Source organism: Vreelandella sedimenti, from assembly GCF_013416325.1.
In the GTDB taxonomy this organism is placed as follows: Bacteria; Pseudomonadota; Gammaproteobacteria; order Pseudomonadales; family Halomonadaceae; genus Vreelandella; species Vreelandella sedimenti.
The window spans coordinates 1-230,686 of record NZ_JACCGK010000008.1 but is presented as its reverse complement, the minus strand read 5'-3'; the positions used below and the strand labels follow the sequence as shown (position 1 = coordinate 230,686).

General features: G+C 51.1%; 189 protein-coding genes, 2 tRNA genes and 3 pseudogenes (1 of these 194 cut by a window edge). 106 read left to right on the top strand and 88 right to left on the bottom strand.

The genetic code is table 11. The annotated features are described in order from the left end of the window. Together csy3 and cas6f are read left to right on the top strand one after the other, a co-directional pair. A protein-coding gene (gene csy3, locus HZU72_RS11085) for a type I-F CRISPR-associated protein Csy3 (RefSeq protein WP_180091847.1) crosses the window boundary here: on the top strand, positions 1-895 show its 3' portion. The gene continues 164 nt to the left of window position 1, outside the view; 895 of the gene's 1,059 nt are visible here — the last part of the coding sequence; its start codon lies beyond the left edge, outside the window; the stop codon is at positions 893-895. Further along, positions 892-1,488, top strand: a complete 597-nt coding sequence (gene cas6f / locus HZU72_RS11080; RefSeq protein WP_180091846.1) for a type I-F CRISPR-associated endoribonuclease Cas6/Csy4 — start codon at positions 892-894, stop codon at positions 1,486-1,488. The genes csy3 and cas6f overlap by 4 nt, the downstream gene beginning before the upstream one ends. Before the next feature lie 538 nt (positions 1,489-2,026). Here the strand turns inward: cas6f and HZU72_RS11075 are convergent. Beyond that, positions 2,027-2,938 (bottom strand): LysR substrate-binding domain-containing protein, encoded by a 912-nt coding sequence (locus tag HZU72_RS11075; protein WP_208458041.1) that lies wholly within the window; start codon positions 2,936-2,938, stop codon positions 2,027-2,029. Positions 2,939-3,069: 131 nt separating this feature from the next. Here HZU72_RS11075 and HZU72_RS11070 point away from each other — a divergent pair, with 131 nt between their 5' ends. The 6 genes from HZU72_RS11070 (at position 3,070) to pyk (ending at position 11,569) form a co-directional block, all read left to right on the top strand. Further along, entirely contained in the window at positions 3,070-4,131 is a 1,062-nt protein-coding gene (locus HZU72_RS11070; protein ID WP_180091845.1) for a tartrate dehydrogenase, read from the top strand. 108 nt (positions 4,132-4,239) lie between these two features. Next, positions 4,240-5,427, top strand: a complete 1,188-nt coding sequence (locus HZU72_RS11065) for a glycerate kinase (protein WP_180091844.1) — start codon at positions 4,240-4,242, stop codon at positions 5,425-5,427. 53 nt (positions 5,428-5,480) lie between these two features. Then, positions 5,481-6,455, top strand: a complete 975-nt coding sequence (locus tag HZU72_RS11060; protein WP_180091843.1) for a TAXI family TRAP transporter solute-binding subunit — start codon at positions 5,481-5,483, stop codon at positions 6,453-6,455. 86 nt (positions 6,456-6,541) lie between these two features. Then, positions 6,542-8,704, top strand: coding sequence for a TRAP transporter permease (locus HZU72_RS11055; protein WP_179916415.1), 2,163 nt, complete (start codon positions 6,542-6,544; stop codon positions 8,702-8,704). 89 nt (positions 8,705-8,793) lie between these two features. Further along, positions 8,794-10,053 carry a phosphopyruvate hydratase gene (gene eno / locus HZU72_RS11050; protein WP_179916416.1) on the top strand — a complete coding sequence of 420 codons (1,260 nt, stop codon included), beginning with the start codon at positions 8,794-8,796 and terminating at the stop codon, positions 10,051-10,053. Between the two features lie 58 nt (positions 10,054-10,111). After that, entirely contained in the window at positions 10,112-11,569 is a 1,458-nt protein-coding gene (gene pyk, locus HZU72_RS11045) for a pyruvate kinase (protein WP_180091842.1), read from the top strand. 433 nt (positions 11,570-12,002) lie between these two features. Here the strand turns inward: pyk and HZU72_RS11040 are convergent. From HZU72_RS11040 to HZU72_RS11025, 4 genes are all read right to left on the bottom strand, one after another. Then, positions 12,003-13,123, bottom strand: a protein-coding gene (locus HZU72_RS11040; protein ID WP_180091841.1) for an IS3 family transposase whose coding sequence is annotated in 2 segments (ribosomal slippage) — positions 12,003-12,865 and positions 12,865-13,123 — 1,122 coding nt in all. Because the reading frame shifts where the segments join, the coding sequence is not laid out codon by codon here. A 275-nt stretch (positions 13,124-13,398) separates the two neighbouring features. Beyond that, positions 13,399-14,022, bottom strand: a complete 624-nt coding sequence (locus tag HZU72_RS11035; RefSeq protein ID WP_208458040.1) for a flavodoxin family protein — start codon at positions 14,020-14,022, stop codon at positions 13,399-13,401. Positions 14,023-14,065: 43 nt separating this feature from the next. Then, positions 14,066-15,202 (bottom strand): MBL fold metallo-hydrolase, encoded by a 1,137-nt coding sequence (locus tag HZU72_RS11030; RefSeq protein WP_208458039.1) that lies wholly within the window; start codon positions 15,200-15,202, stop codon positions 14,066-14,068. A gap of 161 nt (positions 15,203-15,363) precedes the next feature. Next, positions 15,364-16,257 carry a LysR family transcriptional regulator gene (locus tag HZU72_RS11025; protein ID WP_180091840.1) on the bottom strand — a complete coding sequence of 298 codons (894 nt, stop codon included), beginning with the start codon at positions 16,255-16,257 and terminating at the stop codon, positions 15,364-15,366. Between the two features lie 251 nt (positions 16,258-16,508). Here HZU72_RS11025 and HZU72_RS11020 point away from each other — a divergent pair, with 251 nt between their 5' ends. Together HZU72_RS11020 and HZU72_RS11015 are read left to right on the top strand one after the other, a co-directional pair. Then, on the top strand, positions 16,509-17,936 hold the full coding sequence (locus HZU72_RS11020) for an MFS transporter (protein ID WP_180091839.1): 1,428 nt from the start codon (positions 16,509-16,511) through the stop codon (positions 17,934-17,936). Between the two features lie 92 nt (positions 17,937-18,028). Beyond that, positions 18,029-19,006: an XdhC family protein gene (locus tag HZU72_RS11015; RefSeq protein WP_180091838.1), complete on the top strand. Its 978-nt coding sequence runs from the start codon at positions 18,029-18,031 to the stop codon at positions 19,004-19,006. Between the two features lie 8 nt (positions 19,007-19,014). On the opposite strand, the gene HZU72_RS11010 is transcribed toward HZU72_RS11015, so the two are convergent. From HZU72_RS11010 to paoA, 8 genes are all read right to left on the bottom strand, one after another. Continuing rightward, positions 19,015-19,713, bottom strand: a complete 699-nt coding sequence (locus tag HZU72_RS11010; RefSeq protein ID WP_180091837.1) for a DUF4405 domain-containing protein — start codon at positions 19,711-19,713, stop codon at positions 19,015-19,017. Between the two features lie 15 nt (positions 19,714-19,728). Then, on the bottom strand, positions 19,729-20,202 hold the full coding sequence (locus HZU72_RS11005) for a cytochrome P460 family protein (RefSeq protein ID WP_180091836.1): 474 nt from the start codon (positions 20,200-20,202) through the stop codon (positions 19,729-19,731). A gap of 163 nt (positions 20,203-20,365) precedes the next feature. Further along, positions 20,366-21,427, bottom strand: coding sequence for an alpha/beta hydrolase (locus tag HZU72_RS11000; RefSeq protein ID WP_180091835.1), 1,062 nt, complete (start codon positions 21,425-21,427; stop codon positions 20,366-20,368). Between the two features lie 240 nt (positions 21,428-21,667). Then, the gene (locus tag HZU72_RS10995) at positions 21,668-22,753 is read right to left on the bottom strand and encodes an alpha/beta hydrolase (protein ID WP_180091834.1); all 1,086 of its coding nucleotides are present in this window, start codon (positions 22,751-22,753) and stop codon (positions 21,668-21,670) included. A 107-nt stretch (positions 22,754-22,860) separates the two neighbouring features. Continuing rightward, positions 22,861-24,066, bottom strand: a complete 1,206-nt coding sequence (locus HZU72_RS10990) for a (R)-mandelonitrile lyase (protein WP_180091833.1) — start codon at positions 24,064-24,066, stop codon at positions 22,861-22,863. Between the two features lie 101 nt (positions 24,067-24,167). Beyond that, positions 24,168-26,369 (bottom strand): aldehyde oxidoreductase molybdenum-binding subunit PaoC, encoded by a 2,202-nt coding sequence (gene paoC, locus HZU72_RS10985; RefSeq protein ID WP_180091832.1) that lies wholly within the window; start codon positions 26,367-26,369, stop codon positions 24,168-24,170. 3 nt (positions 26,370-26,372) lie between these two features. Beyond that, positions 26,373-27,323, bottom strand: coding sequence for an FAD binding domain-containing protein (locus HZU72_RS10980; protein WP_180091831.1), 951 nt, complete (start codon positions 27,321-27,323; stop codon positions 26,373-26,375). Continuing rightward, entirely contained in the window at positions 27,320-27,982 is a 663-nt protein-coding gene (gene paoA, locus HZU72_RS10975; protein WP_180091830.1) for an aldehyde dehydrogenase iron-sulfur subunit PaoA, read from the bottom strand. The genes HZU72_RS10980 and paoA overlap by 4 nt, the downstream gene beginning before the upstream one ends. A gap of 559 nt (positions 27,983-28,541) precedes the next feature. Between paoA and HZU72_RS10970 the strand changes: the two genes are divergently transcribed. From HZU72_RS10970 to HZU72_RS10940, 7 genes are all read left to right on the top strand, one after another. After that, positions 28,542-28,946, top strand: a complete 405-nt coding sequence (locus HZU72_RS10970; protein ID WP_179915385.1) for a (R)-mandelonitrile lyase — start codon at positions 28,542-28,544, stop codon at positions 28,944-28,946. A gap of 48 nt (positions 28,947-28,994) precedes the next feature. Beyond that, on the top strand, positions 28,995-29,732 hold the full coding sequence (locus HZU72_RS10965; RefSeq protein WP_180091829.1) for an SDR family oxidoreductase: 738 nt from the start codon (positions 28,995-28,997) through the stop codon (positions 29,730-29,732). A gap of 17 nt (positions 29,733-29,749) precedes the next feature. Further along, on the top strand, positions 29,750-30,640 hold the full coding sequence (locus HZU72_RS10960; RefSeq protein ID WP_180091828.1) for an aldo/keto reductase: 891 nt from the start codon (positions 29,750-29,752) through the stop codon (positions 30,638-30,640). Positions 30,641-31,461: 821 nt separating this feature from the next. Then, positions 31,462-32,022: a sugar transferase gene (locus tag HZU72_RS10955; RefSeq protein WP_180091827.1), complete on the top strand. Its 561-nt coding sequence runs from the start codon at positions 31,462-31,464 to the stop codon at positions 32,020-32,022. A 38-nt stretch (positions 32,023-32,060) separates the two neighbouring features. Next, positions 32,061-33,368 carry an O-antigen ligase family protein gene (locus HZU72_RS10950; RefSeq protein WP_051430440.1) on the top strand — a complete coding sequence of 436 codons (1,308 nt, stop codon included), beginning with the start codon at positions 32,061-32,063 and terminating at the stop codon, positions 33,366-33,368. 31 nt (positions 33,369-33,399) lie between these two features. Next, positions 33,400-34,038 (top strand): ElyC/SanA/YdcF family protein, encoded by a 639-nt coding sequence (locus tag HZU72_RS10945; protein ID WP_235976070.1) that lies wholly within the window; start codon positions 33,400-33,402, stop codon positions 34,036-34,038. Between the two features lie 53 nt (positions 34,039-34,091). Beyond that, complete coding sequence (locus tag HZU72_RS10940) at positions 34,092-34,529, top strand: low molecular weight protein-tyrosine-phosphatase (protein WP_180091825.1); 438 nt, start codon at positions 34,092-34,094, stop codon at positions 34,527-34,529. Here HZU72_RS10940 and HZU72_RS10935 read toward each other — a convergent pair. Beyond that, entirely contained in the window at positions 34,507-34,746 is a 240-nt protein-coding gene (locus HZU72_RS10935; protein WP_180091824.1) for a hypothetical protein, read from the bottom strand. The genes HZU72_RS10940 and HZU72_RS10935 overlap by 23 nt on opposite strands. Before the next feature lie 536 nt (positions 34,747-35,282). Between HZU72_RS10935 and HZU72_RS10930 the strand changes: the two genes are divergently transcribed. From HZU72_RS10930 to HZU72_RS10845, 18 genes are all read left to right on the top strand, one after another. Beyond that, positions 35,283-36,275 (top strand): phosphoribosyltransferase, encoded by a 993-nt coding sequence (locus HZU72_RS10930; RefSeq protein WP_180091823.1) that lies wholly within the window; start codon positions 35,283-35,285, stop codon positions 36,273-36,275. A gap of 485 nt (positions 36,276-36,760) precedes the next feature. Then, complete coding sequence (locus tag HZU72_RS10925) at positions 36,761-37,915, top strand: polysaccharide export protein (RefSeq protein ID WP_180091822.1); 1,155 nt, start codon at positions 36,761-36,763, stop codon at positions 37,913-37,915. A gap of 42 nt (positions 37,916-37,957) precedes the next feature. Continuing rightward, positions 37,958-40,213: a polysaccharide biosynthesis tyrosine autokinase gene (locus HZU72_RS10920; protein WP_180091821.1), complete on the top strand. Its 2,256-nt coding sequence runs from the start codon at positions 37,958-37,960 to the stop codon at positions 40,211-40,213. A gap of 6 nt (positions 40,214-40,219) precedes the next feature. Then, positions 40,220-42,034: an ABC transporter ATP-binding protein gene (locus HZU72_RS10915; protein ID WP_180091820.1), complete on the top strand. Its 1,815-nt coding sequence runs from the start codon at positions 40,220-40,222 to the stop codon at positions 42,032-42,034. 24 nt (positions 42,035-42,058) lie between these two features. Then, positions 42,059-43,204 carry a hypothetical protein gene (locus tag HZU72_RS10910; RefSeq protein ID WP_180091819.1) on the top strand — a complete coding sequence of 382 codons (1,146 nt, stop codon included), beginning with the start codon at positions 42,059-42,061 and terminating at the stop codon, positions 43,202-43,204. 53 nt (positions 43,205-43,257) lie between these two features. Continuing rightward, positions 43,258-45,258 carry a polysaccharide biosynthesis protein gene (locus tag HZU72_RS10905; RefSeq protein ID WP_180091818.1) on the top strand — a complete coding sequence of 667 codons (2,001 nt, stop codon included), beginning with the start codon at positions 43,258-43,260 and terminating at the stop codon, positions 45,256-45,258. A gap of 295 nt (positions 45,259-45,553) precedes the next feature. After that, a complete protein-coding gene (locus HZU72_RS10900; RefSeq protein WP_180091817.1) occupies positions 45,554-46,747 on the top strand; it encodes a hypothetical protein in 1,194 nt (397 codons plus the stop codon). A gap of 64 nt (positions 46,748-46,811) precedes the next feature. Beyond that, entirely contained in the window at positions 46,812-47,879 is a 1,068-nt protein-coding gene (locus tag HZU72_RS10895; RefSeq protein WP_180091816.1) for an NAD-dependent epimerase, read from the top strand. A gap of 50 nt (positions 47,880-47,929) precedes the next feature. Then, positions 47,930-49,288, top strand: a complete 1,359-nt coding sequence (locus tag HZU72_RS10890) for a UDP-glucose dehydrogenase family protein (RefSeq protein ID WP_180091815.1) — start codon at positions 47,930-47,932, stop codon at positions 49,286-49,288. 164 nt (positions 49,289-49,452) lie between these two features. Further along, positions 49,453-50,661 (top strand): glycosyltransferase family 4 protein, encoded by a 1,209-nt coding sequence (locus HZU72_RS10885; protein WP_180091814.1) that lies wholly within the window; start codon positions 49,453-49,455, stop codon positions 50,659-50,661. 215 nt (positions 50,662-50,876) lie between these two features. Beyond that, entirely contained in the window at positions 50,877-51,782 is a 906-nt protein-coding gene (locus HZU72_RS10880) for a phosphoribosyltransferase (RefSeq protein ID WP_180091813.1), read from the top strand. 151 nt (positions 51,783-51,933) lie between these two features. Further along, complete coding sequence (locus tag HZU72_RS10875) at positions 51,934-52,743, top strand: glycosyltransferase family 2 protein (protein ID WP_180091812.1); 810 nt, start codon at positions 51,934-51,936, stop codon at positions 52,741-52,743. 262 nt (positions 52,744-53,005) lie between these two features. Beyond that, the gene (locus HZU72_RS10870) at positions 53,006-53,965 is read left to right on the top strand and encodes a glycosyltransferase family 2 protein (protein WP_235976069.1); all 960 of its coding nucleotides are present in this window, start codon (positions 53,006-53,008) and stop codon (positions 53,963-53,965) included. A gap of 41 nt (positions 53,966-54,006) precedes the next feature. Continuing rightward, entirely contained in the window at positions 54,007-54,933 is a 927-nt protein-coding gene (locus HZU72_RS10865) for a glycosyltransferase family A protein (protein WP_180091810.1), read from the top strand. A 220-nt stretch (positions 54,934-55,153) separates the two neighbouring features. Next, a complete protein-coding gene (locus HZU72_RS10860) occupies positions 55,154-55,912 on the top strand; it encodes an ATP-binding protein (RefSeq protein ID WP_328736979.1) in 759 nt (252 codons plus the stop codon). A gap of 170 nt (positions 55,913-56,082) precedes the next feature. Next, positions 56,083-58,131, top strand: a complete 2,049-nt coding sequence (locus HZU72_RS10855; protein WP_180091808.1) for an acyltransferase family protein — start codon at positions 56,083-56,085, stop codon at positions 58,129-58,131. Beyond that, positions 58,132-59,079: a glycosyltransferase family 2 protein gene (locus HZU72_RS10850; protein ID WP_180091807.1), complete on the top strand. Its 948-nt coding sequence runs from the start codon at positions 58,132-58,134 to the stop codon at positions 59,077-59,079. 227 nt (positions 59,080-59,306) lie between these two features. Continuing rightward, positions 59,307-60,065, top strand: a complete 759-nt coding sequence (locus HZU72_RS10845) for a DUF3750 domain-containing protein (RefSeq protein WP_180091806.1) — start codon at positions 59,307-59,309, stop codon at positions 60,063-60,065. A gap of 180 nt (positions 60,066-60,245) precedes the next feature. On the opposite strand, the gene mntR is transcribed toward HZU72_RS10845, so the two are convergent. Further along, positions 60,246-60,725, bottom strand: coding sequence for a manganese-binding transcriptional regulator MntR (gene mntR / locus HZU72_RS10840; protein ID WP_180091805.1), 480 nt, complete (start codon positions 60,723-60,725; stop codon positions 60,246-60,248). 160 nt (positions 60,726-60,885) lie between these two features. On the opposite strand from mntR, the gene HZU72_RS10835 reads away from it, so the two are divergent. The 3 genes and pseudogenes from HZU72_RS10835 to HZU72_RS10825 all read left to right on the top strand — a co-directional run bounded on the left by HZU72_RS10835 (position 60,886) and on the right by HZU72_RS10825 (position 63,583). Further along, positions 60,886-61,821 carry a metal ABC transporter solute-binding protein, Zn/Mn family gene (locus HZU72_RS10835; protein ID WP_180091804.1) on the top strand — a complete coding sequence of 312 codons (936 nt, stop codon included), beginning with the start codon at positions 60,886-60,888 and terminating at the stop codon, positions 61,819-61,821. Between the two features lie 6 nt (positions 61,822-61,827). After that, a pseudogene (locus HZU72_RS10830) lies at positions 61,828-62,641 on the top strand (metal ABC transporter ATP-binding protein). An 18-nt stretch (positions 62,642-62,659) separates the two neighbouring features. Then, the gene (locus HZU72_RS10825; RefSeq protein ID WP_180091803.1) at positions 62,660-63,583 is read left to right on the top strand and encodes a metal ABC transporter permease; all 924 of its coding nucleotides are present in this window, start codon (positions 62,660-62,662) and stop codon (positions 63,581-63,583) included. An 8-nt stretch (positions 63,584-63,591) separates the two neighbouring features. Here the strand turns inward: HZU72_RS10825 and HZU72_RS10820 are convergent, their stop codons facing one another. The 6 genes from HZU72_RS10820 to HZU72_RS10800 all read right to left on the bottom strand — a co-directional run bounded on the left by HZU72_RS10820 (position 63,592) and on the right by HZU72_RS10800 (position 68,417). Further along, on the bottom strand, positions 63,592-63,939 hold the full coding sequence (locus HZU72_RS10820; RefSeq protein WP_180091802.1) for a P-II family nitrogen regulator: 348 nt from the start codon (positions 63,937-63,939) through the stop codon (positions 63,592-63,594). Continuing rightward, positions 63,929-64,744: a Na,Li,K/H(+) antiporter subunit UmpB gene (gene umpB, locus HZU72_RS10815; protein WP_180091801.1), complete on the bottom strand. Its 816-nt coding sequence runs from the start codon at positions 64,742-64,744 to the stop codon at positions 63,929-63,931. The genes HZU72_RS10820 and umpB overlap by 11 nt, the downstream gene beginning before the upstream one ends. Then, entirely contained in the window at positions 64,741-65,508 is a 768-nt protein-coding gene (locus tag HZU72_RS10810; RefSeq protein ID WP_180091800.1) for a DUF1538 domain-containing protein, read from the bottom strand. Before HZU72_RS10810 ends, umpB begins: the two co-directional genes overlap by 4 nt. 122 nt (positions 65,509-65,630) lie before the next feature. After that, positions 65,631-65,756 carry a hypothetical protein gene (locus HZU72_RS24015; RefSeq protein WP_268896357.1) on the bottom strand — a complete coding sequence of 42 codons (126 nt, stop codon included), beginning with the start codon at positions 65,754-65,756 and terminating at the stop codon, positions 65,631-65,633. Next, positions 65,753-66,961 (bottom strand): MFS transporter, encoded by a 1,209-nt coding sequence (locus HZU72_RS10805; protein ID WP_180091799.1) that lies wholly within the window; start codon positions 66,959-66,961, stop codon positions 65,753-65,755. The genes HZU72_RS24015 and HZU72_RS10805 overlap by 4 nt, the downstream gene beginning before the upstream one ends. Positions 66,962-67,019: 58 nt before the next feature. Further along, positions 67,020-68,417, bottom strand: a complete 1,398-nt coding sequence (locus HZU72_RS10800; protein ID WP_180091798.1) for a GntP family permease — start codon at positions 68,415-68,417, stop codon at positions 67,020-67,022. Positions 68,418-68,623: 206 nt separating this feature from the next. Here HZU72_RS10800 and HZU72_RS10795 point away from each other — a divergent pair, with 206 nt between their 5' ends. Continuing rightward, complete coding sequence (locus tag HZU72_RS10795; protein ID WP_180091797.1) at positions 68,624-69,973, top strand: Na+/H+ antiporter family protein; 1,350 nt, start codon at positions 68,624-68,626, stop codon at positions 69,971-69,973. Between the two features lie 66 nt (positions 69,974-70,039). On the opposite strand, the gene HZU72_RS10790 is transcribed toward HZU72_RS10795, so the two are convergent. The 4 genes from HZU72_RS10790 to HZU72_RS10775 all read right to left on the bottom strand — a co-directional run bounded on the left by HZU72_RS10790 (position 70,040) and on the right by HZU72_RS10775 (position 73,717). Continuing rightward, entirely contained in the window at positions 70,040-70,771 is a 732-nt protein-coding gene (locus HZU72_RS10790) for an RNA methyltransferase (protein WP_180091796.1), read from the bottom strand. Between the two features lie 206 nt (positions 70,772-70,977). Further along, entirely contained in the window at positions 70,978-72,621 is a 1,644-nt protein-coding gene (gene groL, locus HZU72_RS10785; RefSeq protein WP_035578979.1) for a chaperonin GroEL, read from the bottom strand. Between the two features lie 82 nt (positions 72,622-72,703). Further along, positions 72,704-72,997: a co-chaperone GroES gene (locus HZU72_RS10780; RefSeq protein WP_022523671.1), complete on the bottom strand. Its 294-nt coding sequence runs from the start codon at positions 72,995-72,997 to the stop codon at positions 72,704-72,706. Between the two features lie 234 nt (positions 72,998-73,231). Beyond that, positions 73,232-73,717: an FxsA family protein gene (locus tag HZU72_RS10775; protein WP_180091795.1), complete on the bottom strand. Its 486-nt coding sequence runs from the start codon at positions 73,715-73,717 to the stop codon at positions 73,232-73,234. Positions 73,718-73,897: 180 nt separating this feature from the next. Between HZU72_RS10775 and HZU72_RS10770 the strand changes: the two genes are divergently transcribed. Then, a complete protein-coding gene (locus tag HZU72_RS10770) occupies positions 73,898-74,659 on the top strand; it encodes an SDR family oxidoreductase (protein ID WP_180091794.1) in 762 nt (253 codons plus the stop codon). Between the two features lie 110 nt (positions 74,660-74,769). Here the strand turns inward: HZU72_RS10770 and HZU72_RS10765 are convergent, their stop codons facing one another. The 3 genes from HZU72_RS10765 to HZU72_RS10755 form a co-directional block, all read right to left on the bottom strand. Further along, complete coding sequence (locus tag HZU72_RS10765) at positions 74,770-75,756, bottom strand: hypothetical protein (RefSeq protein WP_180091793.1); 987 nt, start codon at positions 75,754-75,756, stop codon at positions 74,770-74,772. Between the two features lie 49 nt (positions 75,757-75,805). Beyond that, on the bottom strand, positions 75,806-76,465 hold the full coding sequence (locus HZU72_RS10760) for a hypothetical protein (protein WP_180091792.1): 660 nt from the start codon (positions 76,463-76,465) through the stop codon (positions 75,806-75,808). Between the two features lie 336 nt (positions 76,466-76,801). Further along, positions 76,802-76,886, bottom strand: a tRNA-Leu gene (locus tag HZU72_RS10755). 83 nt (positions 76,887-76,969) lie between these two features. Between HZU72_RS10755 and HZU72_RS10750 the strand changes: the two genes are divergently transcribed. Next, entirely contained in the window at positions 76,970-77,674 is a 705-nt protein-coding gene (locus tag HZU72_RS10750) for a ComFC family protein (RefSeq protein WP_235976068.1), read from the top strand. A 54-nt stretch (positions 77,675-77,728) separates the two neighbouring features. After that, positions 77,729-78,703 carry a serine/threonine protein kinase gene (locus HZU72_RS10745; RefSeq protein ID WP_180091791.1) on the top strand — a complete coding sequence of 325 codons (975 nt, stop codon included), beginning with the start codon at positions 77,729-77,731 and terminating at the stop codon, positions 78,701-78,703. 48 nt (positions 78,704-78,751) lie between these two features. On the opposite strand, the gene HZU72_RS10740 is transcribed toward HZU72_RS10745, so the two are convergent. After that, positions 78,752-79,312 carry a TraB/TrbI/VirB10 family type IV secretion system protein gene (locus tag HZU72_RS10740; RefSeq protein ID WP_180091790.1) on the bottom strand — a complete coding sequence of 187 codons (561 nt, stop codon included), beginning with the start codon at positions 79,310-79,312 and terminating at the stop codon, positions 78,752-78,754. Positions 79,313-79,710: 398 nt separating this feature from the next. On the opposite strand from HZU72_RS10740, the gene folE reads away from it, so the two are divergent. Both folE and HZU72_RS10730 read left to right on the top strand, forming a co-directional pair. Beyond that, positions 79,711-80,262 carry a GTP cyclohydrolase I FolE gene (gene folE / locus HZU72_RS10735; protein ID WP_180091789.1) on the top strand — a complete coding sequence of 184 codons (552 nt, stop codon included), beginning with the start codon at positions 79,711-79,713 and terminating at the stop codon, positions 80,260-80,262. A 120-nt stretch (positions 80,263-80,382) separates the two neighbouring features. Continuing rightward, positions 80,383-81,840 carry an NAD-dependent succinate-semialdehyde dehydrogenase gene (locus HZU72_RS10730; RefSeq protein WP_180091788.1) on the top strand — a complete coding sequence of 486 codons (1,458 nt, stop codon included), beginning with the start codon at positions 80,383-80,385 and terminating at the stop codon, positions 81,838-81,840. Positions 81,841-81,992: 152 nt separating this feature from the next. Here the strand turns inward: HZU72_RS10730 and purH are convergent, their stop codons facing one another. The 8 genes from purH to HZU72_RS10690 all read right to left on the bottom strand — a co-directional run bounded on the left by purH (position 81,993) and on the right by HZU72_RS10690 (position 91,223). Beyond that, positions 81,993-83,609 (bottom strand): bifunctional phosphoribosylaminoimidazolecarboxamide formyltransferase/IMP cyclohydrolase, encoded by a 1,617-nt coding sequence (purH, locus tag HZU72_RS10725; protein WP_180091787.1) that lies wholly within the window; start codon positions 83,607-83,609, stop codon positions 81,993-81,995. A 49-nt stretch (positions 83,610-83,658) separates the two neighbouring features. Then, the gene (fis, locus tag HZU72_RS10720; protein ID WP_180091786.1) at positions 83,659-84,027 is read right to left on the bottom strand and encodes a DNA-binding transcriptional regulator Fis; all 369 of its coding nucleotides are present in this window, start codon (positions 84,025-84,027) and stop codon (positions 83,659-83,661) included. Next, positions 84,024-85,061: a tRNA dihydrouridine synthase DusB gene (gene dusB / locus HZU72_RS10715; protein ID WP_180091785.1), complete on the bottom strand. Its 1,038-nt coding sequence runs from the start codon at positions 85,059-85,061 to the stop codon at positions 84,024-84,026. Before dusB ends, fis begins: the two co-directional genes overlap by 4 nt. A gap of 113 nt (positions 85,062-85,174) precedes the next feature. After that, complete coding sequence (gene prmA / locus HZU72_RS10710) at positions 85,175-86,089, bottom strand: 50S ribosomal protein L11 methyltransferase (protein ID WP_180091784.1); 915 nt, start codon at positions 86,087-86,089, stop codon at positions 85,175-85,177. Between the two features lie 125 nt (positions 86,090-86,214). Beyond that, positions 86,215-87,555: an acetyl-CoA carboxylase biotin carboxylase subunit gene (accC, locus tag HZU72_RS10705; protein ID WP_180091783.1), complete on the bottom strand. Its 1,341-nt coding sequence runs from the start codon at positions 87,553-87,555 to the stop codon at positions 86,215-86,217. A gap of 31 nt (positions 87,556-87,586) precedes the next feature. Further along, positions 87,587-88,063, bottom strand: coding sequence for an acetyl-CoA carboxylase biotin carboxyl carrier protein (gene accB, locus HZU72_RS10700; protein WP_180091782.1), 477 nt, complete (start codon positions 88,061-88,063; stop codon positions 87,587-87,589). A 333-nt stretch (positions 88,064-88,396) separates the two neighbouring features. Then, a complete protein-coding gene (dsbD, locus tag HZU72_RS10695; protein WP_180091781.1) occupies positions 88,397-90,271 on the bottom strand; it encodes a protein-disulfide reductase DsbD in 1,875 nt (624 codons plus the stop codon). A 187-nt stretch (positions 90,272-90,458) separates the two neighbouring features. After that, positions 90,459-91,223, bottom strand: a complete 765-nt coding sequence (locus HZU72_RS10690; protein WP_180091780.1) for an SDR family NAD(P)-dependent oxidoreductase — start codon at positions 91,221-91,223, stop codon at positions 90,459-90,461. A gap of 225 nt (positions 91,224-91,448) precedes the next feature. Here HZU72_RS10690 and HZU72_RS10685 point away from each other — a divergent pair, with 225 nt between their 5' ends. After that, a complete protein-coding gene (locus HZU72_RS10685) occupies positions 91,449-92,378 on the top strand; it encodes an AraC family transcriptional regulator (protein WP_208458038.1) in 930 nt (309 codons plus the stop codon). 43 nt (positions 92,379-92,421) lie between these two features. Here HZU72_RS10685 and HZU72_RS24125 read toward each other — a convergent pair whose 3' ends face one another. Continuing rightward, positions 92,422-92,712, bottom strand: a complete 291-nt coding sequence (locus HZU72_RS24125) for a helix-turn-helix domain-containing protein (protein WP_180091779.1) — start codon at positions 92,710-92,712, stop codon at positions 92,422-92,424. A 145-nt stretch (positions 92,713-92,857) separates the two neighbouring features. On the opposite strand from HZU72_RS24125, the gene HZU72_RS10675 reads away from it, so the two are divergent. Both HZU72_RS10675 and HZU72_RS10670 read left to right on the top strand, forming a co-directional pair. Continuing rightward, on the top strand, positions 92,858-93,421 hold the full coding sequence (locus HZU72_RS10675; RefSeq protein ID WP_180091778.1) for an alcohol dehydrogenase catalytic domain-containing protein: 564 nt from the start codon (positions 92,858-92,860) through the stop codon (positions 93,419-93,421). Between the two features lie 289 nt (positions 93,422-93,710). Then, positions 93,711-95,030: an aldehyde dehydrogenase family protein gene (locus HZU72_RS10670; RefSeq protein WP_180091777.1), complete on the top strand. Its 1,320-nt coding sequence runs from the start codon at positions 93,711-93,713 to the stop codon at positions 95,028-95,030. Positions 95,031-95,341: 311 nt separating this feature from the next. Here the strand turns inward: HZU72_RS10670 and ppa are convergent, their stop codons facing one another. Further along, positions 95,342-95,872 (bottom strand): inorganic diphosphatase, encoded by a 531-nt coding sequence (ppa, locus tag HZU72_RS10665; protein ID WP_180091776.1) that lies wholly within the window; start codon positions 95,870-95,872, stop codon positions 95,342-95,344. 269 nt (positions 95,873-96,141) lie between these two features. Here ppa and HZU72_RS10660 point away from each other — a divergent pair, with 269 nt between their 5' ends. Next, a complete protein-coding gene (locus HZU72_RS10660) occupies positions 96,142-97,857 on the top strand; it encodes a bifunctional protein-serine/threonine kinase/phosphatase (RefSeq protein ID WP_180091775.1) in 1,716 nt (571 codons plus the stop codon). A gap of 96 nt (positions 97,858-97,953) precedes the next feature. Here HZU72_RS10660 and HZU72_RS10655 read toward each other — a convergent pair whose 3' ends face one another. Together HZU72_RS10655 and rnt are read right to left on the bottom strand one after the other, a co-directional pair. Next, positions 97,954-99,213 (bottom strand): 6-phosphofructokinase, encoded by a 1,260-nt coding sequence (locus tag HZU72_RS10655; protein WP_180091774.1) that lies wholly within the window; start codon positions 99,211-99,213, stop codon positions 97,954-97,956. A 167-nt stretch (positions 99,214-99,380) separates the two neighbouring features. Beyond that, on the bottom strand, positions 99,381-100,049 hold the full coding sequence (gene rnt, locus HZU72_RS10650) for a ribonuclease T (RefSeq protein ID WP_180091773.1): 669 nt from the start codon (positions 100,047-100,049) through the stop codon (positions 99,381-99,383). Between the two features lie 274 nt (positions 100,050-100,323). On the opposite strand from rnt, the gene HZU72_RS10645 reads away from it, so the two are divergent. The 3 genes from HZU72_RS10645 to HZU72_RS10635 all read left to right on the top strand — a co-directional run bounded on the left by HZU72_RS10645 (position 100,324) and on the right by HZU72_RS10635 (position 103,147). Further along, positions 100,324-101,544, top strand: a complete 1,221-nt coding sequence (locus HZU72_RS10645) for an argininosuccinate synthase (protein WP_180091772.1) — start codon at positions 100,324-100,326, stop codon at positions 101,542-101,544. A gap of 95 nt (positions 101,545-101,639) precedes the next feature. After that, positions 101,640-101,969 (top strand): HlyU family transcriptional regulator, encoded by a 330-nt coding sequence (locus HZU72_RS10640; RefSeq protein WP_180091771.1) that lies wholly within the window; start codon positions 101,640-101,642, stop codon positions 101,967-101,969. Positions 101,970-102,007: 38 nt separating this feature from the next. Further along, complete coding sequence (locus HZU72_RS10635; protein WP_180091770.1) at positions 102,008-103,147, top strand: DUF294 nucleotidyltransferase-like domain-containing protein; 1,140 nt, start codon at positions 102,008-102,010, stop codon at positions 103,145-103,147. On the opposite strand, the gene HZU72_RS10630 is transcribed toward HZU72_RS10635, so the two are convergent. From HZU72_RS10630 to HZU72_RS10615, 4 genes are read right to left on the bottom strand one after another with little or no spacing between them, the layout of a single operon-like run. Next, the gene (locus HZU72_RS10630; protein WP_180091769.1) at positions 103,144-105,909 is read right to left on the bottom strand and encodes a sensor histidine kinase; all 2,766 of its coding nucleotides are present in this window, start codon (positions 105,907-105,909) and stop codon (positions 103,144-103,146) included. The two genes, HZU72_RS10635 and HZU72_RS10630, sit on opposite strands and share 4 nt — an antisense overlap. Positions 105,910-105,911: 2 nt before the next feature. Then, positions 105,912-106,121 carry a hypothetical protein gene (locus tag HZU72_RS10625; RefSeq protein ID WP_022523648.1) on the bottom strand — a complete coding sequence of 70 codons (210 nt, stop codon included), beginning with the start codon at positions 106,119-106,121 and terminating at the stop codon, positions 105,912-105,914. Continuing rightward, positions 106,121-108,181, bottom strand: coding sequence for a 3'-5' exonuclease (locus HZU72_RS10620; protein WP_180091768.1), 2,061 nt, complete (start codon positions 108,179-108,181; stop codon positions 106,121-106,123). The genes HZU72_RS10625 and HZU72_RS10620 overlap by 1 nt, the downstream gene beginning before the upstream one ends. Further along, positions 108,178-108,552, bottom strand: a complete 375-nt coding sequence (locus HZU72_RS10615) for a response regulator transcription factor (RefSeq protein ID WP_180091767.1) — start codon at positions 108,550-108,552, stop codon at positions 108,178-108,180. Before HZU72_RS10615 ends, HZU72_RS10620 begins: the two co-directional genes overlap by 4 nt. A gap of 225 nt (positions 108,553-108,777) precedes the next feature. Between HZU72_RS10615 and HZU72_RS10610 the strand changes: the two genes are divergently transcribed. Beyond that, positions 108,778-109,911, top strand: coding sequence for a tRNA-queuosine alpha-mannosyltransferase domain-containing protein (locus HZU72_RS10610; RefSeq protein ID WP_180091766.1), 1,134 nt, complete (start codon positions 108,778-108,780; stop codon positions 109,909-109,911). An 11-nt stretch (positions 109,912-109,922) separates the two neighbouring features. On the opposite strand, the gene nth is transcribed toward HZU72_RS10610, so the two are convergent. From nth to HZU72_RS10550, 12 genes are all read right to left on the bottom strand, one after another. Continuing rightward, positions 109,923-110,561, bottom strand: a complete 639-nt coding sequence (gene nth / locus HZU72_RS10605; protein ID WP_180091765.1) for an endonuclease III — start codon at positions 110,559-110,561, stop codon at positions 109,923-109,925. Between the two features lie 73 nt (positions 110,562-110,634). After that, positions 110,635-111,336 (bottom strand): electron transport complex subunit E, encoded by a 702-nt coding sequence (locus HZU72_RS10600; protein ID WP_180091764.1) that lies wholly within the window; start codon positions 111,334-111,336, stop codon positions 110,635-110,637. Further along, positions 111,333-111,992 (bottom strand): electron transport complex subunit RsxG, encoded by a 660-nt coding sequence (gene rsxG / locus HZU72_RS10595; RefSeq protein WP_180091763.1) that lies wholly within the window; start codon positions 111,990-111,992, stop codon positions 111,333-111,335. The genes HZU72_RS10600 and rsxG overlap by 4 nt, the downstream gene beginning before the upstream one ends. Beyond that, the gene (locus HZU72_RS10590; RefSeq protein WP_180091762.1) at positions 111,989-113,038 is read right to left on the bottom strand and encodes an RnfABCDGE type electron transport complex subunit D; all 1,050 of its coding nucleotides are present in this window, start codon (positions 113,036-113,038) and stop codon (positions 111,989-111,991) included. Before HZU72_RS10590 ends, rsxG begins: the two co-directional genes overlap by 4 nt. Continuing rightward, on the bottom strand, positions 113,035-114,690 hold the full coding sequence (gene rsxC, locus HZU72_RS10585; RefSeq protein WP_180091761.1) for an electron transport complex subunit RsxC: 1,656 nt from the start codon (positions 114,688-114,690) through the stop codon (positions 113,035-113,037). Before rsxC ends, HZU72_RS10590 begins: the two co-directional genes overlap by 4 nt. After that, the gene (gene rsxB / locus HZU72_RS10580; protein ID WP_180091760.1) at positions 114,690-115,286 is read right to left on the bottom strand and encodes an electron transport complex subunit RsxB; all 597 of its coding nucleotides are present in this window, start codon (positions 115,284-115,286) and stop codon (positions 114,690-114,692) included. Before rsxB ends, rsxC begins: the two co-directional genes overlap by 1 nt. A gap of 12 nt (positions 115,287-115,298) precedes the next feature. Then, positions 115,299-115,880, bottom strand: coding sequence for an electron transport complex subunit RsxA (rsxA, locus tag HZU72_RS10575; protein WP_180091759.1), 582 nt, complete (start codon positions 115,878-115,880; stop codon positions 115,299-115,301). Continuing rightward, complete coding sequence (locus HZU72_RS10570) at positions 115,877-117,334, bottom strand: sensor domain-containing diguanylate cyclase (RefSeq protein ID WP_286902471.1); 1,458 nt, start codon at positions 117,332-117,334, stop codon at positions 115,877-115,879. Before HZU72_RS10570 ends, rsxA begins: the two co-directional genes overlap by 4 nt. A gap of 240 nt (positions 117,335-117,574) precedes the next feature. Beyond that, positions 117,575-119,611, bottom strand: a complete 2,037-nt coding sequence (gene metG / locus HZU72_RS10565; RefSeq protein ID WP_180091757.1) for a methionine--tRNA ligase — start codon at positions 119,609-119,611, stop codon at positions 117,575-117,577. A 104-nt stretch (positions 119,612-119,715) separates the two neighbouring features. Next, entirely contained in the window at positions 119,716-119,997 is a 282-nt protein-coding gene (locus HZU72_RS10560; RefSeq protein ID WP_133732398.1) for a hypothetical protein, read from the bottom strand. A 127-nt stretch (positions 119,998-120,124) separates the two neighbouring features. After that, a complete protein-coding gene (locus HZU72_RS10555) occupies positions 120,125-121,306 on the bottom strand; it encodes a 1-acyl-sn-glycerol-3-phosphate acyltransferase (protein WP_180091756.1) in 1,182 nt (393 codons plus the stop codon). 93 nt (positions 121,307-121,399) lie between these two features. Continuing rightward, positions 121,400-122,329, bottom strand: coding sequence for a recombination-associated protein RdgC (locus tag HZU72_RS10550; protein ID WP_133732400.1), 930 nt, complete (start codon positions 122,327-122,329; stop codon positions 121,400-121,402). A 175-nt stretch (positions 122,330-122,504) separates the two neighbouring features. On the opposite strand from HZU72_RS10550, the gene HZU72_RS10545 reads away from it, so the two are divergent. The 8 genes from HZU72_RS10545 (at position 122,505) to HZU72_RS10510 (ending at position 133,543) form a co-directional block, all read left to right on the top strand. After that, complete coding sequence (locus HZU72_RS10545) at positions 122,505-122,939, top strand: acyl-CoA thioesterase (protein ID WP_180091755.1); 435 nt, start codon at positions 122,505-122,507, stop codon at positions 122,937-122,939. Between the two features lie 152 nt (positions 122,940-123,091). Further along, positions 123,092-125,818, top strand: a complete 2,727-nt coding sequence (gene gyrA, locus HZU72_RS10540; RefSeq protein WP_180091754.1) for a DNA gyrase subunit A — start codon at positions 123,092-123,094, stop codon at positions 125,816-125,818. Then, positions 125,802-126,905, top strand: a complete 1,104-nt coding sequence (gene serC / locus HZU72_RS10535; RefSeq protein WP_180091753.1) for a 3-phosphoserine/phosphohydroxythreonine transaminase — start codon at positions 125,802-125,804, stop codon at positions 126,903-126,905. The genes gyrA and serC overlap by 17 nt, the downstream gene beginning before the upstream one ends. Positions 126,906-126,910: 5 nt before the next feature. Then, the gene (gene pheA / locus HZU72_RS10530) at positions 126,911-128,002 is read left to right on the top strand and encodes a prephenate dehydratase (RefSeq protein WP_180091752.1); all 1,092 of its coding nucleotides are present in this window, start codon (positions 126,911-126,913) and stop codon (positions 128,000-128,002) included. Between the two features lie 5 nt (positions 128,003-128,007). Then, entirely contained in the window at positions 128,008-130,287 is a 2,280-nt protein-coding gene (locus tag HZU72_RS10525; protein WP_180091870.1) for a bifunctional prephenate dehydrogenase/3-phosphoshikimate 1-carboxyvinyltransferase, read from the top strand. After that, the gene (cmk, locus tag HZU72_RS10520) at positions 130,280-130,978 is read left to right on the top strand and encodes a (d)CMP kinase (RefSeq protein ID WP_180091751.1); all 699 of its coding nucleotides are present in this window, start codon (positions 130,280-130,282) and stop codon (positions 130,976-130,978) included. Before HZU72_RS10525 ends, cmk begins: the two co-directional genes overlap by 8 nt. A 183-nt stretch (positions 130,979-131,161) precedes the next feature. Beyond that, complete coding sequence (rpsA, locus tag HZU72_RS10515; protein ID WP_008957327.1) at positions 131,162-132,841, top strand: 30S ribosomal protein S1; 1,680 nt, start codon at positions 131,162-131,164, stop codon at positions 132,839-132,841. A 327-nt stretch (positions 132,842-133,168) separates the two neighbouring features. Then, positions 133,169-133,543 carry a histone-like nucleoid-structuring protein, MvaT/MvaU family gene (locus HZU72_RS10510; RefSeq protein ID WP_022523599.1) on the top strand — a complete coding sequence of 125 codons (375 nt, stop codon included), beginning with the start codon at positions 133,169-133,171 and terminating at the stop codon, positions 133,541-133,543. An 88-nt stretch (positions 133,544-133,631) separates the two neighbouring features. Here HZU72_RS10510 and HZU72_RS10505 read toward each other — a convergent pair whose 3' ends face one another. Next, positions 133,632-134,462: a helix-turn-helix transcriptional regulator gene (locus HZU72_RS10505; protein WP_180091750.1), complete on the bottom strand. Its 831-nt coding sequence runs from the start codon at positions 134,460-134,462 to the stop codon at positions 133,632-133,634. Positions 134,463-134,835: 373 nt separating this feature from the next. On the opposite strand from HZU72_RS10505, the gene HZU72_RS10500 reads away from it, so the two are divergent. Further along, complete coding sequence (locus HZU72_RS10500) at positions 134,836-135,195, top strand: hypothetical protein (RefSeq protein WP_180091749.1); 360 nt, start codon at positions 134,836-134,838, stop codon at positions 135,193-135,195. Positions 135,196-135,218: 23 nt separating this feature from the next. Here the strand turns inward: HZU72_RS10500 and HZU72_RS10495 are convergent, their stop codons facing one another. The 6 genes from HZU72_RS10495 to pilB form a co-directional block, all read right to left on the bottom strand. Beyond that, positions 135,219-136,106, bottom strand: a complete 888-nt coding sequence (locus HZU72_RS10495; protein WP_180091748.1) for a DNA replication terminus site-binding protein — start codon at positions 136,104-136,106, stop codon at positions 135,219-135,221. A gap of 39 nt (positions 136,107-136,145) precedes the next feature. Further along, on the bottom strand, positions 136,146-136,379 hold the full coding sequence (gene yacG, locus HZU72_RS10490; protein ID WP_022523595.1) for a DNA gyrase inhibitor YacG: 234 nt from the start codon (positions 136,377-136,379) through the stop codon (positions 136,146-136,148). Between the two features lie 35 nt (positions 136,380-136,414). Continuing rightward, complete coding sequence (gene coaE / locus HZU72_RS10485; RefSeq protein ID WP_180091747.1) at positions 136,415-137,017, bottom strand: dephospho-CoA kinase; 603 nt, start codon at positions 137,015-137,017, stop codon at positions 136,415-136,417. A 68-nt stretch (positions 137,018-137,085) separates the two neighbouring features. After that, positions 137,086-137,931: a prepilin peptidase gene (locus HZU72_RS10480; protein ID WP_180091746.1), complete on the bottom strand. Its 846-nt coding sequence runs from the start codon at positions 137,929-137,931 to the stop codon at positions 137,086-137,088. A gap of 48 nt (positions 137,932-137,979) precedes the next feature. Next, the gene (locus HZU72_RS10475) at positions 137,980-139,212 is read right to left on the bottom strand and encodes a type II secretion system F family protein (RefSeq protein ID WP_208458037.1); all 1,233 of its coding nucleotides are present in this window, start codon (positions 139,210-139,212) and stop codon (positions 137,980-137,982) included. Positions 139,213-139,215: 3 nt separating this feature from the next. After that, positions 139,216-140,973: a type IV-A pilus assembly ATPase PilB gene (gene pilB, locus HZU72_RS10470; protein ID WP_180091745.1), complete on the bottom strand. Its 1,758-nt coding sequence runs from the start codon at positions 140,971-140,973 to the stop codon at positions 139,216-139,218. Between the two features lie 247 nt (positions 140,974-141,220). Here pilB and HZU72_RS10465 point away from each other — a divergent pair, with 247 nt between their 5' ends. From HZU72_RS10465 to HZU72_RS10395, 15 genes are all read left to right on the top strand, one after another. Then, positions 141,221-141,721 carry a pilin gene (locus tag HZU72_RS10465; RefSeq protein ID WP_180091744.1) on the top strand — a complete coding sequence of 167 codons (501 nt, stop codon included), beginning with the start codon at positions 141,221-141,223 and terminating at the stop codon, positions 141,719-141,721. A gap of 114 nt (positions 141,722-141,835) precedes the next feature. Next, positions 141,836-142,270 carry an anti-virulence regulator CigR family protein gene (locus HZU72_RS10460; protein ID WP_180091743.1) on the top strand — a complete coding sequence of 145 codons (435 nt, stop codon included), beginning with the start codon at positions 141,836-141,838 and terminating at the stop codon, positions 142,268-142,270. Positions 142,271-142,364: 94 nt separating this feature from the next. After that, positions 142,365-143,186, top strand: a complete 822-nt coding sequence (locus HZU72_RS10455; RefSeq protein WP_180091742.1) for an inositol monophosphatase family protein — start codon at positions 142,365-142,367, stop codon at positions 143,184-143,186. Positions 143,187-143,318: 132 nt separating this feature from the next. Continuing rightward, positions 143,319-143,395, top strand: a tRNA-Pro gene (locus HZU72_RS10450). Positions 143,396-143,775: 380 nt separating this feature from the next. Continuing rightward, on the top strand, positions 143,776-144,102 hold the full coding sequence (locus tag HZU72_RS10445; protein ID WP_180091741.1) for a hypothetical protein: 327 nt from the start codon (positions 143,776-143,778) through the stop codon (positions 144,100-144,102). 957 nt (positions 144,103-145,059) lie between these two features. Next, on the top strand, positions 145,060-146,238 hold the full coding sequence (locus tag HZU72_RS10440) for a transporter substrate-binding domain-containing protein (protein ID WP_180091740.1): 1,179 nt from the start codon (positions 145,060-145,062) through the stop codon (positions 146,236-146,238). Then, positions 146,235-146,885 carry an ANTAR domain-containing response regulator gene (locus HZU72_RS10435; protein ID WP_180091739.1) on the top strand — a complete coding sequence of 217 codons (651 nt, stop codon included), beginning with the start codon at positions 146,235-146,237 and terminating at the stop codon, positions 146,883-146,885. Before HZU72_RS10440 ends, HZU72_RS10435 begins: the two co-directional genes overlap by 4 nt. A gap of 150 nt (positions 146,886-147,035) precedes the next feature. Next, complete coding sequence (locus tag HZU72_RS10430) at positions 147,036-148,271, top strand: urea ABC transporter substrate-binding protein (RefSeq protein ID WP_180091738.1); 1,236 nt, start codon at positions 147,036-147,038, stop codon at positions 148,269-148,271. Between the two features lie 104 nt (positions 148,272-148,375). After that, positions 148,376-149,248: an ABC transporter permease subunit gene (locus tag HZU72_RS10425; protein ID WP_180091737.1), complete on the top strand. Its 873-nt coding sequence runs from the start codon at positions 148,376-148,378 to the stop codon at positions 149,246-149,248. Beyond that, entirely contained in the window at positions 149,249-150,352 is a 1,104-nt protein-coding gene (locus HZU72_RS10420) for an ABC transporter permease subunit (RefSeq protein ID WP_208458036.1), read from the top strand. Continuing rightward, positions 150,349-151,071: an ABC transporter ATP-binding protein gene (locus HZU72_RS10415; RefSeq protein ID WP_180091736.1), complete on the top strand. Its 723-nt coding sequence runs from the start codon at positions 150,349-150,351 to the stop codon at positions 151,069-151,071. The genes HZU72_RS10420 and HZU72_RS10415 overlap by 4 nt, the downstream gene beginning before the upstream one ends. Continuing rightward, the gene (gene urtE / locus HZU72_RS10410) at positions 151,058-151,777 is read left to right on the top strand and encodes an urea ABC transporter ATP-binding subunit UrtE (protein WP_180091735.1); all 720 of its coding nucleotides are present in this window, start codon (positions 151,058-151,060) and stop codon (positions 151,775-151,777) included. Before HZU72_RS10415 ends, urtE begins: the two co-directional genes overlap by 14 nt. A 97-nt stretch (positions 151,778-151,874) precedes the next feature. Further along, positions 151,875-152,873 carry an acetamidase/formamidase family protein gene (locus HZU72_RS10405; RefSeq protein WP_180091734.1) on the top strand — a complete coding sequence of 333 codons (999 nt, stop codon included), beginning with the start codon at positions 151,875-151,877 and terminating at the stop codon, positions 152,871-152,873. Positions 152,874-152,890: 17 nt separating this feature from the next. Next, the gene (locus HZU72_RS10400) at positions 152,891-154,588 is read left to right on the top strand and encodes a nitrilase-related carbon-nitrogen hydrolase (RefSeq protein WP_180091733.1); all 1,698 of its coding nucleotides are present in this window, start codon (positions 152,891-152,893) and stop codon (positions 154,586-154,588) included. 61 nt (positions 154,589-154,649) lie between these two features. Further along, the gene (locus HZU72_RS10395) at positions 154,650-156,161 is read left to right on the top strand and encodes an amidase (protein WP_180091732.1); all 1,512 of its coding nucleotides are present in this window, start codon (positions 154,650-154,652) and stop codon (positions 156,159-156,161) included. A gap of 704 nt (positions 156,162-156,865) precedes the next feature. Here HZU72_RS10395 and HZU72_RS10390 read toward each other — a convergent pair. From HZU72_RS10390 to HZU72_RS10375, 4 genes are read right to left on the bottom strand one after another with little or no spacing between them, the layout of a single operon-like run. Then, positions 156,866-157,369 carry an opioid growth factor receptor-related protein gene (locus tag HZU72_RS10390; RefSeq protein ID WP_180091731.1) on the bottom strand — a complete coding sequence of 168 codons (504 nt, stop codon included), beginning with the start codon at positions 157,367-157,369 and terminating at the stop codon, positions 156,866-156,868. Then, positions 157,369-157,884: a gamma-glutamylcyclotransferase family protein gene (locus HZU72_RS10385; protein ID WP_180091730.1), complete on the bottom strand. Its 516-nt coding sequence runs from the start codon at positions 157,882-157,884 to the stop codon at positions 157,369-157,371. Before HZU72_RS10385 ends, HZU72_RS10390 begins: the two co-directional genes overlap by 1 nt. Positions 157,885-157,916: 32 nt before the next feature. Next, positions 157,917-158,942, bottom strand: coding sequence for a helix-turn-helix transcriptional regulator (locus tag HZU72_RS10380; protein WP_180091729.1), 1,026 nt, complete (start codon positions 158,940-158,942; stop codon positions 157,917-157,919). A gap of 41 nt (positions 158,943-158,983) precedes the next feature. After that, on the bottom strand, positions 158,984-159,604 hold the full coding sequence (locus HZU72_RS10375) for a DUF2201 family putative metallopeptidase (RefSeq protein WP_235976067.1): 621 nt from the start codon (positions 159,602-159,604) through the stop codon (positions 158,984-158,986). Positions 159,605-160,266: 662 nt separating this feature from the next. Between HZU72_RS10375 and HZU72_RS10370 the strand changes: the two genes are divergently transcribed. The 18 genes from HZU72_RS10370 to HZU72_RS10280 all read left to right on the top strand — a co-directional run bounded on the left by HZU72_RS10370 (position 160,267) and on the right by HZU72_RS10280 (position 191,626). Further along, positions 160,267-160,935 (top strand): hypothetical protein, encoded by a 669-nt coding sequence (locus tag HZU72_RS10370; RefSeq protein WP_180091728.1) that lies wholly within the window; start codon positions 160,267-160,269, stop codon positions 160,933-160,935. A 263-nt stretch (positions 160,936-161,198) separates the two neighbouring features. Beyond that, a complete protein-coding gene (locus HZU72_RS10365; protein WP_208458035.1) occupies positions 161,199-161,606 on the top strand; it encodes a lysozyme inhibitor LprI family protein in 408 nt (135 codons plus the stop codon). An 87-nt stretch (positions 161,607-161,693) separates the two neighbouring features. Further along, the gene (locus HZU72_RS10360; protein ID WP_180091727.1) at positions 161,694-162,296 is read left to right on the top strand and encodes a DUF1819 family protein; all 603 of its coding nucleotides are present in this window, start codon (positions 161,694-161,696) and stop codon (positions 162,294-162,296) included. 117 nt (positions 162,297-162,413) lie between these two features. After that, a complete protein-coding gene (locus tag HZU72_RS10355) occupies positions 162,414-163,037 on the top strand; it encodes a DUF1788 domain-containing protein (protein ID WP_208458034.1) in 624 nt (207 codons plus the stop codon). A gap of 144 nt (positions 163,038-163,181) precedes the next feature. Continuing rightward, on the top strand, positions 163,182-166,865 hold the full coding sequence (gene brxC / locus HZU72_RS10350; RefSeq protein WP_180091726.1) for a BREX system P-loop protein BrxC: 3,684 nt from the start codon (positions 163,182-163,184) through the stop codon (positions 166,863-166,865). Between the two features lie 111 nt (positions 166,866-166,976). After that, positions 166,977-168,440, top strand: a complete 1,464-nt coding sequence (locus tag HZU72_RS10345; protein WP_180091725.1) for an AlbA family DNA-binding domain-containing protein — start codon at positions 166,977-166,979, stop codon at positions 168,438-168,440. Continuing rightward, the gene (gene pglX / locus HZU72_RS10340; RefSeq protein WP_180091724.1) at positions 168,437-172,048 is read left to right on the top strand and encodes a BREX-1 system adenine-specific DNA-methyltransferase PglX; all 3,612 of its coding nucleotides are present in this window, start codon (positions 168,437-168,439) and stop codon (positions 172,046-172,048) included. Before HZU72_RS10345 ends, pglX begins: the two co-directional genes overlap by 4 nt. A gap of 74 nt (positions 172,049-172,122) precedes the next feature. Beyond that, positions 172,123-174,219 carry a GTPase gene (locus HZU72_RS10335; RefSeq protein ID WP_208458033.1) on the top strand — a complete coding sequence of 699 codons (2,097 nt, stop codon included), beginning with the start codon at positions 172,123-172,125 and terminating at the stop codon, positions 174,217-174,219. Between the two features lie 14 nt (positions 174,220-174,233). Further along, complete coding sequence (locus HZU72_RS10330; protein WP_180091723.1) at positions 174,234-175,949, top strand: LeoA/HP0731 family dynamin-like GTPase; 1,716 nt, start codon at positions 174,234-174,236, stop codon at positions 175,947-175,949. Positions 175,950-176,035: 86 nt separating this feature from the next. Continuing rightward, positions 176,036-176,623: a BREX-1 system adenine-specific DNA-methyltransferase PglX gene (locus HZU72_RS10320; protein ID WP_235976066.1), complete on the top strand. Its 588-nt coding sequence runs from the start codon at positions 176,036-176,038 to the stop codon at positions 176,621-176,623. A gap of 34 nt (positions 176,624-176,657) precedes the next feature. After that, positions 176,658-179,420, top strand: a complete 2,763-nt coding sequence (locus HZU72_RS10315; RefSeq protein WP_235976065.1) for an NERD domain-containing protein — start codon at positions 176,658-176,660, stop codon at positions 179,418-179,420. Next, the gene (locus HZU72_RS10310) at positions 179,417-180,820 is read left to right on the top strand and encodes a tetratricopeptide repeat protein (protein ID WP_180091722.1); all 1,404 of its coding nucleotides are present in this window, start codon (positions 179,417-179,419) and stop codon (positions 180,818-180,820) included. The genes HZU72_RS10315 and HZU72_RS10310 overlap by 4 nt, the downstream gene beginning before the upstream one ends. A 118-nt stretch (positions 180,821-180,938) precedes the next feature. Continuing rightward, complete coding sequence (locus HZU72_RS10305; protein WP_180091721.1) at positions 180,939-182,729, top strand: GmrSD restriction endonuclease domain-containing protein; 1,791 nt, start codon at positions 180,939-180,941, stop codon at positions 182,727-182,729. Between the two features lie 122 nt (positions 182,730-182,851). Beyond that, a complete protein-coding gene (locus HZU72_RS10300) occupies positions 182,852-183,838 on the top strand; it encodes a PD-(D/E)XK nuclease family protein (RefSeq protein ID WP_180091720.1) in 987 nt (328 codons plus the stop codon). Between the two features lie 293 nt (positions 183,839-184,131). Beyond that, positions 184,132-186,762 (top strand): BREX-1 system phosphatase PglZ type A, encoded by a 2,631-nt coding sequence (pglZ, locus tag HZU72_RS10295; protein WP_180091719.1) that lies wholly within the window; start codon positions 184,132-184,134, stop codon positions 186,760-186,762. 122 nt (positions 186,763-186,884) lie between these two features. Next, a complete protein-coding gene (gene brxL, locus HZU72_RS10290) occupies positions 186,885-188,957 on the top strand; it encodes a protease Lon-related BREX system protein BrxL (protein ID WP_208458032.1) in 2,073 nt (690 codons plus the stop codon). A gap of 1,407 nt (positions 188,958-190,364) precedes the next feature. Beyond that, positions 190,365-191,267 carry an integrase domain-containing protein gene (locus HZU72_RS10285; RefSeq protein WP_180091718.1) on the top strand — a complete coding sequence of 301 codons (903 nt, stop codon included), beginning with the start codon at positions 190,365-190,367 and terminating at the stop codon, positions 191,265-191,267. Further along, on the top strand, positions 191,264-191,626 hold the full coding sequence (locus HZU72_RS10280; RefSeq protein WP_180091717.1) for a hypothetical protein: 363 nt from the start codon (positions 191,264-191,266) through the stop codon (positions 191,624-191,626). The genes HZU72_RS10285 and HZU72_RS10280 overlap by 4 nt, the downstream gene beginning before the upstream one ends. Positions 191,627-191,702: 76 nt before the next feature. Here HZU72_RS10280 and HZU72_RS24010 read toward each other — a convergent pair whose 3' ends face one another. The 8 genes from HZU72_RS24010 to HZU72_RS10245 form a co-directional block, all read right to left on the bottom strand. Then, the gene (locus HZU72_RS24010; protein ID WP_328736913.1) at positions 191,703-192,197 is read right to left on the bottom strand and encodes an alpha-hydroxy acid oxidase; all 495 of its coding nucleotides are present in this window, start codon (positions 192,195-192,197) and stop codon (positions 191,703-191,705) included. 56 nt (positions 192,198-192,253) lie between these two features. Further along, positions 192,254-192,856 (bottom strand): alpha-hydroxy acid oxidase, encoded by a 603-nt coding sequence (locus HZU72_RS24005; RefSeq protein WP_268896347.1) that lies wholly within the window; start codon positions 192,854-192,856, stop codon positions 192,254-192,256. After that, positions 192,856-193,872, bottom strand: a complete 1,017-nt coding sequence (locus HZU72_RS10270) for a 2-hydroxyacid dehydrogenase (RefSeq protein ID WP_180091716.1) — start codon at positions 193,870-193,872, stop codon at positions 192,856-192,858. The genes HZU72_RS24005 and HZU72_RS10270 overlap by 1 nt, the downstream gene beginning before the upstream one ends. Next, positions 193,865-194,794: a dihydrodipicolinate synthase family protein gene (locus HZU72_RS10265; RefSeq protein ID WP_180091715.1), complete on the bottom strand. Its 930-nt coding sequence runs from the start codon at positions 194,792-194,794 to the stop codon at positions 193,865-193,867. Before HZU72_RS10265 ends, HZU72_RS10270 begins: the two co-directional genes overlap by 8 nt. A 27-nt stretch (positions 194,795-194,821) precedes the next feature. Further along, positions 194,822-195,943, bottom strand: a complete 1,122-nt coding sequence (locus HZU72_RS10260; protein WP_180091714.1) for a mandelate racemase/muconate lactonizing enzyme family protein — start codon at positions 195,941-195,943, stop codon at positions 194,822-194,824. 26 nt (positions 195,944-195,969) lie between these two features. Continuing rightward, positions 195,970-197,475: a tripartite tricarboxylate transporter permease gene (locus HZU72_RS10255; protein WP_180091713.1), complete on the bottom strand. Its 1,506-nt coding sequence runs from the start codon at positions 197,473-197,475 to the stop codon at positions 195,970-195,972. A 101-nt stretch (positions 197,476-197,576) separates the two neighbouring features. After that, complete coding sequence (locus tag HZU72_RS10250) at positions 197,577-198,077, bottom strand: tripartite tricarboxylate transporter TctB family protein (RefSeq protein ID WP_180091712.1); 501 nt, start codon at positions 198,075-198,077, stop codon at positions 197,577-197,579. 48 nt (positions 198,078-198,125) lie between these two features. Next, on the bottom strand, positions 198,126-199,097 hold the full coding sequence (locus HZU72_RS10245; RefSeq protein ID WP_180091711.1) for a tripartite tricarboxylate transporter substrate binding protein: 972 nt from the start codon (positions 199,095-199,097) through the stop codon (positions 198,126-198,128). Positions 199,098-199,310: 213 nt separating this feature from the next. Between HZU72_RS10245 and HZU72_RS10240 the strand changes: the two genes are divergently transcribed. From HZU72_RS10240 to HZU72_RS10230, 3 genes are all read left to right on the top strand, one after another. Continuing rightward, complete coding sequence (locus tag HZU72_RS10240; RefSeq protein WP_180091710.1) at positions 199,311-201,104, top strand: IlvD/Edd family dehydratase; 1,794 nt, start codon at positions 199,311-199,313, stop codon at positions 201,102-201,104. A 62-nt stretch (positions 201,105-201,166) separates the two neighbouring features. Continuing rightward, a complete protein-coding gene (locus HZU72_RS10235) occupies positions 201,167-201,868 on the top strand; it encodes a GntR family transcriptional regulator (RefSeq protein WP_180091709.1) in 702 nt (233 codons plus the stop codon). 2,337 nt (positions 201,869-204,205) lie between these two features. Beyond that, positions 204,206-204,724, top strand: a complete 519-nt coding sequence (locus tag HZU72_RS10230) for a 3'-5' exonuclease family protein (RefSeq protein ID WP_180091708.1) — start codon at positions 204,206-204,208, stop codon at positions 204,722-204,724. A 333-nt stretch (positions 204,725-205,057) separates the two neighbouring features. On the opposite strand, the pseudogene HZU72_RS10225 reads toward HZU72_RS10230, so the two are convergent. Next, positions 205,058-206,145: pseudogene (locus tag HZU72_RS10225) on the bottom strand (IS3 family transposase). A 288-nt stretch (positions 206,146-206,433) separates the two neighbouring features. Between HZU72_RS10225 and HZU72_RS10220 the strand changes: the two are divergent. From HZU72_RS10220 to HZU72_RS10210, 3 genes are all read left to right on the top strand, one after another. Beyond that, positions 206,434-208,275 (top strand): ATP-dependent nuclease, encoded by a 1,842-nt coding sequence (locus HZU72_RS10220; protein WP_180091707.1) that lies wholly within the window; start codon positions 206,434-206,436, stop codon positions 208,273-208,275. Next, a complete protein-coding gene (locus HZU72_RS10215) occupies positions 208,262-210,082 on the top strand; it encodes a UvrD-helicase domain-containing protein (protein ID WP_180091706.1) in 1,821 nt (606 codons plus the stop codon). Before HZU72_RS10220 ends, HZU72_RS10215 begins: the two co-directional genes overlap by 14 nt. Before the next feature lie 192 nt (positions 210,083-210,274). Beyond that, positions 210,275-210,442, top strand: coding sequence for a hypothetical protein (locus HZU72_RS10210; RefSeq protein ID WP_180091705.1), 168 nt, complete (start codon positions 210,275-210,277; stop codon positions 210,440-210,442). Positions 210,443-210,823: 381 nt separating this feature from the next. Here the strand turns inward: HZU72_RS10210 and HZU72_RS10205 are convergent, their stop codons facing one another. The 4 genes from HZU72_RS10205 to HZU72_RS10190 form a co-directional block, all read right to left on the bottom strand. Beyond that, positions 210,824-211,255 (bottom strand): antitoxin Xre/MbcA/ParS toxin-binding domain-containing protein, encoded by a 432-nt coding sequence (locus HZU72_RS10205; RefSeq protein ID WP_180091704.1) that lies wholly within the window; start codon positions 211,253-211,255, stop codon positions 210,824-210,826. A 340-nt stretch (positions 211,256-211,595) separates the two neighbouring features. Beyond that, positions 211,596-212,870, bottom strand: a complete 1,275-nt coding sequence (locus HZU72_RS10200; RefSeq protein ID WP_180091703.1) for a Y-family DNA polymerase — start codon at positions 212,868-212,870, stop codon at positions 211,596-211,598. Continuing rightward, positions 212,867-213,316: a LexA family protein gene (locus HZU72_RS10195; RefSeq protein ID WP_180091702.1), complete on the bottom strand. Its 450-nt coding sequence runs from the start codon at positions 213,314-213,316 to the stop codon at positions 212,867-212,869. Before HZU72_RS10195 ends, HZU72_RS10200 begins: the two co-directional genes overlap by 4 nt. After that, entirely contained in the window at positions 213,313-213,546 is a 234-nt protein-coding gene (locus HZU72_RS10190) for a DUF1654 domain-containing protein (protein ID WP_180091701.1), read from the bottom strand. The genes HZU72_RS10195 and HZU72_RS10190 overlap by 4 nt, the downstream gene beginning before the upstream one ends. A 129-nt stretch (positions 213,547-213,675) precedes the next feature. On the opposite strand from HZU72_RS10190, the gene HZU72_RS10185 reads away from it, so the two are divergent. After that, complete coding sequence (locus tag HZU72_RS10185) at positions 213,676-214,332, top strand: SOS response-associated peptidase (RefSeq protein WP_180091700.1); 657 nt, start codon at positions 213,676-213,678, stop codon at positions 214,330-214,332. Positions 214,333-214,341: 9 nt separating this feature from the next. On the opposite strand, the gene HZU72_RS24195 is transcribed toward HZU72_RS10185, so the two are convergent. Further along, on the bottom strand, positions 214,342-214,476 hold the full coding sequence (locus HZU72_RS24195) for an excalibur calcium-binding domain-containing protein (RefSeq protein WP_371829541.1): 135 nt from the start codon (positions 214,474-214,476) through the stop codon (positions 214,342-214,344). A 625-nt stretch (positions 214,477-215,101) separates the two neighbouring features. Between HZU72_RS24195 and HZU72_RS10175 the strand changes: the two genes are divergently transcribed. Beyond that, entirely contained in the window at positions 215,102-217,144 is a 2,043-nt protein-coding gene (locus tag HZU72_RS10175) for an NAD-binding protein (RefSeq protein ID WP_180091699.1), read from the top strand. 12 nt (positions 217,145-217,156) lie between these two features. On the opposite strand, the gene HZU72_RS10170 is transcribed toward HZU72_RS10175, so the two are convergent. The 4 genes from HZU72_RS10170 to HZU72_RS10155 all read right to left on the bottom strand — a co-directional run bounded on the left by HZU72_RS10170 (position 217,157) and on the right by HZU72_RS10155 (position 223,318). Then, on the bottom strand, positions 217,157-220,168 hold the full coding sequence (locus HZU72_RS10170) for a toll/interleukin-1 receptor domain-containing protein (protein WP_180091698.1): 3,012 nt from the start codon (positions 220,166-220,168) through the stop codon (positions 217,157-217,159). A 110-nt stretch (positions 220,169-220,278) separates the two neighbouring features. Next, positions 220,279-220,608, bottom strand: coding sequence for a patatin-like phospholipase domain-containing protein (locus HZU72_RS10165; protein ID WP_180091697.1), 330 nt, complete (start codon positions 220,606-220,608; stop codon positions 220,279-220,281). Positions 220,609-220,632: 24 nt separating this feature from the next. After that, complete coding sequence (locus tag HZU72_RS10160; RefSeq protein WP_180091696.1) at positions 220,633-221,391, bottom strand: patatin-like phospholipase family protein; 759 nt, start codon at positions 221,389-221,391, stop codon at positions 220,633-220,635. Positions 221,392-221,413: 22 nt separating this feature from the next. After that, positions 221,414-223,318: a DUF4231 domain-containing protein gene (locus HZU72_RS10155; RefSeq protein ID WP_180091695.1), complete on the bottom strand. Its 1,905-nt coding sequence runs from the start codon at positions 223,316-223,318 to the stop codon at positions 221,414-221,416. 457 nt (positions 223,319-223,775) lie between these two features. Here HZU72_RS10155 and HZU72_RS10150 point away from each other — a divergent pair, with 457 nt between their 5' ends. From HZU72_RS10150 to HZU72_RS10135, 3 genes and pseudogenes are all read left to right on the top strand, one after another. Then, positions 223,776-225,224: a toll/interleukin-1 receptor domain-containing protein gene (locus HZU72_RS10150; RefSeq protein WP_180091694.1), complete on the top strand. Its 1,449-nt coding sequence runs from the start codon at positions 223,776-223,778 to the stop codon at positions 225,222-225,224. Between the two features lie 573 nt (positions 225,225-225,797). Next, positions 225,798-226,658 carry a TIR domain-containing protein gene (locus tag HZU72_RS10145; protein WP_180091693.1) on the top strand — a complete coding sequence of 287 codons (861 nt, stop codon included), beginning with the start codon at positions 225,798-225,800 and terminating at the stop codon, positions 226,656-226,658. A gap of 528 nt (positions 226,659-227,186) precedes the next feature. Beyond that, positions 227,187-227,918, top strand: a pseudogene (locus HZU72_RS10135) (toll/interleukin-1 receptor domain-containing protein). 163 nt (positions 227,919-228,081) lie between these two features. Here the strand turns inward: HZU72_RS10135 and HZU72_RS10130 are convergent. Together HZU72_RS10130 and HZU72_RS10125 are read right to left on the bottom strand one after the other, a co-directional pair. Then, complete coding sequence (locus HZU72_RS10130; RefSeq protein ID WP_180091690.1) at positions 228,082-228,291, bottom strand: type II toxin-antitoxin system VapB family antitoxin; 210 nt, start codon at positions 228,289-228,291, stop codon at positions 228,082-228,084. Between the two features lie 72 nt (positions 228,292-228,363). Then, complete coding sequence (locus tag HZU72_RS10125) at positions 228,364-229,719, bottom strand: site-specific integrase (protein WP_180091689.1); 1,356 nt, start codon at positions 229,717-229,719, stop codon at positions 228,364-228,366. A 481-nt stretch (positions 229,720-230,200) separates the two neighbouring features. On the opposite strand from HZU72_RS10125, the gene HZU72_RS10120 reads away from it, so the two are divergent. Then, the gene (locus HZU72_RS10120) at positions 230,201-230,503 is read left to right on the top strand and encodes an ArsR/SmtB family transcription factor (protein ID WP_180091688.1); all 303 of its coding nucleotides are present in this window, start codon (positions 230,201-230,203) and stop codon (positions 230,501-230,503) included. The last annotated feature ends 183 nt before the right edge of the window (positions 230,504-230,686 follow it).

Genomic DNA, 230,686 nt, shown 5'->3' with positions numbered 1-230,686 from the left:
TGCAAGACCGAGGGAAACAAGCGGCTTAGGTCATGCTAACCTTATAACTATTGAAACATGTTATGTACCACCTTTGGTTGATGTTATATATTGTCGCTTTTCTCTCCGTGTGATTGCTAACAGTTTGGAACCACGCGTTTGCGACGATTCAGAAATTAACAATTTATTAAAATTATTTGCTGACGAATATTTGAAAGCGGGCGGGTATAAAGAGCTAGCTATGCGTTATGCAAAAAATATTTTGTCGGCTGAATGGCTGTGGCGAAACAAGAAGGCGCAGGGTGTATCTGTTGAAGTGATTACTTCAAATGAAAATAAATACAATATTAGAGGAGCTCAGCATAAAGAGTGGGGGTCTTTATGGAAACAGGAAGACGACAAAACTTTAGATGAATTTTCAGAAGAGCTGACAAGGGCACTTTCGATACCCGAGGAATATCTGTTTATAGATGTTAACGCCACTATAAACGCTGGTTTTTGTCAAGAAATATATCCGAGCCAAGTTTTTACTGAAAAAAGCAAAAATGGTTATGAGGGTAGTGCAAGGATTGCGACAAAGCAATATTTGAAGGTGACTTTACCTGATGGACGACAAGCTGTCAGTTTTGGATCATATAAAGTGGGTGCTGCAATTCAAAAAATTGATGATTGGTGGATGGATAATGATGCTGAGTATCCCTTGAGAGTCAGTGAGTACGGAGCAGACCGTCAAAGAGTTTTGGCTATGCGCGAACCAACAACGGGGCTGGACTATTATTCTTTGCTATCAAAGGTTGATGTGTTAACTAATGAAATAATTAAAACTGGTTGCGTTAGCTCGCATTCACACTTTTTTATGTCAGTTTTAGTTAAAGGTGGAATGTTTCAAAAAGGAATTAAAAAAGGTGATATATGAGATATTATTTTTTTATCCAATATATTATACCTGGTGCCGATTATTCATTCTTAGCAGGTAAGTGTATAGCTGTTTTACATAGTCTTATGAGTAAGTGTCAAGACTCAATGATTGGCATAACTTTTCCTGGATGGACAGATGAAACATTAGGTGGTTCTGTTGCCTTCATCAGCAAAGAAGAAAATAAATTAGCATGCTTGTCAGCAATGCAATATTTTAAAATTATGCAGGAACAAGGTTTTATAACTGTCAGCGAAATTAGACAAGTCCCTCCTGATGTTTATGAAGTTAAATTTGTTCGCAACCAAAGTATCGTCAAGTTTTTTCCTGGTGAGGCAAGGCGTAGATTAATACGTGGCCAAAAGCGCGCATTCGAGCGTGGGGAGCCATTCGTTCCCATTAGCCCGCAAATGAGCCGTGTAGCTAATCAATGCCATATCATACCGATGGATAGTCTGTCGTCGGGACAGCGCTTCCCACTATTTATACAGCGTTGTTCAGCAGAGCGGACTGATGCCAGATACAACAGCTATGGATTCGCGACTACTCAGACCCACATGGGTACTGTGCCTTACCTTAGACAAATTACCTAAATATTAGTATTCATTATTTATTTGTATCAATAGCTTATTCTCAGGCCTTATGAAGGAAAATTTAAATTTAAATTTAAATTTAAATTTTATCTGATTGGTGTCTATTGTATATATGTTAGGTACATCTAGTGAAACGCCGAATAGGCGGCTGAAAAAAACGAAGGCATATGCGCCATCTTTATTGGAGAGTGAACCGCCGAATAGGCAGCTGATATTAGGACTGGAAGAAAGCATCGGTAATGATACCAACCGCCGCAAGGCAGAAATGGCCTTACCCCCAAGGTTTCTTGGGGGTGTTTTTTATTGGGTTATTTTTGTCCTAAATTCAAATCAGCTCATTTACAATAATATCCTTGATATGTGCCAATGGTGCTGGAGCTTTATGTGGAAAAATACGAGGTTTAATTACTTTACTGTACGCACGTTTGAATTTTTATCAAGATAAAGCGAAAACGATAATTTCTCTTTTTATTAAAGATCAGCGTCTCTCTCATAACCTTGGCTGATTTCTCAAGTAAACGTGGCTTAGGCCGTTCTATTAAGTTTTGTCATGCCTTTCAAATGGAATTATTTTCATTTTCTCAGCTAAATAATCAATGAACATTCTTAGCCGAATAGGAATGTTCTGCTTATAAGGGTAAACAGCATATATATCTGCATTAGGAAGTTGATAGTCACTAAGAACCTTCTTTAAAGTCCCTTGCTTTAAATGATGGTAAACGTCCCATTCTGCCCTTATCGCGATACCATGCCCCTTTAGAGCCCAGCTTAGAACGCTTTCGCCGTCATTGGAACTTAAGTTTCCTCCGACCCGGACATGGTAAATTTGATCTTCTTTTGTGAAATGCCAGTTACCGTAAGTTTCGTCATTTTGTCTAAGTACTATACAATTGTGATGAGAGAGTTCATGAGGTGTTGTGGGTTCATTTTTAGTAGCAAAATAACTAGGTGAGGCACACAAAAAACGTCTATGTGAGGCAATTTTCCTAGCGTGTAAACCAGAGTCTGGTAGTGAACCGAACCGGATCCCGATATCAAAGGAGTTGGTGATTAAATTCAAAGGATGATCTGATAGATGCAGCTGGCATTCAATTTTAGGGTGCTCTTCTATAAAGTCTGAAACAAACTTTGAAATATACTTTCTCCCAAATCCGAATGGTGCATTAATTCTGATTGGGCCTTCGGCTTCGTCAGTCTTTTGACGTAATGCTAAGCTCATTTCTTCTAAAGTTGATGTAACTTTTCGGGCGTATTCTAAGTATAACTTCCCATTAGCTGTAAGACTCATGGAACGGGTGGACCTGGATATAAGCTGGCAACCAATATTTTTTTCAATATTAGAAAGTCGTTTGCTGGCTGCGGCTGGAGTTATATCAAAATCCTTAGCTGCTTTAGATATGCTTCCAGATTGACAAATTAATATAAAAAACTCGAAATCACTACTAACCATGATTATTAACTCTTGGTTGTTTCTGTATTAACTGGAAGTATATTGAAGTCATTTCACCTTGTCATCTAATGTCTGTAGTGCCAAGCAAACGTATTTTCATATAAAAAATTAGATAGGTAGGAGCATTATATATGCGTAGTCATCGCGTTGCAGTTATTCCTGGTGATGGAATCGGCCTCGAAGTGATTGAGGCAGGCAAAAAAGTGCTTGAAACGTTGGCGAAAAAAAGTGGGAATTTCCATTTTGAATTCGAAGACTTTGATTGGAGCTCCCAGCGCTACCTTAGCCAGGGCGAGTACATTCCTGAAGGAGGGCTAGAAAAACTTTCAAAATTTGACGCTATCTACTTCGGTGCCGTGGGTAGCCAAGATGTTCCCGATCACGTTTCCCTTTGGGAGCTTCGGCTCGCTATCTGCCAAGGCTTTGATCAATACGCGAATGTACGTCCCGCTCGGGTCCTGCCAGGTGTTAACAGCCGCTTAAAAGGCGCTGAAGAGATTGATTGGGTAATTGTTAGAGAAAATAGCGAAGGTGAATATTCAGGTAACGGTGGCCGAGTTCACCAAGGACACCCTGAGGAAGTCGGTACTGAGGTGTCTGTTTTCACGCGGAAAGGGATCGAGCGAATCCATCGTTTTGCGTTCAAACTAGCACAAAGCCGTCCTCGCAAAAAACTGACGCTAGTCACTAAGTCTAACGCTCAGCGGCACGGCATGGTGCTGTGGGATGAGGTGTTCTTTGAAGTCGCAAAAGACTTCCCTGATGTAAAAATTGATCGGGAGCTTGTGGATGCTGCGACTACTCGCATGGTTCTCAAGCCGGAGACGATGGACGTTATTGTTGCAACCAACCTCCATGCAGACATTTTATCTGATTTGGCAGCTGCCCTTTCAGGCAGTCTAGGTATTGCGCCCACCGCAAACCTGAATCCAGAAAGGACTTACCCTTCCATGTTTGAACCTATCCATGGTTCAGCATTTGATATCGCCGGGCAAGGTATTGCCAACCCAGTGGGGTCCTTTTGGACAGCTGCCATGATGCTGGAGCACTTGGGGGAAGCTACTGCGGCTGAACGACTAATGGCAGCCGTTGAGCGGCTGACTGCCTCTGGCCTACAAACAAAAGACCTCGGTGGCTCAGCGAATACGCGCGATGTTACTCAGGCCATCTGTTCTGATATTGAACAACAATAAAGGCATGGTCGTGGCTTCAAAACGTATGTTCTTGAAGCGGCTGAGAGCATCAGTGGTGTTATTTTGATGCTTAATGCCTACGGCTTTCCTCTGTAGAGGGGCTAGTAAATGAAAATTGTTATTGCTCCTGATAGTTATAAAGGCGCGTTATCGGCTCAGGCTGCAGCGGTTGCGATGGAAAAAGGTATCGTCCGTGCTTTCCCACACGCAATCACTATTAAGTGCCCTATGGGCGATGGGGGAGAAGGAACCCTTGATGCCTTAGTTTCCTCTACGGGGGCTGCCGTGTTCCATACAGAAGTAGTTGATGCTTTTGGTGGATCGCGTCGTGCCGCGTGGGGTTGGCATAGCGCTAGCTCAACAGCTTATGTGGAGCTGGCAGAAGCCTGCGGGCTTCAGTATGTCGATGTTGAAAAGAACTCCATTTACAGAAGTACTACGTATGGGGTTGGACAGCTCATTAATCAAGCTTTAAATAAGGGCGCTAAGTCTCTTGTTATAACATTAGGCGGAAGTGCGACTAATGACGCTGGGGCTGGAATGCTAGTTGCTTTAGGGGGGAAGCTTCTCGATAAAGAGGGTAGTGAACTCCCTCCCGTGACTGAGAGCTTATTTAAGCTGGATAAAGTTGATCTTTCGGGATTGGATCAACGTTTAAAAGATTTACAAGTAGTAGCAGCGGTTGATGTTGATAACCCCCTTTTAGGCGCTAATGGGGCCAGTGCGATTTATGGCCCCCAAAAAGGCGCCTCGCCAGCGGATGTTTCTGTCCTTGACGCATTGCTAGCCAATTTCTCCCAAAAAGTCAGCGAAGTGACTGGCGTCGATGTCAGCGATTTTCCAGGTGCTGGTGCTGCTGGGGGAATGGGTTATGCGGCAATGGCTTTTTTAAAGGCAACGCTTAAGCCTGGTATCGACGTTGTAATGCAACAAGTCAACTTTAATAATCATCTTAATGATGCTGACTTAGTCATTACAGGAGAAGGGCGTTTAGATGGTCAAAGTTTGGCAGGTAAAACGCCGATTGGCATTGCCAGACTTGCCAGTGAAAGGGATATACCCGTGGTAATAATCGCTGGGCAGTTAGGGGAGGGGTGGCGTGCCTCTTACTCACAAGGTGTTTCTGCTGCATTTTCGCTAGTAGATGGGCCAATGAGTTTAGCGGAGGCTATTGAGAAAGCAGATCAGTTGCTCAGTGATAGATGTGAATCAATCATTAGGCTATTTCATGCTAGTTCCCTAAGCCATTGTAAATTAACCAAATCAATAAAGGAGGGGTTTATCATCTATTCATAAATTTTTTGGGTTCTAGCTTTAATAAATAATTACAAATTAACGGAGTACTTACTATGAAAATTACAAAAGTTGTAGCAGCCGTATTGCTCGGAGGCACTGTTGGAAGTGCTATCGCTGAAGAAGGAAAAGAGAACTGGCCCGAGAGTCTTTCTATTGCGACCGGGAGTCAAGGTGCCACTTATTATATTTATGGCTCTGGTTGGGGAAATCTAGTCGGGGAAGCAACCGGGTCGACCTTTGGTGCTGAAGTAACAGGGGGCCCGGTGCAGAACGTTACCCTTGTCCAAATGGGCGAAAGTGAATTCGGCATGGTGACGACTGGCCCTGCCTTTCAAGCTTGGAATGGTGAAAGTGACCTTGCACCTGGTGTAGAGCATAAGGACATTCGCGCTGTTTTCCCAATGTACCAAACAGCTCTCCAAGTTATCTCGCTTGAGGGGTCTGACATTGACTCAATTTCCGACCTGGATGGTAAGACGGTTGGTATTGGGCCTGCTGGTGGCACGGGCGATATGTATTTTCCCCAACTCTTCGAAAAGTTGGATATAGAGGTCGACACTCGTAATGGTGGGGCTGCCGATCAGGCGAGCCAGGTTCAAGATGGATTAATTGACGCCTTTGCTTTCGCTTCAGGCATTCCTGTTTCGGCTTTCAGCCAGCTTGAGGCTCAGGCTGACGTTAATATTTTCTCATTTTCCGAAGAGGAAATGAGTAAATTCCTTGATGACTACCCAGAGTTGAGCCAGGGAACGATTCCTGCATCCGCATACACCAGCCTTGAGGAAGATGTGCCAGCTATCTCACTGTGGAATTTTGCCATTACGCATAAGGATATGTCTGAGTCCTTCGTTTATGAGGTTACTAAGACGGTAATGGAAAGCCAGGAGAGGATGTTACAAGTACATGGCTCGGCACGCGAAACGATACCTGAAAACGCAGAGCATAATTCCTTCATTCCGTGGCACCCAGGTGCGGTTCGTTGGTTCGAAGAGAATGGCTACGAGATTCCTGAAGACCTACGTGGCTGATTATTAATTATTCAATGCGTCGGCTAACGGTTGGCGCATTGTCTCTTCAAACTAGCGGGTAACTGTAACCTCCAAGGTGACCAGGAATGACTCAAGATACTCTACTTCAAGGAGCAGAGGAGAAGATCGGTACTGATAGCGTCTCCGATGTTCCCCTCGCTCATAATGAGCGCGAGTTATCCGGATTGCTCGGTAAGACAGTGTTCATTGCATGTGTACTGTTTACTGCGATGCATCTTTATGCGCTCAATGTTTCACCCATCGAAACCTGGACGTTTCGCATTCTCCACGTAGCCGGAGGCTTAGCCGTTGGGTTTGCCATAACCGCAGCGATGAGCCTGGATCGCAGCGGCGGAGAAGTGCGCGTTGCCCAGCGAGAATGGTTGGCCCTAATACCTGCGATAGCCGCTGTTGGCTACGCTAGCTTCTGTTTGGTCCTTGCTTGGTTTCAGCGCGATATTCAGGGAACGACCCCTTCTAATTGGGTTCTGGCTCATTTGAGCTGGGCATTGGTTGTGGCAAGTGCCATTGCGATGATCGGCAGTTGGGTTGGGCGAAGTTCAAGTCACTCGATACATTGGGCTGATATCGTACTCATTATTGCCTCGGTTCTGGTCGCCGGGTACCTTGTACTAGTGCTCAACCGTTGGCGTATGACGGCGGGCATGCCTATGGCCAACCAAAATGACTTTCTCGTGGCCGCGGTGGGGGTTGCGCTAATTATGGAGCTGACCAGACGTGTGGCTGGACTGGCTCTTATTGTTATAACCGCGGTGTTTCTAATCTATGCATTTGCGGGGCCTTACTTGCCGGGTCTGCTTGAGCATCGTGGTTATACGGCATCGCGTTTTTTCACCTACCTCTACACTGACAATGGCGTTCTCGGACCCACTACCGCAGTATCCTCCACATACATTATTTTGTTCATTACCTTTGCGGCGTTCCTGCAAGCATCCCGTGTGGGCGATTACTTCGTGAACTTCGCCTTTGCGGCAGCCGGGCGCACCCGAGGTGGGCCCGCTAAGGTTGCGGTGTTTGCCTCTGGCTTGATGGGTATGATCAATGGAACTTCTGCTGGTAACGTGGTGGCTACTGGGTCGTTGACGATCCCTTTGATGAAGAAAGTAGGCTATCACCCGCGCAGTGCTGGTGGCATTGAGGCTGCTGCTTCAACCGGTGGGCAGATAGTCCCTCCGATTATGGGGGCAGGTGCCTTTATTATGGCGGAGGTCACCGGTATACCCTATACCGAGATCGCCGTGGCTGCGTTGCTGCCGGCTGCACTCTACTTCCTTTCGATTTACTTCATGGTAGACCTAGAAGCTCGCCGCGACGGCATGCAGGGCCTGTCTCGGGATCAACTTCCCGTTTTTAAACAGTTGGTTAAACAAGTCTATCTTTTCCTACCCATCGTTATTCTGGTGAGCACCCTATACATGGGCTATTCGGTAATTCGTGCCGGTACCCTTGCGATGATCAGTGCCGCGGTAGTTTCTTGGTTTACTCCACACTGGATGGGCCCTAAGGCGCTGCTAAATGCGCTATCTCTAGGTGCACGCATGGCGATTCCGTTGATAGCGGTATGCGCCTGTGCGGGCATCATTGTTGGCGTCATTTCGCTTACTGGCGTTGGCGCTCGCTTTGCTTCCATGCTGCTAGGGATTGCGGATGCCAGCCATCTGTTGGCGCTATTTTTCGCCATGTGTATTTCGATACTTCTGGGTATGGGTATGCCTACCACAGCTGCCTATGCGGTTGCAGCGTCAGTGGTCGCGCCGGGACTACAGCAAATTGGTATTCCGCCGTTGGTCGCGCACTTTTTCGTGTTCTATTACGCAGTACTCTCAGCAATTACGCCACCGGTGGCCCTAGCTGGGTACGCTGCCGCGGCAATTGCAGGTACTGATCCGCTGAAAACAGCCGTTACGTCCTTCAAGTTCGGCTTGGCAGCCTTCATCGTACCCTTCATGTTCTTCTATAACCCAGCATTGCTCATGGAGGGTAGCTGGTTCGAGATATTGCGCGTAGCCATTACTGCCGGTGTGGGTATCTATTTGCTAGCAGCTGCCGTTCAAGCCTGGTTCCTCAATGGCCGAGTCAATTGGATACAGCGCGTATTATTACTCGTTGCTGCGCTGGCCATGATCGCCGGTGGATTGATGACGGATCTCATCGGGCTAGGGCTCGGGGCGTTGGTCTTCTTATGGCAAGCGGCCCTGCAAAGAAACAAGCATAAGGCCCCAATCTGATTGCTTATTGCCTCGTTAAAGCGGAGACGTTGAGGACTGGTGGAATACCCGCAGTCTACTCTCCGCTCATGCAACTGAAGAAGAGAACCATGACAAAAATTGCCGATATCCGTGCCCTTGAAGTACTCGACTCACGCGGTAACCCCACCGTATATGCTGAAGTGCGCCTTGAAAGCGGAGCCACAGGAAGTGCTTTTTCCCCTAGCGGCGCTTCCACTGGATCCCGTGAAGCTTTAGAACTGCGTGATGGCGATAAGGCCCGTTACCTGGGTAAAGGCGTTCTAAAAGCTGTCAAAGCCATTAATGGAGTTATCCGTGACAAGCTGATCGGAATGGACGCCTGTGATCAGCGCAGTCTCGACGAGGCTATGCTTGAGCTCGACGGCACTGACAATAAAGCCACCCTTGGCGCCAACGCCATCCTAGCCGTCTCGTTGGCAGCTGCCAAAGCGGCAGCCATTGCCAAAGGAATGCCACTGTATGCACATATTGCCGTGCTCTATGGGCAGCCGGGCCATTATCTGATGCCGGTACCGATGATGAATATTCTCAATGGTGGTGAGCATGCTGATAACAATATCGATATTCAAGAATTTATGGTGCAGCCAGTCGGTGCGCCGAATTTCCGTGAAGGTCTTCGGATGGGTGCCGAAATATTCCACGCCTTGAAGAAGGTGCTCCTAGAACGTGGTATGTCCACCTCGGTGGGCGATGAGGGTGGTTTTGCCCCCACTTTGAGCTCGAACGCTGAGGCGCTTGATGTAATCCAGCAGGCAGTAAAAGGAGCCGGGTATGTGCTCGGCAAGGATGTCAAGTTGGCGCTGGACTGCGCCTCATCCGAATTCTATAGCGATGGTCAATACCACCTTATGGGTGAGGATAAGCACTTTGATGCTGCTGGCTTCATCGATTACTTAGCTGAGCTTTGTGACCAGTACCCCATCACCTCCATTGAAGATGGTTTGGACGAGTCTGACTGGGCAGGATGGAAGCGCTTAACCGATAAGCTCGGTGAAACCATACAATTGGTCGGAGACGATCTTTTTGTTACGAATACAAAGATCCTTAAGCGTGGCATTGATGGGAATATCGGCAACTCCATTCTCATCAAGTTCAACCAAATCGGTTCACTCACCGAGACCCTCGATGCAATCCGGATGGCCCAAGATGCAGGGTTTACGACGGTGATTTCCCACCGCTCGGGAGAGACCGAAGATACTACCATAGCCGATTTAGCCGTAGGCACCTGTGCTGGACAGATTAAGACTGGCTCGCTTTCCCGAAGCGACCGCGTGGCTAAGTACAATCGGCTGTTAGTTATCGAAAGTGAACTAGAGCGGTATCATTAATCAGCTTCAAGTGAATAATGATACCGAACCAGATCCTCGATTATTCTCAAGGCATATTATGAAACCACAACCGCGACACCCTCTTCGACGTACTAAAATCGTTGCCACTCTGGGCCCGGCCAGTGACCGAGAGGGTGTACTTGAAGCGATGTTAGAAGCTGGCGTCGATGTTGTGCGCCTTAACTTCTCCCATGGCTCGGCAGAAGATCATCGTCAACGATTATTGCGGGTAAGAGAAATTGCCAATCGTCTTGGCCGTAGCGTCGCCGCCCTGGGCGATCTACAAGGCCCTAAAATTCGCATTGCCCGTTTTGAAACAGGGGCAGTGGAACTGACGGAAGGCCAAACTTTCGTCCTGGATATGGCAATGGAGGGCAACGCTGGCAATAACGAGCGCGTCGGTTGCGATTATAAGATGTTGGTCAAGGATGTAGTCTCAGGCGATCGTCTGCTGCTTGATGACGGGCGTTTAGTACTTGATGTTAGCCAGGTGGCTGGCAATCAAATTCACACCACTGTCGTCGTGGGAGGAAAACTTTCCGACAATAAGGGTATCAATAAGCAGGGCGGTGGCCTTTCGGCACCAGCACTGACTGAAAAGGACAAAGCTGACCTTAAGACAGCAGTAGAGATCGGCGTCGACTATCTGGCGGTGTCCTTTCCTCGGAGTGCCGCCGATATGCAAGAGGCCCGTCTGTTGCTTGGGGAAGCGGGAACAGATATTGGTTTGGTCGCCAAACTTGAACGCGCTGAAGCCGTTGCCAATAACGCCACCCTTGATGGCATTATTGAGGCCAGTGAAGCGGTTATGGTGGCGCGTGGAGACCTGGGTGTTGAGATCGGTGATGCTCAACTAGTAGGCGTCCAGAAGCGTATTATTAAACAGGCTCGTACGTTAAACCGCGCGGTGATTACTGCTACGCAAATGATGGAATCGATGATCGTGTCGCCTCTACCCACTCGGGCTGAGGTGTTCGATGTGGCCAACGCCGTACTCGACGGCACTGATGCTGTCATGCTCTCTGCTGAAACCGCAGCTGGTGATTTTCCAGTGGAAACCATCGAAGCTATGAACCGTATCTGTCTTGGCGCCGAGCGTGAGCGCATCATCCAAGAATCGGGTCATCGCATCCATGAGGGCTTTAGTCAAATCGATGAGACGATCGCGCTGTCCGCCATGTACGCTGCAAATCACCTGGCGGGGGTTAGCGCCATCGCCTGCATGACGGCCTCGGGCTATACGCCGCTGATCGCATCGCGCATCAGCTCAGGCCTACCCATTATCGGACTCGCTCACAATCCGGTTGCCCAGCGTCGTATGGCACTTTATCGCGGCGTAGTTTCTCTTCCTTTCGACACTAGTGAAATTAGCGCCGAGGAACTCAATGGTCGAGCCCTAGCATTGGTGGTAGATAAAGGGATCGCTGAGAAAGGTGATCATGTGATCTTGACTCGTGGTGACGAGATGAATGCACACGGGGGCACGAATAACCTTAAAGTTTTAACTATTGCGTAGCAGGTTAGTGGACACCTTTTAAAAGTATTTATCCATGAAGAACTTGTATCGTCATAATGTTTAGAAATCATTTTCTCATTGGCGATGGGGGTTTATGAGGCGCTATGTCAAAGGTTATTAAGAGGTGTTCCTCAGCGTGTGAAGGGTGCGATTAGCAATGCTTGCCGGCGAGATGCTTGACTTGCATCCAGAACGGCATTCGATGAAATAGCAGAGGTGGTATGCATCGTCTATTGGATGTCGTTATGAGCCAGATCGATCCGAACCTTTTGGAGAGGCTTAAGGAGTTTGTTCCGTCTCTGAACTGCCTAAGGATGGCCGGTTAAAACTTCCGTCCGAAAGAACGCTATGTCAACATTTTGATATGCACCGCTCGTTAGTGAGAAACGTTCTTTCCTTACTGCCAAGCCTTGGGTTCGACGTCACCCCATCTTCAGTAGCACCCGAGTTTAGAGTCAGAAGTAACTTTATCGTGTTTTAACACCAGTTGCTCGGCATAGGCTGAAGGTGTCAGTCCGCCAAGACTCTTCTTCGGTCTTTCCTCGTTGTATTCCCGTCGCCACGCCTCGATGACGGCTCTGGCGTGATGAAGACTGGTGAACCAATGCTCATTCAGACATTCATCTCGAAAGCGCCCATTGAACGATTCTACGTAGGCGTTTTGATTGGGTTTTCCAGGTTCAATTAAAAACAGTGCAACGCCATGTAGATGAGCCCACAACAGCATGGCGCGCCCACAGAATTCCCTGCCATTATCCGTACGAATGGCGCTAGGTAGGCAACGTTTTAACGCCAGATGATCCAGAATCCGTGTTAAAGATAGCCCGCCAATGGCCCGTTCGGGCACGATAGCCACGGCTTCATGGGTAGCGTCGTCGACAATGGTGAGGTTCTTGATCACTCGTCCCTCTGCGGTACGGTCAAACACAAAATCCATTGACCAGACCTGGTTGGCGGCACTAGGGCGGCCAAGTGGCTTTCGTTCCGACATGGGAACTTTCTTGCGCTTGCGCCGTTTTACCTGCAACCGAGCCGCAGCGTAGAGGCGTTCGACGCGCTTATGATTGACCTGTTCACCGGCTTGACGCAGCTTCAGGTAGATCATGCCAGCACCGTAGCGACGATGCCGGTGTGCTAAGGCAACAATGCGTTCACGCAATGCCTCATTGCGGTCAGGGACCGATTGATAGCGCAAGGCACTGGCACTCATACGGATGACATGGAGCGCTCGGCGCTCACTCAGACCACGTGACACCATAAAGCGCACCACGTCTCGGCGTGCAGGGGCACTCACCACTTTTTTCTCAGTGCCTCGCGAGTGACCTCCATCTCCAGTAACGACTCCGCGAGCAGCTTTTTCAAGCGTCCATTTTCGGCTTCGAGTTCTTTGAGTCGCTTGGCATCGGGAACGCTCATGCCGCCAAACTTGCTGCGCCAAAGGTAATAACTGGCTTCCGAGAAACCGTGCCGACGGCATAGGTCCTTGATGGGCAGTCCCGCCTCTGCTTCGCCCAGGAAACCAATGATCTGTTCTTCGCTAAAACGCTTCTTCATGTCCAATCTCCTGACGCATAGGATCGGACTCTAAAGTGTAGCGCTACTCAATCAGGGGGTGACGTCGATATGCCTCTGTTTTCACGTTACGCTTATGCCAAGTTTTGTTGAGAACGACATTTCTGTCGTTCTCACCTAAACTTGGTATGATTCTCAAAAAATGTGCATACACTATTTCTCAGAGACTTTAATGAGATAATGGGGATGCCATACTGGCAATTGGAAAAAAATCGCTAGTGCCTAGAATCGCACAACAGTTCTAACTGCTCAGCCTCTCATCTCAATGCTGAGTAGCCTATACTTTCCAACCAAGCTAAAACGTCAGCCTCAACCTCTTCTTGTCGTTCATTTTCTATAGCTAGTAGAATGCCATCCCTTTCTAAACCACCCTTCGTCTCAAATGCTTCTAATAACTGGCATCCAGCACACAATTCTTCAATAACCTCCAATGTGCTGCCTAAACCGTAACCACCATTAGTATTAAAAGGGATAACGGTTTTCCCGCTTAAATCATATTCACTCAAGAAGCTTTTCATTGGCGGAGGTAGTGTCATGTCCCAGGTAGGAAAGCCAATAAAAATGGTATCGTATTGCTCTATGTTATCGATGGTTGTCTCAAGAGGAGGAAGGTACCCCGTTTCATTCTCTTCGTCTACTTGAGATACGATAGCGTCATAATCTTCAGGGTAGGGCGATTCTAATGCTAGCTCAATAAGTTCTCCGCCCACTGCTTCATGAATCATAGAGGCGACGGCTTTCGTATTGTTGGTTCGTGTTAAATAGACAATTAAATTCGCATCGTCGCTTTGAAGGTCACTCTCACTCTCCTGTTCTTGCGCGTATAGAGTGGAAGAGGCTGATAAGGTAGCCATCAATAAGGTAAAACGAAAATAAATCATAGGGTATTATCCATTAAATAGACGGTTTAATAGCCAATTATTCTTAGTCATCTGAAGTGCCGTCGATATCCCACCATTGGGTGAAATCAAGCTCTGTTAAATCATCCAGCTCAATAACTTCACCAATACGTGGAGTTAACAGCCCGAACGGATCATCTTGCTCAATACTAGCCAACTGATTGAATGGGTCATCCCAGTCGTGAAAGGCGAGCGAAAACCTTCCCACGTGAGCAGGTATAACCCCAGTGGCGCCTAAGTCGCGGCCAGCTTGAACGGCATCTTCAGGCATCATGTGCGTAAAACGCCATTGTTCATCGTATTGGCCTGAATCAAGCATGGCTACATCTACTGCGCCTAACGTATTGGCTATAACTTGAAAGTGGCTTCCATAGCCGCTATCACCACTGAAATACAGTTGCCTTTGTGGTGATTGAATGCCAAAAGATACCCAAAGCGTCTGATTACGTTGAAACAGGCGGCCTGAATAATGACGTGCGGGAAGTACATGGATAACTAGTTCGTCATCCAGTCTTATTTGAGTGTTCCAATCGGTTTCAATAATCTGATCATTATTAAATCCCCAGCTTCGAAAGTGTGAACCCACACCCAGCCCTACGATAACGTTATCGATTTGATCTTGTAACGCCATCACCGTGGGATAATCCAAATGATCCCAGTGATCATGGGAAATTAAGACATAATCGATATCAGGGATATCTTCTACTGTATAGATGCTCGTCCCTTCAAATGCTTGGATGGTGAAGGGGATAGGTGAGGCATTTTGACTAAGGACTGGGTCGATTAAAATACGTTGCCCCGCCACTTGTACATAAAATGAGGAGTGCCCTAACCAAACAATGATGTCTTCGCTTTGTTCTAATTCATGTAAGTTTGTCTTTACCGTAGGTAACGCCTGTGAGGGCGCTCTTCCGCTATCTCCAGTAAAGAAAAAGTCTAACCAGCCGCGATCGGAGTCTGATTCCGTTGTGATCTCAGGGATTGGCTCTAGGTTATGAAAAATCCCGTCTGAATAATTTGGAGATTGTTGAAAAAGCGCTAAGCTCTCTTGATCGGGCGGCGCACCAAATTTTGGAGATTGAAGGTAAGCATACCCAGCTACGCCAATTGTTAAAACCAGAAGTAATAGAACACCTAGAATTTTTTCCCAACGAGATTTCAACTACATACCCCTTCAAGTGAGTAGCGATTTTAGACCGATACGCGATTGATTTTTAAAAATATGTATCAGATAGCATCACCATAATGCCATGCCGTAATAAGCATTAGAGGTATAAATTGGGATGTGGCTATGAATTTAACTCATCAATAGTATTGCCGCGCCTATGAAGATGAGCGTAATGCCTCCAATAGCAGTGAAAAAGCGGGCGATGGTTGACGTCGATTTGGATAATAGAGATGAAATCCAGGGAAGGAAGGGCACCAATCATCTAACACTTGAATTAGCTGCCCAGATTTAATGTATTCCTCCACCATATCTTCTGGGACGAAACCTAACCCTACGCCCGCTAACGTGGCATTTATTTGTTGTTGTGTATTGTTGACGATAAGTTGTCCCTCTGTCGATACGTTCATTGCATGGCCTTTCTTCTCAAATTCCCACATATATAAACCACCGTGGGTTGGAAACCGGAAATTAATACAATTATGTTCAGTCAACTCATGGGGGTCTTTTGGCTGTGAATAATGCTCAAAATAATCTGGTGCTGCTACAACAACCATCCGCATATTAGGGCCTATACGAGTAGCTATCATATCTTTCGCGACGCGTTCGCCAAGCCGGACACCTGCATCAAACCGTTCAGAGACAATATCCGTTAATCCATTATCTACATTGATCTCAACTTGAATATCTGGGTACTCCTTTAAAAACGGCTGTAGCTTAGGTATTAAAATATAATCGGCAGCGTGGCTGCTACTTGAAAGCCTGATAGTACCTGCTGGCTTGTCACGTAGTTCGTTGAGGGCGGTTAGCTCTGACTGAATGTCTTCAAAGCAAGGACCTATGGTGCGAATTAACCGTTCACCTGCGTTGGTAGGTGAGACGCTTCTTGTGGTACGCATTAACAAGCGGATGCCCAGCCTTTCTTCTAAACCGCGCATGGCATGACTAAGAGCCGATTGTGATACACCTAGCTCTGCAGCGGCCCGCGTGAAGCTGCCCTTTTGGGCGACCATGAGAAATGCGTGTAAATCATTGAAATTATCGCGCGACATTGATGAATTTCCTTCATTAGCTCATCCATATTTTGCTATCTAATCATAAAAATTGCCTTTTGCTAAAGTCTTATCACTACTTTTTGCACCGCTACTAGCTGTTACGGAGCTGATGGGTAGGCCATAGCACAACGCTCCAGCATGCGCTGTATCGCCATCGCTGCCTCACCCTATTCAGGACACCTGAATATTATGAGCCATGCCCGCTAATTGCAGGTTAAGAATAGATGCCTTGGTTTAAGGAGTGAATAATGTCGTCAAGTGAGTCGGCTGACGGCCGCTTAATTAATGGTCACCCCAGCGCAGTGTTGGGTGTGGTGTTGATCAGTTATTTAATGATTGTTCTCGACATCTCCATTGTCGTAACGGGATTGCCTGAGATACGTGATGATCTCGGCTTTACTCCAGTGGGTCTGTCGTGGGTTCAAAATATCTACACACTTTTTTTTGGTGGTTTTTTATTATTAGCCGCTCGCGCGGGCGACCTTTTGGGCCGTAAGCGAATGCTGTTAGTAGGACTATGGATATTTACCTTGTCATCGCTTTCGATAGGTTTGGCACAAACGCCTTACTGGCTAGTGATCGCGCGGGGGATACAAGGAATAGGCGCAGCTATTTTAGCCCCTTCAGTATTAGCGCTTATCTCAACGACCTTTCCCGAAGGGCCTGAGCGGACGAGGGCATTGGCATATTATTCGATGGTAGCGGGAGGCGGTGCTAGCTTGGGGCTGGTGCTAGGGGGAGTATTTGCTGATCAGCTCTCTTGGCGAGTGGGGTTTTTTATGAATGTGCCCATTGGCTTGGCTCTGATTGTCATGGCAATGCGCGTATTGAGCGAGACCTCACGGCAGAAAGGGGCTTTTGACGTGGTAGGTGCGGTCAGCTCTACCCTCGGAATGGGGGCATTGGTTTATGCCATTGTTCACTCCACTGAGGTGGGCTGGTTGGCAATGAGCACCTTGGGAGTGTTAGCCATCTCGATTGGGTTGCTTGCACTTTTTATTGTTACTGAACAGCGTGTTGCTCAGCCAATGCTACCCTTAAGGCTCTTCGCCAGTCGCGAAAGGGTCGGTGCCTATTTAGGGCGCCTACTGTTTCTTGGTGCGATGGTCAGTTTTTTCTTTTTCGCCACTCAGTTTATGCAGCTCGTGCTGGGTTTCTCGCCTTTACAAGCGGGTATAGGTTTCTTACCCATGACTATACCGACTTTTGTCGCTGCACTCTCGGTGCCCATATTGACACGCCGTTTTGGCAATGGTGCTGTGTTGTGCCTTTCTTTAGCGCTGCTCGCAGTAGGCATGTTTTGGCTTTCGCTAGCCGATGAGGATGCAAGCTATTGGGCTGGGGTAGCGTTACCCATGTTGTTGATTGGACTCGGAAACGGCTCAGCACTTGGTCCGCTAACCATCGCCGGTGTCAGTCAAGTCCACTCTGAGGATCAAGGCGCAGCTTCAGGCATGGTCAATGTGGCCCATCAAATGGGAGGGACACTGGGGCTCGGTATTTTGATCGCTTTTTTTGCCCATGCCAGCAATGCACCTTTATCGGGAACCACTCTGCTCAGCCATCAAATATCAGTGGCTGTTTTGGGAGGCAGCATAATGGTGTGCCTAGCACTTTTGGTGGCGCTGTTCATGATTGTGCCCGCTTCAAGTGCAGCAGCGAGAGCATTGAATTAACCCACTATTAAGATTAAATGGTGTTCGGCATAAAGGCTTCTGTGCTCAGACGCATCGGCTGCCTATCACTTTAGCTAGTTGACGAGGTGACAATGCAGCATCTAGATCTAAGGGTGATCGAGCAGGCACTCGCTTGGGCACGCGAAGGTGCAACCGTGTGGCTATGCACCGTGATGGGAACCTATGGCTCCTCGCCACGTCCACCGGGTGCATTATTCGTCGTCAGTAGTGATGGACAATATGTCGGGTCGCTGTCAGGTGGATGTGTTGAGGAGGACTTTCTAGCACGGCTGGCAGCGGGTGAATTTGATATACCAATGACCACTCTTCGCTATGGTGGGGGCGGTGTGGAAGGCGCAGGCGTTGTCCTTCCTTGTGGGGGTATTCTCGATGTTCTTATTGAACGACTGCCACCTGAGCAAGATGCTTTAGCTCACCTTGAGGTATTCCGTGACACCTTGCTAGGCCAAAAAGCATTGGCGCGGCGTATTGAACTTAACAGTAATGCGAGAAGCTTCGTTGTTGATGATGGCATTGGGCCGCGAGTGACCTGGGACGCGAATACCAATGTGGCGCACATCCGCTTAACGCCAGCTACCCGTTTAATTATTGCGGGGATATCTCCTGTCTCCGAGGTCTGCGCTCAATTCGCTCTGGGGTTGGGGTATGAAGTGATTATCTGCGATCCACGGAAGGAGGCGCTGGCTGGTTTTGAGGTGCCAGGTGTGGAAGTGCGTGCTCAACTACCTTCTATATTCATTGCATCGGGCGCTTGTCATGCCGCTACCGCCATTGTCGCACTGACGCATGACCCTCGAATTGATGACCTAGCCATGATTGAAGCCGTGCGCACTCCTGCTTTTTACATCGGTGTCATGGGGTCACAACGAACTTCCCACGCAAGGGCTGAGCGGCTTCGTCGTTCAGGTGGGCTCAGCGAAGCTGAAATAGCGCGTCTTCATATGCCCATAGGCCTGTCGTTAGGTAGCAAAACACCGGCCGAAATAGCCCTTGCTGTGATGGCTGATGTATTACGCGTTCAGCGGGGTAAAACGCGTAATAGCCTCTGAATGTGTCTCTAAAAATGGGGGATTGACCTACCTGCCTTGCGTTTACGCCACTGCAACCCTTGTGACGTGTAATAGGACAAGAGCATGAAGAGTCCGGCGATCGCTATGCAGTGAATGAAAAAGCCTGCCACTGATTCTTCGAAGTTCCACCAGTCGAGTGTCATTTGCATGGATAATTTACTTCCAAGCCCCAGCTCAAACGAACTCCACACACCATGGGCCGCAATCGTTATAGCGATTAATCGCAGTACAACAGTCCGCGCGATGTTAGTGCGATGTAGGCCCAAAGCGTTACGAGCAAGTCCCATAAGCAATGGCCAGCGTAACCCTAGATGAATGGCCACGATGACGAGTGCCCAATAAGCTGCCATGGTGTGAATCTGCATCACCGTAAAGCCGCCATAAGCTGACATAACGCTAGATAAAGCATTAGAAATCAGCACGCTGGTGACGATCAGTGCCAACATCACAACCATCAGTATGAACGTTACAACGGTGTTGAACAGCACGCGCGGTTCACGTCGTGCGTTTGGGATCGTGCGATACCAACGCCGATTAAAAAGGTTATGAATAATAAGGAGAAGAAACAGTGCAGTCCCAGCTACTTCATGGGCAAGATTACCAAGCCACCAATAAGAAAAGCCAAACAGCAGCAGACCTGCCGCAGTGAGGTCAAATATCAGCCTCATCAAAAAAATTGAACTCACGTGGTGCTCCTAACATTACTCGACAGGTGAACCATCAAATCGGGGTATCCGATAGCCAGTAAACAGGTAATCACTCGACGCCTGTCGACGGTGGCAAGATTGGCAGCGGGCTGTATTTTCATCGGTATTAATTGATCTATCTGGCCAAAACCATTGAAACTGCCAGTCGTCGGTTCTACGTGACGTATCGTAGTCATCACCAAAGCCTTCGCCTTTCTCCATGACAAAGTAGCGATAGAGTTCGCCATCTCGATGGTCAACGAGCACAAAATGCGTTCCGTAGGGTATGGAACGTCCTTCCTCTACGGCTTCCATGGCTTCGGGGGTGGTCATGATATGTTCCATCACATCGCCACGCCTTACGGTTGTGTAGTGCACCAACTCATCAAGATCAGGAAACTGGACACGGTTTTCCTCGGCCTGCAGTTGCCCGCTGGGTAAATAGAGAATTGAAGCAAACAAGGCAAAATAGGGGGCATACTTCTTCATTTCAGTACTCAATAAGGGATGAAGTCAGGAAGTTAATGTTCGCCTACACTTGGGTATCACTGGTTCCTTTAAGCCGGTTTCGATGTGATGACTGCAACACCTTCATTGGCCATATGAGCGAGTCGGGCCACAGATAGCAGCCCGACCGTGATGCAATTCTCTATTACAATGTTCGGGCATAGAATTCAGTCAGTTCATCGACGGCGCTATCGACATATTCGGGAACCCAGTAGGTTTCGATATGTGTCGCACCATCAACTAGGAACAATTCCTTATCCTCTGTGCCGGTGGCCATGCTGAATGCATCCTCGGTCATGTAGAGGGTTTCGGCCTCGCTACCGGCGATCATTAAGAGCGGCTGGTCGATCAATTCGATCTGGTCAGTAGCGTCCCAGCGCATCAAATCTAGCAAACTGCTCTGAGTGTATCGGGCAGTCGAGTTCGGATGTGCATGGGTTCTACCGTAATAGATAGCCCCCTGGCTATAGAGCTCAAAGGGAAGCTCTGCAATCTGTTCGTCAGTCAGTTCAGTGAAACCTTCAGCTGCATACAGCACTTCTCCGCCAGCCGCTTGCTGGTCGCGAGCTTCCGAAGCCTCCTGCAGTCGCTCTTGGATCGTGTCCATTTGCGAATCCACATAGCCATTGCGACGAACGCGGCCCGAGTTGAACATACTGAGCGTTGCAACTGACTGGAAGCGTTTATCCGTTTTGGCGGCTGCCAATGAATATCCACCACCGCCACAGATGCCGAGTAAGGCTAAGCTTTGCTCATTGGCGCCCGGATATTGAGTGATGAAATCCGCCATGCCATGGATGTCTTCAATGCGGTTTGTGGGCGTGTCCACATTGCGCGGCTCGCCACCACTCTCACCCTGATAGGCCGCGTCCGCGGCAATGGTGATGTAGCCCTGTTCCGCTAGGCGTTGTGCATACAAACCTGCCACTTGTTCTTTTATCCCGCCATTCGGGTGTGCCACTACTACCGTTGGATAGCTCTGTTCTGGATCATAACCAGCGGGTGTGTAGACGTTAGCTGCAATATCTACCCCATTGAGTTCATAGCTGACCGGGTGAATATTGACCTCGCCATTTACGTTTTCAGTAATTGCGCCTTCATAAGTCAAGGTAAATGGATTGTTTTGGTAATCCGCTGCCCAAGCTCCACTCACTGAAATGCTGGTCATTGCTGCCATAACGGCAGCCTTTAATACAGTGTGTTTCATATAGTGCTCCTGAAAGATTAAACAAACGGTACCTAAAGCGCGCTAATAGTGATGAGCGTACTTTTAACAGCAGCGTAAGGGAGTTGACTGATGAGATTAAGCCCGATATCCAGCATGAACCGATGAGGTAAATTCATGAATTTTTGAGCAGCTTTGCTGGCGATTACAGGCTGTAGCGGGGTTAGGACATCCTTGTCCTATTGCAGTGTTGATGCTGATGATTAAAGTCGGAAGAAAGCGTTAATCTAATCCTTTCTCGGCCAGAAACTCAGAAACCTGATCGGCAATTTCGATGTTGTTCAAGTCCGAGAAGGGGAAGTGGGTGTTACCCTCAATGCCAATCTCAGGCAGGTGAACCAGCGTGACATCGCCGCCATGTTCGTTGACGGCATCTCTCCATTCGCGCGCCATTTCTAGTCTTACCCGCCAAGCGTCTTGGGTGGGAATATCGGTGGGCTCTGCAGGAATATTGTCGCCATAAAAGATGATAATGGGGAGCTCGGTTAGTTTTTCGAAATCTTCCATTGGAATCCCTACCCCTTCCAGCGTATCGAAGGAGCTTTCTTTAGGAGCAGGTACTTCGCCTTCTGGGAAGACGAAGTTACTGCCTGGCTCAAAGGCAACGATAGCTTCGATATCCTCATTCTTGATGGCTGCAGACCACCCCATGCCACCACTGTGAGAATGTGTAAACAGGATGCCTTGGCCAATCTCGTCAAACAGGGCAGAGACGGCATCGGACATGATGTCGATATCGAATGGGCCAGTATCTGGTGTCATAGAGCGGAAGTACTGATTGAGCGTCTCCTCATCGGTCGGGAACTGTACGCCTTCGAAATAATCTGGCCAGACGCCCACGCGAAACTGCCCAAACCAAAACTGCTCATCAGGGGTGGGTTCGATTTCGGTACCGACCGTGCTGCGACCAGCATTACCACGACGCGGTTGGTCAATTACATAAACAGGGTATTGGCGACGAAGAAAGATGTTTTGGAAGCCTTCACGCCCATCCGGGGTGGACTCCCACGTCTTGGAGAATTGCCCAAAGCCGTGCCACATAACGATAGGCAGTTGCCGAGCTTCGTCTGGAATCTGGTAAAACGTATAAAGGTGGTCTCCTCGAAAGGTTTGACCATCAGGCTGAGTAGGGTTCAGCGGGTCAAACTCTCCTGGCTCCGTAGTTATGGAGCCGCCCACGGTGAAGCTACCTTGCTCCTGGATCACCAGCGGTTCTTGAGTATCAGGTTCGGCCGCGAGGCTAAACGGTGAACTCAAAGCACTGACAATAAAGGCAGCAGACAATGGCGTTGTCCATCTCGATTTCATACAAGCTGACTCCTTAACGTTGTTAACTTTATAACTCCCCCAGCGCTTGATGGAGGAGTCTTTGATGGGTTTATTCGAGCTACGACTGAGTCAATCCGATCACCTGTTTAGACGTTGCACTTACTCTCAGCGCTCTCTCCTTGTGAATACTCTTCGTCAGTGACGAGTTCCATCCACGTTACAGAGCTGCCATCCTGCGCTTCTGATATAGCAAGGTGAGTCATGGCGTCAGATGCGGAAGCACCATGCCAGTGAGGTGTATTCGGTGGTATGACAACGATGTCGCCGGGCTTAACCTCTTGGACCGTTTCGCCTTCACTTTGCACCCAGCCGCATCCGTCGGTGATATAAAGCGTTTGACCGAGAGGGTGGGTGTGCCAAGCCGTTCGTGCGCTCGCCTCAAAGCTCACTACGCCTCCCCCGAGGCGGGCGGGTTGGGGGGCAGAAAAGCGTTGGCTAACCTCAGCTACTCCCGTGAAATTATCCTCACCGCCTGTCGTGGTTTCTGCATTCGTGCTGGGCACAACCGTAATGTTGGCTGACGTCTCGGCTGTCTCACGCGCCGACAAGACTTTTTCAAGCACCGGGACTGCGGATACCGCGTTTGGCCATCCTGAATAGTAGGCTAGGTGGTGAATTGCTTCCTTCGCCTCAGCTGGTGTTAGCCCATTATCCAGTGCTCGATTGAGGTAGGCGGGGAGTTGTTCGGCCTTACCGGTAGCGGCTAGGGACGCGATAGTCACCAAGCTACGGTCTCGGGTACTGAGCGTAGGCCGACGCCATAAACCGTCGAACAGTACCTCATTGGTCGCGTCCGCGAGCTGCGGCACTGTCGCAGTGATGCCTTCCGACATTTCACGCTGTCGCTCGGTTTCGGCCTCCGAGTTAAGTTCCAGCGGTGTGCCATCGGCATCTACTGGCATCTCAACGCCTTGATTCTGAAAGACCTCGTGCATCTCGTAGACAGCGGCGATGGCATAGGGCCAGCCAGCATAGAAAGCCAGATGGGTGGCGATCTCACCGATCTCGGCAGGCGTGAGGCCGTTTTCCAAGCCGATGCGGGTATGACTACCTACCGGCCCGGTCTGCCCCATGGAAATCAGCGCGGACAGCACGACGAGGCTACGGTCTCGGGGGGCGAGGGCCTCGCCGGGCCAGACGCGCCCGAACAAGACGTCATCCGTGTATTGGCCTAGACCAGGCGCTACTTCGTAGACCTCGTCCGGCGCGATACGGCCTGAATCAGACTCTTGTGCCTCGGCGTGAGAAAGCGCGGCGAAGGAAAATAGGAGTGGAAAAGCAAACTTCATCATACGGCGACATCCTTTGCATTAAGGGTTGTTATATCCATGGATTTCATACTGCTCAGAACTGTGCTTGGAAGCTAACGAGGCATCCGGGATTGATAAATGTTTCAGGCGATTTCCGGTAGACGGTCTAGGAACTTATCGAGTGTGATGGGGTAGTCGCGGACTCGCGCACCGGTAGCGTTATAGACCGCGTTGGCGACAGCTGCGCTGACCCCACAAATACCGAGTTCGCCGACCCCTTTGGCCTTCAGGGGTGTCGAATAGGGGTCTTCGCCTTCAAGGAAGATTACCTGCTGTTCGGGGATGTCGGCATGCACCGGCACCTCATAGCCAGCGAGGTCATGGTTGACGAAGAAGCCATGTCGGGTATCCACCGCCAGCGATTCCATCAGAGCTGCACCCACGCCCATGGTCATCGCTCCTATCACCTGGCTACGGGCGGTCATGGGGTTAAGAATGCGCCCTGCATCACAGACCGCCAGCATTCGTAGGACGCGGATTTCACCCGTCGTCGCGTGGACGGCCACTTCGACAAAATGCGCGCCAAACGTGGCCAGTTGATACTCTTCACTTCGAAAATCGCCGAATTCAATACTGTCTTCAGCCGTAATAGAGCCAGCAGATGCGAGCTCGCTGAGCGCTGTTTGCTGATCGTTATAGCGAACATAACCTTCTGAAAATTCAAGTGCCTCAGGATCAACAGCTAAACGCTCTGCAATTTTTTTGCGTAACGCTAAACAGGCGGCATAGACCCCTGCCGTCGAGCTTGCCGCACCCCATTGGCCGCCTGAGCCAGCAGAAACAGGATGTCGAGAATCCCCTAAATCAACGTTAACCACCTCCAACGATACGCCCATCATTTCTGCCGCCGTCTGAGCGATGATGGTGTACGAACCGGTGCCAATGTCCGTCATGTCCGTTTCCACCCGTATAGAACCATCGGGTCTTACACTGACACGCGCCCCTGAGGTTTCTGCAGGGGCATCGCGATAGGCGCCTGCCACACCATGCCCAATTAACCACGCCCCTTCACGTCGCGAGCCTGGGGCTTTGTTGCGAGATGCCCAATTGAAGACTTCGGCGCCGCGCTGTAAGCACTCAATAAAGTGACGCTCCGAAAACTGACGTTCAGGATGACTAGGGTCGACCTGCGTATCGTTAATAATCCGAAACTCGACAGGGTCCATACCTAGCTTCTCAGCCATTTCATCCATCGCAATTTCGAGCGCCATCAGGCCTGCTGTTTCGCCGGGTGCGCGCATCGCATTGCTTTCTGGAAGATGAATTTCCAGCGCTCGATTAATGAGAAGCCGGTTTTCACCTGCATAAAAACGGCGAGTGGCCCTGGCGCCGTTTTCACCATCACCACCGGGAAGCGTGTTGGTGGCGTTATCGTGCCCGATCGCGGTGATTTTTCCCTCTTGGGTGGCTCCAATGCGTATTCTCTGGATCGTCAAACCACGATGGGTCGTGTTATTTGCGGACATTGGCCTAGGGAGCGCGAGCTTAACCGCACGCCCGACCTTTCTAGCAGCAAGCGCAGCCATCACCGCATCGGCGCGTAAAAATAGCTTCACCCCGAAACCACCGCCTATATAAGGCGAATCGAGACGAAAGTTTTCGGCGGGCAAATCAAACGTGGTAGCGAGTGCTTGACGGCTCCACTCAATCATCTGATTCGATGTCCAGAGGGTCAGATGATCTCCATCCCATTGGGCAATGGTCGCGTGTGGCTCCATTTGGGCATGGCATTGGCCTGGGGTGGTGTAGGTTGCATCAAGAGTCACCTCAGCCGATGCATAGGCGCTTTCGAAGTCGCCAATATCATCAATGGGCTCTACGTCATCACTTAGCCGCTCTTGCCGTACGGCAGCCAGGTCGTACATTGCATCTTGATCTTCCTCATACTCGACGCGAATCAAGGCGGCTGCAGCGCGGGCTTCTTCAAAACTATTAGCAACCACCACGGCAATCGCCTGGTGATAATGCTGAATATCACGGCCGCCGAAGAGATACGCCACATTCCAGTCGACCTTGGGAAGGCGCTCCATTTCCAAGGTGGTGACAATGCCCACAACGCCCGGTGAGGCTTGCGCTTCATTAATATCCATCGAGACGATACGGCCTTTGGCGATGGCAGAGCCGAGTGGGTAGCCGACAAGCTGATCTTTCGCCACACCATGACGCTCGTAGGCGTAGGGCGCCATGCCGGTGGTTTTGAGAGGGCCGTCGATTCGGCGTAATGGTTGTCCGAGCACCTTCATACGATCGGAGACGTTTTGTTCAGCGGGACTGTCGAAACGCATGGCTTATCCCCTGGCTTCGGCGAGCACGGCGGCAAGCGTACGCTCAGCCAGTGTCACCTTAAATTCGTTATCTTCGGTGGGTGTCGCACCCTCCAAAAGACGTGATATGACGGCTCGGGCACCGTTTGGCATGGCGGCCTCGGCGGCCTCATTTCGCCACGGTTTGGGGGCCACGCCACCTAGTGCGATGCGACCGGAGCCATCCGGCTGAATCACAGCGGCAACCGATACTAGAGCGAAGGCGTAGGATGCACGATCACGTACCTTGTGGTAGAAGTGCTGCCCGCCAAGTGGCCTGGGAAGGACAACGGCGGTGATGAACTCGTCTGGTGCGAGTACTGTCTCGATATGCGGGGTGTCGCCAGGAAGAAGGTGAAAGTCAGCGAGGGGAATGGCGCGAGTGTCGCCCTCGGCATTCACTGTCTCCACCACTGCATCGAGCACACGCATGGCGATTGCCATGTCACTTGGGTGAGTAGCGATACATGCTTCGCTGCCGCCGATGACCGCGAGTTGACGGCTGTAGCCTCCTTGCGCGGCGCAACCCGACCCTGGCTCGCGCTTGTTGCAAGACATGTTGGTGTCGTAGAAATAGGGACAGCGTGTGCGCTGTAGCAGGTTACCACCCGTCGTTGCCTTGTTGCGTAGCTGGCCCGATGCCCCCGCGACGAGCGCACGACTCAGGACACCATAGTCGCGGCGCACGCGTTGGTCGGCGGCAAGATCAGTGTTGCGTACTAGCGCACCAATGCGCAGGCCTCCCTCTGCCGTCGCTTCGATGGTATCGAGTCCTAGTCCGTTCACATCGATGAGATGCGAGGGTGTCTCGATTTCCAGCTTCATCAGATCAAGAAGGTTTGTCCCGCCAGCGATGAACTGGGCTCCTTCCTGCGCGGCCGCTGCTGCGGCTGCTTCTTGGGGCGATCCTGCTCGTTCGTAGCTAAATGCTCTCATGCCTTATCCTCCGCGACGTGCTCTATGGCATCAAGAATGTTCGCGTAGGCGCCGCAGCGGCAGAGGTTACCGCTCATACGTTCGCGTATCTCAGCGGACGTGATTTGTATCTCTCCGGTGATATCTTCAGTCACATGGCTTGGGATGCCAGCCCAGATTTCTTCGAGTGTTGCCTTCGCCGAGCAGATTTGACCAGGGGTGCAGTAACCACATTGATAGCCGTCATGTTCAATAAAGGCTACCTGCATCGGGTCAAGACCCTCTGGTGTGCCAAGCCCCTCAATCGTCGTGATTTCATCACCCTCATGCATTACCGCAAGGGACAAACACGAGTTAATGCGCCGACCATTGACCATAACGGTGCAGGCTCCGCATTGGCCATGGTCGCAGCCTTTTTTCGTGCCGATTAGTTGCAGGCTTTCGCGCAGTGCATCAAGAAGGGTGAGGCGATTATCGGCAGTTAACTTCCGGGCCTCGCCATTCACAGTGAAACCGACCTCTGTCATTGCCGAGGCTGGAATAGTGGTTACTGAAGAAGCTTGCCCAGTATTTTTTCCCTGGGCGAAGGAAAATTTAGGCAAGGCAAGAGAGGCTGTGGTCGTGGCGCTCCCGATCAACAGGTTGCGCCTGGTGATTTCGAAGTCGCTTAGCTTTGACATGGGGCATCCCTATCGCTAGCAAGTCGGCATGAAAGTCGATCCAAATGACATAGTGTCTTTGGGAAATGAGTTCATAACGTTCATTTGTCTTCAGCTACCAACTTAGCTAAACCAAATCCATTCAACTATCGCTAAAATCCGGATGAGCTTATGTGCTCAATTCATTAATCAGATGATGGCTTTGGGTTTCTATGCGGCTAGGCTAGTTGGATATTCCTTGAAAGCTTCGCTACGAGTTCAATCAGTTAACGGTGATAAAGCCATTAGGGCGTATGCCCAGTTGCAGTAGGGTTGCCAAATAGCTTAAGCCGTTATGGAGAACATATCTTCCATACAGCTAGTAAGGTGCGTCATAAGCGACACCCTTGATGGGGAAAATGGACGAGAAGGAGGGGTAGGTTGGTTTGTGGATTAATGAATTTTAGACATAAGACCAAGTCATTCTAAGCCTCTAATCATATCCATGTGAGTGTCCTAAACTGTGAGACACGCTACTCCCTCTTGACCTCGCTGTCTGGTCCAGGCTCGTCAAAACACTCCAATGACCAAAGGTATTCTCATGGATATCCAGCGCAACGCCTCCAAGTCATCTGCCCAAGGCCCCGAAGAATATTTCACTGGGACAGTGCGTATTGATTCGCCTTTCCAAGCCCCTGAACCAGCTAAAACCGGCGGAGCTATCGTCACTTTCGAACCTGGAGCCCGAACGGCTTGGCATACCCATCCACTAGGGCAAACATTGATCATTACGGCCGGGCTGGGTTGGGCTCAGCGGGAAGGGGAACCAAAACAAGAACTCTGCCCAGGCGACGTAGTGTGGTTTGGACCAGACGAGAAGCATTGGCATGGCGCCACGGATAGCAACGCCATGACGCATATCGCGATTGCTGAATCGGAGAATGGTTCGCCCGTCACTTGGATGGAAAAAGTAGCGGAAGAGGATTATCTCAGCAGCGTTTCTTAAGCAAAGAACAGCAAGAGTCATTACTTTATTTAGAAAGGAGAACTCACAATGGAAGGTATCAAGGATAAAGTCGTTGTCATCACAGGGGCTAGCAGTGGCCTTGGCGAAGCGACCGCACGCCGATTGGCGAATGGGGGCGCAAAGGTAGTGCTCGGCGCGCGTCGTATGGAGCGTTTACAGGCGCTGGCCAAAGAACTCGGCTTAGATGAGCAGGCGGTGGTCAAGACAGATGTCACCCAGCGCGATCATGTTGAAGCGTTGGTTGAGCGTGCCATCCAGCTGCATGGCCGTATAGATGTCATGCTTAACAATGCCGGTGTGATGCCGCATTCGCCTTTAGAGCGCCTGAAGGTCGAAGAGTGGGATCAAATGATCGACGTCAATATCAAGGGTGTGCTGTATGGCATCGCGGCAGCAATGCCGCATATGACCGCCCAAAAGAGTGGGCAGATCATCAACGTTTCATCGGTCGCTGGCCATAAGGTTGGCCCTGGCAGTGCTGTTTACGCGGCCACTAAGCATGCCGTTCGTGTCATCTCCGAAGGACTGCGCCAAGAGGTCAAACCTTACAATATCCGTTCGACGATTATCTCGCCTGGCGCTGTCGATACAGAACTACCGAATAGTATCTCGGAAAATGACGTGTCCGAGGCGATCCATGATTTCTATGAACAGTATGCGATACCCGCCGACTCGTTCGCACGCTCAGTGGAATTCGCCATGAGCCAGCCCGAGGACGTGGATATTAACGAGATTCTGTTCCGGCCGACCAGCCAAGTGCTATAAACAAGATAGGAAATGCTATGACCATACCCCTTCTTACCTTGAACAATGGTGTTGAGATGCCTGCCTTCGGACTGGGCGTTTATCGCTCTCGTCCTGAGGAAACCACTGGTGCGGTATTGTCTGCCTTTGAGGCGGGCTATCGCCATGTCGATACTGCCGCCGCTTACATGAATGAAGAGCAGGTGGGCGAAGCGTTCCGATCAAGCGGTCTCGCTCGCTTAGACGTGTTCATCGAGTCCAAACTCTGGCTTTCAGATTATACCTATGACGGCGCGATACACGGGTTCGAACGTTCGCTGCGCAAGCTGGGCATGGAGTACATCGATCTCTATCTGCTACACCAGCCAGCCCCGACTGAATTCGAACGCACTTTGGGGGCATGGAAGGCGCTCTGTGAGATTGTGAAAAGTGGCCGTGCTCGTGCAGTTGGCGTGTCGAACTTCAACGAAGAAGAGCTTAAGCGCATCATTGATGAGACCGGCGTGGTTCCTGCGGTAAACCAAGTGGAGCTGCATCCGTTTTTTACTCAGAAGAAGCTGAGTCAATTTCATCAGGAGCAGGGCATTCTGACTCAGGCGTGGTCGCCCATTGGCGGCGTTAATCGTTACTTCACTGAAGACCCTAAGCCGGAAGACGACCCGCTGACGCATCCCACAATCATACGGATTGCAGAAGGGCATGGTAAGTCATCGGCGCAGGTGATACTGCGCTGGCATATCGAACTGGGTCATTCAGTGATCCCTAAGTCGGTTCACACTGAACGGATAAGGGAGAATTTCGATATCTTTGATTTTTCGCTTTCCTCCGAAGAGGTCGCTTTGATCGACGCACTTAATACTGGGCGCCGTGGCGGGCCAGACCCCAAATCGCTCAGTACTCAAACGGTAAAATTTTCTATACCGGAGTGATGCCGTCGTTTAGATAGAAGAGAAGAACCGAGCTTTGCTCGGTTCTTCCTGCTATTGCAGCTTTCATCGCAGGATGGGAAATCTATGGTAATACCATGTCAGCCTTATTCATACAGGAGGTTCAACGCTGTGAACATAGTAAAAGAACGTTATTTTTTTACGCTAGCGAACGATCGTTTTATTTTATGCCAAGTTAAAATTGCGAATTTATGCCAAGTTATTTGAGAATCAGGCTGTAAGCCTCTGTTTTCTCGTTGCGCTTATGCCAAGTTTTGTTGAGAACGACATTTCTGATATCCTGTCCACTTTAGCTTGTATTCCCCCCCCCCCTCAACCTGTAGTACCCTCAGATCTACTGAAAAATTACCTCGCGAAGTATTGTCACTGGTTTTGAATCAGCTCCTTAGAGACATTGCGCGCCCACGAAATGTCGCTCAGTTTTAGATCATTATCTGGACTGATCTTTTCTGCTGAGTTAATAGTTGTGATGTCATGAAAATTACGGATGACCTCTGTTAACAAAACTGCATTTTTTATATTTCTCATTAAATAATATGTGTTAACCGGAGTTTTCCTTAGCTTTTATCTTAATTTATAATTGGTTGATCTAGTAAAATAGAATGAGAAAATATTCCTAGTATTGTTAGATTAAAAGTTATGGCTATATAAATAACTTGTTTATATACTCTCTCTTCGAGATCGCTACTCTTTGGTTGCCTTTGTTTTGGGTGAAAAAAGCGTATTGTTGTTGACAGGGGGATTACCAAGATCTGATTTTTATATGGTAATAATTGTGACTTAACCATGTGAGCCTTGACACCATGACTATAATATTACGATTTTTTGACATTCTATTTGCTGCCACGGGCCTACTCATTGGTCTGCCATTATTGCTTATATTAGCCTTAATCGGTTACTGGGACACGGGGTCTCCTCTATTTTTGCAAAAGCGTGTGGGATACCGTGGCCAGCCGTTTGTATTGATTAAATTTCGTACTATGAAGCCTGATACCGCTTGGGTTGCTTCGCATCTTGCGGATTCTTCTTCAATTACCAAATTCGGTCATTTCTTACGGCGTACCAAATTGGATGAGTTACCGCAGCTATGGAATGTATTGAAAGGGGATATGAGCCTTGTGGGGCCTCGTCCTTGCTTATATACGCAAGATGAGTTGATCAAAGAGCGTACTGAGCGTGGTGTATACAATGCTCGCCCAGGAATTACCGGGCTGGCGCAACTTAACGATATTGATATGTCTACGCCTCAATTACTGGCAGAAACGGATCAAAAAATGTTGGCGACAATGGCGATACTGACGTATTTTCGCTACCTGTTCCTCACTGTGATGGGTAGAGGAAGCGGAGACCGGGTGAGACAATAAAGCATGCGCACTCCTGTGGCCTACAAGGTAAATACTGCATGCAGGCTTTAGCAATCACCGTGTTACCGCTATTGGCCCCCTTGGGCTATTGGCTAGGATTGGCGATCACTATTATATGGTCGTTTCTTGCTAGGCATGAGCGACAAAGGCGTAGCTTTTTTAGAAAACCAATGGGGCGTGGTGATGGCCTTCTTTTGGCGTTGCTACTAGGAGTCGGTATTGTCGAAGTAGTGGCTGGCGCTTGGCATTCTAGCTTGGAGCGGGCCTTGCCATTAGCTGGTGCAGCTTGGCTCGCGGCATTGGCGTTTATGTTAGTGCGCGCCGTTCCACCACGTCCTTCAGCATGGTGGGTGGGTTTAGCGCTAAGTGGATTGGGTGCAGGGGGTTGGGCGGCGTGGCAAAAATGGATAGTCGGTTTAACCCGTGCTACAGGCCACCCACCGTTACATTCAATCTTTTTCGGCAATCTTGCGCTATTGATGGCGCTGTTATGTTTGGCCGGATTGGGGTGGGCCTGGCAACAGCGATCAACACGTTTTTTTTGGGTAGCGCTTTTGCTGAGCGGCGCAATGGGGGGCGGACTAGCCTCGGCTCTTTCTGGCACCCGGGGCGGGTGGTTGGCACTGCCGCTAGTGATATGGGTATTTTATTACGGTTATGCGCGTCGCTGGCGAGCGCTGTGGCGATGGTTGGCACTGACTGCTGCAATAGCTGTGATGATAGGGGTGTATACGACGCCCCATAGCGGCGTAGAAAAAAGGGTGGATAAGGCGGTGGCCGAGGTGCATCGCTACATGGAAGGCGCTGACTATGGCTCCGTAGGGGCTCGCTTGGAAATGTATCGCGGCGCATTCTGGCTGATTTATGAACGTCCCCTCGTGGGCTACGGGCATCAGGGCTATCTACCCGCCATGCAAAGACTAGAGACTCAAGGCGTGCTAAGCCCCGAGTTAGGCAATTACTGGCATGCGCATAACGACCTTCTGGATGCCTGGGTACGAAAAGGGCTGCCAGGTCTTGTTATAGTAGTGAGCCTCTATCTCATTCCCCTGTGGCTTTTTTTCCCAGGTTTACGCGCTGAAAGCGCCACTCAGCGCTCCTATGCCGTGGCTGGTATATTGCTGCCAATCACTTTTATGGGCTTTGGCTTAAGCTATTCTTTTTTTGCTTATCCAGCAGGGGTAGCGGTGTATGCTAGCTGGCTGATTTTCCTTTGGGTTCTCGTTTCCGAGCAAGTTCTGCAAGATGGTTGCCATGTATACACTAATGAAAAGCCTGACGGCGATATTGCTGATGCCAATGTCTCTGATGGCCCTCATTTTTACTATCGGATGGTTGATTCGTAAGCTTGGGTGGTACCGCCTGGGTCACAGCATAATGACGTTAGCAATGCTCTTGCTATTGCTGGCGGACTGGGCACCAGTGGCAGATAATTTGCTAGGGCCGTTGGAGTCTCAATATGTCGCTTGGGAGAAATGGCCTGAAGAGCAGAACATCGAAGCAGTGGTAGTCCTCGGGGGTGGTTGGCAGCCGGATCGCCCTTGGTCGATAACCGGCAGGCTCAGCGAAAGTTCGGGTTTGCGTCTGATGGAAGGCCTGCGGCTATGGCATGAGCGTCCAGACTTGCTACTGGTAGTGTCAGGGGGAGGGCAAGATCCAAAAATGACCATGGCTCATGGTTACGCCGAAGCTGCCGAAGCATTGGGGGTTCCGCCAGAGAGTATCGTGACGCTGGTGTCGCCCAACGATACTGCTGAAGAGGCCAAGTCAGTTCGGGCGCTGCTCGGTGAAGGTGCGCAAGTATTGATTGTGACATCAGCGTCGCATATGCCGCGCGCTATGCGTCATTTCGAGGCGGCAGGCCTAGCTCCAGTTGCTGCACCTACCCATTATTTGGCCGATCGAACGGAGGGCTTAGCGCTAGCTTATTGGCTGCCCTCTGCCCGTGAGCTACGCAAGACCGAGAGGGCAATCTACGAAACACTCGGGTTGCTTGCCATTCGGTGGGAGCATTGAAGATGTCATATTTGAAAACGTTTACCTCTGCTCACCCAGGAGATAAGTAAGACATGTTCGAGCGTATTTTAGTGGTGTGTACAGGTAATATTTGTCGTAGTCCCGTCGCTGAAGCATTTCTTAAACAGCGGCTACCCGAGCGTCATATCAGTTCTGCAGGCTTGGGCGCCTTGGAAGGTGAACCTGTATCTGCTTTTGCACGTCAATTAGCCGAGGCTGATGGCTTGGATGTGGCCAATCACCAGGCACGTCAATTAACCGTGACAATGATACAGGAAGCCGATCTCATCCTAGTGATGTCTGAGGGCCAGCGCCGTGCTGTAGGACAACACGTACCCCAAGCCTTAGGTAAGACGTTATTACTAGGTCGTTGGCTAGACAGTGGCAAAGGGCGCAATATTCCCGATCCTTACCGAAAATCCAGAGAAGTTTTCGAACATATCCATATGTTGCTCAAGGACGCTGCCCTTACGTGGGCTGAGAGACTCTAGACGTTTCGCCATCGCTTCTTTTCCCTTTTTTACTGCTTGATCTGTAAGCGATATGGCTGATGTGCCTGCCAGTATTAGATCCAATTTTTGTTTTTAAAATTTTTAGCTTACTAGCTTTCAGTAATGATTTTTTCATACTGTTTTTTGCTATTTTTTTAATTGCATCTTTCGTGTTTTTAAGATGCTGATCCTTGTATTTGTGATAGGGTTTTTTCATTGTTTTTCTCATCAGTTTTGAAGGTTGAAATTAATAATTTCTCAATGTTGTTGTTAATATTGCAAATGCATACCACGTCTAAGATATTGTGTGGCGGTGATTGAAAAAAGTACTAGTAAAATTATTGAAAATGCCTGGTGTAAATGTCAATAAAGTAGTGAATTGAGATGTCTGTCTATAGATGGTGAGGGTAAATAAATTCAATAGAAACAAATGCTTGTGTTTTTTTATTGTGGTTTTAATGTTTTTTTTCTGAAGATATCATTGACCTATCATTTAATTGAAACGATTTTGTCATTCGATGAAGTTACCGTTCCACTATAAGTCGTAACTAAGCGACTTTGTTCATTGCAGAAACTATCGGAAAGTCTGTTTAACCCCCCTGGAATGATGCTCCATGTTAAGTAGATGCGTGACGTACCCAAAGTATGTCTTCGTATTTAGGGCCATCACCGCTGGGTTCTACAAGAAAGGCGAATCTACCTAACCATCCATTAATTTGGCGGCCAAGCCTGATAAAAAAGGAGGGATAGACAATGAATTACAAATCCTATGGTGATTTAAGTGAGGACATCGCTGCGTCCTTGTTCAAAGTTCACGGGAAGGATTACGACCTGGTGGTGGGTATTCCCCGTAGCGGCATAATCCCCGCCAACATGGTTGCGTTGGGGTTGCATATCGATATGATGGGGCTCCCAGACTTTATTGCCAACCAACCGCTGAAAACTCGCTTGCGTAGAAAGGAAGAAAAGTCGCCGAGGGCAGCGTGGGACGCGAAAAAAGTTCTTCTCGTCGATGATAGCGTCATTACAGGTAAGACTGTGCAGGAAGCACGGAGCGCCATCCCTGAAAATTGTCCTTGTATAATAGATACCTTGGCGATCTATGCTGATCCCGACGGTAAGCAACATGTTGATTTTCATTTTTACACGCTAGAATCGCCTTGTGCTTTCCAGTGGAACCTTTTCACTCCTGCCATACTTTCCCAGTCATGTGTCGATATCGATGGTGTACTGTGTGTCGATCCTACCGACCTTCAGAACGATGATGGAGAGCAGTACATTGGGTTTTTGAATAACGCGGAGCTTCTTTTCCTACCTGCTGGCCGAATCGGCTGCTTGGTAACCAACCGTCTTGAGAAGTACCGTAGCCAGACAGAGCAGTGGCTGAAGCAACAGGGAATTGACTATGAGCGCTTGGTCATGCTGGATCTGCCTTCGAAAGAGGAGCGCCAACGCCAGGGGATTCACTCTACGCACAAGGGCCTGTTCTATAAGAGCTCGGATTACACTTTCTTCATTGAGAGTGCTACCAGGCAGGCTGCAAGTATTGCAAAAATATCGGGAAAAGCCGTTTATTGCTGTGAAGATAATAGAGTCTATACAGCGTCTGATGAAGCCTCCGCCAAAAAGGGATCGCATAGCTATACGACACGCCTTCTCAGCGCCAGCAAAAGAAAGATTTTATCTGGCCTTCCAAGCCCCCTCAAGACGGCGCTGAGGGAGCGGTGGAAAACCAAAAAGGCGTGAGCTGATTCAAAGACCAAGTTATGGCCGCCCCTCCAAGGGTGGCCTTTTTTCTATGTGGCCACTGTCAATAAGAAATCCCTCAATTAAGGCAATATTACAATTGTTTTGTAGTTGTAAATTGAGATCTCTTATTTTGTAACTTTTTACAACCTATTGATTTTAAATATAAATTATTTATTATCATTAAATAATTAATGCTAGTTAATACTGCTAGGCATGATCTCCTCTCCTCTCAAACATAACGCCAAACCTCATTTCTAAACGCCTAAATAGCGTTAGCTATCTCATCCTCAGCAATGAAGTAAATCAAAGTATCTATTTTGTTTTTTTATGTAACCTTATATTTGTCTGCCGTAATGGCATTCATGTCTTATGGCGGCTCGAAGGTTCACCGCCAAGACGAGTTTCCAAATAGGCTCTGGGAAATGCCATTTAAAATCCTCGGGCGGTAGCGTGGTAAGACACAAAGCAAAGGGAACAAAAAAATGACTAATTTCAAAGAAATAGAAGGTGTAGAAACCAGAAAAAGTCCAGTGCGGTGGGTTCGCTATCTGTCGCTCATCATGCTTCTGGGGATATTGAGTGGCTGCGCCATGGCCCCTGGCGGACATATTGACGAAAGCGAGCTTGACCAATCGCTGGATGGCCGAGTGGACGTACAGCCCATTACGCCAGAGTTTGTAGATAGGTTGTATGTTCCCCAAGAACCTACCACGCAAGCCACGTCTCAAGCATTGAATCAAGAAGTGCAAGATTACGAATATCGGGTAGGGCCTGGGGACATTTTAAGCGTGATCGTCTATGACCATCCAGAATTAACTATTCCGGCCGGCGCCGAGCGCTCCGCTGCGGAAACTGGGAACCGGATACGGCCTAATGGCACGATGTTCTATCCCTACGTAGGGCGCGTGAGAGTCGAGGGCATGACGCTTGACGAGGTGCGCGAGTTAATCGCAGGACGATTGTCCACGGTCATCAATGAGCCGCAGGTAGAGGTAGGCATTGCGGCGTTTAACTCCCAAAAAGTTTATATCAGTGGGGCAGTGGAAAACCCCGGCACTCTGCCTCTGAGTATTGTGCCGATGACGGTACTTGATGCCATTAGTGAAGTAGGTGGGGCACGTGATAACGCGGATTGGCGTAACGTCAAACTAAGCCGCAATGGTGGTGAAGAGGTGATATCGCTATATGCAATGATGCGTCAAGGGGATATGACACAGAACCGGTTACTGCGTGATGGCGATCTACTTCACGTACCCACTATGGAAAATCAAAACGTTGTTGTTCTGGGGCAAGTTAGCCGGCCCGGTGCTATTGCCCTTGGTAATGAACGCCTCACGTTGACAGATGCATTGGGCAGAGCAGGTGGGGTGAATGAAAATCGTGCTGAGCCGTCGGGCATTTTCGTAGTGCGAGGCAACCCGCCTGGTAGCGAGAAAATGGCCACCGTCTATCAGTTGGATATTCAGGATGCCACTCGCTTATTGCTAGGGACACGGTTCCCGCTTGAGCCGCAGGATGTGGTGTACGTGACGTCAGCGCCGCTGGCTCGCTGGAACTCTGTGATCTCCCTGCTGCTGCCATCAGTTAGTTTGCCAGGCGATTTTGCAACGTCTGCTATTGATGCCGGTGAGCTTTAAACATCGATTTTGCACTATATTTTTGAGTGATGAGGCATCTCCATGACTAATTTCCCTTCACCACCGCCCTCGTCAGCACCTCGAGAGAGCGATGACCTTAATCTGCGTAAGTTGGTAGATACGCTTTCCGATCATCGCTGGTTTATCGTGTCGGTGACGGGATTTTTTCTGCTGGCGGGCTACTTTAATGCCAGCTCTCAGCCGAGAATTTATCAGGCCGATGCCTTAGTCCAGATAGAGACCAGAGGATCGAACTTGGCGTTTATGGAGTCATTGGGGGAGCCGCAACAAGGCAACCCTACCTCTGCTGAGCTCGAAATCCTGCAGTCACGCATGGTGTTGGGTGAAACCACTGATCGACTTGATCTTGCTATTCAGGTTGAGCCGCGCAGGTTACCGGTGGTAGGGGACTTTCTGGTTCATCATGGGGTTAATCAGCAATGGTTCGAGAGCCTCACGCCTGAATTCATTCGCCAGTGGTTAGCAGATTCAGAGGGTGATGATTGGAATACACCCTATGTATGGGCTGGGGAATCACTCCGAGTCGCTCGTTTTGATGTTCCTGAGGAGAACGTGGGTAGTGAGCATGTGCTGCGGCTTCTGGACGGCGGTGAATTCGAGCTGCTACTGGAAGAAGAAACGCTGCTTACTGGTAGCGTTGGAGAAACGGTTCAGAATGATGAAATGGGGTATCGTCTTTTTGTCAGCCAGGCAGAGGCGCATCCCGGTGCAGAATTCACGCTGGTAAGAACGTCGGCTCTTAGTGCGATAGGTGAGCTGAAGAAACGCTTTGAAATCATACCGCGTGGGTTAGAGTCGGGCGTCTATGAACTGACGTTGAACGGGGCGGATCAAAACCAGATTCAGCCAACCCTCGATACGCTGACCAGCGTCTTTTTGACTCAAAATGTGCAGCGTCATTCAGAAGAAGCAGAAAATCAGATTGCCTTTCTCAACGAACAAATCCCTCAGGTTAGCAACCAATTGTCAGATGCCGAAGGCATGCTCAACGATTACCGAGCTCAGCGCGACTCTGTCGACCTGACTTTCGAGACACAGAACCTGCTTACTCGTGTAGTCGATGTGGAAAACCAGCTTGGTGAGCTGGCTATGCGGGAAGCGGATTTGGCTGAGAGGTACCGTCCTTCACACCCTAACTACCAAACGTTACTGAGACAACGTGGCCAGCTAGAAGCCGAGCGTGACCGACTTAATGCTCTGGTCAGTGAATTACCCGAAACCCAACAGGAAGTGCTGCGTCTTACTCGGGATACTCAGGTCAATCAGCAAGTGTATGTTCAGCTACTCAACCAGCTTCAAGAGATGCGTTTGGTGAAGGCTGGCACAGTAGGTAACGTGCGTATCTTGGATGCGGCCATGCTGTCCCCCGGTACCATCGCTCCACGTATCCCTCTAATAACCGCTGTTAGCGGCCTGTTTGGCGCCTTGTTGGCAATATTATTAGTGATCGTTCGTATGTTGCTCAGCCGGTCTATCAAAACCCCCGAGCAGCTTGAAGAATTGGGTCTGCCTGTCTATGCCACCTTACCGAATTCCGGTGAACAGGCAGGGCTTACCGAGCGTATCCGTCCGCGTCGTTCCAAGAAATCCCAAGAAGTTTTTCGTGGCTTGCTGGCCGTCAAGAAACCCGCTGAAATTGCCGTTGAGGCATTGCGTGGACTTCGTACCAGCCTCTATTTCGCCATGCTCGAATCCGATAACAATCGGTTGATGATTACTGGTGCTAGTCCGGGGGTAGGTAAGAGCTTCATAGCTGCTAACTTAGCAGCGGTATGTGCCCAGGCTGGCCAAAAAGTGTTGCTCATCGATGCTGATATGCGCCGCGGCCATTTGCACCATGCCTTTCACGGTAAGGGGATAAAGGGACTTTCAGAGTTATTGGCACGGCGTATCAGTATGGAGGAGGCCATTCGCCATAGTGACCTTGATGGGCTTGATTATGTGGCAAGGGGAAGTGTACCGCCTAATCCATCAGAGCTTTTAATGCAGCAGAGTTTTCACGACTTTCTAGACACGATAAGCCAGCACTATGACCTGGTAATCGTGGATACACCACCGATTCTGGCGGTAACCGATGCCTCGGTAGTCGGCAAGTTGGTTGGTACCAGTCTAATGGTGGTGCGGTTCGACACGAATCCTCCTGGCGAGATTAAAGCCGCTAAGCGTCGTCTTGAGAGTGCTGGTGTGAGGCTCAAAGGTGGAATTCTGAATGGTGTTAAGAAGCCGACCAGCAGCCGCCACGGATACTATGGCAGCTACCTCTATGCTTACCGGTGAGCCAATATGCTTAATCAATTGCGCGAATTTTATTCTTTACTAACGCAACAACAGCGGCGCCGATTGTTAGGGCTTCAGGCACTGATCATTGTTATGGCGCTAGCTCAAATTGCCAGTGTCATCGCCATTGGGCCTTTTATGGCGGTGGTCGGCGATATGAGCAAACTCCAGGGCAATGGTTGGTTAGCCTGGGCTTATACCTATAGCGGAATGCAAAGCCACAAGTCCTTCTTGAGTCTATTGGGCGGTACGGTACTTGGAGTGTTGTTAATGGCAGCTCTAATTTCCATGTATACCACTTGGCGTCTGTCGCTCTACAGTGAGCAAGTGGGAGCGGAGCTCTCTAGCCGCCTCTATCGTTATTATCTATACCAACCTTGGTTATTTCATTCGAGCCAAAATACCAGTGTCCTGATCAGTAAGGTCTCTGTTGAAGTCCAGCGCGTGACAACAAAAGTGATTAATCCAGCGATGGAGCTCAACGCCAAGGCGGTCATGGTGACCTTGATGAGCTTGGCTATCTTTATCTATAACCCTGCTGTAGCAATATCCGGCTTAGTGATATTCCTCGCCACTTACCTACTGCTTTATCAGACGGTGCGGCGCTTTCTTAGCATTAATGGAAGGCGTATATCTGAGGCTCAATCGAAACGCTTCAAGCTAATGACTGAAGGGTTTGGGGGCATCAAAGATCTTCTTTTATTGCATCGTCAGGCGAGTTTTACCACGCGGTTTGAAAAGGCCAGCAACCGCATAGCGCGAGGCCAAGGTGTAACACAAGGGCTGAGTGAGGCACCCCGTTATGCTATCGAGCTGGTGGCCTTCGGTTCGGTAATCCTGCTGGTTCTTTACCTGCTTAACCTCTACCAAGGCAATCTGGGCGCCATTTTGCCGGCACTTTCAATTTATGCCTTAGCCGGTTTCAAGATGCTGCCTGGCTTTCAGAAAATCTATACCTCCATTACTAAAATACGCGGCAACCTGGCGGCTTATGATGCGATCCGTGAAGATTTGATCGCCAGCAGTGAGGAAACCAAAAAATTGAAACCAGGCAGTGAATCTAAGCCTGCTGCTCAGTCAATGCCGTGGGTTCCTCAACGAGAAATCAAAATTCATGAGGTCACCTTCGACTACCCAGGAGCGCGAGCACGGGCGCTGAATGGCCTGACTCTGACAATTCCGGTCAACAAGATGGTCGGCTTAGTCGGTGCTTCCGGCAGTGGTAAAAGCACTGCTGTGGATCTATTGCTGGGTCTGATCGAGCCTCAGCAAGGGCAAATACTCATTGATAGTGTGGTTTTAACGCAGGAAAACTTGCGGAATTGGCATGCGAGTGTGGGGTTTGTGCCGCAACAGATATTTCTGTCCGATGCCACGATCCTCGAAAACGTCGCCTTTGCCATTGAACGCGAAAATATTGATGTTGAGAGAGTCAAAGAAGCCCTACACATGGCGCAACTCGATGAACTGATCAAGCGATTTCCTGAAGGGCTCGAAACTAGAATCGGGGAGCGCGGAGTGCAGATATCAGGGGGTCAACGTCAGCGTTTGGGTATCGCCCGAGCTCTTTATCAGCAAGCCAGTGTATTAGTTTTTGATGAAGCCACCAGCGCTCTGGATGGGATCACCGAACGTCGTGTGATGGAAGATATCCAGCGCTTCGCAGGCCAAATGACGGTGGTGCTTATTGCCCACCGCCTGGCCACGGTCAAAGAGTGCGACATCATTTATATGCTTGAGGACGGGCAAGTAAGTGATGCGGGGACTTATGATGACCTGGCCAGCCGCAATCATACCTTCCAGATGATGGCTAACCTCTAGCCACAGTAGAAAAAAGGTATCGCCATGAATCTGATCGGTGCGCTATTGCTGTTTGTGGGGCTTTCGTTAAGCAGCCTTTATTTGTTTCCCAGTGGTGGGCCACAGCTGACTGATTTTGTGCTGATCGGTTTTGCCGGCGTGATGCTTTTGATGTCATTAGGAGACAAACATCTGAAAGTTTCACCCTTTGCTATGTGTTGGGGATTAATGGTGTTGTGGGTAGTAATGGTATGTCTTAGCTGGACGCTAGTGATGGAAACCACAGAATTTTTTAAACCAGCCCAGTTTTTCCTATTCAATTTTTTAATCGGTATGGGGTTGCTGCGTTTCCTAAGCGTTTATGGTGAACGTGCCATAGGGCTTATTCGAAATAGCGTCTCTATTGCGCTATTGGTCGCCGGTGGCCATGTGTTAGTGCAATTAGCCTTGGGGATAAACCGCACCACTGGAAGCTTTAATAATCCCAATCAGCTGGCCTACTTTTCGCTATGTGGAGTAGTGTTGTTGTTAATGCTCGATGATTTTCACCCTAAAATGAGGCCCTTAGCATTGGCCGGGCTGGCTAGCGGCGTATTGGGGATCTTATCGGCGTCGTCGCTGGCTGCTATGGGGGGAGGGGCTATGGTGGGGGTCGGCTGGGCCATAGCAAATGCTAAGCAGGTGAAGTACTTTGCGCGCCTGTTGCTTCTGGTACCACTACTATTGGGAGGTGTTGTACTCGCCAATATTAGTACTGAGGGGCAGGTGTTGCGCAACCTGGAAGCGCGTATGGATCGAGCACCAAGTAAAATTGATAGTGTATATGAAGAACGCAAGTTTGACCGACTGACTAACTTTCCCGCCTACGCAATATTGGGGGCAGGAGAAGCCGAACGGCAGCGATTTGCTCCATATGATGGGGCCGAAATTCACTCTTCCTTTATTAACATGCTGTTTGCTTATGGCTTGCCAGGCCTTCTGCTTTTCCTATCGATAATAGCCACCGTATTACGCAGAGCCCCCCTTTACATATGGGCTGGAGTAGCAGGGCCATTGATCTATTCCACTACACATAACGGGCTGCGCGCGACTTTATTCTGGGTACTACTAGTGATCTGTTGGCACCTCTATCGAGAAGGCTCGATAGCGGCTTCTCGTCAAAATCTCGTTTTTGATCGCCCACTTCAATAATGCGGCTGCCAGCGCTGTAACTTGGCAACCCACTAGGACGGATAGAGATAACTATGGCTAGTTTAATAAAGTCGCTATCGATGACACCGCGTTCCATAAAGCGCCGGGTGCTTGTTGTATTTGATGGTTTGATTGTGGTGGGTAGTCTGCAACTTGCCACAATGATTCACCTGGAAAGTCTACAACCGTTAAGCAGCGCTTCCTTGTGGATGACCATCAGCCTGTTGGTTCCGATGAGCCTTTTGCTTTTCCACTGGTTAGGGCTTTATCGCGTTGTCATTCGCTACATGAGCCATGCCACTGTATCGACTGTCGCTGTTGTTGTGCTGGCCTCGACTTTGTTAGTAGCACCAGCCAGTTATATGGCTAACTCGCCCATTGGGCTATCTATTATCGTCATTTATGCACTGCTCTTATTGCTGGGTATCGGTAGCCTGCGTTTTCTATTGCGCGAGTTGTATCGCCACAGTCAGCTTCGTCAGCGTAAACCAGTGGTGATTTATGGCGCAGGGGCAGCGGGTTGTGAGCTGGTGGCCGCTCTGCGCAATGGGGAGGAATACCAACCGGTAGCCTTCGTTGATGACTGGCGGGGATTGGAAGGCGCCATGGTAGAAGGGCTACGGGTACATCAGCCGGTAGCTTTAGCGGCCCTGGTTCAAGAACACCGCGCCACAATGGTCTTGCTGGCTATCCCCAGTGCCCCACGTTGGCGTCGCCGCGAAATACTGCACTGGCTTTCGGGCCTTTCGGTGCCTCTTAAGACAATTCCCGGTAGCGCCGATGTAATCGCCGGGAGAGCCAAAATCAGTGAACTTCGTGATGTGGCGCTGGAGGATTTATTGGGTAGGGAGTCTGTGCCGGCCTTCCCCGAATTGATGGAGGCCAATACCCGCGATAAATCGGTCATGGTGACGGGGGCGGGAGGCTCGATAGGCAGTGAGCTGTGTCGTCAGATTCTTGATCAGAATCCTGTCCGCCTGCTTTTGATCGATAACTGTGAATTTGCGCTATACGCCATTGAACAAGAGTTGAAACAATATATCGAAAGCACTGCGTCGCGGTGCGAGCTAAAACCATTGCTTATCTCAGTGCAGCATTCGGGCAGTCTTCAAGCAGTGTTCGAATGTTTTGAGGTACATACCGTCTACCACGCTGCTGCTTACAAGCACGTACCGATGGTGGAATTCAATCTCGTACAAGGGGTTAGTAATAACGTCTTAGGCACCTTGAATCTAGCCAAGGCGGCAATGTCGGCCAATGTGGAAACCTTTGTGGTGGTATCCACCGATAAAGCGGTTCGCCCTACCAATGCCATGGGGGCGTCGAAGCGTTTGACTGAGCTTATCTGTCAGGCCTTCGCCCATGCTCAGTCCAACACTCGATTCTGCATGGTGCGCTTTGGCAATGTTCTGGGTTCAAGTGGCTCCGTTGTCCCCGTGTTTCGTCAGCAGATTGAGCAGGGCGGCCCTGTTAAGGTAACGCACCCGGAAATCACCCGCTATTTCATGACAATTCCCGAAGCTGCGCAGCTGGTTATCCAGGCCGGCGCCATGGGGGAAGGTGGGGAGGTTTTCGTGCTCGACATGGGCGAGCCGGTACGCATTCATGATCTGGCCATGAATATGATCCGCCTTTCGGGACTGGAGGTAAGAGACGCTGCGCATCCTGAAGGGGATATAGAAATCATCTATTCCGGCTTGCGGCCTGGTGAAAAGCTTTACGAGGAATTGTTGATAGGTAATGACGTAAGCAAAACGCGCCATGATCGCATCATGACTTCAAAAGAGCGATTCTGGGAATGGCCGAGGCTCGAAGCCTTTTTAAAGCAGCTGGAGCAGGCCTTTATCGCTACTGATCACCTGCGTATCCGCCAGTTGTTGCAGTCGGCTCCGCTGGACTACAACCCATTGGACGAAATAGCGGACCTAGTTTGGAAAGCGCGTCAGACCAGGCCCTCAGATACGCAACGCCAACATATTGATGCAACTAACACGGCCTTAAGGGCGGTTGCCAGAATAGGCCCAGTATTACGCTCCGTACCCAAAGAAGGTTGATCATTTTATTGAATTGCTGGCGATCACAAGACGACTGAATCTTACCAACCTTTTCAGTCTATGAATGTATATCTATTGGTGAATACTCAGCATATAGGTAAACCTACTGAAGCTGATGTACCGCTATCTTGCCGCACCATGTTTACTTCCGTCACCTAAGCCACAGAGGCTGGGCCGTTTAATCCTCGCTCTGATTACCATCTTTTCATGCTTGAGTGATGCGAAAAGCATTATTGAGCATGTCATCAATGCTTATTTAAAAATAAGTGCTCTCTTTAGCATAAGGAGGCAAGTCATGACGGACAAAAAATCTAATGACGAGCAACAAGAGTGGCTATCCGGGATCACTATTTTTCTGATTAGAGAGTGTGAGTTGGCATATCTGGATATCCTTCTTAAGTTGCTTGATCACTATGGATTTAATGTGTTGTGTAGCGTGCCAATCGAAGGCGGGCAGCAACAGGCGCTTGCTCAGTGGGTTCTTGATGATGGACCAGAGCAAGGAAATTTTACTAGCAGTGGGTCGCCGCCAGTTTTTCTGCTTGTGGTACAGGATGTCCACCCAGTACCGGCAAAGCGGATGTCGAGTGACTCTTCCGGGCAGGTTAAGAATCTAAGATTACCTACTATCAAGGCAGCTTTCAGTGCCACGATCTCTCCAAAAGAGAACAAAGAAGAGCATCCGAGTCCGATACATTGCTCCCACGATGCGGATCAGGCGCTTAAGTATCTCAAAGCCTTAATGCCTGAGCAGGTCAGTAAGATACGTGAAGCAGCCCTAAGTAACGATGCAGCATTTCGCACACCTTACCCAGTACTAGCTGACCTAAGTAAAGAGGTTTGTCGAGCCAAAGTAGAACTGGTGGATTTTCATGGCACTGAGGCGATTTGCAAGACATTCCGGCCTGGGCGTGAGCGCTACTTAGAGCGTGAAGTAAAAGCTCGTGAACTTGGCGCATCTCTGCCAGAAGTTTCCCGGCTGCTAGAAGTCGGTACTCATTATCTAGTGTTTGAGCGCTATGCCAATTGTATGGAGCGTATTTTATCGCCTCGTGCGCCTTTTTCTCATCACGGTTTACTGCCTATCTGGGCCATAGAGCGCGTGAGAGCCGTTATTTTGCACTATCGCCGTCTTGGCTATGAATGCATCGATCTTAATCCGCATGACCTTATCTATGACCCTTGCCAGGGACTAAAGATAATCGATTTCGAGTTTCTACAGCCTGGTTCTGACGAAATAAAGACGCTGAAAGGCAACTATGTCTGGTACGCCGTACCTCCGCTTTTTACTGGCGACTTACCTCCTTCAGCTCAAAGCTCCTATCGGCAATGTTGGTTTCCCTATACCGGGCTGCCACGAACCTTATGTCTGAGTGAACTTCCGCGTCCGTTACTTGCCATGGTGCGTTCAGTGGCCCTTGTGCCCTTGACGTTGGATGGCTTGAGGCGAGTGAGCTGGCGTCATATACAGCGCTTAGTACGCAACTGAGATTCGCGCTGTTATTTGCTCCACTCCCGCCAATGCCCTCTATTCCACGTCTTGGAGTTATTAAATGAAGATTCTTGTTACCGGCCATGCCGGATTTATCGGCTTTCATACTGCCAAGCGGCTGCTGGAACGCGGCGATAGTGTCGTCGGTTTTGATAGCGTCAATGACTATTATGACCCTGCCATTAAGGAGGCGCGCCTGAAAATTCTTGAGCAGACGGCGAAAGAAACAAGAAGCGACTATATCTCTATTCGCGCTAATCTAGCTGATCAAAAGGCGGTGGTAGAGTGTTTTAATGAACACCACTTTGACCGAGTTATTCATCTCGCTGCCCAAGCGGGAGTTCGTTATTCGCTGGAAAACCCACTCAGTTATGTGGAAAGTAACTTGATTGGGTTTACTAATGTTTTGGAGGCGTGTCGTTACTCCAGCATTGCGCACCTGACGTACGCCAGTACCAGTAGTGTTTATGGAGCTAATACTTTAATGCCATTTTCCGAGCATGAGGGAGCCAACCACCCGCTGCAATTTTATGCAGCCACCAAAAAAGCCAATGAAATGATGGCCCACAGTTATAGTCATTTGTTTGGATTGCCGACCACCGGGCTAAGGTTTTTCACAGTCTATGGTCCCTGGGGGCGTCCAGACATGGCACTTTTTAAATTCACCAAAAATATATTGGCTAATGAGCCCATTCAGGTTTTCAATTATGGCTGCCATACCCGCGACTTCACCTATGTGGATGATATTGTTGAGGGTATTATTCGAGCCAGTGATGATATAGCCACTCCTGCTTTTGAGTGGAATAGCGATAACCCTGACCCTGCTACCAGCAATGCGCCATTTCGTATCTTTAACATTGGCAATAATGATCCTGTGACGGTCAATGTCTATATCGAAGCCATTGAAAAAGCATTAGGTAGAAAGGCCATCAAGGATCTACTGCCATTGCAGCCTGGCGATGTTCCAGACACTTATGCGGATTCATATGAATTAGAAAAAAAGGTCGGTTATAGGCCCACCACATCAGTTTTTCATGGCGTTGGCAAGTTTGTTGAATGGTATAGAAATTACTATTCATCAAATAAGGCGAGTAGCACCTTAAGTGAAGTGCATAGCTCACCTAAATAAAAATTATTTCTAATATTTCTCACCACTCTACTCTCCAGTTAGGAAATCCAATGAACGTTACAGTTTTCGGAACGGGTTACGTAGGCCTGGTTCAAGGCACAATTCTGGCTGAAGTTGGCCATCATGTTGTTTGCATCGATCTAGATGATCATAAGGTCGAACAACTTCGGCAGGGTAACATCCCTATTTATGAACCTGGTCTAGAATCTTTAGTAAAAGAGAACTACGCCGCTGGGCGACTTGAGTTTTCAACCGATGCGGCAGCGGGCGTCCAACATGGACAAGTGCAGTTTATTGCTGTGGGAACTCCGCCGGACGAAGACGGTAGTGCTGATCTCAAGTACGTTCTCACTGTGGCTGCCACCATTGCTGAACATATGGAGCAGAACCAAATTATCATCAACAAATCCACCGTGCCTGTAGGTAGTGCTGACAAAGTGCGAGACGAGGTGGAAAAAGTGCTGGAAAGGCGCGGTCGCCTTGATATCGCGTTTGACGTGGTGTCTAACCCTGAGTTTTTAAAAGAGGGTAGTGCGGTCGCAGACTGTCAAAAACCTGATCGTATTATTATCGGCACAGAGTGCGATGCTACAATCGAAGTCATGCGAGAGTTATACGCCCCCTTCAATCGCAATCACGACAAGATCATCGTGATGGATGTTAAAAGTGCCGAACTGACCAAGTATGCAGCTAACTGCATGTTAGCTACCAAAATTAGTTTTATGAACGAGATGGCAAACCTTGCTGAGCGCCTTGGTGCCGATATTGAAGCAGTACGTAAAGGCATAGGCTCAGACCCACGCATTGGTTACGACTTCATTTATCCTGGTGTGGGCTATGGGGGCTCGTGCTTTCCCAAAGACCTGCAGGCTCTTATTCATGTCTCGAATAGCATTGATTTTGATGCCAAATTACTCAAGGCAGTAGAATCACGTAATAAAGAGCAAAAAACAACACTATTCAATAAGATAAGTCAGCACTTCAATGCCGATTTAAAGGGAAAGATCTTCGCTATATGGGGGCTTTCATTCAAGCCCAATACTGATGACATGCGTGATGCACCCAGCAAGGTTCTAATGGAAGCGCTTTGGGCAGCGGGTGCCAAGGTACAGGCTTATGATCCGGAAGCTATGGAAGAAGCTCAACGTCTTTATGGAAGTCATGATGACTTAATCCTTTGTGGGACCAAAGAAGCAGCTTTAAAGAATGCCGACGCCTTGATTGTCGTTACGGAGTGGCAGAACTTTCGTGCACCTGATTTTAACCTTATTAAAGCACAATTAACTGAACCCACTATCTTTGATGGGCGTAATATTTATGAGCCGAGTCGAATGAAAACGAAAGGATTTACTTATTATTCAGTAGGTAGGCCTAGCCCAATGGACTCCTCTTTCTTATCTATTTGTTGAATTTTTTATAGGTAAGGTGATTGTTTTTTTTAATGAGTATTTTAATTTATATTGAAAACGCTAAGATTATTTATGTTCCCATTAAATATGGGCAATTATACCTTTTCTGTATATGTTTTCGGTAGTACCTGCTTTTAATATCTGATATTAGTTGAGGAGGCATCATGAATTCTAAGTTTAATAAACAAAAAAGCCGCTTTTTGTTGGTATCGGGCTCAAGCTACTCCTTAGTCAATTTTAGAGGGCCGCTCGTACAAAGCCTGATTAGCGCAGGATTGGAAGTACATGTGGCATCACCAGGGCTACATGATGATCCAAGGACATGCCGTCAGTTAGAGGCTTGGGGGGTATTTGTTCACGATATCCCCATGCAGAGAACCGGCCTTAATCCATGGCATGATTTTCTGACGCTAAAATCACTATATCTGTTGATGCGTAATATTCGTCCCGATGTTGTTATGGGGTACACCATTAAGCCAGTGGTGTATGGGATGCTGGCGGCTTGGCTGGCGAAGGTTCCTCAACGTTATGCATTGATCACTGGGTTGGGATATGCCTTTGCTGGAGAGGCACGCGGAAAGCGTGCTCTGGTTTTCCAACTGGTGCGTAGACTTTATTCGGCAGCTTTAAATAAGGTGGATAAGGTTTTTTTCCAGAACCCAGATGATGAAACCTTATTTCGTCAATTGGGAATACTACGCGATCGCGTACCTTCCCAAGTACTCAATGGGTCAGGCGTCGATATGGCGCATTTTGCTGCAGCCCCTTTACCTGTTGGGCCGCCACGTTTTTTATTGGTTGCTCGCTTGTTGGCTGACAAAGGTATCCGCCAGTACGCTGAGGCAGCTAGGCAAATCAAGCAGCAGCACCCTGAGGTAGTATTTCAATTGGCTGGTGATATTGACAGTAACCCCGATACGATTTCGCAACAAGAGCTGGATACTTGGGTGGTAGAGGGATTACTTGAACACTTGGGTTGGCTGAATGATGTGCGCCCGGCACTTGCCGAGAGTAGCGTTTTTGTACTGCCTAGTTATTACCGAGAAGGCACACCGCGCTCAATTTTGGAAGCTATGTCTATGGGGCGAGCGGTCATAACCACCGATGCGCCTGGTTGTCGAGAAACCGTCACTAATGGTGATAACGGCTACTTGATACCTGTAAAAAATGTCGATGCGCTTGTAAAAGCCATGCAGAACTTTATTGACCGACCAGCTTTAGTTCAAACCATGGGGCAGCGCTCCCAAGAGATTGCTAAAGATAAATACGATGTGCATAAAGTGAATGCCGTTATGCTTGAAGCAATGGGTATAGGAAAACCAGAGCTTCGTAATCGGATGCAAAAGCCATTTGATACTATTACTGCTAAATAAAATTGTAGCGTGATGCTACTTATTATTTGCATTATATCCTCAAAATCATTAACAGTCTCAATGCTAATTGCCTGATTTTGTCTAATTTAAGCGCTGCTGTCCTCTGATGTAATAGGTATTACGATTGGTGGTCACCATGTATCTATCTGTATCAGCTAAATGGGTGGTAGATAGCTGTTGCTGAAAATATTGAGCGAGTTATAGGAGAAAACTTAATGCAGATTCAGTTCAAGTCATATGGTGATCTCGGCAGGGATATTACAAAGAATTTCGAAAAATTTTCTGGTGACTGGGACTTAGTCGTCGGGGTACCAAGGAGTGGTATGGTACCCGCCTATATGATTGCACTGGCACTCAATATCAATTGTACGGATATCTCATCCTGGGTTAACAATTATCCATTGAGAAAAGGACTTACGCGATGCGTAAGAAAAGATTTGAGCTCTCCCTGGGAAGCACAAAAAGTTCTTATTGTAGACGACAGTATAATGACCGGAGATTCAATAAGAAACGAAATTGACGCACTCCCTGATTGGCTAGCAGCACGTGCATCGACACTGGCTATTTACTCAGGAAAACCAATCAGAAGTGATATAGATATTATTCTTGAGTTTCTTCCTCATCCAAGAGCTTTCGAATGGAACATATTCCATCATAATATAATGAGTAGGTCTTGTATTTGTCTTGAGGGGATGATGATGTCAGAAAAAGAATTTGGTGATGATACAAGTACTACACGTTTTCGTTACCTCCCTTCAAGAGATATTGATACGATCGTCACGTCTCAGAATGAGTCAAGCCGACATGAGGTAGAAGCCTTACTGATGGCTAACGGGGTTTCGTATCACAATCTTATTATGGATAAAAAAAATAATAATGTTATGACTATGGATTCACTGGTTAAATTCAAGACTGAGACTTATGTTGCGTCAACGGCAGAGTTGTTTGTCGAGTTTAATTCTGATCAAGCAAAAATAATTTGTCGAGAAGCTGGAAAGCCTGTTTTCTGTTTTAGTGATAGCTGCATATATAATCCTGAAGATCAACTTGGGGCTCGTTTTGCCAAGAATAAAATAAAATTATTGATATGGAAAGTAGCCAATATGAAATTACGCTGGTAGAGAATAGATATAGATTACTTTCTTGCTAAATAAGTTGCTAGGCCTGCAGCCACCAATATGCGATTGATTTTGCATTGTCTGTGGATGCTAATTTTACTGATAGTAAACAGGTTCTCATCGTCAGCTTGTCTGATGCCATGGAGGTGGCCTAATGAATCAGATTGATATCTCTGTCATTATGACTGTGAAAAATGGATCCAAATACCTGGAATCGAGTCTTTCTTCCGTTTTTTCTCAGACCTATCTGCCTAAAGAAGTTGTTGTGGTCAACGACGGGTCAGACGATGATACCTGGGAAGTGCTCAAGAGGTTGCGTCACACGGCACCCATTCAGGTTCAGTTAGTGGATACGCAAGGTGTTGGGCGTTCGCGAGCGCTTAACCTTGCTGTTAACCATACTCGTTATCCATGGCTGGCCAATATCGATGCAGATGACCAATGGCTACCTGAGAAACTGGCGCAACAGGTCGCTACTCTAAATCTTTTTCCAGAGGTGGAACTTGTCGTAACAGCTAGCCAGATCGTTTATGGAGAAGGGGAGGGGCAGTCGGTTGTCAGTAGAGGATTCTCAGTCACACCAATGGGGTGCGACAGTTTTTATATTAACAATCCAATTAATCATAGCTCTATATTGTTCTCTCGACGATTTTTTGAAGAGGTTGGAGGATACGATGAAACATTATTTAGACAAGTTGATATTGACCTGTGGGTACGCGCATTGAGAAAAGGTTATATATTTTACCAAGTGGATTTACCGCTAACAATTAAACGACTTCATGAAGGACAGAGTTTTGAAGTCGGGAATCGATTAGGTTATACATTGAACTCATTGAAAATTAGTCTAAAAAAATTACAGCAGCTTAAAGCCCCTTTTTACTATTTTCCAATTGCTTTTGTTAAGTTTTTTTATAATAACATTCCAAGAAGCATCCGGCGCCGCTTGAAAAGAGTGGGTCTTTAAATATTATAATGCTTTATATCTTTGATATGCTTTAGGGTGTGCCCCTGGAATGGCGTAACGCAGTGATAGAGAATATGTATATTATTCTTTTTCTTTTGCGAATGCACGGAATTGCCGGCTTTCTCGTTATTGTAAGCAACAACGCTAATGATATTAAAGTGTCAACTAAGGTCAGGTGCTGCCATATTAAGCGCATGAATATGTTAGCTAATAATTAAACGCCACATTGAGTTTTCAAGGGCATGATTTTGCAGGGGACACTATGAGCAAGGTGATCGCGGTGATACTCACCTACAATCGGCAGGATTTGCTGCAGCTATGTTTAGCTTCGATTTATTCACAAACATGCATTTGTGACCAGGTGATTGTGGTCGATAATGCTAGCAATGATAATACACAAAAAATGCTAAGTGAAATGGACTATCCGAATCTAAAAGTGTATTTGCTGTCGAAGAATGTAGGTGCTGCAGGTGGGTTCAATGCTGGGTTTCGCCTCGCATATCAGGAAGGAGCTGATTATATCTGGATGATGGACGATGATGTCATTCCGGAACCGTATGCCTTGCAAAGATTGATTGAAGCAGATAGTACCCTGGATGAAAATGGTATTGACAGAGCCTACCTGATCTCTACTGCTTTTACAGAAAACGGTTACGTAACTAATTCACCTTCTATCAACAAAAAAATGAATCATATTGGATATAAAGATTGGCCAAAATTTGCTCAATATGGTGTTGTCTCCGTTGACCGAGCAACTTTTGTATCTATTCTTGTTCCTCGCGGTACCATTGACAGATATGGTTTGCCTATTTCCGATATGTTTATATGGGGCGAAGATACTGAATATACATTAAGGATAACGGAAGATGTTCCCGGATTTGTTGTGGGTGCCAGCAAAGTAATGCATTTACGGCAGGAGAAAGGGGTGCTAAATATTATTTCTGAACATAGTGAGGTGCGTCTTAAGTATTACAAATATTTAATAAGAAATAGAATATTTGTCACAAAAAAATATCGTCCAGCTCGTGTTGTGGTAAAAATTATGTGTTTAGATTTATATATGATATTAAAATTATTGCGAAGAAGGCAGTTAAAAAAAGCTTGTATTGTAACAACTGGTTTGGTTGAGGGATTTTTGTTTTCACCTGAAATTGAATACATTGATTCACCGGTTAAAAGTCAATGTCTTCCATTGAGAATTTATAAATGTGAAAGTTTATAGTTTGTCTAAAGTATGCTAATAGCTTAAATCGAGGTGAGTTTATGTATAAGTTTTCTGTTATAGTACCTGTTCATAACAAGGCTTCAACTTTGTTGGACTCCCTCTCGTGTCTTTATAATCAGACCTTTAAGAATTTTGAAATCATTGTCGTTGATGATGCCTCAACAGATGGCTCTCTCCAGATTTTATTGCAAGAGGAACGCAAGGGTAAGCTGCGGCTATTCCAGCGAGATAAGCCTGGCCCAGGTGGCTACGCAGCGCGCAATTATGGAGCACAGCAGGCAACATCTGATTGGTTGGTTTTTTTTGATGCAGACGACCTGCTTGTGTATGACCATCTTTCAAGATTTGCTAAAGCTATTTCCGAAAATCCATCTATTAATCTTTTTGTAAATGCTTTTCGGAAGATGGAAGGGAATATCGTTATTCCGAGAAGTGAACCTTTGAAAAATGGAGTGATGAGTCGACAGGAAGCTTTAGCAGCGTTCTCACGTTCTGATTTCATTCACATGAACGGCGCTTGCATACATAGAAATACATTCATGGCTCTTGGTGGTTTTCCTGTTGGTCGTTATCGACGTGCTGGGGATGTTTATTTTTGGTTAAAAGTGATATGCAGCCTTAAAATGCTTCACTACGATCCTACCGTTACGAGTATGTGGTTGCTTCATAATAGTGGCGTGGTAAGCGACAAAAATAATATGATTCAAATTCATCCTTGCTTGGATTTAAAGAGTGAATGCGAAATAGGCTTAACGTGGCTTGAAAAACATTATTTGAACGCCTCCATTAATCGTAAAATATTGTCATGGGCAGTCGAAAAAAAGATAGTTGGTAGGTCGGTTAAGAAAGATATATGCTCATTAATATTATTTAGTATTCGGCCCCGTCAGTGGATGACCTTGGCGACGTTGACAATACCCCAGCCATATTACTGTAAATTACGGGATCGTGTGCTAAGTGGTTAAAAAGCTATCTACTTTTATTCTAGAGACTTTTATAAACTAAAACGATAAAGTGAAATAGATTATCTAAATATTGATGCAATTCTCAGAGGATTCGCGGGCACTTATGGATCGCTATCACTAACTACCCTGACTGACGCCAGCATTTTTTAAAGAATAATAATAAATCTATGTAATATCTTCCTTATTAGGTGAGTAGCCATGACTCAATTATTAACATTCACTGCAAAAAAACTGGTTCGGTCGACTGCGCACTTTTGAGTATAGGACACATTTTTTTGTTAAAGGTGTCTTTGATTACCGGATAGATAGCGCGAATAAATCACTTTTCATAGAAGTTGTAGGGTGCCCTGGGGTGGGAAAGAGTACTCTGATAGATTATATGGAGGAAAAAAGATTAATTAAAGGTTTGTTTCGTGCAAAATTGTGGATTGCCAGACTACAATGTAATACGAGCATCGACAGTGCTTATAGAAGGATTCTAGACTACAAGTTAATAAGTTTGGATAATGAAAGATCCAGGTTTAAATATTTCCGATACGCCATTACTCCAAGAGCAATGGATAAATATGTAGAAAATAAAAAAAATCCCACTGTGTTGCTAATAGATGAAGGTCTTTTTCATCACTTCAAATATGAAATTAATGATAATTGGGAAAAGGATAATGCTTTATTTAGTAAGTTGATGGAAAAAAGAGTTATTGTGCATATAACCGCTCGGCCCGAAATTATAGCGGAGCGCATTCTTAAGCGCTATAGAGATACTGGTAATCTGTTGCCATATTATAAAAATAAACATGAAGGTGAAATTGCTGAATACTGTAGAAAAGCTCAAGAAAAAAGAAAGCAAGTGATCGGGGAGTTTAAAAAAAGAGGAGTGCCAGTGTTAACGGTTAATGCCGAAGACGGTGAGCGAGCGAATAAGAAATGCATAGATGATTTTGTAAAAATGCTAATGGATGATTACTTAGCAACTGATTGATTTAACACGAGGTTGGTTTTCTAGAAAATATACATTGATGAAGTAAGAGCATTACCGGTTTTTAGCCGAAAACTCCTTTATGCAGACTTTGAATTCTCTTCTGGAGACCTTCAAAGCATCTGTGGATAGATGTGTTGTATGTTTTTTGCTATTTATCAAGGAGGATAGAAGTGAACAAAACGTTTGATGTTTATACTCTTCATAACAAGTATCGTAAGGATATTCAAGGAGTTCGTGCCATCGGCGCGATGCTGGTACTTGTTTTCCATATCTGGTTTCAGAAGGTATCTGGAGGTGTCGATGTATTTTTCGTTGTATCTGGTTTTTTAATGACCGGCATGCTGCTTCGGCAGTATGCAAAGGAAGGTAATATAAAGCCTTTTCATTTTTGGGGAGGAATTATTAAACGGGTGGCTCCAGCCGCGTATGTTGTACTATTAACGACTTTTATTCTCAGTTATTTTTTCGTACCGCCTGTTTACTGGGTGGCTACAATACATGAATTTATTTTTAGTGCAGGTCATTTAGAGAACTTATTGCTAATAAGAAGAGAGGTTGATTACTTACAAGTTGGAGATCCAGCTAGCCCGTTTCAACAGTATTGGGCACTATCAATTCAAGTGCAGTTCTATGCCTTTCTCCCTTTGTTAATTGGGCCACTCTTGTATATTTCAAACAAGATGAAATCATTGCTGCCTTTGATGTTGGGAGTCTCTACGGTTGTTTTTATTTCTTTTGTTTACTCATTGATCTCTACACATGTTAATCCTGAAACTGCTTATTTTAATCCCTTAGGAAGAGTGTGGGAGTTTCTGGCAGGTGCCTTGATTGCTATTTTTATACCTTATGTTAAGTTGAATAAAAAAACAGCTTCAATCATCTCTTTTCTAGGTATTTTTATTCTCTTGAGTATTGGTATAGCATTTCCTAGAGACTGGGATTTTCCTGGTTATGTCGCACTATTTCCTGTTCTCTCAGCTGCTTTTATCATTGTTTCAGGAAGCGAATCTGAAAAATGGACATTGGTGAATAGATTGTTGACAAATCGGTACCTTGTCATGTTGGGGGCCATGTCTTTTACTATTTACCTTTGGCATTGGCCTATATTGGTTTTTTTTCAGCACTATTATGAAACAACAAATTTAGGCATTGTAAAAGGTATGACCATTGTTGTACTAGGTGTTTTGCTTGCTATTATTACGACGTGGCTGGTTGAAAAGCCTTTTAGGAAAATACCTAAGTCTAGGGTTTGGGTCTCCTATATAGCAGGTTTTTCATTTTTCATTCCTTCGGTTACGCTTGGTTTTGGTGCTAAATACTATATTGAAAATCTTCATGATGTTAAAGTTGATTTTAAAGAATCTGCATTCGAGGGCGAGAACATTTCTATACAAGATGATGCTTCCAATTTGAGCTATGGTTATGTTACTGCCATTTCTAATGACTTAGGTGAGGCCATGGACAGAGATAGTGGTTGTGCTACGGTCATTACAGAGTCTGAAATTTCATCTTGTGAATTTGGAGATACCTCTTCAGATAATATAGTTGCGCTCGTAGGTGGGTCACATATAGGTCAGTGGGAACCCTTTTTCTCGATTCTAGGGAAAGAATATGGATTTAAAGTGGTGAGTTTAATAAAGCACTCTTGTTCCCTTGGTTATGAGATCGTTGAAGATAATGATACTTGTAAGCTTTGGAATGAAAGTATTATTGATTATTTAAGTGACCTGTCCCCTGATCTTGTTATAACAAATTCGACGAGGTCGAACCGTCCTCGAGACAATAGATTGGTAGTAGGGAATCCTGTTGAGTTTGTCCCTGCTGGACATGTGGAAAAATGGAAAGAAATAACTGCCTTAGGTATACCCGTAATGGGGATAAGAGATAACCCGTGGTTTGAAAGTGATCCAAGCTATTGCGTTTGGAAGAACCGTCATGAGGCAAGCCAATGCGCTCGAGCCATTGAAGAGGTGTTGCTACCTGTTAACCCCGCAGATGCGTATGTAGGTAAAATACCTCTGTTTATCTCCATAGATTTTACCGAATTAATTTGTGTAGAGGGATTATGTCCGGCATATTTTGATGAAAGATTGATATGGTCTGATACGCACCACCTGACACGAAATTATCTGGAATATATCACCCCAAGCCTGAAAGCTTCGCTTGAGCATCAAACGTCATTTTTTCAGGTTTTCAATAATTACGGGGAGAGCAATTAAATGTCCTTTTATGAATTTGAAAAAGCTGTTGAATTTAAAAGTATGAGAGAGGATGCAGGCGTGGTTACAAAGCTTAGCAGCCCAAGAGCTTCAGTTATTGTGCCTACTTATTATGATTGGGCTCGGTTGAAGCTGTGTGTGAATGCTTTGAGAAACCAAACATTTCCTCAGGATGATTTTGAAGTTATCATTGTAAATAATGCACCAGACGATACTCCACCTGTTGATTTCTTTTTGCCTCATAATTTCTGTATCATTAATGAAGGAAAGCCGGGATCATATGCTGCAAGAAATGCTGCTTTGAAATTGGCGAAAGGTGAAATTATTGCTTTTACTGATTCTGATTGTATTCCTGATCCTTACTGGTTGGAAGCTGCTGTTAAACGTTTTGATAAAGGTGTAGAGCGAATAGCAGGCAGGATAGAGCTTTTTTTTAAGTCTGATAAGCTCACTCTAGTCGAAGTTTATGAAAAGGCGTTTGCTTTTGATCAGGAAAAATATGCTCAGACTGGAGGAGCAGCAACTGCCAATATGATTACATTAGCGAAACACTTTGAAACGGTTGGGCTTTTTAACGATGCATTAATGTCAGGAGGCGATAATGAGTGGGGCTGGCGAGCAAAGGATAAAGGTATATCCATTGAGTATGCTCCAGACGTTATTGTAAACCATCCTGCTCGTGCCGATATGAGAGCTATGCTAAAAAAACGAAAAAGGGTGATCGGTGGAGAAGTGTGTAATAAAAATAATAATTCTAAAAATACCTTTTTTTTAATTCTTCTTAAAGGCTATTTTCCTCCACGAAAACAATTAAAGATTTTTGGTAAAAAAGGCATCTCATTTTCTAGAAAGTTTTTGGCATATTTGTTATGCTATTATTTTAAAATTTATTCAACTACTTATAAATTAGCCTTGCTAATAGGTATTGCAAAGCCGGAGAGGTCCTGATCAATACACTAAAATGTTTTGACTCTGCTTAAGGTCTATAAACTATAAACCCTCCATAATTCTTGGAGGGTTTTTTTTGGTATTAATTTTTCAAGTGATGCATTAAAAGTGGCTTACTATACTGTTAGTCATACCCTATAGAGCACATGGCCCCGTTGAAATCTATGCTTGCACTCAATGAGCTATCGCGCTACTAAGCAGGTTTATTTTCACTTACGGACAAAACAATGAAAATGCTACTGCGTTGGCTACTCAGTCTCATAGCGCTTTTGGCGCTGCTGTTGACAGGGCCTGTTTGGATATTGGCGAGTAATCAAGTGGAGGCTGATGGCCATTGGTCGTCGCTAGATCGATCCTCAGCTGGTATAGCGCCTGACCCAGCGGAGACCGCTGAAGCCGTGGTTCAGGTTTATTCTGCTCGTGCTTATAACTGGCGCGGGGCGTTTGGAGAACATATCTGGATTGCGACTAAGGCGGAAAACGCCAATAGCTACAGACTCCATCAAGTGTTGAGTTGGCGGCGTCCTACGGTAGTGTCTTCAATCGATATGCCTGATCGAGCCTGGTTTGGCAATCCTCCGACGCTATTGGCTGACTATCGCGGCGATGCGGCTACGCTAATGATACCGCAGATTGAGGCCGCTGCTGCTGACTACCCCCAAGCTGAGCTTTATCGAGTGTGGCCTGGCCCGAACAGCAATAGCTTTATTGCCTGGGTTATACGCGAAGTACCAGGCTTTGAGGTAGCGCTTCCAGTAACTGCTATTGGCAAGGACTATATTTTCAATGGCGTGTTTGCGGCTGCACCCAGCGGCACCGGCTATCAGCTCTCACTGGGTGGGGTAGTGGGTATTATGTTGGCGCTGGAAGAAGGTATTGAGATTAATCTTCTGGGATTGAGCTTTGGTATCGATGTCATGCGACCCGCTTTGAAGCTGCCGGGCATAGGCCGGTTGGGGATGCCCGTGAAAGTGACAGAAGGCTGATCAATAAGAGTAAAAGCTGTGCTTGTAGATACTTTTTATTATATTAGTAACTGCTGTGTGTTGATGATACCAAGCAGTGTGGCTGGCATGATCCAAACTACTCATTTGGAAATGATTGGAAACGGCGCCATTACCCAAGTGAATCAACTGCGTTTTCCCACCGATAAGGTGTGGTGGGGGTTAATTTTTTTGCTGCTGCTCGGTAAAGCGCTGCATGATGGAAAGGGTTTCGTCGCTCACATGGTGCTCCATGCCTTCAGCGTCAATACGCGCAGTCGCATCTCTCACCCCAAGGGCGCGTAAAAAGTGCAGCACTATATCGTGGCGAGCGCGTGACGTTTCCGCCATTTTTTGACCCGCTTCGGTTAGAAATAGCGAGCGATACGGCTTGCTGGTGACCAACTCCAGCTCATTTAAACGCCGAATCATTTTTGAAACCGTCGCTTGGCTGACCGCCATACGATTGGCAATGTCCGCCGCGCGCGCTTCGCCGCGATGTGCCAGCAGGTCGCCAATTAGCTCAACGTAGTCTTCAATCAGTTCGGTTTCGTGGGCATTTCGCACCGTTGCATACTGCTGGGCATGCTGCTCCACGGGGGGCAGGGCATCTCCAGGAATGCTTGGGGCAGTCAATGAGGCGTTCGGATTAGAATCAGTCATTGGTAAATTATATCGGAAGCAGTGGGAACAATCATTGGATAGTCGCTGGGATAGTAACGTTTTTTTGTGCAATATTGTTAGCCAAGGCTAAACTGTTTGCACAATGCTTTCTTGTTGAGCTGCAGTCTACTTATCGGTCATGTACAAAAAAGGAGAGTCAATGAGTAAGCGCAATCTGGGTATGGCCTTGAGCCTACCGCTATGGCTGAGCGCTGCACTAGCCTGTACCGTAGCGCCCAGTGCCGAAGCGCAAGAGAGTGCGACGTCTCCCCTTAATGTGACCGTTACTTTTTCTGTACTTGGCGATATTGTTGCTAGCGTGGCGGGTGATGATGCCAATGTCTCGGTATTAACGCCGATTGGTGCTGAAGTACACGAGTTGGAACTAACCCCCAGTAATTTTGCTGCGTTAGAAACGGCAGACGTCGTGTTTTACAACGGCTACCAGTTAGAGCAATGGATGCCCCAGGTCGAAGCAACGGTAGGTGACGGCACGTCGCTGGTGGCAGTTGCTGAAGCCTCTGAATACCCCACTCAAGCTATTATTACCGGCGACATGGAAGGCGATGTCGATCCTCATCTCTGGATGGATCCGCGTGCGGTGTCAACCTATGTCCAGGTCGTTGCTAATGAGCTAGAGCATTTACTTCCCCAGCGGGCTGAAGAGTTCCAGCAGCGTGCTGAGGCGCTAAAAGAAGAGTTGCATGCACTGCATGTTCAACTCCAAGAGCGCTTAGAAGCGATACCTGAAGAGCGCCGCATTCTACTCAGCAGCGAAGCCGCCTTTTTATATTTCTCAGACGCGTATCACTTCGAGCACGATGGTATTTGGGGGACCAACGCTGAAACTGAGGGTTCACCCCGTCAGCTCATGCGCGTGGTGGATATGATTAATGAACGCCAACCCGCGGCACTGTTCTGGGAAAGCACTATTTCTGACCGCCACGTCACCAGTTTGGCACGGGATACGGGCGTTAAAGTAGCGGGGCCGTTATATGTGGATTCGCTCAGTGAACCCAGTGGTGAAGCGGGAGATTATTTCACCATGATGCGCCACAACGTTGAGCTGTTGCGCCAAACATTGGCAACTGAGTAAACGATCATGGCAACGACTTTTGGCGACGCTCCCGTAGCGATTAATATTAAAGGGCTCTATGCAGCCTATCAGCGCCAGCCCGTCTTGGAAGACATTAATTTGCAGTTCCCAGCGGGTAAATGGACGGCCATTGTGGGGCCGAATGGGGCAGGTAAGTCCATGCTTTTTCATGTACTTACCGGTAGTATGAAAGCGCTGCGCGGCAGTGTTCACGCATTTAATGAACCGATTGCGACCCATCGCAAAGCGGGACATATCGCCTACATGGCCCAACGCGAAGCCATTGAGTGGGATTTCCCTGTCTCCGTATGGGAGACCGTTATGGGCGGACGCTACGGGCATATGCGCAGTGATCCGTTGTGGCGCCGTTTATTACCGTCCCCGCCATGGCGAGGCTGTGCGTGAGGCGCTGCTGGCAGTCGATATGCTGGCACTTGCGGAGCGTCCGATTGGCGCGCTTTCAGGCGGGCAGAAAAAGCGCGTATTACTGGCCCGTACGCTCGCCCAGCAGGCCAATATTTTGCTCCTTGATGAGCCACTGGCAGGGGTGGATCCGCCCAGTGAGCGATTGATTTTAGACGTACTTGCTCAGGAGCGCGAAGCAGGGCGCACGGTTATTATGGTGACGCACGATATGCCCGGCGCTCGCCAGCATGTTGACCACGTAGTGTTGATTAATCGTTTTATCCGCGGAGTAGGGACACCTGATGAAATGCTCAATGATGCCAAATTGGCTGAGCTGGCGGTGAGCTCTATCGAACAGTCGGCGAGCGATGTGCGCGTCGCTAAAGCATCTTCTTTTATAGCAGCCCAGGGGTAAAGCGAAGTGGCAGAATTAATGACGGCACTGAGCCTGTTTGGCGATGCATTGGTGAGTGGACCCATCGCTGCGTTGATGCTCATTGTCAATCTATTGCCCGGCAGCATTTCCGATGCCTTCCAGTACGCCTTTATGCAGCGCGCCTTATTAACCTCAGTGTTGGTAGGCAGTATTTGCGGCATTTTATCCTGCTATGTGGTGCTTAAACGCTGGTCGTTACTGGGGGATGCGATCTCTCACGCCGTGTTGCCTGGGGTGGCCATTGCTTATTTATTAGGTTGGCCGTTCTTTATTGGTGCTTTTATTACCGGCGCGTTGACCTCTGTGGGTATTGGCGCTATCGAACGCCATACGCGGATTAAGTCCGATGCGGCCATGGGCCTGATGTTTACCGTTGCTTTTGCACTGGGTATTGTCATTATCAGCAAGATTGCCTCAAGCACTCACCTAATGCATATTTTGTTTGGCAACGTGCTGGGTGTTCAGCAATCGGCGCTTTTGCTGACGTTGGTGGCCAGTGTGATTGCCCTGTTAGTTGTGTGGCTCGCCTATCGGCCGCTGCTGCTTTATGCCTTTGACCCCCAGCAGGCCCAGGCGCTGGGATTCAATACCAGCATCATTCACTACGGATTGATCCTGCTGTTAACCCTTACCATCGTGGCGAGTTTGGAAACGGTGGGTATCATTTTAGTGGTGGCGATGCTGATCACACCAGGAGCAACGGCACACCTGCTCACCGACCGTTTTAAAACCATGATGCTGATTTCCGTGGGTGTTGGGGTTAGTTCGGCGGTTATCGGGCTATGGCTTTCGGTGGTGCTGGACGTTGCCTCTGGTGGCACCATTGTTTTGGTAGCCACTAGCTGGTTCTTTATCGCACTGCTGTTTTCGCCCAAGCACGGGCTATTGCTGCGCCAGTGGCGTCGCTGGCGCATGGGTTGAATCCACCGTTATAGCTGATCAGGCTGGCCTGTAAGCGATTGGATTTGATTTTTGACGCCCACCGCATCTTCGACATCGAGCTGAAAAGCGATACCCGTGCCTGGGGTCTCATCAAACTCTCCCATCTGTGATATTGCTTCCAGAATATGCCGACTACGATGCTCTTCAGACAGGAATAGTAGCATGTCGCGTTGCGCAGTAATCTCCATGCCAAAAATACCATGAGTCTTGTTGAGCCCTTCACCGCGGGCATGGTTAATCACGGTCGAACCTGTAGCACCTGCTTGGCGAGCGGCGTCAAGAATGGCATCGGTTAATTCTACTTCAACCATGGCGACAATAAGTTTAAAGCGCATCCTGATCTCCTTTTCCTAATTGCCTGCTGCTCTGCGCTGTCAATTCTCTCGCAGGGTAGTGTCGTGCTGCGCGCCACTGGGCAATTTGGGCGTAACCCATTACAGTAATAATAGGGAATAAACAGGCGAGAGCAATCATGCCAAAACCATCCATTACCGGGCTGCGTCCGGGAATCTCTGTTGCTAGGCCCAGTCCCAGCGCGGCAATTATAGGCACGGTAATCGTTGAGGTCGTAACCCCGCCCGAATCAAATGCCAACGGTATGATGGAGCGAGGTGAGCGCAGGGTTTGCACAATCACTAGCAGATAGGCAGCGACAACAAACCACTGCAGCGGCCAGCCCATCACGATACGCCAAGTGCCTAGGGTAATTCCGAAGGCCATACCGAGTGCAACCGCAATGCGCAGCATCAAGGGATCAATCGTGCCACCGGAAATCTCGCCTGCCTTCAACGAAACTGCAATGAGCGATGGCTCGGCAATTGTAGTACTGGTGCCAATAGCAAAGGCGAAGATATATACCCAGTAGTAGTCGCTCCAATGCCGCTGCGCTCCCTCGGCTAAGCCGGGCAAAAACTCATAGTTGGTGAGCTGGGTGGCCATTAACTCACCCATTGGAAACAGTGCTTGTTCCAAGCCGACTAAAAAAAACGACAGCCCCACCCAAACCATAAGAAAACCAACCCAGACCTGCGGCAGACGCTTTACAGGTTTGCGGATGACTAAGTATTGGAAGCCGAAAACGATTGCAGCGATAGGCAAAATATCCAGCAGTGTTCCCCAAAAAGTGGCGATAAGGGTCATGGAACTACTCCTGGTACCAGGTGAATGCCAACAATGCCAAATATCAGCACAAAAATAATCGGCATCACTGATGCCAATGCAATCAGCCCAAAACCATCGAGCATCGGGCTGCGGCCTTTTATCGAAGACGCCAGACCTACGCCCAATGCCGTCACCAGCGGCACCGTGATGGTCGAGGTTGTGACACCTCCAGAGTCATAAGCGATGCCAATCATCTCGGCGGGGGCAAGCAGGGTTAACAACAGCACTAGCACGTAGCCGGCAATAATCATTAAATGCAGCGGCCAGCCTTTAAAAATGCGTACCACGCCTATTACTACCGCTACGCCAACAGAAGCAGCCACTACCATCCGCAGCGCAAAGGCGAAGCTGTTTTGTGCACTAATGCTGTCATCAATCAGGCCTCCTTGTGCGACCACTTGCGCAGCTCGGGCAGCGATGGCGATCAAGGCAGGTTCAGCCACGGTAGAGCCAAGCCCCAGTGCAAAAGTAAACACCAGTAGCCATGTTATTGAGCCTTTTTTTACAAATGCTCGCGCTAGGTTCTCGCCCAATGGAAATAGTCCCAGCTCAAGCCCTTTAATAAAAAGGGTCAGGCCTACAACAACAAACACCAGGCCTAAGGCCAGGTCCATCAAGGCGAGGGAGTCGGGCAGTGGCTGGCGAATAACCACTAACTGGAAAAATGCCATCACCAATACCACCGGCGCAAGGTCGCGCAGGCTATCTTTAAGTTGGTGAGCGAGCGATACCACAAGATCCATTAAATCTTCCGCGAGTCAGGGGGGAATGGCAGCGCTGAAGCACTATTTCATTAATGTCAGAGTGTAGAAGGAAAGAGTATCCAAAAAGTTGATCCTACGCATGAAGATAAGCGTGAGTGCGTTTAACAGAGCCGGCTACCTAATAGCAGCAGCGATGGGTCTAAACTGTGCCAGCCCCACCATGCGAGCATTAAACAGGTAAGCAGCAGAATGGCCGCCATGGCCTTTAGTGAGTTATTGATTGTCATGGGGTCACCGTTGTTGACTGCGAGCGCTCTAGCGGCTTTTCATTGATAAACCAATGCAGTGCAGCAGCGACGACCGAGAGCACAATCGCAATTTGCCAGACCGTATTATAGTTGCCAGTAAGGTCATAAAAATAGCCACCCAGCCATACACCCATAAAAGAGCCTAACTGGTGAAACAGAAATACGATGCCGCCAAGCATGGAGAGGTGGCGAACACCAAACACGGAAGCCACAATGCCGTTGGTTAACGGTACGGTAGAGAGCCATAGAAGTCCCATGACGATTCCAAATAGGTAAGCGCTGACCGGGCTTAACGGCAAATAAACAAACGCCGTAATCACCACACCGCGAATCAAATAGAGCCAGGTTAGCAGCTTGGGTTTTGACCAGATGCCGCCCATCCAACCCGCGGTATAAGTACCAACAATATTAAATAGTCCCACTAAGGCCAGTACCGTCGTGCCCACCTTTACCGCCAGGCCGTTATCGAATAAGTAGCTGGGGAGGTGCACCGCAATGAACACCACCTGAAAGCCACAGACAAAAAAGCCTAAACAGAGTAGCCAGAACCCTTTTTGGCCTGCTGCTTCGTTGAGCGCATCTTTGAGGCTTAAATCGGATGCCGTTTTGGTAGAGGGTTTGTCGCGCAGCATTGCCCCCAGGGGAATGATGATGGTCGAGATAGCTGCCATCGCCATGAGTGCTGCGGCCCAGCCGAGCCACTCGAGCAAACCCAGGGTGCCAGGCAGCATGGCAAATTGCCCGAACGAGCCCGCTGCACTAACGATCCCCATGGCCATACTGCGTTTTTCAGGGGCCACTGCACGCCCCACAGCACCTAAAATAACCGAGAATGTGGTGCCGGAGAGGCCAAGGCCAATCAAAAGCCCGGCACTGACTGTCATGCCCAGCACCGAAGTCGAGAGACTCATAAACAGCAACCCCAAGGCATACAGCAAGCCGCCAAAAACGATAATCCTGGCTGCACCGAAGCGATCCGCGAGCGCCCCGGTAAAGGGTTGCGATAAGCCCCAAACCAGGTTTTGTAAGGCTAATGCAAAAGCAAATACGCCACGCCCCCAGCCGAGCTCGCTGCTAAGGGGCTCCATAAAGAGCCCGAAACCATGGCGTAAGCCCATGGCCGTGGAAATAACCAAGCTTCCCAATATAATCAGCAGCAACGAGTGGCGAAGAACGAAGGCCATGGTGTTCTCTTTATTGGCAGGCTAACAGTTAGCTCACTATCGCATGCGTTGTGCGCTTTTAGAAGCTGCCAAAAAGTGTACCCAAGGTAATTACGCTGATTAGCGCAATGATCGGCAGAGCGATGGTTACCATGGCAACGTTGCCATACGATTGGCGATGGGTAAGGCCGCAGATAGCCAGCAGGGTGATAACCGCGCCTGAGTGGGGAAGAGTATCCATGCCACCTGCAGCAAGCGTTGCGACGCGGTGCATTAGCTCTGGGCTAATACCTGCTTGTTGGGCCATGACCATGTATTCACTACCCAAGGTCTCTAGCGCAATTGAGAGGCCGCCGGAAGAGGAGCCAGTGATCCCCGCCAGCACGCTCATCGCCATGGCTTCTGAAATCAAAGGGTTGCTAGGTGAAGCAGTAAGCACCGCATCGCGGATAATCGCAAAGCCCGCCAAGCTTGCAATAACGGCACCGTAGCCTACCTCAGAAGCCGTGTTGAAAATCGGTAGCAGCGAGCCCAAACAGCCTTTATTGACACTCTCTTTAAGATCCAACCAATGCTTCCAGCGGGTAATAATTAGCCACGCAGATGCGCTGAGCAGGGCGATCAGAATGGCCCAAAGCCCGCTCTGTCCCGATGGCGATACATTTTCAAACTCGTCGCTGATAAAGCTTAAATCAAGGGCGGGAAACACACCGTAGGTTAACAGTGCGTTCAAACCAATCACCATAATGATAGGTATCAGTGCCAGCCACAGCGGAAGGCTGGCGGGTGCTTGCTTTTGATCTTCATTGGCAACTGCTTCGCGCTCAGTGTGTTGACCGTACCCTTCACTATTAGATGCCGCTTTTTTTACCCGTGACTGAAGATATAAAGTCCCCAACCCAAGCATAATCAGCCCGGCGATAATACCGAGACCAGGGGCTGCAAAGCTGTTGGTTTCATAATAAGGAATGGGAATCGCGTTCTGTATCGAAGGTGTCCCCGGTAGGGCTGTCATGGTGAACGTAAAAGAGCCAAGCGCAATGGAAGCCGGAATTAGTCGCTTGGGCACATTGGCACTGCGAAACAGTTCGCGGCTGATCGGATAAATGGCAAAAGCAACGACGAATAGCGATACGCCGCCATAGGTGAGCACCGCACAGGCCATGACGACGGTGAGCACGATATGTTGGGTGCCCAGTTTTTTGACAATCCCGTTGGCAATCGATTGGGCGGCACCGGAATCGGCCATCAACTGCCCAAACAGAGCGCCCAACAGAAACAGCGGGAAGAACTGGATGACGTAATTACCCAGCGCGCGCATAAAGGTATCGGTGTAGATCGGCAATAAAAAGGCGGCATCGCCAGAGAGCAACACCGCCAAACACGCCATAAGAGGAGCCAGCAGCAGCACCGAAATGCCTCGATAAGCGAGGAACATTAATAAAAGCAGTGAAATGACAATCGCAAGTATGCTCATGCGAGCTCCTAAGCAAACAGTAAAGTAGCCGACGCTGAAATTAAGCGGAAGAGCGATGGTAGGTAGTATGGTGCATTGCAGCAATGGTGTTGCGACTAAAGTAGCAATGCGTTAAGCATGAACCGCGGCCTTAGGTTTACATATTTAATCTGCTAAAATCCGCCCCCTTCGCCGTTAATGACCTTTCAATTGCTCTAGGAATTTTCATGAATGCAGTAATTCTTGCGGTGCTGGTGATGGTGGCGCTATCGCTGGCGCGTGTCTCGGTGGTATTTGCTTTAGTGGTGGGCGCTTTAGTCGGTGGTTTAGTGGGTGGGTTGTCACTAGAACAAACTCTGGACGCCTTTAATACAGGCGTTGGCGGCGGGGCCCAGGTGGCACTGGCCTACGCCACCTTGGGGGCCTTTGCGGTGGCGATCTCCCGCTCTGGCCTACCGGATATGCTGGCCAATCGCTTGATTACGCTGCTGGGTAAAAAAGAGGCCAGCGTTGCGCACCAGACGCGAGTCAAAATGCTGTTGCTAACGGCTGTGCTGTTGGTGGCTATTTCCTCTCAGAACGCTATCCCGGTGCATATTGCTTTTATACCGGTGCTGATTCCGCCGCTGTTAACCGTGATGAACCGCTTAAAGCTGGATCGACGTGCGGTGGCCTGTGCACTCACCTTTGGTTTAACGGCCCCTTATATGCTGCTGCCGGTAGGGTTTGGGGCGATCTTTCTAAACGATATCCTTTTGGCCAACTTAAATACCGCTGGGGAACCGCTGGGTTTAGAGATTACTCGTGGCATGGTGCCGCTGGCCATGGCAGTACCGGTAGGGGGGATGGCGCTGGGGCTAATCGTTGCGCTATTTTGGAGTTACCGGCGCCCGCGTGAGTATCAAGCCGAAGATATTGCTAACGCCAACGTTGCCGAAGGCCATACGCCTGCCAAACCGCATAGGTTGGGGCTTGTGATGTCAGGGGTGGCAATTGTCGCAGCGCTTGGGCTCCAGCTTTACAGTGGCTCAATGATACTGGGGGGCTTGGTAGGGATTGGCCTGCTTTCAATGGGGGGGATCTTTAAATGGCGCGAAGCTGACGATCTATTTACCAGCGGTATGCGCATGATGGCGCTGATTGGTTTTATCATGATCTCCGCAGCGGGCTTTGCAGAAGTCATGAAAACCACGGGAGAGATTGATTCCCTGGTGTCGGGAGCTTTTTCACTATTTGGCGATAACCGTGGGCTAGCGGCGCTGGTGATGCTGCTGGTAGGGTTATTTATTACCCTGGGTATCGGCTCGTCGTTCTCAACTATTCCCATTATTGCCGCCATTTTTGTGCCCTTGGCGGTACAGTTCGGCTTCTCTCCCATGGCCACGGTGGTGCTGGTGGGTACAGCAGCGGCGTTGGGTGATGCAGGCTCGCCTGCCTCTGACTCTACCCTGGGCCCCACTTCAGGCCTTAACGTTGACCGTCAGCACGATCATATGTGGGACAGCGTGGTGCCAACGTTTCTGCACTACAACATTCCGTTAGTCGGCTTTGGCTGGCTAGCGGCAATGATGCTCTAAAAGCCCTATCTTCAAACTAAAAAGGGACAACTTGGTTGTCCCTTTTTAGCCGCTTTAGCTGTATCACTATTTAGACAGATGGCTTTCGAACGCGCTTAATAGCCCCCGCAGAAGCGAAAGCTCTTTGCGGCTGGGTTGAGCGCGAGCGAAGAGCGCCTGCAACTGTTCTTCGGTGCGAGCGTGGGGCTGGGTTAAAAAGCCGCTCTCCTGCATTAAGCGGCCCAGATGCGCTTGAAAGTGTAAGAACTGTTCGCGGCTGGGAGGCGTTGCCTCTAACGGGCGCTGATAAGTAAAGCCACTCTCCCCACCTTTACGCCAGGCGCAGTGCACTTCATAAGCCAGTATCTGTACCGCCTGGGATAAATTCAGAATGCCGTAATCAGGATTGGCGGGAATGCTGACTTGGTGCGTGCAGCAGCGAATCTCATCGTTAGTCAGCCCCGAACGTTCACGCCCAAACACCAGTGCCACCGGCGCCGTTTGCGCATTCTGAATGACGTCTGCCGCCATATCATCGGGTTCGTCAAAGTGGGGCAAGGGTAGGCTGCGCAAGCGCGCACTGGCACCAACGACCTGAACGCAATCGTTAACGGCTTCTTCCAGCGAGCTAACCACACGAGTACTCTCCAGCACATCAGTGGCGCCTGCCGCTAGCCGAGTTGCTTCTTCATCGGGAAACATGCGTGGATTAACCAGCACCAGCTCGGTTAAACCCATGGTTTTCATGGCCCGCGCGGCAGCACCGATATTGCCGGGGTGGAAGGTCTGAACGAGTACGATACGAATATGCTGCAACATGCGCTGATTTCGCCCTATAGCCTTATAAAAAATCGCGCTGATAGTACCACGTTAGCTCAATGCAATGGGACTGAGCGTATTGGGTTGCTACTGAGTGTTGGCGCCTCATGTTGGCGATCCATAAAACGCAACAACCCCGCACAAGGCGGGGCTGTTGGTGACTACCTTAATAGCTAGTAGTCTTGAGCAGAGGGCTCAGGGGTGCATTACATCATGCCGCCCATGCCACCCATTCCGCCCATGCCACCCATATCAGGTGCTGAGTCTTTCTCTTCCGGATCTTCTGCGATCATGCACTCGGTGGTGATCATCAGACCAGCCACAGAACCAGCAGACTGCAGCGCAGTACGGGTTACTTTTGCCGGATCCAGAACGCCCATTTCGAACAGATCGCCGTACTCGCCGGTTTGTGCGTTGTAGCCGAAGTTGCCGGTTTCATCTTTCACACGGTTGATAACAACGGCGGGCTCTTCACCAGCGTTAGCAACGATTTGACGCAGCGGTGACTGCATAGCGCGTAGCGCCATGTTGATACCGTGGTTCTGATCTTCGTTGTCGCCTGTGAGGCCTTGTACTTTCGCCATAACGCGAACCAGTGCGGTACCGCCACCAGGTACGACGCCTTCTTCAACGGCTGCGCGAGTAGAGTGCAGAGCGTCTTCAACGCGGGCTTTCTTCTCTTTCATTTCCACTTCGGTAGCAGCACCGACGCGGATAACGGCAACCCCGCCTGCCAGTTTGGCAACGCGCTCTTGCAGCTTCTCTTTGTCGTAGTCAGAAGAGGTGTCTTCGATTTGCGCGCGGATCTGGTTAACGCGTGCTTCGATATCGCCTTCTGCACCAGCGCCATCGATGATAGTGGTATTTTCTTTAGACATGGTCATGCGCTTAGCGGTACCCAAGTGATCCAGGTTCGCTTGCTCAAGCGTCAGGCCGACTTCTTCAGAGATGACCGTGCCGTTAGTCAGGATAGCAATATCCTGCAGCATGGATTTACGACGGTCACCAAAGCCCGGTGCTTTGGCAGCGGCTACTTTAACGATGCCGCGCATGTTGTTAACAACCAGCGTTGCCAGTGCTTCGCCTTCGATATCTTCAGCGATGATGGCTAGCGGCTTGCCTTGTTTAGCAACGGCTTCGAGAACTGGCAGCAGCTCACGGATGTTGGAGATCTTTTTATCCACTAATAGGATGTAAGGATCTTCCAGTTCAACCGTCATGGTGTCCTGGTTGGTAACGAAGTAAGGCGAGAGGTATCCGCGATCAAACTGCATACCTTCAACGACTTCTAGCTCGTCTTCAAAGCCACGGCCTTCATCAACGGTGATAACGCCTTCTTTGCCAACTTTTTCCATCGCTTCGGCGATGATTTCACCGATACGCTTGTCTCCGTTGGCAGAGATAGTACCTACCTGAGCAATCGACTTGGTGTCAGTGCAAGGTACAGACATCGCTTTGATTTCTTTAACGGCAGCGTTAACGGCTTGGTCGATCCCGCGCTTAAGATCCATCGGGTTCATACCCGCCGTTACGCCTTTCAAGCCTTCAGCGATAATGGCTTGGGCTAGAACGGTGGCGGTGGTGGTGCCATCACCAGCGGCGTCAGAAGTCTGTGAAGCGACTTCTTTCACCATCTGGGCGCCCATGTTTTCAAACTTGTCTTTCAGTTCGATCTCTTTGGCGACAGAAACACCGTCTTTAGTAACGGTGGGGGAGCCGAAAGATTTTTCCAGTACTACGTTACGTCCTTTCGGGCCCAGGGTAACTTTTACCGCGTTGGCCAGAACGTCAACACCACGGGCCATACGTTTACGGGCATCATCTGAGAACTTAACTTGTTTCGCTGACATATCTGCTGCTTCCTAAATTGAATGCAAAAACGTGAAGTAATGATTCGAGGCGCTCACTAAAAATGGTGAGCAACAACGATTATTAACCTTCAACGACGGCAAGAATATCGGCTTCGCTCATGATCAAGACTTCTTCGCCATCGATTTTTTGCTTCTCGACGCCGTAGCCATCTTTAAAGATCACGTTATCGCCAACCTTGACGTCTAGCGGGCGGACATCGCCATTTTCCAGAATGCGACCGTTACCGACGGCGAGGATTTCACCGCGTGTCGGCTTTTCTTGTGCATTGCCCGGAAGCACGATGCCGCCTGCAGTTTTCTGCTCTTCTTCAACGCGACGGACGATGACACGATCGTGCAAAGGACGGATATTCATTCACGTTCTCCTGAGTATGGTTGAAGCCCTGGTGAGGGCAGTTAGCCTAAAAGTGTTCTCGAGGGAGTAACCCGCAAGAAGTGAAGACCTCACAGTCTTCCTTGTTAATGGCAGCTACCGTCTAGATCGCTGCCGAATTTGTGTGCTGGGTGAAAAATGGGGGCTGCGGATGGCCTTTCAAGGGGGCGAGTAATAAAAAATTGCTTTTCCGCTGAAATTCTTCCGTAAGAAACCTCAACGACGGCGCGGAGGCTCATCTCGACTAATAAAATCCCCCTCAATCGGGCCATCCTGTTGCGAAGACTGGCTGTTTTGATATTCATTGGGCCGAGCTGATGAAGCGCTGGGGTCTTGCTGTTGCCCGGCAATTTTTTTAAGCCCCAGCCAAGTAAGTGCTTTGAACATCAACTGCCGCGCGCTGGGGATCAAGCATGCCAAGCCTAATGCATCAGACAAAAAGCCTGGGGCCATTAATAAGGCACCGCCGAAGATCAGTGCAGCGCCGGTTAATAGCTCACTGGAAGGGATTTCACCGGCCTGCATGCGCTGTCGCGCTCGTGCAAAGGTGGATACACCCTCTTTGCGAATCAGATGTAGCCCGGCAAAACCTGTGCCGAGCACTAAGAGTAGGGTGGTGAGTAGGCCGATCTGACTGCCAATCGAAAACAGAACCACAAAATCCAGTAGAGTGAAAAGTGATATAAAAATAAGAATAGGCATGGCTAGCTCCCAAAAAGCGACTCGATAACTGTCGTAATTGCGTAATATGGTGACATAAATATAAATAGCAAGCAGCTGACATGGCGTATTCCAGCGGTGATGTCGCTCGATTTATGTCTATAATTCTTCTATGCTGCAATGCACAATGAAGCTGATTTAATCTGTTGTAAGGAGTCACGAATGGTACTTACGGATAAAGTAATTGCAGTCACGGGTGGGGCGCGAGGGTTGGGTTATGCCATGGCGCTGCGCTTGGGCAAACAAGGCGCACGCATGGCGCTATTGGATATGAGCGCTGAAGCGCTTGATCAGGCAGTATCGCAACTTGCCGCTGAAGGTGTCGATGCCCAGGCGTTTGTGGTGAATGTTGCCGAAGAAGCCACCGTGACTCAGGCGTTTGCCGATATCGCGCAACGTATGGGGCCTATCAGCGGTTGTGTCAATAATGCGGGCATTACCCAAGATGCGCTGCTGGTAAAAGCCAAAGAGGGGCAAGTGGAAAAGCGCATGTCCTTAGAGGCTTGGCAAAACGTTATTAATGTCAATTTAACTGGCGTATTTCTATGTGGTCGTGAAGCCGCCACTCAGATGATTGAAGCCGGACATGAAGGCGTGATCGTCAATATCTCCAGTATTTCCCGTGCAGGCAATATGGGACAAAGCAATTACGCTGCCGCAAAAGCGGGCGTACATGCGTTGACAGTCACTTGGAGCCAGGAGTTGGCACGCTATGGTATTCGTACCGGCACCGTAGCGCCTGGGTTTGTGACTACCGAAATGACCGCTGCGATGCGTCCTGATATGTTGGAGCGTATCTCGACAAGCGTGCCGTTAAAGCGTTTGGGTGAGCCCGATAATATTGCCCAAAGCGTTGCCTTTATTATGGAAAACGACTACTTCACTGGGCGTATCATTGAGTGTGACGGCGGCTTACGACTGTAGTTTCTTTGCCGTGTAAGATAAAGGCGTGTTGCATAGATGGGCGGCTCTAAAAGGCCGCCCGCGTTGCGTGTGTAGATGAACTTGTGAATTCACTCATCTGTGCATAAAGCTTAAAAGTAGTCGCGGCTAATTTTGCGCTGAAAGTACATCTCAAGGCGCAGGGTCATCGCCCAGCGTGGGTCGTAGCTGACATCGCGCTGGAAATGCAGCTCCGGAATCACATCGGCGAATAAAATACCTTTATGAAGATCGCGGCGGTAGCGCGTCTGAAGATAGTAATTGGTCATGCGAGGATTGGACGCGCTTTCACCGATGGCTATCGCCGAGTAGCGCAGTGCACTGCGGCGGTTGATACGGTGATTGATTTCGGCAATTTCACTGTACTCCAGTTTGTCTTCTTCCTCGCGCCACTGGACTGTCGAGATAAAGCGTAAGTGGCGGCGTTTGCTCAACGGTCGGCCGACATCCCAGCGTGTGCGTGCTGAGTAGCCTTCATTGTTGAACCAGGAAACGCGGTTATTCGACTCCAGCTGCCACGGCCCTTCACCCAGTTGCCACAGGCGCTCGCTGGTAAAACGTACGTAGGGGTCAAGAGGGAGACGCAAGCGAACACCGGCACCCACCCTATTACTCCAGTTTTCGCGTTTATCGCGGCTTTCCAGCCAATCCAGGCCGAGCGTAGAACTGCGACGGTCACGCTGGTCATTGGCAAGGCGTCCGGAGCCCTGCTCTTCTAGGGTGCCTTGCGACTCTTCCGGGTCACTCTCGATGACCAGTCGCAGACGATCCTCTGAGGTAGGTAGATCAATACGGTAACGAAGGGTGGTGTCGCCACGGGTACCATCCCCCTCCATCCAATCAATCTCTTGGCCGAAACGCAGATAAGACTCGTTGTTGACCTGCATATAGTCGTCAGTGCCAAAGAATCCATCGATGCGGCGTGATGTGTTATCAACCCAGTTGCCTACGCTTTCACGAAACGGCTCAATGCGTTCTTCCGCCCACTCGGGTAAGTCACTATCTTCCTCTTCTGCATACACATTCGTCGAGACCGTGGTGAGTAGGCCAAACCAGCAGAGGGTTAACAGTTTATGCATCGTCGATAGTCTCGGTAATGGGGCGTCGCTGCTTAACAATAGCGTTTATTTAGCGTGCTTTATGGGTCTCGATCTCTTTTGCCCACTCCAGCACACGCTTGCGTTGGCCACGGCTATTGAGTCGATCCGTATCGACACTCGCCGGGATAAGCTGGTGATTGGGTGACGCGTTAAGGTCGAGATTAAAGGTTCGGGAAGCGCCTGTCGGCATATCCTCGGAGCCATAAATAGCGATAACGCGAATTTCAAGCTGGATATTCTGCTCATGTAGTAGATTATCATCGATTTCCCAATAATCTTTAATCTGATTCACAATATCGCCAAACGATTGAATGTTCAGATAATCTCCGGAAGCTAGCGGGCCTTGATGAGTGCGGTAGCTGGATTCTTGTTGCTCTCCTTTCTGTTGGCTACCCGTTTGCTGTTCGCCGCCGTGCTGCTGATACTCTACTACGTCAAGGGAGTAACTGCCCTTTTGGGTATGCAGTACCGCTACCAGGTGTTGAACATAGATCGCTTCGCTGCTCATATTGCTGATTAAGCAGATGGAGTCCACGCCGATACCCTTGCCGCGATTAATAATCACGCGGGGGCGACGCTGTCGCACATAGCCGTTATAGAGCAGTTGGGCGTAAAATACCCATACAAAGAGTGTGCAAATGCTCGCTACAGCCGAGATTGCCTGGGCGTTATCGTTGAGCCATTCCATTATATGAGATCCTTCTCATTTTTATTGGTGTTAATCCCCGCAGCGGGCTTTCGATGATAGCCATTGAGGGAGGTTAGGTAGCATTATTTAGTAATAGAGACTAGCGGAAAAGTGGAGGTAAGTCAGCCAAATCGGCCTTTGATAAAGGTAGTATTGAGCAAATGCCAGACACGCAAAAAAATGGCATTAAGCCATTGGTATTTTTCAAATGAAGAGGAGGTGTTATACGAAGAATACTGACCAAAAAGCTATCCAGATAGCGTTAAGATCAAGCTGTTTGGAAGCTATTCAAAAGACAAGAGGGATTGTGCTAACTGCTTGATACTAAAGACTAATTGGTGCGGATGGGGAGACTCGAACTCCCACACCTTACGGCACTAGAACCTAAATCTAGCGTGTCTACCAATTCCACCACATCCGCTAAGACGAGGCGTATATTATCAACTTTGTGATAGAAGTCAATCAATGATTTGATATTAATGCATATGGCAGTCAGGAGAGAGCATGGCCCTAAAGTGGTGGCTACAGTGGGGTAGTGATTGGGTAAAGCAGGCCATGCCCGGCTACTGCGCATTTTGTTTGGCGCCGGCATCAGTGGGGCAAGGGTGGTGCGCAACCTGTTTGGTAGAGCTGCCTTGGAACCTACATGCCTGTCGCCAATGCGGTGACCCTGTTTCCCACGGAGCGAGCTTGTGTGGGCACTGCTTAGTTGAACCGCCGGCATTTTCAACTACCCAAGCGGGGCTGTTGTATCAAGAGTCGATCAAGCAGTTGGTGCATGATTTTAAATTTCATGCTTCTCCACGGGCGGGCACGCTATTGGCTGAATTGATGCTCTTAACCCCGCCGATGGCCCTGGGAAACGCACTGCTATCGGTACCTATGACTCCCACGCACGCTCGCACCCGAGGATTTAACCAGTCGCACTGGTTGGCCGAACATCTCAGTTACCAGCTTGGAATTCCAATGGTGTCTGCCAAACGGATAAAGGATTCCCCCTCCCAGCGCACGTTGAACCGCCGCCAACGGGCTGCCAACCTGTCGGGAGCCTTTGTATTTGAATCACCGCCTCCGGCGCATTTATTAATAATCGATGATGTGGTCACTACTGGATCAACAGGCGACGCATTAGGGCGCGCCGCGCTGGAGGCAGGTGCCAAACGTGTTGATATTTGGGCGGCCGCACGGACACCGTTAGGTAAGGATTGATAGAATAGTCTTTTCGCTTATTCATTAGCTCTTTCGCCAACCCAGGAGTGGCCTATGTCACACCCGTTTAGCTCTCTTTCGCCTGATTTAGTGATGTCTGCAGTGGAGTCGCTGGATATTTGGCCTGCAGGCGAGCCTTTTGCGCTAAATAGCTATGAAAACCGTGTACTGCTATTTCGCGATGACGACGGCAAGAACTGGATTGTTAAGTTTTATCGGCCTGGCCGTTGGTCAGATAGTGCGATTCAGGAAGAGCACGATTTTCTGCAGGAGCTGGTTGATCAACAGGTGCCGGTCGTTGCCCCTTGGCGTGATAAAACGGGGGCGTCTTTACACTATTTTAAGGCCTTTCGGTTTACGCTGTTTCCCCACTGCCCCGGTCAGGCGCCAGAGCTTGATAACCCATCGCATCTATTTGCCATGGGGGAGTTGTTGGGGCGGTTGCACCAAGTGTCAGCTAAAAAAACCTTTCAGCATCGCCCGCGTTTAGAAATGGCGAGCGGCATTCTTGATGCACAGCAGCGGGTGCTGGCCAGCAATTGGATGAGCCGCCATCAGCGCCGGGCCTATGACAGTGTGATCGAAAAGGTTCACCAGCAGCTCCTAAAACATAATGTGCCCGCCAGCAGCATGATTCGCTGCCACGGCGACTGCCATTTGGGGAATGTGCTGGGACGTGACGAGCAGTTTACCCTGGTCGATTTTGACGACTGCACCATGGCACCCGCCATGCAGGATATTTGGATGCTACTGCCTACCGATGACCCGCAGGGATGGCGATTACAGTTAAGTGAAATTACCGAAGGATATGAAGAGACGTGCCCGTTTCCTACCGAGCAGATGGCGCTTATCGAGCCGCTTAGGAGTTATCGGCTGATCAGGCACTCAGCGTGGCTGGTATCACGTTGGGATGATCCCGCTTTTCCTCGGGCGTTCCCCTGGCTGGCGGATAGTGGCTACTGGGATCAGCATATCCGCCAATTAGAGCAGCAGTGCCTTCAGTTAGAGAACCCACGTTGGCTGGCGTAAGGAGCATTCAGCACACCACTGACTTGTTATGGCGATAGTAGAGTAAGATCAATCAGGCACGGCTTCTTCGCGGGGCACAGGGTTGGCGATACCTTCTCCGTCTGCTTGGCGACGCTGTTCGTTAAGCTCTGCAGACGGATTGTCCAGTTCTTCAATCTCTACGGGTTGATCCAGTGTAAGAAGGAATCTCTGTCCAGGGGAGAGCACGCACTGTGAATCTTCGCAGGCGATACCATATTGGCCATCTTCGCCATAAGCGCTGGCGCTGAATTCGCCAGTGAAAATATCGCTGTCAGCGTCGTGTGTTTCAATACAGGTCGCCTCTTGAGTGGTAACGCGAATGCGCTCATCAGCCCGCTGCGCACTGCCGACAATAACGCAGTACTCCGGTAAAGAGTGTGAGGCGCTAGCAGTCTGAGTAGGATGAAGCAAAATATCGTTAAGGCGCGTTTGGTTTGATTCAAACGCAAGCTCTTCCACAACCTCTACGCCGACGGTTGCTTCATTGGGCAGCGAAAGCGTGGCGTCTGCAGCGGTAGCCAAGAGCGGTGTAGCAAGAAAGGGGGCTGCGAGGGCGGTTAACCACAAAGGCGTTGGCTTGAATGACATGGCGAGCTCTCAATGTTGGCGCCTGCAATAAAGGCAGTTAAATAAAAACGCTTCATTATATCACAGGCATTGGGGGGGCAAATTGAGTGGCGCGGCGCTCTGACGCAGGCGCACAAAAAGCCATCTGAGTGAGTGCCAGCAGTTTTCGTATGAAGCCTGGGGAGTCACAGGCAGCCTAGATGCGGTAAAATACCCTCTTTGCTTAATACTCGTTGTGCAGTGCTTTTTTAAAGTATACCTTTTGTACAATGAAGGTGGTGGATGACGCTGATTAACGTCCTCCTAATTAATGATGTTACTTTTTCATGCGCAAAAGGGGATGACCTTGGTGACCGCCTGGAAGCGATTGCGCATCGTTTTTGAGATCGTTTTTGAGATCGTTTTTGATGAGGCTAAATATGTCCGATGATATTGCCGAGCACTACCGCCAGATAATCTCAGCACTTGGCGAAGACCCCACACGAGAAGGGCTGCGAGATACGCCTAAACGTGCAGCCAAGGCCATGCAGTTTCTCAATGCGGGCTACACTCAGTCATTGGACGACATTATCAATGGGGCGGTGTTTGAGTCGCAAACGGATGAGATGGTGTTGGTAAAAGACATTGAACTCTATTCAATGTGCGAGCACCACCTATTGCCGTTTATCGGCAAATGCCATATCGCCTATTTGCCTAACGGCAAAGTGTTGGGGCTATCTAAATTTGCCAGAATCGTCGATATGTATGCTCGCCGTATGCAGATTCAGGAGAACCTAACCCGCGAGATTGCAGAGGCGGTGCAGGAAGTGACCGAGGCAAAGGGCGTTGCTGTGGTTATTGAAGCGCGGCACCTCTGCATGATGATGCGTGGCGTGGAAAAGCAAAACTCCAGCATGACATCTTCCGTCATGCTGGGTGGATTTCGTCAAAACCAAGCAACCCGGCAAGAATTTTTAATGCTCATTAGCTAACGTTTACGGTTGTCATTGACCGATTATGCACGCCGTAAATTTGGTTTAAAGGGGTGTTTCGTCTTAGCATGAAGACGTTTATGAGCCTACAAGGCCATCATTTTTGGTCAGGAGCCTGTCATGGAAGCGCTTAAAGAAACACAGCTATATTGCCCCTTTGCCTATATTGACGGCAGCTGGGTCGCGGCAGATAGCGGTGAGCAGATCACGGTATTGAACCCAGCCACCGGTGAAGCTATTGGCGATATACCTCGTTTGGGTAAAGCCGAAACCGAGCGGGCCATTGATGCGGCGGATGCTGCGCTACCGGCTTGGCGAGCGTTGACTGCTCAAGAACGCGCTGACTTGCTGATGAGGTGGCACGACCTGATGTTGGAGCATCAGCAGGATTTAGCCATGCTGATGACGTTTGAGCAGGGCAAGCCACTTAAAGAAGCCGCGGGCGAAATTGCTTATGCAGCCAGCTTCTTACGCTGGTTTGCCGAAGAGGCACGGCGCGTTTATGGCGAAACGATTCCCGCGGCTAACGCCAATCAACGCATTTTGGTTACCAAGCAGCCAGTCGGTGTGGTCGGTGCGATTACGCCCTGGAATTTCCCAGCGGCGATGATTACCCGTAAAGCCGGGGCTGCATTGGCCGCTGGCTGCACGATAGTGGTGAAGCCCGCTAGCCAAACGCCATTTTCCGCAACGGCCTTGGCGCTGTTGGCTGAACGGGCAGGTATCCCACGCGGTGTATTTAACGTAGTACCAGGTAGTGCTAGCGATATTGCCCAAGCGATGACCCAATCGCCCAAAGTGCGCAAGATTACCTTCACCGGTTCCACTGAAGTTGGGCGCAAGCTGATGGCCCAGGCGGCGGAACATATCCAGAAAATCTCGCTAGAGCTAGGCGGCAATGCGCCCTTTATCGTGTTTGAGGATGCAGATTTAGACGCCGCTGTGGAAGGCGCCATGGCCGCTAAATTCCGTAACGCCGGGCAAACCTGTGTCTGCACTAATCGCTTCCTGGTTCAGTCCAGTGTGATTAACGCCTTTTGTGAAAAGTTGGCGGTCGCCATGAACAGCGAGCTGCATGTGGGTGATGGCACCAAGCCCAATATTAATATTGGGCCGCTCATCGATGAAAATGCTGTTAAGAAAGTCAGTGAGCATGTGCAGGACGCCATTGATAATGGCGCTGAGCTGCTGTTAGGCGGGCATCCACATCCGCTGGGCGGTAATTTCTTCACGCCTACGCTGATCAGTTTTGCCACTGACAAGATGAAGGTGGCCCACGAAGAGACCTTTGGCCCACTAGCTGCTGTCTTCCCGTTTGATGATGAAGAGACCGCTATTGAGATGGCCAACGATACCCAGTATGGCCTGGCGTCTTATTTCTACTCCCGTGATCTTGCGCGCGTATGGCGCGTCGCCGAAGCGCTGGAGTACGGTATGGTGGGTATTAATACTGGCGCTATTTCTAACGCTGCTGCGCCATTTGGGGGTGTAAAAGCCTCGGGCCTAGGCCGCGAAGGTGGTCATCAGGGCTTGGAAGAGTATTTGGAAACCAAGTATCTGTGTATTGATCTGGGCTGAAAGGCTCGATAGTGGCTAGAAACTCAATATTGAGTTGATAGGCAGTGATCCATTAGCATTTATTGATGATAGTAAGAAAGCCCCTTAGGCATGCTCCTATCATAAGAGCGCCTAAGGGGCTTTGTGTTTCTAATCTGGGTTATTTAGCGGACTTAGTGGCGGAAGTGGCGCATACCGGTAAATACCATGGCAATGCCTGCTTCGTTGGCGGCGTCGATCACTTCCTGATCACGCATGGAACCGCCGGGCTGAATAACCGCGGTAATACCTGCTGCTGCGGCGGCATCGATGCCGTCACGGAAAGGAAAGAAAGCATCAGACGCCATCACCGAGCCGGGAACCGAAAGGCCTTCGTCTGCGGCCTTGATGCCTGCAATTTTAGCCGAATAAACACGGCTCATTTGACCCGCGCCAACGCCCACCGTTTGGCCCTCTTTGGCATACACAATGGCGTTGGACTTAACGAATTTAGCTACCCGCCAAGCAAAAGCAAGGTCACGAAGTTCCTGCTCGCTGGGCGCGCGCTGACTGACCACGGTCAACTCGTCGCGGGTGACCATTCCGTCGTCACGCTCTTGCACCAGCAAGCCACCGTTGACGCGCTTAAAGTCTAGTACAGGCTGTTGCTCGCCGGGCCAGTGAGCGCTGACGTCCAGTAAGCGTACGTTTTGCTTATTAGCTACGATCGTGGCGGCTTCATCACTGACGCCCGGGGCAATAATCACCTCGACAAACTGGCGGTCAATAATCGCCTGGGCGGTTTCGGCGTCCAGCGGTGTATTGAAGGCGATAATGCCGCCAAACGCGCTGGTAGGGTCGGTGGCAAAGGCTTTGTCGTAAGCTGCTAAGGCGGTTGCACCCATGGCGACGCCGCAAGGGTTGGCGTGCTTAACAATCACGCAGGCCGTCTCGCTAAAGGCTTTTACGCATTCAAATGCAGCGTCGGTATCGGCGACGTTGTTATACGAGAGGGGTTTGCCCTGGAGCATTTTTGCCGTGGCAACGCTGGGTTCGCTTGCCTGGGGGTCAACGTAGAAGGCTGCCTGCTGATGAGGGTTTTCGCCGTAACGCATGTCCTGCTTTTTAGCGAGCTGCAGGTTAAAGGTGCGCGGGAACACCTGATCGGCCGTATTGACTTTGCGACCAAGGTAGTCAGCAATCGCGCCGTCATAACCGGCGGTGTGCTCAAAGGCTTTAACCGCTAAATCAAAGCGCGTAGCGCTACTGACCTGACCATCTTGGGCGGCCAGCTCGCCTAATACTCGCGCGTAGTCACTGCTATTGACGACGATCGTGGTGTAGGCGTGATTTTTGGCGCAGGCGCGAACCATGGTGGGGCCGCCAATATCAATATTCTCAATAGCATCTTCAAGCGTGCAATCGGGCTTGGCTACCGTGGCGGCAAAGGGGTAGAGATTGACCACTACCATGTCGATCGGAGTGATATCGTTCTCAGCCATGACCGCATCATCCTGGCCGCGACGAGCCAAGATGCCGCCGTGAATTTTCGGGTGTAACGTTTTAACGCGGCCATCCATAATTTCGGGGAAGCCAGTGTGCTCAGACACTTCTTTCACGGCAATAGCATTTTCTTGCAGTAGACGGAAGGTGCCTCCAGTGGAGAGGAGTTCAACACCGTGCTCAGTGAGACCCCGAGCAAATTCCACAATGCCGGTTTTATCAGAAACGCTCAGCAGGGCGCGGCGGACGGGGGTAGCGTTGCTGTCAGTCAGGGAAGGGTTATCAGCCATGAGAGGGGTATCAGCCATTAGAGTGCTCGTGTGCAGAGTCGAGAATTAAAAACAACAACGCCCCAGGTTATGGGGCGTCACCTTCGATAAGTCCATATAGCTTGAGTTTTTTGCGCAGGGTGCCACGGTTTAGCCCTAGCGCATCAGCGGCACGGGTCTGATTGCCGTCGGTGTGCTCCAAGACGCAGGCAAGTAAAGGCGCCTCAACTTCGGCCATCACCATGGCGTACAGATCGGTAGCCTGGCTGCCATCTAAATGCTCAAAGTAGCGTCGCATGGCCGTTTCCACTGCCTCCCGAAGCGGCTGCGGCGGTGAGTTGGCTGCAGGATCCGCTAGCGTGCCCGCTAAATGGGAGTAGCTATCGCTGGAGCCGACATCACTGGAATAGCTATCGCTTGAATAGGTGTCGCTAGAGAGAAGATCGCGTTCGGTCATGCAGCATGGCTTCCTTTGGCTAGCAAACGCGAGGCGGCGCCGGGGGCCATCGCGTCGTTGATCCAATCAAATTGCGTTTCAGGTGACGCTAACGCATTGAACTGCTGTTTAAGCGCGCGCTGTTGAGGCGGCGTAAAGCGTTGGTCATCGCTGAGGTACCAGCCGACATGTTTGCGCGCGATACGTACACCCATGGTGGCGCCATAAAACTCATGCAGCGCTTCAACGTGCCCGTGGAGCACTTGGTGACGCTCCGAAAGACCTGGCAGTGCCATCCGCTCTCCATGCTGGAGGTAGTGGCTGATCTGTTGAAATATCCATGGGTTGCCCTGCGCAGCACGGCCTACCATCACGGCATCAGCGCCGGTATAAGCGAGTACCTCGGCGGCTTTTTCCGGACTTGTTATGTCGCCGTTGGCAATCACCGGGATCGATAGGTGAGACTTAATCTCGGCAATTGTGTCGTACTCTGCTTGTCCAGTATAGCGCTGCTGGCGATGACGGCCATGTATCGCTAACGATTGAATGCCGGCTGACTCGGCGAGCCGGGCAATGCGCAGGGCGTTGTTGGATTCGGCACACCAGCCCGTGCGGATTTTCAGCGTCACGGGTATATCAACTGCTGCCACTACTGCATCGAGAATTTCGGCCACCAAGGCTTCATCTCGAAGGAGCGCCGACCCTGCCGCCTTGTTACATACTTTTTTAGCCGGGCAGCCCATATTGATGTCGATAATCTGGGCGCCCAACTCGGCATTCAAGCGCGCCGCCTGGGCGAGCATTTCAGCGTCGCCTCCGGCAATTTGCACCACTCGCGGGTCAGGTTCGCCGCGGTGATCCATGCGCAGCTGCGATTTGCGAGTATGCCACAAACTAGGGTCTGAAGTGACCATTTCGCCTACTACCCAGCCAGCCCCAAGCCGCCGGCATAGCTGGCGAAAAGGCCGGTCAGTGACGCCAGCCATGGGCGCAAGCATTACTCGATTAGGTAATACAAACGGGCCAATGCTGGCAGGTAGTGTGGTTAACGGCATGGCGTCAGACTTTGTTGGTTTTAAGCTATGAGTGCAGGGCTTACGGCGAGTAGGCGTTTCAAGGAGGCGTATGATACGCCTACTCGGTGGTGGGGTGAAGGCCAATTGCCGCTTTAACGCGGACGCAAGCCACTAAGCCGCACCCAGCCTTCGCGAATCACCGGTTCATCCATAGCAATGCCTTGCACTACATAGGCCTCGTAAACTTCATCGGCCTGGTTTGCCAATACCCCCGATAGAGCAATGCGCCCGCCTGGCGCCACGTGTCCGGCAATCATTGGCGCTAGTTCGACCAGCGGCCCCGCTAAAATATTGGCCGTTACGATAGGGTAGTGACCGCCGTCGCTTAACTGTTCAGGGTAGTAGAGGTTTAAGTCCGACTCGGCAATACCATTCCGTTCGGCGTTGTCTCTGCTGGCCTGCAACGCCTGGGGATCAATGTCAGTGGCGTCGGCGTGGAGAGCACCCAGCTTGAGCGCGGCGATAGCGAGAATGCCAGAACCGCAGCCCACATCAAGTACGGTTTGCTGGGCTAAGTGGCCAGCCACGGCGAGCTCGTCCAGCCACTCCAGACACAGCGCTGTGGTTGGGTGCGTACCGGTACCAAAGGCGAGGCCCGGGTCGAGTATCAGGTTAACGGCGTCCGCCTCGGGTGGTTCGTGCCAGCTGGGTACAATCCAGAGGCGTTGACCCATGCGCAGCGGCGTGAAGTCATCCATCCACTCGCGCTCCCAATCCCGGTCAGCGAGTAGCTCATACTCAATGGTCGGGCAGGGCTCACCAGGCATCTGCTCTGACCAGGCGGCCTCGATACGCTCCAGCATGCTCTCGACACCCTCCAGGTCATCGTATAAGCCGGTAAGGATGGTATCTTCCCACAGCGGTGTGGTGCCACGCTCTGGCTCAAATACTGGATCATCGTGGGCATCCTGAAGACCAATAGCCGTTGCGCCTTCGTCAAGCAGTAGTTCTTCTAGGAGCTCTGCCTGTTCGGGGGCGATGTGGGCTTTGAGTTGAAGCCAGGGCATGGAGGTTCTCCGCAAGGCGTAAAGATAAATACAGTACAGACACATAGAGTAAAGACAAGGACGGGGTGGACATGGCCACCCCGTTGGGTATCACACAGTGCGCTGGAAAGCGCTTGGCTGCCGCATTAGCTGCCGAGTTTCTTTTCCAGGTAGTGAATGTTGACACCGCCTTGACGGAAGTAGCTGTCGCGAACCAAATCCTTTTGCAAGTCGATATTGGTTTTAATACCTTCCACCAGTAGCTCGTCGAGGGCGTTACGCATCCGTGTAAGAGCTATTTCACGATCCGCGCCCCAGGTGATCAGCTTGCCGATCAGAGAATCATAGTGCGGTGGCACGGTGTAGCCGGTATAGAGATGGGAATCCATCCGCACACCGAGGCCACCCGGTGCGTGAAACAGCGTTACCTTGCCGGGAGACGGCATAAAGGTACGCGAGTCTTCGGCGTTAATTCGGCACTCGAAGGAGTGGCCGTTGAGCTGCACATCTTCCTGGCGAATCGACAGCGGCAGGCCTGAGGCAATACGCAGCTGCTCTTTGACGATATCTACGCCAGTGACCATTTCGGTGACCGGGTGCTCAACCTGAACGCGGGTATTCATCTCGATGAAGAAGTATTCGCCGTCTTCATACAAGAATTCAAAGGTGCCCGCACCACGGTAATTGATCTTAATACATGCCTGGCGGCACGCTTCAAGTACTTGAGCACGGGCGTCTGGGTCAAGGCCTGGCGCCGGGGCTTCTTCAAGTACTTTCTGGTGACGACGTTGAAGCGAGCAGTCACGGTCATAGAGATGGATCGCGTTACCCTGGCCGTCGGCGAGCACCTGTACTTCCACGTGGCGCGGCTTCTCAAGGAATTTTTCCATATAGACCGTGCCGTCACCGAAGGCGGCGTGGGCTTCAGTGCGAGTAACGGTAATCGCTGAAAGCAGATGGCCTTCAGTGTGCACCACGCGCATGCCGCGACCGCCGCCGCCAGAGGCCGCCTTAATGATCACCGGGTAGCCAATGCGACGTGCCGTGGCGAGATTAGTAGCGTCATCATCACCCAGGGGGCCGTCTGAGCCTGGCACCGTGGGAACGCCCGCTTCCTTCATCGACTGGATGGCGCTGACTTTGTCGCCCATCAGACGAATCGTATCGGCGCGGGGGCCAATAAAGGTAAAGCCAGAGCGCTCAACCTGTTCAGCAAAGTTGGCGTTTTCAGACAAAAAGCCGTAGCCGGGGTGAATAGCGGTCGAGTCGGTGACTTCGGCCGCACTGATCAAGGCCGGAATGTTTAAGTAAGACTGCGCTGACGATGCCGGGCCAATACACACGGCTTCATCCGCCAGGCGAACGTGCATGAGTTCACGATCAGCTTTGGAGTGTACCGCTACGGTTTTGATGCCGAGTTCCTTACAGGCCCGTAGGATACGGAGGGCAATCTCGCCGCGGTTGGCGATTAGTACCTTGTCCAGCATGGGAGAGTCCACCCGTGTTGAAAATGAAAGATTAAGCGATAACGATCATAGGTTGATCGAATTCTACAGGCTCGCCATCTTCCACCAGGATGGCTTCCACTACACCGTCGCGGTCAGCTTCAATCTGGTTCATCATTTTCATGGCTTCAATGATGCATACAGTGTCACCTTGTTTGACGCTATCACCGACTTCCACAAACGATTTGGCGCCCGGTGCTGGGCTGCGGTAGAAAGTGCCTACCATGGGAGAGTTGACTGCCTCGCCACGGTAGCTTGTGCCCTGAGGCTCTGCTTCAGCAGCCGGTGCTGACGCTTGAGCGCCCGCTGCGGGGGCGGCAGGCGCATAGCCAGGCTGCTGCGCATATTGCGGCATCGGCTGTGGCTGCCACGAAGCGCCATTAGGATGACGGCTGATGCGTACTGACTCTTCACCTTCCTGAATTTCAATCTCGCTAATATTGGATTCTTCGAGTAGCTCAATCAGTTTCTTAACTTTGCGGATATCCATGGCATAGCCCCATCAATGTCATAAAGGTAGTCACAAAGTGCTCGAGCATAAGTGCAGGAAGCTCTTTATGGCGCGTACGTTGCGCAGTAAACCAAATTTAAAAATGAAGAGAACGCTGCATGTTAGCGAACGTTACCCCGTTCTCACCGTTAAAAAAGCAGTTTTTTAGCTAATATGGGAGCGGAGTTTGCCGAAAAAGTGCCAGGATGTCCAGCAACTGCCTACGCCAACGTCCAAGCCACCATGTCGTTAAGAATTAAACAACTGTTTGACGATGTTCGCGTCAGAAAACAGCTTTAATGCCTCAATGAGTAGCCAGCGTAGGGTTTGAGCTTAGCTATTTGCTAGCCACTGGCTAACTGACTCCAGATGTTCGCGCAACTGATCTGCGGTCACTTCGCCTTGAATGCGTGCATCGCGAATCTCCTCACCCTGGCTGAAAAAGAGCAGGCTGGGTGGGCCGAAAAGATTATATTGGTTGAGCAACTCACGACTTTGAGAGTCCGTGCGGGTGACGTCGGCGGCGATCAAGGTGTAATCATTAAGCGCTGCGACGACCTGCGGGTCGGGGTAAACATTCCGCTCCAGCAGCTTGCACGAAATACACCAGTCGGCGGTAAAGTGGACAAAGACGGGCTGGTTGGCGTCTTCAGCTTGTGCAATAGCCGCTTCAAGCTCAGTCAAGCTGTTGACCTCGATGAAGTCGAGTGCTTCTGCCTGAGGTTCGCCGGAAATGCTGGAGGTTGCCGCCAGGGGACGCAAGGGGTTACTGCCCCCCTGAGCGGCGCCAATCACCAACACTATCCCCCAAGCTAGCAGCATAAGCCCCAGCGTTTGGCGTGCCCGCGGCCACCCCTGCGGCTGATTGAAATTCAGCGCCCCAAGTGCCAGTGCCGTGCCGATCGCAAGGGCTGCCCATAGCAGCAGCGCAATAGGCGCGGACACTAAACGCTCGACCATCCAAATCGCTACGCCCAACAGTAAAAGGCCAAAGGCAATTTTTACGCCGTTCATCCAGGCGCCGGAACGGGGCAGCAGCGTGGCGCCAAAGGTACCGACCAAAAGCAGTGGCACGCCCATGCCCATGCCCAGCGCAAACAGCACCGCGCCGCCCATCGCGGCATCCCCTGTTGAAGAGATAAACACCAGCGCACCGGCCAAAGGCGCTGTTACACAGGGCGATACCACCAATACCGAGAGGGCACCAGCCAGCGCTAGGCCGGCCGGGCCACTGCGCTGAGCGCGTGCCTGCCAAGCGTCAACACGGTTGGCTAAACGAGGTGACAGATTGAGGTTAAATGCCCCAAACATGGCCAGGGCAAAGAGCGTGAAGAGCACTGCAAAGATGATCAATACCGGTGCTGACTGCAGTCGCGCCTGAAGATTAAGCCCGGCGCCAAACAGTCCCATTAACACCCCGACCAGGGCGTAGGTCAGCGCCATGCCGAGCACATAGCTTAACGAAAGGGCAAAGGCGCGGGAGCGTGTGGGGTTCTGGCCAACCACGATCGATGACAAGATTGGAATCATCGGCAGCACGCAGGGGGTAAAGGTAAGCCCCAGGCCGGCAATAAAAAACAGCCCCAGCGCCAGTGGTAGGCTAGCATCGCTAATCAAAGTGCTAAAGCGGCTATCTTCGCTTTTTGGGGCGGCGAAACCATTCTGTTCAGAGGTGTTAGCGGCTGAAGTGTTGGCTGCTGGACTGGATGCCGTACTATCGGCTTGCCAATCGGAAAACTGGCTGGGGGGTTGGGTTTCGCTGGCCTCTAGGGTTGTTTGCTCTGGAGGGTAGCAGAGCCCGGCATCTGCGCAGCCTTGAAAGGTCAGTGCAATATTGAGCGGGCCTGAGTAGGGTGCTTCCAGCGGTACTTCAAACACTACCTGATCGCGGAACACATACACATCCCCCATAAACTCATCGTTGGTAAAGATGCCTTGGGGGATAATGGGGTCGCCGAGACTGACATCCTCCGTTTGGCTGACTACCGCGAACTGGTGGCGATATAGGTAGTACTCATCTGCGATATCCATGCCGATATAGAGCGTATCGCCATCATGCCAAGCAGTCGGCTGAAAGGCTTCCATAACCGGCAAAAATTCGTCTTGGTTGCTAGACGATGAAAACCATTGGGCGTTTGCACTTAGCGGTAGCAAGCCAAGAAAGAAAATCAATAATGTAAACAGGCCCAGGCGTTTAAGAGATAACACGGTGCGTCCTTAATCAATGGCAGCGCAAAGTAAAGCGAACAGCATACCGCATCCTTAAAACCCAGCGGTATACGCTGCGGTGACGTGACGCGCCCATACCACACCCTCTACGCCTAAAAGCCTTAGACCACACCAATGAGGGTGAGGGGTATGTTCGAAAAAACGTTTGCCGACCTCCGCATATGGATCAAGGTTGATCCGTGGGCCTGACGACGATCTCGTTGATCGCCACTCGACGAGGGTTGGTCACGATGAAGGCAGCGGCATCGGCGATATCTTCCGCATGCAGGCGCTCCACCTCGCCGAACATGCTGGTGAAACCTTCCCACTGTCCGTCTTTCTGCTCGAAGAGCTCGGTCGCGGTCGCACCGGGTTCGATCACCGAAAAGCGTAGCGATTGCTTGGTGAATTCCTGCCGCCAAGCTTCGGTGGCGGCCGTGACGGCAAACTTGGTGGCGTTGTAGATGGCGACTTGGGGAGCGGCGATGCGCCCGGCAACCGAAGAGATATTGACGACATCTGCCACTGCACGTGGACTGGATGTCACTGCCTGAAGAAGATGCGGCAGGGCCTGTTTGGTGAGGTACATCAACCCCCGCAGGTTGACGTCCACCATGCGATCCCACTCTTCAAGTGGCGATTCCACGGAGGGGCCATTGAGCATCAGCCCAGCCGCGTTGACCAAGGTATCCAGGCGGCCGAAGCGTTCGATTACCTGATCAACCACATGCTCGGCTTCGTGGCTATCTGTGATGTCGGCAGCGATCACCAACGCGGTGCCGCCAGCGGCGGCGATCCTGTTGGCAAGCGACTCGAGCCTATCCTGACGTCTGGCCACCAGCGCAACGTTGGCTCCCAGATCGGCCAGTCGAATAGCCGTCGCCTGCCCGATACCGCTGGACGCGCCGGTGATGAGGGCAACGGTTCCGTTAAGCTTCTCGGCGTTTTTCATGGAGTTCCTCCGTTTGAGTCGACATGGACCCCGGACACTCGATACCGCTGTCCGTGTCTGCGTATTTAATTCAAGGGACGATCCAAAGGTTAGGGGTACCGAGAGGGAACTCGTGACGCTGATTCTTCCCATTCATTGCCTATTTCTCTTGATCCCTGGGAAAAGCGGAAATCTGGCCGTTCATCGATCTAGAATGGAATATGCTCAAAAAGACAGGAGAGAACAGTGATCATCGAACTCGGGATAGACGACCAGGCACGGCGGGAGGAAACGGCAGCCATCCGTGATGAGATGGCGGGGCAGATTTCAAGCTTTGTCGGCAATCAGATGGAGCGTGAAACCCGTTTGCCGGGCCTGAGTTTTTGCAAGGTGACGACGCCACAGCCACCAACGCCCTATCTGTATGAGCCCAGCCTCGCCATCATCATTCGCGGAAAGAAGCGCGTCGTACTGGGAAACACGACGTATATCTATGATGCGTCACGATTTTTGCTGACGGCAGTGAATCTGCCTACGATTACCGAAGTCACTGATGCATCGCCCGAGCGGCCCTATCTCTCTTTACTGATGAAGATTGATTTGCAGATGGCTCGCCAGTTGATTGCGGATGTCGAGACGCTTGGCCCGAAAGCAGAGACACAGCGCAAAGCCATGGCGACCGGCCCCGCGACCGTCGACTTGATGGACGCGACGAGCCGGATGGTCCGGCTACTCGACCAGCCACACGACATGCTCCACTTGGGTCGTCTTGTGCAGCGAGAGCTTCTTTATCGGGTACTGACCAGTTCTGCCGGCGGGCGTTTTCGTGACACCGTCATGGTGGGAACACAAAGCCAGCGTGTCGCCAAGGCCGTTGCCTGGTTGCGTGACCACTATACGCAGCCGCTGAAAATTGAAGCCCTGGCGGAATTGGCCAACATGGGAGTGTCTACGCTTCACCACCATTTCCGTAAATTGACCTCAATGAGCCCACTTCAGTACCAGAAACACCTACGTCTTTATGAGGCGAGAAGGCTGCTGATCGCGGAAAATATCGATGCTGCAACGGCGGGTATACGGGTTGGCTACGAGAGCATTAGTCAATTCAACCGGGAATACCGAAGGATGTTCGGTGCCCCACCGATTCGCGACGTCGCGCCATTGCGGTCAATCTGACGACTGTCTCGAGTAGGGCCAGGACGAGAAACTGAGCTATTCGTCACCTTGGTGGAGGAGGGCGAGCAGCTTCGCTAGTGGGCGCACATAGCCTCCCCCTGATGGCTGATGTCGATAGCTGGGCTCGCCCATCATAGCGCAGCAGGTCGATCACGGCGCGCATGGCCGGACGCATCTGGCGACGTCCCGGGTAGTACAGAAAACTGCCGGTATGGCGCATGGCATGACTGAGCGCGGAGCTTGAAATGCCCAGTCTATTGCCCGCCCGGGTAAAGCTCCGCTCCCCGGCGATCATCGCAAACGCCATCAGGTCCGCAAAATCTGCTCGTTTCATTGCTGAGTCTCACTCACAAGCTCGTCAATCAAACAGCATCTTATCAATTAATTGAGGTGTTCCTATAGTTGCTTGAGTGCCCGGCAACGTATGTGAGGTAGCTGCCCGAGCCACATCTCGAATGATCTGATCAGGAGCGAAAGCCATGAAACGTTGGGTTCTGAAGAGCGGAGCGACCACCCTGGAGGGTCTGATCCTTGGAGATGCCGTGAAGCCGGAACCGGGCCCAGGTGAAGTCCGTGTGCGTATTCGGGCGGTGTCGTTGAACTACCGCGAACAACTGATTCTGGGCAATGCTGGTGGCAACTGGCGCATAGACCGCGACTTGATCCCGGTCGCCGATGGCGCCGGCGATATCGATGCGATTGGAGAAGGCGTGGAGCAGTGGACTCCGGGCGACAAGGTCATCACGGTCTATCTGCGCGACTTCATCCACTGGCCACCCCATGCGGGTATCGGCCTGGGCTTGGTGGGCCTGTTCAACTTCGGTGACGTGATCGAGCCCGGTTTGTTTCTCGCCAAGGGCGTCAGCGTTCGCGGCATCCCGGTCGGCTCGCGTGACGGCCTGGAGGAGGTGGTCGACTTCGTTGACAAGCATCAGATCAAGCCGGTGATCGACCGGGTTGTCCCGTTCGGCGACGCGAAGCAGGCCTACCAGGCCCAGAGTGCCCCGGACCTTTTGGGCAAGATCGTCATCGAGATCGCCTAAATCAGCGGCGGGAGCTATCGCTGGCACGACTATTCTTGGCTTTGTCTCCCCAAAAGTTCAGCGGTTTTAGTGGGGAGCCAAGAGAATTGAGCAATGATCGGGAAGGATCGGAGTGCAACGTATAGTAAAGACTTCTTTAGATTTGATTAGAGGAGCGCTGCCCCCCCGCTCGGTGCTCCGTTTTCACATACACACAAAAGCGAATAGGGTCTCCCCTTGCTTCGAAGGGGGCCGCCTATATGCGAGCAAACAATCTCGACGCTTGCCCTCAACAACGGAGGAAGTCGTTATGAATATTGAATCCGAAATTGACCGCGTTTTCACATTACAGCAAGCCCATCAATGGCATCTAAGGACGTCGACGGCAGAACAACGAAAGGATCGTCTCCGACGCTTCAGGGAAGTATTGGTTAAATATGAGACTGAAATCCGTGATGCGCTTACATCTGATTTGGGACGCCCTGCCGAAGAGCCGGTGACGTTCGAGCTGGCCGTCACACTGGCGGATATCGATGAAGCCATCGAGCATCTTGACGACTGGATGAAGCCCGTACCTGTCCAGACCTCTGCGCCCGGGGGGCAAGCGTATATGGTCTATGAACCGCGGGGCGTCGTTCTCGTCTTCGGTTCATGGAATTTCCCGATAAGCCTGCTCCTTACCCCCATGGTGCCGATGATCGCCGCAGGCAACTGCATCATCGCCAAACCAAATGAACTCACACCCGCATCGAGCGCCGTAGCAGCCAAAATCATTCGCGAGGCTTTTGACGAGCGTGAGGTCGCAGTGTTTGAAGGCGGTGTCGATGTTGCCAACGCGCTGCTGGAACGCCCCTTCGATCACATTTTCCTTACCGGAAGCCCAGCAGTTGGCAAGATTGTGATGGCTGCAGCGGCCAAGCATTTGGCCTCGGTGACATTAGAGCTCGGTGGCAAATGCCCTGCCATTCTGGACGACAGCGCCAACTTCGACACCGCCGTTTCCGAGATCGGCATGGGGCGAATGACGAATAATGGCCAAACCTGTCTATGCGTCGATTATGTCGCATTGCCCGAATTACTACGCGATCGGTTCGTCGAGGCGCTCGGAAACCAATGGCGAGACAGCTTTTATGATGGCGAGACGTTCATGGCGGACCGCAATTCCCGCATGGTCAACTCGCGCAACTTCTCACGTGTAAAAGGATATATTGATGACGCCGTTGCACGTGGCGCCAGGGTGGCTTTTGGCGGAAACTGCGATGAAGAGAACCTGACGATAGAGCCGACCATACTGCTTGATACGCCGCTTGATGCATTGGTCATGCAGGAGGAGATATTTGGCCCCGTTCTCCCAATTGTCACTTATCGCGATGTCTCAGAGATCTATTCCTTTATTCGTAAAAGTGGCAAACCACTGGGTATGAACATTTTTTCAGAGCGGCACGAGTTTGTTGAAGACGTACTCCGCAATACCTCGTCCGGGGGCGTATCAGTTAACGGATGGGCTAGAAACTGGCCTGAGAGCCATCTACCGTTTGGTGGGGTCAACACTAGTGGAACAGGTCGTTATCACAGCATTCATGGATTCCGCGAGCTTTCTCATGAACGTGCAGTGTTCGAAGTAATCTGATCATACGGGCTTGCCTTAGGCCGGGCCTCAACCGAGCCTAATTGGTGCTTGCCCTTGAGCACTCTGAGAGGGCAGGCACTGTTTTAGGCCTATAGATAATCTGCCAGGTGAGGCCGCAACTGATCCCGAGAGTGAACTGCACCCCAAAAGTTGGACATTAATCCAACGATTGGGGTGTTTTTATGGCGAAATACAATGAAGAGTTCAAGCTGTCAGTAGTAAATTGCTACGCAGATGGACAAGTCTTGAGTCAGTTCACGGAGAGACGGCTTTATCACATGACGGTGAAGAACATTGCCGAAACGCTACTATTACGCTTTCTGGTAAGCAATTACGGATTTTTCAATTGCTTTGCGCGCAGCGTCAGCACCTTCCCATGACTCAACCTTTACCCATTTGCCTTTTTCGAGATCTTTGTAGTTCTCGAAGAAGTGAGCAATTTGCTGGCGCAGTAGCTCGGGTAGGTCGGTAACTTCATGAATATCGTCATAGAGCGAGCTTAGCTTGGCGTGAGGTACGCAAATCAATTTAGCGTCTTCACCAGCTTCGTCGGTCATATTCAAAATACCTACCGGACGCGCGCGAATAATGCTGCCAGGTTGAACCGGGTGAGGGGTAACCACCAAGGCGTCCAGCGCATCGCCATCGTCGGCGAGGGTATGGGGGATAAAGCCGTAATTGGCGGGATAGAACATGGGAGTGGCCATAAAGCGGTCAACGAGTAGCGCGCCCATGTCCTTATCAATTTCATATTTGATCGGGTCGTGGTTGGCTGGAATTTCGATCACCACGTAAACGTCGTTGGGGAGATCCTTTCCAGCAGGGATATTATCGAAGTTCATCGTTGATTCCTTGGTAGTGCTGTGGCTAGAGTCGTGCCGTGGTTAGGCAAACGTGTCAGAGTCGTTTATGGCGAGGAATTATACGAACATGACTGCACGATTACCAATGCGACATAGGTGGGCCGCTAGTGATAATTAATTAGCCCTGCAAATGGGACGAATACGATAGAGACGTTTGGTGGGCATCGTTTCTGTTCCGCTGCGTGTATCATAGCGCTATTGGTTGACAGTGATGTCCCTCGATCGAGTCGGCAACCTAGGAGGATGACTTGTCGCACGCCCAGTTGCTCATTAGTTATGGTCAAGCGTTTGTCGCGCCCGATCGGCGCCTGCATCGCAGTTCAATGTCGGTTCGCTTTCCTGAAGCGCCGCTGCTTCGCGCCAAAGGTGGCTGTGCGGTGATCAGCGACTCCATTTCACGCAATACCATGGCCAAGCAGGCCGGTGATATCAGCGTACGCGGCTTTCTGGCCGACTACTTCTCCACTCCCGATCACTGGGATGTAAAAACTTCTGCCACGCGCGTACTACGTGCGCTCAACAGTTGGTGCTACAGCCAAAGCCAGCATGTGAAAGAGGGCAGTTTTGTTTCATCCATGTCGGCGATGGTGTTTCGTGGCCGTGAAGCCCACCTTTTCCACATGGGCGATACGCTGGTCTTTCGCTTACGGGGTGCCGAGTTTGAACAGCTAAGCCGCGACCATGTGACCGATTTAGGCGGCTATCGTTACCCTTCACGAGCGCTGGGTATGGACGGCAGTGTCGATATCGATTACACCCACATTGCGCTGAAGCAGGGCGATCTGTTCCTGTTTACTACCCAGGGCGTGCGCGGCACGCTGCTACCTTCCGACTATGTGCGCTTGATTCGCCAAGATGCCAGTGATCTGGATGCCGCCTGCGAGCGACTAGCTGATGAGGCGAAGCAGCGCGCCCAAGAGCGCGGCTATGGCGGTGACCAATTCTGCTTCCAGCTGGTACGTATCGATGAATTACCCGATGAGGTCACCGAGCACCCGGGGCAGCTCTACGGCGATCTACCAATTCCCCCTGAGCTGGCGCCGGGGGAGCGTTTAGATGGCTTGGAGATTCTCGCCGTGCTATCGCGAACGGCGCAGTCGCGGGTGTACCGTGTCCGTGATGTGCATAGCGAACGGGAAATGGTCATGAAAGCGCCCAGCCCTGAGCTCTCGTTGCGCAATGCCTATCTTGAGCACTTCCTGCTCCAGCAGTGGGTAGTGGAGCGGGTTAACTCGCCCTTTGTGGTTAAGGTGATGGAGCCATCTCGGCCACGACGCTACCTCTATTATCTGATGCAGCATATTGAAGGCGAGACGCTGCGGCAGTGGGCAGAGCGCCATCCTCAAGCCAGTCTGACCCAGCGGCTGGACATTGCCAATCAGCTGGGTAAAGCAGTGCAAGCACTGCATCATCGGGAAATTATTCATCAGCAGATCAATCCCGATAATATTTTGATCGACCCTCATGGCAAGCTCGTGCTCACCGATTTTAGTGCCTGCCATATGCGTGATGGGGAAGGGCATCGCCACTCAGGTGAGTTACTCAGGCAGATTGGCTTTAACGAACACAGCGCACCTGAGTATGCCTTGGGCGACAGCATTGGTCGGCGTAGTGATCAGTACTCGCTAGCCTCCACTACATACTGGCTTTTGACCGGTGCATTACCTTATACACTGACACCCAACAGACTGCGCAGCCATACCGACCTCGAAGAGTTGACCTATCGCAGCGCGCGAACCACCAACCCCGAGATCTCCCAAGAATTAGACGATGCGCTACGCCGCGCCTTGGATCCACAAAGGGCGTTGCGGTTTAGGCGTATGTCCGAGTTTTTGCATGCGCTTAGAGTGCCACTCGGGCGGCTGCCCAATCGAGAAGAGAGCCGCCAGGAGCCGCGGCGTTTCTGGCAGGGTGTGGCGGGAATTCTGTTATTGCTGCTAGTACTTTCCTGGTTGTTACGCTAACCCCAAGCGGCGAAATGCACATAAAAAGGGGCGATGAATCACTTCATCGCCCCGTTTTTTTATTGCCGCTATTTTTAGCCTTGCTGGGTTAGCTGTTTACAGCGTAAAAATGGGCAACTTGCGTTCTGCTTTGGCCAGTTTCAGTTTGGCGACTTTGGGTAGGCCATTCTCGAACGGTGGGAAGTCCTCGCCCTGAATCAGCGGTGAGAGATAGTCCCGGCAGGTCTGGGTAATGGCAAAACCGTTTTCGCTGATAAAGTCCCGGGGCATAAACTTCTCTTGGTTGGCCACCTGTGAGAGCGGGGCAGAGATCACATCCCACTGGTAGGGCGCCTGAGAGAGGCGGCGAATGGCGGGCATCATGGCGTTTTTACCCGCCAGCGCCAAGGTTACCGCTTCGCGACCCACCGCATAGGCTTGTTCAACGTCGGTTTTAGACGCCAAGTGACGTGCCGCGCGCTGCAGATAGTCGGCCACTGCCCAGTGATACTTGTAGCCCAAATCCTGCTTGATCATACCGGCAAGTGTTGGTGCCACGCCGCCAAGCTGGCGGTGGCCGAACGCATCGGTGTTACCTGCATCGGCCAGGAAAGTGCCATCTTCGTAGCGAGCGCCTTCAGAGACCACAATAACGCAGTAGCCATACTGTTTAACGCTCTCTTCAACCCGCGCCATGGCCGCTTTACGGTTAAAGGGGATTTCCGGGAAGATAATCATATGCGGCGGCTCGCCTTCGGCTTCGCCTGCTAAACCACCTGCAGCGGCAATCCAGCCCGCGTGGCGGCCCATCACTTCGAGCACAAATACCTTGGTGGAGGTAGCGCACATGGAGGCGATATCCAGCGATGCCTCCAGCGTTGAGGTGGCAATATACTTCGCTACGCTGCCAAAGCCCGGGCTGTTATCGGTAATCGGCAGATCGTTATCGACGGTTTTAGGCACGTGGATAGCGGTCAGCGGATAGCCCAGCTTCTCGGAAAGTTGAGAGACCTTTAAGCAGGTGTCGGCGCTGTCGCCGCCACCGTTATAGAAAAAGTAGCGAATATCATGGGCTTTGAAGACCTCGATCAATCGCTCGTACTGGGCGCGGTGGGTGTCGATGTCTTTTAGCTTATAGCGGCAGGATCCAAACGCGCCGCCCGGCGTATAGCGCAGGGCAGCAATCGATTCATCACTCTCTTGGGTAACGTCGATAAGATCTTCCGTTAAGGCTCCGATAATGCCGTTATGACCGGCGTAAACCTTGCCTATTTGGTCGGGTGCTTGGCGGCAAGCTTCGATAACGCCGCAGGCGCTGGCGTTGATCACGGCGGTGACGCCACCGGACTGGGCGTAAAAGGCATTATGCTGGGCCATGGAAACGTCTCATCTCCTAAAAACGGATAGTTTTAATCGATATATTTATCACCGCCAAATACCCGCTACCCGGCATTGTCGGTGCTAAACCAGATTGCTGTAATGGGCGAAGTTTAGCGTAAAGCCTGGTTTTCTGCATCAGCGGGTACGCTGTTGACGGCGAGGTGTTAATCCGTACCGTCCATCTCTTGCTCGCGCTGGGCAAGTTGCCAGCCACCCAGGTCTTTATAGCGATTAACCATTGCGCAAAACAGTTCGGCAGTGCGCTCGGTGTCATAACGAGCGGAGTGAGCGGCTTTGTTGTCAAACTCGATGCCCGCGGCACGACAGGCTCGCGCAAGTACCGTTTGACCATAGACCAGGCCTGCAAGGGTGGCGGTATCAAAGCTTGAGAAGGGGTGAAAAGGATTGCGCTTAATGCCGCAGCGATTGACCGCCGCGTTCAAGAAGCCCTGGTCGAACGCCGCATTATGGCCGACTAAAATAGCGCGCGTGCAGTCGTGGGCTTTGATCGATTTACGAATCGGACGGAAAATTTCGCCCAGTGCTTCAGACTCGCTCAGCGCCACCTGGCGACGCAGGGGGTCGTCCAGGTTGATACCGGTAAAATCGAGCGCGGACTGCTCTACATTCGCTCCTTCATAGGGCTGAATGTGGTAGGCATAGGTGGCATCAGGAAGCAGGTTGCCCTCCGGATCCATGGTCAGCGTGACGGCGGCTATCTCGAGTACAGCGTCGCCTTGGGCATTAAATCCCCCGGTTTCTAAATCAACGACCACAGGCAGGTAACTGCGAAAACGTTGGGCCATTAATTCGCGGGCAATTGCCTCGCTCATGCAGCTCTCCTTATCTTCAAGCGAGTAATAGTCTTCAAGCGAGTCATCAGTCAACATCAGCGGCAAACCGCCGCTTTGAATGGGGTGATTCTAGCAGCTTTAGCCCCCAGGCGTCGTTGACGGTATTCGCTGGGCATTGAGAACGCTATACTCAACGCCAGTCTCAACGGTTTACTCCAACGAGCTATCAAATACGAGCTATCACATTCGCCAGACACTAGAGGCAAGTGTAGTTTTTACTCATGAATATCTTATGGTCAACGAGGAGCAAAGAATGTCCGATGTCAAAAAGGTTGTGCTGGCATATTCAGGCGGCCTGGACACATCCGTTATCGTTAAGTGGTTGCAAGAAACCTACAACTGCGAGGTAGTGACCTTTACTGCCGACATCGGTCAGGGCGAAGAAGTCGAACCGGCGCGAACTAAAGCGCAAGCGCTTGGCGTGAAAGAGATTTACATCGAAGACTTGCGTGAAGAGTTCGTGCGTGACTACGTCTACCCGATGTTCCGCGCCAATACTATCTATGAAGGCGAGTACCTGCTGGGCACCTCTATCGCTCGTCCGCTGATTGCCAAGCGGTTGATCGAAATTGCCAATGAAACGGGTGCCGACGCTATTTCCCATGGTGCTACGGGTAAAGGCAACGACCAAGTGCGTTTCGAACTTGGCGGCTATGCCCTGAAGCCCGGCGTAAAAGTGATCGCCCCTTGGCGGGAGTGGGATTTAACTTCTCGCGAAAAGCTAATGGCGTATTGCGAAGAGCATAAAATTCCGGTCGATTTTTCTAGTAAAAAGAAAAAATCGCCCTACTCAATGGATGCCAACCTGCTGCACATCTCCTATGAGGGCGGCATTTTGGAAGATCCCTGGGCCGAAGCTGAAGACGATATGTGGCGCTGGAGTGTCTCTCCTGAAGCCGCGCCCGACCAGCCCACCTACGTTGAGCTGACGTTTGAAAAGGGCGATATCGTGGCCATCGACGGCGAGCCGTTGAAAGCCCATGAAGTGCTCGAAAAGCTCAACAAACTGGGTGGCGACAACGGTATTGGCCGTTTGGATATCGTCGAAAACCGTTACGTGGGCATGAAATCTCGTGGCTGCTATGAAACGCCAGGGGGCACCATTATGTTGCGTGCTCACCGTGCCATTGAGTCACTAACCCTAGACCGCGAAGAAGCCCATCTGAAAGATCAGCTGATGCCGAAATACGCTGAAGTGATCTACAACGGTTACTGGTGGAGCCCTGAGCGTCGCATGCTGCAGGCGGCCATTGACGAGACCCAAAAGAATGTCGCGGGTGTCGTGCGTATGAAGCTCTACAAAGGCAACGCTACCGTAGTGGGCCGTAAGTCCGATGAGTCGCTGTTTGATGAATCAATCGCTACCTTTGAAGATGACGCTGGTGCTTACAACCAAAAAGATGCCGAAGGCTTTATTAAGCTAAACGCGCTGCGTTTGCGCATTGCCGCAGGCAAGGGTCGCAAGCAGAGCTGATTAAGCGCTTATAAAAGCAGCTTATACCTTGTAGGGCGGCCATCGCATTGCCGCCCTACAAGCAATGGAGCCATTGTGTTTAAAAAGGAGCCATCATGCTAAAAAAAATACTTTCCGGTCTCTTCGGTGGTGATCGTCAGGCTGATTCAGGCGCTACCGCCAAAGCTGCTGAGCCGGTGGAATACAAAGGCTACGAGATTGTCTCTCAACCAGACAATCAGAGCGGTCAGTACCGCGTCAGTGGTTGGATTCGTAAGGCCGACGCCAGTGGTGAAACCCTTGAACACCGCTTTGAGCGTTCCGATATGCTCCCAGGACGAGAGACCTGTGATGCCATGATGGTCACCAAAGCGCAGCGCTATATTGATGAAGTGGGTGAGGCGATGTTCGCACCAGACCCGCGCAGGGCAGGCGAGAGCGAGTAGCAACAACGCCGTCATAATATTTAGTGAAGGAGAGGCGTATGCGCTTAGTACACCAGGCTTCACCCTGGCGCTCTCTATTCCATAAGGATGGAACACTCAATACCTCGGCGCTTAATGCGCCGTTAGAGCATCTCTTCTCGAAACTCTCCTCGACATTCCCCTCGCCGCGAACCTCCTTAGCCGACGCCTATGCGTGGCAACTGCCGCTGGTCGAAACGTTAGTGCATTATGATCTGCCCGCCTGGCGTATTAGCCAAATCATCAGTGATCACAATGCTTCTCTGTATCGCCAAGCGATAGCGCAATCCCTTGACGAAATGCAGGCGCAGGGGTGGGGCGCTCCGCCAGTTGACTACTGCATACTGCTACTAGGCTCCGCGGCGCGTTTTGAGAGCCTGCTAGGCCCCGACCAGGATAATGCGCTGATTATTGACGATTATCCTGACTATCGCCATGTAGAGATCGACGGCTACTTTCAAGCACTGGGCGAGCGGTTTACCCAGCGCCTGGATGAGGCCGGTATCCCGCTCTGCCATGGTCATGTCATGGCGCGATGGCCGATGTGGCGCAAACGGCTGAGTGAGTGGCACGCGCAGCTAGACATTTGGAGCGCTGACCGCCAAGTAAAGCGCGTACAACAGACTAATATCTTGCTCGATTTTGCCCCGGTCGCTGGTAATCCGGCGCTTGCTAAGCAGTTGGGTGAGAGCATCGTTTCGACACTTCCCAAAGCGCCGCTGTTTATGGATGAAATGGCGGCGCTACTGGATGAGCTGCCGGTGGCGCTGGATCGCTTTGGGCGGCTTGCCTCAAGCCCAGGCCTGGATGCCCCCCACGGGCAAGCCCTTAATCTTAAGCATCAAGGCTTGTTGCCGTTGATTAGCGCTGCACGCTTACTCTGCCTGCGGCACGGGCTGCGCGATATACCCACCCGCGAGCGATTAATCGCGCTAAGTCATGTAACGGATGCGCTAACGTCGGCTGAATCGGCGTTGCTGCTAGCCGCTTTTGAGCGACTGCAGCAGCACCTATTGGATCAGCAGCGGTATAACAAAGCCCGGGGGCAAGCTGCAGATGGTTGGATTGATATGCGACGCCTGCGCGAAGATGAGCGCCTGCTGCTGAAGTTTGATCTGCAGCAGATCAGAGCTTTTGTCCTGGGAGTGAAAAACGTCTAGTCCGCGGTGGAAAGAGAAGTGTCATCCGGCGCTGCGGGAAGTTCTAGTGTTAAGCAAGCGCCGCCTAAGTTTTTGGCATCCTCTACCCAGAGCCGCCCCCCCTGGTGGGCGATAATGCCCCGACTAATCGGTAGCCCTAAGCCGCTGCCCCTTGGCCGACCCCGGGGAACATCATCGCCTTGCTGAATTTGATGAAATTTTTCAAATACTCGCTCACGTTCGTCCTCGCTAATACCCGCTCCGTTATCCTCGACGCTCAGGCGGAAATGACGGCGATGGCGATAAAGCGTTAGGCGCACTTTTGGCTGCTCCCGATCGGCAAACTTACCCGCGTTATCAAGCAGGTTAATAATCACCTGCTCTAAACGATCATGGTCGCCAACCACCATCGCCGGATCAGCTTCTAAGCTAACGTCTAGCACTATGCCGCGCTCCTCATGCAGGTGCGCAATAGCATCAATGCTATGCCGAGCCAGGGCGGCAAGATCAAGAGGAACGGGATTAAGCGTTAAACGGCCGCTCTCCAGGCGGGCAAGATCCAGAATTTCTTCAATTAAACGTGACAGGCGCTGGCTCTCGTGGACGATTACACCAAGAAAATGCTGACGTTTTTCATCAGGCAGTTGGCTGCTATCGCGCAATATTTCGGCAAAGGCACGAATGGAGGTGAGCGGCGTGCGCAACTCGTGGCTGACCATGGCGACAAACTCATCTTTTAACCGGTCCAGCTCGCGCAGCCGCTCATTGGCACTACGCAGTTCTTCGCCAATTTTCACCAGCTCCTGAGACTTCTGCTCCAAACGGCGGTTGTACTCCAGAGTTTGTGAGGTCGTGTCCAGAATGCTCAGAATCGACTCAATATCCAGTGCTTCGCCACGTACCACCGAGTTGATCAGTACTCGTGCTGAGGAACTGCCCAGCGCCCCCGCCAGTGCTTGTTCGGCGCGAGTAATCAGCTCCGCGGTGGCGGGCTCGTCCGCTGCATAAGCGCTTTTGGTTCCGCTATGGCTGAATACGCGGCGGGTGGTCGGGGGGCCAAGATAGCGAACGAGTAGTTCTTTGAGTGCACCCTGGGTAGTTTGCCCGCGCCATAGTGATGTCGATAGTGAAGTGGTTTGCAAATTGGGGTGCATCGCTTCGGTGAACAGTGCCGCCTGAGTTTGCTCAAGGGGCGTAGGGCGGGTAAACAGCGATACCCCCACCAATAGGCCTACGTTGGCCAACATGCTCCAGAGCAGCGAATGGGTATAAATATCCCAGTTTTCGAGCCCGAATAAGCCGTAGGGCACTAGCCAGCCGATACCCCATGGCCCCTCGGTGAGCAGTGCTGTATCCAACCAACCGGATTGAGCGAACCCGGGTAGCAGCAGGGTATAACACCAGATTAAGAACCCAGCGATTAAGCCGACGGTGGCGCCTTGGCGAGTAGCACCACGCCAATAGAGTCCAATCAAGAGCGCTGGAGCAAACTGCGCGGCCCCAGCGAAGGAGACCAAGCCAATAGTGACAAGGCTATAGGAGTCACCAATCAGAGCGTGATAGAGATAGCCTAGCAGTAGAATTAGCACGATAGCGATGCGCCGAATACCCAGCAGCCAGCCGGCAAGCTCCCCTTTGGTACTCAGGTGCAGTCGCCGTGAGCGCAGCAGCAGTGGCATCACCAACTGATTGCTAACCATAGTGGAAAGCGCGATTGTCTCCACAATCACCATACCTGTCGCCGCAGATAGGCCACCAATAAAGACCAGTAGCGGCAGCCCTTCTAAACCTGCTGAGAGCGGCAGCGTGAGCACGAAGCTGTCCGGATCACCTGCGCTGACGCCTAACAGCAGACCAGCCAGCGCAATGGGAATAACGAACAGATTGATCAGCAACATGTAGAGGGGGAATAGCCAGCTTGCTCTGGCTAAGTGCTGCTCATCGACATTCTCCACCACCAATACCTGGAATTGGCGAGGCAAGGTTAAGAAGGCCAAAAAGGCCAGCACCAGCATGCCCACCCAGCCGGTGCCCCCACCCGGAACACTATTCAACCGCATGCTATCGACAAGGGCGGGGGTGGCCGCTACCTGAGCAAACAGCGCGGCGGGGCCTTCAAACATCACAAACACCACGAACACGCCAACGGCCATGAAGGCTACCAGCTTAACGATAGATTCCACGGCGATCGCTGCCACCATGCCTTCATGGCGCTCGCTGGCATCCAGGTGGCGTGTGCCAAACAGAATAATAAACACCGCCAACACCAGGGCGACCCACAGGGACTTGTCCATCCAGAAGTGTTCATCCACCAACGTAGTGTCGGCCGCGCGGGGATAATTGATCAGTACTGCATGGCTAACAGTGATGGCTTTTAACTGCAGGGCAATATAGGGGGTGATACTAATCAGCGCCATTAGGGCAACCAGTGCGCCTAAGCTGGTGCTTTTGCCGTAGCGGGCACTGATAAAGTCGGCAATTGAGGTGATTCGTTGCCGCGCTGCAATGCGTACCATCTTGCGTATAACAAAAGGGGCCAGCAGCATCGCCAGCGTCGGCCCCAGATAGATGAGCATAAAACTGGGGCCATACTCAGTGGCGCGCCCTACGCTGCCGTAGAACGTCCAGGCCGTGCAGTAAACAGCAATAGAAAGGGCATATACCGTTGGCGAGCCAATGATGGAGCGTCCCTGCTCCGCCCGCCGGTCGCCCCAGGCGGCGACCACAAACAGCAGCGCCAAGTAGCCAAAAGCGGTGCCGAGGATAATCGCCTCACTACGCATGGTTAGCGGCCTGCACGCTGTTCCATCAGCCAGGCGGTTAAGCCGATCACCCCAGCCCAGGCGATAAATAGATAGAGCGGTAGCCAGCCCACGCTAAACGCGGGAAGGCGATCCACCACGATAATCAGCGGCGGGCAGAAAAGTAGCAGTGCAATCGCCACCAGAGCCATTAGGCGCTCTGTTTGGCGTGATTTAACACCGAACGGTTTCATTAGGCACTGGCATCCTGTCGGTCGAAGGCGTTGGCTTGCAGCGCTAACAACTGCTCGAGGGTATCGACGCCGCGGGCTTCTAAGCGGGGCAGCAAAGCTAGCCATAGCTCGGCGGTAACACGGGCATCGCCTAATGCAGTGTGGCGGGTGCCCGGCGGAAAAGCCAGATCATAGCGCTGGGCAAGGCTATCCAGATCATGCCCATCGAGTGCTTCGTCCAGTGCCCTTGAAATCAGCAGGGTGTCGATCACAGGGATATCAAAAACGACCCCTTTGTGGCTAATGGCAAGTAGATCAAAGGCGGCGTTATGGGCCAGCAAGACGGCTTCGCCGACATAATCACGAAAGCGGGTAAGCACAATATCCAGCGGTGGCGCACCGACCACATCGGCATCGGTAAGGCCGTGAATCGCGGTGCTAGCCGGTGGGATTGGCCGCTGCGGATCAACTTTTTGATCGAAGACCTCGCTTGCCAATAAACGGGCGTTGACCACGCGGCAGGCGCCAAGACTGATGACGGTGTCGCCTCGGCGTAGCTCAAGCCCGGTGGTTTCCGTATCAAAGGCGACTATTTCCAGGCTGCGCAGTGTTCGGCTGGCCAGCGCTTCATCTGGTGGAGGAAGGTCGGCAATGCCAAAGTCATGGAACTCAGGACGCGGCGGGGCGATTTCTCGTGGGGCGCCGACGCGCTCCATGGCGGGCAGGGGAAGTCGCAGGCGTGAATGAACGCTGTCATCGTCGGCAAGGCTCCAGATATCGCTGGCGTGCTGGCGCAGTACATCAGCGACGCTTGGCGTCAATGGCAGAGAGTTTAGCGGTTGCTGGCGCCACTCTGCCAGCTCGTGCTCAGGGATCGCTTTGCCGCGCCAAATAAGGTCGAGGTAGACGCGTTTATTGCCCAAGCATATCTCACCCTCAAAGCCACTGTCAGGCAGATGGGTATTGAGGTGCTTGACTAAAGAGTCGAACAGCGCAATCAGCGCTGGGGCGTCGCCTTTAAACCAGGCAGGCATACCCACCGGGGTGATTAAGCGGTGCTCCGGGTCTAGGCGCTCATCCAATGCTTGCCAGAAGTCATTTGACCACATGGGGGTTAAGCGCTCGCCCTGGTGCTGCATGTCATCAAGTAGCTGGCCAATTTTAGCCACGTTGTCACCGAGCGTAACACCTTCCTCGTGGATTACCCGCTCAAAACGCTGGCGTAAAGACGAGGTGCTGACGTCATTTTGACCGCGCAGTTGTACCAGGGCATCAGCAGCGCTGGTCAGGCTGGCAGTATGCTGGCGAAGCGGTGTCAGCATGGCCGCCAGCTCCGCTCTAACGCCCATCTCACTCGACCATGAGGCGGTGGCGTCACTAAATGTCAGCAGTGTTTCGCCATCGCTACCCGGTACGCGGCGTAAAATCACTTTGAGCCAGCGGTCATCACAGGGAGCGAGTAACTCGCGCGGGGAGCCGTCATTAGGTAGTTGGCCGAGTACTTGCTGTAAGCTCGCTACCGGCAGCAGCGCCTCCAGGCGTTTTCCTAGCCCTAACCCGGTATTACCCTCAAAAAAGTTCTCGGCTGCCTGATTGAACAGCATGAGGCGGCGGTGGTGATCGCACAGTAGCAGCGGCGTTTCGAGTACTTGCAGCAGCGTTTCCAGCTCCTGGCGAATGCGTGCAGCGCTGCGGGCGCCGTCAGCGTGAGCGGTGGCGAGACGACTGCGATCTGATCGCCAGCTTTCACGTACTCGACGTAGGTCGGGCCCCAATCCTTTTAGCCAACCTTCGGGTGGGTGCTCGTCCCGGGCGTCCGGGTTGGCGACCAGGCGCGCCAGTTGCACCTGTAAATGGCGCAGCGGGGTAAACAGCATGCGCTCAAGCAGCAAACCGACTAAAAAAATCGTCGCGCCACCGGAGAAGCTGCCTAGCCAGAGGGAGATGCGCGTTACGCCTGTAGGAGCGAGCTTCGCATCCAGCCAGGCGGCAAAAATGGCCCCACCCAGCAGGCTGATCCCGCTAAGAAGTAGCCAGAGGCCCATCAGGCGCTGACGTTTGGGCAGCCCGCCTCGGGTCATGGCTGCTCCTCAATGAGTAGCGCTTTGACTTTTTCGACCAGCGACTGAGTAGAGAAGGGCTTGGTGATGTAATCATCGGCGCCCAGCGCCATGCCTTTTTCCCGCTCAACATCGCGTCCGTGAGCGGTCAACATAATAATGGGAAGCTGGGCAGTAGCCGCTTCGCTACGCAGTCGCTCTAAAACGTCAAAACCGCTAATCCCCGGCAGGCTAATATCAAGTAGCAGTAGATCAGGCTGGCTATCATGCACTCTTGCCAGGGCCTGTTCACCATCTTCGGCGGTGACGACCTCAAACCCTGCTTGCTCCATCAGAAATTCTAGCGATAAAACAATGTTGGGTTCGTCATCGACGACGAGCACTTTAGCCATGGAGCTCTCCTGCTTTTATTTGTTTTAACATTTATTTGTTTTAAAGCCGCATGGATGCAGTCTAGATAGATCTAACAGGTCAGCCAAGACGACCTTGGCCGAATGCGTGCAAGTTCAGGGAGCTATTGCAAAAGAGCTAGCAAGCGCGCTTTGTTACACTGCTCACCTCTCTGCCATTGCTTAACATGTTATGGCGTTCCACTGATCTGGCTGTTAGGGCTGTAAATGCGCGTTCTCCTGTTATCTGCCTACGAAGCGGTGAGTCATCGCTACTGGGCACAAAGTTTAATGGCGCAGCTTGAGGAGGTGTCGTGGATGCAACTGAGCCTGCCACCGCGTCATTTTGCTTGGCGTATTCGTGGCAATCCGCTGAGCTGGATGCTCAAAGAGCACGATACTCTCAGCCAGTCGTTTGATGTGGTGCTCGCCACATCAATGGTTGACCTGGCGACGCTGGTGGGGCTGTTCCCGCATCTGGGTCGAGCAAAAAAGGTCGTCTACTTTCATGAAAACCAGTTCGCCTATCCAGAGTCGAGCGATCAAATGCCACAAGTAGAGGCCAAAATGGTCAATCTGTATACGGTGCTGGCGGCGGATAGCGTGGCGTTTAACAGCGCCTATAACCGTGACTCCTTTATTGATGGCGCGCGAGCTTTTTTGAAAAAAATGCCGGAAAACCTTCCGGCAGCTAAGCCACTGGAAGCGATACGCGAGCGGGCTATGGTATTGCCAGTGCCCATTCCTGATAGCTTAGCACCTAAAAACGTAGCACTTGAAAACTTAGCATCTAAAAACTTAGCATCTAAAAACTTAGCACCTTGCCAGCAAACGGCTTTTCAAAAAACGGTGCCACAGCGAATTGTTTGGAATCACCGCTGGGAGTATGACAAAAATCCCGACGACTTCTTCGCCGTGCTGTTTGCGTTAAGCGAAGCCGGAGTAGCATTTGAACTGGCGGTGCTTGGTCAGCGTTTCCGCCAAGTCCCCGCTATTTTTGTCGAGGCTGAGCAGCGCTTAGCCAAGCATATTGTGGCTTGGGGACCACAGCCGGAGGTGGCGTACCGTGAGTTGTTGGATAGCGCGAACATTGTGGTTTCGACCACTTGGCATGAGTTTCAGGGTTTGGCGATCATGGAAGCGGCCCAGCACGGGGCGTTGCCACTGGTACCCGATCGGCTCTGCTTCCCGGCGCTTTATCCGCCTGCCTATCGCTATGACGGTACCCGGGTAGGGCTTTACGACCGGCTCAGTGCTTGGCTCACCGATCCTGCGGCTCGCCCTGAACGCCTTGATACCACCGCTTGGGAGTGGCCCGCTTGGCGTGAGGCTTACCGCCGGTTGCTGATGAGTTCGACTTGATGGCCTAGCCGTCAAGCAAGTTCGGTTTTGTCTTTATAGTCGCACAGATCCTCGATAATGCAGCTACCACAGCGGGGTTTGCGCGCGATGCAAGTGTAACGGCCGTGCAGAATCAGCCAGTGGTGAGCATCGTGCAGAAACCCTTTTGGCACATGGCGTAGCAGTTTTTGCTCCACCTCAACGACATCTTTGCCTTTAGCGATGCCGGTGCGGTTGGAGACTCGGAAAATATGCGTATCCACCGCCATGGTGGGCTGACCAAATGCCGTGTTGAGAATCACATTGGCGGTTTTACGGCCTACGCCGGGCAAGGCTTCCAACGCTTGACGGGTGTCGGGCACTTCGCCGCTGTGCTGGTTGACCAGGATGTGGCAGGTTTTCATCAGGTTTTCGGCTTTGGTGTTATACAAGCCGATGGTTTTGATATGCGCTTTAAGCTCATCGATACCTAAATCAATGATCGCTTGGGGCGTGTTGGCGACCGGGTAGAGCCGCGCCGTGGCTTTGTTGACGCCTACATCGGTGGCTTGAGCAGAAAGCAGTACGGCAGCCAGCAGCTCAAAGGGCGTGTTCCAATTAAGCTCGGTGGTGGGGTGCGGGTTCTCTGCCTGAAGGCGAGCAAAGATTTCATGACGCTTTTGGGCATTCATGGCGGGTCTCTTAATCAATACGCGTTATAAATACAAGCAGTTGCTTACATGTGTACTTTCGGTATCTTGCCAACTATTTAATCGTGCCGGTAACCCGTACGCGGCGCGCAGTTCGGGGTGCTGCCGCCACTGGCTTGGCACGGGCAACATTGCGTTGATCAATAGCGTTTTTCAGCGCGATTAACAGGCCCGCCACAAAGAATGCGCCGGGCGGCAGCACGAAAAACAGGAACTGGTAGTCGTCGGCAATCGTCAGTTGCCAACTGGCCGCTTGCGGTCCAAACAGTAGCGCCATATCGCTAAATAGGGTGCCTTGGCCCAGTAACTCGCGAAGAGTGCCAAGTAACACCAGTACCGCAGCAAAACCCAACCCCATCATAAAGCCATCAATGGCCGCTGGAAGCACCGGCTGGCGGGAGGCAAAGGCATCGGCTCGGCCAAGAATGGCGCAGTTGGTCACGATCAGCGGAATAAAAATCCCCAATACCTGATAAAGCGGGTAGGCATAGGCGGCCATCAGCAGTTCAGCACAGGTAACAAAAGCTGCAATCACCATCACGAAAGCGGGCAAGCGCACCGCGCTGGGCACCTGGTGACGAATCAGCGAAATCGCCGTGCTGGAGCCTGCCATTACCAGTAGCGTTGCCAGCGCCAGCCCCAGCGCATTGACCACGCTGCCGCTGACGGCCAGCAGCGGGCAAAGTCCTAGCAACTGCACCAACGCGGGGTTATTCGACCAAAGGCCGCTTTTGGCGAGTTCGCGCCACTGGCTCATAAGGTGGGCTCCTCAAATGACATCGGTAGCGGTGTATCGGCGGCGTACTGAAGCGTTTTATGGACAGCGTTGACCACGGCGCGGGGTGTAATCGTTGCACCGGTAAACGCATCAAAGTGACCGCCATCTTTAGCTACCGCCCAGCCTTCTGGCGGCAAACTATCTAACCTTAAACCATTAAACCCGGTGATCCAGTCGCTGCGGCTGCGCTCAATGTCATCGCCTAGCCCAGGCGTTTCCTGGTGCTGGGTAACGCGCACGCCGCTGATACGCTGGTGCTCATCAATGCCAATCAGTAGGTAGATCTCGCCGTTATATCCCTGGCGGGTTACCACCGGCAAGATCACTGCGCTGCTTCTGTTTCTGCTCGGGTTATTGTTCTCACTGTTACTTACCCACCAGCCTTGGCTATCACTCGCCAGCCCTAGCGCTTGTGGGTTGGGAAGGGTAAAGGTGCTCTCCAACACTTGAGTGACGGGCGTATTCGCGAGCGCTTGGGGCAGCACTTCCTGCAGTTGGCGGTGTTGGTAAGCCAACTGATGCGTTTCTATACGTTCGGCGGTTAGCGTGCGGGTAAGCGCAACGCTGCCCGCCGTTACCAAGGCAAAAGTGCCCAGGGCAATCGCACCACGCCGCATGGCCTGGAACAGCGTCATGGCTGTTCTCCTGGCTTACCCGGTGAGGCTTTTTGCTGGCCAGTGGGCTGCGGTACGCTATATAAATCCAGTAATGGTACGCATAGGTTCATCAGTAAGACCGCAAACGCCACCGCATCCGGGTAGCCGCCAAAGGTGCGGATAATGATAACCAGCGCGCCGATCCCCGCGCCATAAATAAGTTTGCCGCGTTGGCTGGTGGCGGCGGAGACCGGGTCGGTGGCAATAAAGAACGCCCCGAATAGCGTTGCCCCGGTGAGCAGGTGAAATAGCGGTGAAGCGAAGTGGCTGGGGGCGCTGAGATAAAACAGCGTGGCCAGTAGTACTAGGCTGCCAAGCATAGCGATCGGGATATGCCAGCTAATAATCCGCTTTGCCATCAACACCCCACCACCCGCTAGCCAGGCAAGCGCTACCCATTGCCAGGCAGTTAGGGTTCCATTCGGCAGTGGGTTAGCAGCCCAAAACTCGCTGGCAAGCACGGCGTTTCCTTTGTGCTTAAAAGCATCGAGCGGTGTTGCGCCGCTCAAACTATCTAGTTGGGTGGTCGGCAGCGTTCCAGTAATTTGTGCCCATAAATCATTAGGTAGCATTTCCTGGGGCGGTGCCCACAGCGTCATGTAGGTAGGAAACGACACCAATAGCAGCGCATAGCCCACCATGGCGGGGTTAAACGGGTTATGCCCCAAGCCGCCGTATAGCTGCTTGGCGACCACAATTGCCGCGATCATACCCACGCCGATAAGCCACCAGGGGCTAGCGGGTGGCAGTGACGTGCCCAGCAGAACGCCGGTAAGCAGGGCACTTGAGTCATCCAGCGCCACACGAATGGGTCGCTGGCGTAGCCGTAGTACGGCGGCTTCAAGCGCAACACCAAAAGCGGCGGCTAACAGTACATTGCTGATAACCCCAAGGCCAAAGAAGTAGCTCATGGTGGCGATGCCTGGCAGGGTTGCTGCAATCACCCAACGCATTAAGCTTGCCGTTGGCGGCACCGCGGTTGTCGTCATGGCATCTTTAACGCCTGAGGCGTGCATCATGCTCATGACGACTCCTCGCTAGACTGCTGTTCGCGCGCCTGGGCAAGCTGCAACTCAGCTGCTTTCAAGTTCTCCTGGGCGGTGGCAAGCTGCATTTCTAAGTCATCCAGGGATTGTTTAGGGTCTTCCTGAGCGACGCGCGCCAGGGTTTTTTCAGCTTTTTTGACCGATGCTTTAGCGGCGGCATGGGCGATGCGCAGACCGCGTAAGTCGACCTTTTCGCTATTGGTTGCGGCAGTGTTAGAAGGGCGCCGCTGTTGCGCCTGGCGGGCTTGCTTGCGTGCCTGTTTCTCTGCCTCCTCCCGAGCAAGCCGCGCTTGGCGAAACTCAAAACGATGCTTGGCGTGCTCCGCCTTTGTTGCCTCAATCCGCTGCAGGCGTATTCGGCTTTTAGCTTCCCGGTAATCCACCACAAGCGGGATGTGACTGGGGCAGACGTAGCTGCAGGCACCGCACTCAATGCAGTCGAACAGGTGATAGCGCTCCAGCTTGGCATCGTCCTGAGCGCGGGCGTACCAGTGCAGCTGTTGCGGCAGCAGTGCTACCGGGCAAACGCTTTCGCACTCACCGCAGCGAATGCAGGGCGATTCTGCTGGGGGCGGCGGTAATTCTTCAAGTGTGGCCGCGATTAAACAGTTGGTAAGCTTGGTGACTGGCGTATCGAGCGTTAGCAGTGGCGTGCCCATCATGGGGCCACCTTGAATCACTTGGTGTAACTCTGAGGTATTTAACCCTGTCTGCTCCAGCAGCTCTCTAACAGAGGTGCCGAGCCGCACCCAGCGATTGCCGGGCTGGGTGATTGCCTCACCTGTCAGAGTGACAGTTCGGGAAACCAGCGGCTGACCATCGCGCACTGCGTGTAGTATCGCCAGTAGCGTGCCTGGATTATGGCACAGCACGCCAACATCAGCAGGCAGCCCGCCGCTGGGTACGTTGAGGTCTAGCAGTTTTTTAATCAGTTGTCGTTCGCCGCCGCTGGGGTAGCGGGTGGCGATCACGGTCAGCTCGACAGGGACTGGTTGACTATTGGTTAGGGCTTGCTTCAGCGCGTCAATGGCCTCGGGTTTGTTATCCTCGATGCCAATAACGATATGCTGCGCGCCACACAGTTTGGCGGTTATCTGTGCGCCTTCTAGCACCTCATTAGCGTAGTGGCGCAGGGTGAGATCGTCGGCGGTGATATAGGGCTCGCACTCGGCGGCGTTAATCACCAAGGTGTCAATCGTATGCCGCTCGACCACCCGCGCTTTAATATGGGCGGGAAACCCAGCGCCTCCTAAGCCGACGATGCCGCTCTCGTTTAAACGTTCTAGCAGCGCATGGGGTTCGGCATATTGCCACTCTAACGGTGGCAAGCGGAGCCACGCATCTTGGCCATCACCATCAATGCTGATTTGGGTAGTGCTAACCTCGCCCACCGTACCGCTAATACTGGCGTGCAGGGCGCTAGAGACCATGCCTTCGCGTTTGGCAATCACGCTGCCCACTTTTACCGTATCTCCTTGCGCGACACAGGGCGTAGCGGGCTGACCGCTGTGCTGCTGTAGGGGGAGAGTGACCCGGCTGGGCAGTGGCGCTTCAATCAGCGCGGATTGGTTTGAACGCTGTTTGCGTTCGGGGGGGTAAATTCCTCCCGGGAAGTCAAAGGCGTTCGACATCAAGACACCCCTGAAGCGGGTTGGCGGTCGCTGGCAATCATATTTGATGTGCGCGCCACTACCGGCTGCCACTGGGTGAGCGGGGCTGAGCGTGGCAGCATATCGATACAGTCCACGGGGCAGGGATCAAGACACAGATCACAGCCGGTGCATTCGTCTTCAATCACGGTATGCATCAATTTAGCCGCGCCGATAATCGCATCGACCGGGCAGGCCTGGATGCACTTGGTGCAGCCAATGCACTCCGCTTCGCGAATAAACGCCACCTTGGCTTCGCTTTGTGCTTCGCCATCCAGGGGCTCGGGGGCGCGCCCGAGAAGATCGGCAAGGGCGTGAATCGTCGCTTCGCCACCCGGAGGACATTTATTCAGCGCATCCCCCTGATTAATGGCCTCGGCGTAAGGGCGGCAGCCTGGGTAGCCGCACTGGCCGCACTGGGTTTGCGGCAGCAGTGCATCAATTTGTTCAACTAGCGGGTTATCTTCGCGTTTAAAGCGTTCGCTAACCACGCCCAGTAGGGCGCCAAAACCGATACCCAAGCCGGTTAATACTGCGACGGCGCTGAGGATTCCAATGATGTCAATGGTGCTATTCATTGTGCGCTGCCTTCATCCCTGCACCAACCCTGAAAACCCTAAAAATGCTAACGACATAAGGCTGGCGGTGATCATAGCTATCGCGGCGCCTTGGAAGGGTTTGGGAATATCCGCCCCCGCTAAACGTTCGCGCATCGCGGCAAACAGTACCAAAATAAGCGAGAAGCCCAGTGCCGCGCCCAATCCATAAAGGGTGGTGTGGAAAAAGCTTAATTCACGGTTTAACGACAGCAGGGCTACACCCAATACCGCGCAGTTGGTGGTGATCAGCGGCAGGAAAATGCCCAGCACCTGGTGCAGCAGCGGACTCAGTTGGCGCACCATGATTTCGGTAAACTGCACCACGGCGGCGATCACCACGATAAAACTAATGGTACGCAGGTAGGTTACATCCAGCGGCACAAGCAGGCCGTGATAAACCACGAAGCTAGCGGCCGATGCCAGGGTCAGCACAAAGGTAGTGGCCAGGGACATGCCCATGGCCGACTCCAGTTTGTTAGAGACGCCCATAAACGGGCATAGGCCCAAGAACTGAACCAGTACGAAATTGTTGACCAGGGCAGTGCTGATCAAAATGATAAATAACTCACTCATGGCAGCGTATTGTGCGAAGAAAAGGCGGTGTTGGCTAGCGAGGGTGTATACACCTTAGCAGTATGCCGCCCGTCTGCTTTGGCTGCGTAGAGCGCTTGGTCGGCGGCCGTCATTAATCCACTGGGCGTCATGGCGCCTTCTATATCTAACTGGCTAATGCCAATGCTAACGGTGACATATGAAGCCACAGGCGATACCTGATGGGGATGCCTTAATTGGTCTACGGCATGACTAAGCGCTTGGCTTTTCTCCATCGCCTGGGTGGCAGAAGTGGCGGGCAGCATGGCGCTGAACTCTTCGCCGCCTGTGCGCGCTATAAAAAAGCCATGGGCGGTGGCGACCTCATGCATCGTTTGCGCGACCCGTCGCAAACAAATATCCCCTTCAGGATGTCCATAATGATCGTTAAACAGCTTGAAATGGTCAATATCAATCATCATGACCGAGAGGGACTGTCCAGTGGTCTGGGCATTATTGACCACCTCTTGTAGGCGCTGATCGAATAGACGGCGGTTGGGTAAGCCGGTCAAGGGGTCATGGGTAGAAAGCTGGATTAGTTCGGCATTGAGTTGTTGCTGGCGCTTAAATTGATTTTGAAAAGCGCGGGCAAGTATTCCTATTTCATCACCACGTTTCAATAAACTGCTCGACTCATCAATATCGCCGCTGATTTGCTGGGTGAAGCTGGTTAGGATTTTGAGCGGCTTAAGAATAATGCGCTCTAACAGAAGCAGTACAAGGCCGATGACCAACAGCATTAAGCATGCTGTCCACAGCAGCACGTAGCGAAACGTTTCTAAGCTGGCAAGATAGCTGGTGCGTTTAAGCTGAGTACCTAGTGCTATTTGTTCATTGGATGGGTAGGTAGTTAAAAAGCGCTGCGCGAAAATCGTATTGCCCGTAATGTTAATGGCAATATCGTTATCTTCCTTGCCATTAACCACGGAAAGCATCGTTGGAAGCCCCGTATAGCGCTCTATTGTGCTAAGCCAATCCGCGTCCATGGGGCGTACTTTAAACAGCCAGCCTTGAGATGGCCCACTTTCGTCAGTGCGGAAAATGGGATTGGATGCCACGATTAATGGCGGGGAGCCTGCATACAGGGCACTTTTTCTTTGCAGAGGATCTTCTTTAATTGAGGCTTGCATAGTATGCACCAAGCCATCCATCCATCGGCATTCTCTCTCTACGCTACGGCAGGTGTGGTACTGGCCATTAGCTGGATTGATGCCAGCTAAAAAGTGTACCTCGCCCTCCGCGTTGAAAAAGGCCATGAGTTGGTAATGCATCTCTTCAAACATCTGTTGGCTAAAGTTGGTATCGGTGTAACCCGGGTAGTTACCCTGAACAAACTCGTAGGTGTCGTCCCAAATTGCCCAGTCTCGCGCTTGGGCCAGTAAAGTTTCGTGGCTAACATTTAGTCCAGCCTCTATTTTCTCTAACTCTTTTGTCACTACCGCATGTTCTTCCTTGTGTAGGGCCGGAAATATTACCCATTTACTCAATATTACCAAGGAGATAAGCGCGAGGAGTAAAACCCCACTTAGAGCTGCAAGGAAGCGAAAGCGCAAAGATCGAGAGAAGCGTTGAAGCATAGAGCGAACCTGAACAAAGCGATAATGGTATGTGATAACTGCAAAAATAAGGGGGCAAAGACGGTTAGCCTCTGCCCCCATAATCACATAATTGGAGTATTACGTTACTCGCTGTCCCGGTTCGGCGCCCGCATCGGGAGAGAGCAGGTAGATGCCATCTTCATTGGCAGAGGCTAACACCATGCCTTCCGATACGCCAAAGCGCATTTTGCGCGGTGCCAAATTAGCGACCATCACGGTCAAGCGGCCTTCCAGAGCTTCCGGTGCGTAGGCGGAGCGAATGCCGGAGAAGACGTTGCGGGTTTCGCCGCCTAGATCAAGGGTCAATTGCAATAGCTTGTCGGCGCCTTCGACGTATTCGGCTTTGGTGATGCGCGCAATGCGCAGGTCGACTTTGGCAAAGGCGGCAAAGTCGATTTCCTCGGCGATAGGGTCTTCCGCCAGCGGGCCTTTAGGCGCTTCTTTCAATTTTTGCTCTTCCACGAGATCTTCCTTCGATGCTTCAATCATGGCATCGATTTTGTCGCGTTCAACGCGTGTCATCAGCGGTTTGAATTTATTGATTGAGTGATCAGTGAGTACGCTTTGACGAGTGTGCCAGTCCAGCGACTCAACGTTAAGAAACGCACGGGCCTCTTCAGCCATGGCGGGAACCACCGGGGCCAGATAAACCATCAGCAGGCGGAACAGATTAATGCCTACCGAGCATATCTCAAGCACCTCTGCGTCGCGGCCATCCTGCTTGGCCAGCGCCCAAGGTTCTTTATCCGCAATGTAGGTGTTGGCTTCATCCGCCAGCTCCATGATTTTGCGCATTGCCCGGCTAAATTCCCGGGCTTCAAAGTCTTCGGCAATATCATTACCGGCGGCAATAAAGCGGGCGACCATTTGCGGTTCTGCGCAGTGAGCCGAGAGAGTGCCACCACCAATTTTCTTAACAAAACCGGCGCAGCGGCTGGCAATGTTGACTACTTTGCCGACTAAATCGGAATTTACTCGGGCGGCAAAGTCCTCCAGGTTCAAATCCAAATCATCAACTTTGGAGGTAAGCTTCGCGGCAAAGTAGTAGCGCAGGTATTCAGGGTTCAGGTGATCGGCGTAGGTGGCGGCTTTAATAAAGGTGCCGCGGGATTTCGACATCTTGGCGCCGTCTACCGTCAGGAAGCCGTGGCAGTTGACGGCGGTGGGCGTGCGCAGGTCAGCGCCATGCAGCATGGCGGGCCAGAAGAGCGCGTGGAAGTAGACGATATCTTTGCCGATAAAGTGATACACCTCGGCATCAGAGCCTTTCTTCCAATAGCTGTCGAAGTCGATACCTTCGCGGTCACACAAGTTCTTGAAGCTGGCCAAATAGCCAATCGGCGCATCCAGCCAGACATAAAAGTATTTGCCTGGAGCATCGGGAATTTCGAAGCCGAAGTAGGGCGCATCCCGGGAAATATCCCACTCGTTAAAGCCGGACTCAAACCACTCCATCAGCTTATTGCGGATTTGCGGCTGCACATGGCCGTCGTCAATCCAGCCCTGCAAAAAGTCGGCAAAGTCAGGCAGTTTAAAGAAGTAGTGGGTCGAGGTGCGTACTTCGGGCGTTGCGCCTGAAATGGCTGAAACGGGGTTGATCAAGTCGGCGGGGGTATAGGTAGCGCCGCACTTTTCGCAGTTATCGCCATACTGGTCTTCAGCGCCACATTTGGGGCAGGTGCCTTTAATAAAACGGTCAGCCAGAAACAAGCCTTTCTGGGGGTCAAACATCTGCTCGATATCACGGGTGGCAATATGGCCTTTATCCCGTAACCGCTTATAAATCATTTCGCTGAAGTGGCGGTTTTCAGCGGAGTGGGTCGAGTGGTAGTTGTCGAACCCAACGCCAAAGCGGGCAAAGTCCGTTTGGTGGTCGTTGGAAACCCGCTCAATCAGCGCTTCAGAGGTAATGCCTTCCTGCTCGGCACGCAGCATAATGGCGGTGCCATGGGCGTCATCGGCACACACATAGTAGCACTGCTGGCCACGGCTTTTCTGGAAACGTACCCAGATATCAGTCTGGATATACTCAAGTAAGTGACCAAGGTGAATGGCTCCATTGGCGTAAGGGAGCGCGCTAGTCACCAAAATGTTGCGCGTGGCGGTAGTAGACATGGTGAAGGTTAATTCCGAGTGAATAAGGGTGCCGGTCAGGCGATAGTAAAAAAGACGGCGAAGTCGCTAAACGCTTCGCCGATGCCGTTACTTCCTAGCAACGATTAATAAAGCGCTTGCTCTTCTTGAACGACTTCACGCAGCAGTTCTAAAAAGAGCTTATCAGCCTCAGAGTGTTCAGCCGGGTCTTCCGGTATATGCACGCTGGTGGTATCGGAAATTTCGTTGGCAATCCGCGCCATCGCCGCAGGGCTATTGCCTTCGGTCAGCTGTTCTCTGGCAATTGCCAGTGATTGCTCAAGGATTTTTGGGTCTTGCAGCAGCTTGCGAATAAAGCCACGTAGCTCGTTTATGATACGTGTTTTCTGAATTTCTGAACCGGACATGGGAGTCTCCTTAGGATCGCGATTGACGACAGCGCCAAGCGAAACCAATCAATGCGTTGACCATAGCATTTTTTCCGCCAACGGGCATGAGTTGCCCGTTATTAAAATGGCAGCTTAAAGCGCTGATTTAGAGCGACAGTCGCCCGGCCTTGTGTTTAACGGGGTTCGCGTACTGGGCAAGCCAATAGGGGCGCAGAGGCTCCGGCACTTCGGCAAGCCGGGCATTAAAGCGTTCACGGTCTTGTCGAGTGATGGCTTTGCGTGCCACTAGCTCCGGAGCTTCGCCCAGCGCCTCTAAAGCCAAATAGTGACTGGGGAACAAGCGATATCCACCAATCACCTGGCGGTCAATCTCAGCAGCGACTTCGTCGGGGGTGGCCATATCAGAACCTACCGGCGTGCCAAAGTGCAGCCGTACACGCCCTTTGGAGCCGGTAATGCCGGCTACAATGGAGCGAATATCTTCAAACTCACTTTTGGCGTAGCTACCCTGGGTGTCGATATCGTGTAGCTCCTGGGCTTTTTGGACATCGCAGGGGTCGTATTCATAGCTAATCGATACCGGCACCAGCTTTAACTCAGCAATAGCCTCGCCAAACACCATATCCCGCTCTGCGGCTCGCCTGGCCATGATCAGCATTTTGATAATGGCGGGCTCAGTATGGTCGATGCCGTTCTTGGCCCGCCCTTCCCGCTGTGCCATCCAGATTGAGTGCTGGTCTTCGGTAATGGTATGGCGAATATAGGCGGAAAGTTGCTGGTACGCTGCCAGCATAGCCCGCTTGCCTCGGGCGCTGCGTGGCACGATAAAGCTTTTATTAAGCCGCATTAGATCGGTGACATAGGGCTTTTTAAGCAGATTGTCACCGATCGCGATACGCACGGTGTCGCGGTTTGCTTGATAGAGCGCATAGTTGACGAACGCGGGATCCAGCGAGATATCGCGGTGGTTACCTATGAATAGGTAAGCGCCGTTGGCGTCGAGTTTGTCGAGGCCGGTAACTTCAAAGGCATCCGTGGTGGTACGAATCATGCGCTCCATGTAATGGGCAATGCGCATTTGAAACTCATAAACCGTCGTTACGTCTTTGACTTCACGACGCACGGCACGGCTGGCAAAAACACGCGCCAATGATGGCGCCCAGCGCGCCATGCGCGGCAGCCGAAAGCGGGTCAGTGCATCCAGCAGCTCGTTGTCCCGTGAGAGCCTGGCCAGCACATCGGCCACTTCATGATCCATAAAGGGCCGAATATCGGCCCACGGGTCTGTCTCGGTAGAGGCGTTGGTAGCGTTGTTGTGATGAGTCATGCGAACCGTTGGATGATAAATAGTAAATATCGATTAATAACATCGAGGCGAAAAGACGACTTCGAATAACAGTCTTGAATGACTATAGAGCCCTTACTGCGCCGCGGGTTCCCGCTGTGTCTCGCCGCCAAGCCACTCTATCAAGCGTGGAATGTCGGTAGATAGCGCCTGCGCCATTAAAATAAAGTCTGTTTCCAGACGGGCAAGCGCATCGTCTCCGTCGTCAGCGTGGTCGGCTTCTTCAATCAAGGCATCGCCAAAGCGCAACGATTTCAGTGCCAAATCATCGTGTAGCACACAACTTAGCCGTCCTTCCAGGCTAATCGCGAGCTTACTGGCTTGGCGGCCGCTCTCAAGCAGTTGCTGAATTTCATCGCTGTCTAAATCGACCTGGCGAGCACGCAGCACGCCGTCATCACCTTTGGCTTTGAGTTCAACCTGATCACCAAGCTGAAGATCAGCCGGGCGACTGGCCGCATCACCTAGCCAAGTGGTCATGGCTCGAATAGGCAGCGTCTGTGAGCTCAGTGGGGTGACTTTTAAGCTGCCCAGGGTTTCGCGAAGCAAATCCAGAATATCTTCGGCGCGGGTGCGTGAACTGGCATTGATGCCAATCATCTGGCCGCGAATGTCCCACCAAAGATCAATTTTCTGGCTTCGCACAAAGGCGCGGGGCAATAAATTCTCGGTGACCTGCTCTTTTAATGCGGTCTTCTCTTTGCGGGTCACTTTGCGGCCTTCGCTGGCCTCAATATCCGCCACCTGCTCATCGACTTCCTCTTTTACAACAGAGGCGGGCAGTAGACGCTCTTGGCGCAGCGCTGAAAGCAGCCGATGTGATTGAATTTCGTGGACAAGCTGCCCTGCGCCCAAACGTCCAGCAGGTGCAGTCCAGCCCAGGCGGCGTGCGTCGGCGTTGCCGAGTGGTTTGGCGGCATGCTCTTGTAAAGCGCTAGCGAGCTCATCGCTGGATAATTCGGGCGCGTCGTGCAGGCGGTATAAATGCAAGTGCTTAAACCACATGGAGCCAATCCTGTTTAAAAGGTGGCACATTATGGCGAAAGCGGGGCATTCCTACCAGCGGCTGTCGCTAATCGTCTCTGTTGCACGTGTTTCAAACTTGTGTTTGATTGAGGGTTCGCTACCTAAATACTACCTGCCAGCTAAATGCATTTTTAAATGAGCATCAGGAGGGGTTATGAGTACGTCACTGTCGCGAGTTCATTTGCGTGTTCGAGGCTATCACCTGGATGGCTACGGGCATGTGAACAACGCTCGCTATCTTGAATTTATGGAAGAGGGACGCTGGGATTTTTTTGATCAGCACCCAGAGATGATCACAGAGCTCCATCAGGCCGGGCGGGCATTCGTTGTCGTTAATTTGAACATTGATTATCTGGCCGCTGCCCGCCAAGGGGATGATTTGGAAGTGATGACCGGGATCATCGACGTTGGTGAGCGCAGCGGGCTCTGCCACCACCGTATTGTGCGTAAGAATGGCACCGTCATCGCCCGTGCCGATTTAACCTTCGTGCTACTCGATATGCGCGCCAACAAGGCCGCTGCGATCGAGGGAGAGGTGCGTGAGGCGTTGGCCGCGATAACCTTGGGGAAAGAGGCATTTAGCGTCTAAACGGCTTTGGTGAGCTCCCTGGCTGCCCTTGCTGCTTTTGCGGTGGTATGATGTCGCAGTATTTGCGCGCCGCTCTATGGTAATTTCAGAGCGGTGTTTACCAGCGCTTTCAACTCTCGCAGTGCCAATGCAGTGCAAAGGATCTGACTTTCATGGGTGACATCGCCAGAGAAATCTTGCCCGTCAATATTGAAGACGAGCTTAAACAGTCGTATCTCGACTATGCGATGAGCGTCATTATCGGCCGCGCGCTTCCAGATGTGCGGGATGGCCTTAAACCGGTTCACCGGCGTGTGCTGTTTGCCATGCATGAATTGGGTAATGATTGGAATAAACCGTACAAGAAGTCGGCGCGTGTCGTCGGCGATGTCATCGGTAAATACCATCCGCACGGTGATAGCGCGGTATACGACACCATCGTACGTATGGCGCAGCACTTCTCAATGCGCCATGTCCTGGTCGACGGTCAGGGTAACTTCGGTTCTATCGATGGGGATAACGCGGCCGCCATGCGTTATACCGAGGTGCGTATGTCGCGCCTTGCCCACGAACTGCTTGCTGACCTTGAGAAAGATACCGTCGATTGGGTGGATAACTACGACGGTACCGAGCGTATCCCTGCCGTATTGCCCACCAAGGTCCCCAACCTGCTAATCAACGGCTCGTCGGGTATTGCGGTAGGTATGGCAACCAATATTCCACCGCATAACATGCGTGAAGTGATTGATGGCTGTTTGGCCCTCATTGACGACTACACGCTGTCGGTGGATGACTTGATGGAGTATATCCCCGGCCCTGACTTCCCCACCGGCGCCATTATCAATGGCCGCGCGGGCATTTTGTCGGCGTATCGTACAGGCCGTGGGCGTATTTATGTGCGTGCTTGCCACACCATTGAGCATCATGACAAAACCGGTCGCGATCACATCATCATCACCGAGCTGCCTTATCAGGTGAATAAGGCGCGCTTGATCGAGAAGATCGCCGAGCTGGTGAAAGAGAAGAAGATTGAAGGTATCGCCGAACTGCGCGATGAGTCGGATAAAGATGGTCTGCGCGTGGTGATTGAAATCAAGCGCGGTGAGTCCGGCGAAGTAGTGGTCAATAACCTGTTTGCTCAAACGCAGTTGCAAAATGTGTTCGGGATTAACATGGTGGCGCTGGAAAATGGCCAGCCACGCACGCTCAATCTTAAAGAGATGCTGGAAGCCTTTATTCGCCACCGGCGCGAAGTGGTTACCCGGCGCACGCTGTATGAGCTGAAAAAAGCCCGTGAGCGTGGGCATCTGTTGGAAGGCTTGGCCGTCGCTATCTCGAATATCGATGAAGTGATCGAACTGATCAAAGCCTCACCCAACGCGGCTGAAGCGCGTGAAAAGCTGCTTGCCAAGACTTGGCAGCCCGGTCAGGTGACCGCCATGTTAGAGCGGGCCGGAGCCACTTCTTGCAAGCCAGAAGAGCTGGAAGAGGGTTTTGGTTTAAATACCGCAGCCACCTCTTATCGACTCTCGCCTGCCCAGGCGCAGGCGATTCTGGAGCTGCGCCTGCACCGCTTGACGGGGCTTGAGACCGAGAAGCTTCTTGATGAATACCTCAGTATTCTTGAGAAAATTGCTGAGCTAACCGAGATTCTGGCCTCAGCCGACCGCTTAATGGAAGTGATTCGCGAAGAGCTGCGAGCGGTGCGTGACCAGTTTGGCGATGATCGTCGTACGGAAATTCAGGCCAGCCATCTGGATCTCTCGATTGAAGATTTGATCGCTGAAGAGGATATGGTGGTCACGGTTTCGCGCTCTGGTTATGCCAAGACGCAGCCGCTGTCGGATTATCAGGCCCAGCGCCGTGGTGGCCGCGGTAAGTCCGCTACCGCCATGAAAGACGAAGACGTGATTGAACATCTGCTGGTGGCCTCTACTCATGACACCGTTCTGCTGTTCTCAAATCGCGGCAAAGTGTACTGGCTGAAAGTTTACGAAATGCCCAACGCCAGCCGTGGCTCGCGTGGTAAACCGCTGGTTAACATGCTTCCACTGGAAGAGGGCGAAGCGGTTAACGCCATCTTGCCGGTGCGCGACTACAACCCTGATAACTACATCTTCTTTGCCACAGCCAAAGGCACCGTTAAGCGGACTAGCCTTGAGCAGTTCTCGCGCCCGCGCAGCGTTGGCCTGATTGCGATTGATTTGGAAGAGGGTGACCGCTTGGTTGGCGCGGCGATTACGGCGGGTAATGACCATGCCATGCTGCTGTCTTCTAACGGTAAGGCGATTCGCTTTGAAGAAGGTAATGCACGTGCCATGGGTCGCACTGCCCGCGGCGTGCGTGGTATGCGCCTAGCCGGCGATGCGGAAGTCATTAGCCTGATTATTCCCAAAAGCCAGCAGATCGACGCCGAAGCGGATGCCGAAAGTGAAGCGCAGGATTCCAACCAAGAGAGCGCTTTAGCGGAAACGGCTGATGGTCAAATCTACATTATGACCGCCAGTGAAAATGGTTACGGCAAGCGCACGCGTTTAGAAGAGTTCCCGCTGCGAGGTCGTGGTGGCCAGGGTGTCATCGCCATGCAAACCAGCGAGCGTAACGGTTCGCTCGTGGCGGCGATGCAGGTCTATGACAGCGATGAAATGATGCTGATCACCGACCGCGGCACGCTAGTGCGTACCCGTGTGGAAGAGGTCTCGACCACATCACGGAATACCCAGGGCGTGATGCTGATTCGTCTTGGCAAAGAGGAGAAGCTGGTCAAGACGGTGCGCGTTGATGAACCAGAAGAGAGCGACGAGCTAAGCGGCCTCGAAGAAAGCGCCCTTGAAGACGCCCAGGCGAATGAAACATCCGATGATGCACAGGAAACGGGGACTGATGACACGTCACTATAATTTCTGCGCAGGGCCAGCGGCCCTGCCGGTAGCCGTACTGGAACGCGCTCGAGAGGAGTTACTGGACTATCAGGGGCGCGGTCTTTCCGTGATGGAAATGAGCCACCGCAGTGATGAATTTATCGCCATTGCAGAGCGTGCCGAAGCCGACTTTCGTCATCTGCTGGGCGTGCCGGACAACTATCGCGTGCTGTTTCTGCAGGGCGGAGCCAGCTTGCAGTTTGCCATGCTGCCGATGAACCTGTTGGGGCAAGGCGGTAGAGGCAATTTTATTCAGACCGGCATCTGGGGCAAGAAGGCGCTCAATGAGGCCAAGCACCTTGGTTTTGATTGCCATGTGGTTGCCAGTAGTGAGTCCAACGGCCATACGGCGGTGCCCGCACAAGACGAACTGCGGGTGAGCGCAGATGCTGCCTATTTGCACTACACCTCTAACGAGACAATTGGCGGCTTGGAATTTGACTATACGCCGCAGATTCAGCGTGCCGATGGCGCTCACGTGCCGCTGGTGTGCGACATGTCGTCAAATATCTTGTCTGGGCCCATCGACGTTAGCGAATTTGGCGTGATCTATGCTGGGGCACAGAAAAATATTGGCCCCGCCGGGTTAACGCTGGTGGTGGTGCGTGACGACCTGCTAGGCAAAGCCCAGGCCAATATACCTTCGCTATTTGATTATCAAATGCTGGCGGACGCTGGTTCGATGGTCAATACGCCCCCCACTTACGCCTGGTATTTAGCCGGGCTGGTATTTCAGTGGCTGAAGGATGATATTGGCGGATTGGCGGCGATGGACGCTATCAATCAGCGTAAGGCCGATAAACTTTACGCAGCGATTGATGCCAGCGAGCTTTATAGCAATCCAATTGCTAACGCCAACCGTTCGCGCATGAACGTGCCCTTTGTGCTGGCCGACTCGGCGCTGGATAAAGCGTTTTTACAGCAGGCCGATGCGGCGGGGCTGCTTAATTTGAAAGGTCACCGCAGCGTGGGCGGTATGCGTGCCAGCCTTTACAACGCGGTGCCTGAGTCTGCGGTAGATGCCTTAATTGCATTTATGGCCGATTTTGAAAAAACAAGGGGCTAATCACCATGTCCGACACGTCGATCAATCTGGATGAGTTGCGCCAGCGTATCGATCAGCTCGATAGCGATATTCTGAACCTGATCAGTGAACGCGCCAGCTGTGCCCAGCAGGTGGCCCATGTCAAGCTAGCTGAAGATGAAGATGCGGTGTTTTATCGCCCTGAACGAGAGGCTCAGGTGCTTCGGCGCATTATGGCGTTGAATAAGGGGCCGCTTGATTCAGAAGAGATGGCGCGGCTGTTTCGCGAAATCATGTCGGCGTGTTTGGCGCTTGAGCAGCCGGTAAAAGTTGCTTACTTAGGACCTGAAGGTACCTTTACGCAACAGGCGGCGCTCAAGCACTTTGGTGAAAGCGCTGTTAGCCTGCCCATGGCGGCCATCGACGAGGTATTTCGTGAAGTAGAGGCGGGAGCCGTACACTACGGCGTCGTGCCGGTGGAAAACTCCACCGAAGGGGTGGTTAATCACACCCTGGACACCTTTATGGATTCCTCGATTAAAATTTGTGGCGAAGTAGTACTGCGTATTCACCACCATTTGTTGGTCAGTGAAACGACGCGCCGCGATAAGGTCTCTCGTATCTACTCGCACCCGCAGTCGTTTGCCCAGTGCCGTAAATGGCTGGATGCTCACTATCCCCATGCCGAGCGCGTGCCGGTTTCCTCTAATGCGGAAGCGGCCAAGTTAGTCAAAACCGAGTGGCATAGTGCAGCGATTGCAGGTGATATGGCGGCCAAGCTTTATGGGCTTGAGCACATTGCCGAAAAAATTGAAGACAGCCCGGATAACTCCACGCGATTTTTGATTATTGGCAACCAGGATGTGCCCATGGCGGGAGAGGATAAAACCTCTATTGTGGTTGCCATGCGCAACCAGCCGGGGACGCTGCATGCGTTGCTGGAGCCGTTTCATCGACACCAAATTGATTTAACGCGCCTTGAAACACGTCCTTCGCGCACGGGTGTGTGGAACTACGTCTTTTTTATCGACTTTAAAGGCCATCGTGATGAGCCCAAGGTCGCGGCAGTGCTTGAGGAGGTACAGCTGCGGGCGGCGGATCTACGCGTGCTGGGTTCTTACCCCATAGGCGTGCTGTGACATTAATGGTCGAAGACGGCGTTAAAATATCAGGCTGTCGTGAATCACGTCTATTGATTGTTGGTCTGGGATTGATTGGTGGTTCGCTAGCGGCAGCGCTGCGCGCGGCCGGGTTTCAGGGGCAAATTGCTGCCTGTGATCCTGATGACAGTGAGATTGCTCGCGGTATTGTGATGGGGCTGATCGACTCAGGCGGTACCCAGCTAGCTGAGCAAGTCAATGATGCCACCATGGTAGTGCTGGCAGTGCCGGTGCTTGCCATGGAGAGCGTGATGGCAAGTTTGGCCGAAGCGCTACCTAACGCGTCGGCTGACGTTGTGATTACCGATGTCGGTAGTACCAAGGCGACTATCCGCGCCTGCGCTCAGCGTGTATTTGGCCAAGTACCCACTAATATGGTGCTGGGGCACCCTATTGCCGGCTCAGAAAAAAGCGGTGTGGCAGCGGCGAATCCGCGTTTGTATGTAGACCACAAGGTTATTTTGACACCTGAGCTGAACGTCGACCGTGAGGCTTTGCAGCGCGTGCGCTGCTTATGGGAGGCCTGTGGTGCCGATGTGCTGGAAATGGACGTAGAGCGCCATGACCAAGTGTTGGCGCGTACCAGCCATTTGCCGCACTTGCTGGCATTTTCGCTGGTGGATACGCTTGCGCGTCAGGATGAGCGGCTGGATATTTTTCGTTACGCAGCGGGCGGCTTTCGCGACTTTACCCGTATCGCGGGAAGCGACCCGGTGATGTGGCGAGATATTTTTATTGCCAACAAGCAGGCGGTTTTAGCATCGCTGGATGATTTTGAAGCGGGGCTCTCTCGGTTGCGTCATGCGGTAGAAGTCGGTGACAGCGATGCGCTGATTGCCACCTTTGATCGGGCGAGCCACGCCCGGCACTATTTCGACTCTTTATTGAACAAAACCAGTTATCAGGCGGAATATCATATGCAACCACAAGGTAAGGTTACCTACCGTGTGCAGCCGGGCGGTCAAGCTCAGGGGCGTTTACGCGTACCTGGCGACAAATCCATGTCCCACCGCTCCATTATGCTAGGCGCGCTGGCTGAGGGTGTCACTGAAGTAAAAGGCTTTCTGGAAGGTGAGGATAGTCTGGCGACCCTGCAGGCGTTTCGTGAAATGGGTGTGGCGATCGAAGGGCCGCACCAGGGCCGTGTGACCATTCACGGTGTGGGTATGCATGGCTTAAAAGCCCCTGCAGGCCCGCTCTATGTGGGTAACTCGGGCACCGCCATGCGGCTTTTTTCAGGACTGCTTGCAGGCCAAGCGTTTGATAGCGAGTTGACCGGCGATGAGTCACTGACTAAACGGCCTATGGGGCGCGTGGCTGACCCGCTGCGCTTGATGGGCGCAACCATTGATACTGCTGAGGCCGGGCGCCCGCCCTTGAAGATTCGCGGTGGCGCCAAGCTTAAAGGCATTCATTACGATATGCCCATGGCCAGTGCCCAGGTTAAATCTTGCCTGTTGCTGGCGGGGCTGTACGCTGAAGGCGAAACTCGGGTGAGCGAACCTGCACCGACCCGCGATCACACCGAGCGTATGCTCAATGGTTTTGGCTACGCGGTTTCCCGTGAGGGCGATACCTGCTGGCTCAAAGGGGGCGGTAAGCTCATTGCAGGCCCCATTGATGTGCCTTCGGATATTTCATCCGCAACCTTCTTCTTAGTGGCAGCTGCCATTACCCCAGGCGCTGATATTACCCTTGAGCACGTCGGCATTAATCCTACTCGGATTGGCGTAATCAATATTCTTACCCTGATGGGGGCGAATTTAGCGCTAGAGAATGAGCGCGAAGTGGGCGGTGAGCCGGTGGCCGATATTCGTATCCGCTATGCGCCGCTGAAAGGCATTGATATCCCCGAAGATCAAGTGCCGTTAGCGATTGATGAATTCCCCGCACTGTTTATTGCCGCCGCTAACGCTGAAGGCGTAACCCGTCTTAGAGGCGCTGATGAGCTACGAGTCAAAGAGTCTGATCGCATTCAGGCCATGGCTGATGGCTTGGCCGTGTTAGGTGTGCAGCACACCGTCGTAGAAGACGGCATTGATATTGTCGGCAATGGCGATGGGCAAAAAGCGAGCTACGGCGGCGGGCGTGTCGATAGTCTGGGCGATCACCGGATTGCCATGGCGTTTGCGATTTCATCGCTACGCGCAAGTGCCGAAATTGTGATTGAAGACTGCGCCAATGTGGCGACCTCTTTCCCTGACTTTGTCGAATTAGCCACGCGCATTGGCATGGGCGTTAGCGTGGAGGGCGCGCATGAATGATCGTGTTGCCGTTGCTCCCGTTGTCACCATTGATGGCCCTGGCGGTGCTGGTAAAGGCACCATCAGTGGTTTGGTGGCAGAACGCCTAGGTTGGCATCTGCTCGATAGTGGCGCGCTTTATCGACTGACGGCTCAAGCGGCGGTTAAGCACAACGTAGCCGTTGACGATGAGTTGGGCCTGGCACGTTTGGCAGAACAGCTGGATGTGGCGTTTCCTGTTGAAGAGGGCCAGCCACGTACGCTGCTTGAAGGTGAAGATGTTGGCCAGGTAATTCGCACCGAACAGGCCGGCGAGCGAGCTTCTCAAGTGGCGGCACTGCCCGCGGTGCGCCAAGCTCTGCTACAGCGCCAGCGCGATTTTTGCCAAGCGCCGGGCTTAGTGGCGGATGGCCGTGACATGGGAACCGTGGTGTTTCCTGACGCTACGCTGAAGATTTTTTTAACCGCCAGCGCCGATGAACGGGCGCGTCGACGCTATCTGCAGTTGCAGGAAGCCGGGGTGGATGCTAGTCTTTCGAGTCTTTTAAAGGAGATTCAGGCACGCGATGCACGCGACACGCAGCGCAGTGTGGCTCCTCTCAAGCCGGCAGATGATGCCATTACGCTTGATACCACGCGCCTGAGCATACCGGAAGTGGTTGATCGACTGACCGAACTGCTCGCCCAAAGAGGGCTGGTAAGCGGCGTGTGATTCTCCCTTGCGGCGCTTTTGGATAGGTGTCACGACGTGGCAGGGCACTAAACTCACATCGGTGAGCCCGGTCAGGTCTAACCAGCGTTAACACCCCCAAAGGCTGAGTGACATTAGGCCCGCACTTGCTGGTGGTGCGGAGAAGGCATTTATGCCTCAACAACGTAATTACGTAGGAACACCATGAGCGAAAGCTTTGCTGAGCTGTTTGAACAGTCTCTTAACGACATCAACATGGAGCCAGGCGCTATTGTCGCGGCTCAGGTTGTCGACATTGACGGTGACTGGGTTACTGTCAACGCTGGTCTGAAATCTGAAGGTCAGATCCCTGCGTCACAATTTCGCGATGAGCACGGTAATCTGAACATCGCTATCGGTGACGACGTGCACGTTGCACTTGAAGCCGTAGAAGATGGTTTCGGTGAAACGCGTCTGTCTCGTGAAAAAGCCAAGCGCGCAGAAGCTTGGAAGATTCTTGAAGCAGCCTTCGAGAAAGACGAAATCATTAAAGGCGTTATTAACGGTAAGGTTAAAGGCGGCTTCACTGTTGAAGTTGACTCTATCCGTGCCTTCTTGCCGGGCTCGTTGGTTGACGTTCGTCCAGTTCGCGACACTGCGCACCTGGAAAACAAAGAGCTGGACTTTAAAGTCATTAAGCTCGATCCGAAGCGCAACAACGTTGTAGTATCACGTCGTGCGGTTCTGGAAGCAGAGAACAGTGCCGAGCGCGAAGCGCTGCTGGCAACTCTGCAAGAAGGTCAGCAGATCAAAGGTATCGTTAAGAACCTGACAGACTACGGCGCTTTCGTAGACCTGGGTGGTGTTGACGGCCTGCTGCACATTACAGACATGGCGTGGAAGCGTATTAAGCATCCGTCCGAAATCGTTGCCGTTGGCGATGAGATCAACGTCAAAGTTCTGAAGTTTGATCGTGAGCGTAATCGCGTTTCACTGGGTCTGAAGCAGTTGGGCGAAGATCCGTGGGTCAACATTAAAGAGCGTTATCCGGAAGGCATGAAAGTGCATGCGGTCGTCACTAACCTGACTGACTACGGCTGCTTTGCCGAGCTGGAAGAGGGTGTTGAAGGTCTGGTTCACGTTTCTGAAATGGACTGGACTAACAAAAACATCCATCCGTCTAAAGTCGTTCAAGTGGGCGATGATGTTGACGTCATGGTGTTGGATATCGACGAAGAGCGTCGTCGTATTTCTCTGGGTATCAAGCAGTGCACTGCTAACCCGTGGGAAACCTTCAATACAGACTACAACAAGGGTGACCGGGTTTCCGGCACCATCAAGTCAATTACTGACTTCGGTATCTTTATCGGCCTAGAAGGCGGTATTGACGGTCTGGTTCACTTGTCTGACATTTCTTGGACTGATACTGGCGAAGAAGCCGTACGCAGCTTTAAGAAAGGCGACGAAGCTGAAGCCGTTATCCTGTCTATTGATCCAGAGCGTGAGCGCATCTCGCTGGGCATCAAGCAGATGGATTCTGACCCCGTTGCTGAGTACCTGTCAGTCAACGATAAGGGCAGCATCGTAACCGGTCGTGTCATTGAAGTTGATGCCAAAGAAGCGCAAGTTGAATTGGCGACTGACGTTATCGCTGTGCTGAAAGCCTCAGAAATCAGTGCTGACCGTGTAGAAGATGCGCGTAATGTGCTGAACGAAGGTGACAGCGTAGAAGCTCGTATCGTGAGTGTTGATCGCAAGAGCCGTCAGATCAATCTGTCGGTAAAAGCGAAAGACCAAGACGATACGCGTCAGAATCTGAAGAAGATGCGTGAGCAAGAGCCGGAAACTGCAGGTGGCCCGACCACCATCGGTGATTTGATCAAGCAGCAGATGGGCCAAGACTAATTATCGATTAGTTATTGGTTTGTAAATGCGCCGCCCTTATGGGCGGCGTTTTTGTTTGTAGTGGTTGAGTGCTGGTAATAGCTCTACAGGTAGGTGTGTATAGTCGCCGTATTCTATTAGGGTTAAACTCTTTAAACAGCAATTGAGCTTTAAAAAAACGATTAGTAATTGAGTGAAAATCAACTAGACTGTTGTCAGTTACTCTTTTTACAGGAATAATGTCCCTGCATTCTGAACTAGTGGGTGTCAAGGTTGTCAATCTGCACCTCAGTTAGATCCCATTCAGCTGAGTCCCATTCAGTTGGATAAGCTATTAAAGGAACTCCGATGTCATTACTTAACGAATATATCCAAAAAGAACAGCAGCTAAAACAGCTTCAGGAAGATTTGCAGCGCTTAGAAGGCGACCAGCGTCTAAAAAGCGAGTTGGAATTTAAGGCCAAACTTGAAGCGCTAATGACTGAGTTTGGCAAGCGCCCAGGCGATGTCATTGCCTTATTGGATCCGGCTGCTGACCAACGTACGGCTAAAACCACAGCCAGTGGCAATGCACGTCGTAAGCGTCGTCTTAAAATTTACAAAAACCCTAAAACTGGGGAAGTCATTGAGACTCGTGGCGGCAACCATAAAGGCCTGCGTAGCTGGAAAGATCAGTATGGCGATGAAACCGTCGAATCTTGGTTGGAGCGCATGGAAGACTAAGTTAGTTAACAACCGGCATTTCTGTACAGAAATGCCGGTTTTTTATTGCCCTGTGTTCAGCTATATCGCTAAGACGTGATCATCACTGCTAGGCTATTAAGGGGATGCGAAGTTCTAAATGGTTCGCTTTCCATAATACCTGCGGAGGGTGGCCGCTAACGTGACAGGCGTTTTGCTTGTGAAGTAGATACATGATGGCATGCATCAAAGCGCTATTTAGATCAGCTAAGTCGTCAAAGCACGTGCTCGCGTAGTGATGGGGGGGAATGTCGACCCGCCGGTAGGGCACTGGTAACGCAATGTCTTGTGCATTGTCCGTATCCGATAGGTAAAGACCAAAGTCGGTACGGTATGAATGAAAAGATTTACGATTAAGTACATTAACCTTATCTGCGAGTATGTCGGGCAGTGCAATGATGGTCGTTGATAGTCTCAGGCGCGCCTGTAAGCACGCTAGCTGCTTATTATGATAGCTGGCATCCCCTAGCCCCTTAATATGCTTGGGAGCTTTGTAGAGGCGCATTAGGATCATTTGGCGGTCATTGCTTTTTTCGATGCGCGTGTTAAAAACAGGATGCGGTTTTGGTTGAATGAGTGCGGTTTTCAGGGCTTGTCGAAAACTGCGCGGACTCAACTGATAGCGACGTTGAAATGCCCGGGAAAACGACGAGTGGTTATGGTACCCGCAACGTATCGCAATTTGCGCTATATTGAGAGGAGTAAGCCCTAGCAACACCGCTGCGCGCTCCAATCGCCTTATTTCACGGTAGGCGCTAGGTGAGATGTCAAAGCTTTGGCGAAATTGGCGCCGAACTTGGGAAGATGAATACCCTATGTGATTTGCAAGGTCTTCAATACCGAGTGGCTTATCAAGTGTGTCCTGCAGCCAGATCTCAGCTCGTGTCATCGCGTTGAACATTATCTGGCCTCTAATGCGTGAATCATACAGGTCGTGCTTATCTGGCCTGTAATGCACTCTCCCAGTGCGTTAGTGTTGGTAACCTAGCTGAAAGGAAAAAGTTCAGCCTACTGATGAGAGTGGAATCTCTATTCAGGCTACTTGTGGGTAATGTTGATGCGAGGCATCAATTAATGCGTTGTCGCTGACTGTGACGTGTTTGATAAATGTGTGGGTTACCCTCATATACCTAATGGTGATGCCTTTATGCTGGTAATTGGGTGGCAAAGGCAAGTTTGCTCGTTAGCTTTACGCGTTTGTGCACAGTTTTTGCCAAAAAAGCGACATTGGCAGTCATATCGACCATTTCAAGCAAGGTGTAAATGAAACATCGATGAAATATCAAAAGGTTCAAAAGCCGGTAGATGAGCGTGAAAAGCTGCGTAAATTTCGTGAATTAGACGATGCCTTTGCGCAGGCTTTACGTCAATTAGATGACCCAGAGAGCGGTTTCGATATACCGACAGGCCCGCCGGTACGCTCGCTTGCGGCATTAGAGCAAGAAGATTTAGAAAGCCAGCAGGAGGAACAGCAACAAGAGCGGGAGCGTATTTTTAAACAGCGCTTTGAAGCTTTGTTGAGCGAGTATGGTGTGGATCATTACGACCTGGCCGAGCTGATCGAAGCGCTGCTTGGCTATGGGGTGTGGCAGCAGGATGTAGTGCCTGCAGCTAGCACCTCCAAAACACCGTAGAAGCCTTTACAGGTGCCTTTATGCTAACGGTAGCGATAAACCCTCAAACTCGTTAGAAATACATCCTGCTCTAGTTTCTCATCGCGTCGCCTTGCCCGTGTGCGGGTAATAGGAGGCTCTGGCGTAGGCAGGTTAATGTGGGGCAGCCGCTGGTTATTGTCAGGCACAAAAATAGGCATGGCGGCATTTAGTGCCCGTCGTGTATGCCCATCGTCGAGTGGTTCGGTAAAAAACAGGTTTGCCCGCATCAGCGGGGCCTGAGTTTGTACCTGGGCAAGCACTTCGCCGCTTGGGATACCGGCTAGCTTGCGTAGCTGGATACGAATATGCGGTGCGTCAGTATCAAGCTGCAAAAGCTTATGTTCAGCTTCTTGCACCGACAGGCGTTTAATAGAGCGACCGCTACTGTACCAAGCAAAGCGAATGCGTGAGACAGGCGCTTGTGCGATAGGTAGCTGCCGCCAGCTCTGTTTAAGATGTAAACGGGCAAGCCCATTGCGTCGTAACACTTCATCAACGTGAGGGTGGCGTTGCGGTAAGCGACTTTTTGCATCGCTAAGTGTTTGGGGAAATGCCTGTTTGATATGTTGTAGTTGGTCACTAAAACTGACTTTGGCTTGATTTACAGTGTCTATTGCCATTAGTAGCTCGTCATTAGCGGCTACTACGGCAATATAGTTGCGAGTTTCACGGCCATCTTGATCCTGCTCATGCCACATATCGAACAGGGCTTTACGCAACCAATCGCTAGACGGCGTCGTTTGATGAAAGAGCCAAGTTGCCGGTAGTTGCTGTTCGTATAGTGAAACGGCGGCTTCAATGGTTGCAATTAGATGATCAAACTGCTGCTCCAGTTGAAGCAGCAGATGATAGGCCGAAGGCGATGATGAGTTAGCGTTTATCTCGGCCATAGTCAGTGTCAGTGCTCGTTAAGTCAGTTTTAGTAAAAGCTAGGTCAGTGGTGCATCTTTGTCGGCTTGCGCTAGTAAGGTTTCTATATCAGCCTCATCCATGGCGGATTCGCCCGATATGCGGTGTGACTCATCTGCCCAGGCACCCAAATCTAATAGTTGGCAACGCTTACTGCAGAAAGGGCGGTAAGTGCTTTCTGGTAACCAGGGCACGCGCTTAGCGCACTGCGGGCAATTAACTTCTAGCGGGGAATCGTTTGCAGGGCGAGCCATAAAAAAACTCCAATTGCGTTAACAAGTGCGATATCTCAGTAGTTAAGCTGTCGACGGTAGCGTTCATCAAGCCGTGCCACTTGTTCCATCATGCTGGCGTGGTCACCGCTGTTATCTATCACGTCATCTGCTTTTGCTAGCCGTTGTTCGCGGGAAAGTTGGGCGGCGAGAATAGCACGCACCTGGCTTTCACTCACCCCATCACGCTGTTGGGTTCTCGATAATTGTAGCGCGTGGGGCACATCGACAACCACCGCGCGGTTTACTAGCGTGTTTTGACCCGACTCAAACAGTAACGGTGACACAAGCAGCACATAAGGCGCTCCCTGGGCTTTGAGCCGCTCTAAATGCTGCATTAGCCGCTCCCTTATTTTGGGGTGTGTGATGGATTCTAGCCACTGGCGTTGTTCTGGATCGTTAAAAATAATCTCGCGCAGGGCGGCGCGATTAAGCGTGCCATCCTGGTGCATGACCTGATCACCGAAACGATTTCTAATGGCTAGCAGCGCCGGTTCTTCAGGTAAGACTATTTCCCTGGCGACATCATCGGCATCGACCCAGGCAGCGCCAAGCGTTTCAAAGGCGCGAGCGACGGTCGATTTTCCCGATCCAATGCCACCCGTTAATCCAATAATCATCTGCTGCCTCATATAGCTAAAGTTTATAGGGCCACGTTTCACATGGCCAAAGTTCACATGGCTCAATTTTACATAAGCAGGTTGAGATACATTGCCATTATTTCATCACCGACTAACAACGCCACCCAGCCGGCGAGGGCGAGAAAAGGGCCGAAGGGAAACGGTGTGCCGCGTAGGTTAGGTGAGTAGGCCTGGGCAACTAGCCCGACAATAGCCCCAAGCCCTGCGGAAAGTATCAACATTAGCGGTAAAAAACTCCAACCCAGCCAGGCGCCTAGCGCTGCTAGCAGCTTAAAGTCGCCATAGCCCATACCCTCTTTGCCGGTGGCCAGTTTGAATAGCCAATAAAAGCTCCACAGTGAAAGATAGCCTACCATTGCGCCGATAACGGCACTTGGCAGCATCAGTGGCTGGAAGAGGAGCTGAAACAGTAACCCTGCCCAAAGCAAGGGGAGGGTGATGATGTCGGGGAGAAGCTGGGTGCGAAAGTCGATCACGGCGAGCACTAACAGCATCAGACAGACCCCGTAAACGAAGACTGATTCTGCCGTAAGCCCGTGGAGCGCTAGCACCGCCATGGCCAGTAAGCCACCGGCTACTTCTACCAGAGGATATTGAACGCTAATCGGCATTTGGCACTCAGCGCAGCGGCCACGGCGCTTTATCCAGCCAATCAGTGGCAGGTTGTCGTGCCATGCAATGGGGGCTTCACAGCGTGGACACATAGAGCCTGGTGTGGCCAAATTAAAGCGTGGTGAGTGTTCAGCGCTAAGCTCAAGTGCTTCGCGGGCTTCATTACGCCAGCCACGCATCAGCATCACCGGCAGGCGCGTAATCACCACATTTAGAAAACTGCCCAGGCATAGCCCAATCAATAAAACGATTAACCACAGGATAAACGGAGGGTGATGCATGGAACTCCTTAGGTTTCTAGAAATTAGCGTTTTTTAAGCATTTGGTGCTTAGAGGGCTGCGCCCAAGTTGAAGATGGGTAAGTACATAGAGACAACCACACCGCCAACGAGCACGCCCAGTACTACAATAATCACCGGCTCCATGAGCGAGGTAAGAGCATCGACCTTATTGTCGACTTCTTCTTCGTAGTAATCGGCAACACGATTAAGCATGGCATCCAGCGACCCCGCTTCTTCACCGATACTAACCATTTGGATTGCCAAAGGGGGAAAGCGGTTGGTCATCCGCATGGCGAAGTGTAGCTGTTGCCCGGTGGCTACGTCCTGGCGCGTTTGTACCACCGCGCGTTCGTACACTTTATTGCCAGTGGCACCGGCGGCGGTATCTAAGCCTTCTACGAGCGGTACACCGGAGGCAAAGGTCGTCGCTAACGTGCGAGAAAAGCGCGCGATCGCGGATTTATGCACGATGTCGCCAATGACCGGTAGCCGAAGCAGCAGTGCGTGCATGCGGTAGGCGACATTAGGCGAGCGCTGAATGCTTATTTTGAGCAGGAGCATGGCGACAATCGCTGCGCCGAGTGCCTCTAGCCAATAACGCTGGGCAAGCTCGGATAAATTCACGGTCAACTGGGTCAGTGCTGGAAGTTCAGCGCCAAAGCTCTGGAACATGCTTTCAAATTCAGGCACTACTTTAATCAACAGCAGCATGGTTACTGCAATGCCGATCGTCATAACGGTGGTGGGGTACCAAAGCGCTTTTTTTACTCGCGCTTTCAGCGACTCAACCTTTTCCTTATAGGTCGCAAGACGATCAAGCATTTGATCCAGCGCACCTGACTGCTCGCCAGCGCTGACTAGGTTAACAAACAGGCGATCAAAGTGTTTGGGGTGACGGTTCAATGCATCAGAGAAGCTGGAGCCCGATGATACATCGCTTATCATCTGTTGCATTAGGGCAACCATAGCAGGTTTTTTTAGGCTCTCTGCCACCACTTGAACCGCCTGTAGCATGGGGATACCGGCGCGAACCATTGTGGCCATCTGGCGCGCAAAGACCATAACGTCGTTGGGGTTAATTCGGCCGTTGCCGCCTAGGTTGGCTTTTTTACTAATCCGGCGGATAACGATATTTTGCTTGGTGAGTTCAGCGGCTACTTCGGCTTTACTGCGGCCAATCATCTCACCGCTTAGTGCTCTATCCTGAGGGCCTTTACCGATCCATTTCCAGCGCGCTAGCTTGATGGTGGGCGTTTGGCGTCGACGTGCCGTTTTAGCCATGCCTTACTCCTTGCTCACTCGGTTAACCTCTTCCAGGCTGGTAATACCCTGCATGACTTTCAATAACCCACTGCGGTGAAGGCTTGGATAGCCCTCCTTGCGCACCTGTTGATCAATATCTAAGGCATTGGCATCACGCATAATTAGTTGACGCATCGCTTCGGTGATCGGCACTACCTCATAAATGCCAATTCGACCTTTATAACCGTGGGTACAGTGCTTGCAACCCACCGGTTTGTAGATCGTTGCCTGATGGATGTCTTCGCTACTAAAGCCTTCTTTGCGCAGCGCCTCGTGGGGAATGTCAATGGGCTCTTTGCAGTGTGTGCATAGTTTGCGAGCCAGCCGTTGGGCAACAATCAAGCTAACGGCGCTGGCGATATTAAACGAAGAGACGCCCATATTAGCCAGTCGAGTCAGTGTCTCAGCTGCCGAGTTGGTATGCACCGTGGAAAGTACCAAGTGGCCTGTCTGAGCCGCTTTGACGGCAATTTCGGCTGTTTCAAGGTCACGAATCTCGCCCACCATGACCACATCGGGGTCTTGGCGCAAAAACGCCCTTAACGCACTGGCAAAATCGAGGCCGATCTTAGGTAATACGTTCACCTGATTGATACCGGCGACTTTGATTTCAACCGGATCTTCGGCGGTGCAAATATTACGTTCCACTTTATTAAGAATATTAATGCCGGTATACAGCGAAACGGTTTTACCACTACCGGTAGGGCCGGTTACTAGAATCATGCCTTGGGGTTGTTTTAAAGCGTGCTCATAATGGCGCCGTTGTTCGTCGGTAAATCCAAGTTGCTCAATACCTAGCTGTACTGCGGTAGGGTCTAATATTCGCAGCACCAACTTTTCACCATAGACAGTAGGCAGCGAATTAACCCGGAACTCGAGGGAGCGGGTGCGCGAAAGCTTGAGTTTTATCGAGCCATCCTGAGGTAGGCGGCGCTCGGAAATATCAAGGCGGGCCATGATTTTTAGCCGGGCCGCGATACGATTGCGCATGGCGAATGGCGGCCGTGCCACTTCTATGAGCATTCCATCAACCCGAAAGCGTACTCGGTAAAGCGCTTCGTAAGGTTCGAAATGGATATCGGAGGCGCCTCGGCGGATAGCATCTAGCAGAATTTTGTTCACAAATTTAACGATGGGTGCATCTTCGCTATTTTGGGAAGACTCTTCCAGCGGTACGTCGTTACCGCCGTTGTTCTGCATAATGCTCAGCGAGCTGACCACATCGTCAATATCGTCCAGCTCATCCAGCATGCCGCGCCCGTTTTGAGCAAGGTAGCTATTGAGAGCGACACTGATTTGATCAACGGGCGCGAGGATGCCTTCAATGCTCAGGCCTGTTGCAAACTGCAATTCATCTAGTTGCGTCAATGTGGCGGGGTAGGGCACCGCCACCGTGAGGCGATGACCGTGGCGCACTAATGGCAAAACGTTAAGGCTCTGCAGTACTTTGACAGGATAGTCTGCAGCGAGGGGCAGTGAGGTAAGCCGCACCGCCTCCAGGTTAATGACTGGAAGCCCATACTCCCAGCCAGCCGCCAGTGTGGCTTTGTTAGGGTCGACCAAGCCGCTTTCGATCACATGCTGAAGTAACGATATTTCCAAGTCAGACGCGGTTGTTTCCGCTGCTGCTGCCTGGGCGTCGGTCAGCAAGCCGTGCTTGACCAAGCGCAGGGAAATGCCGCGCAGGTCACCACGTGCGGAGGTGTGGCTTAAAGTCGACTCAAAGGGGGGCTGGCTCATCAAAAAACCTGTTTTACATCGATATAAGCGTGTTACTCGTACCATTAACTAGCGTTAACAGGGATGAAATGACTAATCCTTTCACGTCGACGTAGTTCAAGTGGTAGTCAGCTAAGCCGGTAATGTTAATAGAATTCGTTGTAAAATTAGATCATGTAAGCTAGTTTACTTTCAATGATTCTTAATTCTTTTTAAGGATTTATGATCCTTAAAAAGGCTTTTCCTTCACCCCACAGGAGATGCCTTCATGCAGAATGCTGCACAGCCAATTTCTCGTAACACCACCCAAGGCGGTTTCACGCTGATTGAGCTGATGATCGTCGTCGCGATTATTGGTGTATTGGCGTCTATTGCTGTGCCGCAGTATCAAAACTATGTGGGTCGGGCTCAGGTGAGTGAGGCCATTAGTCTTGCATCATCAGCTAAGACAGCAGTCTCTGAATACTATATGACAATAGGTGATTGGCCTGAAGGTAATGATGAAGCTGGTTTGTCTGCTGCCGATCAAATCCAAGGAAGCTATGTAAATAGTGTGAATGTAAAAACGTTAGATGGGCAAGGCGGTGGAATCGTAGTGACTATGAATAGTGAAGGTGTTGTAGATGCTTTAGTTGGCACGCGGCTAGTTTTCGAGCCTAAAGTAAATGAAGATAACGATAATAATAGTGGATCTGTAGAGTGGGTGTGCCGCCCCGCTGCGTCTAATGCTATTCCTACGCGTTTCTTGCCTGCAAGCTGCCGTGACTGATATTCGCTTATATATATTTATTTTGTAAGGGGTCTTCGGCTCCTTTTTAATTCCACACTTCGTGCTTATTCATCCAGTACACTCCTAGCACTGACCTTAAGCGAGGAGCTTACAGTGAAGCCCATCAAATTGATTGCCATAAGCGCGCTTGGCGCATTGCTAGTTAATAGCGCAGCCTTTGCTCAGCCTGACCATGCCCCGGCCCACGGTGCCCGTGATAAGGGCCAGCACCAGCAGCATGAATCTAATCGACCTAGCCACTCCCGCGATGAGCGGGTTGATTTGCCACGTATTAACGAACGTGAGCTACGCCAACTGCTACGCCGGCATGACGCACCACGAGCTGAATCGCTACCGCCAGGTATTCAGCGTAATCTTGAGCGTGGCAAACCTTTGCCCCCAGGTATCGCCAAGCGTTTTGACGGCCAGTTAGCATCTCAATTGCCGCGCTACCCAGGCTATGAGTGGGAGCGTGTTGGTGCCGATGTGGTGCTAATTGAAGCCGCTACGCGCATCGTGGTGGATGTATTGGTAGACGTATTGCGTTAACCATTGCAAGCACAAGTCGGTATGACTCGAAAATTACATCCCGGCGGCTTATGGTAGAAGCTCACAGTATCATCGCGTCCTAAAGGGAGATTCAATGAGCGACCACACACTAGCCGCACGTCTTGAAATTACTATCGCTATTGCCGAAGAAGCTGGGCAGATGATTATCAAGGCGCGGGAGGAGCAAGACTTTGCCCAGCGCTTAAAAAAGGATAATGAGTTGGTCACCGACGTGGATGTGGCCGTGGACAAGCTTATTAGTCAACGCCTGGAGGAGCACTTTCCGGGTGAAGCGCGGCTGAGTGAAGAGCTTGCTCCAGAAAGCGCTTTACATGAAACGGCACCTAAGCTGTGGGTGGTGGATCCTATTGATGGCACTGTTAATTTTGCTCAAGGGCTTCGCCACGTAGCGGTTTCCATTGGCTGGATGGAAGAGGGCGTCGCCAAGGTGGGCGTTGTTCATGCACCCTTTTTAGGTGAGACCTTTAGTGCTGCAGAAGGCTCAGGGGCTTTATGCAATGGCAAACCTATACAGCCCAGTAGTGCAGATTCACTGGCACACACCTTGGTGGGTACAGGATTTCCTTACCGTAAAGAGGAGCGTAAGCACCTTTTGAAGCGGTTGGAAGCCGTGCTTTTTGAGTGCCAAGACATACGTCGAAATGGCGCTGCAGCGCTCGATTTATGCGATGTAGCCTGCGGTCGCCTGGATGCGTATTACGAGAGTGTCTCGCCCTGGGATTTCGTTGCAGGCTGGGTTGTTGCACGTGAAGCCGGCGCGAGAGTAGGGCATCTATACCCAGTACCTTCAGCGGTGCCAGAAGATATCTATCCGGATCATTTAATCGTAACGGCCCCCGGTGTATATGACGCGATGGCTTATCTGCTGCTTGAAGCCGATCAACGCAAGCTATAAAGGGTGATGAGAATTATAGCGGTGTGTGACAAATACTTGAAAAGAAAGCGCTATAAGGGCTTTTCATTTATGCAAGAAACCGCTAGTATACGCACCGTCTTGAGGCAAAGATGTAGCGGCCAATAAAGACAGCGGAGCGTGGCGCAGCTTGGTAGCGCGTTGCAATGGGGTTGCAAAGGTCGCAGGTTCGAATCCTGTCGCTCCGACCAAAAAAGACATATAAAACGGCCACTTAGCTAATTGCTACAGTGGCCGTTTTTGTTTGGTTAAATTTTAGGTAGCAAATAGGTAGCACGCGTCGGAAGCAAGAAGGCACAGCTGGCAACAACAGTTTTCCTTTTCGCCGCCCTTGCAATTCCATCGGCAACCGCAGAACCCCCTCTCATGAGACGAGGAGGGATTGGTTAAAATGATTTTGTAAAACCGCGCCGCACACCTTGATTGACCAGAAGTAGTCTCCCGAAATGCAGACAACACAGCCAGCCAAATAAGTACAGCTGTTCAATTATGAAAAAGGGTAAATTACACCCCCCAAGCTGAGAGTTCGTTTGGGCAACATGACAAGGGTAAATTACTAGGAACTCCCGTCATGCCAAAAAAGAAAAGTGAAGAAATCTTAGATAATGCGTTTCGACTGTACCAGCAAGGCTATAGTCCGGAGCTGATTGAGTTGCCAGAAAGCGCCGTATTTCCCTCTTTGATTCCAGCGGCGCCTTCGACAGCACGCAAAAGTAGAGTCACGGGAATGCTGCTAGGGGAGCCCGCCCCACGTTTCGTGCGTCGCGGACGTAATGTCAGGTACCGACTGTCTGATGTTTTAGCTTGGCTGTCTGAAGTAGATACGCAGCGCTCAACAGCAGAAGCTTTCATAGCGAAACAAAGCCTGGAAGCAGCGCTTAATCTCAGTATTGAATGAGGGATTAATGGCTTCTTTATGATTTAACTTACCTAGTTTTACTTCATGTCGAAAATTCTGGAAAATTTCGATATGAGAAGACGTCATGTTTGTGATGACGACACGGCGGCTTCAGATTAGTTACTCATGAAAGTAAGGTAAATACTCTTTGATTCCATATGCGGCTCTCCACCCTATCTTCGATGTATGAAGTTTTTTAGATGCTGATTTTCAGTGGGACGCGTGGAAGTGTTTTCTTGTAATCAGTAGGTTCCGGGTTAGCCTCCTGGTGTCGGAGCTACTAAAAAAGTTTTTAAAAGCAACACGTTATAGACTTAAAAGGCCGCCTTCAAGGGTGGCCTTTTTTGTTTCATTCCCCACATTCCGCATCTGCGATCCGTAATACGTGCCGTTTCTCTCAAGACCAACTCTGCCAGTTCTTATCAGATTTGCAAATCGTATCTGAGTAGCTGAAATGGCCCTATTTGTTGGTGGCCTTCGGCAGATTCTACAAAACCCTTCATTCTCTGTCTGTTAGTGCGGTCTCTTAGGATTAAAGAGTAATTGTGCTCTTGCGATCCCGCTTGCAACTGATTTTTCTCACTGTCTGGTTTTCACAGTTGCGCAAGCATGGAAAACCTGTATGCACCTTCATGCAGCATAAATTCTTCTGTATGTATCAAAAAGAGGCGCAACACCTACATTAAACGTGTTCAAAAGCCGCTATTGTGGCGCTTTGTTCAATTGGCACGCTTGTTGCTTTAACTTATTTATAGTTGTTTAGTGGTAATGGCCTTCGACTTAAGAATAGCGTCAATGTGTTGACAAAGTCGTTTAGGGGTCACAATCTAAGTTTAGTAATTGACATATTGTGCGTCGGCATACACCGAAAGGGCACAGAGCAATAGGGCTCCCATCGTTACCGTCAGGTAGCGTTGTGAGCCCTTTTTTTATGTCTGGAAATAGGACGGTCAGTCAATGAACAGTCGTATCCCGGTTGGCATACTCTTCTCCACCCAAGGCCCCTACGCCACCGTTGGCCGCTCAATGCGTGATGGGGCGATGCTGGCGCTGGAAGAGGTCAATCAGGACAAACGATATCCCTTTGAGCTTGTGCCCATCGAGTGCGAGCCAGCCGGTGACAACGCTGCCTATGGCACCCACGTGAGGAGTTTGCTACGCCATGAAGGCGTAAAGCACGTGATTGGTTGCTATACATCTTCCAGCCGCAAAGAAGTTATCCCGATTTTTGAAAAATACGATTGCTTGCTGTGGTATCCGTCTCATTACGAGGGTTTCGAGACTAATAACAATGTCATCTATACAGGCGCTGTTCAGAACCAGCATGTTTTACCGCTGATGAACCATGTGCTTGCCCATATCACTCGCGATGTTTACTTCGTGGGCTCTAACTATGTCTGGGCCTGGGAAAATGGCCGCATTATCAGAGAGCTGACCAAGGCGCATGGCGGGAAGATGATCGCTGAGCGTTACCTGCAGGTCGGTGACCTGGATGTGGCGCGTATCATCGAAGAGATTCACGAAAAGCGGCCTGCCTTCATTATGAACATGCTGATCGGAGAGTCGAGCTATGCGTTCTACCGCGCGTTGGCCAAGGCGCGCGATGAGAACGCAGCCCTTCAAAAAACGGTGGTAGGCAGCTGCACGCTTTGCGAACCGGAACTTGCTCAAATTGGTCCGCAGGCGTGTGCTGGGCATCTCGCATCCAGCGTTTACTTCTCCACTATCGAGACAGAAGTTAACAAGCAGTTTGTCGCTAGCTACCGCCAACGCTACGGCCATGATGCCCTACCTAGTGCAGATGCAGAAGCTTCCTACAACACCGTTCACTTACTTGCCCTTGCCTTGGCTGGCGCCGATTCCGTTGATATTGACCGGGTGAAAAAAGCGCTGCATGGAACGTCCTTCCAAGCACCTCAGGGAAAGGTCCATGTCGATCCTGAGAGCAATCACAGTTATTTAACCGTCCGGTTAGGAATCTCCCGCGAAGATGCGACGTTTAAGGTGATCTCAGAAGCAAAGGCCCCCGTTCGCCCGGATCCTTATCTCGTTTGGGCTGAAGCATGTGGTGAAAGTTCTGCTCAGACGGAAACGCCCATTGCTCAAAACAATATTGGCTTGAGGATCGTGCGATGACGGTTACCACACGACGCAATTTCAGGGGCCATCGTGCATTGATTGTATGTGCCGCCGAAAGAGATCGAGAAGTGCTGACTCAGTTCCTGGTGGAGCTTGGCGTCACTCCAGTCATTCATGAAAACCAGGATGAGGCTGGGTCTGATAGGCCGTTTGATCTGGTGTTCTTCGACGATGAGTTGGGACGTCAGTTTGGCGACATCACGCACATGATAGATCGCGTGCAGGGGCCGGCGATTGCACTTATCGGTTCAGATGCCCCGAGCTCGGTTAATTGGTTCATTGAGCGCCGAGTGTCTGGTTATCTCACCAAACCGCTACGTAAGGCCGGCATTCTCGCGAGTCTTATTATTGCTTACCAAACGTTTAATCAGTGTTATGAGACGGAGCAAAAACTCCACCGTTTGGAACAGCAGGTTCGTGCGCGCCAAGTCGTATGCACGGCGGTGATCAAGCTCATTGAAGATATGGGGATTTCGGTCAATGACGCCTTTGCCCTGTTGCGTTCGGCGAGCATGAACCGACGCCTGTCTCTTGAGGATTTCGCGGCAATGATCGTCTCGGGAGAGATCGCTGTGGCGGCATTAAAGGAGGATGCCGACACCATCCATCGTCTTAGGGAATCCCGGTTGAACCGTTATTCATAGCTGATTCACTGAGGTTAATCGAAGCGGAATATGTCGGACAGGCTTCAAGAGCAAAAGGTCGTCTCTCATTTTATGAAGAGGCGACAAGGGAGTTGTGTTGCTGCAGGACGGCGAGGAAGAAAAAAGTAAAACTTAATCAGGGGTATACAAATGAAATACTCAACAATTCAGAGAACGGCAACCTTATCAACGTTGTTAGCGGGCTCGTTAGTGACCAGCGCTTCAGCGAATGATCCTATCCAGATCGGTGTGCTTGAAGATCAGTCTGGCAACTTTGCAGCGGTGACGCAGGCTAAGGTGAATGCCATTGAGTTAGCGGCTGAGGAAATAAATGAAGCGGGCGGTATTGCTGGTCGCGAGGTGGAACTTGTTATTTACGATACTCAGTCTGATGACCGTCGTTACCAGGAGTTGATGCGGCGGGTTCTCCAGCGTGATCAGGTGGATACCGTCTTTGCGGGTTTTGCTTCGTCATCACGAGAAGCGTATCGACCGATTGTTAACCAATTTGATGGGTTGGCATTTTATAACAATCAGTATGAAGGCGGCGTGTGTGACGCCAACATGATTGTCACTGGTGCAGTCCCTGAACAGCAGTTCTCGACGCTGATTCCCTGGATGATGGAAAAGTACGGACCTAACGTCTATACGATCGCTGCAGACTACAACTTTGGTCAGATTTCGGCGGAATGGGTGCGGCAGATTGTAGAAGAGGAAGGTGGTGAAATCGTGGGTGAGGAGTTCATCCCTCTGGATGTTTCCCAGTTCTCGCAAACCATCCAAAATATCCAGGGTGAGTCTCCGGACTTCGTCGTCACACTGCTGGTCGGTTCCAATCAGGCGTCTTATTACGAGCAGGCAGCATCTGCCGACCTGGGGCTTCCCATGGCCTCATCGGTAAATGTTGGGCAGGGCTACGAGCATAAGCGCTTTGCGCCGCCAAGCCTTGAAAACATGTTCGTGACGACGAACTTTATTGAAGAAGTCGATACCCCTGAAGCGAATGAGTTCGTTGAGAAGTTCTATGAGCGTTTCCCCGATACGCCCTATGTGAATCAAGAAGCAGCGAACTCTTATATCGCGATGTACCTTTATAAGCAGATGGTTGAGCGTGCAGACGGCTCAACCGATAAAGAAGACCTTCGCAACGTCATCGCCGAGGGCGATGTCTGCTTCGACGGCCCTTCGGGCAGGGTGTGTCTCGATCCCAAGAGCCAGCACATGTCTCACAATATCTTTCTGGCGCAAGTGGATGAGAACCACGAGATATCTTTCCCCGAAACTTGGGAAAATATTGAGCCTTACTGGCTGGGTGAAAACGGCTGCGACCTGACCCAGAACGACCCAAGTGCTCAGTACACTCCTTCTAGCCCTCCAAACGAGTAAATATCACGCATCGTACCAGCAGGGTGGTGAGATTCACCCTGCCTGGTCTGTGAGTTTCCATTAAGCGGGAAATCTCGCTGGCGTTTCCTGCCTAGGAGCTGGATATGGAATATATACATTTAGCGTTTACAGCGTTCTATCAGTTTGGGGATGCTTTTGCCTTCTTGGTGCTATCCGCCATGGGGTTGGCGGTGATTTTCGGGATGATGGGGATTATCAACCTAGCACACGGCGAATTTATCATGTGCGGCGCCTACGTAACGGTGGCAACGGCACGCCTAGGGGTCCCACTGCCTATCGCGATGCTATGTGGCAGCCTTGCCGCCGGGATTCTTGGCATTGTACTTGAACGCACAATTATTCATCGCCTCTATCACCGTCCGTTGGATTCTATTGTTGCCACATGGGGGATTAGCCTGATCCTTACTCAGGGCACGCTGATCGTACTTGGATCCAGTATGGCGGGTATCAGCACGCCGCTCGGCAGTTTTTCGGTGGGCGGCTACAGCTACTCTACCTATCGAATGGTGCTGCTGGGTGTCGCAGTGCTACTGCTTATTGGGTTGTATGTGCTGTTTCATCATACGACTTTCGGTATCCACTCACGTGCAACAATTCAAGCACCGCATATGGCGAAAGCCGCGGGAATCGACACCGGGCGTATGTACTCCCTCACCTTTGGTCTCGGCGCAGCCCTGGCGGGCTTAGCCGGAGCGCTTTATGCCCCCACGATCTCCATCGTCCCGACGCTGGGCGCCAACTTCCTGGTTGAAAGCTTCGTGACGGTGGTTGTTGGTGGGGCTGATGTGTTCTTGGGGACGGCGCCAGCGGCAGCCACGCTCGCTGTTATCAAGGCCTTTTTGACTGGGTGGCAAGGGCAGCTTATGGGCCAAGTGGGGTTGTTAATCACTGTAATGGTGGTCATCCGTATTCTCCCACAAGGCCTGTCTGGCTGGTTACTCAAGGGGCGTACATAAATGGGTATGTTACAACGAGAAGATTTGAAAGCGTCTCGTCCGGACGGTCGAATGCCCGGCTGGTTGCGTCTTATCAATGGCCCGCAAACTCTGGGGCGTGGCCCACTGTTTTGGATTGTCTTTGCCTTAACGATTGGGGCGGCAGTTGTATATCCCGCTTTCGCTGATGCCTGGAGTGTAGGTAATACGGCTTACTTCTTTTGCTGGGTGTTTATGGCACTTGGGCTGTCGCTCATCTGGGGATATGCCGGGTCGCTCAGTTTCGGTCAGACTGCTTTCTTCGGGCTTGCCGGGTACACGTATGGTGTCGTCACTATTAACTTTGGCGCAGCTTACGGTTTGACCATCGTCGGCGTGCTTCTAGGCGTTGGGATGTCCTGCTTGGGAGCGGCTGTACTTGGTTACATTCTTTTTTATGGGCGTATTAGCGGCGTATTCCTCGGTATTGTCACACTGTCGACTACGCTGGTTTTTGCCACCTTTATGGCACAGACGGCTGGGTCCCAGTGGGCGATCGGCGATGCCCGACTGGGTGGCGATAATGGCATGACCGGTATGCCGCCGCTGACAATCCCCTGGGCTGGGGGAGATATCGCGCTGTATTCGGGCGTGCCACTTTATTACCTCCTTTTGGCCATGCTGGTGATTTGCTATCTGGGCTTGCGGGTTCTCGTCAATTCGAGATTCGGCAATGTGCTAGTCGCAATTCGTGAGAATCCGCACCGCGCTGAAATGCTTGGCTACGACATACGCCGCTATCAGTTAATTGCCTTTGTTATTGGCAGCGGTTTAGCGGGTCTATCAGGTGTGCTCTATACCGCTTGGGGGCAGTATATCAGCCCATCCAATATGGATTTAGCGGCCGCCGCATTACCCATTATTTGGGTGGCAGTGGGCGGGCGTAAAGACCTCACCGCAACGCTGGTGGGCACCTTGGTAGTGCTTGGCATCTTCCAGAACCTAACTATTTTCGGCAGCTACTACGCCTTTGTCATTATGGGATTGCTGTTGGTCATCGTCGTGGTCTTTTTACCGGAAGGGTTGATCCCGGGGCTGGTCAAGTTCTTTGGCCGCTTTCGGAAGCGTAAGGAGGGCATGTCGTGACCATATTGCGAACTGAGAAATTATATAAGCATTTCGACGGGGTAAAAGTTGCTCAGGATGTGAACTTCTCAATGGAGCATGGTGAGATTCGATGCCTGATTGGTCCGAATGGCGCTGGGAAGAGCACGTTTTTCAAGCTTGTACTCGGTGAGCATCAACCAAGCTCAGGTGAGATCTACTTTTCAGATCAAAAAATTACCAAGCTTCGTTCCTTCGAGCGCGTGAAACAGGGAATTGCCGTCAAGTTCCAGGTGCCGGGTATCTTCTCCGAGCTCTCCGTTTGGCAAAACATGCAAATCGCGGTTCAGAACCACCTGCATGGTGATTCCATGACATCGGCTATCGATAAAGCACTCGCTTTTGTAAGGCTTACCGATAAAGCCGGAGAACTTGCTGGAGAACTCTCACACGGGGAACAGCAGTGGCTTGAGATCGGTATGGCGGTGAGCACGGAGCCGCGTTTACTACTTCTTGATGAACCGACAGCTGGCATGACACCAGAAGAAACGGCGCGCACGGGCGAGATGATCCAGGAGCTCAATCGCAAAGGTATGTCGATCTTAGCGGTTGAACACGACATGGAATTTGTGCGCCAGATTGCCCACAAGGTCACTGTACTGAACTTCGGTGAAATCTTTGCGGAAGGCACGATCAACGAAATAGAGGCTAACGAAGAGGTTGCACGTATTTACCTGGGGACAGCCGATGACGACGAATAGTACAAAACTGTTGAGCGTGGAGGGCGTCATTTCTGGCTACGGTACCACCTCAGTGCTGCAAGAGGTCAGCTTGAGTGTTGGTCGCGGCGAGGTGGTAGCCGTCATCGGTCGAAATGGCGTCGGCAAGACGACATTAATGAAAACGCTGATTGGGCTTATCAAGAATCGACAAGGCGTTATCCGTTTCGATGGTAAGGATATTAGCGCGCTCGAATCTCACGAACGTGCGCGTTTGGGCATTGGTTATATCCCGCAAGGGCGTGAGGTCTTCTCGCGCATGACCGTCTGGGAAAATCTCAAGGTCGGCGAAATGCTCCAACAGCCTGGCGAGGGTGTTGACTATGAGCGGGTTTATGAGTTCTTCCCCATCTTGAAAGAGCGGGCTAATCAACGAGCGGGCACCTTCAGTGGCGGGCAGCAGCAACAGCTTGCGATCGGCCGTGCCATGGTGGGCAAGCCGAAGCTTATGCTACTCGACGAACCCTCGGAGGGTATTCAGCCAAACATCGTAAAGGACATTTCACGCAACATTCTCAAGCTCAATCGCGAGCTGGGCGTAACCATTCTCCTCGTAGAGCAGAACCTGGACATGATCATGACCATGGCGCAACGCTGCTACGTCATGGATAAGGGGAAAATTACCCATGAACTTGCGAAGGAGCAACTCCGTGATCGTGACGCCATGCGTCGAATTCTGGCTGTATAAGCAGGATGAGTTCCATCAACACCATTTAACCATGACTCAAACTCCGGTCTGCAGTGGCTGGAGCGATGACTGAAAGCACCTAAAAAGGAGTAGAACAATGAACTGGTTTGATCATTCCATCATGGCGCGTCGCGCCGTTGCCAAAGGTAAGCCGGGTACTACACACCAACTAACTGAAGCGGCTCAAGGTCAGTATCACTATACGCTTGGTCCTAACCCCAAGCCCGTTCTGCACATCCAACCGGGCGATATCGTTAGTGCTGAAACCCATGATGCTTTCGAAGGAAAACTTCGCTCGGAAAGCGACAAGCCCAGCGAGCTGCTTAATTTACCTTATCTCAATCCGCAGAACGGACCGATCTACGTAGAGGGGGCGGAGAAGGGCGATTGCCTGGCGGTTTATATCCGAGACATGAAACCTCGTGGCCCCCAGCCCTGCGGTACAACAGCACTGATTACCGAATTTGGTGGACTAGTGGCTACCGGTGATACTGCGCTACTCAACGCACCGCTACCGGAGAGGGTAAAGAAGGTAGAAGTTGACGCGGAAACCGGCGTGAAGTGGAGCGATAAAATAACCCTTCCTTATCAGCCTTTTATTGGCACCATTGGGGTGTCACCAGAGATTGAATCGATTAGCTCGCTGGTTCCCGATTATTACGGCGGCAATATGGACTTACCTGATGTAGCACCGGGTGCGGTGATCTATCTGCCGGTGCATACCAAAGGTGCCTATCTTTATCTAGGTGACTGCCATGCGGCGCAGGGTGATGGTGAGTTGTGCGGCGTAGCGATCGAGCATCCTACCGTGACCACCGTTCAGGTGGACTTGATTAAAGATTGGACGTTCAAATGGCCGCGTCTGGAAAATGAACAGTTCTATATGACCATTGGTTCAGCGCGTCCCATGGAAGATGCCACCCGGATTGCCTACAGAGAGCTGGTACGCTGGCTGGCTGCTGAGTTTGATTTCGATGAAATAGATGCTTACATGCTTCTTACCCAGGCAGGACGAGTGCGGCTGGGTAACATGGTGGATCCAAAATATACATTAGGCGCTTCCATCCTCAAGTCCATCGTTGGGCAAGCACGCTAGCGAGCGGGGAGGACAATATGAAATACCTTGCCGCCACAGTGCAGTTTGAGCCTGAAATGTTTGCTAAAGAGCGAAATATTGATGCTCTAAAACGGTTAGTGGAAGAGGCGGCTGCGTCTGGTGCGCGGCTAATCATAACGCCGGAGATGGGGCTTACCGGCTATTGCTGGTATGACAGAGAGGAGGTTGCACCCTACGTCGAACAAGTGCCAGGGCCCTCAACCCACAGCTTCGCCGCTCTGGCGGCGAAGCTTGACTGCTATATCGTTATCGGGCTGCCAGAAGTTGATGCTGGCAATGGGCTTTACTACAACACGGCTGTTTTAGTTGGCCCTGATGGCTATTTAGGAAAACATCGTAAAAGCCATCCTTATATCGCCGAGCCAAAGTGGGCGGCTTCAGGCGACACTGGCCATCAAGTGTTCGAGACGTCACTGGGCCGTATCGCGCTGCTCATCTGCATGGACATTCATTTTCTTGAAACTGCACGGTTGGTCGCGCTGCAGGGTGCCGAGGTCATTTGCCATCTGAGTAATTGGCTGGCTGAGCGAGCGCCAGCACCCTATTGGATCAGTCGTGCCAAAGAAAACGGCTGCTATCTTATTGAGAGCAATCGCTGGGGGGTGGAGCGCGGCATTCAATTCAGTGGCGGTAGCTGCGTGATTGAGCCAGATGGACATATCCAGGCTAGCCGCGATGACGGTGATGGCATCGTGCTTGGTGAGATTGATACTGAACGAGTAACGGGGCCGTTGACCAGTGAGCGTCGCCCAGACCTTTATCATGAGCTACTTCATCAAACACACGCTTGGAACCCGCTAGACTTTTTCAGGCTTTATGGCCATCAGCCACTGCCCAATGGAAAAGCAAGCACCATCGCCGTTACTCAATTTTCACCATCGAATAATCTCGACGATAATCTTTCCAAATGTACTGATTTGATTGCCCAAGCAGAGGGTACCGAGCTTATTGTTTTTCCTGAGCTGGCGCTTACCGGGTTAGACACAGGCGGTATCAATCCCATCTCACAGCGTCACAGTGTTTTCGACACACTGCGTGGGCTCGCTGAGGAGCGTCAACAGTACTATGTAGTAGGTTTCGCGGAACAGTCGGAGGAACATCTCTATAATGCTGCCGCTCTGGTAGGGGCGCAGGGCGTTATGGCGGTTTATCGTAAGATTCACTTAAACGAGGCAGACCGTAAATGGGCGACGCCTGGCGAGCGCTGGGTAAGCTTCGATCTGCCGCTAGGGCGGCTAGGCTTATTGATTGGCCATGATGCTGATTTTCCCGAAGCGGGACGCATCCTGGCGCTGCGGGGATGCGATGTCATCGCTTGTCCTGCTGCCTTGCCAGGGCCATTTCACTGCGCCCATCCTGGTACTGAGATTCGTCAGCCGTCACCTATTCCCACCGGCCCAGACGATCACCATTGGCACCATTATCGTATACGCGGTGGCGAGAACAACTGCTATTTCGCTTTCGCCAACGTGCATATGCCCGACGCTGGATTACCGGGGCTAAGCGGTATATTCGGCCCGGATACGTTTCTTTTTCCTCGCCAAGAAGCATTGTTAACTAGCGCCACTGGCTGCGTTCAGCTTGCTATCGACACGAGCAACCTGGATTCGGCTTACCCTAACAGCGCTGTACGCCGAAAGGACCTGGTGGTGATGCGCCTGCCACACCACTATCCGAAACTGTTGGAGCTATAGCTTGTATTTCCCTCGCTAAATGCCTTTTCAGGCAATCGTCCGTGTATAGGAGTAGTTGACTATGAGTGTGAAGCGACCCGGCATTGATACGTTGGCAGCCATTTCCGATTATTACGGCTTTGACCTTTCCTTTGAAGAACTGGGTGAGTTCCAGTCCGCCGTTGCTGGCTCAATGGCCATTTATGATCGCCTGGATGAACTGGCGGATGAATCATTACCAGTAAACTACCCGCGAGCAGATATGGGTTATCGCCCCGTCGGTGACGACAACCCACTCAATGGCTGGGCTTGGAAGTGTTCGGTGCCCGGGGCCGAAGAAGGGCCACTTGCGGGCCGAACGGTAGCGCTAAAGGATAACATCGCTCTGGCAGGCATCCCGATGATGAATGGTTCGCCGATCATGGAAGGTTTTGTGCCCCGGGAGGATGCCACAGTCGTCACCCGGCTTCTCGACGCTGGCGCGCACATCATCGGCAAGACAGCCGTTCCTGCGTTCTGTTTTGACGGTGGAGGTTGTACCGGCTATCCCGAACCCCAACCGGTTAATCCCCATGACCGTGAGCGTCTAGCTGGCGCTTCTTCCAACGGCAGCGCCGTGGTGGTGACCAACGGAGAAGTCGATATGGCGCTGGGAGGTGATCAGGGAGGCTCTATTCGACTACCCGCCTCATGGAGCGGTTGCTACGGAATCAAAGGAACGCATGGCCTAGTGCCTTATACAGGTATTTTTCCCATTGAGCTTACTCTTGATCACGTAGGCCCTATTGCGCGCACCGCCGAAGATTGCGCCCGTATGTTGGAGGTACTTGCTGGCTCGGATGGGTTAGATCCACGCCAATACGACGTGCGTACCGCGAAATACACCGAATCGCTAAGTGAAGATCTCACTGGCATACGCATTGGCATCCTACGTGAAGGGTTTGGCATTGCCGGGGTCAGTGAATCTGACGTGGACGCCGCCGTTAAAGAAGCCATCAGCGTGCTGGAAAAAGTGGGCGCTCGTGCCACGGAGGTATCGGTACCCATGCATAACGACGGGCTAGCGCTGTGGAGTGCGATTGCCTTTGAGGGCGCCACCGAACTCATGGTCAGGGGCGATGGTTACGGCACAAACTGGCGGGGGCATTACAGCACACAGCTCATGGACTTTTATGGCCGGGCTCGCCGCGCTCGCGGTCATGACTTTAGCGACACAGTAAAGATGACGGTCCTCGCCGGGCACTACATGTCCGAACAGTACAATCGCCACTACTATGGTAAAGCCCAGAATATCGGTAGGCGTCTCGCGCGCGATTATGACAACGCTCTGCAGGAATATGACTTGTTAATCATGCCTACCACCGCCATGAAAGCGGTAAAGAGACCGGCTGATAAAAGTCTCAATAGCACACTTGCTGGTGCGCTTAGCAACCTGCACAACACGGCCCCGTTTGATATCAGTGGTCATCCCGCCATGAGCGTCCCGGTCGGCTTTTCGGAAGGCTTACCCGTAGGTATGCAATTAGTGGGTAGACGCTGGGATGAAGCGACCGTGCTTAAAGTCGCCCATGCTTACCAAGTCGCCATCGGCTAGCGGTATACTTTGTTAATACAGTAGTAACCCGGTTATCTACGATACAGCTTAAGATGAACGGGTTACTCTTGATGAGCCGTTCAGGGATTACTGTTAAACCTGGGTTCATAGAATAACTGGAGCGCTTCGAACCACTCGGTAACGCAGGAGGTCAAGTGCCGTTATGCTTATAGCTCTACGGCACGGCAAACACTATTCTCACGCAAAGAGAGTTAGCTTCGGCAAAATTCCAAATTTAGTTGAACGTCTCAGTGGTTATCTATTGGCAGCACGGCTATCCAACATACTGCCGAATTGAAACAAAAGGCTATGATTAGGTTACATGCCGACCATGATTGACGCTGTCCAAACCGTTGAGCTTGATTGCTGTAATAGTCGGTTATCTTAAATCACGCAGATTTTAGCGTATAAATAGCTTTCGTTTAATTTTCAGCTATGCGTAATCATTTGATTTTATTGTATTAAAATATTTTTTACCATGTCAAATCTTATCGCTAACCCTGGAGAACGAGTGATGTTAAGCGTCTTAGATACGAATTAGCTAAATTGTAGCTACTAAAGTGTCCATAACCTACTGATTTAAATTAAATATACGGTTTCTATCTTGATTCACGCTGGAGAAAGAGTTATCTGTTTCGAGCAGTTTTCGAGCCTACCACTTCAATGCCTGCAGCTTTAATGATTAACTGATATACCAGACTGCTTTAACTCGCATTCCGCCAAAACTGCAGCGACGTTTCGGACACTACGCCGTGCTGAGCGCCAATATGTATCACGGCCTGTTGGAAAGAGCGGGCAAGCTCTGGCTGATGACACAAAGCTAAGGAACGGATGATGCGAGTAATGCGCAGGTGGTTGTGGCCGCCGGCTTTTAACCAAATATGGGACTGGATGGAAAGAGTAGATTGTGCGGAAATGGCGTTGCCTTCGCGTGCAAGGCCAAAAAAATCCAACATTACGTCAAGAGAGCGCTGTTGGTGCTGGCGTAATAGATTGTCTCCCTCGAACGCCGCTTGTACCACTGAGGTTAACAATGGTGCAAAGGCGTTAAAGCGGCCTGCTTCGGGAATGGGAAATAGCCACTGAATATAGTCATGGGTGTGTTCCAGCCAGAAAGGCGAGAGCGCCCAGATATCACTGAGATAGCGGCCTTTATGATCGATCCCTTCGCCACGATGAAACGCGATTAAGCGAGCGTCATTAGCCATTATGCTCCTCGCACCAAAAGCTCATTGAAACCATGCAATGCCATTTCGCGTGCATGGCGTTCAGTGTCTGGATCGTGATGTGCCGCGATACGTTCTAGTGCGCGCACATAGGCTGAAGGTAAGCCGTGTTCTCGTGCGCCATTTAATACGTGATGCTTGTACCAGGTGTACGGGTGCATGCCAGTAGAAGTGATTTTGCCTACATACGCTTGAACTTCAAATTGCCCTTCACCCGCTAGGTCAGTGACTGTCAGCCAGGTTTCATCGTAGGCAACACCAAGTCCTTCGTAGCCATCCAGTGTCGGTTTATGATGCGGCGCTACCTCCCATACAACGCCATAGACAGCGGACTGACTGGATGCCGGTACAATATCGCACTTGCCCGAGCTATCCCCTCCACGTTGGTGAAAGGCAAGACGATAGGCAGGCAACATCGCAGTAGTCATAAACCTTGCCGGAATCCGCGCGGCCAAGCGCTGAGTCGACATGTTAGAGCCATAAGCAAAACAGAGCATGGCTATCTCCTTTATATAAGTGACTTGGCTTTTTAAGCTGTCGTGACTGACTCTTGGTATTGGGCAAGAACCTGCTCGGCATTCGTTTTAAGTGTGTCACGCCATGCGGCTGGTGCGATCACTTTGACGTTCGCCCCCATGCCCATTAGCCACCACAGAGTTTGCTGATCATCAGGCACGCAGGCAGTCAGGCGGTGCCACTTGCTATCGGGGAGCGCTTCAATCGTCTGTGTATCGGCAATAGGTGTCTCGTTCAATAACCAGGCAACCCGGCGCGTGATCTCTGCCTCAAGGGTGACGTCACCCGGTCCTTGCCGGTAACCAAAGGCACCGCCCTGAATATAGGCATCAATATCGAATGCCTCTGTGGCCTGCCATTTCACATCGCTCAAGGTCACTTGCTTGACTCGATGTAGCGCGAACTGGCGCAAGTCACTGAAGCCTTCCACTTGGGCGAGAAGGTACGTCGCGCTGTGGCGACTGACAATGCCTTGTGGATGAAGGGTAAAGTGTTTGTTCGTCTCGGTAGTGCGCGACAGGTAGGTGACATCAATGGCTTTCTGCTCTAGCAGCGCTTGTGCAACCGTTTGCCAAGTGGTTTCCTCTAGCTCTGCAGGAATTAACGCCATTCCATTAGGAATAGCGCGCACTTTACGTGCCCATTGGCTCAGCCCGTTTGAAGCAAGTTCATCTAACAGGCGTCGGGCATCGGTAAAGTGGGATGAAAGCTGTCCGACCACGACAGGCGGCAGTAAACCTTTCAAATACTCCTCAGCGAGCACAAGTGTTAAGGCGCTAGGCACATCCAACGCCGGCAAATGGCACTGAAAGTCGCGATCAAAATACCATTTATAGGGTTTTTCACTATCGTCGCAGCCAAGGGGAAAATGCGAAGAGAGCTTCTGGCTGAGATCGCGTTGCAGCGAGCGTACGTCAATATTAAACCCACGCTCAGCGAGTTTTTCTTTCAGTACAGGGGTGGCAATGCGTCCAGGATAGCGGGGAATTAACTGCAGAAGCGTCAAGTAGCGAAAAAGTGTATCGCGAGCAACAGACATAAATTTATTAACCGTGGGCGTTATGATGTAAGCATGCAAGCTTAACGTGACTCACAAAACTTAGCGACTCTATCGGGTAGCGCGTCGCTCTCCCGGGCGATCAAGTGAGCTCGGCGTTGCCATAGAGCAGTTATGCGTTGATCTGGAGTAGTATTAGGAAAGTGCGACCATAGCGCTGCGGGGTGAATGTCGGTAGTGACTTCAAGTGATGTGTCAGGGTGCCCTTCTAGCCAGTGATACACCTCTATAGCGCTGCGGCCAACGCATACTGGGAATAGCAGCGCATGCAAAGGCAGCGGTATGCCGAGAGCCAACAGCTGCGCGTTAACTTCATGGTCACACGCTAGGTGCCAACGATGTTGATCGTCCACGAGAGGGGCGGTTAAATGGCCAGCCACGCAATGCCAGATGAGGTGGGCATGCAAAAAGCGTCGAGACTCGTCAGAGAGGCTGGCGCTATAACGAGGGCAAAAATAGAGATGTCGGCCATCCGTGCTTGCCGTGGCTATTTGCTGATGCAGCACCGGAGTTAGAATTAAATAATTGCTGAGCATCTCCATAACTGGGAGGGTTTCTGCCCAATAGGCGCGATCCGCCTGCCATTTCGCTAATTCTTGCTGTGCATCTGCGGTTGCTGAAGCTGAACTTACCAACATATTCATACCGTACCTTCCCTGAAGGGTTAGGTCTCATAAGCTACGGTATGGGTGCGACAACTCAAGCCGCATAAAAATAAACTATACCTATGGCTGCTTCGTTAACTATGTGCGTGAGTTGCTTTCCTTCTTTCGACAGTTGAGCGTTACGCCCTCCGCTTGTCTGGCTTAGCGCCCATCACCGCTGGCCGCTGGGAGTTATCGCTACCGTCACTTGCTTAGGTTATTACAGGTGTTAGATAGCGACTTGTCCATTGGCGACGGCGCTGCTGTAACTGCCCACGCAATGCCACATGCGCTATCCCTCCAGGAGTAAATCCTGCAAAGAGGTGATGGTGGTAATTAACGTTGTGTTCGGCAAGGGCGGCGTAACAAGCGTTCCCTTAGCACTCAGGAAATCGGCTATATGAATGATTTGTTCCATAGGCTGTTTGTCAGTGTGTGTTAACCATTAATCATGGTAAGTCGATAGCTGGCTAGCTGGCCGTCAGAATGCTTTTCTACCTTGAGATACTGATCCTGTATGGCAAGCGCCTTGACTTGTATGCATGCTGCTTCCTAAAAAAATCAAGTTCGCACATATTCTGAACCTTTACTTGGGGTATCTTGTTTTGTCCGATATTCAAAACATCTTGATTTCATACTATAAACTCATTAAGGGTTAATCGATGGAAAAAGTAACATATATTGAAGAGTATGTAGTGCCTCAACTTTTCACTACTGCTTTCGAAGCCTATGAATTTGAACATCGTGGTCGAGAACGGTCAAAAGGATATCTCAAGCTGGAAACTTTTGGTTTGCTCTGGGGATACTCCATACCAGCAAAGGGAACCCTACCAGCACGTATCGTCGCTACTATGGCGACGGTTGAAACGTCTGCAACTCGTCATGAAGATTGGGTTCAACCTAATTTCGACTCTATTATCGCCAAGAAGCTGTTTTTTGAGCGCTATTGGCAAAACATTGAGTTGGTAGGTACCTTTCATTCTCATCCTTATGACGACCTTAATGAAGTAAATCGTATTAAAGGCTGGCAAGGGTCGCCCGGTGATAAGGAATTCTGGCCAGAATTTCATGATTATGTAGCTCCAGAACAAGAACTAATGACTCATTTAGTCATTACAATTGCTAGGCTTTCAAAACGCGGCTGGGCGATACCTGATAGGTTAAAAGGCAGCGAGCAGGACAAGGGGTATGTTCTGACCGCAGATGAACGCAAGTTTTGGTTACGTGCTTACGCTACCAACATGGTGTCAGAGGATGAATATCAGTTTTCCGACGACATGGGGTTGCAGGTTCCTGCGCTGCACGATTTTATGAAGTGGTCGTCTCGTTAAAACCGATCCCCGCGCGGAATCGGCAGCTAATGACCAATTAGCAAAATAATTAATCACTAAATTTGTACTTAAACCGAACGTTAAAGCTTATCAACGTGTGGTGCCGATGCCATTGTCGTCGAATCCTCTGAAGAAGAAGGAATCACGCTATTTACCTGGGGGCAGGGAAAAGCACAACTCAAAGCCGTGCGCTACCAGGACTGAAGCACGCCTCGTCTGGTGAGCTAGGGCGAAAAAGTGATCCATAGACAGGAGAAAAGAACATGACGATGAAAAAATGGCGGCCAGCAATAGCGCTGGTGACATGTTTGATATTGCCGGTGACAGCAACAGCACAAAGCAGCACTGAGGATGAATATACCGGCCGCTTTGGTAAATGTATGGATGCCTCTGGTGGAGTGACTGTTGAAATACTGAACTGCATTGCTGATGAGTTTGCTACTCAAGATGCGCGTTTGAATGGCGCCTATAGCGATGCCCGACGCGATCTTTCCGAAGAACGCCAGCAAGTGCTGTTAAATGCCCAACGTCACTGGATCACCTATCGTGATGCTAATTGCGACTTCTACGCCACTATCGGTGGCACGCTCGCACAAATTGCCAGCAACGATTGTTTGTTAAGAGAAACCGCCATGCGCGCTGCCGAGTTGGAAAATATGGTGGGGTGGTAAAGCTAAGGTCTTGAGTAGGCACTAGGTCGTAGGCGGTTGCAAATTGGTTTACAGTAATGCTCTGCACGTAAATATGGTAAATCTCTTGTGACGCTTTCATTTAGTTACAACTCAGACCTCATTGGTGGTGGATTGATGGTGCGTGAAAGCCGTGCAGTTGCAACGCTATTGCTGGACGAGGTAGACGAAGCGCACTGGCATCAAGCCATCATCGTTGAAAACCGCCTGCAGAAGAATCGCCCAGCGACAGCCAAGCGTGCAGCGCAGGCCATCCGTAAACGCTTAGAGAAACTGGAACCCTCTTTTTGGAAAGCCCTGCACGATGGAGATGATCAGCTAGCGTCGCAGATATCGTTTTGTGCTGCCATGGCGCGCAACCTGCTGCTGGTGGAGTTTCTTGAAAGCGTGGTGGCCGATTCGTTTTTAACGCGGTCTGAAAAGCTTCAGTCCTATCAGTGGGATGAGTTTCTTGTCGAGCGTGCTAACCGCGATGCAGCGATTGCTACCTGGGCAGAAAGTTCAAGGCGCAAAATGGGCCAGGTAGTGTTTCGGATGCTGACAGAGGTCGGCATATTGGATTCCAGCCGATCACGTCGGCTTCAGTCTTTCTTGCCCCGCCCAGAGCTGAAGATGCTGCTTGAAACCCACCGCCATACCCGTTTGCAAAATTGTCTTCAAAAATTGCGCTAAGCATTTATCTGTTGGAAAAACTCATTATTGAACTAATGAAAACTAAGTAGACCTTGCGGCTATGGCTGTAAGCAACGTAATCTTGCCCAAAACAAGCCCGACATAGAGACGCTCCGCATGTCACATAATGAGCAGCACCTACCACCTACCAGCGTTATGTTCCATGAGGATGACCAGCTTCGGGCACGATTAAACCAAGTCGCCGAGAAAATCGCGCGGCCGGATTTTTTAGCAGGCCAAGGGTTAGGTAACGAAATTGGTTTTTGGATTTTTGATTATGCTCCTGAGCAAGAGCTTCAGGTACGTGCCTATCTGAACTTCCTTCCCTCGTTAATGGCGCGCCAATACGCCCATGTCAAGGTGGCGCAGGTTAACTTACTTCACGTGCTTAAAGACTATCTGACTGAGCGCGGGTTTCTTGATAAAGCCATTGCCATGCAGAAAAACAAAGGTGATGCAGCGCTGCTTCAGGCGCTGCGTGGGCCACTGCACATGGATAAGTTTGCCCCTTACCTCATCCGACACTCTTTGTCGCATGACCCTGATATCGTGCTACTAACCGGTGTCGGTAGTCTATGGCCAATGGTACGGGCGCATAGTTTGCTGAACGCGCTGCATGGCCCGTTAGGGCATAAGCCTTTGGTACTGTTTTACCCAGGCCGCTACGATGGGCAAACGCTTACCCTGTTTAATCAGATTAAGAGCAATAACTACTATCGCGCTTTTGCGCTCGTGCCCTAACGCAGCGTTTTAGGCCGTTCACTGTGTTACGTTCGCTCGTTTATTGTTGTTATCAATAATGTCGTTATCAACAGTGCCATTACCCGTTTTGGCATCATGCCGGTCGATGTAATGGACTGCTTTCAAAAAGTTTATAGGACTGATATGCGCATTCAAGAGCTTTTCCTCAAGCCGCTCAGCCGGTCAATCAATGGTGTTGTAAAGGCTGATCAGCGTGACCAGGAAACCATCTACCAAGAGCTAGATGAGTACGTGGTCACCAATGAGCTGGAAAAGCACTTCCGCGCCTTTTTTGAGTCTTACACCACTCCGGTAGATGACCCCTCCATCGCCAACCGTGTGGGCGTCTGGGTTAGCGGTTTCTTTGGGTCGGGTAAATCGCACTTTTTGAAAACGCTCTCTTATCTGCTGGAAAATACCGAAGCTTTTGATGCAAACGGCCATGCCAAGCGGGCGGCGGATTTCTTTGATGAGCGGAAGCTGGTGGACAGCTCCATACGGGCTGATATCACTAACGCAGTACGCGAACCCGCCCATGTGGTGCTGTTCAACATCGACAGCAAGGCCAGCTCTAACGACGATGGCAACCCCATCCTCAACGTCTTTCTGCGCGTATTTAACGAGTACCAAGGCTTTAGCTCGGATTATCCGCACATTGCCCACATGGAGCGCCACTTAGAAAAACGCGGCGTGTATGATCGCTTTAAGCAGGCCTTTAACAAGGTCAGCGGCGTGGTATGGGAAGACGAGCGAGACGGCTACCAGTTCTACCAGGACGATATCGAGCAAGCGATTGGCACGGCGCTCGATCTCTCCCCTGAAGCGGCGCATAAATGGTTTGAGGAATCAGAAACCAACTTCAGCGTTTCGGTAGAAAACTTCTGCCACTGGGTGAAAGAGTTTTTGGAATCCCAATCATCCACCCGGCGCATGGTGTTTATGGTGGACGAAGTCGGCCAGTTTATTGGCAGCGACACTCGCCTTATGCTCACCCTGCAAACACTGACCGAAAACTTGGGCACGATTTGCGGTGGTCGCGCTTGGATTGTGGTGACGTCTCAGGCGGATATGGACGCAGTGCTAGGCGAAATGACCGCCTCAAAAGCCAACGATTTCTCTAAGATCGCCGGGCGCTTCAAAACCCGCTTATCGCTCTCAAGTTCCAACTCTGACGAAGTCATCCGCAAGCGCCTGCTGGTGAAAACCGACCCGGCACGCGCTGAGCTGGAAGGTGTGTTTGAAGCCAAAGGCTCCATCTTGCGTAACCAGCTGACCTTTGACCGCTCTGGCCCCACGCTAAAAAACATCGAAGGCGTGGAAAGCTTTATCGCCAATTACCCCTTTGTGCCGTACCACTTCCAACTGGTGCAAAAAGTCTTTGAAGAGATCCGCAAGGTAGGGGCGACGGGTGCTCACTTGGCCTATGGCGAGCGCTCCATGCTCGATGCGTTCCACATGGCCGCCAAGGCCGTGCAGGAGAAAGCGCTTGGCGCGCTGGTACCGATGCACTGCTTCTACACAGCGGTAGAGGGCTTTCTTGATACGGCGGTAAAGCGCACCATTGATCAGGCCAGTGAAAACCCCGTGTTAGAGGCGTTTGATGTCGAAACCCTACGCACGCTGTTTATGATCCGCTATGTGGATCTGGTGAAGGGTACGGTCGATAACCTGGTGACGCTCTCACTGACCCAAATCGACGATGACCGCATAGCCATTCGTGAGCAGCTGGAAGCGACCCTGGCACGGCTGGAAAAAGAGAGCCTGATAACCCGTAACGGCGATGAATACCAGTTTCTCACCAATGAAGAGCGCGACATCACCCGCAAGATCAAAGCTACCGAAGTCACCAGCAGCGACGAGAATAAAGAGCTCTCAAGCCTGATCTTCAAAGACTCGCTTCGTGACCGCAACAAATACCGCTATCCGGTCAACAAAACCGACTACAGCATTGGCCGCTACCTGGATGGCCACACCCTGGATGGCCGCTACCAGAGCCAGCTAAGGGTGGAGGTGGTCTCACCGCTGGACGTGGAGTACGTACAGCTAAGCGAAGCAGGCTGCATCCACAAAAGCGGCGATAACGGCGGGCAGGTGCTGATTAAGCTGCCCGACGATAAGCGTTTTACCGATGAACTGCGCACCCTGCTGAAAACCGATAAGTTTATCCGCCTGAACCTATCGGCTAACGACCACAGCGTAGAGCGCATTCTGGCCGACCGTGGCCGTGAAAACCAAGAGCGCAAAAAACGCCTGCGGGTGCGTTTGGAAGAGATGCTGCTAGATGCTGACGTTTACGCGCTCGGGCAAAAGCTTGATCTCAACCGTAACCAGCTGACTACCCGTTTGGATGAGGCCTGTCGCTATCTGCTGGAAAACACCTACAACAAGCTGAGCCAGCTCACGGCACTTAGCCCCGAGCCAATGCGCGAGCTGCAGGCCGTATTAACCGCCGATGACCTGGGCACCCAGAACCTTAACCTGGACAGCGAGGAGGGCAACCCCCAGGCCGTGAAAGAGGTGGAGCAGTACATCACCCTACACGGCGGCGAACCGGTGCCACTTAACCCGCTGATTGAGCGCTTTAGCAACCGACCCTTCGGCTGGCCAGAAGGTGAAACGCTGCTGATTTTAGGCCGCCTGCACGCCGCTGGGCGCTTAACCTTCCACACCGCTGGCCCTGCGCTCAGCGGTAAAGAAGCCTTTGAGCTACTCAACAACGCCCGCCGCCGCAGTGAAGTCCGCCTCCAGAAGAAGCGCCAAACCGAAGATGCAGTGCTCAACAAAGCTCGTAACCTCACGAAAGAGCTATTTGGCCAGCTAGGCCCCACCAGCGAAAAAGAGCTGTTTACCTATTACGTAGACCGCTTAACCCACTGGCGACGTGAGCTAGAAGCGTATAAAAGCAAAACCGACGTGGGCAACTTCCCCGGTCGCAACGCAATTGACAACTCCCTGCGGGAAGTGGAGCGCCTACTGCGCCTTGACGATAGCTTTGATTTCTTCAAAACCGTCGCCAGCCAGCAAGACACGCTGCTTGATGTTGAAGAAGACTACCGCGATCTCAACGACTTCTTTACTAAGCAGCTCACCACCTGGCAGCAGCTAGAACAAGCGCTCAACCGGTTTGCGGTGAACCGCCTAGAGCTTGAGAAAAACACCCAGGCCCAGCAAACGCTGGCTGAGTGTGAGCGTATTTACCGGGCCGAAGCGCCCTACGCCATGCTCAACAAGGTGGATGGCCTAGTACGCACGCTGTATGACATTAACAGCGGCCTAGTGGAGGAAAAACGGCAGCACGCCATTGCCCGTATCGACACACGCATTGCCAAGGTGAGCGCTGAAATAGCCAAAAGCGGCATTGGCACCGCCGAGCTCAGCAACCGTTTGCTGCACCCACTGCAGCAGCTTAAAGCATCGGTCAATCAATCGGTCAGCGTCGCGCAGATCTACCAGCTGCAAACCGAAACTGCCGTCGAGCTAGAAGAAGAAAGTTTGGATGCGCTTCACCACGCCCAGGCTGAGGCGGCCAAGCGGCAGCCGCCTGCGCCTGCGGGAAACACCACAACACCGGCTCCAACATCAGAGAACCCCAAGCCAGCCCCACAAACGGCACCACGTGATAAAACCTACGACCCGCACACCGAAACAGTACCGGCGGCGGTAAATGCCCCCAAACCCGTGGCAAGAGTGCGTGTAAGCGACGTACTTAGCCGCGTGCATAGTGGCGTGTACCTGGAAAGCCAAGCGGAAGTCGATGCGTTTATGGACGAGCTGAGAAAAGAGCTGGAACGGTCACTTTCAGCGGGCAAACGGGTACAGGTGCGTTAGTGTTCAAACGATTTTTGTTGACACGACCAATATGCCTGTTCACTGCCGTCCCGTGTCCTAGGACGCGGGACAGCGAAGCGGAAAGAAATATGAAAAGTCAACAAGGCACCTATGACCACCGCGACCATTGAACAGCGCCTAAGCGAGCCAGAAGGTAAGCAGCTTGAGTTCAAGCGCGACCTATCATCGCCTAAGCCGCTGATGAAAACACTGGTCGCCTTTGCCAATACGGCCGGTGGCCAGTTGATCATTGGTGTTGACGATGATGGCACCGTGCTAGGCGTGGATGATCCGCTGGATATGGAAGAGCGCCTGACCAGCATGATAGCGGATGCCATTCACCCTCGGCTATTACCCAATATTGAACTGGTGAGCGTGGGCGAACATACCCTGGTGTGTATTGAGGTGTTTTTGAGTAGCGCACGCCCACACTTTTTCAAAGCGCTTGGCGAAGAAAGCGGTGTGCTGGTGCGGCTCGGTTCCAGCAATCGGCAGGCGGGGTTGGCGCTCATCCAGGAAATGCAGCGCCAAGCGAGCGGAACCACCTTTGACGTTCAGCCCATGCCCGAGCTGAGCCGTGACGACCTTGACCAAAACGCCATACAGCAAGCCTTTCGCAGCGAACAACTGCTTGATGATAATAAGCTTCGCACGTTACGGCTAATTGTCTCGTATCAAGGTCGCCTAGTACCCAGCGTGGGCGGAGTTTTGCTGTTTGGCCGCGAGCGCCAATGGCACTTTGAAGATGCCTGGATTCAGTGCGGGCGTTTTCGCGGTAACGATAAGGTCGAGATTTTCGACCAGACAGATATTCACGCGCCGTTACCCCAGGCGGTTGATGACATCGAGCTGTTTCTCAAAAAACATGCCTTCAAGCAGGCAGAGTTTGGCGCCATGCGTCGCCGCGATGTGTGGAGTATCCCGCTGACCATCCTGCGTGAAGCGATTATTAACGCCTTGGTACACAGCGACTACTCCCAACGCGGCAGCCCCATACGCATTGCGTTTTATGACGACCGTATCGAGATTGAAAGCCCAGGGCTACTGATGCCCGGCATGACGATTGAAGACATGAAACGCGGCGTTTCGATGATTCGCAACCCAGTGATTGCCCGCGTATTTCGTGAGCTTGGCCTGATTGAGCAGTGGGGCAGCGGCGTAAAGCGTATTTTTGCCGAGGCCGCCGCCCAGGGGCTGCCAGAGCCGCGCATTGAGGAGGTGGCCAACCGATTGCGCTTTATTGTGCCGCTTGAACAGCTGCATGCTGGCCAAGGAGTGACTCAGTCACGGCCCGAGTCACGGCCCGAGTCACGGCCCGAGTCACGGCCCGAGTCAGGTCTGGCCGATAGAATACTTCAATGCCTTGCCGACCGGCCCCTAGGTAAAGCCGAGATTGCCAAGTCCTTTGGTCACAAGGGCGTTTCGGGGCAGCTGAAAAGGCAAATGACGTGGTTGCAGAATCAGCAGCTTATCGAAATGACGCTGCCCGAAAAGCCCAATAGCCGCCTTCAACAATACCGCTTAACGGCTAAAGGCCAGCGCTTTTTGCAAGATACTTTCAAGGATCCAACATGAACACCGCCAACATCAAAAAATACGCCCCCAAGGCCCGCGCCCGCTTTATCGACACCATGATGCGTCAGGCGGCCCGGGTGGGCATTAGCCCGGATGGCAAAGGCGGTGTGGTGATTGCCCCCCTAGAGCAAAAGGGCGATGTGTTGGTGATGACCGCTCAGGATGGCCAAACCCACACCGTGCCCGCCCACCTGAAAGGCGCACGGGAAGCGCTGGCCGCGTGGGTGCAGCGCGATGGCTTTACCCAAGCGATAGAGCAGGCCGCCTATAGCTGGTTCAACCGCCTGTGCGCCATTCGCTATATGGAGATTCACGGCTACCTAGACCACGGCCGCCGCGTGCTGAGTGGGGCAGGGGGCGAAGCCGGTAAGTTCCAGATTCTGGAGGAATGCTTAGAGGTAGACCTGCCAGGGCTGGACACCGCCCGCGTGCGGGAACTCAAGCTCGACGGCACTCAGGATGAAACCCTCTACCGCGAGCTGCTGCTGGCCCAGTGCCACGCCCTGCATGAGGCCATGCCATTCCTGTTCGAACCGCTGGACGACGCCAGCGAGTTGCTGCTGCCAGATAACCTGACCAAAACGGATTCGCTGATCCGTGAGCTGGTCGAGGCGATTCCCGAGGAAGACTGGCAAGATGTAGAAGTGATCGGCTGGCTCTACCAGTTCTACATCAGCGAGAAAAAAGACCAGGTGATCGGTAAAGTGGTGAAAAGCGAGGACATTCCCGCTGCCACCCAGCTATTCACCCCCAACTGGATCGTGCAATACCTGGTGCAGAACTCGGTAGGCCGCCAGTGGCTGCAAACTTACCCAGGCTCGCCACTCAAAGGCCAGATGCCGTACTACATTGAGCCCGCCGAGCAGGAGCCCGAGGTACAGGCTCAGCTGGATGCCATCACTCCGGTCAGCCTCGACCCTGAAACCATCAAGGTGCTCGACCCGGCCTGCGGCTCCGGCCATATTCTGGTGGAAGCCTACAACGTGCTGAAGGCGATCTACGAAGAGCGCGGCTACCGCACCCGCGACATTCCCAAGCTGATTCTGGAAAACAACCTGTTCGGACTGGATATCGACGACCGCGCCGCCCAGCTGGCGGGCTTTGCGCTGTTGATGAAAGCCCGTGAAGACGACCGCCGCATTCTCACCCGCAACGTGCGCCTAAACGTGCTGGCCATGCAAAGCAGCCAGCAACTGGATGCCAATACCCTATGGCGCGACCTGAACTTAACCGGCGACTGGCACCAGGGCCAATCCCAAAGCCTGTTTGATAACGAGCAGCAAGATCTTTCCAGCAACGACACCACTTACAAGCTGATGGCCGACCTGATTGAGCGCTTCCAAGAAGCCAAAACTTTCGGCTCGCTGATTGAAGTGCCCAATGAATGGGAAGTGTCGCTTAAAGCACTGCTGGAGGAACTGAGCGAACTCACCAACAGCGGCGATATGATGCAAAAGGCCGCCGCTCAGCGGTTGGTGCCGATGGTGCAGCAAGCCTGGGTACTGTCGCAGCGGTACGACGCTGTGGTGGCTAACCCGCCTTATATGGGCAGTAAAGGCATGAACAAGACGCTGAAGTATTATGCCAAAAAAGCTTACCCCAACAGCAAGTCAGATCTGTTTGCGATCTTTATGGAGCATGCCTTTGAGCTTCTAAATTGCGGTGGCCATAACGCTCAGATAAATATGCACTCGTGGATGTTCCTGTCCACCTATGAAGGTCTTAGGAAGTACATCTTGGAAAATAAAACAATTTCTACGATGGCCCATTTAGGATCTAGAGCATTCGGGCAGATATCTGGGGAAGTCGTCCAGTCTACGGCCTGGGTGATCAAAAATACGATGCTAAAAGACTATATCCCTACGTTCTTTCGACTTACAGAGGGTGGTGAAGATATAAAGAAAAACAAGCTATTAAGAAAAAATGAAGCGTTCCACAGTATATCGCAAGGAGACTTTTTTTCCCTCCCAGGAGCTCCAGTTTCGTACTGGGCAACACAGAGAGAAATACAAATATTCAAAGACTGTCCAAGTTTATGCGATATTTTCAAGGCAAAGAAAGGGTTGATTACAAGTGATAACGATCGATTTTTAAAATTCTGGCCCGAAGTGAGCTTTAATAAAATAGGATTTGGAATTAAATCCCACGAAGAAATGACCGATAGTAACAAAAAGTGGATACCTTTCAATAAAGGTGGTGGTGCAAAAAAATGGTACGGAAACAACGATTATGTAATAAACTGGGAGGGCTCGGGCAAGGAGATTATAGATTTTAATTCTAAGCTGTATGGCTCCGCATCAAGACAGATTCAAAATGTCAGCTACTATTTTAAGCCGGGAATAACATGGACGGTAATCGCCCAAGGAAAACCGACATTCCGAGAGTATGGGGTCGGATTTATTTTTGGGAGCAAAGGGCCAGGAATATTTTCACAGAAAGATCAGGAAAGTCCTCTAACATATCTTAATAGCTCGGCATGCATGAGGCTCTTGTCATTAATAAACCCAACTCTTGGGCTTGAGGTGGGCTATGTTTCAAAACTTCCACTCCCTAGTTCATATAACGATTCTATTCATTCCAAGCTAGTCGGCTACGCAAAGTTTGTATATGACAGACAAGAAATTTCATACGATTTTCGTGGTCTTGATGAGATCGTAAAGTCGGAAGACGCAAGAAGCGGTTTTAATTATTATAAAGAAAGGCTTGGAGCGATATTAAATACTATTGCATGCTTGGAGCGAGAGAACGACAATTACTATATTGAAAATTTCGGTCTTGGAGAGGTGGTTGAGAATAACAATATTGCTTATGAAATTAACGATCTCGAAATAAAAAATTTGTTTTTAATGGAAAGTTTCTCAAGCTTTTCCATCGGTTGCATGATGGGCCGCTACTCGCTGGACAAGCCCGGCCTGATTCTTGCCAGCCAGGGCGAAACCGTCCGCGATTACCTCGCCCAGATCCCCGAACCCAGCTTCGCCCCAGATAAAAACGCCATTATCCCGCTCACCGATCAGGAATGGTTTCCCGACGACGCCACTAACCGCTTTCGCGACTTCGTATGCACTGTCTGGGGCGAGGAACATATGCAAGAGAACCTCGACTTTGTCGCCGAAAGCCTCTGCCTGCAGGCCATCAAGCCCAAGAAAGGCGAGGCCGCGCTGGAAACCATCCGCCGCTACCTCAGCACCCAGTTCTTCAAAGACCATTTGCGCACCTACAAAAAACGCCCTATCTACTGGCTGTTTTCCTCCGGCAAGCAGAAAGCCTTCGAGTGTTTGGTTTACCTGCACCGCTACAACGAAAGTACCCTGGCCGAGATGCGCACCGACTACGTCATCCCGCTCACCACCAAGCTCGCCAGCTACGTAGAAAAGCTAGAGCAAGACAAAGACGCCAGCACCTCCGCCGCCGAAGCGAAAGCCATCGAAAAAGAATTGGGAAAGCTCTACAAACAGCAAGCCGAACTCAACACCTTCGACGAGAAGCTGCGTCACTACGCCGACCAGCGTATCTCGCTGGATCTGGATGATGGGGTGAAGGTGAATTACGGCAAGTTTGGGGATTTGTTGGCGGAGGTTAAGGCGGTGGTTGGTAAAGATGCATAGTTCATCTTCTTTTATCTAGAACCTTATAACTTGATTATTCAGGCATTCAAGGCCATGAGAAAAGAGGTTTTATAGTGACAGCGTATCAAAAATATCTAGCATCACTAGATAGTTGCCGAACGATGGCGGGCAGCGAATACAAAGCATCTCAAGAATTTCTCAGTCGTTGTGACACGACAATAAATGATTTGAGCATAGACCTTAAGCGAGTTGTTGATTATGCAAGCGGTTCTTTAGCCACAACTAGCGAGCTTAGAGTTGGCCTTCAGAGTATCAAGGATGACCTGGATAAGGAATACGAAGCATTAGAAGAAAAGCGCAATTACAGTCTGAAAAACCAGAAAAAAAGGTTGGGTTTTTTTAATGTCATGTTGTTTGGGAAAACCATGTCAGGCAAGAGCACTATACGAGAAGCAATCACTCATGGCGACGGAAGTACAATAGGAAAGGGAGCGCAGAGAACAACACGCGATGTAAAAGAATATGAATGGAATAATTTACGAATTATTGACACTCCAGGTTTTGGGGCTTATGACGGAAAAGAAGATACTGAGATAGCAAGGGAGATATTGGAGCTATCGGATGTTGTACTGTTTTTACTAAATAGTGACAGTATCCAAGATACTACTTTTACTGAGCTTGAGCATGTTTATAAGTTAAATAAGCCTCTCATATTTGTTATGAATATGAAGAAGGATTTAGAGAGCGAAGGCAATCGGCGTAGAGCGCTTAAAAATCCAGCTAAATATATCTATAAAGAAGATGTTATAGATGGTCATGTTGAAAGATTAAAAGATTTGGCTAGTCGAGCTGGAATGAATCCAAATAATATAAGTGTAGTTGCCATTCATGCTCAATCAGCCTTCCTCGCTAATAAGATGCAGGGAGAAGAGTCTAAGCAACTACATGAACTAAGCAACATCGATTTGCTGTTAAAGAAACTCCAGAAAGAAGTGGAAGTTAGCGGCCCTGTAAGGCGCGTGCAAACTTTTCTAGATTCTACTCTTCATCATATTGATACACAGAGAATTATTCTGCTCAGTCAGCGTGATAGACTTGATAAATTGCTTGAGCAGTACGAATCAAGTTTAGGTAGGGTGTCTCAATGGCAGTCTAAGGTAGAGCGTGACTTACCAAAGCGATTAGCTCAGGAGGTTGATTCTGCTTTCAAGCCTCTTGTTAACTCAATTGCTGATTTTGTTGACGATCACATTGAAAGCAAGAGCCCAAGCAAACAATGGGAAATACATTGTAAGAAATTCAATATACCTCATAAAATTGAGCAAGCAACTAAAGATATTGTAGAAGAAGTTTCAGACGAGATAAATGAATTTCAAAAAGAAATGAAGGAAAGCTTAGACATCACTTTATCGTTTGAAATTTCACATCAAGGCGGGAGCTTTGACGAAGCAGATTATCGAAGAATAAATGGATGGGGTGCCGCGATAACATCTGTTATTAGTTCTGTTGCATTTTTGAATGCATGGAACCCTGTGGGATGGGCTGTCGCTGGCATTGCTATTGCGTTTAGCATTTTTTCATTTTTTTCTGATAGCCGAGATAAAAAACTTAAGGAAGCAAAATCAAATCAGAGAAAAAGCCTTCGTGAAGAGGTTGAAAAAAGGAAGTCTAAAATAAAAGAAAGCCTCATGCAGTGGTTTAAAAATGACATCCAGCAAGGGTTGGTTAGACCGGCTAAAAACAACTTGCTTGTATTATGCCATTCCATAAAAGAAATCTCCCAAAACCTTGAGGAAAAAGAAGAAAAAATAAATAATGTGGCTCAAGAGATAAATATCAGACTATTGCATAAGGTTGCATTTATCATAACTGGCGAGCACTTTAAAATTCCCAGAGTGAAAAAAATAGTCAGAGTCCCTGGCTATGCGTGCTATTTCATCGTTGATGGTTATTTTAGGGACTCATCGCTTTTGCGGTCATTGGGCTTGGCAATGAGAGAAAATGTACGAGCAGTATATGATAAAGATATAAAAAGTAAGATTTCACACCTATACCGCGGTCTTGTTGAAGAAGTTAGTGTTTTCGATGAGAAATCTGTTGAAATCAGTGTAAAGAAAGATAACGTGGGCAAGGTTATTGGAAAAGACCATAGAAGAATAAAAATGGTTGCCGCCCTTTGTTCATGCCAAATTAATATTATTAGCGATTAACCTGGAGTAAGAAAATGACTGACATTTTTTATAGCATATTCACAAATAAAGTTGATGAACTTGGCGGTCGTGTAGTCAAATTGTTAGGAAGTGTCGATGGTAACGGGGATCTATCAACCTTAGATAAGGATTCCTCGCGTCTTAGCATAGTATTTGCGGGGCAGTATAGCGCAGGAAAGTCTTCTTTAATAAAGATGCTAACGAGCAACGACAGTGTAAAAATTGGCGCAGGTGTAACAACCGACTCTGTTGCAGAATACAGATACAACTCTCTATCAATCTGGGATACACCAGGTATTTTAGCAGGGCAATGTGAAGACCACGATGTAAAAGCACTTGATGCAATTGATAGAGCAGATCTCATTGCTTATGTAATCACCAATGAGCTTTTTGATGATGTCGTGGGCGCTTCTTTCCGGAACCTTTGTTTCGAAAAAGGTCGAGCCAATGAGTTGATGATAATCATTAACAAATTCGAAAGCGATGCGGCCAACAAAGAAACAAAGATTTCTGGAATAACGAAGGTTTTAGAACCAAAAATACCAGAAGATTTTCCTATTGTTTTTACGGATGCAGAGTCCTACTTTGATGCTTTAGATGAAGAGGATGAAGAAGAACACAAAGAGCTAATAGCGATCTCAAATCGTGATGGATTTATTAAAGAAATTGATAGCTTTGTTGCAAGAAAAGGAATCTATTCAAGACTTACCACGCCACTTCAGGCATATCAAAATAAATTGCAAGATAGAGTTGATAGCTTGACTATTGACAACCCTTTGAGTAGAGGTGTTGTTAGTGTTTTGAGTCAATATAAGCGAATTTTCAACAGCAATAAGCGTGGTTATCAAAAGAAAGTACGAGCAATCCTTGACGATTTTGATGTTCGCGTTATAGAAAATGGTAACCAACTTGCTGACTCCATTGGTAGTGACTCTGACGAATTTCAAAGGTCTCAAGATCAAGCAATATATGAGTGTGAAAAACTTACAGATTCTGCAATGGAGAGCATTAAAGAAGTTTCTATTGAAACCGTTGAAGACTTGGAAAAAGAGCTGGCAGATCTTGCTACAACACCAGCGGCCATCAAAGTTATGGAGGCTCTAAGAGAAGCTAAAGAATTTGACCTAAGGTCAGGCGAAAATGACTTAAGTGGTTTTTCAAGTAATGATCCATTAGTGCTAAGCAATGCGCTTACAAAAGGCCTTTTAACATCAGCAGAAAAGGGGTTCTCTGTTGTTTCTAAGAGTGCAATAAGCGCATCTGGTAAGTCCGGTTTAGGGGGAGTCTCGGGTAGCCAACTTCACGACATAGTAAAAGGCGTTGGGAAGCTGTTCAACTATAAGTTTGGTCCATGGGAAGCCGTGAAAATTGCCGATAAAATCGGCAAAGGAGCAAAATTTCTTGGCCCAGCAATGTCAGTTCTAGGTGTTGGCATGCAAATCCTTGATGATTACCAAAAAGCTGAGCAAGAGAAAAAAATCTTGCAAATTAGGCGTGATATTCGTAAGGGGTTTCGAGAGTATGCAAAGAGCACAAAAAATGTTTTTGACGAACAGGTTTTAACCTTTATTGCCTCTGCCTTTTTAGAACCGGCCGGTGAAATCGATAAATCTTTAGAAGAAATTAGAAGTCAGGCTGAAAACAGCTCGGATTTGTCTGAGGAAATCACATCACTCTTAAATGAGACCAAAGCCCTCCGGAAGGAAATCCAGAACGCCTATGAGTCATGAAGAGCTGCCTTATTGAGTTTTTCATCCCTGCTTCCGTGATGTTGGCGGTAATCAACTTTACTGTGTTCAATCGGCAAGGAGGCTAGATGCAGCGCGACCAACTCCAGCAGGGGCTTCAGTACGCCTTCTTCACTGACATGCATCGGATTGTATTCTGGTACGACGCCCCGGGCTATTTTGCCGATGCGCTGCCCGAGCTGTCACTCGATGGTGTGCAGATCCTCAATATGGCGGGGGAGTCGACCCTGGGCGTAAAAATGCGCCTGGAGCTGGATGAGCCAGAGGCGCCGACGCTGCTCTACTTCCCTCACGCGGAACTCGCGTCCGAGGAAGACTGGCTGTTGGATACCATTCGCCGCTACAACGAAAGCACCCTCGCCGAGATGCGTACCGATTACGTGATCCCGCTCACCACTAAGCTCGCCAGCTACGTGGAGAAGCTGGAGCAGGACAAGGGCGCCAGCACCTCCGCCGCCGAAGCCAAGGGCATCGAAAAAGAACTGAGCAAGCTCTACAAGCAGCAGGCCGAACTCCACACCTTCGATGAGAAGCTGCGTCACTATGCCGACCAACGTATCTCGCTGGATCTGGATGACGGGGTGAAGGTGAACTATGGCAAGTTTGGGGATTTGTTGGCCGAAATGAAGGCGGTGACTGGCGAAAAGGCAGGCTAATAATGCTTTCGCCTCAAAATAAGGAATTACAAGGATGGCATTGAAGGCATATCGCGGCAGGCAGTTTGATCACACGCATGAAAACAAGGCGTTTGATCGACTGTACGATGCTCTCAGCATGCATTGTCTGTCCACCAATCAAGACTGGCACTTGTTAGCCAATTTTTACGTTGGTGGCCGGGAACTGGATGCGCTGCTCATAAAGCCCAACGCGCTGATCATTATTGATTTCAAGGCGTTCAGCGGAACCCTGACGTTTTCTGAAAGCGGACCATGGATGATGACCGATGAGTCCGGCCGCAGTGTGGAAGTGAAAGGTGGTGCTAGCGTTAACCCACTACGCCAGCTTACAATCAACAAACACGCCCTGATCGACTTTCTTAGTCGCAACATGGCTGATCTAAATACCACTTGTAACTGGCGCCATACCGCAGCACTGGTCGCTTTTCAGGGAGCGGTAGTGTTTGACGCACTCCACCTGCCCGGTGGCATCAAGCCCTGGTTTTATATCACTGATGAACGTCGGCTTATTAGGGATCTAGACGCCATCGTAAGCAAGGAAATCTCGCTGCCTCCGGCAGGTATCGAGCGAATGATCAAGCAGTTGGGTATTGAACTCTATGTACCAGCTGGCGTACCCGACGTGAGGCTACTGGGAGAAGGGCTGGAAGATACGAGCACAAAAGTTGCCCTCACACATCAACAAAGCGCGCTCCTGCAGCAGCTACGTCAGTGGTTGCAGAGTGCGACCGGCTTATTCCGTTTAGCTGGCATGGCTTCAACGGGCAAGCGCTTCCTGTTTCCCCATGTAGTAGAGGAAATTGGCGCTGCTGGATACGAAGTGCTGCTGCTTATTCCCAGCGTGCGGCTCTCCGGCACTTATCATCATTCGCAGGCACAATCCACCTCAATATACACCTGGTTATATAGCCGTGAACCAGACGATTTTGAGGTCATAAATGACCGCAAAATCGGTATTCACAAAATAAAGGAAGGCTTGTTGTCGCCACGCCAGATTCCTGTACTGGTTGATGCGCACCTGCTGAGTGACGAAGAGTTCAAGGTAACCGACAGGCGCTATGGTTCTGGTCACTTGATTCAGGATTTCCTGTCAGTAATTGAGTCGTACAAAGCCCCTTTTGTGGTTATCGGTGACCCATACCAGACTCCGCGTGGCTCAAAGCAGCGTAGCCTGATGACCGATAGCTTGTTGGAACATTGGCAGCTGTCTGTAGTGGGGGATCTATTGTCCGAGCAGGTTGTGCCTGATCCGCAAGATGCATTAAGTCAGTTTCAATCCCATCTGGTCAGCCGCCTGATCAACACCCGGTTCAACTCTCTGCCCCGTGTTGTCGGAAAACGATTGCAGATCCAGGATGAGAGCAATAAGAATAACTGGGAGCCAGACGTCAGTAATGTGTGCGCGGAATCTATCCTGCTCTGTGCCACCCATGAACAAAACCGCAAAATCAACGCTGCTGTCAAAACTAGAATTCTGGGCCACACAAGCCCATTACGACTGGGTATCAGGGATAGGGTCGATTTCTACAACCGTACACCGATCATTACTGCTGATTCCGAGACTTGGGCGAGCTCTGAACTGCGCTGGATAAGTGCTGGCGAAATAGCGCTTATTGACGGTGTTGACGAGGGTATTGAAACACATAGTGTGCAGTTACGCGGAAGAAGCAAGCCTACCTACCTGCGCTTCCAGCTTGCTCACTGCCGTTTACCCGGTGTGGGGGAGATAACGTTCCGTTATCTGATAGATTTCTACGAAGCAGAACGTCCTGAGCTGACCACAGACCAAGTGCTTGCATTACAGGTACTGGCCCGTCAGCTTGCCAAGCCATTGCTAACTGAACGGAAGGAAAGGCTGCCAGATAAGAAGGATCCGGCCTACGCGGAAGCCCGTGCAAGCTATGACCGTTACGAATACCAGATTCTCCAAGCCCAGGGTTATGCTACTGCTGCTCTGATTCGTCCTGCGCATGTAATGACGCTGCATAGAGCTCAGGGGCGACATTGGCCCTGCGTGTGGGTGAACGCTTCCCGCAGCTCTTCGGGTGGGAAACCTAACAATGCTGACTATTTTCGTTGGCTATATACTGCTTCTACCATCGCTGAAGAACAGCTGGTCGTCCGACAGATGCCTGCGCTCACACCCTTGATTTACGCCACTCTTAGCCGAGCCCATGATCTCCGAGTAGGGCCGTTTGCCGTCAATGCAGGACTGTTCTACGACTCTGCTCGGCAACCGAAAGAGCAGGAAGCATCCATTGTTCCGCCCCCAGGGTTTAGCGATACCGAGTTATTGCCCCTGCTGCTGGCTTTGAACGAGCGCCTTGAGAAATCAGCATGGCGTATTGGAGAGTGGAACGAGAATACATTTCAGGTGGTAATAAAATTCATTGAGCGCGATCAGCAAGCTGATGTCGCCGTACGGCTTCACTACGACAAGAAGAAAACCATCACCACAAAGGTCTTCATCAGCGGCAATCCAGAAGATCAAGCATCCATTGACAAGCTTGTTAGTGAGCCATTTCATGCACAAAGCTCCGCCCTGCAAGATGCCCTTGATGCAGTTTTAGAAAAACTGGCGTTTCATGGTTTCAGCCTTGCTCATGTAACCGAAAGTGATTATCTCCTTCACATGGTACTTGTAGCAGGCGAAGACGCTGTGGATGTACATATCAACGCAGACAAACGCGGTATGGTTAGCTCTATACGTATTAGCCGAGCGACATCAGAACGGGCAATCACTCGCTTCACCAATGCTATGGAGGCCCTAGCATGAGTATCTTTGACGATATCAGGGAGCTCAAATCAAACAATAATTTCGAGGGAGCCTGGCAGGCCGGCTACCAGGTGTTACAGCAGGATAAGAACAATGAATTCTTGAAAACATCGCTATTCTGGGTGATCTATGCGGCCTTGAAACTGATAACGGAGCCTATCAAGTCACGTGAAATCAATACTCCGCGACCATCCGAACAGCAGGAGATCGACCTGTGGGCGTCACGCATATCTGATCTGGAGCTAACCCTACCTAGCGATAACATTGACTTCAGGCTATGGAATCTTTTCAACAAGACCGGAAAGTTTTGTGAGCCCATCTGTTCCTTCATCTTGATGGCTGGGAGCAAGCTATTTAAGGCTGACGACCATAAGCCCTTTGTTACCGACAAAGGCGAATCACCCAGCACCGTTCAGAAGCTGGCCAGAATGGTGGCTGCACGTAACCTGCTTAACACTGAAGGAAGCACCTTGCCAGCACCTCGGATCGTAGCGTTTATCAAATATGCTGAAGAGGTCGCGGAAGATTCACCTGCAGGAAAGGTCTGGTTGGCGTACGACAAGGCCAGAGTCTATTTGCAGGCCGGTGAACTGCAAAGGGCGAGAGACGCATATCTGACGGTTCTTCATCGTAAACGCAGTGAGTCATGGGCCTGGTTCGGCCTAGCGACGACTTATGAAGATGAGCCGTACGTTGCAATCAAACTTCTGGCAAATGGATTATCTTCTGCCCATGACCCGAAATTCAGTATCCAGGGCCTGATTCAGATCGCCGAGCGATTCCATGAGACCGGAGCGGATGATAATGCATCCAAGGCACTGAGCAAGCTCCTGGAGATATACAGCCAGAATGGATGGGCGCCCCGGGATAATATCTTGGAGTTGACCTCCTCCCCCTGGTACGACGCCTCGATTGATTATAGTGACTTTGATGCAATTACTCGGAGCTTATCGGCAGGTGCGGAGCAATACACCATTGCCAAGCCAGAGCGTTATGCCGGCATTCTGCAAAATGTTCATGCCTCTTTAAAAGGCGCGAATATTTACGTATCCCGAGATATGACGCTGTCTGCGAGGAAAGGAGTTTTTCCCAAACGTAGTTTTCCCGAGCCAGGCACACCCCTTGAGCTGCTCTGCGATTTATCTTCAGATAAGCCTGAAGTAGTTTCAGTGAAGGTTGGCGACCATTTTGAATCCCCGGATATTCGTTTATTTGATGGCACACTGAGCATCACCGAGAGAGGTTTTGGCTTTGTGAGTGGCGACATATTTGTTCATGCTGCGCTGGCATCGACACTGCCAGATAACTGCCAAACGAAGGGCGTTGCAGTAGCAGCTTTTGATAAAGCGAAAAACAAGTATGGCTGGAGAGCTATTAGTCTCCACTCTAAAGATGGCTAGCGTCACGATCCGGCAAAATCACACGCATCTAAGATCAAGTCGTTATGAAAGCTTTATGCGCGCTAGGTGACATGGATAAAGCTATCCGACAACAATATAAGCGCGACAAGGACCAGGCATGGCCAAATACGAAGTAAAACAGACCGCAGTAAGCCAAGTGCTGGCGGATGTGCGCAGCGATAAGATTGCCATCCCGGAGCTGCAACGGCCATTTGTGTGGAAAACATCCCAGGTGCGCGACCTGATGGATTCGTTATACAACGGCTATCCGGTGGGCTACCTGATCACTTGGCAGTCGGTAGGCGCCAAGCTGAAAGGCGGCGACGTAGCGGCGCATCAGCAGATTCTGATTGACGGCCAGCAGCGCGTTACCGCTCTGCGAGCGGCTATTGCTGGCCAACCCGTAGTGGGTAAGCGATATCAAAAGAAGAGCATTGTTATCTCTTTCAACCCATTGACTGAAGAGTTCGCCACACGTACGCCAGCGATCAGTAATAGCCGGCAGTGGATTGACGATATCAGCGAGCTGTTCTCGGGAACCAGTCAATTGACATTTTTGCGACGTTATTTTGAAAAAAATCCCGATGCCGATGAAGGGCCGGTTGAGTCGGCGGTAGCAAAGCTCGCGGGTATTGAGCATGCGCAGGTCGGGGTGATTTCTCTCAACGATGATTTGGATGTAGAAACAGTTGCGGAGATCTTTGTGCGTATTAATGCCAAAGGCGTGCCGCTTTCCAGCGCGGATTTTGTGATGAGCAAGATTGCCACCTACGGTGATGAAGGGCGTAACCTGCGCAAGCTGATTGATTATTTCTGTCACCTGACTGTCTCTGGCCATGCCTTTGACGATATCCGCGAGAACGACGAAGAGTTTGCCGCCTCCCAGCATCTCGAAAAAATCCAGTGGCTCAAACGTCAATCGGATGAGCTTTTTCAGCCGGAATATACCGATGTGATCCGCATTGCGGGCTTGGTGGGGTTTAGCCGGGGCAAGGCCGGAGCAATTGTCAGCGAACTCTCCGGGCTGGATCCGGAAACCCGTAAGATTGATGAAAGCCGCATTCCCGATGCCTACCAGCGCTTTTCCAATGCGTTAGATCAACTTGTGCGCAAGACCCATCTAGAACGCTTTGTGATGATGATCAAGTCGGCGGGCTTTATCGACGCTAGCATGATTGGCTCCAAGAACGCGCTGAACTTTGCCTATGCGCTGTATTTGCGGCTGCGCAACGACGATCAGCTGAGCGAGGGGGAGCGGGCGCGTATCGTCAAACGCTGGTTCGTGATGACGCTACTCACTGGCCGTGCCGTGGGCAGCTTTGAATCAACCTGGGAAACCGACCTACGACGCATTAGCGAACACGGCGCTGATGGCTACCTGCGCATTCTGGAAGAATCTGAGCTTGGCGATGGTTTTTGGAAAGTGGCTTTGCTGCAGGAACTGGTATCACCTAGCAAGCGTAGTCCAGCGTTCCAAATCTACTTAGCAGCGCTAGTGAGTAAGGGGGGCCGTGGTTTTTTGTCGAAGTCGATAAATGTTGCTCAGATGATCGAAGGGCATGGTGATATGCACCATATTGTCCCTAAGAATTATTTGATTAAGAATGGCTTCCCGAAACAGGGTGACTACAATCAGGTGGCCAATTTTGCGCTGACGGAAACACCCATCAATATCGTTATTAAAGACCATCCTCCGCAGACCTATATGGCCAAGGTGAAATCACAATGCGACACCGGTAAGCTATCGTTAGGTGAAATTACTAATCTGACAGACCTTCAAGCTAACCTGATAGAGAACGCCATACCGGACTTTATTGACACCGTCACCGCTGACAATTACCGCGATTTTCTTGCTGCGCGTCGCAAGCTGATGGCGCAGATGATCCGTGATTACTATGAGGCTTTGTGAATTCCTAGCTCAAAATAAATTTCGCCGAGCTAATTACTCGCTTTAGTGCAATGTTGGCTTACTTCCGCGTCAACAATGAACAACTAATCTCCAGCAACAATATGACAACAGTTGAACCAGCTATGACCGAAAAACCAAATATTTTTTCGTTTGCCACGACAGAGCTATCGCAGGACGCCTTTATTGCGTGGCTGCTGGCTTGGGCCGATTTGCGATATGAATCAGTAGATGCCCAACTTCATGGTTGTGCCAAAAAGCTTATCGCCGCATTTTTCGCAAAACATGGCAAGCCGGTTCCGCACTTTACCGAAGTTACCGTAACGCGCCAGAGCAAGAATATTGATGTGCTGTGCGTGCTTGATGGCACGTTTGCGATTGTAATTGAGGATAAGACGCACACAGAAGCTCACTCGAACCAGCTGGTTAAGTACCTTGCCGACATTCAAGGCAGGGGTTACCAGCCCGATAATACTCTGGCGATATACTTCAAAACAGGCGACCAGACCTGTTACAAGGCCATTTATCGTAATGGATTTCAGCCGTTCTCACGGCGTAATTTTCTGGACGTGCTAGAGGCAGAAGCAGGGACAAGCAACGCTATTTTTCACGATTATTTAGCGTGGCTGCAGCATTGGGATACGCGGGTAGAAGCCTATCGAACAAAGCCATTCGAGAAATGGGATGGGTACGCTTGGATAGGGTTCTACAAAGCGCTCAAGGAGCAACTTGGTGAAGGCAACTGGGGCTATGTGCCAAACCAGTCTGGCGGGTTTCTGGGGTTTTGGTGCTGCTTTCAGGATATCTTGCACGTTCAGTTGGTGGACAACCGAGAGCTTCGTTTCCGAATTGATGTGCCGGATGTCACTCAGAGAGCAGCGTTAAGACGTGAGTGGTTCAATAAGATTGTTCAGCATTCAGAGGCTTTTGGCTTGAAAACCAAAAAGCCGGCCAGGTTTGGTAATGGTCAATCAATGGTTGTCGCCGTTTTTAACGGTGAGGATTTTCGGCAAACTGATCAAAATGGACATGTGGATCTGGATGCTACCGTGCGCTTGATCAACCAAGCAAAAGCTTTGCTGACAAGTTTAGCTCCCGAGCCTGTCAAATAGGCAGGATTTCAGTTTCCGACAAATAGAGTCCCTTTTGACATCCGCTAGCAGACCGATGTCATACACTGACGCAAGCGTTGTCGTTAATGAGTAGCTTTTGTATGGGTGGTACGCACAAGCACGTATTTAACGTCGTTGTGCTTAAGTCGCTCCTACAGATGCGTCGGCGCTTGCTGCTACTCGCGTGGTAGAATTTCACCTTAAACTTATGTTTTTGTTAACCATCCCTCAAAATACATAGATGGAAAGCGAAAGGTAATTGCTTCCACGGTGTTTATTGGTAAAGAGGCTATATGCAGCTCGAACAACTCCAGCAGGGCTTACAACACGCCTTCTTCACCGACCACCATCGGATTGTGTTCTGGTACGACGCCCCCGGCCACTTTGCCGAGTCGCTGAGTGAGCTCGCGCTGGAAGGCGTTCAGGTGATCGCGATGGCAGGGGAGTCGACCCTGGGCGTAAAGCTACGTTTGGAGCTGGAAGAGCCTGATACGCCCACACTGCTCTACTTTCCCTACGCCGAGCCAGCACCGGAAGATGACTGGCTGCTGGATATAAAGCTTTACTCTGGCCGGTTTTATGCGGATCGCGTCTCGATGATCTTTAATGAGCTGGGCCTTACGCGCCATGTGCTGCGCGAGCATCTAGCTCAGCGGCAGGCGTTTTTAGCCAGCCGAAAGCGTATTGAAGGGTTAAAGCGTTTAGTCACGCCTTCCATGAGTGAAGATGAGCTGGATCTTGCGATGCTGTCCGTGGTGGTGGGGGCAGCGTCAATAGATGTGGCGACGCTGCTGTTTCATCTGGCAGAAGAGGCGGTGACCCACGAGCTGGGGTTAGAGGCGAATCCGCCAACTTTAGTTGAGGCCGAGAAATATGCCCTGGTGCCTGCTTTTGTGCGTGCCCTGCAGGCCGAAGTCGGTTACCCCGCCAGCCGTGAAGAGCTGAGCGGTGAAACGTCTCTGAATTTCGGTCAGCTAATGTTGCGGTTGCTGATTACTGGCTATTGCGAGAGTATTTCTGATATTCCTGACTGGGCACGCCAGGTGGCAATTCCCTCTGTTAATGCCCGTGCCTCCTCGCGGGCGTTGCTGACTCGCTGGCGGGATAGCTCGCGTTTTTACCCCGCGTTCGATGTGATCTCTGGTTGGGTGGCTGATGCGCAGCGTATTGATGACAAGCTGCATAATGTGCCGCTAGAGCAGCTTAGCAATGTGGCCACTTTTGAGGTGGTGGAAAAGCAGATCATTGTGGATCTTTGCCAAGCGATTCCCACCGCTGATGTTCGCGACCTGCGGTTATTTGATAGCATTATTGTTGAGCGGTTAGATGGCTATTGGGCGTCTCGGCATAAAAACGATGCCCGCCGCGAGCGTTATCGGCAGCTGTACTCAGCGCTCACTGCGGCAATTGCACTGTTCAGCCTGCGCCACCAACATGCCAAAGGGTTTCACTTTGAGAGCGTTGAGGCGCTCTACCACGCTTACCAAACCGATCTATACCGTTTTGATACGGCTTATCGCCACTACACGGTGGCATCTGACGCGACCGGTGTTGAGCTGCTGAAAAACTTGGATACCGCCGTCGAGCGTTGTTACGACGAGTGGTTTTTAGGCCAGCTGACCCGCAACTGGAGCGAGCGTGTAGAGGCCGAGCAGCGGCTGACGCACTGGAAGCTGCCTAACATCCCTAATCAACAAAACTTCTACCGTGACTGGGTGCAACCTCAGTTAGCCGCTAGCCGCCAAAAACGCGTGGTCGTGGTGATTAGCGATGCCTTCCGTTATGAGGCTGCCGAAGAGCTGCGCGAGCGCATCAATGCCAAGCGTTACAGTGAAGCGACGTTAAAAAGTCAGTTGGGGGTAGTGCCTAGCTATACCACACTGGGCATGGCCTCGCTGCTGCCTCACCGTGAGCTAAGCTATCAATCAGGCAGTGATACGGTGTTGGTGAATGGTCAATCAACCCAGGGCACCGCCAACCGTAGCAAACTCTTAAAGGAAGCGCTGGGTGGTGAGGCCATGGCGGTCACCGCTGATGAAGTGAAAGGGTGGTCTCGGGAAGAGGGTCGCGAAAAAATCAAAGGCGTCCAGCTGATGTACGTTTACCAAAATGTGGTGGATGCCCGTGGGGATTCCGCTAACACCGAAAGCGAGACGTTTGCGGCGGTGGAAGATGCCATTGATGAGTTGGATCAGCTGACCCGTAAAATTTTGATGCACTTGAATACCAGCACGGTGCTGGTGACTGCAGACCACGGTTTCTTATTCCAGCGTAGCGCCCTGGATGCCACCGATCGCACGGCGCTAACGGACAAGCCTGCCTTCGCGTTCAAAAGCAAAAAGCGCTATGTGCTGGGTGGATCACTGCCTGATAACCCCAACGTATGGCATGGGCATACCCGCGATACCGCAGGTACCACCTGCGCCACACAGTTCTGGATACCCAAAGGCGCGCACCGTTTCCATTTTGTGGGCGGGGCGCGCTTTGTGCATGGTGGCATCATGCCCCAAGAAATCGTTGTACCGGTGCTCACGATACAGCAGCTGCGCGGCGAAAAAGCCGAGAAACGCAGTACCCGCAAGGTCGAAGTAATCTCACCGAAGGCATCGTTGAAGATGGTCAATAACATTCAGCGCTTCGACCTGCTGCAAACCGAAGCGGTGAGTGAACGCTTGCGGCCTGTCACCCTTTCAGTCGCGATTTATGAAGGCAGTAACGTGGTCTCCAGTGAAGAGGTAATCACCTTCGATAGCGCCAGCGACAAAATGAACGAGCGCATGAAGTCGGTACGCCTTTCGCTCTCGGGTACATCGTTTGACCGTAAAAATGACTATTTCCTGGTGCTACGCGATAAAGACTTAGGCACCGAGCGGGAGCGCTACCGTGTGGTGATCGACTTGGCCTTTACGGATGATTTCTTCTAAGCCAGTGATCGTCCGGCAAGTCGCGATGCAGGTAACCATTTGTCATCTGTAAACGTTTTGCCAGTTAGCTTTCTCACACACAAAATTGTGCTCTTTTTTGCCGTTTAGGAGTGACCGTCTACATGGATTTCGAGCCATCTTCCGCTACGCAAATGACTGATTCGCTCCACGACGCAGACTTGGACACGCTGCTCAATAGCCACTTTGCTGGCCGAGTGGTGCGCAAGGATCTAACTCAGCGCGTGAAAGAGGGCGCCAACGTGCCGGTGTACGTGCTGGAGTACCTGCTGGGTATGTACTGCGCATCTGATGATGCAGAGGTGATTGCAAAAGGCCTGGAAAACGTTAAAGCGATTTTGACGAATAACTACGTTCGGCCTGATGAAGCGGAAAAGGTGAAGTCCATCGTTCGGGAACGGGGCAGCTTCAAGGTCATTGATCGTGTCACGGTGCGACTGAACGAGAAGAAAGACCGCTATGAAGCAGCGTTTAGCAACTTAGGCATCAAAGATGCTGAGATCTCTGCAGGCATCGTCAAAGAGAACGAAAAGCTTCTAGTAGGCGGTATTTGGGTAATCGCAACGCTCAGCTACTTCCATGAAGAGGGGCAGACAACATCACCATTCGGCGTCAGCCTGCTCAAGCCGATTCAAATGCCGCACATGAATATGGACGAGCTATTTGAAGGGCGGCGTGGGTTCACCAATTCACAATGGCGTGAAGTACTGATCCGCTCGATTGGCATGGAACCCGCTGAGCTAGACGAGAGCGTGCAGTGGCACTTGCTCGCCAGGATGATCCCGTTTGTTGAAAATAACTATAACGTTTGTGAGCTAGGGCCACGTGGCACGGGTAAAAGCCATATTTATAAGGAGTGCTCGCCCAACAGCATTCTGGTCTCCGGCGGTCAGACAACGGTAGCTAATCTGTTCTACAACATGAGCTCACGACGCATTGGTTTAGTCGGCATGTGGGACTTGGTGGCGTTTGATGAAGTAGCGGGGATCTCGTTCAAGGATAATGACGGGGTGCAGATCATGAAGGATTATATGGCTTCTGGTTCATTCGCCCGCGGGCGTGAGCAGATGGAGGCATCGGCCTCAATGGTGTTTGTGGGCAATATCAACCAGAGCGTTGAGTCGATGGTGAAAACCAGCCATCTTTTGACGCCATTCCCTGATGCGATGATCGATGCAGCGTTTTTTGATCGCTTTCATGCCTACATTCCCGGCTGGGAAATCCCCAAGATGCGGCCATCGTTCTTCACCCAGCGCTATGGGTTTATCGTCGATTATCTGGCTGAATTTTTCCGCGAAATGCGTAAGCGCAGTTTTGCCGATGCGATTGATCGCTATTTCTCCCTGGGTGACAACCTCAATCAGCGTGACGTGATTGCTGTTCGAAAAACGGTTTCTGGCCTGCTCAAACTGATGTTCCCGCATGGTGAGTACGCGAAAGAAGAGGTGGGGGAGTGCTTGGAATACGCCATGCAAGTGCGACGCCGGGTGAAAGAGCAGCTGAAAAAAATTGGTGGCATGGAGTTTTACGATGTCCATTTCAGCTACATCGACAAGGAGACCCTGGAAGAGCACTTTGTATCGGTGAAAGAGCAGGGCGGAGGTGGCCTGATTCCAGAAGGCCAAGGTAAGCCGGGCGTAATACATACTATTGGCCTAAGCGACAAGGGTATGCCAGGTGTTTACCGCATCGAAATGCAGGTAACCACAGGCAGCGGCAAGCTGGCGATGTCGGGTCTGTGGAATTCCACCGGAGCCAAAGAGCAGGTCAAAATGGCATTTGATTACTTCAAGGCCAACGCCAGCCGTATCAGCGGTGCCCGTAAGGTCATGGAGCATGATTTCCACCTCCATGTAGTAGATCTTCAAAATAGCGGTGTCCTGCGTGATTTATCGTTAGCCAGTTTGGTGGCGTTTTCATCAGGCCTTGTCAGCAAGCCTACGCAAAGCCAAATGGTGGTGCTAGGCGATATGAGCCTGGGCGGTAGTTTAAAACCCGTTCAAAACCTTGCAGAGTGTCTGCAGGTCGCCTTCGATGCTGGCGGTAAGCGAGTCACCCTGCCAATGAGCAGCGCCATGGATATTCCCACCATCCCCGGCGAGCTATTTACCAAATTTCAGACCAGCTTCTATGCAGAGCCAATAGACGCAGTCGTGAAGGCGCTTGGAGTTGATTAAGGATAATCTTATTCATTTACATCTCCCCACCATGGGAGCGTAGTGTATCTCTTGCACGTTTTCGTTCGGTGATTAACCCAGATAAAGCCGAAGGAATGACGATTACCGTGCTGCTCACGTTCTTCCAGGATAAGGGCACCAGTAGCTTATTCAGGCGAATGGGTAACCCACGTAAATTCAGGTGATCTAGTGCTGTACGAACGTTACCAGGTGTCACGCGACGCTGCGCTAAGTGGCCCATTGGAATGGTGGCTTGAGGGCGTGGCTGCGTTCAGGCAGCACTGCTTGAAGCAAATTACTTAACTGCTCAGGTGCTAGTGGTAAAACTCCACTTTCAGATCAAAGCGATGCATCACACCACGATTCAGGCTACCCACGCGGTTAGTGGTAGCCAGCAAAATGCCGTCGAAATTCTCAATCTGTATCAATAGCCCATTGTTATGAGAAATTTCCCCGCCATGCAAACCACAAAGTACGCTCAGTGTACTTTTCGATGCTTTGTAGGTGCACACAGCGTATTAGCCACTTCTTGGTTCCTTTCGGCTTATGAAAGAAAGCTTAAAAAGGTCGTTAAAAGTACACTGAGTGTACTTTTAAGTATTTTGACAAAGAATGATTTTTCAGCCCTCACTCCAGAGCTTGGTCTAATTGCAGAAAACAATGATTTAGGCCTGATGCTGCTTTGGAACCGACTAGTTAAACTAGCCGAGTAAAAATTGCGGCTGGGCAATCAAAAAATCAGCTTGCTAGCTGGGCAAGAGAATAAACCAGCAATCAAATCACCGGGCTCCCCGGAACACACTAAATTTTTCTTCAGAACGAGGCATAGCCTCACCTTCCTATGTCTGGGCTACCCCAGTTTTAATCATGTAAGTACCTACGTAATAAATCAAAGCTAACGACTGAATGCCGTACTGATGATCGCGTGATCTTTGTACCTAAATAGTCATTTCGGCGTTAACGAACGAACCAAAATATTATGGTTTAAAAGTAACAGGCCTTTAAAAGGTTAAAGAGAGCCCGTGATATGGGCATTTCAACAATCGTTTTGTGCGTGAAAACGCGTGAAAAACTTCCACAAACGCTCAATGGTTTGACTGCGAAATGGGTTGCTCTTCTTTATTCGAAAGATGTAGCGAGCCTGGCCAGCACCCAGAGGAAAAAAATCATGGCAATCAAAAAACAGGAGGTCACGACGCCTCCCTCAAAATCGTCGTTTGCTCGCGTGTGTCTCAACGTACTGAGTGCGAATAGAACTGACCGTCTAGTTAGGTGTTGGCTTCGAGCAAAAATATGGGGTTGCTGCCTAGCGCTGGCATGACTAGGCGGGCAACTCCAACCTTCAAACGAGATAGTTTATATGGGGTGTACATGGGCAGTAGAAATTGTGGGGTGGGTACGCGATGTATGACTTCTGCAGCACGTATTCTTCTGGATCGCGAGATACCGAAAAAAAATTTGTCATTTCAGAGCGTGTCTAGCATTCATCAAGCGTGGTCAAAATTCTCAAATTTTGCACATGAAAAGGGGATTCGAAGGCTTGAGCACATTACCAGCGATCTTGCTATCAACTATGGTAAAGAGCTCGCTCAAAAGGTTAATGCCCACGAATGCAGCGCTGGATATGCCCAGCGTCTGGTAAGTGCAGTAAATACGGTAATGAAGCTAGTCAATACCCGCTGGCGAGCGGTTAAACCGGTAAAAGATTGTGGCATACCCAAGCGAATGGCAGTGCGTGTTCAGGCGCCGTCGGGTATGGACAAAGACGATATCGATAAAGCTGTTGCAGAATTGCGAGTAAATGGGCTGATACGAGCTGCTGCTATCGTCCAATTAGCCTGGTGTTTTGGTTTGCGTGTAAAAGAAGCTTCACTACTGGATACAAACAAAGCGCTGGCACAATGTAACGAAATCGGGCGCTTTCATGTCTCAGCTGGGACCAAGGGCGGAAGAGCGCGTTTTGCAGAGTTACGCCATTCTTACCAGCTGGTGGCACTTCGTGAGTCTGCAGAGGTTCAACAGAAAAATCGGTCTGTACTGAAGTCTGACTCCGATTGGCATGCTTTTCGTGAAAGAGAGCTATTCGAAGCAAGGGCTGTCATTAAAAAGCACAACATTAAGCAATATCACGATTTGCGCGCAGCTTATGCCTGCCATCGCTATAAACAGATCACCGGTAATGATGCCCCGGTGTTAACAGGAGTAATAGTGGATAGGGAGGCAGATCGAATAGCAAGGCAACAGATCGCTCTTGAGCTAGGCCATAACCGAATAAGCGTAGTGTCTGCTTACGTAGGAGGCATGGCATGAGCAAGCTGACGAGCCAAATTACAGTGCTGTCTAATGGGTACGTGCGAAAAGGTGGAAAACAAAACAGGAAACAACAGCAGAAGAGAATGCTTGCGTTTGGAATTTTTTGTTCGTCCCAAGGGGCAACTTGCATGGGCCAGGTTGGTGCTAAACATGTCATCCGGTATTGGAAATCCGAATCGATGCTGGATAAATCGGATGCGACCCGCTTGCAACATTACTATGCTCTCAAGTCTCTTTGGGGATTAGCGGGTAAGGATGGGGGCCCGCCAAAACCGTTTAGCTCCGCAGCGCTTGCAGAGGCGCAAAAAAGTCGTGAACAAGATGAGAGCATCCGAGTGCGCAAGTCGTCTAGTTGATAAAAAAAGGCACTGTGTCATAGATGAGCAAGCAGTGCCTGATTCACTTGAATACTTTTTAGTAGGGTAGTTGAGGTCAATGCCGCCGTAACAAGTCGGTGGTCAATTCCTCCACATCGGTTACGCCCAACAGCGCCATGTTGCGTTCCATTTCACTACCCAGCAGCGAAACGGCCTTCTTCACACCGGCTTCGCCAGCGATGCTTGCCGCATAGTTGAAGGGGCGACCGAGAAACACGAAGCTTGCCCCCAACGATAGTGCTTTGAGCACTTGGCTGCCGCGGCGGAAACTGCCGTCTATCATCACAGGCACTGCTCCCTCAATTGCCTCTACTACCTCAGGTAGCATAGTTAGTGGGGCCACAGTGCCATCGAGCTGTCGGCCGCCATGATTGGAAACTATTAAACCATCGGCACCCGCGCTGACAGCACGCCGGGCGTCGTCAGGGTGCAAAATTCCTTTTACCACTAGATTACCTTTCCACCTTGTCCGAACCTGATCGAGCGTCGACCAATCAAGATGCCGACGGCCCGAAAAATCACGGTTGACGTTCTTTGCCAGTACCGGCACACCACGTGTCGCCGCATTATTTTCGAAATGCGGAATACCGTGATGCCACAACGTCTTCAGAAAAGTCCCGAATAGCCATCGCGGCCGTACCACCCCCAAGCTAGGCGTAGACTAGGGCGCAGCGGCGAAGAGAAGCCAGCGCGACGATGATTTTCGGGATTCGGCGGCACGGCGTAGTCCACGGTGACCACCAGATTGTTAAATCCTGTTTGCTCAACACGTGCCAGCAGGGCGTCGATTTCCTCTGGGGTTCCGGGCAGGTAAGCTTGAAACCAATCCGAGCCTTTTGCTCCTGAAAGCTCCTCCATGGGTATCAATGATGTACCACTGACAATCATGGGGATGCCGCTGTCTGCTGCTGCTTGTGCCAGCACCTGGTCACCCCGATAAGCAGTTAGGGCGCTAATACCCATGGGTGCTATACCGAAAGGGTAGGCATAGCGGCGGCCAAAGAGCTCGGTTTCCGTCGATACACCGGAGACGTTCACCAACGCCCGAGGAAGAAATGCATATTTATCGAAGGCCTCACGGCTAGACTGGGAGGTAATGCCGTCCTCAGCTACGCTCGTTACGTACCCAAATAGCGGTCGCGGTAAATGCCGCCGAGCGGCTCGCTCGAAATCGTTGAGGCTCAAGATATGTTCTAAGCGATGAGGCATCATGCCTCCTTAGTATCAGCAGTAGCCCGACGCCAGTCGTCTTCATTAACAGCATTGAGAGGACCGCTACCGGTTAGCGCCCCCAGTAGGTTATCGACTGCCAACTGTGCCATAGCCTCACGTGTTTCATGGGTTGCCGAGCCAATGTGCGGTGTCGTTACTACATTATTCATGGCAGCCAGGGGCGAATTGGCGGGAAGAGGTTCTTCGGCGAACACATCCAGCCCAGCTGCGCGGATTCCGCCGGAGTGGAGTGCCTCGATCAGTGCGGGCTCGTCGACCACTTTACCTCTCGCTATATTGATTAGTGATGCCGTCGGTTTCATCCGTGCTAGAGCATCTGCGTCAATTAAGTGATGTGTATCGCTGTTATAGGGCACGCTGAGGCAGACGATATCTGCTTCGGCTAACAGGTCATTCAGCTCACGCCTTTGCGCCCCTAACTGCTGCTCAAGCGCAGGCTTGGATGAGGCGGCGGTATAGAGAATGGGCATACCAAAACCCAACGCCCCACGCCGGGCAATCGCCGCACCAATACGGCCTGCACCCACGATGCCTAGGGTTTTGCCGTGTACATCAATACCGAAGTATTCGGGACGGATATGTGTTCGCCAGCCGCCATCGCGGACAAGGTTGGCCAGTTCGACTAGCCGCCGCTGGGTAGCCATAATTAACGCAAATGCCGTATCGGCGGTGGTTTCAGTCAGCACATCGGGCGTATTGCAGAGAAGAATGCCGCGCCGGTTAAGTGCCTCAAGAGGCAGGTGGTCATAGCCCACTGAAATGGTGGAAACCACTTGTAGCCCTGGTGCCTTGGCCAACATTGCCTCGTTGAGCTCCAGTTTGCCGCCAATTAGTCCATGGGCCTTGGAAAGCGCTGCCATGAAATCAGCACGATTTGATTCGTCCACGTCTTCGAAGTAATCGACCTCGGCAACCTCCGAAAGCGACCCAAGCTGGGCCTCACTGAGCCGCCGTACGGCAACGATACGCCATTTTTTCGTTTGCTCAGCCATGGCTCGCCTCGCCTAACCCTTCCATCTGAAACCCTGTAGCTTTAAGCGAAGACACGAGTTCAGACGCACGCTGCTCCTCCAGCTCAACTAAGGGCGGTCGCACACGCCGCCAAGCGTCATTTCCCGAGAAATTAGCTGTGGCAACCTTCATGGCAGGGATCAGTGGGTACTGTTCAAACAGGTCGCGTATAACATTAAGGCTCTGTTGACGATCGTCAGCATCGTCCGCTTGCCAATGCCGGGCCAACTCAACGATGGCCGCCGGATTGACATTGGCTGTGGCACTAATGCAGCCTGCGCCGCCTGCCCGAAGGGTATCCAGCAGGAACCGCTCGCTGCCGGCATACACGGCAAAGTCTTGCCCAGCAAAGCGTTCGGTTAACCCTTTGGTGTGTGCCCAGTCTCCGCCGCTGTCCTTGATGCCAGCAATAATGCCCGGGAAGGCGTCACGTAAACGCTCGATCAGTTCAAACGAGAGCGGGACATGAGTGACCGGCGGGATATGGTAGAGGTAGATCCGTAGGCGCGAATTTGCGACGCGATTGATCACCTCACTGTAGTAGCGAAACAAGCCTTCGTCGCTAACACCCTTATAGTAGAAGGGCGGTAGCATCAGCACACCGGCACAGCCAGCGTCCACTGCCTCGCGTGTCAGCACCACGCAATCATCAATTGTACAGCTCCCGGTGCCGGGCATAATCCTAGTGGGGTCGACACCGCCATCCACCAGCGCTTTTAACAGCGTCTGCTTTTCAGCCACTGTCATTGAGTTGGCCTCGGAATTGGTGCCGAACACGGCCAAGCCAACGCCATTTGATGCCAGCCACTGGCAGTGGGCCACAAAGCGTTGGGTATCCGGCGCCAAATCGGTGCCGAAGGGGGTAATGACGGGTGACCAAACATCTCCACTCGCTTGGGACATAATATTCTCCTTGTTGTTGTAAGGTCGTTATTGCCAGGGCTCGATGGCATAGCGCTCAAGCGAAGCCTGATCAAAGCCAAAACCAAGTCCGGGTGCGGTGGGCAGTAGCAATTGTCCGTCGGCAAACTCCAACTGGGTATCCACAAGGCGCCTAAAGTTGAGCACCTGATCGTCGGCAAAGAACTCGACCATCTTCACGTTGGGTGCCGATGCTACTAGATGGATATGCAAGTCGTGGAACCAGTGCGGATAGATATCCACCCCATAGCTGGCAGCCGTGGCGGCGATACGTCGAAACTCAGTGATGCCTCCACAAACCGCCGCATCACTCTGCAAAATCATGGCTGCTTCTTTGTCCAGCAGCTCCTTGAAGCGCCAGCGTCCCGCTTCGATTTCACCGGTGGCTACCGGAACTGGCGTGCGCTCCGCTAAGCGGCGATGGTTGTCGATGTCATCAGGGCTAAAGGGCTCCTCGATCCAGAACGGATTATAAGGTTCTGCCATGCGCATGAAGGCTAACGCCGACGGCAGATCCCGCCAGGCATTGTTGGCATCCATCATTACTTGCACATTGGGGCCCACTGCCTCACGCACTGCCGCCAGACGTGCCTCCTCTCCAGCCAAATCTTCTCGTCCCACTTTCATCTTTACCGCGGTGAAGCCCTTAGCTACGTAGCCAGCCATTTCTTCCCCAAGCATCGCGGGCGTCTTGCCATCCAGGTAGTAGCCCCCGCTGGCATAAGCCGGCACGCTGTGAGTATCGCTGGCGCCCAGAAATTTATAGAGCGGGAGTTTCGCTGCCCGAGCGTTACGGTCCCACAGCGCGGTATCCAAAATACTGATGGCACGCATCACCGAACCGCTGCGGCCATGAAGAAGCGATTCCTGATACATTGCTTGCCACAGTGCTTCGGTCGCATGAGCGTCCGCTCCCAACAGCACCGGCTTCAGCAGTTCCCGTACCGCATTTGCCACTAGTGAGCCAGCATTATTCCCGCCATAGCAAAACCCAATGCCTATATGACCATCATCACCCACCACTTCCACTAGCACATAATCTCGCTTAAGTACCTGTCGATTGGAAAAGCTGGTGGGGTTGTCTAGCGGTACATTGACCGTTCGAGTACGCACGTCGGTTATCGTTGTCATGATGAATCCTCGGATTGAGAGTAAGGTCACTCAGGCTGAGTACGCTGGCGCAGTGCAACCCGCAGCCAGCGAAAGAGGGGAGTTGCTTGCAGTATTGAAAAGACAGCAATGCATAACAGCACTACCGCGATGGGGCTAGTCAAAAAGATGCTCACGTTGCCTTGCCCGATTAGCATCGATTGCTGGTAACTGGTCTCCATGACTGGGCCCAGAATTAAACCGATTACCATCGGTGCGGGTGACACACCTGCTTTATTCATCCAGTAGCCAAACAGACCGAAGCCCAGCATCAACCCAACCTCAAACAAGCTATTGTTGATAGCAAAGGCGCCAATCACGCATAGCGTAATGATCGAGCAAGCCACAAAGCTGTCAGGTACCCGCGTCACGCTTACGCAGAGTCGAGTAAACAGCAGCCCCACTAGCAGTAGGCCAATGTTGGCAAAAATCACTGCCCAGATGAGGGTGTAAGTGACATCGCCATAGTCTGTCAGCAGGTTAGGGCCGGGCAGGATGCCTTGAACCATTAGCGCACCTAGCAAAATGGCAGTAGAGGAACTGCCAGGAATACCCAGAGCAATGGTGGGTATCAAGGCACCACCCACTACCGCATTGTTGGCCGCTTCAGGTGCAGCGACACCCGCAATGTCTCCCTTGCCAAAGCGACTCTTATCTTTGGCAAAGCGCTTGGCTTCGTTGTAAGCGAACCAACTGGCAGTATCGCCGCCGGTACCGGGAATTAGGCCAGTGATGATGCCGATGCCACTGGAACGGAAGATATTGGGTAACAAGCGGCGAATCTCAGCGAGAGGCGGAATCAACCTATCAGTGATTTTGCTTGCCACCTTCTGAGCACCATGGGCATTCTCGATCAATATCAGCGCTTGCGGGATCGAGAACAGACCGATCAGTGCGACGGTGAATTCGATACCCGAAAACAGGTTAATGACCCCGTACGTCATTCGTGGCGTACCGGTGATCAGATCCATACCTACCGTGCTCAACAATAATCCCAAGGTGCCAGAGAGTAGACCGCTGACGACAGAGCCTTGTGATAGAGAGCCAATGATGGTGATACCCAATACGGCGATCGCAAACAGCTCGATAGGGCCGAACTTGAGCACCAGTACGCCAAGTAATGGCGCTGCAGTGAGCAGAGCGATGCCACTCAGCAGGCCACCGATAAAAGAAGCGAAGAGTGAAACCCCTAACGCTCTCCCGGCCTGACCCTGTTGCGATAGTGGAAATCCATCGAGAACAGTCGCTGCGGCCGAAGGGGTGCCTGGCGTCTTCAATAGAATGGCGGCGATAGAGCCACCGTAGGAGGCCCCCACATAGAGCGAAGCCAGCATGCTGAGACCCGAGGCCGGATTCATGCCAAAGGTTAGAGGTAACAGCAGCGCCAACGCCATGGTTGCCGAGAGTCCTGGCATGGCGCCCACAAACAGACCCAGCAGGGTGCCGCCAAGTATCAGGGAGATATTGGTGAACGTGATGACGTTGGTCAGGCCCACCAAAACAAGATTATCCATATGACTAGACTCCAGAAGCCTGCGTCAGGCACCCCCTCCCAGCGCGCTGCAATGCCTTTCTAAGCCATGCGAGCCGGGAATAAGGGGTGCTCTAATTGTCGTTATGAGGAATACAGAGGCGGCAGTAGCGGGACAGGCAGGCCTAGAAAGCCGATGAAAACCGCACACACCACCGCGACCAACACCACAATGCCTATGGCGGCGAAGCGCCACGACACATGTCCGATCATCGCTAACGCCACTACCATGAAACCAACAGTGGCAATCAGGTACCCTGTTATCGATATGGTGTAGAGGTAGACGGCGGCCAATAAGAAAATCAGCATTGCCTTCCATGGCTTGCGGTGCCTAGCTTGGCCGCTGACGCTCTCCTCCTCTGGTGCGGCAGTATTGGAGGTTGCTGCTCCCTCGGTCGAGAGCTGACGCCGACGCAGGATACTGAATACTTCCTGGCCCACCATCGCCGCTCCCAATAAGGCGACGGCAACTGAATAGATAAGGGGCATGTTCGCCGCCTTAGCCGGATAGCCCATCGCAGTGATATAAAAGGTCGCTGCTATGCCAATGGCAAAAAATCCTAAGACTAGACGACTTATGTTCATTTCATACCCCTTTGTCGATTTGCCATTTCCCTCTGCCGGTTAAGCGACTTACTGGTTGACCTCATCTTTGACATCTGCCCAGATTTCCTCGAATTGGCCTTCCATGTCTTGCATCATCTGGCCGTAGTCGTCACCGGTCTGGATGTCGAGATTCATGGCACGTTCCTGAGCCGTCTGCTGGAATTCCTCGTTATCTTTTAGGGCTTCAAAGGCAGCAATCAGCTCATCGCGAGCTTCATCTGGAATGCCTGCTGGTGCGCTGTAACCGCGTGAAGAGCCGGCCACGACATCAATATCTTTCTCAATCATGGTGGGCACATCAGGCAGGATATCTAGACGCTCTTTGGTGAAGACGGCGAGGGGGCGCAGGCTGCCCGACTTAATGTGGCCATAGACATTACCAAGGTTATTGAAACTGGCGTCGACCTTGCTTCCCAGGGCGGCTGTCGCGGAGGGGCCATCGCCTTGGAAAGGCACTTTTTGGAAGGACAGCCCCGTTGCCTTCTCAATCATGATGGTTGAAAAGAAGTCATCACCGCCGACGCCTGAGTTTGCCACCGTAATCTGACCGGGGCGTTCCTCAGCAGCAGCGAGAAAATCTTCCACTGTTTGATAGGGGCTGTCTTCCGGCACCACGATAACACCTGGGTCGGTTACCACGTTGGCGATAGGCGTTAGCTCATCAATTGAGTAGTTGATGGCATCATTCATGATGTAGTTCGTCATCAGCATCGGGGTATTGGTGATGCTGATGACGCTGCCATCATTTGCCGACTGCTGGGTTAGCCGCGTCCAGGCAATCGCGCCTGTGGCGCCGGGAATGTATTCATTAATAAATTCCACGCCCAGGGATTCTCGCAAAAATGGTTGGGTCAACTGGGCCAAGGTATCGCTACCTCCTCCTGCCTTAAATCCTTGAAGCACCTTAATCTCATCGGCTGCTGAATACTCCGCCTGAGCGGCTCCAGAAAGCATCAGGGCAGATAATAGGGTAATGGCGTGAGTTCCTCGGATTTGCATAGTTGTTTCCTCAAGTGCTGTTTGTAGTTGTGGTGCATATTGGCACGCAAGTCGTGCTTGCACTAACCAACGTAGTTGTATATCAATAATATTGTCAATAATATTATTGATAATCTTGCCAGTGAGATTTTTACCACCTAGCCTAGAGGTTAAGAACGGTAACGACGGACCCTTCTACAACGACAAGCCGCGAACAAAATAGAGGAAACTGTAATGAGCAAGGACTTCAATAAAGACAACAAAGGAAACGGCAACAACCGTAAAGAGACGGAAGCCCAACGCCCCACCTTGGGCATGTCCAATCGCCTTACCAACTATGGCGACGCGGAGTTTTCACTGTTTTTGCGCAAGGCCTTCATCAAGGGTATGGGATATACGGATGATGCGCTCTCGCGTCCGGTCATTGGGATTGCCAACACCTACAGTGGCTACAATGCCTGTCATGGCAATGTGCCTGGATTGGTCGAGAGCGTTAAGCGTGGCGTCATGCTCGCTGGCGGCTTACCAGTAGACTTTCCCACCATTACCCTTCATGAATCTTTCGCTAACCCCACCAGCATGTACCTGCGAAATCTTATGGCATTGGACACGGAGGAGATGATCCGAGCCCAGCCGATGGATGCTGTGGTGCTGATCGGCGGTTGTGATAAGACCGTCCCAGCACAGTTGATGGCTGCCGCCAGTGCTGGTGTCCCGACGGTACAAGTTGTCACCGGCCCCATGCTCGCTGGCTCACACCGTGGTACGCGCGTCGGAGCCTGCACCGACTGTCGCCGTTACTGGGCCTCCTACCGTGGTAATGACATCGACGAAGCGGAAATTAACGAAGTCAACGACAAGTTGGTCCCTACCGTGGGTACTTGCTCGGTAATGGGAACCGCAAGCACTATGGCCTGCTTAGCCGAAACACTGGGAATAATGCTGCCCAACAGCGCCACCGCCCCTGCCGTCTACGCCGATCGGCAACGCATTGCCGAACAGTCAGGCGCGCAGGCCGTTGCACTTGCACACGCAGGCGTTACGCCAGATCAAATTCTCACCCCTGAAGCTTTCGAGAATGCCTTGCGCGTACTGCTCTCCTTGGGCGGTTCGACTAATGCGTTGATTCATCTGACCGCAATAGCAGGGCGTTTAGGCATCGATATTGATCTTGAGGCATTTGACCGAATGAGCCAGGAAACCCCTGTACTGATGGATCTCAAGCCATCAGGAGAAGGGTACATGGAAGATTTGCATCGAGCAGGCGGCCTGCCCACCTTGCTACGTGAGTTAAAACCGTTGTTACACTTGAACGCCATGACTATCAATGGTCATACCCTGGGTGAAAACATCGATGCCGCCGTCCATCTCATAGACCAAAAGGTCGTGCGGCCAATGCAAAGCCCGGTCTATGCTCAGGGTGGCATAGCCGTATTGCGCGGCAACTTGGCACCGTCCGGCGCCATTATTAAGCAATCAGCCGCCTCAGCTGAGCTTATGACACACCGTGGTCGTGCAGTCGTGTTCACAGGTTTAGAAGACTTGGCTAACCGCATCGATGACCCGGAACTGGATGTGCACGCTGAGGACGTGTTAGTACTACAGAATATCGGGCCCAAAGGGGCACCAGGTATGCCAGAAGCGGGTTACATTCCGATTCCCAAAAAACTCGCCTCGCAAGGCGTCAAAGATATGGTGCGCATTTCCGACGGACGCATGAGTGGCACCGCGGCAGGCACTATCGTGCTCCACGTCTCCCCAGAATCAGCTGAGGGCGGCCCCCTTGGGTTGGTACGCGATGGCGATTTCATATCGCTGGATGTTGCTAATAACCAGTTAAACCTAGAAGTGGACGAGGCGGAGCTTGATGCTCGGCGGCAGGCTTTTAGGAGCGAAGAGGGCGGGGCACCGCTATTGGGATATCGACGCCTGTTTATGGAGCAAATCCTTCAAGCCGAGGAGGGCTGCGATTTTCGCGCTTGCCGACCTGAACCTACGTGCCGGATACCGAGACAGCATGAAGCCTGAAAGCGAGTTTGTTACACTTATTATCCCTATGCACTGCAGTGAATGCTGTTGAGAAAGCGATCATGAACCGAACCGCCCAGCCGCTCTCTACGAGCAGCACCGAGATTCTACCCTCTAGCCCCACATATGGTGTCGATGACATTGTGGCCGCTATAGAAGAGGACATCGTTCTCGGTCGCCTGCACCCACGTGAGCGGCTGGTCGAAGAGGCCATGATGGAGCGCTTCGGCTGCAAGCGACATGTTGTTCGCCAAGCTCTCTTCCAGCTCGATACCATCGGATTGACTGAGCGCATCAAAAACAGAGGTGCTTTCGTCAGGAGTTATCCGCCGGAAGAGGTCGAGGATATCTACGCTATGCGCGAAATTCTCGAACTAGCGGCAGTCAGTAGGCTGCCACTGCCGGCTCCGCAGGAATGGCTTACAGAGCTTGAGGAGGTTCATCAGTGTCACAGCGAAGCTGTGGACGCTCACGACCTTAGGCAGGTGTTTCATATGAACATCGCTTTTCACCGCACCTTATTCAGAGCCTGTGGGAATGAATACTTGTACGCTACCATTAATGAATTCGCTCAGAAGGCTCATGGCATCCGCTTCATTGCGATTACGGATCGCGATGCTCTAGCTCAAGCCAGAAATGAACACCAGTTGATGATTGACGCCATTCGCGACGAAGACCGCGAACGCCTGTCTGAGCTGTGTCGCCAGCATCTACTACCCTCCAAAAACCGCTACTTAGAACTTTATTCTGGAACTCAAGATTAAATGGCTCAGCTTGTAGAAACTTGTGTGTCTTAGCTACGTTTAAAAACTCGTCAAACATCATAAGGCCCAGCCGGTCACCCGGTTGGGCCTTATCTTATTGATGGATAGAATGCTGCAGATTTTTTTTGTTTGCCTACCATGCACCCAGTATCTTAGGGTTTAGGTCGATCATTATAGTTGTTGCTAGAGCGGCGCTCTGTTGAGTTGCTAGGATTGTCCTGCGCCTCTTGTGTTTTTCCGCTTCGAAGAGTTTTTATCATGAAACATGGTTCCATGTGGATCGGGCTTTCTGTTGATTTGCTGGCCACATTTCATTCGGAGAAGCCAGGCGGTGTACGAGCCCTCGTACGCTGCCCCGCGTGATTACATTGGGTCATTTCATTTGGAGAAGCCAGGCGGTGTACGAGCCCTCATACTCTGCTTCGCGTGATTTCTTGGGACATTTCATTCGGAGAAGCCAGGCGGAGTACGAGCCCTCGTACTCTGCCCCGCGTGATTTCTTGGGGCATTTCATTCGGAGAAGCCTGGCGGGGTACGAGCCCTCGTACGCTGCCCCGCGTGATTGCTTGGGACATTTCATTCGGAGAAGCCAGCCGAAGTTCGAGCCCTCGGATGCTAACCCGGGGATGACCTAGCGTCATTTCATTCGGAGACGTCAGGCGGGGTACGAGCCCTCGTACGCTACGCCGCGTGATTACATTGGGTCAATTCATTCGGAGAAGCCAAGCGGAGTACGAGCCCTCGTACTCTGCCCCGCGTGATTTTTTGGGATATTTCATTTGGAGAAGCCAGGCGGGGTACGAGCCCTCGTACTCTGCTTCGCGTGATTTCTTGGGACATTTCATTCGGAGAAGCCAAGCGGAGTACGAGCCCTCGTACTCTGCCCCGCGTGATTTTTTGGGATATTTCATTTGGAGAAGCCAGGCGGGGTACGAGCCCTCGTACTCTGCTTCGCGTGATTTCTTGGGACATTTCATTCGGAGAAGCCAAGCGGAGTACGAGCCCTCGTACTCTGCCCCGCGTGATTTTTTGGGATATTTCATTTGGAGAAGCCAGGCGGGGTACGAGCCCTCGTACTCTGCTTCGCGTGATTTCTTGGGACATTTCATTCGGAGAAGCCTGTCGGGGTACGAGCCCTCGTACTCTGCCCCGCGTGATTTTTTGGGATATTTCATTCGGAGAAGCCTGTCGGGGTACGAGCCCTCGTACTCTGCCCCGCGTGATTTTTAGGCATCATTATTGGGAATGATCAAGCAGAAGTGGGCGGAGTAGATGCCTTTGAATAAAATCGCAGCTATGCATCAGGGTGACCTTCGAGCGCAGATATTAATCTAAAAACAATCGTCAGGAAGATTCTGTAGACGGGATGGGAAGAACCTGATCCACGTGGCTTCAGAACGTTTTTATAGGATTGCTACCATTAGTCATCTCGCGATTAAGATATTCGAAAACAAGTGGGCCGCAATCAAAGGCTGTCTCATTCTAGCAAAGCACTGCTGAGTATGAGTACTTATCATACCTTGTGGAACTGAGATCGGGGCAATCCAGGTTTGGCGTTTTCTACATACTATTGAGTGTGGCTGAGTGATGTGACCGGTTAATGTGCCGGCCCCTTTAAAAATTTAAGGATTCCATCTATAGCAATGAAACATTGCCGCGTGGGTATAAAAGAATACTTGCATCATAATAATTCAAAGGGCTAAGTTATAAAGCTCAATGTTGCATGGTAAAAATTAAAAAGTAATCGCGGGGGAGGTGATTTTTTAGTTTATATTAGAGGTTGGGTGAGGGTGAATTTAAATGATTGTTGTTTTTTTAATGATTTTTTAGTTAGGAAAATATTTGATGCTATAATATCTATATACCATTGACTTTAAGAAGGCGAAGTTTATGAGCGAATTGTCAAAGTTTTTAATTGGCGTCTCACCTATTTTGATCATTATGTTTGGGACGCTAATTGCAGCGGGATATGAAATTCGACGTCGAAAAAATGAAAAAAAATAACTGGCGTATTTTTTTAGGTAATATTATTATAGACAAATTCAGGTAAGTTAATTTATTGTGAACAATGAAGCTTAAATCTTCTTTTTTGCAGTTGTAGGCTGATTTTATGCTTAGGTTCCGATAAAGCCTGAAGTCTAACTCTGACAGTGAATTAATGAGTGTTTTGAGCTAAATTCTATTTTGATAATTATTTGCACGAAGTCCTTGATTGAATATGCTTTTCAGAGCAGGTTGAAGCTCTAAATGTCTTATCGCACAGGCTGGGATTGCTATAACTATGTTGCTAAGAACGGTTAAAAAAAGCCCATACAGAATACGGAGTGTAGGAGACCAGTGGATATTTTAGCCGCAAGTGATTTTCCTCTTATAACTTTCATTGATATTGAGGCGTCTGGGCTTCACCAGCCTAATAGCTATCCAATAGAAGTTGGATGGGCTGATACGCTAGGTAATAGTGATGGGTTTCTCATTCGTCCCCTTGAGGATTGGGCGCATTGGAGTCCAACTGCAGAGGCAATACACGGTATCAAGCGAAGAGAGCTATTCGATAAGGGTTTACCCGTCGATAGAGCGGCCGAGCTGCTCAACAATATGCTTGGGTGTGAAGTTGTCTTTTGTGATGGGCTGGATTCAGATCATTTCTGGCTAAATAGACTCTACGAAGCGGCAAGCGTCGCGCCTTCGTTCGAATTGGCTGATTTTCATCAGCTTCATAAATTGCTTAGCAAGCAACACATGTTATCGCTTCAACGCGTACTTAAAGACCTGGCCATACCACACCGTGCAAAGGCTGATGCTGAGCGTTACGCTAAAGCCGTCCTCGCGAGCTACTCGAATTATGGCGCTTGCTAATACAAGTTGTATCTCTTATATCCTGGATTCCCTGGCACACTTTTTAAACAGGCTTTTAGAGCCTAACTTGTGTCTTAAATATCCGTGCCGATTCATATCCTTTTGCACAGATCGTAGCTATTATGGTCGATAGTATGGGTGATAATTCTATAAAAACTTCATTTTATCATTTACTGGTTTTTTCTTAACTATTTGATTGTAATAAAATATGTCAGTTTTTAGCCATTTTCAAACAACCTGTATTCTTTCATTTTGAGTTTATAGAGCCCACATCTTTCTCTCCACATTAGTATCTTTATAGCTGCCTACCAAGCCGACGTCACCCCATCTTCATTAGCACCCGGGTTTAGAGTCTGAAGTTACTTTATCGTTTTTTAACACCCGTTGCTCGGCATAGGCGGAAGGCGTTAATCCTCCAAGTCCTTTCTTCGGTCTTTCCTCGTTGTATTCCCGTCGCCACGCCTCGATGATGACCCTCGCGTGATTCAGGCTGGTGAACCAGTGCTCATTTAGACATTCGTCTCTAAAACGCCCATTGAACGATTCGATGTAGGCGTTTTGGTTGGGTTTTCCAGGTTCGATTAAAAACAGGGCAACACCACGCTGATGAGCCCACGTCAGCATGGCGCGTCCGCAGAACTCCTTTCAATTATCCGTACGAATGGCGCTTGGCAGGTCACGTTGTATAGCCAGATGATCCAGAATCCGTGTTAACGACAGCCCGTCAATGGCACGGTCAGGCACGATAGCCACGGCTTCATGGGTGGCGTCATCGACAACGGTGAGGTTCTTGATCACGCGACCTTCCGCCGTACGGTCAAACACAAAATCCATCGACCAGACCTGGTTGGCGGCACAAGGGCGGCCAAGGGGCTTTCGTTTAGACGTGGGAACCTTCTTACGCTTGCGTCGCTTCACCTACAACCGAGCCGCGGTTTAGAAACGCTCGACGCGCGTTCACCGGCTTGACGCAGCTTCAGGTAGATCATGCCAGCGCCATAGCGACGATGCCGATGGGCCTAGGCAATAATGCGTTCACGCAATACCTCATTACGGTCAGGAGCCGATTGATAGCGCAATGCACTGGCACTCATACGGATGACACGGAGCGCTCGGCGCTCACTGAGGCCACGTGACACCATAAAGCGCACCAAGTCTCGGCGTGCAGGGGAACTTACCACTTTTTTCTCAGCGCCTCGCGAGTGACCTGCATCTCCAGTAACGACTCCGCAAGCAGCTTTTTCAAGCGTCCATTTTCGGCTTCGAGTTCTTTGAGTCGCTTGGCATCGGTTATGCTCATGCCGACATACTTGCTGCGCCATAGATAGTAACTGGCGACGGCATAGGTCCTTAATGGGCAGTCCCGCCTCTGCTTCGCCCAGAAAACCAATGATCTGTTCTTTGCTGAAACTCTTCTTCATGTCCAATCTTCTTACGCATAGGATCGGACTCTAAAGTGTAGCGCTACTCAATCAGGGGGTGACGTCGAAGCCAAGCTAGTAGCCTATCGGTTCCCTTGAGCACATTAAGCCAGCATCATCGTCGCGGCCTAAATAATTAGAAGCGTTTAATTTGACCTAATAAATTAGCTTGCCAGTATATATCGAGTGTCGAAGACTGTTAAAGCTGCAAAAAAAATGTGGGACTGATCTCGTCGAGTCAGGCGTCAAACAGGGCGATACAAAAAGCATAGGAATGGGGTGAGCATCATGCGCGTATCTCGTATTAGGATTGAAAATTTTAGGGGGGTTAAGAGCGCTGAGGTGTTTCTACCCAGTCATGGTGTGCTTATCGGTGACAATAACACTGGAAAAACAACTATTTTAGAAGCCCTTGATCTGGCTTTAGGGCCGGATCGGCTCAACCGTAAGCCTCCCGTTGATGAGCATGATTTCTTCAAGGGTGTGTATATTCCAGTGACTGTCTTAGAACCGGCTGAAGGAGCCCTTGGAGAAGAAGTAGAGGCTGCTGAAGCAGACGAGGAGTCGGCTGCAGAGAGCAACGAGCCAAAGATCAAGATTGAGGTAACTGTTGTTGATCTCACGGATGAGCAGAAAGCCGTGTTCGGTGATTATGCGGAGTTTTGGGACACCAGAACGAATACGCTCTATGACGAACCGAATCCAGAAGGCGTAGATGTCGACAGTGTCACCGAGGCTATACGTGTCACTTTCCATGGCTGGTATGACTCTGAGGAAGATGACTTCGAAGGGAAGACATACTTCACGCGCAGCCTTACGGAAAGTGAAAAGCCTGAGCCCTTCTCCAGAAAACACAAGCAGGTATGCGGTTTCCTGTATCTCCGTTCCATTCGCACAGGTTCAAGGGCACTGAGCTTGGAACGAGGAAGCTTGTTAGACATTATTCTGCGCCTCAAGGAGGTTAGGCCGCAGATGTGGGAGGATACGCTTGCCACGCTGTCCGAAACCAACGTTGCCAGCAACCCCAATCTTGGGATCTCACCCGTTTTGGAGAGTATCAATGCAGCCCTGAAGAAGTATGTGCCCAGAGAATGGGGGATAGAGCCTCATCTTAAGGTCTCCAATTTGACGCGTGAACATTTGCGCAAGGTTATTACCGCGTTTATTGCAACGGGCGATGGAACACATGCGGCACCTTTCTATCGACAAGGTACAGGCACAATTAATATGCTTGTCTTGGCGATGCTATCCCAGATAGCCGAGGATAGGCAGAACGTCATATTCGCCATGGAAGAACCGGAAACAGCCATCCCACCATACGCACAGAAACGCATCGTGCACGAGGTGCGAAAGCTAGCATCACAAACCCTATTCACATCCCATTCGCCATATGTACTCGAAGAATTTTCACTCGACGAGACGATCGTGCTCGCGCGCGATACTGAAGGCGTACTAATGCAGCGCTCCATCACTTTACCGGGCAACGTCAAGTTGAAACGGTACAGGCAAGAGTTCCGAACTCGATTCTGTGAGGGATTGCTTGCCCGCCGCGTTCTTGTTGCAGAAGGGGCAACGGAGGCCTCATCGTTTCCTGTCGCTTGTCGTCGCCTTGAGGAGCTGAATCCAGACATATACTCATCACTTGAGGCTCTTGGGGTTTGCGTTGTTGATGCTGGAAGTGAAACCAACATACCTGGCATGGCCCAGCTTTACCGTGAGCTTGGGAAGCACACATTTGCGATTTGTGATCGGCAGGACGACGGGAATAAGAAACTGATAGAAGCCCAGGTTGACCTGTTGCTAATGCATAGGGAAAAAGGCGTTGAAGATATGGTGTTGAAGGGCACAACCGAAGAAGCCCTTAAACGATTCACACAGCTAATCGACTGGCCACAGCATCTCTCTCAAAAGTATCCTGATCTGGAAGCGCAAGCCGCCGCAGCTTTGAGCGACTACTTTACATGGTCGAAGGGAAACTGGGGTATCGCTGATTTCATCGCGCAATGCAGCGAGGTAGAAATTCCCGAGTGGTTGAGAGAGGCAGCGCTACAACTGAAGGCCGCATGCACCCCTGCGGAAGTGGAGGAAGCAGCCGCAGTTCAGGGAGCAGAAGCTGATGGAGCTAACTAAAGGCCAACAGGATGTCATGCAGGCGGATGGACATCTTCTTGTAACCGGTGGTCCGGGGTCGGGTAAGACTACGATATCCATCCTAAAGGCGGCACAGGTTGTCGAACAGACTCTTCAGCCTGGCCAGAAAATTCTGTTTCTCAGCTTCGCCCGCGCTACAGTTTCCCGAGTGGTGGAGGCCATTGAGCATGAACAGAAAATTCCTTCTGAGCAGAAGAAACGCATCGATGTGCAGACCTACCACTCCTTCTTCTGGCGCATTCTCAAGACTCACGGCTACCTAATCGGCTTACCGCGGCGATTGAGTATTCTCACACCTCCTGGAGAAGCCATTGCGCTGTCTTCTGTCCGTTCAGGCTTTCCAGCCAGGAGTCTGACAGACGAACAAAAAGTGGCAAAGAAGGCTGCTGAAAATGCAGAGCGACTACGGCTGGCGAACGAAGAAGGACTTGTGTGCTTTGATCTGTATGCTCCATATGTTGGCGATCTTCTTCGTGGTAGCTCACGTATTCAAAGCCTTGTCGCAGCCATGTATCCAGTCATTATCCTTGACGAATTTCAGGATACTAATGATTCACAGTGGCGGGTCGTTCAAGCATTGGGAGAGTTCTGTCGTTTGATCGTTCTCGCTGATCCAGAACAGCGAATCTACGACTGGATTGGCGCTGACCCTGCGCGTCTTGATCATCTCAGAGGGGAGTTCACGGTCTCAGACTTTGATCTGAGTACCGATAATCACCGTAGCGCAGGAACGGAAATCGCGCTGTTTGGCAATGATCTGCTGACAGGAGAGTTTCGTCAGAGCACTTATAAGGGAATTGCGTTTGAGTGTTTTAGACCCTTTGCCGACCCTGCGATGACCATGCTGGTGACGACAGTCTATGCGGCTCGGAAGCGGCTTGCTGAGGCAAAGATCAAAAACTGGTCAATAGCCATTCTGGTGCCCACTAAGAAAATGACTCGCTTGGTTTCGGATGCGCTGCGTCAGCCACCAGCAGGCATGGCAGCGGTAACACATTCGGCCGTTATAGAGATGGAGGCCGCCATACTTGGGGCCGAAGTTATCGCTCTGCTAATGCAGTCAGGGAGCGATGCTCGCCATTTTGCTCAGTTCATTGGTCTTCTGTGCAACTACTATCAAGGAAAAGGAGGAAATGAGCCAACGAAGAAAGCACTTCACGAAGCAGCTAATATACGTAAAGCATATGAAGAAGCGCTAGCTCTTCAAGCCTCTGGAAAGGGAGCCCGCAAAAATAGCATTCTCGTCAACATAAAAGCCGTCTATGAGCAGGCCTGCGCACTTAAGCTGACTGGCGATCCTGATAAAGATTGGCGGGCGGTTCGGCATACTCTCGAAGATGGCGGATGTAGTCGCCTTAAAGAGATCGCAAGTGAGGTTCGAAATGTACGGATTTTGGAACGTGGGATGCAGCTTCGGCAGGCATTATCACAGGATTGGCGGGATAATGGAGGTTACCAAAACGCTCTTACAATTACCCAGCAGGCATTTGTGCAGGAGCACTTTTCCACAAATTCTAAGCCAGAGTCAGGTGTCATTGTGATGAACATGCACAAGGCTAAAGGAAAGCAGTTCGATGAAGTGATCATCTTTGAGGGGTGGCCGATCAAACGTAAAGGGCAGCCTCCCTTCAACGCTGACAGAATTGTACGCTTCAACTCAAAAGACAAAATGGATACTCAAACAAGACAGAATTTTCGAGTTAGTGTTACTCGTGGCAAACGGCAAACTACCATACTGACTCCAAAAACCGATCCATGTGTTCTTTTGCTAGATAGTGATGAGTGACTCGTTGGTCAAATCGGTGATCTGGCCCAACGTACGCATCGTGGTTTTGTATGAATCCGTTAATGTCGGGAGTCAGCAGCATTTGAACTGAAGTCCGATAGCACCGTCGAAAGGAGTATTAGATAAGGTCCGGCTTTTGCCTACAAGTTATTACTACCCGTTCTTGCAGATGGGGTCTTTGAGGAGAGCTTTATGGACTACGAACATGCAGTGGTGAAATTTGAAGAAGGCGTTGGAACTCTGCTCTGCAACGGCTGTGGCATTGTCCTCGCTGAGGGTGCCAAACACGAGGACAGGGAACACTATTGTACCATGTGTATGAGCGGTAACTGCAAAGCAAAATTCAAGAAAGGAAAGTAAAGAATTGGCGCTTGATCACTTCATATGGATTTGGCCTGATCAAGCAGACGGCCCACTGGGGTGTCAATCAGGTAGATCATGGCGATGAAATTGGACTCGTTCCGATAGCCACGTGCGAGTGACAGTGTTTGTTCGGTAGCTATGCTGCCAAAAGGTATAATCTGCTCATTTCGTAGGGCTCGGGCAACTCGTTATGAAAGCTTAAGTCCCTGTGCTGACAAGTACTGTCTACTACAAGTGGTGCATGAAGCGAAGTACTTCCATTCGGGTTCTAAGGCCAAGGACTACGAAGAGCCAACCGAATGGATGACGGTATTTGGAGCCACTCATAATGCGGGCGAAAGTGGGGCCCGGCAGGTGGCGACTTGTTAAAACCTGAATTCAAGCAGCGAATCCATGACGAAGTCGCTCAAGAAGCGTAACAACGGCGTTGTAACCCGGCGTGGTAGCCGTAGCCTGCAGACCATTTTGCCCACCGAGCGATTTTCTCGGCCTTAGAAGCCAACTATCTGATTTTTGCTTGTTGCCGAATATTGATGCCGCTAATAGTGTTGCCAGGACAGCTCGATAAAGCTTGTCTCCTTCGCCCGGGGTCAGATATTTACTCTGTTGCAATCTACGCTTGAGTGCAGCTTTACTGATGATGTCGAGTTCTACAGCGTTCACGCCATAGGCGGCGACTCTGTCGATAGCAGACAGAGGGATACCCTGTCGGATGAGGACATCTAAGCTAACGTTATCACTCGCACCGAAAAGCATAGCCGCTTGTGTCTCAAGGTCACGTCCGAAGCCGACGTCAGTCGCCGATGCCATGAGTAGTTCCTTGTCGAGTAGATACCAGAAACGATAGCAGATCCAGCCGGTAAAGGGCTGAGATAGGTGCATACAAATATGACGTTTGTGTTGGCTATTGCCTGGTATGAGATGGATGAGCTGAGAGCAGGGCGACTGCTATCGATATTGACAACACTTTCCCCTCTGTCTTGTTGGGCTTATCAATCCAAAAGCATAGCGCTTGCGAGCACGGGCCGCCTCGAACTTTTCGTGCCAGCGTGCTGTATTACTTCTACGAATATTGAGTTGATGGACCCGGCTCTGAGTTAGTGGTTAGTCAAACTAAAAGAAGGGAGTTAGGCCCGCCAGGGATGGCGCTCTACGTTTTAACAACAGCTAGTTCTTCCCACTTCGTTGTGTACCTTGGGGTTCGATGCTCGCAGCGCAGCTCCCATGCATTGGCCTTCCTCGGTATTCCCAGCCTGACAGTATTTTTTCCGTGCTCCCGGTTAAGCTTATCCAGCGTCGCCATTAATTTCTCATTCCTTTCCCGCTTCTCATCGCTCACTGGCTCAGCCAGCAACCCAAGTTGTTCATTGCCGTAGTCGCACAGATCCATGAGCATAACGCCGCATTTTTGATACATGATGCCCGGTTTGAATATGCTCTCCAGCCCCGCCATCGCGGTACGGACCAGTTCACGGCTGTCATCCGTCGGGTGGGGCAGTGGTATCACTAACGATTTGCTGTAGCTGGGTAGATCCGGGCGGAATCTATTGGTGCGAACGAACACCATGATGGCCTGGGCAAGGCCCTGCTGCTTACGTAGCTTCTCGCCGGCGCGTGAAGTGTGCACACGGATCGCTTCGTGAAGGTCGGCTTTATTGTTAGTGAGGCGCCCAAAGCTGCGGCTGACCATGATCTGCTTTTTGGGCTGCGTCATGTCGTCTAGTGCTATGCAGTCCTGCCCCCGGAGCTCATAAACGATGCGCTCCATCACAACCGAAAAGTGTTTCCTCAAGTGCTTAGGCGCGGCGTTGCGTAGTTGCCAGGCTGTTTCTATACCGAGAGTTTGCAGTCTCACCGCACTACGGCCAGCGACACCCCATATTTCCGTTACCGGTAGCTGCTCAAGGAAAGCGCGCGTGTCGTCGCTGTCCGCATGCATGATGGCGACACCATCAAAGCCAGGCTCTTTTTTGGCTCTGTGGTTTGCAATTTTGGCCAACGTTTTAGATGTGCTGAGTCCTACGCTGACCGGTATTCCGGTATCGCGCCGCACCTGGTGCCGCATGGTCTGGCATCTTTCTGTCAGCGTTTCAGGATCGAAACCTTCAAAACTCAGAAACGATTCATCAATCGAGTAAATGTCGACGTGTGGCGTGTGCTGGCTGAGAACGTCAGTGACCCTTCGAGACATGTCGCCGTACAGCGCGTAGTTGGAGCTCAGTAAAATGCACTGACGGCGTACGTGAGGGTCGATCTGATGCGCGGGCATGCCCATCGCTACGCCAAGCTGCTTTATTTCAGCGGACCTGGCGACAACGCAGCCATCATTATTCGACATCACCCCAACGGGCTTGCCTTCCAGCTTCGGGTTGAACACGCGCTCGCAGCTGACGTAGAAATTATTGCAGTCGACCAGGGCGATCATATTGAGAAACCAGGTGCCAGCGAGTGGATGTTGTGTGTGACGACGCCCCACACCTGGCACTCTTTACCCTCAAGAGGGATCGGTCGGAACTCTGGGTTCGAGGCGATCAAGTAGGGTCGGTTGCCTATCGTGCCTAACTTTTTACAGGTGAGCTCACCGTCAACGCTCATGATAACGATGTGACCGGTCTTAGGCTCAAGAGAGCGATCGACTATTAATAGGTCGCCATCATAAATACCGACGCCGGTCATTGATGAGCCTTTGGAGCGCAGGTAATACGTCGCACTGGGGGGTTGAATGAGGTGAGCAACTAGATCCAGCTCGGCTTCCAGATAGTCATCGGCCGGCGAAGGAAACCCGGTGCGCACTTCGCCAGCAGCTAGGGGGAGTTTCAGTGGTGGGGCGGTGGTATCGACACGCCCGAGAACGGTGAGGTGGATGCTCATGCCATCGACTCCTCAGGGTTCCATGTAATCTGCACATGCTCGGAATGGTCATCCATGGTGATGAGCGTGACGTTCTCGACAGTGCCCAGGTCGGAAAGCATGCGCGCCCAATCATCCGCTTCATCTTCAGGCTGGCGTTTTATCTCAACGTAGTGCTTCGACTGTGCACCCGGGCTATTGATTGCCCGCTGCACGCGCTGGATCAACTGCTGATACTTTTTCTCTGACATAAGTGCCTCCTAAAATGCTGGTAATATATACAGTATTTTAGGCAGACGATAAGCGATGACCAGCGTTGACTGCAAGCACTCATGTGTCAGGGTGGCTGCGAGCCGTAATTTATCGTCTATCATTCAAGGATGTGTGGACGATTCGCGTTATTCACCCCCCTTGATCGGCTGGCCAAAATGGTTGGCGCTACTGTGCCAGAGCAAATCGTAAAGCCTCGCTACAACGTCGCGCCCGGCACGTGGATAGCTACCGTGCACCAGTCTTCAGAAAACGAGGCACCGTTTATTGGCGAGATGTGGTGGGGATACAGACCGAGGTGGGCACAAAGCACAGGTAATCAGCCGATCAACGCGAGAGTTGAAACTGTGGCCACCAACGCCTATTTCAAATCGGCATTTTCAAAGCATAGATGCCTGATACCGGCTGACGGCTGGTATGAATGGATTAAAGACTCAAAACCCAAGCAACCGCATTACCTTTGCCGCAAAGATCGTGAGCCGATGTTTTTCGCAGGCATATTCGCTGAGCGTGATGATGGAAGCCTAGGCTGTGCCATTGTCACTGAGCCCGGTCGCGGTAGTGCTGCTGAGGTGCATGATCGAATGCCACTGATATTGGATGACGATAGCCTTGAGCATTGGTTAGCGCCTGACATTACTGATCGGGAGACGATCAAGCAGATGGTGCGACATATCGATGCCAGTCTGCTAGAGCATTGGCCTGTGAGCACCAAAGTTAACAAGCCTAGCGAAGGGCAGAGCGAAGAGCTGATTAATCCGGCGTGATGTATCTAATCATCGGCAGATCGACTCGCACGGCACACCATCACTATCACCATCTAAGCGACCGTTCCCGCATTGATTCAAGTGGAACATTGCCTCTTCGCATGACGCCATGGCACCGCAAGTCTTACGAGTTGAACGGGTTATGAGTCATTGGATGCATTAAGGGCAATGCTTACATCATGAAAGCTATCTGTAACTCGCGGTGCAAATAGGTCTTAGCCACTTTGCTTATTAGCACTTGAGTGAGCTTTCTCGTCTTTGTGGCTAGCTGTAGCCGAATATGGGTGGTCCGAATCTCTACTAGACCCGTCGGGGCTTCTTGGCTAGCTAGCATATCTTTATGCAGAATAGGGAGACCGAGTACAGAAAAAGTTCGTGGATACTCATCTACCAAGGGGTGGTCAAATCACACTCGTCATGTGCTAAGTTTAATTGGCATGCAATTTTCGACCCAAAGCAGTCTCTCAGCACGGCTGAATCGACCGAAAACTGCTGGCCGCTATCTTGTCATATTCGGATATCAGATCCTTTCGGGGCATTTTTGCACTTCACAATTACTTCTCTATATCGATTCCAAGCTTGATGACCCTGCGGCGCTTCAGCTTGAATGCAAAGCCACTTCGCGCTGTTTGAGGAGAGGAAGTGGTAGGGCCAATCAACCATTCCATTGAGCGGATGTGAAATAAAACTTGCGCTTCAACAGCATCTCAGCCTGGGTAAATAAACAAGGGGCTTATACTATATCTTTCCGTGCCTTGGAGATTACCGCATGGCCAATGCGCTGAGTCATCAGACTGTTCTCATCCTATGGGGTGTGTTTCTAGCACTAGTAGTCTATCGCTATTCCAGGAAGTTCCCTGCGTGGACGCTTCTGGTAACGGCACTGTTTGCAATTTTGCTTCGAGTTACAGGTTTTTTTCTTTACGAACTCGAAATGCAGCCTGGCGAACTCGGATATGTCGGCCTTTTTACAAATGCGTTGTTCAAGTCAATCCAGTTGCTTTTCATGGGGGATACTCCGGCTCCCAATGAAAATATCCTGATCCAGATGTCTCGGCTTTCGGCTCTGGCGACAGTATTTATGCTGACCTATGAGGCTATCCGAAGACTTTTTGCCGATTCCATTCAGCGAGTGATGCTACAACTTAATAAGCAACACGTAGTGATATGTGGTCTCGGACAGATTGGCTATCACCTGGTTTGCGATTTGCGTAGTGAAACTGAGGGTGGCACTGGAAAATTATCGGGCATCCCCAAAGTGGTGGTGGTCGAGCCCGATCGTGAGAACCCTTACCTCAATGCCGTGCGTGATCTCGGCGTCACCGTGGTACATGCCGATGCCATCAACATTCAAACCCTCAAAGGTATTAACGCACACAAGGCCCGTGATGTGTTTTTCCTGACTGGCAAGGATGAAGTGAACATCGAAGGGGCATGCAAGCTTGACGACAATATTGTCGACGGGCTGGGGTGGGAAAATGATTCCACACCGGATCTCTATGTCCACCTCCGTCATGCCGATCTTGGAGGAGTGGTGGAGAATCGCAGGAGTTTGTCTTCGGCCGATGGTCGTTCGCATATCAAAGCGTTCAATGTTATCGATCGCTCGGTACGGGATGTTGTTGGCAATCTTGTCTTGCCATGGCGGCCGCGCACAACGTCTCAAATAGCCCACTTCGTGATCGTCGGGTTTGGTGAGGTGGGCCAGAGACTGGCTCTTCGTTTGGCAGAGCTGGCGCATTTCGAGAATGGCAAACGCTCGCGTATGACCATCGTCCACGGGTCTCACGAGCACGAATCAGTGCGGCGATTTCGGCAAATATACCCACGAATGATGCCCTCAGATGGACCAGCCGATGCCTGGATGCCGGAGGCCGCAAGGGATGACTGGTCCTTCGGCGTTTCGGTGGCGGACCGGGGAAACCCACAGCCGGGTGACTGCGGTGTGGCGTTTGTGGTCAACGGGGGCTGGACGGAGATGGACGCCGCACCGGATTCCGATGAGTTCGTGGAACGAATCGTGAATCTGGCTGGGACACCCGACCTGCTTCCCGTGGTGTTCATCTGTAGGGAATCTGACGAGCTGAATTGCTCGCTGGCGCATAAGCTGCGAACGGAGCTGGATCAACGGCTCAAAGAGAAAGACGGGAGCGATGGCGATTTGCTGCGCTACCGAGACGGCCTGTCACCGGTGCCGATTTTTTCCTATGTACCCCGTCGCCCCATGCTAACGCGATTGGTCGACAGTCCGGATTTGATCAGTTTCGGTGCGTCTGATGTTGTCTGTACTTACAAAGAGCTGACCAGGGACCTGCAACGCCCACTGGCAGAAGCACTGGCCGCCGATTTTCACCGTGAGTACGAGAAACGACAGGCCATCGCTGCCGGGGAGCCAACGCACCACATCGAAGCGCCGACCTTTTCGACTTTGCCGGCCTGGGAGCGGCAATCCAACCTTTCGGCGGCGGCGCACCTGAATATCAAATTGGCCGCGCTGGATATGAAGCTGGTTTATCGCGATCACATGAGCACGCCGGCTGATATTGCCAAAATCAGCTCCGAACAACGAGAGCATGTGGCACGCATGGAACACAGCCGCTGGCTGGCCGAGCGCCTACTCAATGGTTGGACCTTCGGTGAGCGTGACAATGCCCGCAAGCGACGATTGTCGATAGTGGATTGGGACAGCCTCAAGAGCGACGAGCCGGCAAAGGATAGTGACCAGATCGATCGCATCATTGACTTCTGTAGTCAACACCCCGTCATCGCGCTGACAAGGGCGGATGGCGAACCTGACCAAAAAGAGTGCTGAGCGGAAAGCCTGTCATTCGATCGGTTCGGCGCTGCCGTCCGGCCGGTAGCCGATTGCATGGATAAGTTCACCGAAATTGTCGTTCTGTAACTCGAACCTGACAAAGCCACCTAATACCGCCACCGGCTGACCGTCTACACCGAAAGTAGCCTCCGCGATGACGTAGCCGCGCGCATCGAAGGCCTGCGCTAAACGGTGATATCCGTCCCGATGCAGCACTGGCTCACCGTTGGCCCCGAAAAAGGCTTGCTCGGTAATGTTACCGCGCGCATCGAAGGCCTGCGCTAAACGGTGATAACCGTTGCGGTGCAGCACCGGATCACCGTGGATCCCGAAGTAACGCTGCTCGATAAGGTTGCCGCGCTCATCGACGGCCTGCGTGAGGCGGTGAACTCGGTCCCGATGCAGCACCGGCTCACCGTTGGCCCCGAAGTAGGCCTCCTCTGTTAAGTTGCCGCGCGCATCGAAGGCACGCGTGAAGCGGTGATAGCCGTCCCGGTTCAGCACCTGCTCCCCGTCGACCCCAAATACAGCCCACTCAGTAGTGTTGCCGCGCGCATCGAAGGTGTGCGCGAGGCGGTGAAAACCGTATCGGTTCAGCACCGGCTCACCGTTGACTCCAAAAGCTGCCTCTGCGGTGACGTTGCCACGTGCATCGACGTCCAGCGTGACGCGGTGATAACCGTATCGGTTCAGCACCGGCTCACCGTTGACTCCAAAATGGGCCAGTGCGGTGACGTTGCCACGTGCATCGACGTCCTGCGTGACGCGGTGACCCCTGTCCCGGTGCAGAATGGGCTCACCATTGACACCAAAGTAACGCTGCCCGATAAGGTTGCCTCGCTCATCGAGGTCCTGCGCGAGGCGGTGATAACCGTATCGGTTGAGCACAGGCTCACCGGCGACCCCGAAGTAGACCTCCTCTGTGGGGTTGCCGCGCGGATCATAGTCCTTCGCTAAAAGGTGGTAACCGTTGTCAGTTAGCACCGGCTCACCGTTGGCCCCGAAGTAGGCCCACTCAGTAATGTTGCCGCGTTCATCGAAGGCACGCGTGAAGCGGTGATTACCGAAGCGGCTCAGTATCGGCTCCCCGTCGACCCCGAAGTGGGCTTGCTCGGTAATGTTGCCGCGCGCATCGAAGGCACGCATGAAGCGGTGATAGCCATCCCGGTTCAGCACCGGCTCCCCGTCGATCCCGAATAAAGCCCCATCAGTGACGTTGCCTTGTGGATCGACGGCGTGGATGAAGCGGTGATACCCGTCCCGGAGCAGTACCGGCTCATCGGTGACACCAAAGTGCGCCTGCCCGATGAGGTTGCCGCTTGCATCGAAGGCCTGGGTGAATCGGTGATATCCGCCCCGATGCAGCACTGGCTCATTGTCGTCCCCAAAGTAGGCCTTATCCGTTATGTTGCCGTGCTCATCGAAGTCCTGTGTGGAGCGATGATAACTGTTTTGGTGCAGCACCGGCTCACCATTGACCCCGAATAAGGCAAGCTCGGTAGAGTTGCCGCGCGCATTAAATTTCAGCGCTAAACGGTGATAACCGCTGCGATGCAGTACCGGCTTACTGTCGACCCCGAAGTAGACCTCCTCTGTAGGGTTGCCGTGTGAATCGACGGCCCGCGCGACGCGATGATAGCCATCAGTATGAAGCGCCGGTTCATCGTTCACTCCCAAATAGCGTCGCTCAACCCGGTCACCGAGCTCACTGTGCGTAATGTCCACCGCTACGATGCCGCGTCGGCTGGCCTGCGGCTCGCCGTTAAAGCCCAGATTAAGAACACGGGTTGGCACGAAGCTTTCGCCTTGATAAACGAAACGCTGACCAAAGACCCCTTCGGCGTTGGCACGGCGCGCTCTGTTGAGATTGAGGTATATCCGGCGGATAACTCGGCCCTGCTCATCGTAGTGAATCTCGTGCCCGGTAACATCCGAGCGCTGATCCCCGCCCTCTAAGCCAATTTCAAGCCCGCCCGCGGCGGCTGCCTGTGCCAGCGGCGCATCCCGATGCTCTTGCCTGAAATCCACGAACTGGAACTGGCCGGTTGCCGTATCACGCAGACCACTGAAGTTCTGTCGCATCACCAGCCGCTCGTTGCGGTCGCGCAGTTCGATCTGCTGGACGCTGCCATCTTCGCGGTAGAACACCTGTTGAATGGCTGCGTCGTGGTTATCGTCGTCTTCACACAGTTGGCCGGCGCTGTTGACGCGCAGCACCTGTCGTACCCTATATTGACGCGATTCGATGCGAAAATGGGTCTCACGGCCGGCGCGGGTGACCGTGTCCAGTTGGCCAACGCCCACTGGCACACTCCATTGTGAGCCGAGGTTGGCGTAGTAGCTGATCTTGAGCCGGTTGTAATCCCATGCCCAACCGCCGGCCGAGAGCATCAGCATGGCTGCCACGGCGGCGACTGCACGCCGGCGGCGCTGGCGCTTGCGCTCACGGCGGGCGAAGGCGTCAAAGCCGAGCCCAGTGATGCCCGCCACCGCCTTGAGAAACGCGCTGGTCCAGCCATCGCCCCCCGGGCGAATATCACCCGCAATCGGCTCAGTGCGGGATCCGGTCATGTTGCCTTCGGCATCCACGCAGTAACGCAGGGCTGGCGGAAAGCATTCCTGCTCTGCCGTTGCCGGGTCGTCCGAGGCATTCGGCTCGCCGTCCAACATAATGGCGATAATGCGGTCTTCACGCCCGAGGGACTTGAAGTAGCGCACCTCCTCGTTAACCCATCTTGATTTGGCCGCATGGGGCGAGCTCAACACGATGAGATAACGGGAGGCGCGCAGCGCGTCCTGGATCGTCGCGCCGAGATCTGAAGATAGCGGCAGCTCTTCGCGGTCGCGGAAAATAGGGAAGAGTCGGCGTGGCACCGGCTCATCACGCCCGGGACGACCCACCAGATCACGTGGGACGCGGTAGGCTTCAAGCTGCCGGTGCAGCTTTTCGCCAATGCGAGCGTCTTTCGACGAATAGGAAATGAAGGCCCAGTAGCGGTATTGGTCTGAAGGTTCGGTCATGGGCCTTTTCTCCTAGTCTGTTTCAGCGCAGGTGCCCGGTGCCCTGGGAAGTGAAGAATCCAGAAAGAAGCAAGTGAGCCAGATGATGTTGATTGGAATGGTCATGGGCGTTACGAGATGTCAAAGCAAGAAGGGAAGTGTTCAATACTGACACTTTCCTGCGCCGCGGCAAGCCCGATCGCCAGTAGCTGAGCACTATTGTTATGGGCCGTCATATTTCGTAAGGCCTGTACCCGTGAACTGGATAGGTCGAATCCCAGCTCGGCAAGCGGCTCGCGTTCCAAAGGCGCGTTATAACGCAGATAACTGAGTGCTGGCTCAGGAGTTAACAGGTCTCCGCTCAAATCGCCGACCTCTGAGTCGAGTGTCCATGGGGTCAGTGATCGGGACAGATATTGCATGAGCAACTGAACCTGAGCGTTGGCGTCTTCCATCAGCATCTTCGGTACCTCTATGGGCCAGTTTCATGCTTTGGCGCCAGCTACCTTGTCGACAGGATCGCGCTGTTGCCAACTGCCAGTGTCTATCGAAACCATCAACAATTGGTCTTCACCCCTCGGCCAGTGGAACGGGAACCCTTTCAGTGTTGCTAGAAGAAACATTTGCCAAGCTGGGTTATTTGCCATGCTCACGCCGCCATCCACGAAGGTACCGACTTCGCCTTGGCCGACATCAAACTTTGTGGGTACGAAAAAGTAAGGGGCTGCGGCACTGGCATAGACAGCGTCACGTAACGCAATGTGTCGGTTCATCTCATAAAAGCGACCGTGAGGGTGATTGAACAGCGGCCAGGTGCTGCGAGTGTCAGCGCGCTTGGTGACGATGCACAGGCCGGTAGCCAGTCGTTCATCACCAAGCGTGTAGTCGTCAAATACTTCGTTCAACACCGCCTGGAGTGGCTTGGAATCGAATCTGGAGTGCCAGGCTCGCCAGTTTCGACGGGCGAATATCCGTGTGGTGACGTCCATGCCGCGCCCGGTAAGGGTTTTCATCTCCATGCCCATGGCCAGAGCTGCTGCCAAGATGGATCCCACGCTGGTCCCGCCAATCAAATCAAAGTAGTCGCTGAGACGCATATCCGGGCGTCCATGACGTTTGCGGAGTTGCATCTCAAGTGTTTCGAGAAATCCCAGCAGCAGGATGCCGCGCACGCCACCGCCGTCTAAAGTCAGTATGCGCTTGGGCGTTGAGGATGTAAGACGTTGCAGTAGGGCGCTATTCATCCGCATACCTCCTTGAGATACCTCAGAACCCCGGGGTTAGCTCTCGTTCGCTATAAATCAACCGCCAGATTCGTAGATCATCCGACAATGTCAGGCTTACCTGTCCCAGCAGACGTCGAATGGTCGGTCGATCCGGTGAATCTCGCCTCGCATTGAGGGATTTCTCCAGCTGTTCCAATTCCGACACCATGCGTCGTGACTGCTGTGCAGCAGAACGAAAATCCCCGGTGGCGCGGATACCGAAGATCGCCGCCCCTACAACCGGCAGTGTGGCGCCAAGCAGGGTGGCCAGGGGTTTGTAGAAGTCAGCGGCCAGTTGCCAGCCCTGGAGGTAAAGCACGAAGGCCAACAGGTAGAGAGAGCCGCTGGCGATAGTCGCCCACAGCGCCACCTCTGCTGCCGTTTCAAGCCGATGATCCAACATGTGTAATTGCCTGGCGTTCTCGCGGTGATAGCTGAGCTGGCTGTCGATCTCCTCGCCCAGTGTTACGTCGATCGCCACTTGTAACGCTTTGGTGTCGATTACCGCCGTGGGCGGCGTAATCTCTCGCAGCGATGCCCTGACGTACCAGGCGATCCAGGTCTGGTTAGGATTGCCCCCGAGATTGTTGAACGGACGAATGGGCGAACTACCCAACAGCAGCGGCAGCCGGGCCGGGCGGAGCGCTTCGGCAAGGCTGCGATAGTCGAGCCAGCGGTCACGCCACTGCCTTTTATGACCGAGCCAGGTGGTCATTAGAATAATGGCAATAATGGCAAGCTCGATCAGAACAAAGACCGCCTTTGCCGTTTTGCTTTCCCAGAAAAAGACGGCGAGCAAACCCACAAAGACTGCCAGCGCTGCAAGTGTGAAATTGGCGATATAGGCACTGCGAAATCGATGTGAATAGTGGATAGCAAGATTGTCTGCGCCTAGCCAACGCGCTCGCAAATGCGTATCGAGGTGATTGCGAAATGGTGTACCGCCTATCTTCTCGGCTGCCTGGCCCGTTTCAGTCCAGGATTCCTGATACTCGCGGGCCAGGCCGTTGTCGACACGCAGGGAAAACCGGCGGCCCGGTAGGAAAGCCCAACGCAACAGGTTATAGCCACAAGCCCAGTTACGGGGATAAAAGGTCTCTTTCTGGAAATGCCGCAAGCCAGCAGTGAGAGGAGGATCATCGTGGGCTGTATGAACAGGCTCTGGTAGAGCGAGGTGTTTCTCAACCTGTTTAGCGAGGGTGGAGTGTGCATCATCGTTGTCCAGATTGATCGGCTGCCAATCACCTTCTTCCAGGGGATCGACGGCAATGTCAGGAACTGTCCAGAGTTTGATGGTACCGTCCAGGGTGATCAGCACCGTAATGACCCCACGCAGGCGTGCTTCGTTGACAATCTCGGCTGAACCACCCAAGCCATCGGCACACTTCTCGTCCCAGATAGCGATCAGGATGTCCGAATGCGCAAGCATCAGGTGCCCCGCTGCAAGATAGCCATCGTTGCGACCATGAGGCGTTTCACCGAGATCAAGCTCAGTGCAGCTCTGTACGGCGTCATCGTCGAATATACCCTGAAACTTCTCCAGAGCGACTCCTTCAAAGTCCTGCGCATAGCTGGCGCGGGGAAAGGGGAGTATCAGGTTTAGATGATAGCCAGCCTCCACGGCTGCATCGGTTACGATCTGATCCGCACCCTCGGCTATCGCAGTCGCGAGTCTCAGATGAGGTTGGTTCGAGGAAAAAGGGGCAGCATCTCCCAGCGCATCATTTCTCCTTTGCAATGTCTGGGTGACTGAGGCGAGGTAATGGAGAACTTCTGAGGCACGATCATAAAGTCTTTCTGTATCAACGCTTTCGAGCTTGTGTGGGCGATGCCCGGTAACGCCTACCCGCAAAGTAAGGCGCGGGGCAATGTAAGGGCTTTTGGGTAGCTCCACCATGGCCTCCATGTCTCAGATTTCCAAAAATGATGAAAGATCAGCTTGGCTGGCATGGGACAAGCCTTGCTGAGGCCAACGGAGTGCCTGGGCGCCCTATGCCGGTGGTGGCTTTATCCCGTCAAGTGCTATATCTAACAATAGTCAAAACTTAGCGATAAGCTGATTTTTTACACTCCGGCGCAATATGCCTTTTTAATTCGTGTTGGACGACAGTACGGTGAGTACGAAACTACGGGCAATCATTGCTTAATGGCTACCAACAGTTACAAGAATGGGTCGCGATAAAGTAAGTCGATAGTTTGCATAACTACGCTTTTAATTTAGACAACGTGGTTGACAGGTTCTCGCTTCATTCAAGCGCGCTTGTGGATAAATCCCATGTTGTTGGCTACCCGTTTAAGTTCATCTGAATTGTGGTTATGGGGCTATGTTTATTAGACCCTTCCTTCAACGTGAGGCCGTCACTATGCAACCAGTCCTAAAAGTATTCCTCAGCTATTCGCATTGTGACAAACGTGTGGCTCGCCGACTTAACCGTTGTCTGACCGCATATGGTTTCAATGTCTGGATCGATGAGTGCGAGCTCAAAAATGGCGCAGAGCTCTCCCCAACTATTCGATCTAAAATTGAGGTTGCAGACATGCTGCTGGTCATCGCCTCTCAGGCATCTGCAAAGCCGACCTCTTGGGTAGCGCGGGAACTCGATTTCGCTCGTGAGCACGACAAGACAGTCATCCCATTCTTCATTGAGCCTTTGGGAAATCATGAACGTTTTGAGGACTACTTGGGGGTCGATGCAACGTCGCCTCAGGCGTTCGCTGACGTCGTCCACTGCCTGATGCGCGACCTTTACCGGGAATTCAATCATGAGCTGCCGCCTGCTAGCCCAGCCTTGCTTACTGCAGGGTTGCGCGAATTAGCGAGAGAAGAGCCAGACATTGCACCACTTATCAACGGCTGTCTTGATTTCGAAGGTTTGCATCTAGAGAACATGGATACGGTGTACAACGCGCCCTTTCATTCGCTCGACGAAGCGTTAGACGCACTGTTCGATCTGAAATCTAATGAAACAATCGCTAACCATGCAGCTTACGGATTCTGTCTGGCAGGAGCTGGAACGAGGGCGCTTTCGTTGTGGATCTCATCAACTGGAGATGGCGGGTTAACACTGGTGACCGCCGTCGGGAGCAAGCGTCTTGAGCCTGCGCTCATTCCAGCGGCGATCAAGCTGCTGTCAGCCTGTAACCCACCTAATAACCACGCGCTTTACAAATTTATACAGCATAATGCCGCGCAATTATCTGAAGCTCACCTCCGCTCGGTGATCCGTCTGGTCACATGGCCGGTGCGCGCCGATACGGATCAGCAAGGCGATTTGCTTGGTTGGGTAGCGTATAAGCACTTTCCGGAAGCCATTGTGATCCAGCAAATGTGGACTCGCTGGATTCATGCCGGCGCGTTTGACGGTAAACCCAATTCTCCAAGTGACTTGGCCCACTACTTGACCAAAGCTCATAAGGAGGAGCTGCGCGGAAGAGAGCGCATTAACGAGGCACTCCGAAGCCATGTTCGTGGATACTTGCGCTCCAGAGACGAGAAGAAGGTGTTTGTTGCTATGGATCACGTCCAGGCCACAGCAGACGCGGACACCCCAGGCGTAGACAACCCAGTTCTTGCCTTGCTGCTTCGTGAGGTGGAAGGGGTGTCAGGGACCGCTGAATGGAACGATTGGAGGGCAAACGACCCAGATACAGCTGAATGGATGGGGTGGTACGTGTTTGAGATTGCGAAGGAAGCCACAGGAGAGCGGGACTGGCTTCGAGCGTTGGATAACACTAAGCGGATGGTGGCATTTGAGGAGCTACGCCGGCGAATTCTGACGAAAGACAAACAGGAACCCAAAGAGGAGGAGTAACGACGTATCTGTTTCCAACCGTTAACATCGACGAATCTTGGGAGCATTCCCCCGCTTGCCGATTTGTTCGCAATGTTTAAAAGTCAGTACCACTCATGCCTGCGAAGTCAGTCTCATATACAAGCTTAGCCTGTAAGCTTTATATCAGATATTTCTTAAAGACCGCTTTTGGCCGATTTAAGAACCTTGGCCTATATTAATACTGCAGCATCCACAGGTTTCAACTCTGAACAGCCATCCGCAGGAAGCACAAATTCATCAAGCCTTTGGATCGCACTTTTTCTGGTAGCGTTTAAAATATGAATGCTTTCATTACTGGAATAGCCTATTATAAAGCTTTTAGAACAAAAGCTAATGTTAATTATATCTATGTTATGCTCAATTTTCAGAGGTTGGTGAGAATTTTATAACTAGCCTTACGATCAAAAATTAGTGTTTGACCCTTTTATATCAAGAATTTAGAGGTTTTTGGCTAGGTGGGGCTTCTCAGCAAAATGTGCATGTGCATTAATAAATCGTTTGGCTTCCATTTAAACCTACTAAAATAAAATAATTGTGATGGAATTTATTACGATGCAAGAAAATAATAAAATCAGTCTTTTAGAACCTAGTCTTGCAGATATACAGGCAGGGCTTCCAGCCCACTTTATCAAATCTATTATTGATTTTTTGGGCATAAGTTACGCTGAATTTACTCGTATCACCGGATTGTCAAGCTCAGTCATTCGACGCAGGGAGATGAAAGATAATAAACTTAATGTCGAAGAATCAAATAAAATTGCAAGTATTATTAGAGTAATTGTTTTGGCTAAAGCTAGCTTTACTTGTTCTGATGATGTTACTCGATTGTGGTTTTTTATGCCTCATCCGGCACTTAATGAGGAAAGGCCAATTGACCATTTACAAACTGAGGTTGGCCGCAGATTAGTAGAGCGCTCAATTATAGGGGCAAGCCAGCCAAGCTTTTCAACCTTTCATAGCCCATCCGAATTAATGGCAATGAAAAAAACTGAATTAAATGAGAAAAGAATATTTTTATGCCACGGGAAGGAGGATAAGCTATTAATTCGAAAGCTTTATAATAATCTTAAAGATGATGGTATGATCCCGTGGTTTGATGAAGAAAATTTGATAGGCGGAGTGGAATGGGAGCAGGCTATTAGGGAGGCTGTGCGCGCAAGTGATATCGTGCTTGTTTGTTTGTCAATTAATTCGGCGAGTAAAATCGGCTTTGTTCAAAAAGAAATCAAAATTGCTTTAGATGCGGCAGAAGAGCGTCCGGAAGGAACCATTTATATTATTCCAGTGATGTTAGAACAATGTCAGCTTCCACAGAGGCTTTCGAAATGGCACGCAGTAAACTATTTTGAGAAAGAAGGCTATACAAAGTTACTTTTGGCGGTAGAGAAAAGTATTCAAATAGTTAATACCTAACCATGCCTTCAACTCGGAAGAGTTTTCGTTAGCGCTGTTCACTCAAAACGCACAGTTTACGTTAGTTGTTATATAAATGCTAAACGGTTATAACCTTTCGGCGCGCAAGCTTTCAATATAGTCGGAGCGAGTAACTAAATCTCGTGAGTCTCGTGAGGGCAGGTGTTGTGGGGCAGTCGATGAATTCGTAACAATTGGCCGCGCGGCGAATGATTTTTGCTGCTTCGCGGTTCCAAACCTACGCGTGAGCTGTGCATTACATCAGAACTACCTTAAAATCTGCTCTTGGCCGAATGAGGAATGTTAGTCTATGGTAATAGTTGGTGTACGGCACCTGTTGACCCAAAGCTGATATCCCAGGACTTAAGACGTACATGTTCAACCGTATTTTCAGGATACACTATCTTTATATACTTAATATAAGGTTTTCCAGTAAGTCAATGGGAAGTGGGTGCAATATAATATTTTATCAATCCGAACCCTTTGACATGATATTAAGATGCGCCATCCAATACTTGTTAAATATAAATGTTGGGTCTTATGAATACAATACAGCAATATCCTCGAGTTTTTATCAGTCACAGTCATCAGGACAAGCCATTTGTCGAGCGACTTGTTAAAGACTTGCTTGATGCTAATTTAAATGTTTGGGTGGACAAGCAAGAGCTTGCTCCAGGGGATTCTGTTATTGAAAAAGTTTCCCATGGTTTGAGGAGTAGTGATTAATTAGTGGCGGTTATTTCGAGTTCTTCGATTAAATCAAAGTGGGTTCAGGCCGAACTAAATGCAGTGTTGTCTAATCAGCTTTCGGGAAAAATCGGCACTGCCATCTTGCCGGTGCTTATTGATGATGTTGATATTCCTATATTACTCAGAGATACTCTATACGCTGATTTTCGTGATGATTACAAACAAGGAGTGAGCTCGCTTATAAAGGCATTTCGCCAAGAAGATCCTGTCCCCTTGTTAAAACTACAGACGAAGCCTACAACTCTTGTTTCCACCCAGAGCCCTTGCTTAGCTGCCCTTGATTCGTTGACAAAAGCCGATTTGCGTAGACGAATCAAGAGCAAGCTAAATCGGGTTGAAGTAGGTGTGATTTGGTACGATACGTTATATTCGAATATGGAAAACGACCTGTCCGGGATCAATATCGATATGTGCATTATTGAACTGATTGAACGCTCTGTACAACGTGATCTCGTGCCGAATTTACTGGATGCTCTTTGTCACAATCGACCAGATGTTGCCAATCCTTAGTTATAGTTAACGAGAAGTTTCAGGTGACGTCAGGGTTGCGGCGCAGATCAGTCGCACCTTAACTGACCGTTATATGAGAATGCGCTGATGGTCCGCTCATAGGCCGATAGCTGACTTTGAAGAGCGGCTGCCCTTAATGGCACCAGGTAGGCACATGATTTTTTTACTCCCTTGGGGGTTCGACACGACGCCTTGATATATCTGGGATTGCTGTAGCTTTGCCGCCTAATTTTGCTAGGCGATTAGCATTTTGGATACGCACATAGGCTTTCAAAGCTTCATGAAAAATGTCTGATGTATTATCCAGCCCAGGCTCAGCTGCTTTTAAAGCTAGTTCGTATAGGTCATCGTTAATGTCGATACTTATTTTCATGTTCAGCTCCTTGAGCAGTAAATCAAAATGACCATGCTTGGAAGGATAGGGGTATTGGTTTAAAGGAAACCATTAAGCAATCTTATTTGCTTCGTTATGTCGGTTTGCTATAAGTAGATTATCCTGCATGTTCATTTGCTGTGCGAAAAGTTCAACAATGTCTCGTGTATGATCTGGCCGCAAATGGGCGTAATACTTGATAGTTGTCTGGATATCGCTGTGTGCCATTAACTTCGAAACGGTCAGCAAGTCAGCGCCAGCCATGACCAACTGGGACGCGAAGTTGTGGCGAAGTGTATACAGAACTAAATCATCTGGAAGCTCGGCAAAAGAGCGTATCTTTGCCCATGGCTTCTGCATCGCAGTTGGATCAAAGCGTTTGCCAGTTTGTGGGTTAGGAAAAACTAATCCACTTTTCGGGCTCCCTTGCTGTAAATGCCAGGTGCCCAGCACGCTAGCGGCAGCGTTGGAAAGAGGGAAATTCATTGGTTCTGGATGATGGTGAGCGGTTTTTTCGATTGTTTTTCGAATAATCTTGGACTTTAAATTAATCTGCACCCAGTACAATCCAGTGATATCTCCTGGTCGTAAGCCTGTGTAATACATAGTAAGTACCCAAGGTACGACATGATCTACGTAAATGACATTATCGAGATTAGGTAAATAAGCTTTTCCATGTGCACGACTATTCGTTCGTTTTTTACGTTTCTCATTTTGGTATGCTTCTAGCCCTGCAAATAACGCGGTTATTTCGCTAGGTTCCAGATATCGCCGCTGTGAAGCCTGCTCGGCAATTTCTTCATCAGTTAGGGCAGGACGCTGCAAGCTAATGCGCACCAGTGGGTTTGACGGGATTACCTCGCGTTCTGCCGCATGTGCTAGCAAGCCACGAAGAGCATCATAGGAGCGCTTTAATGTGCTAAACGCGCGTGGCTTTGTAGCTTTTTCTTGCTCAGCTTGCCAGCGTTCTACATCAGCACGAGTAATATCGCACATCGGTTTGTCCAGCCAATCAGCAAAATCTTTTTCTATACGGCGAAGTGTACCGGCTCCGTCTTTTCGTCGATTCTGGTATGCAGAATAAGGTCCTACTAGATAAGCTCGCAAGGTGAGTTGCTGCTGACGCAGGTTTTCTGCTTTTACTGCTTCAATCTCGGCACGGGGGTCTCCTCCTTGTGCCACTGTAGCTAGCGCTTCAGTAGCATTTTTGCGCGCCTGGGTTGCTGTCAATGTGCCATAACGGCCAATCGTAAGAATGCGTTGCTTGCCGGTCTTAGTGCGATAGAACAAGCGGAAAGTTAAACCGCGTTTGCCCGGCCTCACATGGTAGCCAGCTAATTCAGTATCGAAGACGTTTTCGCTCGGCGGCTCCTTGGTTAACTGCTCAAGCGCTTTGCCGGTTAGCTTCATTTTTCCTGTGTTTGCCATGCTTGGTCTCTTATCTTCTAGGTAGCAAATAGGTAGCAGAAACAGAATATAATGAGGTACAGCAGTAAACAACGGGAAAGCCATGATTCACGATTAATTTAATGTTTTTCAAGAAGTTAATGTTGCTTATTGTTTCTGTTAGTTCCTGCTAAAATATGATGTAAATGGAATGGGGTTGCAAAGGTCGCAGGTTCGAATCCTGTCGCTCCGACCAAGAACATATAAAATGGTCACTTAGCTAATTGCTACAGTGGCCGTTTTTGTTTGTATGCTCACGCGCAACCGATGTACGTTGGTAATGCTCGAGTACCTGCTCTGCATTCGCCTTTAGCGTTTCTCGCCACGCCACAGGGGGCAGTAATCCTTTTAGATACTCTTCGTGAGGCTTGAAAATTTGAGGATTGCTTGTGTGTTGGGCTACCAATAAAAAATGCCTGATTCATGTATTGACATATCTAAAAACATCGATATAGTTAAGGTCATGGAATTAATCGAAATATTTAAAGCCCTCTCAAACCGTACGCGCCTTGAAATCCTGAAGGGTTTGAAGGATCCCGTGAAGAACTTTCCTCCCCAGGATGAAGGAGACGTTCATGAGGTGGGTGTTTGCGTCAGTAGCATTCAAGAAGGTGTCGGACTATCGCAGTCAACGGTGTCTGGTTATCTTGCAACTCTGCAACGAGCGGGCCTGATCGAAGTCAGGCGCATCGGGCAGTGGACTTACTACAAGCGCAATGAAGAAACCATCATTGCTCTTGCCGAGATCATAAGGAAAGAGCTGTAATCATTTATATGGTTATATCGATAAATTCCGATATCTCTTTTTTTAAAAGCGAGGATTTGCTATGGGCTGATATCACAAAGGAAACGTGTAAATTTTTTAACAGTTTAAATCGAGAAATCTCGATATCCCTTTTTATCGAAGCGAGGATCTACAATGAAAGCGCAAATACTTAACTCATTTGGC

What these genes read in the sequence shown, in the direction of transcription:
- cas6f (WP_180091846.1), top strand. Translation starts at nt 892, where the DNA reads ATGAGATATTATTTTTTTATCCAATATATTATACCTGGTGCCGATTAT.
- HZU72_RS11075 (WP_208458041.1), bottom strand. Translation starts at nt 2,938, where the DNA reads ATGGTTAGTAGTGATTTCGAGTTTTTTATATTAATTTGTCAATCTGGA.
- HZU72_RS11070 (WP_180091845.1), top strand. Translation starts at nt 3,070, where the DNA reads ATGCGTAGTCATCGCGTTGCAGTTATTCCTGGTGATGGAATCGGCCTC.
- HZU72_RS11065 (WP_180091844.1), top strand. Translation starts at nt 4,240, where the DNA reads ATGAAAATTGTTATTGCTCCTGATAGTTATAAAGGCGCGTTATCGGCT.
- HZU72_RS11060 (WP_180091843.1), top strand. Translation starts at nt 5,481, where the DNA reads ATGAAAATTACAAAAGTTGTAGCAGCCGTATTGCTCGGAGGCACTGTT.
- HZU72_RS11055 (WP_179916415.1), top strand. Translation starts at nt 6,542, where the DNA reads ATGACTCAAGATACTCTACTTCAAGGAGCAGAGGAGAAGATCGGTACT.
- eno (WP_179916416.1), top strand. Translation starts at nt 8,794, where the DNA reads ATGACAAAAATTGCCGATATCCGTGCCCTTGAAGTACTCGACTCACGC.
- pyk (WP_180091842.1), top strand. Translation starts at nt 10,112, where the DNA reads ATGAAACCACAACCGCGACACCCTCTTCGACGTACTAAAATCGTTGCC.
- HZU72_RS11035 (WP_208458040.1), bottom strand. Translation starts at nt 14,022, where the DNA reads ATGATTTATTTTCGTTTTACCTTATTGATGGCTACCTTATCAGCCTCT.
- HZU72_RS11025 (WP_180091840.1), bottom strand. Translation starts at nt 16,257, where the DNA reads ATGTCGCGCGATAATTTCAATGATTTACACGCATTTCTCATGGTCGCC.
- HZU72_RS11020 (WP_180091839.1), top strand. Translation starts at nt 16,509, where the DNA reads ATGTCGTCAAGTGAGTCGGCTGACGGCCGCTTAATTAATGGTCACCCC.
- HZU72_RS11015 (WP_180091838.1), top strand. Translation starts at nt 18,029, where the DNA reads ATGCAGCATCTAGATCTAAGGGTGATCGAGCAGGCACTCGCTTGGGCA.
- HZU72_RS11005 (WP_180091836.1), bottom strand. Translation starts at nt 20,202, where the DNA reads ATGAAGAAGTATGCCCCCTATTTTGCCTTGTTTGCTTCAATTCTCTAT.
- HZU72_RS11000 (WP_180091835.1), bottom strand. Translation starts at nt 21,427, where the DNA reads ATGAAACACACTGTATTAAAGGCTGCCGTTATGGCAGCAATGACCAGC.
- HZU72_RS10995 (WP_180091834.1), bottom strand. Translation starts at nt 22,753, where the DNA reads ATGAAATCGAGATGGACAACGCCATTGTCTGCTGCCTTTATTGTCAGT.
- HZU72_RS10990 (WP_180091833.1), bottom strand. Translation starts at nt 24,066, where the DNA reads ATGATGAAGTTTGCTTTTCCACTCCTATTTTCCTTCGCCGCGCTTTCT.
- paoC (WP_180091832.1), bottom strand. Translation starts at nt 26,369, where the DNA reads ATGCGTTTCGACAGTCCCGCTGAACAAAACGTCTCCGATCGTATGAAG.
- HZU72_RS10980 (WP_180091831.1), bottom strand. Translation starts at nt 27,323, where the DNA reads ATGAGAGCATTTAGCTACGAACGAGCAGGATCGCCCCAAGAAGCAGCC.
- paoA (WP_180091830.1), bottom strand. Translation starts at nt 27,982, where the DNA reads ATGTCAAAGCTAAGCGACTTCGAAATCACCAGGCGCAACCTGTTGATC.
- HZU72_RS10970 (WP_179915385.1), top strand. Translation starts at nt 28,542, where the DNA reads ATGGATATCCAGCGCAACGCCTCCAAGTCATCTGCCCAAGGCCCCGAA.
- HZU72_RS10965 (WP_180091829.1), top strand. Translation starts at nt 28,995, where the DNA reads ATGGAAGGTATCAAGGATAAAGTCGTTGTCATCACAGGGGCTAGCAGT.
- HZU72_RS10960 (WP_180091828.1), top strand. Translation starts at nt 29,750, where the DNA reads ATGACCATACCCCTTCTTACCTTGAACAATGGTGTTGAGATGCCTGCC.
- HZU72_RS10955 (WP_180091827.1), top strand. Translation starts at nt 31,462, where the DNA reads ATGACTATAATATTACGATTTTTTGACATTCTATTTGCTGCCACGGGC.
- HZU72_RS10950 (WP_051430440.1), top strand. Translation starts at nt 32,061, where the DNA reads ATGCAGGCTTTAGCAATCACCGTGTTACCGCTATTGGCCCCCTTGGGC.
- HZU72_RS10945 (WP_235976070.1), top strand. Translation starts at nt 33,400, where the DNA reads ATGACGTTAGCAATGCTCTTGCTATTGCTGGCGGACTGGGCACCAGTG.
- HZU72_RS10940 (WP_180091825.1), top strand. Translation starts at nt 34,092, where the DNA reads ATGTTCGAGCGTATTTTAGTGGTGTGTACAGGTAATATTTGTCGTAGT.
- HZU72_RS10935 (WP_180091824.1), bottom strand. Translation starts at nt 34,746, where the DNA reads ATGAAAAAACCCTATCACAAATACAAGGATCAGCATCTTAAAAACACG.
- HZU72_RS10930 (WP_180091823.1), top strand. Translation starts at nt 35,283, where the DNA reads ATGAATTACAAATCCTATGGTGATTTAAGTGAGGACATCGCTGCGTCC.
- HZU72_RS10925 (WP_180091822.1), top strand. Translation starts at nt 36,761, where the DNA reads ATGACTAATTTCAAAGAAATAGAAGGTGTAGAAACCAGAAAAAGTCCA.
- HZU72_RS10920 (WP_180091821.1), top strand. Translation starts at nt 37,958, where the DNA reads ATGACTAATTTCCCTTCACCACCGCCCTCGTCAGCACCTCGAGAGAGC.
- HZU72_RS10915 (WP_180091820.1), top strand. Translation starts at nt 40,220, where the DNA reads ATGCTTAATCAATTGCGCGAATTTTATTCTTTACTAACGCAACAACAG.
- HZU72_RS10910 (WP_180091819.1), top strand. Translation starts at nt 42,059, where the DNA reads ATGAATCTGATCGGTGCGCTATTGCTGTTTGTGGGGCTTTCGTTAAGC.
- HZU72_RS10905 (WP_180091818.1), top strand. Translation starts at nt 43,258, where the DNA reads ATGGCTAGTTTAATAAAGTCGCTATCGATGACACCGCGTTCCATAAAG.
- HZU72_RS10900 (WP_180091817.1), top strand. Translation starts at nt 45,554, where the DNA reads ATGACGGACAAAAAATCTAATGACGAGCAACAAGAGTGGCTATCCGGG.
- HZU72_RS10895 (WP_180091816.1), top strand. Translation starts at nt 46,812, where the DNA reads ATGAAGATTCTTGTTACCGGCCATGCCGGATTTATCGGCTTTCATACT.
- HZU72_RS10890 (WP_180091815.1), top strand. Translation starts at nt 47,930, where the DNA reads ATGAACGTTACAGTTTTCGGAACGGGTTACGTAGGCCTGGTTCAAGGC.
- HZU72_RS10885 (WP_180091814.1), top strand. Translation starts at nt 49,453, where the DNA reads ATGAATTCTAAGTTTAATAAACAAAAAAGCCGCTTTTTGTTGGTATCG.
- HZU72_RS10880 (WP_180091813.1), top strand. Translation starts at nt 50,877, where the DNA reads ATGCAGATTCAGTTCAAGTCATATGGTGATCTCGGCAGGGATATTACA.
- HZU72_RS10875 (WP_180091812.1), top strand. Translation starts at nt 51,934, where the DNA reads ATGAATCAGATTGATATCTCTGTCATTATGACTGTGAAAAATGGATCC.
- HZU72_RS10870 (WP_235976069.1), top strand. Translation starts at nt 53,006, where the DNA reads ATGAGCAAGGTGATCGCGGTGATACTCACCTACAATCGGCAGGATTTG.
- HZU72_RS10865 (WP_180091810.1), top strand. Translation starts at nt 54,007, where the DNA reads ATGTATAAGTTTTCTGTTATAGTACCTGTTCATAACAAGGCTTCAACT.
- HZU72_RS10850 (WP_180091807.1), top strand. Translation starts at nt 58,132, where the DNA reads ATGTCCTTTTATGAATTTGAAAAAGCTGTTGAATTTAAAAGTATGAGA.
- HZU72_RS10845 (WP_180091806.1), top strand. Translation starts at nt 59,307, where the DNA reads ATGAAAATGCTACTGCGTTGGCTACTCAGTCTCATAGCGCTTTTGGCG.
- mntR (WP_180091805.1), bottom strand. Translation starts at nt 60,725, where the DNA reads ATGACTGATTCTAATCCGAACGCCTCATTGACTGCCCCAAGCATTCCT.
- HZU72_RS10835 (WP_180091804.1), top strand. Translation starts at nt 60,886, where the DNA reads ATGAGTAAGCGCAATCTGGGTATGGCCTTGAGCCTACCGCTATGGCTG.
- HZU72_RS10825 (WP_180091803.1), top strand. Translation starts at nt 62,660, where the DNA reads ATGACGGCACTGAGCCTGTTTGGCGATGCATTGGTGAGTGGACCCATC.
- HZU72_RS10820 (WP_180091802.1), bottom strand. Translation starts at nt 63,939, where the DNA reads ATGCGCTTTAAACTTATTGTCGCCATGGTTGAAGTAGAATTAACCGAT.
- umpB (WP_180091801.1), bottom strand. Translation starts at nt 64,744, where the DNA reads ATGACCCTTATCGCCACTTTTTGGGGAACACTGCTGGATATTTTGCCT.
- HZU72_RS10810 (WP_180091800.1), bottom strand. Translation starts at nt 65,508, where the DNA reads ATGGATCTTGTGGTATCGCTCGCTCACCAACTTAAAGATAGCCTGCGC.
- HZU72_RS24015 (WP_268896357.1), bottom strand. Translation starts at nt 65,756, where the DNA reads ATGACAATCAATAACTCACTAAAGGCCATGGCGGCCATTCTGCTGCTT.
- HZU72_RS10805 (WP_180091799.1), bottom strand. Translation starts at nt 66,961, where the DNA reads ATGGCCTTCGTTCTTCGCCACTCGTTGCTGCTGATTATATTGGGAAGC.
- HZU72_RS10800 (WP_180091798.1), bottom strand. Translation starts at nt 68,417, where the DNA reads ATGAGCATACTTGCGATTGTCATTTCACTGCTTTTATTAATGTTCCTC.
- HZU72_RS10795 (WP_180091797.1), top strand. Translation starts at nt 68,624, where the DNA reads ATGAATGCAGTAATTCTTGCGGTGCTGGTGATGGTGGCGCTATCGCTG.
- HZU72_RS10790 (WP_180091796.1), bottom strand. Translation starts at nt 70,771, where the DNA reads ATGTTGCAGCATATTCGTATCGTACTCGTTCAGACCTTCCACCCCGGC.
- groL (WP_035578979.1), bottom strand. Translation starts at nt 72,621, where the DNA reads ATGTCAGCGAAACAAGTTAAGTTCTCAGATGATGCCCGTAAACGTATG.
- HZU72_RS10780 (WP_022523671.1), bottom strand. Translation starts at nt 72,997, where the DNA reads ATGAATATCCGTCCTTTGCACGATCGTGTCATCGTCCGTCGCGTTGAA.
- HZU72_RS10775 (WP_180091795.1), bottom strand. Translation starts at nt 73,717, where the DNA reads ATGCCTATTCTTATTTTTATATCACTTTTCACTCTACTGGATTTTGTG.
- HZU72_RS10770 (WP_180091794.1), top strand. Translation starts at nt 73,898, where the DNA reads ATGGTACTTACGGATAAAGTAATTGCAGTCACGGGTGGGGCGCGAGGG.
- HZU72_RS10765 (WP_180091793.1), bottom strand. Translation starts at nt 75,756, where the DNA reads ATGCATAAACTGTTAACCCTCTGCTGGTTTGGCCTACTCACCACGGTC.
- HZU72_RS10760 (WP_180091792.1), bottom strand. Translation starts at nt 76,465, where the DNA reads ATGGAATGGCTCAACGATAACGCCCAGGCAATCTCGGCTGTAGCGAGC.
- HZU72_RS10750 (WP_235976068.1), top strand. Translation starts at nt 76,970, where the DNA reads ATGGCCCTAAAGTGGTGGCTACAGTGGGGTAGTGATTGGGTAAAGCAG.
- HZU72_RS10745 (WP_180091791.1), top strand. Translation starts at nt 77,729, where the DNA reads ATGTCACACCCGTTTAGCTCTCTTTCGCCTGATTTAGTGATGTCTGCA.
- HZU72_RS10740 (WP_180091790.1), bottom strand. Translation starts at nt 79,312, where the DNA reads ATGTCATTCAAGCCAACGCCTTTGTGGTTAACCGCCCTCGCAGCCCCC.
- folE (WP_180091789.1), top strand. Translation starts at nt 79,711, where the DNA reads ATGTCCGATGATATTGCCGAGCACTACCGCCAGATAATCTCAGCACTT.
- HZU72_RS10730 (WP_180091788.1), top strand. Translation starts at nt 80,383, where the DNA reads ATGGAAGCGCTTAAAGAAACACAGCTATATTGCCCCTTTGCCTATATT.
- purH (WP_180091787.1), bottom strand. Translation starts at nt 83,609, where the DNA reads ATGGCTGATACCCCTCTCATGGCTGATAACCCTTCCCTGACTGACAGC.
- fis (WP_180091786.1), bottom strand. Translation starts at nt 84,027, where the DNA reads ATGACCGAACGCGATCTTCTCTCTAGCGACACCTATTCAAGCGATAGC.
- dusB (WP_180091785.1), bottom strand. Translation starts at nt 85,061, where the DNA reads ATGCCGTTAACCACACTACCTGCCAGCATTGGCCCGTTTGTATTACCT.
- prmA (WP_180091784.1), bottom strand. Translation starts at nt 86,089, where the DNA reads ATGCCCTGGCTTCAACTCAAAGCCCACATCGCCCCCGAACAGGCAGAG.
- accC (WP_180091783.1), bottom strand. Translation starts at nt 87,555, where the DNA reads ATGCTGGACAAGGTACTAATCGCCAACCGCGGCGAGATTGCCCTCCGT.
- accB (WP_180091782.1), bottom strand. Translation starts at nt 88,063, where the DNA reads ATGGATATCCGCAAAGTTAAGAAACTGATTGAGCTACTCGAAGAATCC.
- HZU72_RS10690 (WP_180091780.1), bottom strand. Translation starts at nt 91,223, where the DNA reads ATGAAAAACGCCGAGAAGCTTAACGGAACCGTTGCCCTCATCACCGGC.
- HZU72_RS24125 (WP_180091779.1), bottom strand. Translation starts at nt 92,712, where the DNA reads ATGAAACGAGCAGATTTTGCGGACCTGATGGCGTTTGCGATGATCGCC.
- HZU72_RS10675 (WP_180091778.1), top strand. Translation starts at nt 92,858, where the DNA reads ATGAAACGTTGGGTTCTGAAGAGCGGAGCGACCACCCTGGAGGGTCTG.
- HZU72_RS10670 (WP_180091777.1), top strand. Translation starts at nt 93,711, where the DNA reads ATGAATATTGAATCCGAAATTGACCGCGTTTTCACATTACAGCAAGCC.
- ppa (WP_180091776.1), bottom strand. Translation starts at nt 95,872, where the DNA reads ATGAACTTCGATAATATCCCTGCTGGAAAGGATCTCCCCAACGACGTT.
- HZU72_RS10655 (WP_180091774.1), bottom strand. Translation starts at nt 99,213, where the DNA reads ATGGCCCAGCATAATGCCTTTTACGCCCAGTCCGGTGGCGTCACCGCC.
- rnt (WP_180091773.1), bottom strand. Translation starts at nt 100,049, where the DNA reads ATGAGCGAGGCAATTGCCCGCGAATTAATGGCCCAACGTTTTCGCAGT.
- HZU72_RS10645 (WP_180091772.1), top strand. Translation starts at nt 100,324, where the DNA reads ATGTCCGATGTCAAAAAGGTTGTGCTGGCATATTCAGGCGGCCTGGAC.
- HZU72_RS10640 (WP_180091771.1), top strand. Translation starts at nt 101,640, where the DNA reads ATGCTAAAAAAAATACTTTCCGGTCTCTTCGGTGGTGATCGTCAGGCT.
- HZU72_RS10635 (WP_180091770.1), top strand. Translation starts at nt 102,008, where the DNA reads ATGCGCTTAGTACACCAGGCTTCACCCTGGCGCTCTCTATTCCATAAG.
- HZU72_RS10630 (WP_180091769.1), bottom strand. Translation starts at nt 105,909, where the DNA reads ATGCGTAGTGAGGCGATTATCCTCGGCACCGCTTTTGGCTACTTGGCG.
- HZU72_RS10625 (WP_022523648.1), bottom strand. Translation starts at nt 106,121, where the DNA reads ATGAAACCGTTCGGTGTTAAATCACGCCAAACAGAGCGCCTAATGGCT.
- HZU72_RS10620 (WP_180091768.1), bottom strand. Translation starts at nt 108,181, where the DNA reads ATGACCCGAGGCGGGCTGCCCAAACGTCAGCGCCTGATGGGCCTCTGG.
- HZU72_RS10615 (WP_180091767.1), bottom strand. Translation starts at nt 108,552, where the DNA reads ATGGCTAAAGTGCTCGTCGTCGATGACGAACCCAACATTGTTTTATCG.
- HZU72_RS10610 (WP_180091766.1), top strand. Translation starts at nt 108,778, where the DNA reads ATGCGCGTTCTCCTGTTATCTGCCTACGAAGCGGTGAGTCATCGCTAC.
- nth (WP_180091765.1), bottom strand. Translation starts at nt 110,561, where the DNA reads ATGAATGCCCAAAAGCGTCATGAAATCTTTGCTCGCCTTCAGGCAGAG.
- HZU72_RS10600 (WP_180091764.1), bottom strand. Translation starts at nt 111,336, where the DNA reads ATGAGCCAGTGGCGCGAACTCGCCAAAAGCGGCCTTTGGTCGAATAAC.
- rsxG (WP_180091763.1), bottom strand. Translation starts at nt 111,992, where the DNA reads ATGACGCTGTTCCAGGCCATGCGGCGTGGTGCGATTGCCCTGGGCACT.
- HZU72_RS10590 (WP_180091762.1), bottom strand. Translation starts at nt 113,038, where the DNA reads ATGAGCATGATGCACGCCTCAGGCGTTAAAGATGCCATGACGACAACC.
- rsxC (WP_180091761.1), bottom strand. Translation starts at nt 114,690, where the DNA reads ATGTCGAACGCCTTTGACTTCCCGGGAGGAATTTACCCCCCCGAACGC.
- rsxB (WP_180091760.1), bottom strand. Translation starts at nt 115,286, where the DNA reads ATGAATAGCACCATTGACATCATTGGAATCCTCAGCGCCGTCGCAGTA.
- rsxA (WP_180091759.1), bottom strand. Translation starts at nt 115,880, where the DNA reads ATGAGTGAGTTATTTATCATTTTGATCAGCACTGCCCTGGTCAACAAT.
- metG (WP_180091757.1), bottom strand. Translation starts at nt 119,611, where the DNA reads ATGTCTACTACCGCCACGCGCAACATTTTGGTGACTAGCGCGCTCCCT.
- HZU72_RS10560 (WP_133732398.1), bottom strand. Translation starts at nt 119,997, where the DNA reads ATGTCCGGTTCAGAAATTCAGAAAACACGTATCATAAACGAGCTACGT.
- HZU72_RS10555 (WP_180091756.1), bottom strand. Translation starts at nt 121,306, where the DNA reads ATGACTCATCACAACAACGCTACCAACGCCTCTACCGAGACAGACCCG.
- HZU72_RS10550 (WP_133732400.1), bottom strand. Translation starts at nt 122,329, where the DNA reads ATGTGGTTTAAGCACTTGCATTTATACCGCCTGCACGACGCGCCCGAA.
- HZU72_RS10545 (WP_180091755.1), top strand. Translation starts at nt 122,505, where the DNA reads ATGAGTACGTCACTGTCGCGAGTTCATTTGCGTGTTCGAGGCTATCAC.
- gyrA (WP_180091754.1), top strand. Translation starts at nt 123,092, where the DNA reads ATGGGTGACATCGCCAGAGAAATCTTGCCCGTCAATATTGAAGACGAG.
- serC (WP_180091753.1), top strand. Translation starts at nt 125,802, where the DNA reads ATGACACGTCACTATAATTTCTGCGCAGGGCCAGCGGCCCTGCCGGTA.
- pheA (WP_180091752.1), top strand. Translation starts at nt 126,911, where the DNA reads ATGTCCGACACGTCGATCAATCTGGATGAGTTGCGCCAGCGTATCGAT.
- HZU72_RS10525 (WP_180091870.1), top strand. Translation starts at nt 128,008, where the DNA reads ATGGTCGAAGACGGCGTTAAAATATCAGGCTGTCGTGAATCACGTCTA.
- cmk (WP_180091751.1), top strand. Translation starts at nt 130,280, where the DNA reads ATGAATGATCGTGTTGCCGTTGCTCCCGTTGTCACCATTGATGGCCCT.
- rpsA (WP_008957327.1), top strand. Translation starts at nt 131,162, where the DNA reads ATGAGCGAAAGCTTTGCTGAGCTGTTTGAACAGTCTCTTAACGACATC.
- HZU72_RS10510 (WP_022523599.1), top strand. Translation starts at nt 133,169, where the DNA reads ATGTCATTACTTAACGAATATATCCAAAAAGAACAGCAGCTAAAACAG.
- HZU72_RS10505 (WP_180091750.1), bottom strand. Translation starts at nt 134,462, where the DNA reads ATGTTCAACGCGATGACACGAGCTGAGATCTGGCTGCAGGACACACTT.
- HZU72_RS10500 (WP_180091749.1), top strand. Translation starts at nt 134,836, where the DNA reads ATGAAATATCAAAAGGTTCAAAAGCCGGTAGATGAGCGTGAAAAGCTG.
- HZU72_RS10495 (WP_180091748.1), bottom strand. Translation starts at nt 136,106, where the DNA reads ATGGCCGAGATAAACGCTAACTCATCATCGCCTTCGGCCTATCATCTG.
- yacG (WP_022523595.1), bottom strand. Translation starts at nt 136,379, where the DNA reads ATGGCTCGCCCTGCAAACGATTCCCCGCTAGAAGTTAATTGCCCGCAG.
- coaE (WP_180091747.1), bottom strand. Translation starts at nt 137,017, where the DNA reads ATGATTATTGGATTAACGGGTGGCATTGGATCGGGAAAATCGACCGTC.
- HZU72_RS10480 (WP_180091746.1), bottom strand. Translation starts at nt 137,931, where the DNA reads ATGCATCACCCTCCGTTTATCCTGTGGTTAATCGTTTTATTGATTGGG.
- HZU72_RS10475 (WP_208458037.1), bottom strand. Translation starts at nt 139,212, where the DNA reads ATGGCTAAAACGGCACGTCGACGCCAAACGCCCACCATCAAGCTAGCG.
- pilB (WP_180091745.1), bottom strand. Translation starts at nt 140,973, where the DNA reads ATGAGCCAGCCCCCCTTTGAGTCGACTTTAAGCCACACCTCCGCACGT.
- HZU72_RS10465 (WP_180091744.1), top strand. Translation starts at nt 141,221, where the DNA reads ATGCAGAATGCTGCACAGCCAATTTCTCGTAACACCACCCAAGGCGGT.
- HZU72_RS10455 (WP_180091742.1), top strand. Translation starts at nt 142,365, where the DNA reads ATGAGCGACCACACACTAGCCGCACGTCTTGAAATTACTATCGCTATT.
- HZU72_RS10445 (WP_180091741.1), top strand. Translation starts at nt 143,776, where the DNA reads ATGCCAAAAAAGAAAAGTGAAGAAATCTTAGATAATGCGTTTCGACTG.
- HZU72_RS10440 (WP_180091740.1), top strand. Translation starts at nt 145,060, where the DNA reads ATGAACAGTCGTATCCCGGTTGGCATACTCTTCTCCACCCAAGGCCCC.
- HZU72_RS10435 (WP_180091739.1), top strand. Translation starts at nt 146,235, where the DNA reads ATGACGGTTACCACACGACGCAATTTCAGGGGCCATCGTGCATTGATT.
- HZU72_RS10430 (WP_180091738.1), top strand. Translation starts at nt 147,036, where the DNA reads ATGAAATACTCAACAATTCAGAGAACGGCAACCTTATCAACGTTGTTA.
- HZU72_RS10425 (WP_180091737.1), top strand. Translation starts at nt 148,376, where the DNA reads ATGGAATATATACATTTAGCGTTTACAGCGTTCTATCAGTTTGGGGAT.
- HZU72_RS10420 (WP_208458036.1), top strand. Translation starts at nt 149,249, where the DNA reads ATGGGTATGTTACAACGAGAAGATTTGAAAGCGTCTCGTCCGGACGGT.
- urtE (WP_180091735.1), top strand. Translation starts at nt 151,058, where the DNA reads ATGACGACGAATAGTACAAAACTGTTGAGCGTGGAGGGCGTCATTTCT.
- HZU72_RS10405 (WP_180091734.1), top strand. Translation starts at nt 151,875, where the DNA reads ATGAACTGGTTTGATCATTCCATCATGGCGCGTCGCGCCGTTGCCAAA.
- HZU72_RS10400 (WP_180091733.1), top strand. Translation starts at nt 152,891, where the DNA reads ATGAAATACCTTGCCGCCACAGTGCAGTTTGAGCCTGAAATGTTTGCT.
- HZU72_RS10395 (WP_180091732.1), top strand. Translation starts at nt 154,650, where the DNA reads ATGAGTGTGAAGCGACCCGGCATTGATACGTTGGCAGCCATTTCCGAT.
- HZU72_RS10390 (WP_180091731.1), bottom strand. Translation starts at nt 157,369, where the DNA reads ATGGCTAATGACGCTCGCTTAATCGCGTTTCATCGTGGCGAAGGGATC.
- HZU72_RS10385 (WP_180091730.1), bottom strand. Translation starts at nt 157,884, where the DNA reads ATGCTCTGTTTTGCTTATGGCTCTAACATGTCGACTCAGCGCTTGGCC.
- HZU72_RS10380 (WP_180091729.1), bottom strand. Translation starts at nt 158,942, where the DNA reads ATGTCTGTTGCTCGCGATACACTTTTTCGCTACTTGACGCTTCTGCAG.
- HZU72_RS10375 (WP_235976067.1), bottom strand. Translation starts at nt 159,604, where the DNA reads ATGAATATGTTGGTAAGTTCAGCTTCAGCAACCGCAGATGCACAGCAA.
- HZU72_RS10370 (WP_180091728.1), top strand. Translation starts at nt 160,267, where the DNA reads ATGGAAAAAGTAACATATATTGAAGAGTATGTAGTGCCTCAACTTTTC.
- HZU72_RS10365 (WP_208458035.1), top strand. Translation starts at nt 161,199, where the DNA reads ATGACGATGAAAAAATGGCGGCCAGCAATAGCGCTGGTGACATGTTTG.
- HZU72_RS10355 (WP_208458034.1), top strand. Translation starts at nt 162,414, where the DNA reads ATGTCACATAATGAGCAGCACCTACCACCTACCAGCGTTATGTTCCAT.
- brxC (WP_180091726.1), top strand. Translation starts at nt 163,182, where the DNA reads ATGCGCATTCAAGAGCTTTTCCTCAAGCCGCTCAGCCGGTCAATCAAT.
- HZU72_RS10345 (WP_180091725.1), top strand. Translation starts at nt 166,977, where the DNA reads ATGACCACCGCGACCATTGAACAGCGCCTAAGCGAGCCAGAAGGTAAG.
- pglX (WP_180091724.1), top strand. Translation starts at nt 168,437, where the DNA reads ATGAACACCGCCAACATCAAAAAATACGCCCCCAAGGCCCGCGCCCGC.
- HZU72_RS10330 (WP_180091723.1), top strand. Translation starts at nt 174,234, where the DNA reads ATGACTGACATTTTTTATAGCATATTCACAAATAAAGTTGATGAACTT.
- HZU72_RS10320 (WP_235976066.1), top strand. Translation starts at nt 176,036, where the DNA reads ATGCAGCGCGACCAACTCCAGCAGGGGCTTCAGTACGCCTTCTTCACT.
- HZU72_RS10315 (WP_235976065.1), top strand. Translation starts at nt 176,658, where the DNA reads ATGGCATTGAAGGCATATCGCGGCAGGCAGTTTGATCACACGCATGAA.
- HZU72_RS10310 (WP_180091722.1), top strand. Translation starts at nt 179,417, where the DNA reads ATGAGTATCTTTGACGATATCAGGGAGCTCAAATCAAACAATAATTTC.
- HZU72_RS10305 (WP_180091721.1), top strand. Translation starts at nt 180,939, where the DNA reads ATGGCCAAATACGAAGTAAAACAGACCGCAGTAAGCCAAGTGCTGGCG.
- HZU72_RS10300 (WP_180091720.1), top strand. Translation starts at nt 182,852, where the DNA reads ATGACCGAAAAACCAAATATTTTTTCGTTTGCCACGACAGAGCTATCG.
- pglZ (WP_180091719.1), top strand. Translation starts at nt 184,132, where the DNA reads ATGCAGCTCGAACAACTCCAGCAGGGCTTACAACACGCCTTCTTCACC.
- brxL (WP_208458032.1), top strand. Translation starts at nt 186,885, where the DNA reads ATGGATTTCGAGCCATCTTCCGCTACGCAAATGACTGATTCGCTCCAC.
- HZU72_RS10285 (WP_180091718.1), top strand. Translation starts at nt 190,365, where the DNA reads ATGACTTCTGCAGCACGTATTCTTCTGGATCGCGAGATACCGAAAAAA.
- HZU72_RS10280 (WP_180091717.1), top strand. Translation starts at nt 191,264, where the DNA reads ATGAGCAAGCTGACGAGCCAAATTACAGTGCTGTCTAATGGGTACGTG.
- HZU72_RS24005 (WP_268896347.1), bottom strand. Translation starts at nt 192,856, where the DNA reads ATGCCTCATCGCTTAGAACATATCTTGAGCCTCAACGATTTCGAGCGA.
- HZU72_RS10270 (WP_180091716.1), bottom strand. Translation starts at nt 193,872, where the DNA reads ATGGCTGAGCAAACGAAAAAATGGCGTATCGTTGCCGTACGGCGGCTC.
- HZU72_RS10265 (WP_180091715.1), bottom strand. Translation starts at nt 194,794, where the DNA reads ATGTCCCAAGCGAGTGGAGATGTTTGGTCACCCGTCATTACCCCCTTC.
- HZU72_RS10260 (WP_180091714.1), bottom strand. Translation starts at nt 195,943, where the DNA reads ATGACAACGATAACCGACGTGCGTACTCGAACGGTCAATGTACCGCTA.
- HZU72_RS10255 (WP_180091713.1), bottom strand. Translation starts at nt 197,475, where the DNA reads ATGGATAATCTTGTTTTGGTGGGCCTGACCAACGTCATCACGTTCACC.
- HZU72_RS10250 (WP_180091712.1), bottom strand. Translation starts at nt 198,077, where the DNA reads ATGAACATAAGTCGTCTAGTCTTAGGATTTTTTGCCATTGGCATAGCA.
- HZU72_RS10245 (WP_180091711.1), bottom strand. Translation starts at nt 199,097, where the DNA reads ATGCAAATCCGAGGAACTCACGCCATTACCCTATTATCTGCCCTGATG.
- HZU72_RS10240 (WP_180091710.1), top strand. Translation starts at nt 199,311, where the DNA reads ATGAGCAAGGACTTCAATAAAGACAACAAAGGAAACGGCAACAACCGT.
- HZU72_RS10235 (WP_180091709.1), top strand. Translation starts at nt 201,167, where the DNA reads ATGAACCGAACCGCCCAGCCGCTCTCTACGAGCAGCACCGAGATTCTA.
- HZU72_RS10220 (WP_180091707.1), top strand. Translation starts at nt 206,434, where the DNA reads ATGCGCGTATCTCGTATTAGGATTGAAAATTTTAGGGGGGTTAAGAGC.
- HZU72_RS10215 (WP_180091706.1), top strand. Translation starts at nt 208,262, where the DNA reads ATGGAGCTAACTAAAGGCCAACAGGATGTCATGCAGGCGGATGGACAT.
- HZU72_RS10210 (WP_180091705.1), top strand. Translation starts at nt 210,275, where the DNA reads ATGGACTACGAACATGCAGTGGTGAAATTTGAAGAAGGCGTTGGAACT.
- HZU72_RS10205 (WP_180091704.1), bottom strand. Translation starts at nt 211,255, where the DNA reads ATGGCATCGGCGACTGACGTCGGCTTCGGACGTGACCTTGAGACACAA.
- HZU72_RS10200 (WP_180091703.1), bottom strand. Translation starts at nt 212,870, where the DNA reads ATGATCGCCCTGGTCGACTGCAATAATTTCTACGTCAGCTGCGAGCGC.
- HZU72_RS10195 (WP_180091702.1), bottom strand. Translation starts at nt 213,316, where the DNA reads ATGAGCATCCACCTCACCGTTCTCGGGCGTGTCGATACCACCGCCCCA.
- HZU72_RS10190 (WP_180091701.1), bottom strand. Translation starts at nt 213,546, where the DNA reads ATGTCAGAGAAAAAGTATCAGCAGTTGATCCAGCGCGTGCAGCGGGCA.
- HZU72_RS10185 (WP_180091700.1), top strand. Translation starts at nt 213,676, where the DNA reads ATGTGTGGACGATTCGCGTTATTCACCCCCCTTGATCGGCTGGCCAAA.
- HZU72_RS10175 (WP_180091699.1), top strand. Translation starts at nt 215,102, where the DNA reads ATGGCCAATGCGCTGAGTCATCAGACTGTTCTCATCCTATGGGGTGTG.
- HZU72_RS10170 (WP_180091698.1), bottom strand. Translation starts at nt 220,168, where the DNA reads ATGACCGAACCTTCAGACCAATACCGCTACTGGGCCTTCATTTCCTAT.
- HZU72_RS10165 (WP_180091697.1), bottom strand. Translation starts at nt 220,608, where the DNA reads ATGCTGATGGAAGACGCCAACGCTCAGGTTCAGTTGCTCATGCAATAT.
- HZU72_RS10160 (WP_180091696.1), bottom strand. Translation starts at nt 221,391, where the DNA reads ATGAATAGCGCCCTACTGCAACGTCTTACATCCTCAACGCCCAAGCGC.
- HZU72_RS10155 (WP_180091695.1), bottom strand. Translation starts at nt 223,318, where the DNA reads ATGGAGGCCATGGTGGAGCTACCCAAAAGCCCTTACATTGCCCCGCGC.
- HZU72_RS10150 (WP_180091694.1), top strand. Translation starts at nt 223,776, where the DNA reads ATGCAACCAGTCCTAAAAGTATTCCTCAGCTATTCGCATTGTGACAAA.
- HZU72_RS10145 (WP_180091693.1), top strand. Translation starts at nt 225,798, where the DNA reads ATGCAAGAAAATAATAAAATCAGTCTTTTAGAACCTAGTCTTGCAGAT.
- HZU72_RS10130 (WP_180091690.1), bottom strand. Translation starts at nt 228,291, where the DNA reads ATGAAAATAAGTATCGACATTAACGATGACCTATACGAACTAGCTTTA.
- HZU72_RS10125 (WP_180091689.1), bottom strand. Translation starts at nt 229,719, where the DNA reads ATGGCAAACACAGGAAAAATGAAGCTAACCGGCAAAGCGCTTGAGCAG.
- HZU72_RS10120 (WP_180091688.1), top strand. Translation starts at nt 230,201, where the DNA reads ATGGAATTAATCGAAATATTTAAAGCCCTCTCAAACCGTACGCGCCTT.